The organism is Pedobacter ginsenosidimutans (assembly GCF_001442625.1).
Lineage (GTDB): Bacteria > Bacteroidota > Bacteroidia > Sphingobacteriales > Sphingobacteriaceae > Pedobacter > Pedobacter ginsenosidimutans.
In genome coordinates this window covers 57672-288357 of record NZ_LMZQ01000001.1, presented here as the reverse complement: position 1 = coordinate 288357, position 230686 = coordinate 57672, and the positions used below count along the sequence as shown (strand labels likewise).

Annotated in this window: 165 protein-coding genes and 1 pseudogene (2 of these 166 only partly in view); 100 read left to right on the top strand and 66 right to left on the bottom strand. The window is 37.8% G+C overall.

Annotation, left to right across the window (positions count from 1 at the left end; translation table 11 throughout):
• From ASU31_RS01065 to ASU31_RS01055, 3 genes are all read left to right on the top strand, one after another.
• Positions 1-2055 carry the 3' portion of a zinc-dependent metalloprotease gene (locus tag ASU31_RS01065; RefSeq protein WP_083505228.1) on the top strand. 513 nt of this gene lie to the left of the window's left edge, so the window shows 2055 of its 2568 coding nt (coding positions 514-2568); its start codon lies beyond the left edge, outside the window; it ends in the stop codon at positions 2053-2055.
• An 81-nt stretch (positions 2056-2136) separates the two neighbouring features.
• Positions 2137-3390 (top strand): amidohydrolase family protein, encoded by a 1254-nt coding sequence (locus ASU31_RS01060; protein ID WP_057930545.1) that lies wholly within the window; start codon positions 2137-2139, stop codon positions 3388-3390.
• Between the two features lie 48 nt (positions 3391-3438).
• Positions 3439-4557: a TlpA disulfide reductase family protein gene (locus ASU31_RS01055; RefSeq protein ID WP_057930544.1), complete on the top strand. Its 1119-nt coding sequence runs from the start codon at positions 3439-3441 to the stop codon at positions 4555-4557.
• Here ASU31_RS01055 and ASU31_RS01050 read toward each other — a convergent pair.
• Positions 4554-4841: a hypothetical protein gene (locus tag ASU31_RS01050; protein WP_157257891.1), complete on the bottom strand. Its 288-nt coding sequence runs from the start codon at positions 4839-4841 to the stop codon at positions 4554-4556. The two genes, ASU31_RS01055 and ASU31_RS01050, sit on opposite strands and share 4 nt — an antisense overlap.
• Positions 4842-5265: 424 nt before the next feature.
• On the opposite strand from ASU31_RS01050, the gene ASU31_RS01045 reads away from it, so the two are divergent.
• From ASU31_RS01045 to ASU31_RS01000, 10 genes are all read left to right on the top strand, one after another.
• Positions 5266-5856: an RNA polymerase sigma factor gene (locus ASU31_RS01045; RefSeq protein WP_057930542.1), complete on the top strand. Its 591-nt coding sequence runs from the start codon at positions 5266-5268 to the stop codon at positions 5854-5856.
• 79 nt (positions 5857-5935) lie between these two features.
• Positions 5936-7144 carry a FecR family protein gene (locus tag ASU31_RS01040; protein ID WP_057930541.1) on the top strand — a complete coding sequence of 403 codons (1209 nt, stop codon included), beginning with the start codon at positions 5936-5938 and terminating at the stop codon, positions 7142-7144.
• 201 nt (positions 7145-7345) lie between these two features.
• A complete protein-coding gene (locus ASU31_RS01035; RefSeq protein WP_167346145.1) occupies positions 7346-10864 on the top strand; it encodes a SusC/RagA family TonB-linked outer membrane protein in 3519 nt (1172 codons plus the stop codon).
• A complete protein-coding gene (locus ASU31_RS01030) occupies positions 10864-12249 on the top strand; it encodes a RagB/SusD family nutrient uptake outer membrane protein (protein ID WP_057930539.1) in 1386 nt (461 codons plus the stop codon). Before ASU31_RS01035 ends, ASU31_RS01030 begins: the two co-directional genes overlap by 1 nt.
• A gap of 75 nt (positions 12250-12324) precedes the next feature.
• Positions 12325-13245, top strand: coding sequence for an ABC transporter ATP-binding protein (locus tag ASU31_RS01025; RefSeq protein ID WP_057930538.1), 921 nt, complete (start codon positions 12325-12327; stop codon positions 13243-13245).
• Positions 13246-13263: 18 nt separating this feature from the next.
• The gene (locus ASU31_RS01020) at positions 13264-15564 is read left to right on the top strand and encodes a Gldg family protein (protein WP_057930537.1); all 2301 of its coding nucleotides are present in this window, start codon (positions 13264-13266) and stop codon (positions 15562-15564) included.
• Positions 15565-15574: 10 nt separating this feature from the next.
• Positions 15575-16927, top strand: coding sequence for a MutS-related protein (locus ASU31_RS01015; protein ID WP_057930536.1), 1353 nt, complete (start codon positions 15575-15577; stop codon positions 16925-16927).
• A complete protein-coding gene (locus tag ASU31_RS01010) occupies positions 16924-18243 on the top strand; it encodes a MutS-related protein (RefSeq protein WP_057930535.1) in 1320 nt (439 codons plus the stop codon). Before ASU31_RS01015 ends, ASU31_RS01010 begins: the two co-directional genes overlap by 4 nt.
• A 3-nt stretch (positions 18244-18246) precedes the next feature.
• Complete coding sequence (locus tag ASU31_RS01005) at positions 18247-19440, top strand: dienelactone hydrolase family protein (protein ID WP_157257890.1); 1194 nt, start codon at positions 18247-18249, stop codon at positions 19438-19440.
• Positions 19441-19448: 8 nt separating this feature from the next.
• Positions 19449-21122, top strand: coding sequence for a trypsin-like peptidase domain-containing protein (locus ASU31_RS01000; RefSeq protein ID WP_057930533.1), 1674 nt, complete (start codon positions 19449-19451; stop codon positions 21120-21122).
• A gap of 152 nt (positions 21123-21274) precedes the next feature.
• Here the strand turns inward: ASU31_RS01000 and ASU31_RS00995 are convergent, their stop codons facing one another.
• Entirely contained in the window at positions 21275-22378 is a 1104-nt protein-coding gene (locus tag ASU31_RS00995; RefSeq protein WP_057930532.1) for an SGNH/GDSL hydrolase family protein, read from the bottom strand.
• 466 nt (positions 22379-22844) lie between these two features.
• Between ASU31_RS00995 and ASU31_RS00990 the strand changes: the two genes are divergently transcribed.
• From ASU31_RS00990 to ASU31_RS00965, 6 genes are all read left to right on the top strand, one after another.
• Positions 22845-26048, top strand: coding sequence for a SusC/RagA family TonB-linked outer membrane protein (locus ASU31_RS00990; protein WP_057930531.1), 3204 nt, complete (start codon positions 22845-22847; stop codon positions 26046-26048).
• Positions 26049-26065: 17 nt separating this feature from the next.
• Positions 26066-27676: a RagB/SusD family nutrient uptake outer membrane protein gene (locus ASU31_RS00985; RefSeq protein ID WP_057930530.1), complete on the top strand. Its 1611-nt coding sequence runs from the start codon at positions 26066-26068 to the stop codon at positions 27674-27676.
• A gap of 38 nt (positions 27677-27714) precedes the next feature.
• Entirely contained in the window at positions 27715-28911 is a 1197-nt protein-coding gene (locus tag ASU31_RS00980; RefSeq protein ID WP_057930529.1) for a hypothetical protein, read from the top strand.
• An 80-nt stretch (positions 28912-28991) separates the two neighbouring features.
• On the top strand, positions 28992-30299 hold the full coding sequence (locus ASU31_RS00975; protein WP_083505226.1) for a glycoside hydrolase 5 family protein: 1308 nt from the start codon (positions 28992-28994) through the stop codon (positions 30297-30299).
• 25 nt (positions 30300-30324) lie between these two features.
• On the top strand, positions 30325-31554 hold the full coding sequence (locus ASU31_RS00970; protein WP_057930528.1) for a glycoside hydrolase family 26 protein: 1230 nt from the start codon (positions 30325-30327) through the stop codon (positions 31552-31554).
• 7 nt (positions 31555-31561) lie between these two features.
• A complete protein-coding gene (locus ASU31_RS00965; RefSeq protein ID WP_057930527.1) occupies positions 31562-32536 on the top strand; it encodes a glycoside hydrolase family 5 protein in 975 nt (324 codons plus the stop codon).
• 16 nt (positions 32537-32552) lie between these two features.
• Here the strand turns inward: ASU31_RS00965 and ASU31_RS00960 are convergent, their stop codons facing one another.
• The gene (locus ASU31_RS00960) at positions 32553-33428 is read right to left on the bottom strand and encodes a helix-turn-helix domain-containing protein (RefSeq protein WP_057930526.1); all 876 of its coding nucleotides are present in this window, start codon (positions 33426-33428) and stop codon (positions 32553-32555) included.
• 216 nt (positions 33429-33644) lie between these two features.
• On the opposite strand from ASU31_RS00960, the gene ASU31_RS00955 reads away from it, so the two are divergent.
• From ASU31_RS00955 to ASU31_RS00935, 5 genes are all read left to right on the top strand, one after another.
• Positions 33645-34766: a glycoside hydrolase family 26 protein gene (locus tag ASU31_RS00955; protein ID WP_057930525.1), complete on the top strand. Its 1122-nt coding sequence runs from the start codon at positions 33645-33647 to the stop codon at positions 34764-34766.
• Between the two features lie 71 nt (positions 34767-34837).
• On the top strand, positions 34838-36664 hold the full coding sequence (locus ASU31_RS00950) for a sodium:solute symporter family protein (protein WP_057930524.1): 1827 nt from the start codon (positions 34838-34840) through the stop codon (positions 36662-36664).
• A 20-nt stretch (positions 36665-36684) separates the two neighbouring features.
• Complete coding sequence (locus ASU31_RS00945) at positions 36685-37863, top strand: glycoside hydrolase family 130 protein (protein ID WP_057930523.1); 1179 nt, start codon at positions 36685-36687, stop codon at positions 37861-37863.
• Between the two features lie 7 nt (positions 37864-37870).
• Positions 37871-39070, top strand: a complete 1200-nt coding sequence (locus tag ASU31_RS00940) for an AGE family epimerase/isomerase (RefSeq protein WP_057930522.1) — start codon at positions 37871-37873, stop codon at positions 39068-39070.
• 673 nt (positions 39071-39743) lie between these two features.
• Positions 39744-40568, top strand: coding sequence for a hypothetical protein (locus ASU31_RS00935; RefSeq protein WP_057930521.1), 825 nt, complete (start codon positions 39744-39746; stop codon positions 40566-40568).
• A gap of 362 nt (positions 40569-40930) precedes the next feature.
• On the opposite strand, the gene ASU31_RS27355 is transcribed toward ASU31_RS00935, so the two are convergent.
• The 8 genes from ASU31_RS27355 to ASU31_RS00905 all read right to left on the bottom strand — a co-directional run bounded on the left by ASU31_RS27355 (position 40931) and on the right by ASU31_RS00905 (position 46820).
• Positions 40931-41098 carry a hypothetical protein gene (locus tag ASU31_RS27355; RefSeq protein WP_157257889.1) on the bottom strand — a complete coding sequence of 56 codons (168 nt, stop codon included), beginning with the start codon at positions 41096-41098 and terminating at the stop codon, positions 40931-40933.
• Between the two features lie 12 nt (positions 41099-41110).
• The gene (locus ASU31_RS00930; RefSeq protein WP_057930520.1) at positions 41111-42067 is read right to left on the bottom strand and encodes a hypothetical protein; all 957 of its coding nucleotides are present in this window, start codon (positions 42065-42067) and stop codon (positions 41111-41113) included.
• A gap of 265 nt (positions 42068-42332) precedes the next feature.
• Complete coding sequence (locus ASU31_RS00925) at positions 42333-43298, bottom strand: HEPN domain-containing protein (RefSeq protein ID WP_057930519.1); 966 nt, start codon at positions 43296-43298, stop codon at positions 42333-42335.
• A gap of 52 nt (positions 43299-43350) precedes the next feature.
• Positions 43351-43722: a 4-fold beta flower protein gene (locus ASU31_RS00920; RefSeq protein ID WP_057930518.1), complete on the bottom strand. Its 372-nt coding sequence runs from the start codon at positions 43720-43722 to the stop codon at positions 43351-43353.
• Between the two features lie 285 nt (positions 43723-44007).
• Positions 44008-44148 carry a hypothetical protein gene (locus ASU31_RS27350; protein ID WP_157257888.1) on the bottom strand — a complete coding sequence of 47 codons (141 nt, stop codon included), beginning with the start codon at positions 44146-44148 and terminating at the stop codon, positions 44008-44010.
• A gap of 1 nt (position 44149) precedes the next feature.
• Entirely contained in the window at positions 44150-44536 is a 387-nt protein-coding gene (locus ASU31_RS00915) for a hypothetical protein (RefSeq protein ID WP_057930517.1), read from the bottom strand.
• 1161 nt (positions 44537-45697) lie between these two features.
• Positions 45698-46354, bottom strand: coding sequence for a hypothetical protein (locus ASU31_RS00910; RefSeq protein WP_057930516.1), 657 nt, complete (start codon positions 46352-46354; stop codon positions 45698-45700).
• Between the two features lie 91 nt (positions 46355-46445).
• A complete protein-coding gene (locus ASU31_RS00905; protein ID WP_057930515.1) occupies positions 46446-46820 on the bottom strand; it encodes a hypothetical protein in 375 nt (124 codons plus the stop codon).
• A gap of 505 nt (positions 46821-47325) precedes the next feature.
• Here ASU31_RS00905 and ASU31_RS00900 point away from each other — a divergent pair.
• The 3 genes from ASU31_RS00900 (at position 47326) to ASU31_RS00890 (ending at position 50496) form a co-directional block, all read left to right on the top strand.
• On the top strand, positions 47326-48717 hold the full coding sequence (locus tag ASU31_RS00900) for an HNH endonuclease (protein ID WP_057930514.1): 1392 nt from the start codon (positions 47326-47328) through the stop codon (positions 48715-48717).
• Between the two features lie 341 nt (positions 48718-49058).
• Entirely contained in the window at positions 49059-50090 is a 1032-nt protein-coding gene (locus ASU31_RS00895) for a HipA domain-containing protein (protein ID WP_157257887.1), read from the top strand.
• A gap of 1 nt (position 50091) precedes the next feature.
• On the top strand, positions 50092-50496 hold the full coding sequence (locus ASU31_RS00890; RefSeq protein ID WP_057930512.1) for a HipA N-terminal domain-containing protein: 405 nt from the start codon (positions 50092-50094) through the stop codon (positions 50494-50496).
• Positions 50497-50825: 329 nt separating this feature from the next.
• Here the strand turns inward: ASU31_RS00890 and ASU31_RS00885 are convergent, their stop codons facing one another.
• Positions 50826-51488 carry a master DNA invertase Mpi family serine-type recombinase gene (locus ASU31_RS00885; RefSeq protein WP_245224447.1) on the bottom strand — a complete coding sequence of 221 codons (663 nt, stop codon included), beginning with the start codon at positions 51486-51488 and terminating at the stop codon, positions 50826-50828.
• 105 nt (positions 51489-51593) lie between these two features.
• Between ASU31_RS00885 and ASU31_RS00880 the strand changes: the two genes are divergently transcribed.
• Complete coding sequence (locus ASU31_RS00880) at positions 51594-52400, top strand: TaqI-like C-terminal specificity domain-containing protein (RefSeq protein WP_057930510.1); 807 nt, start codon at positions 51594-51596, stop codon at positions 52398-52400.
• On the opposite strand, the gene ASU31_RS00875 is transcribed toward ASU31_RS00880, so the two are convergent.
• The 3 genes from ASU31_RS00875 to ASU31_RS00865 all read right to left on the bottom strand — a co-directional run bounded on the left by ASU31_RS00875 (position 52373) and on the right by ASU31_RS00865 (position 58483).
• Positions 52373-56170 carry a DUF7149 domain-containing protein gene (locus ASU31_RS00875; protein ID WP_057930509.1) on the bottom strand — a complete coding sequence of 1266 codons (3798 nt, stop codon included), beginning with the start codon at positions 56168-56170 and terminating at the stop codon, positions 52373-52375. The genes ASU31_RS00880 and ASU31_RS00875 overlap by 28 nt on opposite strands.
• A 500-nt stretch (positions 56171-56670) precedes the next feature.
• On the bottom strand, positions 56671-57393 hold the full coding sequence (locus ASU31_RS00870; protein WP_057930508.1) for a LytR/AlgR family response regulator transcription factor: 723 nt from the start codon (positions 57391-57393) through the stop codon (positions 56671-56673).
• Entirely contained in the window at positions 57365-58483 is a 1119-nt protein-coding gene (locus ASU31_RS00865; RefSeq protein ID WP_083505225.1) for a sensor histidine kinase, read from the bottom strand. The genes ASU31_RS00870 and ASU31_RS00865 overlap by 29 nt, the downstream gene beginning before the upstream one ends.
• A gap of 238 nt (positions 58484-58721) precedes the next feature.
• Here ASU31_RS00865 and ASU31_RS00860 point away from each other — a divergent pair, with 238 nt between their 5' ends.
• The 8 genes from ASU31_RS00860 (at position 58722) to ASU31_RS00830 (ending at position 71092) form a co-directional block, all read left to right on the top strand.
• Positions 58722-59942, top strand: coding sequence for a serine hydrolase domain-containing protein (locus tag ASU31_RS00860; protein ID WP_057930506.1), 1221 nt, complete (start codon positions 58722-58724; stop codon positions 59940-59942).
• Between the two features lie 766 nt (positions 59943-60708).
• Positions 60709-62877, top strand: coding sequence for an ATP-binding protein (locus ASU31_RS00855; protein WP_057930505.1), 2169 nt, complete (start codon positions 60709-60711; stop codon positions 62875-62877).
• Between the two features lie 797 nt (positions 62878-63674).
• The gene (locus ASU31_RS00850) at positions 63675-66200 is read left to right on the top strand and encodes a glycoside hydrolase family 31 protein (RefSeq protein WP_057930504.1); all 2526 of its coding nucleotides are present in this window, start codon (positions 63675-63677) and stop codon (positions 66198-66200) included.
• Positions 66201-66455: 255 nt separating this feature from the next.
• Entirely contained in the window at positions 66456-68072 is a 1617-nt protein-coding gene (locus ASU31_RS00845; protein ID WP_057930503.1) for a hypothetical protein, read from the top strand.
• Complete coding sequence (locus ASU31_RS00840; RefSeq protein WP_057930502.1) at positions 68072-68800, top strand: hypothetical protein; 729 nt, start codon at positions 68072-68074, stop codon at positions 68798-68800. Before ASU31_RS00845 ends, ASU31_RS00840 begins: the two co-directional genes overlap by 1 nt.
• Positions 68801-68811: 11 nt before the next feature.
• The gene (locus ASU31_RS27345; protein WP_157257886.1) at positions 68812-69063 is read left to right on the top strand and encodes a hypothetical protein; all 252 of its coding nucleotides are present in this window, start codon (positions 68812-68814) and stop codon (positions 69061-69063) included.
• Between the two features lie 27 nt (positions 69064-69090).
• The gene (locus tag ASU31_RS00835; protein ID WP_057930501.1) at positions 69091-69417 is read left to right on the top strand and encodes a cupin domain-containing protein; all 327 of its coding nucleotides are present in this window, start codon (positions 69091-69093) and stop codon (positions 69415-69417) included.
• A 301-nt stretch (positions 69418-69718) separates the two neighbouring features.
• Positions 69719-71092: a serine hydrolase gene (locus tag ASU31_RS00830; RefSeq protein WP_167346144.1), complete on the top strand. Its 1374-nt coding sequence runs from the start codon at positions 69719-69721 to the stop codon at positions 71090-71092.
• Positions 71093-71349: 257 nt separating this feature from the next.
• Here the strand turns inward: ASU31_RS00830 and ASU31_RS00825 are convergent, their stop codons facing one another.
• The 6 genes from ASU31_RS00825 to ASU31_RS00800 form a co-directional block, all read right to left on the bottom strand.
• Entirely contained in the window at positions 71350-72003 is a 654-nt protein-coding gene (locus tag ASU31_RS00825) for a peroxiredoxin (RefSeq protein WP_057930499.1), read from the bottom strand.
• Between the two features lie 6 nt (positions 72004-72009).
• The gene (locus ASU31_RS00820) at positions 72010-73398 is read right to left on the bottom strand and encodes an MBL fold metallo-hydrolase (protein ID WP_057930498.1); all 1389 of its coding nucleotides are present in this window, start codon (positions 73396-73398) and stop codon (positions 72010-72012) included.
• Between the two features lie 244 nt (positions 73399-73642).
• The gene (locus ASU31_RS00815; RefSeq protein WP_057930497.1) at positions 73643-74446 is read right to left on the bottom strand and encodes a sulfite exporter TauE/SafE family protein; all 804 of its coding nucleotides are present in this window, start codon (positions 74444-74446) and stop codon (positions 73643-73645) included.
• Positions 74447-74817: 371 nt separating this feature from the next.
• Complete coding sequence (locus ASU31_RS00810) at positions 74818-75447, bottom strand: Crp/Fnr family transcriptional regulator (RefSeq protein WP_057930496.1); 630 nt, start codon at positions 75445-75447, stop codon at positions 74818-74820.
• A 12-nt stretch (positions 75448-75459) separates the two neighbouring features.
• Positions 75460-75873 carry a DUF6691 family protein gene (locus ASU31_RS00805; protein ID WP_057930495.1) on the bottom strand — a complete coding sequence of 138 codons (414 nt, stop codon included), beginning with the start codon at positions 75871-75873 and terminating at the stop codon, positions 75460-75462.
• 211 nt (positions 75874-76084) lie between these two features.
• Positions 76085-76642, bottom strand: coding sequence for a YeeE/YedE family protein (locus tag ASU31_RS00800; RefSeq protein WP_057930494.1), 558 nt, complete (start codon positions 76640-76642; stop codon positions 76085-76087).
• A gap of 370 nt (positions 76643-77012) precedes the next feature.
• On the opposite strand from ASU31_RS00800, the gene ASU31_RS00795 reads away from it, so the two are divergent.
• Positions 77013-77960, top strand: coding sequence for a hydrogen peroxide-inducible genes activator (locus tag ASU31_RS00795; RefSeq protein ID WP_057930493.1), 948 nt, complete (start codon positions 77013-77015; stop codon positions 77958-77960).
• Between the two features lie 76 nt (positions 77961-78036).
• Here the strand turns inward: ASU31_RS00795 and ASU31_RS00790 are convergent, their stop codons facing one another.
• Both ASU31_RS00790 and ASU31_RS00785 read right to left on the bottom strand, forming a co-directional pair.
• Complete coding sequence (locus tag ASU31_RS00790; RefSeq protein ID WP_057930492.1) at positions 78037-78555, bottom strand: ankyrin repeat domain-containing protein; 519 nt, start codon at positions 78553-78555, stop codon at positions 78037-78039.
• Between the two features lie 200 nt (positions 78556-78755).
• A complete protein-coding gene (locus ASU31_RS00785) occupies positions 78756-80285 on the bottom strand; it encodes a catalase (RefSeq protein ID WP_057930491.1) in 1530 nt (509 codons plus the stop codon).
• 339 nt (positions 80286-80624) lie between these two features.
• Between ASU31_RS00785 and ASU31_RS00780 the strand changes: the two genes are divergently transcribed.
• The 6 genes from ASU31_RS00780 to ASU31_RS00755 all read left to right on the top strand — a co-directional run bounded on the left by ASU31_RS00780 (position 80625) and on the right by ASU31_RS00755 (position 90247).
• Positions 80625-81212: an RNA polymerase sigma-70 factor gene (locus ASU31_RS00780; protein ID WP_057930490.1), complete on the top strand. Its 588-nt coding sequence runs from the start codon at positions 80625-80627 to the stop codon at positions 81210-81212.
• A 77-nt stretch (positions 81213-81289) separates the two neighbouring features.
• Positions 81290-82327: a FecR family protein gene (locus tag ASU31_RS00775; RefSeq protein ID WP_057930489.1), complete on the top strand. Its 1038-nt coding sequence runs from the start codon at positions 81290-81292 to the stop codon at positions 82325-82327.
• Between the two features lie 223 nt (positions 82328-82550).
• The gene (locus tag ASU31_RS00770; protein ID WP_057930488.1) at positions 82551-85853 is read left to right on the top strand and encodes a SusC/RagA family TonB-linked outer membrane protein; all 3303 of its coding nucleotides are present in this window, start codon (positions 82551-82553) and stop codon (positions 85851-85853) included.
• Positions 85854-85880: 27 nt separating this feature from the next.
• The gene (locus ASU31_RS00765; RefSeq protein ID WP_057930487.1) at positions 85881-87620 is read left to right on the top strand and encodes a RagB/SusD family nutrient uptake outer membrane protein; all 1740 of its coding nucleotides are present in this window, start codon (positions 85881-85883) and stop codon (positions 87618-87620) included.
• Between the two features lie 112 nt (positions 87621-87732).
• Positions 87733-89241 carry a glycoside hydrolase family 28 protein gene (locus tag ASU31_RS00760; RefSeq protein WP_057930486.1) on the top strand — a complete coding sequence of 503 codons (1509 nt, stop codon included), beginning with the start codon at positions 87733-87735 and terminating at the stop codon, positions 89239-89241.
• Positions 89242-89311: 70 nt separating this feature from the next.
• A complete protein-coding gene (locus ASU31_RS00755; RefSeq protein WP_057930829.1) occupies positions 89312-90247 on the top strand; it encodes a glycoside hydrolase family 43 protein in 936 nt (311 codons plus the stop codon).
• Between the two features lie 74 nt (positions 90248-90321).
• Here ASU31_RS00755 and ASU31_RS00750 read toward each other — a convergent pair whose 3' ends face one another.
• Positions 90322-91650 (bottom strand): DUF6055 domain-containing protein, encoded by a 1329-nt coding sequence (locus tag ASU31_RS00750; protein WP_057930485.1) that lies wholly within the window; start codon positions 91648-91650, stop codon positions 90322-90324.
• Between the two features lie 253 nt (positions 91651-91903).
• Entirely contained in the window at positions 91904-92254 is a 351-nt protein-coding gene (locus tag ASU31_RS27340; protein ID WP_157257884.1) for a hypothetical protein, read from the bottom strand.
• 490 nt (positions 92255-92744) lie between these two features.
• On the opposite strand from ASU31_RS27340, the gene ASU31_RS00740 reads away from it, so the two are divergent.
• Positions 92745-93878 (top strand): hypothetical protein, encoded by a 1134-nt coding sequence (locus tag ASU31_RS00740; RefSeq protein WP_057930483.1) that lies wholly within the window; start codon positions 92745-92747, stop codon positions 93876-93878.
• 711 nt (positions 93879-94589) lie between these two features.
• Positions 94590-96998 carry a glycoside hydrolase family 127 protein gene (locus tag ASU31_RS00735; RefSeq protein ID WP_083505244.1) on the top strand — a complete coding sequence of 803 codons (2409 nt, stop codon included), beginning with the start codon at positions 94590-94592 and terminating at the stop codon, positions 96996-96998.
• A gap of 154 nt (positions 96999-97152) precedes the next feature.
• Here ASU31_RS00735 and ASU31_RS28080 read toward each other — a convergent pair whose 3' ends face one another.
• Positions 97153-97473: a TlpA family protein disulfide reductase gene (locus ASU31_RS28080; RefSeq protein ID WP_425339027.1), complete on the bottom strand. Its 321-nt coding sequence runs from the start codon at positions 97471-97473 to the stop codon at positions 97153-97155.
• Between the two features lie 840 nt (positions 97474-98313).
• Between ASU31_RS28080 and ASU31_RS00725 the strand changes: the two genes are divergently transcribed.
• From ASU31_RS00725 to ASU31_RS00700, 6 genes are all read left to right on the top strand, one after another.
• A complete protein-coding gene (locus ASU31_RS00725; RefSeq protein WP_083505222.1) occupies positions 98314-101550 on the top strand; it encodes a SusC/RagA family TonB-linked outer membrane protein in 3237 nt (1078 codons plus the stop codon).
• Positions 101551-101560: 10 nt separating this feature from the next.
• On the top strand, positions 101561-103516 hold the full coding sequence (locus ASU31_RS00720; RefSeq protein WP_083505243.1) for a RagB/SusD family nutrient uptake outer membrane protein: 1956 nt from the start codon (positions 101561-101563) through the stop codon (positions 103514-103516).
• Between the two features lie 26 nt (positions 103517-103542).
• A complete protein-coding gene (locus tag ASU31_RS00715; protein ID WP_057930480.1) occupies positions 103543-104739 on the top strand; it encodes a DUF4959 domain-containing protein in 1197 nt (398 codons plus the stop codon).
• The gene (locus ASU31_RS00710) at positions 104708-105475 is read left to right on the top strand and encodes a DUF4998 domain-containing protein (RefSeq protein WP_057930479.1); all 768 of its coding nucleotides are present in this window, start codon (positions 104708-104710) and stop codon (positions 105473-105475) included. The genes ASU31_RS00715 and ASU31_RS00710 overlap by 32 nt, the downstream gene beginning before the upstream one ends.
• A 165-nt stretch (positions 105476-105640) precedes the next feature.
• Positions 105641-106468: a hypothetical protein gene (locus ASU31_RS00705; protein ID WP_057930478.1), complete on the top strand. Its 828-nt coding sequence runs from the start codon at positions 105641-105643 to the stop codon at positions 106466-106468.
• A 70-nt stretch (positions 106469-106538) separates the two neighbouring features.
• Positions 106539-109379, top strand: coding sequence for a TonB-dependent receptor (locus ASU31_RS00700; protein ID WP_057930477.1), 2841 nt, complete (start codon positions 106539-106541; stop codon positions 109377-109379).
• 1139 nt (positions 109380-110518) lie between these two features.
• On the opposite strand, the gene ASU31_RS00695 is transcribed toward ASU31_RS00700, so the two are convergent.
• Complete coding sequence (locus ASU31_RS00695; RefSeq protein WP_057930476.1) at positions 110519-112456, bottom strand: RagB/SusD family nutrient uptake outer membrane protein; 1938 nt, start codon at positions 112454-112456, stop codon at positions 110519-110521.
• Between the two features lie 9 nt (positions 112457-112465).
• A complete protein-coding gene (locus ASU31_RS00690; protein WP_057930475.1) occupies positions 112466-115741 on the bottom strand; it encodes a SusC/RagA family TonB-linked outer membrane protein in 3276 nt (1091 codons plus the stop codon).
• A gap of 637 nt (positions 115742-116378) precedes the next feature.
• Between ASU31_RS00690 and ASU31_RS00685 the strand changes: the two genes are divergently transcribed.
• The 7 genes from ASU31_RS00685 to ASU31_RS00655 all read left to right on the top strand — a co-directional run bounded on the left by ASU31_RS00685 (position 116379) and on the right by ASU31_RS00655 (position 127528).
• Positions 116379-117512, top strand: a complete 1134-nt coding sequence (locus ASU31_RS00685; protein WP_057930474.1) for a glycoside hydrolase family 88/105 protein — start codon at positions 116379-116381, stop codon at positions 117510-117512.
• Positions 117513-118112: 600 nt separating this feature from the next.
• On the top strand, positions 118113-119366 hold the full coding sequence (locus ASU31_RS00680; RefSeq protein WP_209434943.1) for a DUF2264 domain-containing protein: 1254 nt from the start codon (positions 118113-118115) through the stop codon (positions 119364-119366).
• Between the two features lie 775 nt (positions 119367-120141).
• The gene (gene lacZ, locus ASU31_RS00675) at positions 120142-123264 is read left to right on the top strand and encodes a beta-galactosidase, LacZ type (protein WP_057930473.1); all 3123 of its coding nucleotides are present in this window, start codon (positions 120142-120144) and stop codon (positions 123262-123264) included.
• Positions 123265-124122 carry a glycoside hydrolase family 16 protein gene (locus tag ASU31_RS00670; protein WP_209434942.1) on the top strand — a complete coding sequence of 286 codons (858 nt, stop codon included), beginning with the start codon at positions 123265-123267 and terminating at the stop codon, positions 124120-124122.
• 122 nt (positions 124123-124244) lie between these two features.
• On the top strand, positions 124245-125009 hold the full coding sequence (locus ASU31_RS00665) for a Crp/Fnr family transcriptional regulator (RefSeq protein WP_167346142.1): 765 nt from the start codon (positions 124245-124247) through the stop codon (positions 125007-125009).
• 69 nt (positions 125010-125078) lie between these two features.
• Positions 125079-126017 (top strand): alpha/beta hydrolase, encoded by a 939-nt coding sequence (locus ASU31_RS00660; protein WP_057930470.1) that lies wholly within the window; start codon positions 125079-125081, stop codon positions 126015-126017.
• A gap of 467 nt (positions 126018-126484) precedes the next feature.
• Positions 126485-127528 (top strand): response regulator transcription factor, encoded by a 1044-nt coding sequence (locus ASU31_RS00655; protein WP_057930469.1) that lies wholly within the window; start codon positions 126485-126487, stop codon positions 127526-127528.
• A 137-nt stretch (positions 127529-127665) separates the two neighbouring features.
• Here the strand turns inward: ASU31_RS00655 and ASU31_RS00650 are convergent, their stop codons facing one another.
• Positions 127666-131760 carry a hybrid sensor histidine kinase/response regulator transcription factor gene (locus ASU31_RS00650; RefSeq protein ID WP_057930468.1) on the bottom strand — a complete coding sequence of 1365 codons (4095 nt, stop codon included), beginning with the start codon at positions 131758-131760 and terminating at the stop codon, positions 127666-127668.
• Positions 131761-132147: 387 nt separating this feature from the next.
• Between ASU31_RS00650 and ASU31_RS00645 the strand changes: the two genes are divergently transcribed.
• The 5 genes from ASU31_RS00645 to ASU31_RS00620 all read left to right on the top strand — a co-directional run bounded on the left by ASU31_RS00645 (position 132148) and on the right by ASU31_RS00620 (position 138972).
• The gene (locus ASU31_RS00645; protein ID WP_209434941.1) at positions 132148-133350 is read left to right on the top strand and encodes a glycoside hydrolase family 43 protein; all 1203 of its coding nucleotides are present in this window, start codon (positions 132148-132150) and stop codon (positions 133348-133350) included.
• Positions 133351-133390: 40 nt separating this feature from the next.
• The gene (locus ASU31_RS00640) at positions 133391-134380 is read left to right on the top strand and encodes a glycoside hydrolase family 43 protein (protein ID WP_057930467.1); all 990 of its coding nucleotides are present in this window, start codon (positions 133391-133393) and stop codon (positions 134378-134380) included.
• A 137-nt stretch (positions 134381-134517) separates the two neighbouring features.
• Positions 134518-135588 carry a glycoside hydrolase family 43 protein gene (locus ASU31_RS00635; RefSeq protein WP_057930466.1) on the top strand — a complete coding sequence of 357 codons (1071 nt, stop codon included), beginning with the start codon at positions 134518-134520 and terminating at the stop codon, positions 135586-135588.
• A gap of 507 nt (positions 135589-136095) precedes the next feature.
• Positions 136096-137751, top strand: coding sequence for an alpha-L-fucosidase (locus ASU31_RS00625; RefSeq protein ID WP_057930464.1), 1656 nt, complete (start codon positions 136096-136098; stop codon positions 137749-137751).
• Positions 137752-138078: 327 nt separating this feature from the next.
• The gene (locus tag ASU31_RS00620; protein ID WP_057930463.1) at positions 138079-138972 is read left to right on the top strand and encodes a bestrophin family protein; all 894 of its coding nucleotides are present in this window, start codon (positions 138079-138081) and stop codon (positions 138970-138972) included.
• Positions 138973-139112: 140 nt separating this feature from the next.
• On the opposite strand, the gene ASU31_RS00615 is transcribed toward ASU31_RS00620, so the two are convergent.
• On the bottom strand, positions 139113-139343 hold the full coding sequence (locus ASU31_RS00615) for a hypothetical protein (RefSeq protein ID WP_057930462.1): 231 nt from the start codon (positions 139341-139343) through the stop codon (positions 139113-139115).
• Between the two features lie 118 nt (positions 139344-139461).
• Here ASU31_RS00615 and ASU31_RS00610 point away from each other — a divergent pair, with 118 nt between their 5' ends.
• The 14 genes from ASU31_RS00610 (at position 139462) to ASU31_RS00545 (ending at position 157879) form a co-directional block, all read left to right on the top strand.
• Positions 139462-139938, top strand: a complete 477-nt coding sequence (locus ASU31_RS00610) for a MarR family winged helix-turn-helix transcriptional regulator (RefSeq protein ID WP_057930461.1) — start codon at positions 139462-139464, stop codon at positions 139936-139938.
• A gap of 150 nt (positions 139939-140088) precedes the next feature.
• Positions 140089-140688: an RNA polymerase sigma-70 factor gene (locus tag ASU31_RS00605; protein WP_057930460.1), complete on the top strand. Its 600-nt coding sequence runs from the start codon at positions 140089-140091 to the stop codon at positions 140686-140688.
• 215 nt (positions 140689-140903) lie between these two features.
• Positions 140904-141965, top strand: coding sequence for a FecR family protein (locus ASU31_RS00600; protein ID WP_245224446.1), 1062 nt, complete (start codon positions 140904-140906; stop codon positions 141963-141965).
• A 338-nt stretch (positions 141966-142303) separates the two neighbouring features.
• Complete coding sequence (locus ASU31_RS00595) at positions 142304-146386, top strand: SusC/RagA family TonB-linked outer membrane protein (RefSeq protein WP_057930458.1); 4083 nt, start codon at positions 142304-142306, stop codon at positions 146384-146386.
• A gap of 8 nt (positions 146387-146394) precedes the next feature.
• Entirely contained in the window at positions 146395-147792 is a 1398-nt protein-coding gene (locus ASU31_RS00590; protein WP_083505220.1) for a RagB/SusD family nutrient uptake outer membrane protein, read from the top strand.
• 35 nt (positions 147793-147827) lie between these two features.
• Positions 147828-148844, top strand: coding sequence for a DUF1735 domain-containing protein (locus ASU31_RS00585; protein WP_057930456.1), 1017 nt, complete (start codon positions 147828-147830; stop codon positions 148842-148844).
• Positions 148845-148856: 12 nt separating this feature from the next.
• Positions 148857-149408 (top strand): TlpA family protein disulfide reductase, encoded by a 552-nt coding sequence (locus ASU31_RS00580; protein WP_083505219.1) that lies wholly within the window; start codon positions 148857-148859, stop codon positions 149406-149408.
• Between the two features lie 15 nt (positions 149409-149423).
• Positions 149424-150560, top strand: coding sequence for a TlpA disulfide reductase family protein (locus tag ASU31_RS00575; RefSeq protein WP_057930455.1), 1137 nt, complete (start codon positions 149424-149426; stop codon positions 150558-150560).
• An 82-nt stretch (positions 150561-150642) separates the two neighbouring features.
• Entirely contained in the window at positions 150643-151761 is a 1119-nt protein-coding gene (locus tag ASU31_RS00570; RefSeq protein WP_057930454.1) for a TlpA disulfide reductase family protein, read from the top strand.
• 6 nt (positions 151762-151767) lie between these two features.
• Complete coding sequence (locus tag ASU31_RS00565) at positions 151768-152703, top strand: S1 family peptidase (RefSeq protein WP_057930453.1); 936 nt, start codon at positions 151768-151770, stop codon at positions 152701-152703.
• A 17-nt stretch (positions 152704-152720) separates the two neighbouring features.
• Positions 152721-153830, top strand: coding sequence for a TlpA disulfide reductase family protein (locus ASU31_RS00560; RefSeq protein WP_057930452.1), 1110 nt, complete (start codon positions 152721-152723; stop codon positions 153828-153830).
• A 178-nt stretch (positions 153831-154008) separates the two neighbouring features.
• Positions 154009-156084: a carboxy terminal-processing peptidase gene (locus ASU31_RS00555; protein ID WP_057930451.1), complete on the top strand. Its 2076-nt coding sequence runs from the start codon at positions 154009-154011 to the stop codon at positions 156082-156084.
• Positions 156085-156904: 820 nt separating this feature from the next.
• A complete protein-coding gene (locus ASU31_RS00550) occupies positions 156905-157423 on the top strand; it encodes a Panacea domain-containing protein (protein WP_057930450.1) in 519 nt (172 codons plus the stop codon).
• Complete coding sequence (locus ASU31_RS00545) at positions 157424-157879, top strand: hypothetical protein (RefSeq protein ID WP_057930449.1); 456 nt, start codon at positions 157424-157426, stop codon at positions 157877-157879. It begins immediately after the preceding gene.
• Between the two features lie 700 nt (positions 157880-158579).
• Here the strand turns inward: ASU31_RS00545 and ASU31_RS00540 are convergent.
• The gene (locus tag ASU31_RS00540; RefSeq protein WP_057930448.1) at positions 158580-160187 is read right to left on the bottom strand and encodes an alpha/beta hydrolase; all 1608 of its coding nucleotides are present in this window, start codon (positions 160185-160187) and stop codon (positions 158580-158582) included.
• Positions 160188-160526: 339 nt separating this feature from the next.
• Between ASU31_RS00540 and ASU31_RS00535 the strand changes: the two genes are divergently transcribed.
• The gene (locus ASU31_RS00535; protein ID WP_057930447.1) at positions 160527-161165 is read left to right on the top strand and encodes a hypothetical protein; all 639 of its coding nucleotides are present in this window, start codon (positions 160527-160529) and stop codon (positions 161163-161165) included.
• A 132-nt stretch (positions 161166-161297) separates the two neighbouring features.
• A complete protein-coding gene (locus ASU31_RS00530; RefSeq protein WP_057930824.1) occupies positions 161298-161474 on the top strand; it encodes a hypothetical protein in 177 nt (58 codons plus the stop codon).
• A gap of 286 nt (positions 161475-161760) precedes the next feature.
• Here ASU31_RS00530 and ASU31_RS00525 read toward each other — a convergent pair whose 3' ends face one another.
• From ASU31_RS00525 to ASU31_RS00485, 9 genes are all read right to left on the bottom strand, one after another.
• Positions 161761-163224 carry a TlpA family protein disulfide reductase gene (locus ASU31_RS00525; protein WP_057930446.1) on the bottom strand — a complete coding sequence of 488 codons (1464 nt, stop codon included), beginning with the start codon at positions 163222-163224 and terminating at the stop codon, positions 161761-161763.
• 1404 nt (positions 163225-164628) lie between these two features.
• The gene (locus ASU31_RS00520) at positions 164629-165882 is read right to left on the bottom strand and encodes an amidohydrolase family protein (protein WP_057930445.1); all 1254 of its coding nucleotides are present in this window, start codon (positions 165880-165882) and stop codon (positions 164629-164631) included.
• A 135-nt stretch (positions 165883-166017) separates the two neighbouring features.
• Entirely contained in the window at positions 166018-167091 is a 1074-nt protein-coding gene (locus ASU31_RS00515; protein ID WP_057930444.1) for a TlpA disulfide reductase family protein, read from the bottom strand.
• Positions 167092-167113: 22 nt separating this feature from the next.
• Complete coding sequence (locus tag ASU31_RS00510) at positions 167114-169663, bottom strand: zinc-dependent metalloprotease (protein ID WP_083505217.1); 2550 nt, start codon at positions 169661-169663, stop codon at positions 167114-167116.
• 6 nt (positions 169664-169669) lie between these two features.
• Positions 169670-171085, bottom strand: coding sequence for a RagB/SusD family nutrient uptake outer membrane protein (locus ASU31_RS00505; RefSeq protein ID WP_057930443.1), 1416 nt, complete (start codon positions 171083-171085; stop codon positions 169670-169672).
• A gap of 11 nt (positions 171086-171096) precedes the next feature.
• Entirely contained in the window at positions 171097-174459 is a 3363-nt protein-coding gene (locus ASU31_RS00500; protein ID WP_057930442.1) for a TonB-dependent receptor, read from the bottom strand.
• 107 nt (positions 174460-174566) lie between these two features.
• A complete protein-coding gene (locus ASU31_RS00495; protein WP_057930441.1) occupies positions 174567-175697 on the bottom strand; it encodes a FecR family protein in 1131 nt (376 codons plus the stop codon).
• Positions 175698-175765: 68 nt separating this feature from the next.
• A complete protein-coding gene (locus tag ASU31_RS00490; RefSeq protein ID WP_167346141.1) occupies positions 175766-176284 on the bottom strand; it encodes an RNA polymerase sigma-70 factor in 519 nt (172 codons plus the stop codon).
• Positions 176285-176745: 461 nt separating this feature from the next.
• Positions 176746-177951 (bottom strand): PQQ-dependent sugar dehydrogenase, encoded by a 1206-nt coding sequence (locus ASU31_RS00485; RefSeq protein ID WP_057930439.1) that lies wholly within the window; start codon positions 177949-177951, stop codon positions 176746-176748.
• Positions 177952-178632: 681 nt separating this feature from the next.
• Between ASU31_RS00485 and ASU31_RS00480 the strand changes: the two genes are divergently transcribed.
• From ASU31_RS00480 to ASU31_RS00460, 5 genes are all read left to right on the top strand, one after another.
• Positions 178633-180189 carry a family 43 glycosylhydrolase gene (locus tag ASU31_RS00480; protein WP_057930438.1) on the top strand — a complete coding sequence of 519 codons (1557 nt, stop codon included), beginning with the start codon at positions 178633-178635 and terminating at the stop codon, positions 180187-180189.
• A 182-nt stretch (positions 180190-180371) separates the two neighbouring features.
• A complete protein-coding gene (locus tag ASU31_RS00475) occupies positions 180372-181259 on the top strand; it encodes a helix-turn-helix domain-containing protein (RefSeq protein WP_057930437.1) in 888 nt (295 codons plus the stop codon).
• A gap of 141 nt (positions 181260-181400) precedes the next feature.
• The gene (locus tag ASU31_RS00470) at positions 181401-181730 is read left to right on the top strand and encodes an ArsR/SmtB family transcription factor (protein ID WP_057930822.1); all 330 of its coding nucleotides are present in this window, start codon (positions 181401-181403) and stop codon (positions 181728-181730) included.
• Positions 181731-181782: 52 nt separating this feature from the next.
• Positions 181783-182250 carry a DUF6428 family protein gene (locus ASU31_RS00465; protein ID WP_057930436.1) on the top strand — a complete coding sequence of 156 codons (468 nt, stop codon included), beginning with the start codon at positions 181783-181785 and terminating at the stop codon, positions 182248-182250.
• A gap of 455 nt (positions 182251-182705) precedes the next feature.
• Positions 182706-183125, top strand: a complete 420-nt coding sequence (locus ASU31_RS00460) for an arsenate reductase ArsC (RefSeq protein WP_057930435.1) — start codon at positions 182706-182708, stop codon at positions 183123-183125.
• Between the two features lie 377 nt (positions 183126-183502).
• Here ASU31_RS00460 and ASU31_RS00455 read toward each other — a convergent pair whose 3' ends face one another.
• From ASU31_RS00455 to ASU31_RS00445, 3 genes are all read right to left on the bottom strand, one after another.
• Positions 183503-183925 (bottom strand): hypothetical protein, encoded by a 423-nt coding sequence (locus tag ASU31_RS00455; RefSeq protein WP_057930434.1) that lies wholly within the window; start codon positions 183923-183925, stop codon positions 183503-183505.
• Positions 183926-184553: 628 nt separating this feature from the next.
• Positions 184554-185168, bottom strand: coding sequence for a hypothetical protein (locus ASU31_RS00450; protein WP_057930433.1), 615 nt, complete (start codon positions 185166-185168; stop codon positions 184554-184556).
• A 109-nt stretch (positions 185169-185277) separates the two neighbouring features.
• On the bottom strand, positions 185278-186510 hold the full coding sequence (locus tag ASU31_RS00445; RefSeq protein WP_057930432.1) for an O-antigen ligase family protein: 1233 nt from the start codon (positions 186508-186510) through the stop codon (positions 185278-185280).
• Between the two features lie 414 nt (positions 186511-186924).
• Here ASU31_RS00445 and ASU31_RS00440 point away from each other — a divergent pair, with 414 nt between their 5' ends.
• The 6 genes from ASU31_RS00440 (at position 186925) to ASU31_RS00420 (ending at position 192282) form a co-directional block, all read left to right on the top strand.
• Positions 186925-187356, top strand: a complete 432-nt coding sequence (locus ASU31_RS00440) for a hypothetical protein (protein ID WP_057930431.1) — start codon at positions 186925-186927, stop codon at positions 187354-187356.
• 11 nt (positions 187357-187367) lie between these two features.
• Positions 187368-187697, top strand: coding sequence for a hypothetical protein (locus tag ASU31_RS00435; RefSeq protein WP_057930430.1), 330 nt, complete (start codon positions 187368-187370; stop codon positions 187695-187697).
• 196 nt (positions 187698-187893) lie between these two features.
• Positions 187894-188028, top strand: coding sequence for a hypothetical protein (locus ASU31_RS27975; protein WP_280739735.1), 135 nt, complete (start codon positions 187894-187896; stop codon positions 188026-188028).
• Positions 188029-188338: 310 nt separating this feature from the next.
• Complete coding sequence (locus tag ASU31_RS00430) at positions 188339-189931, top strand: hypothetical protein (protein ID WP_057930429.1); 1593 nt, start codon at positions 188339-188341, stop codon at positions 189929-189931.
• A gap of 1 nt (position 189932) precedes the next feature.
• Positions 189933-190538 (top strand): hypothetical protein, encoded by a 606-nt coding sequence (locus ASU31_RS00425; RefSeq protein WP_057930428.1) that lies wholly within the window; start codon positions 189933-189935, stop codon positions 190536-190538.
• A 613-nt stretch (positions 190539-191151) separates the two neighbouring features.
• Complete coding sequence (locus ASU31_RS00420) at positions 191152-192282, top strand: MFS transporter (RefSeq protein ID WP_083505216.1); 1131 nt, start codon at positions 191152-191154, stop codon at positions 192280-192282.
• A 213-nt stretch (positions 192283-192495) separates the two neighbouring features.
• On the opposite strand, the gene ASU31_RS00415 is transcribed toward ASU31_RS00420, so the two are convergent.
• Positions 192496-192822: a winged helix-turn-helix transcriptional regulator gene (locus ASU31_RS00415; RefSeq protein WP_209434940.1), complete on the bottom strand. Its 327-nt coding sequence runs from the start codon at positions 192820-192822 to the stop codon at positions 192496-192498.
• Between the two features lie 87 nt (positions 192823-192909).
• On the opposite strand from ASU31_RS00415, the gene ASU31_RS00410 reads away from it, so the two are divergent.
• Complete coding sequence (locus ASU31_RS00410) at positions 192910-193851, top strand: MBL fold metallo-hydrolase (RefSeq protein WP_083505215.1); 942 nt, start codon at positions 192910-192912, stop codon at positions 193849-193851.
• A 138-nt stretch (positions 193852-193989) separates the two neighbouring features.
• Positions 193990-194862: an MBL fold metallo-hydrolase gene (locus ASU31_RS00405; RefSeq protein WP_057930424.1), complete on the top strand. Its 873-nt coding sequence runs from the start codon at positions 193990-193992 to the stop codon at positions 194860-194862.
• A 477-nt stretch (positions 194863-195339) separates the two neighbouring features.
• Here the strand turns inward: ASU31_RS00405 and ASU31_RS28075 are convergent.
• From ASU31_RS28075 to ASU31_RS00380, 5 genes and pseudogenes are all read right to left on the bottom strand, one after another.
• Positions 195340-195465, bottom strand: a pseudogene (locus tag ASU31_RS28075) (Arm DNA-binding domain-containing protein); the annotation flags it as partial.
• Positions 195466-195830: 365 nt separating this feature from the next.
• Positions 195831-197018 carry a chromate transporter gene (locus ASU31_RS00400; RefSeq protein WP_057930423.1) on the bottom strand — a complete coding sequence of 396 codons (1188 nt, stop codon included), beginning with the start codon at positions 197016-197018 and terminating at the stop codon, positions 195831-195833.
• Positions 197019-197081: 63 nt separating this feature from the next.
• Entirely contained in the window at positions 197082-197933 is an 852-nt protein-coding gene (locus tag ASU31_RS00395; RefSeq protein WP_057930422.1) for a chromate resistance protein ChrB domain-containing protein, read from the bottom strand.
• 265 nt (positions 197934-198198) lie between these two features.
• Positions 198199-199083, bottom strand: a complete 885-nt coding sequence (locus ASU31_RS00390) for a sensor histidine kinase (RefSeq protein WP_167346139.1) — start codon at positions 199081-199083, stop codon at positions 198199-198201.
• Between the two features lie 431 nt (positions 199084-199514).
• Positions 199515-200252 carry a LytR/AlgR family response regulator transcription factor gene (locus ASU31_RS00380; RefSeq protein WP_057930419.1) on the bottom strand — a complete coding sequence of 246 codons (738 nt, stop codon included), beginning with the start codon at positions 200250-200252 and terminating at the stop codon, positions 199515-199517.
• Positions 200253-200742: 490 nt separating this feature from the next.
• On the opposite strand from ASU31_RS00380, the gene dndC reads away from it, so the two are divergent.
• The 3 genes from dndC to ASU31_RS00365 are packed head-to-tail and all read left to right on the top strand — an operon-like array spanning position 200743 to position 204557.
• A complete protein-coding gene (gene dndC, locus ASU31_RS00375) occupies positions 200743-202047 on the top strand; it encodes a DNA phosphorothioation system sulfurtransferase DndC (protein WP_057930418.1) in 1305 nt (434 codons plus the stop codon).
• A 1-nt stretch (position 202048) separates the two neighbouring features.
• Positions 202049-204187 carry an AAA family ATPase gene (locus ASU31_RS00370; protein WP_167346138.1) on the top strand — a complete coding sequence of 713 codons (2139 nt, stop codon included), beginning with the start codon at positions 202049-202051 and terminating at the stop codon, positions 204185-204187.
• Complete coding sequence (locus tag ASU31_RS00365; protein ID WP_057930416.1) at positions 204180-204557, top strand: DndE family protein; 378 nt, start codon at positions 204180-204182, stop codon at positions 204555-204557. Before ASU31_RS00370 ends, ASU31_RS00365 begins: the two co-directional genes overlap by 8 nt.
• A 1269-nt stretch (positions 204558-205826) precedes the next feature.
• On the opposite strand, the gene ASU31_RS00355 is transcribed toward ASU31_RS00365, so the two are convergent.
• The 13 genes from ASU31_RS00355 to ASU31_RS00295 form a co-directional block, all read right to left on the bottom strand.
• A complete protein-coding gene (locus tag ASU31_RS00355; RefSeq protein WP_057930414.1) occupies positions 205827-206930 on the bottom strand; it encodes a sensor histidine kinase in 1104 nt (367 codons plus the stop codon).
• A gap of 251 nt (positions 206931-207181) precedes the next feature.
• Positions 207182-207910: a LytR/AlgR family response regulator transcription factor gene (locus ASU31_RS00350; protein ID WP_057930413.1), complete on the bottom strand. Its 729-nt coding sequence runs from the start codon at positions 207908-207910 to the stop codon at positions 207182-207184.
• Positions 207911-208051: 141 nt separating this feature from the next.
• Positions 208052-210340 (bottom strand): outer membrane beta-barrel protein, encoded by a 2289-nt coding sequence (locus ASU31_RS00345; protein WP_057930412.1) that lies wholly within the window; start codon positions 210338-210340, stop codon positions 208052-208054.
• Complete coding sequence (locus ASU31_RS00340; RefSeq protein ID WP_057930411.1) at positions 210327-210905, bottom strand: TlpA family protein disulfide reductase; 579 nt, start codon at positions 210903-210905, stop codon at positions 210327-210329. Before ASU31_RS00340 ends, ASU31_RS00345 begins: the two co-directional genes overlap by 14 nt.
• Positions 210895-211956, bottom strand: coding sequence for an NHL repeat-containing protein (locus ASU31_RS00335; protein ID WP_157257880.1), 1062 nt, complete (start codon positions 211954-211956; stop codon positions 210895-210897). Before ASU31_RS00335 ends, ASU31_RS00340 begins: the two co-directional genes overlap by 11 nt.
• 53 nt (positions 211957-212009) lie before the next feature.
• Entirely contained in the window at positions 212010-212201 is a 192-nt protein-coding gene (locus ASU31_RS00330; protein ID WP_057930409.1) for a hypothetical protein, read from the bottom strand.
• 580 nt (positions 212202-212781) lie between these two features.
• Positions 212782-213588: a hypothetical protein gene (locus tag ASU31_RS00325; protein ID WP_057930408.1), complete on the bottom strand. Its 807-nt coding sequence runs from the start codon at positions 213586-213588 to the stop codon at positions 212782-212784.
• 35 nt (positions 213589-213623) lie between these two features.
• Entirely contained in the window at positions 213624-213758 is a 135-nt protein-coding gene (locus ASU31_RS27970) for a hypothetical protein (protein ID WP_280739731.1), read from the bottom strand.
• Between the two features lie 72 nt (positions 213759-213830).
• Entirely contained in the window at positions 213831-214595 is a 765-nt protein-coding gene (locus ASU31_RS00320; protein ID WP_057930407.1) for a hypothetical protein, read from the bottom strand.
• On the bottom strand, positions 214595-215683 hold the full coding sequence (locus ASU31_RS00315) for a hypothetical protein (protein WP_057930406.1): 1089 nt from the start codon (positions 215681-215683) through the stop codon (positions 214595-214597). Before ASU31_RS00315 ends, ASU31_RS00320 begins: the two co-directional genes overlap by 1 nt.
• 1 nt (position 215684) lies before the next feature.
• Entirely contained in the window at positions 215685-217877 is a 2193-nt protein-coding gene (locus tag ASU31_RS00310) for a sensor histidine kinase (protein ID WP_057930405.1), read from the bottom strand.
• Positions 217878-217983: 106 nt separating this feature from the next.
• Positions 217984-219222 (bottom strand): DGQHR domain-containing protein, encoded by a 1239-nt coding sequence (locus tag ASU31_RS00305; protein ID WP_057930404.1) that lies wholly within the window; start codon positions 219220-219222, stop codon positions 217984-217986.
• A 554-nt stretch (positions 219223-219776) separates the two neighbouring features.
• Positions 219777-220010, bottom strand: coding sequence for a helix-turn-helix transcriptional regulator (locus ASU31_RS00295; RefSeq protein ID WP_057930402.1), 234 nt, complete (start codon positions 220008-220010; stop codon positions 219777-219779).
• A 932-nt stretch (positions 220011-220942) separates the two neighbouring features.
• Here ASU31_RS00295 and ASU31_RS00290 point away from each other — a divergent pair.
• The 3 genes from ASU31_RS00290 to ASU31_RS00280 are packed head-to-tail and all read left to right on the top strand — an operon-like array spanning position 220943 to position 226895.
• Positions 220943-222325 carry a TlpA family protein disulfide reductase gene (locus ASU31_RS00290; RefSeq protein ID WP_057930401.1) on the top strand — a complete coding sequence of 461 codons (1383 nt, stop codon included), beginning with the start codon at positions 220943-220945 and terminating at the stop codon, positions 222323-222325.
• 5 nt (positions 222326-222330) lie between these two features.
• Positions 222331-225534: a SusC/RagA family TonB-linked outer membrane protein gene (locus ASU31_RS00285; RefSeq protein ID WP_083505213.1), complete on the top strand. Its 3204-nt coding sequence runs from the start codon at positions 222331-222333 to the stop codon at positions 225532-225534.
• An 11-nt stretch (positions 225535-225545) separates the two neighbouring features.
• A complete protein-coding gene (locus ASU31_RS00280) occupies positions 225546-226895 on the top strand; it encodes a RagB/SusD family nutrient uptake outer membrane protein (RefSeq protein WP_057930399.1) in 1350 nt (449 codons plus the stop codon).
• A gap of 50 nt (positions 226896-226945) precedes the next feature.
• Here the strand turns inward: ASU31_RS00280 and ASU31_RS00275 are convergent, their stop codons facing one another.
• The 3 genes from ASU31_RS00275 to ASU31_RS00265 form a co-directional block, all read right to left on the bottom strand.
• A complete protein-coding gene (locus tag ASU31_RS00275) occupies positions 226946-227281 on the bottom strand; it encodes a hypothetical protein (protein WP_057930398.1) in 336 nt (111 codons plus the stop codon).
• Between the two features lie 167 nt (positions 227282-227448).
• On the bottom strand, positions 227449-227892 hold the full coding sequence (locus ASU31_RS00270; RefSeq protein ID WP_057930397.1) for a MauE/DoxX family redox-associated membrane protein: 444 nt from the start codon (positions 227890-227892) through the stop codon (positions 227449-227451).
• A 98-nt stretch (positions 227893-227990) separates the two neighbouring features.
• Positions 227991-228572 carry a Crp/Fnr family transcriptional regulator gene (locus ASU31_RS00265; protein WP_057930396.1) on the bottom strand — a complete coding sequence of 194 codons (582 nt, stop codon included), beginning with the start codon at positions 228570-228572 and terminating at the stop codon, positions 227991-227993.
• 329 nt (positions 228573-228901) lie between these two features.
• Between ASU31_RS00265 and ASU31_RS00260 the strand changes: the two genes are divergently transcribed.
• Complete coding sequence (locus ASU31_RS00260; protein ID WP_057930395.1) at positions 228902-229138, top strand: hypothetical protein; 237 nt, start codon at positions 228902-228904, stop codon at positions 229136-229138.
• A 1-nt stretch (position 229139) separates the two neighbouring features.
• On the opposite strand, the gene ASU31_RS00255 is transcribed toward ASU31_RS00260, so the two are convergent.
• The gene (locus ASU31_RS00255; protein WP_157257879.1) at positions 229140-230285 is read right to left on the bottom strand and encodes a hypothetical protein; all 1146 of its coding nucleotides are present in this window, start codon (positions 230283-230285) and stop codon (positions 229140-229142) included.
• Between the two features lie 386 nt (positions 230286-230671).
• Between ASU31_RS00255 and ASU31_RS00250 the strand changes: the two genes are divergently transcribed.
• Positions 230672-230686: the 5' end (the start) of a toprim domain-containing protein gene (locus ASU31_RS00250; RefSeq protein ID WP_057930393.1), read on the top strand. Its footprint extends 954 nt past the window's final position; 15 of the gene's 969 nt are visible here — the first part of the coding sequence; it begins with the start codon at positions 230672-230674; the stop codon falls past the right edge of the window.

Genomic DNA, 230686 nt, shown 5'->3' with positions numbered 1-230686 from the left:
ATTAAGGCATTGGGCAAGGATTCTGCATCAATTGTAATTGAAGTAACCGATTTACTATTAAGCGAGAACCCGCTGGTAACTTTTAATCCTGATAGTAAGAAAAATTACGGGATGGGTGCGCCAGCAGCAGATCGCTCCTATGTGAAGAGCGTGAAATCTTTTCCAATTAACACAGAAATTAGAACCATTAGAACTTATAATTCTACCGGAGGCAACTTGCCTGCAGCCGTTATTGCCGGAGCGATTACCTTGGAAATCAATGCTTCATTTTTATTGCTGCCCGAAACGCCAATGGCTAAACGTTATGCTGACCCGAGAGTAGGGTATTTCGTGAACAGCTACAAAAAATTTACTGACGATCAACAGTCGGTTAAAGATGAGGTATTTGTGAACCGTTGGCGATTGGAAGTTAAAGAAGAAGATCTGGCTAAATACAAAAGCGGCGAGTTGGTAGAGCCTAAAAAACAGATTATTTACTACATAGATCCGGCTACGCCTAAAAAATGGAGACCTTATCTGATTGCGGGTATCAACGATTGGCAGAAGGCATTTGAGCAGGCCGGTTTTAAAAACGCGATCATCGGTAAGGAATGGCCTGAAAGCGATACTACCATGAGCCTGGAAGATGCCAGGTATTCTGTGGTAAGGTATTTTGCTTCGTCAAACGCTAATGCCTACGGACCAAACGTATCTGATCCAAGAAGTGGCGAAATATTAGAAAGCCACATTGGATGGTACCACAACGTAATGACATTGGTGCACGACTGGTACATGATCCAGTGTGCTGCGGTAGATCCCCGTGCCAGGAAAAATAAATTCGATGATGAATTAATGGGCCAGCTCATCCGTTTTGTTTCCTCTCATGAGGTAGGGCATACGCTTGGCTTGAGACACAACATGGGGGCCAGTAGCTCAGTACCTGTAGAAAAGCTTAGAGATAAGGCCTGGGTAGAAGCCAATGGACACACCCCATCAATCATGGATTATGCCCGTTTCAATTATGTCGCACAGCCCGAAGATGGGATTTCTGAAAAAGGTCTTTTTCCACGCATTAACGACTACGATAAGTGGGCAGTAGAATGGGGTTATAAGGCTTTCCCGGCAACAGGAGCAGCAAAGGACGAGCAGAAGATACTTAATGTTATTACCAGAGATCGTTTGGCGAAGAATAAGAGGTTATGGTTTTCTGGCGAAGGAAGGGATTATGACCCAAGATCTCAGTCAGAAGATTTGGGCGATGATCCTATTAAAGCCAGTTTATATGGTATAAAAAACCTGAAACGCATTGTTCCAAATTTAGATGCCTGGACCCGTGAAGAAGGCGAAGATTACACTCAGCTTACAACGATGTACAAAGCAACTGTTGCACAGTTAAGCCGCTACGCAAACCATGTGTTAAAGAACCTCGGGGGCGTGATGGTAACTGAAAAATTATCAGATCAACCTGGTGCAATTTATCAACCGGTTAGTCTTGCTAAGCAAAAAGAGTCTATAAAGTTTTTTAACGAACAGATTTTTAAAACACCAACCTGGTTGTTAGATAAAAATATCCTTAACAAGATTGAACCAGGGTATAGCGGTAACAGCGTTCAGCGTATTCAGCAGGAAACTGTAGCAATGGTTACCTCGCAATCCAGATTATACCGGATGATGATCAATCAGAGAGATTATGGTAAAGGTGCTTATTCGCCTGCCGAATGGTTGACGGATTTGAAAAAAGGCATTTTTACTGAACTATACACAGGTGCTCCAACTGATGAGTATCGAAGGGCATTGCAAAAAATGTATGTAGGCAGTATTATCACGATGTACAATAAACGTTTCGCACTTCAAGGCTCAATCGATAATATTTTAGCAGCTGTTACCCCAACCGATGTACTACTTTATTCAAACGTGAAGGCATTGGCATTTGCGCACTTAAGGGAATTGAGAAAAGATATTGGCAGCGGCATTCCTAAAGCTAAAGATAGGGATACCAGGATACATTTAGAGTACCTGAAGCAGATGTTGGATAAAATCATCAACGAATCTTCAATTCCAGGCTTAAATTATTAGTTCGCTTTTTAAATAGGTAGTTATAATGTGGAACGCAGATGGTGGATGCCTCTGCGTTTTCATTTACTTAATCAAAAATGTATGAAAACAACATTAAAGTCACTCATCATAATCGCAATTTTTCTTTTCTCTAACCCAGAGCTACTTTTGGCAACGAAAATGCCGGCAGATACCGCTTTACTGATACTGAAAAATGTAAACGTGCTCGATATCAATAAAGGTCGATATAGGAAAGGAAGGAATGTTGCAATTTCCCAGAGCAAAATCCTGAGTATAGATTATGGCCGGAAGAACTGGAAAAATGCGAAGGTGGTGGATCTCTCCGGAAAATATCTTATTCCGGGATTGATAGACGGCCACGTTCATGTCACTGCGCAAACTAAAAACAACATAGAAAATACCTACAGTCATTTAAATTACTACCTGCAACATGGGGTAACCTCGGTGAGAGATGCCTCAGGCGATGGTGCATCGCTGCTTGAAGCACAGCGTGCGATTAACAGCGGTAAGCGTCAGGGAGCCAGCGTATATTTTGCAGCGGTAATGGCCGGTGATTGGTTCTACAACAGGGGTATTAATCTCCATAAAGAACCCTATGAGCCATGGCGACAGTTGGTTACCGAAAAGACCAATTTGGATAGCGCCATGAAAGAGGCAAAGGCTTGTGGCGCAACAGGCGTTAAATTATATCATTCATTTGATAAAGTGTTGTTGCCAAAAGTTGTTGCTGCCGCAAAACAACACGGGCTTAAAACCTGGGGGCACGTAATGATGTACCCGGCAAATCCAATGGATGTGGCTTCTTCCCGTATGGAAGTGCTTTCGCACGTATTTATGTTAGAAAACCTGCTTACAGACACACTCTTTTTCAAAAGAAAAACGCCACTTAGTTACAAAGATAGTGTGATCAATACTTTAGATATAAAGCCATTTTCAGATATTATGAAAGCCAATAATAGCATACTCGATGCTACACTTTGCGTTTCTGAGGAGCGCGATCCCTGGATTTTCACATTGTTGAAAAAGATTTATAAAGAAGGTGTGGCCATAAATGCTGGAACCGACCAGATTGTAGACTTAAAAAGTGCTCATCCCAGATTGCTGGATGAGTTAAATTCCTTTGTAGATAAGTGCGGTTTTAGCACCATAGATGCATTGAGGTCCGCAACTGTTGTTTCTGCCCGGGTAATTGGACAGGAAAAAAACATCGGAACAATTGAAAACGGTAAGATGGCGGATCTACTGGTGCTGAACGGCGATCCTTTAAATGATATTAAAGAGCTAAGCGCTATCCATATGGTCATCAAATCAGGAAAGATAGTCGATATAAAGTAGCAGTAGCAAACTGTTTAAGAGCATACATAAATCCATTATAAAATTGATATGAAAAATATTACGCTAAAAACAACCAGAATAATACCTGGTCTAATTATCTGTTGCAGTATTCTTGTTTTTGCACTAACGACTACTGCTTTCAGAACCGGGGGCTACGTGATTGAGGGAGAAATGATAGCGCCCAATGGCACCAAAGTTTCGTTGAGTTACGAATATTCGGGCAAAAGATTTGCAGATTCAGCACTGGTTAAAGACAACAGGATATTACTTAAAGGTAGCCTGCCCGAAGCTTTGCAATGTACATTAAGTAACTCCGTTAATCAGCAGTTGAAGATTGTTCTATTGGGCAATGAGACTATAAATCTACGTGGTAACGTTGCCAAATTTTACTATTCGGAAGTCTCCGGCGCAAAGGAAGATGTGCTTTTCAATACGTTTAATAAGAAAAAACTAGCGATAACCGGTGAATACCGAGACCAGTTGAAGGCAACTTCAACAGATTTTTATGATAGAAACAGCCGTGTCTATCTAGATTTTCACCGTAAGATTGATAGCCTGACTTTATCGTTCGTAAAAGAATATCCTAATGCTGCTGCTGCCAGCCTGGCGATTATCAGTAGCCACATGAACAGTACCGATGTCTTAAGGGCGGAAGCTTGTTACACACACTTGTCTGAAAGTGCAAAACGGAGCTATTATGCGAAACGTATCAAAGCTTTTATCGATGCCTCTAAAGGCATTGCCGTTGGTAAACAGGCACCTGATTTTGCATTGAGAGACATCAACGGTAAAAAATTTGACCTTAAAGATTACAGGGGGAAATATCTGTTTATAGATTTTTGGGCAAGCTGGTGTAAGCCATGTCGTGAGGAGCATCCTTTGCTCAGACAGTTAAATACGGTATATCAGGACAAGAATATTGTTTTCGTAAGCATCTCTATGGACACTAATGAAAAGAATTGGCGTCAGGCAGTAGCTGATGATGGTTTAAGCTGGGTGCAACTCAATGATCCGCTTGCATTGAAGGGACCTTTGGCCGAAGCCTATTCGGTAATGGCATTACCTTCTAATCTTATTTTGGATCCTAAAGGAAAGATCTTAGCAACTAAGCTCAGAGGGCAGCCCTTGAGTGATTTCATGCAAAATCTATTTAAGACGAACAATTAGTGGGTGATAAGCTTACAAAGTCGGAGCGCCTGTCTTTTGCAAGCTTTATCTTCAGGAAATGCAAATGCGTCCTGAAATATAATTTTTTCATTATTTGTAATTCCCAGCTCTCCTCCATTTTCCATTGGTACCCTCTCGGGCGCCATGCGAACTGGTTTAGCTATACTGAATAATCCTGAGGGAAACTGGTCGATTCCTGTATTCAAAATACCTTGACTGATCTGTTGAGCTTTGTAGCCAGCATCCAAAAAAATATCGAATAAATACTGAAATCTGGGAGTCAATGGATTTAGCCTTGACTCCCTTAATTTAGGATAGCTGGCAATCTTTCTAGCAAGGGAAATTAACGACCTGCCCACCATTCCAATAATTTGATGCGTTATTGGCAGTTTAGTTGATGTGAATTTTGATTTCTATTTAGATGATAAATGGCTAATTGCAGAGTATTGCCGGTTTATTCATGTTTACGTCTTTTCTGGCTGCGAAATTTGATCGATTTTGTATAAAATTCCATTTAAAATAGATAAAATAGCTATTTTTTTAAGTAGATTGATTATAAACAGATGTTTATTGTTATAAAGGCTGGGTAATTGTGTTTTTCGTGCCTTTTTATATGTCAAAATCCTTATTCTTGCTTAAATTTCGCGTATGATTGTTTTTGTAGAGGTTTAATCAATAAATTACTGTTGCTAATCTAATTTTGATTCAATGTCACCAAAGCCCCTTCCAGATGAGGAAAAAATACTAAGTAGAATTTCTGCAGGGGATCAGAGTGCTTTTAAATTAGTATACGATCATTACCAGCAAATGGTATTTTCCAGGGCATTATATTTATTGAAATCTGAAAGTCATGCAGAAGAGGTTCTCCAGGATGTAATGCTTAAACTATGGCTAAGCGCTTCAAATCTCAAGGAAAATAGCAACCTGGCTGCATTTTTAACTACCCTCACACGTAACCGAAGCTTTCAGTTGCTGAGAAGGAAGGTTTTGGAGTCAAAAGCAGAAGTAGAGATGGGGAAACAATGGAAAGAATACCACAATGAAACAGAAGAGAATATCTTGTTGTCCGATGTGAGGAAAAAACTTCATGATGGCGTAAACTCACTTCCCCCTCAACAGAAACTGGTTTATGAACTTTGCCGAAATCAGGGTTACAAGTATGAGCAGGCTGCAGATATCATGAATTTAAGCGTCGAAACGGTTAAAGCTTATATGAAACTCGCGCTCCGTTTCCTTCGTGCCTATCTGAAAAATAATACCGATGCAGTAATTATTGCCATTATTTTCAAATTGTTGTAATTTATTTTTATTTCTATACCCCCATAATCTGTTCTCGCGGATTGATATAAAAAAGGGGTGACAATTTCTCTCTGTAATTATGGATTTCCAAGATAAACACATCATTACTTTATATCAAAAATTCTGCAATCAAACAGCATCAATGGAAGAGCTGGCTGAATTCAGCGAATTTTTAAAACATGATGCTGCCGAAAAACGATTGTTCGATCTTTTAGAAATGGATTATGAGTTAAGTGATATCCATCTTCGTGAAATCGACGACCTTCGGGCAACGCAGATTTACCGGGAAATCATATCAAGGCGGCAACCTTTGAGAAAGGTTTTTTCCCTTACCTCAAGAATCGCTATTGCCGCTTCATTGGTGATTATTGCGGTTTCATCCCTACTATATTATCATTTTGTTGATTCTCAAACGCAACAGCTTACTTATATTTCCCCCGCTACGGATATTCCTCCCGGAAGAGTAGGTGCAACGCTCACACTTGCGGACGGAAGTACGATCAAACTCGGTGCTGCATCTGCCGGCGTGATAGCCAGGGAACCTGGACTTCTGATCTCAAGGAACAGTAAAGGAGAGGTTGTTTATGAGATCGTTGATAAGGAAAGCGATCATTTAGCCGGGAATAATACCCTGGCGACAAACAAAGGGGAAACCTATCGGTTAAAACTTCCCGATGGCTCGTTAGTGTGGCTGAACGCCGCCTCATCACTTACCTATAACACAGCCTTTAACGCCAATAAACAAAGAATGGTTAAACTGGAGGGGGAAGCGTATTTCGAGGTTACCAAGGATGATGAGAAGCCTTTCATTGTAAAATCGCAACATCAGGAAGTGAGGGTGCTGGGTACCCATTTTAATGTTAAAGCCTATCCCGACGATCGCCTCGAGACCACCACGCTTGCCGAGGGAAGTGTGAAAGTTTCGTATCAGGCAGCGGCCTGGAATAAGGATACCCAAATCCGCTACAACGACGAAATCAAGCTAAGTCCGGGACAGCAGTCTATATTAAAAAATGACCAGATCATGGTTTCAAATATTAATCTTGAAAACGCTTTAGCCTGGAAAGACGGGAATTTCATATTTAACGGGGTCGGTATCAAGGATATCATGCAGGATATTGCCCGGTGGTATGCCATTGATATAATTTATGAAGGTGAAGTGCCGGTAGGGAAATTCTCCGGCAACGTTTCAAGATCGAAAAACGTCAGCCAGATTTTAATGGCTTTAGAATCAACCAGATTAGTTCACTTTAGAATTGAAGGGAGGAAAGTATTCGTAACTAAATAACTATAAAAAAGCCAGATTCCGCTAAAGGAACCTGGCAAAGTTTGACGATAGTCAGCAGAAAATAATCAACTAAACCAACAGTTTACCTTCGCCGTGGAAAGTAGAGGTAAAACTGAAAAACAAACTTTAAACTAAATGTATATAAAATATACCAAACAAACAGGTATACCGTCTGCCGTATACACTAAAATTTTGCTTATTATGCGAATAACCATCGTGATTTTAATAGCAACATTGATGCAGGTCTCCGCTTCGGGATTTGCTCAGAAGATATCATTGTCTGAAAAAAATGCATCAATCTTTCAAGTATTTGCCAAGATAAAGCAACAGAGCGGTTACGACTTTGTTGCAGATGATAATCTGTTAAAATCACTTAAACCCATCAACATAAACGTTCAAAAAACCGAACTGACTGATGTCTTGGATCTTTTGTTCAAGGACGAATTGCTTGAATATACGGTTCAGAATAAAATTGTTGTGGTATCCAGAAAAACACCTTCTTTGCTTGATAGAGTTACCTCATTTTTCAAGGATGTTGATTTGAAAGGCCTCATCTTAAATGAAAAAGGAGAGCCTATGCCAGGTGCAAGTATTCTTGTTCAACAGACCAAAAGACTCTACCTCTCTGATGAATCCGGTTCCTTCAACATACGGGGACTCAAGGGTAAGGAAACGCTGATTTTTAGCTTTATAGGCTATCAATCAGATACCATACCATTAAGGAACAGGACTAACCTGGTGGTAAATTTAAAACCAGTTTCCGCTGATCTTTCGGAAGTGAAAATTGTAAGCACAGGTTATCAAAATCTGAACAGGGATCGTGCTACTGGTTCATTCGGGATTGTTACTGCAAAAGATATCGCTCAATACCCTACCATAAGTTTGCTTGAGCGGCTACAGGGCCTGGTTCCGGGCGTAGACATATCCACCAAGACCGAGGCCGGTAAAAGCCGTAATGGTACGATTAATATCCGGGGTATTTCCACCATTATCAGTGATTACGGCCAGGTGAGCACCGAACCTCTTTTGGTTATTGACGGTTTCCCGTCTCAGGTTTCCATAGCCAACGGTGCACTGGATTTGATGAATCCTAATGATATTCAGCAGATTACGTTTTTGAAAGATGCGGCGGCTTCCGCTATTTGGGGGATAAAGGCTGCAAATGGGGTAATTGTAGTTACCACAAAAAAGGGTAAACCAAATACTGCACCGTCAATAAATTTCTCGACCACCTTTAGTACAAGTGCTAAACCTAAACTCAATTATGGCTCGACCATGTCAGTCGCAGATTATATTGATCTGGAAAAGGACATGATCAATATGAATCTGATCAGTGACCCCTTCCCGATACAATCAGGAACATTTCCGGGAAACAATAGTCAGGCTCAGGCGATCATTTTTCGTCAGAAGCGAGGAGAGATAACAGAAAGTCAGATGAATATGGAGTTGGCTAATTTAGCTAATATCGATAATCAAGATCAAATATCCAGATACCTCTTACAGCGACCCCAAACGCAACAGTACAACTTATCACTCACAGGCGGAGGGGTAAACAGTTCCTATTATATGTCGGGTTACTATTACAACGAAGATAGGCTCTATAAAAGCAACAAAAATAAAGGGTACGCATTTAATATGGGCTCAGTCTCATCATTATTCAAAGGCATTTTAACTATAAATGCTAACTTAAGCTACAATAATACCTCGGATGTTTTAAATGCTGCAGCAGTTCGTGCCATGAGCCAGACCTCTCTGGGTATGCGCCCTTATGATGCATTGGTCAATGCTGATGGCAGTACGAAATACTACGATGTGTTCAGTACCCCATTGGTAGCCAGAAATTTCGAAAGTAAAGGATACCTTCCTTTCCGATATTCCGCCATTGATGAACTCAACTACAATAATACCGTTAACAACACGAACAATATAGCGCTGAACCTTGATGTTACCGGCAAAATCACGCCCTGGTTAAGTGTTTCTCTCTCAGGAAATCTTGGTCGTTACTTTAATGAAAGAGAAAACTATCAGGAACCGGAAAGTTACGAAAGTCGCATAATGATCAATAGGGCCACAAGCGTAAACGCAGCCGGGGCACTTGTTTACGGTATTCCTAATGGCGGTCGCCTGAGCCTGGCCAATGCCCTGGGTAGAAGTTATAACCTCCGTGGTCAGTTAAGTATCAACAAATCTTGGAGCGATAAACATGAACTTAACGTGCTGATGGGCAATGAAATTAAAGAAAATTTCAGTAAATCGAGTAATGAACTTCGTTATGGCTACGATAAGTCTATTAATGCTTTCAGATCAGTTAACCCCAGCGTAAGCTATCTGGATATCTATGGTCAGCGTCCTAGTATCGGAGCAACATCTTCACCTGTAGTCGAATCAACCACCAGAGCACTATCTTACTACGCAAGTGGTTCATACACCTTTAACAGTAGGTACACCGTTTCAGGAAGTGCAAGGTTTGATGATTTGAATCTCTTAGGTGTCGAACGCAGAAAACGTGCAATCCCGCTTTGGTCTGCCGGTTTGAGCTGGAACATGAAAAAGGAAATGATTTTGAAGGACTTGAACTGGCTTACCAACCTTTCAACCCGCTTTACCTACGGCTTTACCGGAAATGCACCTCAGGGTTATGCCCCGGTAACTGTTATTTCTCTCCTCGGAACCGATTTTGAATCATCTTTACCCTACGCTGTAATTGACAGACCTGCAAGAGAAAACCTGGCCTGGGAAAAAACGCGGATGATTAATTACGGTCTCCAGGTTGGTCTCTTCAACGGCCGTGTTTCGGCGACGGTAGATTATTACCTGAAAAAAACAACAGATATTTTTTTCCAATTGCCGATTAATGGGACATATGGTTTTACGCAGACTATTTTTAATGCAGCGAAGTTAGATGGAAAGGGTGTTGATTTGGGACTGAGCTTCATTCCGGTACAATCAAAAAATGTGAGTTGGAACAATACCATTAATATTTCTTACAATACCAATAAGGTACATGATGAGCGATTTAACTTGCCTATAGGTGATTTGGGAAGAAATCAAATTTATGATGGCTATCCTCAGGATTATTTATTCTCCTATAAATTTGCAGGTTTGGATAATACCGGACAGACGCTGATTGAGGATCCTAAGGTTCCAGGAAGAATACTAAGAGTTGATGAGTTTCAGTACTTCGATATTATGGAATATTCTGGCCGGACGGCTTCGCCTTATTATGGTGCTTATAGCAGTAACATTTCCTATAAACAATTCAGCCTTGGTTTTCAATTCCAGTACGCCTTTGGCGGAGTTTTCAGAAAACCTTCGGTAACTGAAAATTCAGTATATGTTAGCCGCGCAGGTGATTTAGGGATGCGGTGGCGCAAACCCGGAGACGAATTGTTTACAAACGTTCCAACAATCAACACTGATTTTAACCAGGGATACTATTACGGTACCAGCATCACCCGGTATTCAGAGTCTGATTACCTGATCAGAAGCCGTAGTAATATCAAACTTCAACAGATTAGCCTAAGCTATGCACTACCACAAAAACTGTTAAAACCCATCGGGGTAAAGATGTTGACAGTCTCGGCAGTATGCCGTAACCTCGGACTGATCTGGACTGCAAATAAAGAAAACATTGATCCTGATTATGTCTATAACACAGGAAATACCTTTCAGCTTGCACCTGTTAGAAGTTATTCGTTTCAACTTAATTTAAGCTTATAATGTATAAAACAGCATCAACATATACCTTTAAAATAGTAATGATTACTGTTTTAACTTTTGCACTCTTTTCCTGCCGGAAATACGTAGAAAATGTGCCTGTACAGGGACAGCGGGTATTGGTTTACACCCAGGATTATCGTCTATTGCTCAATAACAGAAACAACCAGGAAGTTGGGGCAGGAAATACAGCTATTTTAAGCTGTGATGATGTCGAACTTTCCGATCCGGAAGTGCAGACCTCACTAGCAAACAACGCAACCAATTCAGCTATTTACGGATGGAAAAATCCTTTCTATTTCGGTGAAACCGATGATTTTGACTGGAATTTTATGTACAACGCAATATACGTTTACAATACCGTGATAAAGGGTGTTTTAGAAAGCAAGGGCGGTAGCCCGGACCAGCAAAAAGCGCTGTATGCCGAGGCATTAATCAACAGGGCGTTTACGTTTTTTACTTTAACGAATTTGTATGGTAAACAATATGATCCGGCAACCGCTGCTACAGATCCAGCTATTCCCTTACTGTTGTCACCAGAACTGTTTGTGAAACTTAATAGGGCATCGGTGAGGGAGGTCTACGATCAAATCATAAAAGATCTTAAGGAAGCCTTACCGCTTATTCCGGTAGTTCAGGCCAGTACCGTTCAACCTAACCGGGCCGCTGCTTATGCATTGTTGGCGAAAGTCTACCTGAATATTCGCGATTTTGAGGCGGCCAAAACTGCTGCGGAACAATCACTTTCATTGAACAGCTCGCTTTATGACTATAATACGTTTTTGACGACCAATATTCTTCCTACGCAATATACAGACAAGCAGGTTTTACTCCGGAAAGTTCCCAGAAGTAGTTTTTATCCACTACAGTTAAGCCAATCCTTATTGAATCTGCTTGATGAAAAAGACCTGCGTTATGAACTTTTCACCAGACCGGGTTCAAACTTTTACCCTGCTTTTCAGGGAACGGGCTTTTGGTCGAGGGATAATTATAACGATAAATCTCCGGTAGGCCTTACCGTTAATGAAACCTGGCTTATACGGGCAGAATGCTTAGCCCGTACGGGGAAGCGCGATGAGGCACTTACAATGGTAAACGACTTGCGGAAAATGAGATTCCGCCCGGCAGATTATCAAGCTGTAACGGCAACTTCAGATCAGGAAGCCTTGCAAAGGGTTGTGGAAGAGCGCAGGCGAGAATTTTTCGGAACGGGACTGCGCTGGTTCGATCAAAAGCGGCTGAATAAAGATGCGGCATTTGCGAAGTCTGTTACCCGCATGATCGGCAATGTGACCTACATACTTGAACCTAACAGCAATGCTTATGTTTTCCAGTTTGCTGAAAAACTTGTTGCTCAAAATCCAGAACTGGTTCAAAACCCCAAATAAACTCTAATATCCCACTATTGGTAAGGCTAGTCTATTATTAATAGTGGGATTGGTACGCCTAAAAATTTATAAAATATGGAAAAAAGTATAGTAAAGATTGAAAACCTGTCTCATCGCTATAGTAACACCTGGGCCATACGCGACATTAATATAGAAATCAATGATTTTGGTATCGTTGGGTTATTAGGATCGAATGGTGCCGGTAAATCAACTACAATGAACATTCTTTGCGGGTCAATTAATCAAACAGAAGGCAATGTATTTATCAACGGTATAAATTTCAGGGAAGATCCCAAGCGGGCGAAAATGGAAATCGGTTTCCTTCCCCAAAATCCTCCATTATACCTTGATCTAACGGTTGATGAATACCTTCACTATTGCGCAGCACTGCGCAATATGTATGGCCAGCCTGGCAAAGATGCTGTTGCAGAGGCGAAGGAGCGCTGCGGCATTAGTCATTTCGGCGGCCGATTGCTCAAAAATCTTTCAGGTGGATACAGACAGCGTGTGGGGATTGCCCAGGCAATTGTACATAAACCTAATGTACTGGTTTTGGATGAGCCCACTAATGGTTTGGATCCCAATCAGATTATTGAGGTTCGATCGCTGATCAAAGACATCGCGAAAGATAGGGTAGTCATATTTTCATCACACATTCTGTCAGAAGTACAGCTGCTCTGTAAGGATATCAAAATGATCGAAAACGGAAAGATAGTGTTTTCAGATACAATGGATGCGTTCAACAACTATGTGGAACCACACAGCATGCTGGTCTCTTTTCAGAACATGCCTCTGGTAGCTGAGCTCGAAGCGATTCCCGGGATATTAAAGGCCGACATTCTTAACGGAAAATTAGTCCGCCTGTTTTTCAGTGGCGACGCGGAGATTACAGAGACCATTATTTCCGAAAGTGTTCAGAGCGGTTGGCGCCTGCAGGAAATCTCTCTTGAAAAAAACTCGGTAGAAGAAATATTCAAACAACTTTCACAACATTAATTTCACATCATTTTCTTAATGAAAACAATCCTTCAAATTGCAAAAACAGAACTTAAAATGCTGTTTTATTCTCCTATTGCATGGTTTCTTATTATCGTTTTCATGGTTCAATGTGGCCTGGGCTACATGGCTACGCTGAAATCTATCGCCCAGATGCAGGCGGATGGATATAAAATTCCTTTTAGTGTAGTTGGACAGGCCGTATTTGGCTCCAATGGGCTATTTGCGTCGGTAATGAGGAATCTTTACTTATATCTTCCACTTTTAACAATGGGATTAATCAGTAAAGAAATGAGCAGTGGTACCATCAAATTATTGTATTCCTCACCTATCCGCATACGAGACATTGTATTGGGCAAATTCAGCGCCATGGTAATCATGAGCGTACTCATGCTTGGGGTAGTAACCATATTTCTATCCATCAGCTATTTCACAGCAGATTCACCAGATATCGGAATGTTGTTGAGCTCTTTACTAGGCCTGTTTTTACTGCTATGTGCGTATTCTGCTATAGGTCTGTTTATGTCCTCCCTAACAACATATCAAATTGTAGCTGCCGTTAGTACCTTTGTTATTTTCGGTATTTTGTACAACATTGCCGACTTGTGGAAGGGGATACCGTTTATAAGGGATATTACCTTCTTTCTCTCGGTATCCGGAAGAACAGACTGGATGCTGGTAGGCTTAATTACCAGTAACGGCATTATTTATTTTCTTGCCATTGTATTCCTTTTTCTCACCATTACTATTTATAAGCTAAAATTTAGCATGCAAACGGTCTCGCCTATGGTAAAAGCAGGACATTATATTTCAATCATTGCAATAACGCTTCTTATTGGTTACATCAGTTCCATTCCACAACTGATTATTTATGCGGATGTAACGGAAAATAAATCTAATACACTAAAGCCAGATACGCAGAAAATAATTAAAGAACTTGGTGATGAACCGCTGGAAATAACGGGATACACGAACCTGCTGGGCGGTTACATGGAAGATGGAAATCCAGAATCCTATCAAAAAAACATCAACGCATGGGCACCTTATGTGCGCTTCAAACATAATATTAAATTAAAAAGTGTGATGTATTACGATACCCTGGCACAAGGCGGGGATATCATGAAAGGGAACAAAGGAAAAACCCTTGCTCAGGTAGTGGAGAAGATCGCCCAGACAAGAGAAATGAATATAAAGCAGTTTTTAACACCTGAGCAGATTCGAAAAGAAGTCGATCTTTCCAAAGAGCCCAATTTTTATATCATGCAACTCAAGTATAAAGGGAGAAAGACCTTCCTCCGGGTATATCCTGATAATGAACACTGGCCATCGGAAACGGAAATATCAGCGGCATTTAAAAGACTCCTTAGCGCAAAAATGCCTAAAATACTTTTTGCTACCGGAGAGTTGGAAAGAAATATCAATAAAATAGGCGACCGTGAATACCAGGCATTAACAAACCTAAAGGTTTTCAGGCAGTCTTTGCTTAATCAGGGCTTCGATGTCGATACCATCTCTCTTGCCACCAAGCCGGTTCCAAAGGATATATCAGTGTTGGTTATGGCAGATCCCAAAGTTGGCCTGAGTGCTGCCGCAACTAAAAATTTGCAGGAGTATATTAATGGCGGTGGTAATTTGCTTGTTACTGGAGAGCCCAATAAACAGGATGTTTTAAATCCAATAATCAAACAGTTTGGTATTCAGTTGATGGATGGAGCCATTGTTCAGCAAAGCAAGCAATTAGAGCCGGATTTGGCTACCCCAAACTTAACCGGCGCGGCAACCAAACTCTTCATGCCCCTGGAGCAGGCGCACAAGGATAGCATAGTGGTTTCGATGCCATTGGCTACAGCCCTGTCTATCGAAAATACGAAATGGTACAAAACTCAGCCTTTGTTGGTAACAAACCCGAAAAGCAGCTGGCTTAAAAGAGAAAGGTTTCTGACTGACTCAGCCACCGTGCAATTTGAGCCACAGAAAGGTGATTTGCAAAAAGCTTTCCCATTGGCAGTGAGTTTAACCCGAAAAATTGCTCAAAAAGAGCAGCGAATCATTGTTATCGGCGATGCAGACCTGATGTCAAATAAGGAATTGAACAGGTTCAATCTCCGTACAGCAAATTTTGTTTTCAATATCGGAGTGTTTAGCTGGCTGAGCTATGGCGAATTCCCCATCAGTAGCTTCAGACCGGCACCAAAAGACACGGTATTACTGGTAGATAAAGATCAGATCCACCTGCTTAAATTGATTTTCGTATGGATTATCCCTGGTTTGCTACTTGCGTGCGGAAGTATCATACTGATCAGACGAAAAAGAAAATAAGATATTTAATATGCCTTTAATTACAGATCAACAGACGATTAACGACCTCAACCTGTTTGGAAGACAGGGGAGTAATTCAATTTACGAAATTTTTAATAGTACCCGGACACATGGTGGATCAATTATTCTGGAAGAGATGTTCCTTAATCCGATCGGTGATTTTGATAAAATAAATCAGCGCAGCCAGATCATCCGGTATTTCGCAGGTCGTGCTGAAAAGTTTCCAATATCTACTGAACTGCTCAGTGCGATAGAATCATATATCAATAATACAGATTCGAGGAGTAAGTTGTCGGAATACGATCAGTCGGTAACAAAGCGGCTGGGTAATTTCGTAGCACCCGATGCACAGACAACGACTATCTATAGGGGTATCTCAGCTATCCTGCTATTTGTTCGGGAATTTAAGCTGTTTGCGGATTCTCTTGATCTGGCAACCGATCATCCGTACGGTTCAGAAAAAAATAATATTCAGCGAATTTTATCATCTGAAGAATTTGCTGATCTGCCTTTTAAAGTTGAGGGTTACAAGCCTACAGGCCAGGAGTTCATAACATATGATGAATTATTCAGGTTTGTTAACAGGGATGCCATATTAACACTATTACAATGCCTGTACAGACTTGATGTTTATTATTCAATTGCTAAAGTGGCAAAGGAAAGGAAATTTGTTTTCCCAACAGCTTTACCAGGGGGCAATTCCTTTATAAGAATTGACGATGTTTATCATCCTCAGCTTCAGCGTGCGGTTCCTAATTCCATAGTGATGAGCGATGAACAGAATGTCGTTTTTCTCACTGGTGCAAACATGGCAGGAAAATCAACTTTCATGAAATCTTTGAGCATCGCGATATTTTTGGCCCATATGGGATTCCCGGTACCGGCAGCAAAAATGGAATTCACCGTTCTGGATGGAATATATACCACCATTAACCTGCCAGACAACCTGGGGATGGGTGCGAGCCATTTTTATGTAGAGGTGCTCCGTGCAAAAAAGATTGCATCCGAACTGAAACTGGGAAAAAGACTTTTTGTGCTTTTTGATGAAATGTTTAGAGGAACAAATGTGAAAGATGCCTGTGAAGCCACTATAGCCTTTACCGCCGCTTTTGCCCGTAAACAGGGGAGCCTGTTTGTGATCTCTACACACATTATTGAAGCCGGAGAAGTGTTAAAGGAACAAAGCGAAAAGATAAAGTTTGTATTTCTGCCAACAACAATGGAAGGAACCAAACCGATATATACTTATACCCTGCAATCCGGTTTAACTGCAGACAGGCATGGTATGATTATTATCAATAATGAAGGCATCCTGGATATCTTAAATGCCGGACTGGCCAAATCAAATGCTAAAGACATATGAGTTTAATCGTTGACAAACAAACGCAGGATGATCTAAACCTGCTCGGTAAATATACACCTGGATCTATTTTCAGCCTGTTCAATAAAACCAAAACCGATGGAGGGGAACAGCTCTTGCAGACGATGTTCCTAAATCCATTGACAAGTGCTGCAGCTATCAATGCACGGCGGGATATTTTCCATTATTTCCAGGAGAAAGATTTCACGTTTCAGCTTGAAAGGGCAGACTTCCAATCAACTGAAAACTATCTGGCAATCGAAAGTCCAAAAATGTTCATTGTTGCAGTATTTAACTCCTTTCTTAAAAAAGGCCAGTCGGTATTGATCCGCGATGAACGTTATGATCAACTCGTAGCTGGGTTGAGCGCAACAATCAAAGTGCTGAAATACGCCCAGGAGCTTTCGGTTCTTCTAAATGATAATTCGAATACCCCATTTGACCAGGATAAAGAGCGGCTCAAAGAAATATTAGATGACCCTCTTTTGAGAAAATTAATTGCTCAACATACCAATGAAGAATTCGCACCGTATCAGCTTGCGGTTTATGATCACCTCCTCAAGCAGACATTGAAAGGTTCCCTCAATAAGCTTTTGAAAATCATGTATTCAATCGATGTTTACGCCAATGTAGGCAGGCTTGGAAAGATGATGGGCTGTTGTTACGCAGAGGCCATGGAGAAGGAGGAAAATGTATTAAACATTACCGGGCTAAGACATCCAGCCTTACGCAATGGTGTAAGTAACGACTTAAGGTTCGACCGTGATGCAAATTTACTCTTTCTCACCGGTGCAAACATGGCGGGTAAATCAACCTTAATGAAATCTCTTGGTATTGCAATCTACCTGGCGCATATGGGGTTTCCAATTGCTGCTAATCAGGTCATCTTTTCGGTACGCGATGGATTATATACCTCAATAAATGTTTCCGACAACCTTCAAACTGGCTACAGCCATTTCTATGCCGAGGTTTTGCGGGTGAAAAGTGCTGCTGAGCAAGTGGCAAGTGGAAAATGTTTCGTAGTCCTTTTTGATGAACTGTTTAAAGGTACAAATGTTAAAGATGCTTATGATGCAACGCTGGCTGTTACCGAAGCGTTCGCGAAATATAAAGCGTCTGCTTTTATCGTTTCTACACACATTATCGAAGTTGGGGAAGCCTTAAAAGGAAATTTATCAGTGCAATTTGCTTATATGCCGACGGTTATGAACGGAAATAAGCCCACCTATCCTTACAAATTAACTCCGGGGATCACCAGCGACAGACAGGGTATGATCATCATTGAAAATGAGGGTATCCTGGAACTGCTAAAGAATTAACATATGAATAAAAAGAACAAAAGTCTCATCCTGCTGAAGTTACAAACCCTATGTGTGATCGCGTTACTTTGCGGTACCTGCGCAGCGCAGAAAAAGATGAGCCGAACCGAGGCAGACAGGCTTGCAATGCAACAGTGGAACACAGAAAAGCAAAAATTAATGACCGCTGCCCGGAAGGTGTGGAATGAGGGCGTAATAAAGTTTCAACAATACCAGATGGCCATTGCCTATAAGGTTTTTGGAACAAAACCAGTTGGCGGGAGAAGTTTATATATCTCACTGCATGGTGGTGGTAACGCTCCGGTGGCAGTAAATGATCAGCAATGGGAGAATCAACGTACACTGTACAATATCAAAGAAGGATTGGTTATTGTGCCAAGGGCACCAACGAACACCTGGAATCTCTGGCATGAAGATCATATCGATAATTTCATCGATTCGCTAATCCGCTACAGTGTGATAATGGAAGATGTAAATCCCGATAAGGTTTATATTCTTGGTTATTCAGCAGGAGGGGATGGGGTATTTCAATTGGCTCCCCGTATGGCCGATCGTTTTGCCGCCGCATCGATGATGGCCGGCCATCCCGGCGATGCTGATATGCGTAACCTGCGTAACCTGCCGTTTTCAATATTCATTGGCGGTTTAGATTCCGCATATAACAGAAACAAGCTCGCTATCAAATACAACAGGAAGCTCGATAGTTTGCACAACCTGGATGCTAAAGGCTATGACCACGAATTTCACCTGTATCCTGATAAGCCTCATTGGCTGGATCATCAAGATACCATCGCCATCCCGTGGATGGCAGATTATAAGAGAAATACTTTTCCGGATAAGGTTGTTTGGGTACAGGATAACCGGTTGCAGCACCGGTTCTATTGGTTATCGGCTCCTCTTGTATCCTCAAAAGTTGGCGATGCAGCCGAAGTTAGCCGTAAAGGCAACCAGATTACCATATTGCATAATACCTTTAAAGTGCTTGAAATTAACCTGAATGATGATCTTGTAAACCTTGATCAGCCAGTCACCGTTATTGCTAACGGCAAAGTTCTTTTTCACAAAAAAGTAAACCGCAGCTTTAAAGCAATTGAACGTGCTGTAAAGGAATATCAGGACCCCCGATTCATATTCACTACAGAGCTTCTACTCAGCAATAATAAGGTAAGTGAAGTTTACCCCTTAAAATCTAAATAGCATAAAAGATGACTAATTTAAAATGGAGCGTAACCTTACTCTTTGCGCTTATTTTTTCAAATGTATCGGGCCAGCAGAATCTTAAAAGCAAAAGGATTGAAAATCTTATTTCCAATGGTGTCAGCACGGCAATGCCCTTTAGTGTGTATATTATCGCATGGGATACTCTGAAAAATAATAGGCCCGATGGAATATATGAAACAGATGGTTTTAGTGGTGTTATTGTTTCCGCACAGGGGCATATCCTAACCGCTGCACATGCAATTAAAGCTAATCAGGTTTACCAGGTTACATTTGTTGACGGTAGAAAATATACAGCTCTCCCCTTAGGTCGTATAGGAATTGATGAAAAAAATGCAGTATACGATATGGCCATGATCAAAATAACCAAAGAAGAGAAATTTGATTATGCACAAATGGCCGCTGGCAGCGAAATGGTTTTAAATCAGCCAGTCATCAGCATTTCCTATCCCGCATCATTCCTCAAGTCAACACCTAATGTGCGTTATGGTAGAATATCTAATACAGATACAGGGAATGGCTTTATTCAGTCGTCCGCAAAAATGGAGCCTGGTGATTCCGGTGGTCCATTGTTTGATCTCAAAGGCAGGCTCATTGGTATACACAGTCGCATAAAAGAGGATGAATCGCAAAATTTTGATATTCCTGTGGATTCTTTTTTGAAATACTGGACCCCTCTTAATAAACCTATAGATTATCAGAAAGTGCCTTTGCCAGATTCTTTGCGCGAGACAATCAACCCATCACTCATGCCGCCGTTTCCTTCGATAGACTCGCTAATCGGAATTACTTCAAAACAGGAAAAAAGCGTGGCTGTGGTTTTGAGTAATGATGGTGATCAAATAAAAAAAATATTGGGTACATGGGTCCGTATCAAAAATGAAACTTATCTCATCAGTAAAAGTTCAATGGTTGCGGCCAATCCCCGGATTTTAGTGGAGGGGAAAATTTTTGAATCCACTGTCATCAACAGGGATCGAAGAAACGATTTGATATTGCTGAAGCCAAACCTGAAAATCAGTTACGGAATACAGTTAGGTGCTAAACCACCCAAACGCTTTGGAGGAGAAGACCACCCTGGCAAAATGTTGATATCTGTACTTCCAGCCCAATTGAAAAAGATAGGAATTTTTAGTGGATTGCCAGTAACAGTTCCTTTGAGTAACAGTATTGGATATCTGGATGTCGGTGCTAAATATCAGGACGGAAAAATTTTGATTACTGAAATACCGCAAAATAAAGCCATAACCACGAAATTAAAGCGGGATGATCATATCTCAGCGGTCAATGGAAAACCAATTGTCAAACCTGAGGATTTCATCAATGCCTTTACCTCATATTACGCGGGTGATGTCGTTAAACTTGACATCATCCGGAATGGCCTGCCCTTGACCGTCGAAACTTATTTGGAAGGTCAGCCCACGCTGAACCACGCATCTTATGCGTATGCCGGGGGAAGAAGCGAGCGCTCTGATGGATTTGATCATGTCCTGATCAGCGATGCGGCAATAGAAAGTGCTGAATGTGGAAGTCCGGTATTTGACCGCTCCGGTAGGTTTTGCGGGATCAATATTGCCAGGCACAGCAGAACATCCGTTTTGATTATGCCAGCGGAAAGCATTCGTGGATTTATACTTCAATCGCTTCAAAAGAATTCATAAGATTGTCGTTTAAATATTATTAATAGGTTTTTAATTTCCTTTTAGTAGATGATCTTGTAAATGCTGTGTGCGTAAGCGTGTTTTAAATGGCTGTTTATATGTGACTATATCTGAAATAATACAACGATTTTGTTGTGGTGCATGCCGGAGGCTTATTCCAGTAATTTTCTGTAAAAAGGAAGAAGCTGCTCGGCAAGGATCAAGTGGTCTTCTGTGCTGGGATGGCCTGTGCATCCATGCGGGTCCATTGCCGGGAAGAAAAAAGTTTTAACTCCTCGGCCTGATGGGTACAGGGAATCAACTCTCTTTTTTATGGTATTGAGACAGTTTTCAAGAATATCACGGGACTTTCCTTTCACCATTGGGCTACTTAATAAAGCGATCTGTGCTTTTGGGTATTTTGATTTTACAAGTTTAATGAAGTTTACATATTGGTCTAGGAATATTTTTTCATCAAACGGCTTTCTTGCGTTTTTTCCGTCGCCATTACTAAGGTCGTTGGTGCCTAGTGCAATACTGACGATTTTAGGGCTATACTTTTTGAAGTCCCATTTTTGTTGCGTATCTGTTTTAAAATCTATCTGCTCATAAACCTGTGGCATAGAAGGGCCTTCCATATTCCAGGTCCTGTAAATTCCGATACCACTTACACTGCTCATAATATAGTTGACTCCCAGTTTTCGAGATACCCTTGGTCCATAGGCCAGATAGGCATTGTGCTGATCATGGTATTCGCCGGTTCCACAGGCGAAATCTGTGGTGTCTGATGCAGCTCCACAGGTAATGCTATTGCCAATAAACTCGATTAACGGGGCTTTGTGGACTTTTATGGCTTTGATATGGTTTGCCGCAATCTTTGAGATCAGAATTGCCCCTGTGTGTGCTTCAGTCGCCTTATAGATCCATATGGTATGTTCGCCACTGCCTTTTACGCTTAAAATTATGGGGCTAGTGGTATTCCCTTCAATACGGATGCGTTTCTGGTACACGCCGTCTATTTCATATTGGATATAATTATGTCCTTGGTTTTGATTTAACGAGGCATATATAACGCAACTGTCGCCTGTGAACTTAAAACCAAAGTGCACTGCTGAGCTGATCATTTCCAATTTGTTCTGATCATTGAGCAAGTACCTGCCGTAAGGTTTTAGTTTTTTGGCATAAAGCGTATCTGTATAATTTTTGACCATATTGGCCTGGCTTGCCTGGAATAGACAGATTAATGCCGTAAATAAATAGAAAATCTTGAGTCTCATTGTTGGATTTATATTTTGGGTACCACAATAATATAGAAACAAAAAATCTTAATGGCTAAAGGACAGAAAACTATCATCAAATGTTTGGAAAGTATAATTAACAAGACCAAAACCGAAGGGGCTATTGTGCTTAATTGTTTTCTTTTTGCAACGGATTGCTTTTAGCTGTTTTAAAAGGTATTTTACTTGATTTACATATAACTGGCTGCATTCATTATGTATAGTCAGGAAGACTTTTATGTCGGTATAAGCAAAATAGTATCAATAATTAATTAATTTGGGAGAAAAAAGTATAGGCTTACTGTAATCGTATAATCGGTTAAATTAGTTGATAATGATTATTTTAAGCTTTTATTTATTTATATTATAGTGTTTTTTAGATTATTATAAGTTAAAATAATACTATAAAAGCGATTAACATTGCTGTTAAATTTGAGTTAACAAATAATAACTAAATATAAACATTATGAGTACAACTTTACGAATAGTAATTCTGTTTGTGATGTGTATGGGCTTTCTAACCAGGGTCTCTGCGCAAAATGCCTCCAGGGTTATCACAGGAACAGTTTATGATGAAAAAGGTACAACCTTACCTGGAGTAGGTGTTATGGTAAAAGGAACCGCTGTAGCAACCAGTACCAATATTGATGGAAAGTATACAATTACGGTACCTGCCAGCGGAACAGTTTTAGTGTATAGCTTTATCGGTTCAACAAGTCAGGAAATCGTAATCGGCACCAAAAAACAGATCGATGTTAACTTAAAATCAGCATCAACTGCCTTGTCGGATGTTGTGGTAATAGGTTACGGTACACAGAAACGTCAGGATGTTAATGGTTCGGTGTCTTCAGTTCTGGCAAAGGATATTGCAAATATTCCCCAGCCAAGTTTAGATCAGCTGATTCAGGGTAAAGCTGCAGGTGTTACCATTACGCAAAATTCTGGCGGCCCTGGTAGCGCAACTTCTGTGCGTATCCGTGGTATTACTTCATTTGGGGGCAGTGAGCCTTTATATGTTATCGATGGTGTACCTATCCTGGGAGATGCAACCAATAAAAGCGGAAACGGAAGGTCTCCCCAATTGACCCGGACCGGCGGTGGTCAGGAAGAAACAGGCGTGAGCCCACTTTCAAGGATCAATCCCAACGATATAGAATCAATCGATATATTAAAAGATGCTTCTGCAACGGCTATTTACGGTAGCCGTGGTGCTAATGGGGTAGTTATTGTAACTACTAAACGTGGAAAAAATGGTAGTGCTAAGATCAGTTATGATGGTTATTATGGTTTTCAGGAGCAGGGTAAGTTTTTGGATATGATGGATCTAAAGCAATTCGCGAATCTTCAAAATGCATTGGCCGATAAGTTTGGTTTGCAGAGAAGGATAGAGTTTGCAGATCCAAGTATTTTGGGTCATGGTACAGACTGGCAGGACGCCATTTTTCAGACAGCGCCTCAACAGAATCATCAATTGTCATTCTCGGGAGGAAAAGACGGTGTCGATTATTACGTATCTGGAGGCTACCTTAAGCAGGAAGGAACCATTATTGGAAGTGATTTCAAACGTTACTCGTTCCGTACCAATGTGAACGGACAGGTAAAAGACTGGCTAAAAATCGGTAGTACAATCGGCGCGGCACGGACCAACCAGAATATTGGCCTTGGCAGTAATACAGGGATTGTTTATAATGCACTTTCCAGTGCACCGGATAATCCGATCTATAATGCGGATGGATCTTTTGCAGGGCCCACGCTTGATGCAGGAGGGCTAGCGCAAGGTACAGTTAATCCGGTTGCACAGGCTTTAAGCCTCACAAACACTTTGTTGAGCAATAATATTAACGGAAGTGCTTATGCTGATTTAAAGATTTTTAAAGACCTGAGCCTACGTTCGGAACTGAACGGGGATTTTAACTGGTCGGAAGCCCAAACTTTTAAGCCAACTTATCAATGGGGGGCATTTTCAAATCAGACGGCACGACTTGATCAATACAACTCCAATAGTACTTATTGGGGCTGGAAAGAGTATTTAAACTACGCACATACATTTGGTACCAAGCACAATTTAACCGCATTGGCCGGATATGAGGTTTGGCAGGCCACCTGGGGCGGTGTTTCGAACAAAATAGAAAATTTTGCATCGGGAAATACCATTCAGACACTTGGTTTTGGTGATCAGACCACCGCTCTGATCGATCAGAACAAAGGCAGTCAGGTGATGGAATCTTTACTGGCAAGGGCAATCTATACCTATAATAACAGATACAGTATCACGGCAAGTATCCGCTCTGATAAATCTTCGAAATTTGCTGAAGGGCACAAAGTGGGTTATTTCCCTGCTGCGGCTATTTCCTGGAGGTTATCGGAAGAATCGTTTATGGAAAGCACCAAATCTGTAGTCGATAATATTAAAATCAGGTTAAACTATGGTGAAACCGGAAACCAGAACATTCCCAACTATCTTTATGGTTCATCAATTAAGGCAGTTGCCACAGGTTTGGGTACTGGTTTTGTAACCAACAACGTAGCCAATTTAGATTTAACCTGGGAATCTGCCATTCAAAAAGGTGCTGGTGTTGATTTTAGTTTATTTAAAGGAAGAATTGATGCCAGTTTTGATTACTACATTAAAAACTCTAAAAACTTCCTTTTCCAAAAACCACTTCCGGCGTTCCTGCTCGGAGGACCAGCCGAATACTCTGATGTGGCTGCAATTAAATCGCCTTATTACAATGCTGGCCAGATAGAAAATAAAGGCTTCGAATTCAGTATCAATACAAAGAACATTGTAAATGACAATTTCAAATGGAATACAACTTTAATCTTTTCGAAATATAAAAACAATGTAGTATCCTTAAACGGTTCTCCGGCATTAATTGGTAGTATCAACAGCAGTTTTATCAGTTTGCCTGTAACCAAAACAACCGAGGGCGGGCCTGTAGGAGAGTTCTTCGGTTATAAAGTTAAAGGTGTGATTAAAAACACTGCCGACCTGCAGTATATTGCTTCCCATCCTCAGAACGTAACCGGGGGGACATCGCCGGCAGTGATTACAAACGATCCTTCAATTGCCAATTCGATTTACCTGGGTGATCTAATGTATGAGGATACCAACGGTGATGGTAAAGTGGATGCGAATGACCAGGTTGCGCTGGGTAACCCGAATCCGGATTTTACCTACAGTATTACCAATAACTTCACTTATAAAAACTTCGATCTTTCTATCTTTTTGAATGGATCCTATGGAGGTAAAATCCTTAATGCATTAAAGTATCAGATCGCAGGACTTTCGGGGCTATATACCAATCAGCTGGCTTCTTCCAGCAATTTCTGGAGTCCAGGCAATCCAAATTCTGATATCCCTGCACCAAAGGGTGGTATAGCCAACAACAACTTGGTGATGTCTGACCGCTTTTTGGAAAGTGCTTCCTTTTTAAGGGTTCAGAACATCAGGCTAGGTTATACTTTTCCTGAAAAATGGATTAAGCATGCAAAGCTAAGCCGTTTGAATGTTTTTGCCAGTGGTCAGAATCTATATGTATTTACCAAATATTCAGGTCTGGATCCCGAGATCGGTTCGTTGAACCAGAATCCGATTTATACCAATATAGACATGGGTAGATATCCGATTCCACGTACCATTACATTTGGATTAAACGCACAGTTTTAACATTTAAAGAGATCGATATGAAACGATATATAAAACAGATCATAGCAATGGCAACCCTAGTATCTTTATCTACAACAGGTTGTAAGAAAGAATTTTTTAACCGGCCACCGGAAGATCAATATACCGTTGGCGGGTATTATACCACAGCGGCCCAGGTTCAGTCCAGTACAAACGCACTTTATGCCGCGCCATGGTTTGGCTGGAACACAAAAGTAAGCTGGGCAATAACCGAAATGGCAAGCGGTAACGGAAGAAGTGGTTCGGATGATGTGAAGGCCTTTGGAAACTTTTCAGTTTCAAACGGTAACTTTGAATTAAGTGCGGCCTGGAACTCATTGTTTACCGTGGTTGCACAGTCTAACGCCGTAATCTACAATCTTCCAACGGTTCCTGCCTCAGTTCCTGTTTCGGTTGTAAACAATGCGCTGGGCGAAGCACATGTATTAAGGGCGCTGGCCTATTTTCATCTGGTTAGGATTTTTGGAAATGTTCCGATTATCGAAAATCCGCTTGATTTCGTAGGTAGTCCATCAACAATCCGTACAAATCCGGTAACAGATGTTTATAAGTTCATTATCAACGATCTGAAATTTGGTGAAGCGAACTGTACGCCCAATGTTGCGGGTAGCGGTCATGTTTCCAGTGGCTCGGCATCTGCATTGATGGCAAAAGTTTACCTGTATATGCAGGATTATGCAAATGCAAAGGCCCAGGCAGAAAAAGTGATCAACAGCCATGAGTTTGGTCTGTTTGGCGTAGACGTTGCGGGCAGAACTTATGCTGATCTTTTCAAGATTGCCAACAACAATAATAAAGAATCTATCATCGCTCTACAGTGGCTGTCAAATGGTGGTTATGGTTTTGGAAATGGAATGCAGGCTTCGTTAGCCTATAGTTCTGCCATTACACAGACCGGCGATGGTTATGGTGTGCTGGCTCCAACTTTTGACCTGATTGATGCCTACTCTTCAAATGATCAGAGAAGAAAAGCAACCATTATGCTGCCTGGCGATTATTATCCCGAACTGAATCAGGCCGGTGGCGGTTACACCCTTCCCGCAAATGCAGGTTCTCAGGGTACACATGCACAGATCAAAAAATATGTAACCGGTTCACCAGCAGATAATGGGGGTAAAAGTGCTTTCCAGTCTACCGGTATGAATACTTATATGCTGCGTTTAGCAGATATGTACCTAATTGCTGCGGAAGCAATTTTGGGCGCATCTGTAGGAAGCAGTCCAACAGGTTTGCCCTTAACAGCCAGTACAAGTGATGTAACGGCTGTTAAATACCTCAATACCATCAGGCAACGCGCAGGTTTAGGCGTTGTATCATCATTTACCTTTCAGGATCTGCTAAAAGAGCGCAGGCTTGAATTTGCAATCGAAGGCGATTACTGGTTTGATTTATGCCGTATTGATGGCTTTAATGTAACCAGCCATCCTAAAGCAATTGCAATTATTAAAGCACAAGATAGGGGCGATTCAAGCAATGACACGCCTCCTGTTAGATATGGAAACGGATATTTTACACCTGTCGACGCAAATTTCCTGTTGCCTTACCCGGCTACTGAAGTTGCCAACGATCCGGCTTTAGCCCTTCCGCCGGTACCTTACACTTTTAAATAAAATATGGTTTTGGGGTATCACATTTAAAAAGAAAAGAAATGAAAATATTAATGAATAAAAAAAGCATAATCCCGTTTCTGTTATCTGTATTGGTAGCTTTGGGGATCGCATCTTGTAAGAAAGATGATGCAGAAGGCGGAAAGGGTGCGCCAACCATTACTAGGGTACGTACCATCAGTAAATCTTACATCGATAGTAAATTAACAACAACCATCACCACTTACGATGCGAATGGAAAAGCGACATCAGTTACCTTTCCGAATACTACGCCTCAAGTTGTTGCAATGGATTCGACAACAACCGATGGGAATCTGCAGAATATGTACGCCATTATAGGTACGAATTTAGCAAGTGTTACCACGGTTTCGTTTAATGGGCTTTCTGTATATTTTAATAAAGCCCTGGGCTCAGACAGTACAATTTTGGTGGGTATTCCAAAAAACACCCCTGCTGGGCCAACCCAAAGTAATACTTTGTCAGTTACAACCCTTTACGGAAAGGTGGATTATAAATTTTCGATATTACTTCCTCCACCAACGGTTACAGAAGCTTCTAACTATAATTTTTCTGCTAACGCTGAAATTACTTTAACCGGTATCGGGCTTGCCAGTGTTACCGATATTCAACTGGGCACCTCCACTGCTAAAGCAACAATTTTAACTAAAAACGATACCGAATTAACGCTTAAAATGCCAAGCTCTGCGCTCACTTCTACAACCTTACTGCTAACTTATCCAGGAGGACAGGTTGCACCAAAGCAGGTTTATGTTAATCTCGATCAGGCCTATAAGTTCTTTACTGAAGATTATGGTACAAATTGGAGTGGCAATTTTTGGGGAAGTGGTGAAGTATCTTCAGCAGCGGCAAAATCAGGTGTAAAATCACTAAAGCTTAATTATGCAAAAGGTAACTGGAGTGCTAATGGTGTGGCCAACTGGAATGTGGGGTTGCCTAGTACCGGAGGCTATAACTACTTATCTTTCTACATCAAGGGCGGTTCTCAGGATTATACTTTATATATCACTGGTGATAAACGTGCCGGAGGTTATGGAAACGGAGACCAGTCTGCACCGATAACGGTTAAAGCAAATGTTTGGAACTACTATAAAATTCCACTTTCTACATTAGGGCTTTGGGCTACAGGATCGCCTTCAAATGCTTTGGGTTTCTGGATTAAAGGACCCGATGCGCAGGATGAAAGCTTTTATATTGATGATTGGATTCTTGTAAAATAAAACTAAAATAACTTTAACCCGGCCCGTCATAAAACAGGAGTGATGTGCCGGGTTTTTTATGCCCTGAAATAAAAAAGAATATGGATTTTTTTCAAAAAAGAATGTTTAGGATTATTTTGTTATTTACGCTGATACTTTCCTTTTCAGCTTCAAATGCTCAGAAATCAGCCTTTGTTAAATCGCTTGGCCACCAGTTTGTAATTAATGGAGCACCTTACTATTATGTTGGTGCAAACTACTGGTATGGCGGATTACTGGCTTTACAAAAGGACACTATTAAAGGCAAACAGAGATTGATCAGTGAACTTGATTTTTTGAAATCGCAGGGTGTAAATAACCTCCGTATTCTGGTTGGCTCAGAGGGCGAAGGAAAAATTAATGGGGTTGATCGTGTTAAACCCGCATTGCAGGCCCAGCATCTGGTTTTTAATGCTGAACTTTTAAAAGGATTGGATTTTTTATTGGTAGAAATGGCAAAACGCAAGATGTATGCTGTTTTGTTTTTAAGCAATAACTGGGAGTGGAGCGGCGGTTTTCTCCAATACCTGAACTGGAACGGCCAGATTGATAATGAAACGCTAAAACGAAAGTTAAATTGGGATGAGCAGCGCGATTATACGAGTAAGTTTTATAGTTGCGAAGCCTGTAAAAGCGATTATCAAAAGCAGTTAAAATTTATACTCGGGCACAAAAATACTTACTCAGGTAAAAAATATGTTAATGAGCCTGCTATTATGGCCTGGGAGCTTGCAAATGAGCCCCGCCCAATGCGGACTGATGCTATTGATAATTATAAACAATGGATTTCTACCACTGCCAATTTTATTAAATCAATTGATAAGAACCATCTTGTTACTATAGGCACCGAAGGTTTTATGGGGACTGATGAGAATTGGGATTTGTTTAAGGAGATTCACGCAAATAAAAGTATTGATTATCTAACTATCCACATCTGGCCTAAAAACTGGGGTTGGTTTAAAGATGCACCCACGGCTGAAAACCTACCTTTGGTTATTGAAAAAACAGCTACTTACATTAATAGGCATGAAAGCATTGCCCGGCAATTAAATAAACCGCTTGTAATTGAGGAGTTTGGCCTGCCAAGAGATGGGCATGCTTTTGATCCATCATCAACGACCAAATTGCGGGATGAATATTTCGGAAATATTTTCGCATTGTGGGCAGATAGCCGGAAGAATAAAGGTGCAATTGCGGGCTGTAATTTTTGGGCATTTGGAGGAACATCAAGACCTATACCAGGACAGTTGTTCTGGAAAGACGGCGATGAATTCTCTGGCGATCCCCCGCAGGAAGAGCAAGGGTTAAATGCTGTTTTCGATTCGGATAAATCTACCTGGAAAACTGTACAAACCTATTTGAAAAAGTAATCCAGCCCCCATAAACCAACTATTCATGAACCTAAAAAATATATGCTTCGGAGTTGCAATGGCTGCTATTGCATTCTTTTCCTGTAAAAAGAATGGAGAAGAGACCGTTGAAAACCCAACTGTAGTCCCTGTTTTGCCAGTTACCACTGCAACGGATTTACCAGCGGTTAAAACCTGGTTGGTAGATAAAAATGCAACAGACGAAACCGCTTCCCTTTTCTATAACCTGAAACAGATTGCAAAAAACAATATTCTTTTTGGTCATCAGGACGATACGAAAAGAGGGGTAACAGGTGCGGCATCGCAATGGGCTAACGAGCAGCAGTTTTCGGAGATTTCTTCCACGCAAAGTGATGTTAAAACGGTTACAGGTGTTTATCCTGCAGTTTATGGTCACGATTTTATCCATATGACAAATTTTGCAGCGGGTGCCTGGTTCGATTACGAAAAATCGATTGCCCGCACCCTCACCATCGAGGCTTACAACCGTGGAGGAATAAATACCTATTGCTGGCATTATGCAAACCCGGTTTCAAAGGGCGGGTTTTATTGGTCAGATTCTCCGGTTGCGGCAGTTAACCAGGTTTTGCCCGGCGGATCGGCAAACGAAACTTTTAAGGCTTCGTTAAAAATTGTAGCAGATTATGCCAAAACCCTTATTGGTGCAGATGGGAAACTGATTCCCGTTATTTTTCGCCCTTTTCATGAAATGGATGGCAGCTGGTTCTGGTGGGGAAATGGACATTGCTCAGCCGCAGAATATATTGCCATGTATCAGTACACGGTTAAATACCTTCGGGACGATTTGGGAGTAAGGAATTTTCTTTATGCATGGTCTCCAGACCGGAATTTTAATTCCCAAACCCAGTATCTAACTTATTTTCCTGGAGATGAATACGTAGATTTGGTGGGTACCGATAATTATGAAGATATGAAAGCAGGTGTTTCGCCAGATATTGCAGCGTCAAAATTTAAAATCGTTTCCGATTACGCAAAGGCACATAATAAATTAGCAGCACTGACAGAAACTGGTCTGCAAAACTTAACCAAAACAGATTGGTTTACGCAGCAACTGCTAAAATCCCTGAAAAATCAGCACCTGGAATTTGCTTATGTGCTGCTTTGGGCAAATACCAAAGATGCCTATTGGACACCCTATACCGGGCATCCTGCGGCTAGTGATTTTATGGCTTTTAAAAATGATGGTTTTGTGCTTTTTGCCGATAAAATGCCTTCAGTGTACCGTATTAAATAGATTCCTTATGAAAAAAGTTGTGTTGCTTTCAGTATTTGTCTTTTTCGCTATCGCCTCCTTTGCCCAAAATGTAAACTGGGTGGAGCGCAACGGCGCATTAAAAGTTGTTGATGGGAAAATTTTAAACAGTAAAAATATCCAGCCGCAACTTCGTGGCATAAGTTTATCATGGAGCATTTGGGAAGGAAAAAAATATTATAACCAGGATGTTGTAAACTGGCTTCAATCTGATTTTAATATTAGTTTATTGCGCGTTTCAATGGCGGTACAGCCAGATGGCGGTTATCTGCAGAATCCGGTAGAGCAGGAAGAGCTGGTAACCAGAACAATCGATGCTGCGGTTAAGAAAAATCTGTATGTGCTGATTGATTGGCACGATCACCATGCAAACGAACATCTGGATCAGTCAAAAATGTTTTTTGCAAAAATGGCTAAAAGATATGCTGGCAAACCCAATATCATTTATGAGATATTTAATGAGCCAGAAAAAATAACATGGCAGGCTGTTAAAGATTATGCGGTACAGGTGATTGCCGAAATCAGAAAATACGATACCGAAAACATAATTGTTGTAGGTAGTCCGCATTGGGATCAGGACATTGATGTAGCGGCCAAAGATCCAATTAAAGGATTCAGCAACATTGCTTATTCATTTCATTTTTACGCTTCAGAACCAAGCCATCAAGAAATTTTAATGAAGCGGGCCGATGAGGCTATTTCTTCAGGTCTGCCAGTTTTTGTAACAGAGTGGGGCGTTGGAGAGGCCAATGGCGACGGTAAGTTTGATGTTGAAAAAACGGATAAATGGTTTTCCTGGATGGAGGAAAATAAATTGAGCTGGGCAAACTGGAATATTACCGATAAAAAAGAAACCACTGCTCTGCTGGTACCTGGAGCATCTCCGAAAGGGAAATGGAAGCCTGAAATGCTCACGCCAGCAGGAAAATATATTAAGAAGCAACTCAGGAAACTGAATAAATAATATCAGGCTGCCCGATTTAAATAAATACCCTTGTTCCTGAAAAATTCTCTCTAAATTCTTTGGGGGTGCAGTGTTTCTTTTTCTTGAATAGTCGGTTAAAGTTCGAAATGTTGTTAAATCCACAATTGTAAGAAATCTCTGCTACTGAATGTGTAGTTTCGATAAGCATGCGGGTAGCATGACCCAGACGAATTTCATTCAGGCTATCAATAAAGGTATTTCCCGTCCGTTTTTTAATAAACCGGCTGAAAGAAATCTCTGCCATGCTAACCAGTTTGGCTAAATCTTTCAGGGTAATGGGCTTATCAAAATTGGCATTCATAAATTCGAAAGCCTTATCAATCCTTCTACTGTTGTAATTTAATACCTGGTCGTTGTTAAAAGTAGCATCTGATAACACCCGCATACTTTTCGAGGTAGATAAATCATGAAGGATACTCATCAGTTCAAGAACAGAATCAAAACCCTGCAGCTGGTTTATATCCAAAATACGTTTGTAAACCTTTTCAATGGTTTCACGGGGGAACAGAATACCCCTAACCGAGCGTTCGAACATTTTACGGATAAAACTTAGCTGGTTCCTGCGCAGCATTTTGTCATCAAAAAGGTCTTTGTGCCACTGGATCGTAACTTCGGTAATTTCTTCGCTTTTGCAATTGTGGGTAGTCCAAACATGGGAAAGATTAGGGCCAACAAGTACCAGTTCCATATCTGTAATTTCTTCAATATTATCGCCAACAATCCGTTTGGCACCCGGTGCATTCAAAATTAAATTAAGTTCAAATTCTTCATGGAAATGGAGCGGGAAATCAAAATCCTGTTTTACCCTGGAAAATATAGTGAAACAATCGTTCTGGGTAAGGGGGGTAATTTCTTTAATGATGTTATTCATAACTTTTAGTTCTGAAAAAAATATTTTTAAGATAAAAGAACATTGATGCAATGTAATAAAAAAATATTTGTTTTTTTATATTTTGAGCCGTAATTGGAGGTGAAATAAGACGTATTATATATTGATTGGTTAAAATAGTATTATTGTTTATGTTAATTACATCGGTATTTTAGATAATTATTATGAGCGCCAAAATACTAGCCAAAATAGATTCGAATGATTAAAAAAATAGTCCCGTTGTTCTTGTTTTTTTGTATGCTTTTCGTTGCTGTTTTCGGGCAGTTAATAGATAGAAAAGCTACGCCCGAAACTAAAAACCTATATAAGAATTTAATCAGGCTTTCTGGTAAAAAAGTATTGTTTGGTCACCAGGATGATATGGCCTATGGTGTTGGTTGGAAATATCAGGAAGGCAGAAGCGATATCAAGGATCTAACTGGAGAATATCCAGCTGTTTTTGGCTGGGATGTCTCGGGACTGGAGACGGGTAAAGCGCAGAATATTGATGGTGTTCCCTTTGAAAAAATGCGGGGGTACATCAAAAAAGCTTATGACATGGGCGCAATAAATACCCTGAGCTGGCATATGGATAATCCCTTTAACGGAAAAACTTCGTGGGATACCGTTTCAGTAGCCGTTAGATCGATTCTTCCAAAAGGGGAAAAGCATATGCTTTATAAAAGCTGGTTAGACAGGTTTTCTGTATTTGCAAACTCATTGAAAGGAACTGACGGAAAATTGATCCCTGTTTTATTCAGGCCATTCCATGAAAATGGTGGCGGCTGGTTCTGGTGGGGTAAAAAATCCTGCAGCCCTCAGGAATATGAAGCGTTGTGGCAGTTTACTGTTCAGTATTTAAGGGATAAAAAGCATCTGCACAATCTGATTTATGTGTTTAATCCATGTGATTTTAGAACCGAAGAACAGTATCTGGAGCGCTATCCAGGCAATAATTTTGTTGATGTACTCAGTTTTGATTACTATCAGTATGGTGGGATAGAAAAAGGTGTGTTATTTAAGCAAGATGTTTCCACCTGCCTGGCCATCCAGAACAAGATTGCTAAAAAGACTAGAAAATTAAGTGCACTTGCTGAAACAGGTTTTGTGGAAATTCCTGATGCGGTTTGGTGGACAGGTGTTTTTTCTAAGGCAATTGAGGATAATAAACCATCCTACGTGCTATTCTGGCGAAATGCAGGCTATCGCGAAAAAGAAAAAGACAACCATTATTATGCGCCCTATCCCGGGCAGGTTTCCGCGCCAGATTTCCTGGGGTTTTTAAAGGGTAATAATATTCTTCTTCAAAAGGGGCTAAGAAGATATTCAATCTATAAATAGCGTGGGTAGGAAATCATTTCATTAATATTATAACACAAATAACCATATACAACAGTGCAATAACCAAATAAATGAAATTACAATTAATAGATGTCTTAATCATTATCCTCTACCTCGCCACAATGATTTTTATTGGCTTTTGGTACCGGAAGAAGGCAAAACAGAATAAAGAAAGTTACATGATGGGCGGTAAATCACTGCCTTGGTATAAACTCGGCTTGAGTGATGCATCAGATATGTTCGATATAAGTGGAACCATGTGGATGGTGGCATTATGTTTTGTTTATGGCTTAAAAAGCATTTGGATTCCCTGGCTCTGGCCGGTATTCAATCAGGTTTTTATGATGATGTTCTTAAGTAAATGGTTGCGTAGAAGCAATGCAAATACGGGTGCAGAATGGCTGCAAACACGGTTTGGCTCAATAGGTAAAGGAGTAAAAAGTTCTCATATTGTTGTAATTGCATTTGCATTGATCAGCTGTTTTGGGTTTTTGGCCTATGGTTTTATCGGACTGGGCAAATTCATGGAAATTTTCATCCCATGGGATTATGTAAAAGGCTATGTCCCCTTTGATATCCCCACCAGGTATGTTCCCCATTTCTATGGAATCGTATTTACACTTTTCGCTATGTTTTATTCCATTTTAGGAGGTATGCACAGTATCGTTCTGGGTGATATGATCAAATATGCTTTTATGACGGTTGGCTGTCTGGCAATTGCCGTTATCGCCATGAACCATCTCCACGGACAGACTTTAAATGTTCCCAAAGGCTGGGACGATCCGTTTTTTAGCTGGAAACTGGATCTGGACTGGAGTAAAATTGCCGCCGATGCCAATAAAAAAATTGCCGATGACGGTTTCAGCCTGTTCGGGATTTTCTTTGGAATGATGCTTTTGAAAGGTGTTTTTGCCTCTTTGGCGGGCCCGGCGCCAAACTACGACATGCAGAAGGTGCTCAGTACCAGAAGCCCCAAAGAGGCAAGTAAAATGACCGGCTTTGTAAGCATAATATTATTGCCCATCCGCTACTCCATGGTAATCGGTTTAACCGTGCTCGCGCTTTTATATTACAACCAGATTTATTTAAAAGGGCCGGACGGGGTTACAGACTTTGAAAGGATTTTACCCGCAACAATCAACAATTTTTTACCGGTCGGGATTTTAGGTATTGTACTTACAGGATTGTTAGGCGCATTTATGGGTACTTTCAGCGGAACGCTTAATGCTGCCCAGGCTTATATCGTTAATGATATTTATTTAAAATACATCAATCCAAAAGCCAGTACAAAGAAGGTCATCAACATGAATTATATCGTTGGTATAATAGTGGTAACAATAGGGGTAGTTCTGGGCTTTTTCGCCAACAATGTAAACGATATCCTTCAATGGATCGTCGGTGGCCTGTACGGTGGTTATGTAGCTGCCAACTGCCTGAAATGGTATTGGTGGCGGTTTAATGCCAATGGTTTTTTCTGGGGAATGGCTGTTGGGATAGCGGCTGCACTGGCAATGCCCTATGTTACCCACGGTCTGCCACTTTACTGGTGGCCATTACTGTTTGTACTTTCTATGATCGGCTGTATCGTGGGTACTTACGCTGCTCCTCCAACAGATGAAACGGTCTTAAAATCATTCTACAAAACCGTAAGGCCATGGGGGTTTTGGAAACCCGTCCATGAACTTGTTGTTGCTGAAGACCCAACTTTTCAGGGGAATAAAAGATTTAAGCTCGATATGTTCAATGTACTGCTAGGGATAATTGCCCAGCTGTGTTTAACCATTCTGCCAATGTATTTTATATTGAGTATGCACACACCGCTGTTTATCACCGTTGCTGTTTTAGCTGTAATCGTATTGATCCTGAAAAGAACCTGGTGGAATAAATTAGAAGATTAAAAAAATAATAGCATATTTTTATGATAGATTTTGAGAAAAGAAAAAAGCAGTTAGAAGAAGAACACAAAAAAATAGTTGCGCTTAAAAATAAGAAGCTGGCTTTGGGGAATGGGATTTTCGATAGGTATGAAAACCCTATTTTAACTGCTGCACATGTACCATTAAATTGGAAATACGATTTCAATTCACAGACCAACCCTTATTTATTGGAGCGGATCGGTATAAATGCAACTTTTAATGCTGGTGCGATTAAGTTTAACAACAAGTATATCTTAATTGTAAGGGTAGAGGGGGCCGACCGGAAATCGTTTTTTGCCGTGGCGGAAAGTGACAACGGAATAGATAATTTTAATTTCTGGGAGGAGCCTGTAACGCTTCCGGAAGGGGATAACCCTGATACCAATGTTTACGATATGCGCATTGTTGCGCATGAAGATGGTTGGATGTACGGTCTGTTCTGTACGGAAAGAAAAGATCCTAATGCGCCTGTATACGACCAATCGATGGCGGTAGCGCAATGTGGAATTGTTCGCACTAAAGATTTAAAGACCTGGGAACGTTTGGCCGACCTGAAAACCCCCTCACCACAACAGCGGAACGTAGTATTGCATCCAGAGTTTGTTGATGGACAATATGCTTTTTATACACGTCCGCAGGATGGCTTTATTGAAAGCGGTACCGGTGGCGGAATCGGGTTCGGATTAAGTGCTTCAATTGAAAATGCGGTTATTGAAAAGGAACTGATTGTCGACAATAAAAACTACCACACCGTTTACGAAGCTAAAAATGGAATGGGACCAGAGCCGATCAAAACAGAATATGGCTGGTTGTTTTTGGCCCATGGAGTGAGAAATACAGCCGCAGGTTTACGTTATGTGCTATACATGTTTATGACCGATCTAAAGGATCTGACTAAGGTGATCTATAAACCTGCAGGTTATTTTTTGGCTCCTGAAGGCGAAGAACGTATCGGGGATGTTTCTAACGTGGTTTTTAGCAACGGCTGGATTTTGGATGAGCAGGGAACAGTGTTTATCTATTACGCCTCATCAGATACAAGGATGCATGTTGCAACCAGTACACTTGATATATTGGTAGATTATGTGATAAACACACCAGCAGATGGATTGCGCTCAGCTGCCACGGTTGATCGGATTTTGGGTAATATTGAAAAAAATAAAGTGGGTTCTGTAATTTAGGCATAAATTGAGGTCGGATTTAATAAAATATAAAGAGGAATTAAGCCTGGAACTGGAAAATATTCTGAGCTATTGGAAGAACTTTACTGTTGATGAAGTTAACGGAGGCTTTGTAGGTAAGATTGATAATAATAACAATATTGATTATTCCGCTCCAAAAGGGAGTGTTTTAAATGCTAGGATCCTATGGTCGTTTTCTGCTGCTTACAATCTAAATGCAGATCGTGGATATCTGGAAATGGCAGATAGGGCTTTTCAATATATAAATGACTATTTTATCGATAAAGAATTTGGAGGTGTTTATTGGCTGCTCGATGCTAAGGGTACTCCTGTTGATACCAAAAAGCAGGTTTATGCTATAGCTTTTACCATTTATGCTTTTAGTGAGTATTTTAGCGCAACCAAGAACCCCTTTGCAAAAGAAAAGGCTATCGAGCTATACAATGGCTTAATCAAACATAGTTATGATATTGAAAGAGGAGGGTATCTTGAGGCCTTCAACCGCGAATGGAATTCTTTAGATGATTTAAGGCTTAGTGAGAAGGACGCGAACGAAAAAAAGACGATGAATACGCATCTCCATGTTCTGGAGGCTTTTACAACGCTTTATCGGATCTGGCCGAATGAAAACTTAAGAAGTAAAATTATTGAGCTTGTGCACTGCTTTACCACGCAGATAATCAATAAGGAAACGGGGAGCCTGATTTTGTTTTTTGATGAGAACTGGGAAGCCAAATCAGATATAGTTTCTTATGGACACGACATAGAAGCCGCCTGGTTACTGCTGGAAGCTGCAGAAGCTGTTCACGATGAGGCGCTGACGGGCATGGTAAAAACAGTTTCGGTGAAGATGGCCGAAGCTGCCAAGAATGGCCTTGACGCTGATGGAGGACTGTGGTATGAATATGAGCCTTCCAGGAATCATCTTGTCAGGGAAAAGCACTGGTGGGTACAGGCAGAGGCTATGGTTGGGTTTTTTAATGCATGGCAGTTATCAACAGATGAAAGCTTTCTGGAGATCAGTCTGAAAAATTGGGAGTCTGTGAAACGTAAAATCATCAATTATCAAAAAGGAGAATGGTTTTGGGGTGTAAATGAACAGGATGAGGTTATGCAAGGTGAAGATAAGGTAGGTGTTTGGAAATGCCCTTATCATAATAGTAGGGCCTGTGTGGAGTTAATTAAAAGGATTGATTTATACCCCTAACGGCAGGATTATCCTTAAATAGTATTTCGATAAATTTTGTTCGTTTATGTTTTTCTATTTAAGAGATATTAATAAGGTGCTCAGTTCTTTTACTTTCAAAGGATATTGAACGGCCAGGCTGTGTTTTTCTCCGATGTCTTTTCTTCAATCATATAATTGAGGCTCTTAACCTGGTTTAAAATATATTTCGTGGTCGTTAGGATAAGTCTTAAGTTTTCAGATCGTCTGACTTTCTCAACCAACCTGAGCAGAGGTTCGGACGCTAAGGTGTTGTTAGTCGGCTGTTAATCTGTTTTCGCCGTTTGGGTTAACCCAAACAGGATCGAACTGTTAGTTGCTTTATTGTTAATGAAAAACAAGTTTATATTTGTTTTTTTATTTTCATGAGAAAATATCACAAAAAGAAAAAGCCTTGAATTTGAGCTCCTTTTAAAGAAAGGGTTCGAACTTCAAGGCTTTTTGCCGGGTTTTAGTAGCTCACGTTGGGCAATTCTCGAACTATTTTTTGGATGATTTACGTGAATTAGCTTTCTTAAACTATCAAACAAAATTTGAATATAGCTTTTTTAGATAACGATGTAAACGTTTGAAACCTCGTTTTATCGCAACCGCGTTATACAAAATCCGCAAGGTTATTTATATTCACAAAATATTTACCAAGCTCTTCGCCTTAATGAAAAAACTGTTAACATTGATTACCCTATTTATCCTGGCGCAAAACGCAACAGCACAAAAAAATGCGCTGAGAAAAATTGCTGATAGCATTAATGTAGAGGGGGAAATACTTTATCGTTCTGAATGGGCTTCAGGTCATAGTACACAGATTTTCAGCTTCGGTTATGGCGAGAAGAAGCGTTTATCTGGGGGATATTTTTCTTATGAGACAGAAAAAGAAATGACCACGATCTTTTTTTCTAAAAATGACGATCCGGTAGTGTTGGCGACAGTTAAGTTTGGCCATAAGTTAGACTCATCTAAATATAGTATAGACACCACAACAAGAAAATTTACCGGAGTTGAAAAAGACTTGCATGCCATCCGGTCAAAAGCTGCACAGGCTGTTTTAAACGACACGCTTTTTAAATTTTATGAAAATACCAGTTTAAATCTTGTCCCGATTATAAAAAATGGGGCAAAAAAAGTATATGTCATCACTGCGCAAACAGCACCGGATGAAGTGTTATTAGGAAATGATTACCTGATTAATTTTGACAGAGACAATAATATCATTAAAAAGACAAAGCTTCATAACAACCTTATTCCCCTGGGAACCGGTGGTATAGACACGATAGAAGCATCCTCACATCAACACTTAGGTGAAACAAGTCCTTATATTACCGCGACAGATATTTGTGCGTTTAAATTATGGAAGGCAAAGACCACTTGGGTGATCAGCTTCATTGTCTCGGCCGGATATGTATCTGTATGGCACTTTCGCGATGAATTTTTAGAAATTCTAACCCAGGCCGAATTCGAAAAAATAATTCAAAACAAATAGCGTAAGGTATTCACGCCTTTTAACCTCATTCTGGTCGTAGCGTCTCGCTAAGGCCCAAACAAAATCAATTTATAACAAAAAAAGCCCATCTTTCGATGAGCTTTTAATCAGTAGAGTCAATCTGCGGAAAATCGACCCTTTATAGGCATTGTGAAGCAATAGTAAATTTTGAAAAAGTGATTAAGAACAAGATTTGTAATACAAAAACTCACTAGCACAAGTCTTAGCGCATAGGACAATGGGCTGGATGAATGTGCACATCACGATGTTTAACTAATAAAATTTTCTTTTGAGATAATTTGATAATTTAACGAAACACAAAAGCAGAATCGTTAAATTCTGCTTTTGTGTTTTTCAGTAAACTATCTCTGGGGAGGACAATTTGCCTGACTATTTCTTTCTAATGTGGACTTAATTTTATTCATTAAGTCTTTTGTTTCGTTTCGCCTATCAGCATCAGCATGTTTGATTTTTACTGCAACCTGTTGCCAAACACTTTTTTCGTAGGCACTTTCTTTAAGGTTTTTCATGATGCAAAAATATTAAATTATGTTAGAGGGAACTAACTTATGTCCAGAAATCCATTCAAACCCTCTTTCTTCGTGGATAACTGCAAGTCGGATTAAACCACCAACTGTAGGTATTTTTTCAGTATAAACCTGTATGTCCATAACTATTTTTATCAATAATGCTGCCAAATCTAATGCTTCTTGAAGACTTAACTCTCTGAATTGAATAGAAAACATATCTTCAAGAACAGTATCCTTTAAAAATTCAAAGTCTCGAATCGATTCAATCAGCTTATCTTTTTGATCTCCTTCTAATTCTAAAACATCAACGACATGATTAATAAGTTCGTCTTTTACTGTGCCGATTTTTTTTACTAAAGATCCGAAAATTAATCGCTCAACAAAATTATTTTGTCCATCCGTAACAATTCCTAGGTGCGATTGTTCAGCAAATGTTATTAAATCCTCTGCTTCTGAATCAAAGTTGTCTTTATCAACAGCATCAATTTTAATAACGTAAATCTGCGGTGTATTAGTACTTAAGTTAAAATGAGAAAAGATAAGATCGGTTGGCGTTAAGTTATTGGTTTGTGCATGTTCAATTACTTCAGCCTTCAAGTAGCTACAAAATTCTGTTAAAATGGTTTCTAATTCTTTTGCATTATGAGCATCATTGTCAGTATCCATTGCTGTAGCTATAGATTTTACGATTTCCTTTATCTCTTTTCCATTAATATAGATAGCACCAGTAAATGTTATTGCTGAATATTTCGAAAATCGAAATAACTTATCTACATAATTTCTAGTATATGAAGGCTTCTTTTCAAATAGCTCAATTAACTCTTGGATTGGTATATTGTCTTTATCATCGGCCTCTGCGATGTAATCAAGAAAAGTTTTTTCATTTAGAGAATGTTCTAATGTGGTGCCAAATGAGTCGGCTACAATTGCGATGCCCTCTTTAGCTATAACACTTGCGATAAAAGTCATTTATAATGATTGAGTTAATTTGATATCGCAATATATATATTTTAACTCAAATTAGATTTTCGGAATTTAAATTATCTCTCTAATTTCTGCTAGGGTAATCTTCTATATTTTCGCCTTAATTAATTATGGTATTTGATCAAGCTTTCAACTCAATTAAATCAAGAAGCAACGGAATAAATAGGCTGTGATATGGATGGTGCGTTTATGCCGGAATTTCTTGAAATGTGTTGAGAAGAGAGGCTTATTTTCGTATCAGTAAGATTGATTAAAACCCTCTAGTGTTTAATTCTGCAAATAATCCTTCTTTTGATAGTTCAGATTTATTGCAATAATTTATAGCTTTTCTTACTTTTTCTGCTAAGTCTAGATAATCTTCCACTAGATTACCTTTGTGTTCACTACCATGAACAATGGCATTTCTTGCATTATATAACTTTTTCGTTCTGGTGTAATTTTCAATGAACTCATCCTTGTTTTTAGATAATATTATCGCTAAATGTCTTGCAATGGTATGAGCAATCTGTTCTTTTCCTTGATTAAATAAACTTTCTAGACAAGTCATCAATGTGATGAATCTAATTCTCCCATCAGGTAAATTATATACTATATTAAAGTTCTTTACAGCCAGTTCTGTTAATGAATTAGATTCAAAATTATGCTTAAGTGTTTTTGATAGCACATCTACTTCTACATCATTTAAAATATAGTCGCCAAAAGAACCTATTGAAACCTCAAATCGTCGAAATGATATTTGTCTGGTCTCTGATGTTATTTGAAAACTTTGAGAACAGAAGATTTCACCTGCTTTCAGCAATCTCAATTGTAAAAGCAAGTCAGAAACAAATGAATGAAAAGAAGTAAATGCATTCATCTCAATTGATGAATCGTAGAAACCTCCAGTCAATTCAAAATTCTCATTTTTTTTGAGGAGTATTATTTCTGGATATTCCATGTGCATAAACCTTAACCCAAAAACAGGATTGTGAATTAAAGCATGATGTAATTCATGTGATATCCCATGCTGCTCTCTTCCTATTATAATAGTTAGTTTGCGTTCTGTATTTTTCGGAATGTTAAGGATTTCAGAAAATTCTTTCTCAAATTCAGATGCCGTAACGCACATGAAAGAATATCCAAACTTTTCAATTATTGGATTTAATTTAAGGATTGATCTATCAGTATTCAGGATGTGAGCATATGACTCTATGTTATATTTCCCTCTGTTGATCATTACGTAAGAGTTTTAATTTGGGTATGAATTTAGAATTATAGGCAGAAAAATATTAATCGTTTACAAATTCATCCCATGATAGATGGGACCAACCACCTGTTGGAGTGTAAGGTCTATAAGGCCTGTATGGCGTATACGGAGTATAGGGGGTGTATGGTCTATAGGGGGTGTAAGGCGTGTAAGGTCTATAGGGTGCATAAGTATTTTCAATTGGCGTATCTGGATTCCAGAATAATGTTTTGCCATTGAAGTCTCTAATATTGTTTCCATAAAGATGTCCTCGCCAATTTTTTTTGCTTACATTCCATACGCTTGAATCACTAGAAACAAAAGCAACCCACTCCATTTTCGTATTAAATATGTTTTTTTTATCGTCACTTAACCATCCTACTAGGTCCGTGTCTTTATTGAATAGAGCTGTCATTATAATAGATTTATATTTAAAGGGATAAATTGATCATCAAATGAAATTGACATGATTTTGGATAACTAAAGTAATTCAATAACTAAAAAAGAAAATATGGAAAACCGTAAATGGCATCATAAATCGAACAATGTTTACTGCATATCTAAAAGATGAAGTTGATATTATTATTTAGGGAGTAGTAAAATAACTGGGATATGATGGTTTTGAAAAGTAAGTTTCTTAAGAGAAGCTTGTCATTTGAAAAATATCACATAGCATTGCCATGTGATATTTGTCGACAAACTACTTTTTCTTTGGTGGAGGCGGTGGAGGTGTCTGAAACGTTGGTAAATTGCTACCCTGTTTAACTGTTGTTGGTGCAGATTGCACTTTGTTGCCACCCTCTCTTACGATGGTACTGTTACCGCTTTCGTTTTTACTCATTTTAATTGAAGTTTTTGGTTAAATAATCGGTTGATTCTCTATCAGTTTTTGCCAATAATTTCTTCTTGGTTGTCTTTACAATTTCGTTGATGATTTTGTTAATTGGTTTCTCAGTTGCTTTAATTTTATAGAATAAATCTTTAGCTTCAATTTCAGTTAGTTTTTCAGATTCATAATCCATCCATAACTCTTCTAACTTATTGTAGTAATCAAAGTAAAAATCAACGACACTATCAAGTTTGTCAACTTGCTTTTCTGTCGGTAATAGATGTGGTTGAAGCAATCTGCCTAATTGGATAGCAGAAATGATAAAGCAAGCAAAAAAAGGAAAATCTTTCCAAAATGCCCATCCCATAACGCCAGCACCAGAAAATATTAATATTATCATTGTGAAATAATTTAAATACTTCCTGTTAAAAGCTAACAGTTGAATACAATAAAGTTGGTGGTGTTTAGCTTGACATATTTCATTCCAGATTCTATTGCGCATTGATTTGTTTTTAGATACTAAGGTTTAAAGATAAACAACAACTATAACTAATTATTCTTTAGTTTTCTACATTATGATAATGAATAATATCAGTTGAAAAGTTAATTGAAATTTTGGATATGTAGATATTAATGGATTTCTGGAAGTAAATTAGTGCTCACCGCTTGCGAACTGAGAAAATGTGTGAGAATCAGTAGTTGCAAAGCAACGGGATTCGATCTATGTTTTAACACAAGCGAAGCGTAGCATTTTCGACTACGCAGGTGAGCTGAAAAATGGAATGCGATTAGATTTATCCGGGATGAAGCGAAGCAAATCCTAGATAAAGATAGAGGAAGCATTCATGAGGCAGCCGTTTTGCCAAAATTAAAACCATGACAATGCAAAGCAATGGCGTGTGTTTTTAGTGGCATTAGACTTGCCGAATACCGATCTTCCTATCATTCTGGTCGTAGCGTCTCGCTAAGGCCTAAACAAAATCACCCACTATCCGTAGCGTTCCGCAGGAGTTCTACGGATTAGCCAATAAAAAAGAGTCTCCGACTCGGCTTAGATAAAATGAAATAGCTTTAAACAAAAAAAAGCCCATCTTTCGATGAGCTTTTGATCAGTAGGGTCAACCCGCGCAAGTTCGACCATTTTTGAACATTGTGAAGCCGTAGTAAATTTTGAAAAAGTTTTGAGAAATAAAATTGAGGGTCAGTATCGTAAGAAAAAGAAGTTTTAACATTTAATGGCCGCTATATATAAAAACATGTTTTTAATTGGATAAGCCTTTAAAAGAGATAATTTAATTAATATTCCAGGTTAATATGGTGTCAAGATGCTATGAAGTCGCTTTCCTTGATTAAACTTACTTTAGGTTTAAATTTTTGAAGTTTTTTACCATTAAAATATCAAATCAACCCACTAAATCAATAATGGACACACTCATTCAAAATAAAAATATAAGTTTAATAAAGGTCTGCGATGTCGTATTTCAATGGCAATCTAATGCTAGATAAACTTTTTATTAAGAAATGAGAAAGTCAATCGCTTTCGAAGTCTGCAATTATACTTTTAAATAATTACTTGGTGAAGGTCGAAGATTTTCGCAGTTTCATATTGAAAAAAATCAGTATGTAATGGACGAAACATTATTATTTGGATTTCTGGCACAGAATTTAATGTTGATTTTCCAAAAGGAGCATGATAGATAGGGAATCTTGAAGGTCTACAGTAAGAAACATGTCGCCTAAAGCCTAACAATTCCCGTTGTTGAGATTTTGAATATTTGCCAAATTTGCATTCATATGTTGCATGAAGGTGTTGAGGAGCTGGATAACCATTATAATTGTTCTGTATGTCATACATGTATTGGGCTTTGATGATGACTAAATCAGCTTCAAATTTATCACCCACAGGTGCAAGTTCGCGCATTGCTGCTAAACCAAAACATTCGACATCAGTTGCGAAGTAAAATGTTTCACTGCTAAACTCGACTTTAAAAGACTTTTCAGGTATGAATCGACCCGGCTTTTGGTTAAGGAAAACTTTGGGATTAGTGACAAGAATCGGATTTCCATAAAGAGTTGCATATTCGTTGATTGCATTAACACACACAAGCGCTTCAAATCCAACCTCCACCATTTTTGTAAAAGATGCCATGGGTTTTCCCTTAATATTCCGAAGTAAGTGGTCAAACTTTTTTTTGATTGTAAAAATATCTTTTGCCATTATATATTCTTGAGTTTATCAAACAATGTTTGATCTTCTTCATCTATCTCAATGGCAATTTGAATAATGTTTAACATTTGGGTTAAGTATTTCAATTCAGGAGGGTTAAGTATGGATGTAATATCAACAGATTCATTGTCAAAATTCCCAGTACATAGCCGGGATATAGTCCACTTTGATTATCGGTGGGAAGAGACTGCATAATTCTCCTGTAGCTCTCCAGAATATTTTTCGATTTTTTGAAATAGGTCATTGTTACTCGGACCAACTTATTTAGATGTAACTTTGATGCATTTAAATTTTGAGCAAGGTAGTGTAATTCTGCCATTACGTAAATAGGCTCTTTTGAAAGCTGGTCATTTACATCTGAATTTAATAAAAAAATTTCTATTGATTCTACGAATCCATTTCTGTATAATGTGTCGTAAAGTGCATTGAAAAGATTTCTTGCCATGAGATCAGTCATCTTATATAAGTTTAAATTGGCTTACAATTTAAAAATCAAGATAAGACTTTTTAAGTAAGAAAAAGTAATATAAGAGCGCCAAGCATGTCTGTTTTTTTCTATATATAATGTAGAAGGGTTGCAAAAATTGGTCATTATAAAAAGAAATAGACTGGATTTAGATTCCGAAATGAAATCTTTATATTGTTGTAATCTTGATTCTTTTGCTGAATCGACAGCGGTTACTAGGCACTTTTAAAAATTCTTACTTTCTGTTTTGTGGAAATGGCCAAAGTTGCGAGTTATATAAATACCTAAAATATAGGATAATTTTAACTAGGCGGTGTGATAGATTCTCAAATTCAAGAAACCTAGGTAAGTTTTATTGAAACATAAGAAACAATAGTTAGAATAAGCTGGCATTATCATTAAGAAATATTCAATTTTATATTGATATTCACGTTAAAATAGGCTCGCCTTACCATGAAACCACAAGGCAATCCAATAATCGATAGTTTATTTGCAAATGAAAGATAACTGCCTTTTTTGTTCAAATACGTTAGACGGTTCAAATGAACACATCATTCCTGATAGTTTGAATGGTCGGCTTCAAAGTCGCAAACTAATATGCAAATCTTGCAATAGAAAGTTTGGAATCCATCTTGACCCCATATTGAAAGAGGTGCTTCACATGCAACTTTATTTTCTAGGGTTTGCGAATGCGCAATATTTCGCAATCAAAGATGACCAGGGGAACATATATAGAGCAGATCAGAAAGGACAGATAATTCCCCAACAAGTTCTGACTAAAAATATCCAAGAAAATGGTCTTGAGGGCATCAGTGTTAGTGGACCAATGGAGAAGGCAATCCAAGCAATGCTCAAAAAAATGGTTCGGAATTATGGTGTGGAGGAAACCCTTATGGCTGCAAAGAGCGGAAATATCAAGATTCAAGAAAAGAGCAAAGTTCCGAATGAACTTGTGGCTGAAAACCCACTCATCATAACACCGAAGCTCAAACTAGCGGTGGAAAAAATCATGATTGAATATTATGCTTTTTGCGGCTTGGAATTAAGTTATATCGAAAGTAGGTTAAAACGAATATATGCACTTGATGAACAATCAGAGGAAGTCATTATCTGCAATTTAACTCAGGAAATCAGGAAGCCTGTAGATAATGAAATCAGCCACTTAATTTGTATCAGGTCAAATGAAGACCGGAAAGAGTTATATGTTTACCTGGAATTATTTAACGTAGTCTGTGCTTATACGCTAATTTCTTCGCAATATGAAGGAGTTCAGGTGAATTATACTTATTATCAAAATGCGCTCACCGGAGTGCCAATGACAAATATCCCAGAGCTCAACATTTCAAATTTGTCAGAAGGGGATGAAAATTTAGAATTTTTAGCTAATGATATGGTAGAGCGAAAGCTTGATGGTGATATCATGGCGATGTTGGAGCAGGATCTCACCAAAATGATCAATGATTTAAAGGATCGTCGTTCCAAGGGTCAGGTGAGCGACGAGGAACACGGAAATCTAGTTATGAAAAAAGCAGCAGAAATTTCTGCCTACTTCACTATTAATTATCCAGATCAGTTCACTGGGCTTTCTACGGATTTCATCGCGAAAACTAACTACATTTATTCGACAATTTTTGCTGATCAGACTGATCAGTTTCAAGCACATTATAAAGGCTTAATCGGTCAGGAATTTACCATCGAAAACGACAAAAGAAAGTGGATTCTAAAAAGATTTCATTTTGTGCTTGCAAAAGAAAGAGATGGGCGTGATCGCCGCAAGGTTTACTGTCACTTCCAATCCGTTAAGGGGGAACATGAAAAAGAAATTCTTTGTCTTAATGTATTCAGGGCACGCGGACTTGAAATGCCAAAAGGTGTTTCTTGGCTTTGAGAAAAATGAATTGTCGGAAAACAAAAGACTTGTTTCTAATCAGCAAGTTGTTAAAAGGTTTTGGTAACGTATTAATAGTCGTTGAACGTTCACTCAAATGGAAGATAAGTTTTTGATTGTTCCAGACTTCTTTCCTAATTCTTTAGGTTAATTGCATATAAACATGGAAAATTGAATCTATTTGACCCCTCACAACCAAATTCAATGTCAAAATAGTTATGATTTAAGTAAAATTTTATTTCTGGACAAATAGTATCGACCACCTGCGGTTTATTCATAATAGCGTCTTAATTTTTTCTTGGGGGCTAGAATTATGCTACCAAGATTTTTATTCCTTATCTTTGCAGTCAATACTATCTAAAGTGAAAGCCGCCCATCCAAAACTCCGTACTGAAACATCCATGCATTGTTCGGGCCTTTTTTTAAATGAAAGGATAATTGAGACTTTAAAGGAGAAGCACTATTATGTAGAAGATAGGTTACTTGATGGCGATGCACCAAAACAATTTATTAGGGTTTACCGGTATGCTCCTGATAACGGCATTCATAAAAAGAATCCCAAAACCTGGATTCCGTATATCGCGAAAACTGCAGAAAAATGGTATCCCCATGAATCGGTTATCGAATTTATGATCAATAGGATCGGTCAAGTTTTAGGACTTAACATGAATGAAGTCGAACTATATTGGATAAATGGGCAAATCCGTTTCCTGAGCCGTTACTTTTTGAAAAGCAGTGATACTCTTACCCATGGTGCAGAAATTTGTGGGGAATACTTAAATGATATGGATTTGGCTGCAGAGATTGCTAATGAAAAGAAAACTTCGCGGGAACTGTTTACTTTTCAATTTATAGAAAAAGCATTAGCTGCCAAATTCAAATTAAATTGCACCGTACTTATGACCGACATTGTTAAAATGATTATCTACGATGGGCTGGTTGGTAACAATGATAGGCACTTTTATAATTGGGGCGTCATAACTAATGCCAAAAAGTTAGCTACGCCCCCACGTTTTGCGCCACTTTATGATTCGGCAAGAGGTTTGTTATGGAATAGTAGTGACGATTGGATAGAGAAGAATCTTCGGGCTATGAGCCAGAATGGAAAAAAAGTTGAACATTACATTCAAGATGCCTGTCCAAGAATCAGTATAGAAAATAATAGTGGAATTAATCATTTTGGATTAATTAAATATCTTAAAAACTATAAGGGCGAATATCACGTTCTTATAAGAGATATGTCTTCATTGGATAATGAAGAGCGCATCTTGGAAATGTTAAAAAAAGAATTTTTTCCTTTTTTTATCCTAGAAAGATGTAAATTAATAGAGTATATTGTTAAAGAAAGATTTAAAAGAATAAGGGAGTTATAATATGATAAATTATTTAAAGCAACTTTTTTCAAAATCAGAGGAACCCCATGCTGACGTTGAAGTTCTTTTACCAAAAGGCGAAAATGCTACATTTGAACTTCGTGTAGATAAATTGGTTATCGGAACATTGCATTGTGAGAACGGTGTTTGGGAATTTAAATACACTGAGGATTTCAAAAAAAATGGGGGTAACTATAATCACATTGCGGGGTTTTCAAACCTAAATAAAGTTTATACGAATGATAGCTTGTGGCCGTTTTTTCAAACCCGTATTCCTGGTTTAAAACAACCGGCAGTTAAGGAGATATTGAAAAAAGAGCATATAAACGAATCTAATGAATTAGAATTGTTGAAACGGTTTGGAAAGAAAACGATTTCCAACCCTTACGAACTGGAATTAGTTTAATGATTGAAACAAATTGTAATCCCCGAATAAAATTCTCGGGGATTTTTTTTGTCATAATTCTTCAGTTCATAATCAAATGCATGTTCTAATCAGTATGCTAATAACAGATATTATAGTTGTAAACAGCCCGTCTGCTTTATTTTAGTGTACCAATTTACAAGTAATGAAAAATGTATAACAATTCTGAAAAAATTATTAAAGTAAGTTTCGGGATTAAATAGTAAGTGCTATTTGCATGTGACAATCTCCATGAACAGAAAGTGATCATCCAGTTATCTAAATATTTCTTTTTTCGGTTCAAGCTAAAATTAAAAATTTTTATATGTAAATCATTCTGCGGATGCAATTACTCGGCCTTCTTTTATGAAACTTGATACTGTCAAGCGATGAACGCCCAATATTCTTCCGATGGCACTGTATGATACATTTTTGTCCCTCAATTCTTGAACACGTCGTTCCTGACCAGAGAGTTTGGTTTTAGCAGACTTTCTGCCCTTAGGGCGTCCCAAAATGACACCTTCTGCTTTTTTTCGTGCAAGTGCTTCTTTTGTTCGTTGAGAAATTAGGTTGCGTTCAATTTCTGCCGAGAGTCCAAATGCAAATGCCAATACCTTGGAGCTTATATCACTCCCCAAACGATAGTTATCCTTAATTGTCCAAACTTGTATGTCTTTGTTCATACATTCATTTAAAATTCCCATTATCATCAATAAATTCCTGCCAAGGCGTGAAAGTTCTGAGCAAATCATGATATCTCCTTTTTTCATCTTCTTTAGAAGGCTGCCCAATTTTCGGTCGTCAACCTGTTTTGACCCACTAATAGTTTCTTCTATCCATTTGTCAACTAATAATTCATTTTTAATTCCGAACTGATTGATTTCAAATCTTTGATTTTCAATTGTTTGTTTGTCTGTGCTAACCCGAATATATCCGTAAGTCATAAATTTTAAGTGCTTTTTGCGATTGATTAAAAAAAAACGAAGTTCTGACAATTTTTAATAGACAAAAAAAGTATGTAAAAATAGAGCGATTTTATTGAACAAAATCAATCTTCATTTAAGTTTTCTACATCCGAAAGTTGGATTATTTTAAGTTCTATGGAGCAGCAAATTAAAACAAAGATTGAAGCAATAGGTACACCACTGAAAGAATGGGATATCAATATTTATAGGGGTATTCTTACAGGTTTTAACGCGGCTTTCATAGTAGATGACAAAAAGAAAAATGAGCTCGTTGCAGCCGACCCTAAATCTGCCGAAATTATACGACCGATTTTATCTGGCAAAAACATTAAAAGATATCAATTTAGCTGGGAAAACAAGTGGATAATTTTTACTAGACGAGGTATAAATATAGACCAATACCCTGCAATTAAGGCGCATTTACAAACAGATTATGATAATCTCCGGCCTAGAAACAATAATGAACCTACTGGACGGAAGCCAGGGTCTTATAAATGGTTTGAAATACAAGATAACGTTGCATATTTTGAGGATTTTGATAAACAAAAAATTGCATGGGGAAATTTAGCATTAAAAGGACAGTTTGCTTTAGTTGATGAAGGCTACTACATCAATGCACCTTCATCTTTTATTGCTACAGACCAAATCTATCTAATAGCAATATTAAATTCACAACTAGCCGACTTTTATATAAAACAGCTGGGGGTAACGCGTAATGGTGGATATTTTGAATACAAACCAATGTTCGTTGAACAACTTCCTATACCGAAAATTTCACAGAATGTGGCAGATAGATTGTTAGTATTAATTGAAAAATTAAAAGAAAAGCCACTCTTGAAAATTCAAACAGAAATTGAAATTAACAATATTGTAAATTCATTATATGATATCACGGAAGATGAAAGACAGTTTATTTACAATTCAGCATCATTAATTAACTGAACTTCTTCTGGTGAAAGTTCGAAAATATTGTAAATTAATTGATTTAAGTCCTTGTAAATGCTATCATCAAACTTAGCATTAAGAGAATCAATGATCAGATTAATTTTTGATTCGATAACATCATTTGGCTTAGGCACACAAATTTGATCTATGTACATTTTTATCCATCTTCTTGTTCCTGCCCCTGAAGTTGCAGCGATTTTATCAAAATACCATTCACATAATCTTGAATTTAAAAAGCCCAGTAAATATTTAAGATGATTACCAGTCATAAAGAATATAGTATTGTTCAAAAAATATCCTTTAAGATCCAAGGCAAAATTTGGGCGATCAGTAAGTTCAATCCAAACTATTTTCTCTTCATTAAAACTTTCTAGATAGGCGCAGTTACGTAAATTACTCCAGTGCTTGCCTTTATCTAATCTTTTATTAAGTTCTTTCTCATAGGTTTTGAGGTGGTCAAATACTATTGGGTATTCTTGTTGCACTTCAATTGCTTTGATTCCTTTATCCTTTTTACCATTATGTGTATTAATGATCCACTGGTTGCCAAATTTCAAGTCATACTTTTTGATATCTCTGCCACGAAGAATCGGTCGTATAATTTCGGCAGATTTAGGGTCGGCTGCAACCAGCTCGTTTTTCTTATCTTCATTGATAATGAATGCTTCATTGAAGCCAGTCTTAATACCGTAATTTATTTGGATATCCCAATCTTTCAGGGGTACTCCCAGGCGCTCTATTTTTTCTTTTATACTCTTTTCGATTGATGAAAGTAAAGCCCAACTTCCGCCAGACTTAAAGACATTTTTACTTGTATTTTGTTCAATAAAATCGCTCAATTTTTCTAGACTTGTTAAACTCTTCTGTATAAGACAAGTTTGGGTGTCGTTTAAATATGGGGATTTTTGTGCGACAAGTATATTAACATCTACGGTAGCAGAATCAAATACTGGATAGCCACTAAAATCAATAAGTGATAGTGGGTTCGTACTTTTTAAGAAGTATTTTCGAGTACTTTCACCGTAGTTGGCACGCATCCATTTATTTGAGGTAATATACCCAAAGTAATAATCTGGCTTTAATAAGTTTATAGCCTGTTCATAAAATAGGCTATATATATCGCCAGTTCGTACATATGTATCATAATTCTGTCGTTGTAGGATATCCGCCTCTGATCCCATTTTCTGAAGCTGGATGTAGGGGGGATTGCCGATAATGACATCGAATCCTATGAAATCTCCATTCTTGTCCAACACTTCCGGAAACTCAAAGCGCCATTCAAAAGCATTTTTATAGTGCGTATTGTTTTCTATTTCCGCGATTTCCAATGAAATTTTATCAATCTCTTTTTGATATTTCGCAACTTCCTTTCCAATGTCCTTCAGAGATTTTGTTTGTCCAAAAAGACTATTATTTGTCGATTCGGCAAGTATCTTTTTCCCACGCCACTCAGATAGTCTTTTGCGTCGAGGGTCTCGATTGCTCACTGTTTCATGAAACTTGGCTTTAATTTCTTTGATGAAATTTCTTAGATCTTCTTTAGCTTCCTTGTTAGGTGCCTCTTTATACCGCTGCACCGCTAATTGATAATCCTTAACGCCAAATTTATTTTTTTTAAATACATCGGAGAGATCTTCCTTTAGACTGTATTTATTAAGTAAAGAATTTCCCTGCTTTATGTTAATGTCGATGTTTGGCAAGGTTTCAAGTTCATTGGCTGTAGCGGCATCTCCGACTTTATAGTAGGCATTTTTTAACAATTCTATCCATAACCTTAATTGGCAGATTTTCACCGAATTGGGATTAATGTCAACACCAAACAGACAATTTTCAATCAATTTACGCTTTTCGTCGAAAAGGGCTTCTTGAATACGCTGAATCTGCGGAGAAACTTTGAACTTACCCTCTGAGTCAGTTAAGACTTGATAATCAAAGAAATCCTGGCCCTGCATGTAGTTGACTACTAGTTCATCATTTGCTATGGTTATATCCACATCTGAAATTCTGTTACCATACCGATCGGCAAAAATGCCGAGTTCTGCCTTAATTGCAATAAGTTCATTTAAACTTGATACCAGAAAGTGACCTGAACCCACTGCTGGGTCGGCAAGTCGCAAGGTATCAATAACAATATTGAATTCTAGTACATCACACGAATTCCTCTTGTCGGCAATATGGTTTCTCAGATCAGCTATCGTTCCACAGTTCCATCCATAATTGTCGTTGAATTTTTTAACGACAGAACGCCTGATAACATCTTTGCATAAATACATAGTGATCGCGCCTGGAGTATAAATCGAGCCATCTTTGTAACCATTGATTTTCTCAAAAACTAATCCTAGTACCGATGCATTAATGATGGTTTTGTTATCCTCTTGTATTTCTTCTTTACCTACTGAAGAAAAATCATATGAATCAAGAAAGGCAAACAGATAATTCAAGGTATTTAGCGTTGAGCCTTCTATTTTGCTCTTTCCTTTTCTTAATACCGAATTCGAATATATAGGGATATCAACATTGTCGTCAAGTGCATTAATTTTAATGGTGATATCTTCTAATTCAGATATTTCAAATAGGGAGCTGTTAAGATAGGGTACAAATCTGTACTTTTCACGAACTGCAGGTAGTCTGTCCACTGATTTTTTCGCCAGAACTTGAAAGAATAATTTGTAAAGCTCATCATAATCCTTGATGGTTTGGATATTCAAGAACCGGTATTTCTGATCTTCCTGGTGATATTTTTGTAGCTGCGCTTCTAGTAATTTTAGAAATAGCAAGCGATTAATCCAAGTAATAGAAAGGTCAATGGCCAGGTTCAATAATTTCTGTTCACGGCTTTCGCCGATCTGAAGCTTGGATGGAACTTTTCTTAAGCAGTCTTCGACTTCCAGAATGCTTAGGGCATTTTCGATAATTGACCCAGGATTTCGTTTTGCTGGTTGTGGTCTGTCGATCACTTTTCTACTTCCATCCTTGACTTCTTCCAGTCCTATAATGTGTAGAAGTTCCGCGAAGAAGCCCTTATCCAACGAATTACTGTCATTGGTAAACGATAGTTTTAACAGGTTGATCGGGGTGAAGAATTTATAAAGTGCAATGAGTTTAGTGTCGTTTTTTTGTTCGTTTGACTTAAGGCTTTTTTGGAAATCTCTAAGGTCAAAGAAGGTAAAACTAATCTCTTTATCAAGCTCCTTTAAAAATGGTTTGACAATCTCGTTATAGAATAGCCCTGTAGATGTGCTGATTTTTTGGCCGTTCTTCCATTCTCGGTATGCGGACTGAAGATCTTTGTTCTGGGTAAATATCTTTTCAAAAGCAACTGCGTCAAAAACATACCATTCATAGATATTGGTGATGATCAAGCTGGTTAACGATAAATTTTTTTTGTCGATCCGCTCTCTTAAGAAATATAATATTAGCTCATGCATTGCCCTCGCATTGAGATTGGTCTTTGTAATCATCTCAGCCTTGTTGGAAGGCTTCTTAACTTCAAACATAACTGCTACTGGTGTTTGTGCATTATTACCTGTATGGATCACAAAATCAGTCCGTCCATTTGTAGCTACTAAGTGCTGCGGATGGAAATAGGTGTTTTTTAGAAAATCCATGAGATGGATTTTTACATGTTCTTCAGTTTCCTGTTCATTGATGTGTCCAAGCAGGGTATTTAAATTACTTTTGAAGATATTTAAATCGTTTCTTTTAGGTTTTAGTAATCTGAATGCTTTGTTTAGGCTGGATTTTATGTCAATGAATGAGATCGTCATTTGATTTTCTTAATGTAGATTAGCTTTCAATATTACAAATAATATAGTAAAAAGGTATTATTTATCACAGGACTAAAGAGCCATAACTTTTCCGTATTTCGCAAAATCTTCTTTTTGACAATCAATTTCTTGGTTCCCATTACGTCAATTTTATTTTTTTTGCAACTAGGTAAGGAATAGGTGATTTTATAAACTGTTATTATAAATTCAATTAATCACAATTAATCCACTTTACTTCTGCCGTTGTTTGATTGTTATCATAGTTTCATTATTTTCTGAAGACATAATGGGTTAGACAGAGTAACGTTAGTAACTTGGAAAAATCAGAGTAGATGGACCCCGTCTAACCGGATATAAATTTTTTTATGAATAATTGGTTGCCATTGTGTTATTGATTTGGCGGAAAGGGGTCAAATTAACTGGTTTGTCCAATAGGGTTTCCATATTCTTCATACAGTGTATAATGGCGTTGTCTGCAAGGTCAAATGATGGTTTTAAAATCAGTCCTGGTTGTTCAAGGCAGAATCTGTGAGCACCTTCAAGGCATACTCCTTATAACTTGAGCCTATGGGTATTTCCAGTCCTGCAATCTCAACATCGTATAGGGTGAACGCCGTAACTTTTAGTAAGTTGACAATAAAGGAACGGTGGGTGCGCAGGAATGGCTGTCCTAGTACATCTTTTTCGAAATCTCCAATTTTATATTTAGTTCTTACTTTTCTGTCCTTTAGGTGAATCAACAGATAATCCTTCACACTTTCTGCATAAATAATGTCGTAAACTGCCACCCGATGAACTTTACCCCCAGATCGGATGTGTATGAAGGGTTGAGGTTCATTGGTCTGCACCTGAAGATTTTCGTTTCTGGCAAAAAGCCTCAGATAGCGCTCTATCGATTTAAAAAACCGTTCAAAGGTAATCGGTTTAAGCAGGTAATCCACAATGTCTAGGTCATAACCTTGAATTGCATACTCCCTGTAAGCCGTTGTGATGATTACTGGTGGCGGGTTTTTCAGGACTTTAAGGAAGTCCAGGCCAATAATACCAGGCATCTTGATGTCCAGAAAAAGAAGATCAACTTGCGTCGAATTAAGCACTTCCAAAGCTTTCACTGCATTTGGACAGCTGCCCACAACCTCAAAGTTATCCAGTTTGTCAATATGACTTTTTATCAGCTGTAGTGCCAATGGTTCATCATCCACTAAAAGACACCTTGTTTTCATAAGTTAATCCCGTTTTATCTTTTACCCTAAGATCAATTATCAATAAGGCTACAAAGATATTGTTTTCTGTAGAAACGCTAAGTTGATGTCTTTTTCCATACACCAGTTCAAGTTGCTTTCGGACGTTGACCAGGCCGATGCGTTCACTGCTACTTTCTCTGTAGGCAGGAAAATAGCTGTTGGATACTTTAAATTCAAAGAGTCCTGATCGAAGTTGTAGGTTAATATCAATAACAGGGCTTGCAACGTTTTCTCCTGCCCCATGCTTAAAGGCATTTTCTACCATCGAGAGTAGAACCAAAGGCACAATCGCCAGCTCTTCGTCCACTGAATGAACGAAGCTCAGCTTGAGGCGCTCATCATACCTCAGCTTTTCGAGCTCTAGATAATTTTTTATTAAACTCACTTCGGCGCTGATCGGAACAGAAGGACCCTCGCACCTGTAAAGAATGTGGTCCAGTATCTCCGAAAGTCCCGCTATAGATTTTGAAGTAATGGGGGATGCAGTGAGCGAAAGTGCATAGATATTATTGAGGGTGTTGAAAAGGAAATGGGGATTAAGCTGAGCTTTGAGTACTTTCAGTTCTGCCTGTGCTTTTTCTTTTCCCATGGACATAGTGCGTTGCTGGCTCATGTATTGATCCCTAATAAGTTTTATAAAGGAGAAAAGCCAGGCCGTAGAAAAAGAAAGCGCAAAATAATGGGTGAGGAGCTTGGGAAGGTCAGTTGCGATTACCCATAGTGATTCCTGTCCGAAGGGCTGTAATCTAATAAGTGGTTCCAGTAGGTAAATAACCGCTATCCTCGACAGTACACAGATTAGGTAGCTGCCTATAAGAAAATAAAGCACTACCACATAATAGCTTTTAGATAGAATTAACCGTGGGATAATCAGGTAGGAGATGAAATACGAGGCGATTATAGTCACTGAAATATAATAGGAGTGCCTGTAAAAGATCTTTTCAGGATACTGGTATTCCTGCATGTCGTACCGGTTTAAAAACACCACAGAAACCACTAGCCAGAAAAGCACGTGGCTTAAGCGCCTGTGGGAAGTACTGAACCTGATTATTTTTTCCAGTAATGGCATGAATGCAAAGATACAACTCTAGCGATTTTATCCTTTGTTAGTCGACGAATAAGCGGGATTTCATGGTGTTTAAAGGTTTTTGGCCTATTAAACGCTACAGTCTTTGAATTAAGCTCTTCATCTCCAAAATAGTGCTATCCATCGACATTCCCACCTACATAAACCATTCTTCATTACTTTTGGGTCATTGGTCAGCGGACAAGAAAAAACCTCCCAGCCTTTAAGAAATAAGTAACATATGAAAATAATATTCGAGCTGAAAATATTTGCACTGATATGCTTTACCCTGACTACCTCTGGTCTCCTCGCCCAGGAAAGAACTGCATCCAAGAATTTGAGTGCGAAGGAACTTGATGCAATGATCCAAAAAAGCATAGATGAATCCGGAATGGTTGGGCTCAGTGCCGCCATTATTGTAAAAGGGAAGATTGTTTGGATGAAGGGTTTTGGATATGCCGATAAGGAACTACGCAAACCTTTTACCCCAAATACCATAATGAATATTGCCTCAATTACAAAGACCATTACCGGTGTATGCGTCATGAAGGCAGTTGAGGAAGGTAAACTATCTCTTGATGCCGACATCAATACATATCTACCCTTCAAAGTTATCAATCCTCATTTTCCGGATGAAAAGATTACTTTGCGTAACTTGGGTACGCACACCTCGGGCATAATGGATAGAAGCCCAGTCTATGAAAATTCTTATTTTTATGGCGGGGATTCCCCGGTCGCTCTCGAAGATTTTTTAAGAAGCTATTTCGATGTTAATGGTGAGCTCTATTCGAAAGATAACTTTTTGAACTACAAACCAGGCACGTTTTGGGAGTACTCCAATATAGCGACTGGGCTGGCAGGTTACATCGTCGAAAGGGTGACGGGTATTGGATTAAATGTGTACAGTAGAAATAATATCTTTAAGCCGCTTGGTATGAAAAATACTGGATGGTTTAGCACTGAAATAAATATGGGTGCTTATTCCAAAGGTTATGATAAACAGGGTGATACCTTAAAACTTATCCCGTATTTCGGGGTTCCCACCTATCCGGATGGGGGTGTTCGTACTTCAGTAGCAGAACTTTCGAAATATTTTATAACCCTGCTGGGAGACGGCCAATACCATGGAAAGCGGATTTTAAAGAGATCCTCTATTGATTCAATGCAGCGCTATCAGTTCTCGTCTGGCCATAAGCCAGAAAACCTAAACCTTTCCAGCAAGAATGCTGGTTTATTTTGGGCAACTAAAGATGGTGGAAGGAAGATCGGTTATGGAGGAACCGATCCAGGGGTGAAGACAGAGATGTTGGCGGATCTTGATAAGGAGGTTGCTGTTGTACTATTTTCAAATACCTCGTTGAACAATAGGGATTTTATCAAATACTATGTAGGGGTCTTTAATGAATTGTTCCAATATGGGAGGCAATTAAAAAAGTTCGCAATTCAAAAAGGTGAAGACTGAATGTTCAATAGATTGTGAATTACCCACAAAGGAAGGCGGTTACTTTTTCCTTTATGCTACTTGTCAGGCCATTTTCCGCGGAAGTGATGATTTAGCAGAGAATTAGAGAAGCAGACCTTTTATGTGATATATCCACAGTGGCAGTGACCATGACGCAACAGTTCAACAGGAACCTCAGTGCAAGCCACAATTTATATTATGAAACTTGATCCGCTGGATTATTCGATCCATTAGTTAAATAAGGGCCTAAGCCAATCTGAGCATGGATAAATCCACAGATCAGGGCATTTGTAAGTTCAAAGCTAGATGTAGAAAGGAATCTGCACTATCTTATAGACTGAAGTAAATTTAATATCCAGCAACCGATAAGCTGGATAAACCAAAGTAGATTGAACCCTAGATCACCAAAAATAAAATTGCCATAATGTTTTGCTTGCTGTTATATTAATGGATTGGCACGAATGGGGTAAATACTTTGGTTTATCCGCTAAGTCTTGAAATTCTCACCTTATTCAGCTTTTAGTTGAAACTTAAGAGATGATAGATCTGATGTAGGCTAATCTCTTTCTCATTGAAATTACTTTAGAAGTGTCCATATTATTTTGAACGAGAAATTCTTTTCTTAAGTTGGGATTGTCCTAATAGTGTCTAATCCATCTTGGGCAACTATTATTGAGATATCTATTTTATCTTGTCACTTAAGTCTTAAAATTTGATTTTCTCGTACATAACAAAATATTAACTTTATAGCCTTAAGATTCTACTGATGTCTGCTTCACCTCCCTTCCTTGATCCACTCTCCGTAATTAAAATTTTTTCTCAAACAAAAAATGCTACAGCACTTCATGTAGGCGAGGAGGCACATATCCAGTTTGCAAATGAGGCGATGCTTCGCATCTGGGGTAAAGACGAGGCTGTTATAGGCAAATCGCTAGAGGATGCACTTCCTGAGCTGAAAGGGCAACCCTTCATCGAAATGTTTGCAAAGGTATGGCGTGAGGGTTTGACGATATCAGGCAGCGACACCCCGGCTATGCTCAAAATTGATGGTAAGGAGCAAATATTCTATTTCGATTTTGAATATCGTGCTATTTTAGATGATATTGGTAAAACGATATGTATACTTCACACCGCTACAGATGTAACAGACAGATTTTTAAAGCAGAAAGCCATTGAACGGGCTACCGAAGGTGCGGAGTTATTAAAAAAGGAAGAGGAGTTAAATGAAAATTTAAGTCACGAAAACCATACCCTCGCAGCCGCATTGGATGAATTGAAGGCCTCGAACGAGGAACTTTATCTTACCAAAGAAAGCCTGGAAAGCTTGAATCAGAAGCTGGATATGATGGTGAAGGAAAGAACGGAACAGATTTATTTTCTAAATCAAGAACTTAAGGCATCAAATGAGGAGATTAGTGCAGCCAATAAAGAACTCGCGGCCTCAAATGAAGAACTCTCCAGCATCAACAAAAAAATGGCAAAACTCATTGAAGAACTGGAGAAGGGTGAGCGGAAATTCAGGCAACTCATTCAACAGGCACCGGTTGCCATCAATGTATTCAAAGGAAGGGATCTGATTATTGAAAGTGCCAATATTAAGATGCTAGAGATCTGGAACAAAACGACAGAAGTTGAAGGGAAAAATTTTACAGTGGCTCTCCCTGAAATTGCAGACCAGCCCTTCATCGAAATCTTGCATGCTGTACTTGATACCGGTATTCCTTATCATGGAAAAGAGAGTAAAGCAATAATCATTAAAGATGGCGTGGCTGAGGAGCGATACTTTAACTTTATCTACCAACCAATAATCGATGAAGAAGAAAAAGTTGGCAGCATCCTTCAAGTCGTTACCGAAGTTACTGAACAGGTAAATTCGAGGAAGGAGATTTCTGAGGTTAACACCAGGCTTAATATCGCCATAGACGCTGGGTCGCTTGGGTCAACCGAAGTAGACCTGGAAACTGGTACGATGGTGTATAATGAAGAGTTTAGTCGGATGTTTGGGAAAAAGCCAGGTGAGGATTTTGTGTATGCAGATATGTTTGAGGCAATGCTTCCCGAATATAGGGATCGGATTAAGGAGTTGGTGGCAATTGCAAAGCAAGATAACAGCATATATCACGCAGAATATCAAATCAGATGGCCTGATGGCTCCTTGCACTGGATTAGTGCGCATGGTAGGGCAAGATACGACAGTAAAGGCAAGCCGATTAAAATGGTTGGCATATTATCAGAAGTTACAGAAGTCAAAGCAGATGAACAGCGAAAGAATGACTTTATTGGTATGGTTAGCCATGAACTTAAAACGCCACTCACTTCTATGACAGCATACGTGCAAATCCTGCAGCACAATGCTCAGAAGCGACAGGATAGTTTTGCTGCGACTGCACTCGAAAAGGCCCACAACCAGCTAAAAAAAATGACTGGTATGATTAATAGTTTTCTAAATGTATCCAGGTTGGAGTCAGGTAAGATACACATCGAGAAACAAGATTTTGACCTCTGTAGTTTAATAGAGGAAATGAGAACCGAGTTTAAGGTGACAGCTAATCGTCACGAAATTATTTTCGAAAAAAATCAACCAGTAGTTGTGAATGCTGACCAGAATAAGATTGGGCATGTTGTTACTAACTTCATTAGCAACGCTGTAAAGTACTCACCAGTAAATACCTTGATTACCATCAGCTGCCAGGTTGAAGGTAATAGTGCAGTAGTATCCGTGAGCGATCAAGGAAAGGGAATTAAGGAAGAGGATACGGCAAAACTCTTTGAGCGATATTACCGTGTAAATGATCAGCCATCGACGATATCAGGATTTGGAATTGGTCTTTACCTGTGTGCAGAAATAATTGAAAGACATAACGGAAGAATTTGGGTAGATAGCGAATTAAATAAAGGATCAACGTTTCACTTCAGTCTTCCTTTAAATCCATAACCAATATTTAGAGATAGATTAGAGATTTTGAGATTACTGCTCATACGATTCGTTGGGTAATTAAAATATTAAGGAAATAATTATTACATCTTTAGTTTCCTTTATTTTCGAATGGACTAAGGCTCAATATCTTAAGTTCGAATTAGGATCTCTTTAGACATCTCGAAATAGAATAATTCTGCGATTTTGCAAGGTCAAAACTTCTTTATGAATTCATTTTCTAAAATATAGCGATAAAAAACTTCAAAATGTAAAGGATTTTATCTCGCCAATAATTTCAGATTTAATTATCCAGAGCAGACAATAACTCAGATTTTCAAAGATTTAATTTGGTTATTCATATTGGTGAAATAACGCTTTAGCAAGGGGTTAGTGAAATAGCATGATATATGGATAGCATCCGGCTTCTAAGTTTTAGTAGTGTAAGGAACCTTTTGGAAAAATTCTTGGCTAAAATATATAAAAGTCGGAAAATAATAATAAATAGTCTGTATACTACAATAACTCCATATTATAAAAAATTAAATTTGACCTACTAAACTTTATTAAATTAATAATAAGGAATAGATAAAACCAAATATTCAATAGTTATAATCTCCTCACTTAGCTATGATCCGACTTAGAAAAATTTAATTGTATCCTTAACTTATATAGTCGCTAAGTGTAGATATTTGTACTTACAAAAGCTGATACTGCCAGTTAATATCTGAATCAGATTTTCTGTTTAGCGCTCATAAAATAAGTTTTTACTAAACCAAAAGTTCACATGACTCAATCTTAGTTGATTTATAATAACAATGACAAAAAAAATCCTATTTTTTATATTAATCTTATCTGTTTTTTCAATAAAATCTAACGGACAAGGTGGCGCAGGAAAAAAATTAGACAATCAAAACTTTTTCATTGTGAAAAAAGAACCTTCAGGGGCATTGTTTATTGGTAAGCGTCAAAAACTTCGGGTAATCTTTATAAGTCCCGAAATAGTACGCATACAATATGCTCCTTTGGGTGAATTCAAAAGTAATGAAACAGATGCCTGCATCCTAAAGAAAAATCCAAATGTTGCTACTACGTTTTCACAAAATTCTAAAAACTATTCCTTATCATCCCGCGCCTTAAGTGTCAGATTGAATAAAGCTACAGGTTCACTAAGTTATTTCTCAAAAAATGGAACCAATATTCTTCAGGAATCTCCAGTTGACCCACGCTCATCAGAAAAAATTAATATTGAAAAAGTTGGCTTTGATGATAGCAAGGATAAAATTGAAAAAACAGCGAATGGTGATTTGGTCATTGCCCAGGTTGGAACTAAAGCTGTGATAGGTAACGCCTGGAAGATGATATGCCGTTTTAAATGGCAATCTGACGAGGCGCTCTTTGGGCTTGGATCTCATGAGGAAGGGTATATGAATTTAAGGGGCAAAACGCAATACCTTTATCAGCATAATCTTAAGAAAAGTGTGCCTGTTTTAATGAGCTCAAAAGGATATGGGTTATTATTTGATGCTGGTTCAACAATGGTGTTTTCTGATGAGCAGCCAGATAAGAGCATCCAACTGAATGCGGTTAATGAATTGGATTACTATTTTTTGTACGGACCTGAAATGGATGAGGTCGTTGGTCATTACCGTTACCTGACAGGAAAAGTGCCCTTAGCGCCCAAGTACGCATTTGGCTATATACAGTCAAAAGAACGTTATACCAATCCAAAAGAAATTGACAGTATTGTCACCCGTTTCCGATCCTCTAAAATTCCATTGGATATGATTGTCCAGGATTGGAACTACTGGAAAAATGGCTTATGGGGTCATAAAAAATTTGATGAAAAATTTTATCCTAATCCGGGCGAAATGATTAAAAAGGTGCATGAAAAACATGCAAAATTCATGTTGTCGATTTGGCCAAACGTTGCAGGCAATGAGTCTGCTGAAATGGGAAGAAAGGGATTTGTACTAGGTAGATCCGTATATGATGCTTTTAATCCTGCAGCCAGGAAGATGTATTGGGATGATTACGTTAATAAAAATCTTTTTTCATTAGGTGTGGACGCCTGGTGGTGTGATTCATCTGAGCCTGTCGATGGTGACTGGAATGATAAGGCGAATGGTATCGCGAATAATCCAAAAGCGAGGTATGAACTTAATTCAGCAGGATTGAATGAACTTCTTGGTCCTTTAAGGGCAAATTTATTTTCGCTCAATCATGCACGCGGAATTTATGAAAACCAGCGTTTGGTAACTGATCAGAAAAGAGTGCTTAACCTTACACGTTCAGGTTTTTCAGGTATTCACCGGTATGGAACATTCATCTGGAATGGCGATACCAAAGCAACATGGGCAGATTTCGCCAGATGGATACCTTCTGGACTGAATTACATGGCTACAGGTAATCCTTACTGGACAATAGATGCCGGGGCATTTTTTGTTAAATCAAAATCGCAATGGTTTTGGAAAGGTGACTTTAATAAAGGCGTGCTGGACAATGGTTACAGGGAATTTTACGTCAGAACCCTTCAATTTGCCACCTGGTTGCCAATGATGAGAAGCCACGGTACTGATTTTGCCCGCGAACCCTGGCAGTTTGGAGACCTTGATAGCCCTTTTTACAGGAGTATTATCACCCAGATTAATTTAAGATATAAGCTTTTACCTTACACTTATTCGCTGGCAGCTATGGTTTCCAATCAGGATTATACAATGACCCGTCCCCTTATCTTTGATTTTAGATTGGATAAATTAGTATACGATATTAAAGATCAATTTATGTTCGGCCCTGCTTTTATGGCATGCCCGGTGACTTCGGCGATGTATTTTGAGCCAAATAATAAAGCAGTTGATCAGGCTAAAACCAGAAAGGTTTATTTACCTAAAGATAACACCTGGTTTGACTTTTGGACAGGGAAAACATTTAGGGGCGGAATAACAATCGATGCAGATGCGCCAATTGATAAAATTCCTGTTTTTGTGAAAGCTGGTTCAATTGTACCATTTGCTGCAGCCCAGCAATATTCAGACGAACAACCTGATGCGCCAATTGAAATACGGATATACCCCGGAAAGGATGGAAATTTTACACTGTATCAGGATGAAGGAGAAAATTATAATTATGAAAAGGGACATTTCTCAACGACAAAGCTAACCTGGGATGACAAAGCAAGAATACTTACTATTGGGAACAGAAATGGAAGCTACGCACACATGGCTATAAAACAACAATACAAGATTATTATCGTTAGTGAAAATGCTGGGATTGGCATAAAAGAAAATGAAGGGTCAACAAAGAGCATAGTTTATACAGGTCAAAACATTAATGTTAATTTTTAATTCATCTAAAGTATAAATATGAAAGAACAAGTCTTACTGTTAAGTTCAATTCTAATTTGAAATCACAGGTCCAATAACCACCTGAAAAAAATGACCAGATCCTTATAAGTGGTGTATAACCTTTTTAATGTAGATATAAAATGACGATTTCTAATTTAGACAGTAGCGACACATTTCGTTGGTAAATACTTAGTTTTAAGTATTTTATAATTTGAAAAATCTTCTTAAATTTCATTATCCAAACAATTAAGATTTATGTTACGCTCACATTTTCTTATAAGGGGTTTTTACGCGATAGCAACTCTCTTTTTTTTGCTCCCCGTTTTTGCGGTGGCGCAGACACCTTTTCATTCTGATGCATATATCAAATTCGATATGGCGTCCCAGCTAACAGACAAACCAATACCATTCGACCGCGCGTTTACGCTATTTATCGATAAGCTTCCCAAAGGAGCAGTGCAAAGGGTAGAGGTCTACGAGGCATTAATTAACGATGGCAATCGTGATCTGGTAGAAAGCAGTTTTAAGGATTATAACGGACAGGTCGTAACGAGGGCTGTGGTTGATTTGAATCTGTTGTTTTTGTCAAGGTCAGACTCACTGAGTATCTATTTTCCTCCGCTGAAACCGAACAAGGATTTTGATATTAACATTATATACGCTCTCACGAAAGCCAGCAAAGACAAACTTCTGGAAGTCAATTCTAAGTTATCCTCGGGCAACCACTCAGAGGCGTTTGACGAATACATTCTTCTGGACAAGAGCTTAATTTCCCCTTACAACAACCGAACATACTTTAGCCTTGCCTTCCCCGATTATGTGGACTTTTATAACAAGAAGTTGAAATCGTATTACAATTCTGCACGAAGCGAGCCCCTCTTTGCTTCTGGAATCCTGAATCTTGTCGAATATAGGGCAATCGATATTTCCACTTCAAAGTCTGTTTCTGACTTTAAAGACGGAGGGTACTTTTATGAGCTATTTAGAAAGAACAAAATGGCAGATTTTCAACACGGTCTTTTTTCGCTATCTGAAATTATGGAGCCTGGGAAGGCAACAACCAGGGATCATCCGGAACAAGTACTTAAAAACCTAGAGAACAATTTCCTTTTTATCGATTCGATGCAAAAAAGGATGGATAGAGTTATGCTCAACCATCCTTCGTATTTAACTATCAATGGGATCAAGGTTGATCTTAAGGTGTTAAGGGATAAGGTTTCGGAGTTAAGGGGTAATATCCAGCGTAATATTACCATATTCGATGGGATCGTAAAAAAAATCACTGAAGCTATTGAAAAAAACAGGGAACTTCAGGAAGGAGTCTACATTGGTGGAAGTACTGTAGCAACTGACCTTAAATCAAAAGGGGGAAACATTCTATTTCTCGACCTCGGTATTAGTCTTCTGAGTACGCAGGGAACCAATACAAGGTTCAAGTTTATCCCAAAGCTTTTTACCGGCATAAGCATTTATTTCAGGCCAATAGACAAAAACACCAGAAGGTCAAAATTTCCTAGAGCGTTTCCGGGCAGGTTTGATGGGACGAATAGTACAGGCGGATATGGACCAGATTATGGTATTGCTAGCAGGTCAAGCCTGGGCCAGCGGCTGTGTATAAATTTCGGTCTCACACTCGGGGCGATGCAGGATGATAATTTCTCAAATCTTTACAATAACATGTCACTGCTCATAGGTCCTGGCTACAGATTCGCAAATGCTTTCAAAGCCAGTGTTGGCCTTTCACTTTTGCGTAGGGCTTCGTTCAATCCAGCCATATCAGAAAAAATAGTCGTGCCTGGGGCCTATGCATCCCTATCGGTTGATGTAGACCTTTTGCAAAGTATCAAGGACATAACCTCAAAGCTGTTCTAATGAAAATATTTATAATATCTGCATTCTTCATGCTGCTGATTTCCTGCAAGAAGACGGTCAGCATCGATGAGATCTTTGTATCACTATCTGCCAGCAAAACCAAGCTCTCCGCAGATGGGCTTTCCATGTCTGAAATATCCGTTCAGCTCAGCCCAAACTCGAGCGCCGACAGGAGAACGGTTGTCTTCACCACCACTTCGGGTAATTTTATTCCCGGAAATCAGGACAAAGCATTGGTCAAGGCTGAATACAATGATGGGGTACTCATTGCTAAGGTTTTACTACGTTCTCCTCTAAAACCAGGAATGATATCCGTCAGCGTATCTCCCGAATTTGACAGTCCAAACTCCGAGTATATACTGAGTACAGACATCGAAGCAGTACCGTCAGAGCCATTCTCAATGAAGATTGAGCCTTCTGGTTTTGGGATATCATCAAATTTTCTTACAGAAATTAAATTGCGAGGGTTGCTCAAAAACAGTGAAAATAGGCCAGTATCCTCTGGTTTCAACGTAGTATTTGAAGATGTACTCTTGAGTGGACTGGCCGCCAATGGCCGCTTCAGAGCAGTGCAGAACCAGACTGCGGACAGTTCATCCGTTTCTGCTATCTATTCGGCTCCAGCATATCCCATAGGAACCGAAATCAAGATAAGAGCCGTCTGTTTGGATTCAAAGGGGAAAAAGACCGTAGTTCGGGATTCTCTATTATTGACTGTTAATAAATAAACACGAAGCCTATGAAAACAATTTCCAAAGCAAAGCACAAGAAAATAAATGATCTGCTGGAGTCCGGAAGACTTATCGATGGATTGAACCTGCAGTTGCAGGAGCTAGGCCTTAAAGATTTTGAGGTCGAGTCATTAAATATCAAAACAGGTGCTAACTCTCTAGAATTTGATTTTAGAACGCACATTTGCGCACATGGATTTCCGCAGAAACAGATTTGTTCAAATGGAAGCTGCATGTGGGTATGTAACCACCCTGGTTAAAAGTAAACTAAAAAAACAGGAAAATATATGAAATATCAGCATATCAAACCAGAAGACTTTATCTGGATGGAATCAGAGATTGGAATACAGACCGCTAGATTTAGCGATTTTGGCGTAATTATGTCCGTTGTCCGTGGAAAAAAGGGAACAACGAGCAAATCGCATTCGCATTCCGAAGGCTCCTATATTTTTATAGTTAGTGGAAAAGTGAAGATTGACGAATTTATTCTGGAGCCTGGTACAGCTGGTGCATGTCGTCCAGGTGCTGGACATTATCAGCAGACTTTTCTGGAAGATTCGGAATATATTGTATGCCGTTCGGCCAAGGACAGTATTACTTTGGAAGAAGTTTGATGTGCCACAATCATAGGAAGAATGTTGAAAAACCTGGGGGATGGCAGAAAGAACTACGTAAAAATTTATATCGCTAATACAGTCTATCGTGAAGTTTTATCAAGGTTTGCAAACGTCTTTTAGAGGGAGAAAACAAAATTCATTCGGTACAAAAAATAATAATCCCAAATTTGGGTTTTGAAGAATCTAGAGAATAATGCAAGCTATTTTAAATACATTATCGTTTATTTTTTATTTATTCTTCTTCGTGCAACTTATATAAAAATCCTACGTCTTAGTAAAAAAAACTATGAGGATTTACTTGATTTTATTTATTGTCTTGGTGTTTTCATTTACCTCCAAAGCACAGCGAAGTGCAAAGTTGCAGATTGATTCATTAATGAGCATTGCCCATCAAAGGGGGATTTTTAATGGAAATATTTTAGTGGCCAACCATGGAAAGGTTATATACGAAAAGTCTTTCGGATTCGCTGATGCTGAAAAAAAGATACCACTAAAAAAAGAAATGCGATTCGACATTGGGTCAATAAGTAAAGAATTTAATGGGGCAGCCATAATGTTACTCGCTGAACATGGTAAATTATCTTTAGATGACGAGTTATTGAAATATTTTCCAGACCTGCCTTTATGGGCAAAGGATATTAAGATAAAACACCTTATCAATTATACTAGTGGAATACCTGTACTTGGGCCTCAATTCGACGCGACAGATACTTTAATCTTAAAAAGTTTAAAGAATTTGAAAGAAATAGTTGCCGCACCAGGAACCCTTTATATCTATAATCATATTAACGTTTCCTTGCAGCGAGATATTATTGAAAAAGTAAGTGGTATGAGTTATGCTGCCTTTTTAGAAGATCATATCTTTCCCTTGGCGGACATGAACCAATCAGCCGTAGATTATCCGATTGCTTCAAAGGATATGGCAAGAGCATTTGATGAAGATGGTAAAAATGTCGAATATGCTCAACAAACCAAAGGATGGGTACGCTTACCTGTGAGAGATTTATACAAATGGTTTATTGCCTTGGATGCAAATAAAGTTATTTCTCCAGAGTCAGTAAAAGTGTTGGGTAATAACTTCCCAGGTGGTGAGAGTAGTTTGGGAACTGCTGAATTTCTTGCCGACACACTGGTTTGGCATCAGCATCAGGGTTCAAACAGCAATTATGAGGCTGCATTTTATCACGATAGGAGAAATGGCGTATCTGTAGTAATGATGACCAACAACCAACAAATGAAAGTCTGGCCTTTAAAAACTGCAATAGTTAATATCATCAATGGTAAGCCTTTTGCTGTTCCAAAAAAATCACTTTATCTCTCTATCAGGGATAAAATTCTGGCAGATTTTACTAAAGGGATGGATTATTACCACGAGTTGAAAATTTCAGGACAGGACCGTTTTGATTTTAGTTTCGAAATCGGCGATCTTATCAGCGTCGCTAAATATCTTCAGAGGAGGGGCCGCTTTGATGATGCAATCTCAGTCCTAAAAGAAGCTGTTTCTTTACCAGCCCGACCGCAGGATTTATCTTATGGCTATGAAATAATGGGTGAATGCTTTCAGAAGAAAAACGCGAATGCTTTGGCTCTCGAATGTTATCAGAATGCTTTGGCAAAATACCCTGCAAACAAAAATGCAGAAGGAATGATATTGAAGCTCACTGGTAATTGATAAAGTTTTCAGACTTATAAAAACTCAATCTAAGTGACCTCGTTTCGCTTAATTTATAACAATTTGTTATTTAATCATCTTGTATAAATTTTGTTTTTGGCGAGATAGGTTCAACTGCCCGCGGTTCATCCAGAGTAAAAATCGAGATAACAACACTTTACTATTTTTATTGCTATATCAACTATTTCGTTTTTTAATACTTTTTCTCAAAAGAACATGAAAATCAGGATAAATTTTCACGTTCTTTTAATTTAAATCTATAATTGCTTTTTAGCGAGATACCAATCGGTCTTTTCAAGGGTGTCATCTTCTTTTCGTGCCTTGAGTGCTTCCAGGGTTTTTGGTGCTGCAACAATTACCTGCTCTCCGGGGATCCAGTTCAGCGGCATTGCAACCTTATGGTCATCAGAAGTTTGAAGCGCAAGCAATGAACGTTTGATTTCTTCCATATTCCTGCCAACATTTAGGGGATAATACATGATAAGTCGAATTTTCCCTTCCGGATCAATAATAAAAACAGCACGTACAGCAGCAGTCTCGCTTTCACCAGGCTGGAGCATTCCGTAAAGTTTGGCTACTTTCATATCTAAATCGGCTATGATTGGGAATTCAAAAAGTACCCCCGTTTTCTCATGTACTGCATTCACCCAGGCAATATGTGAATGGATGCTATCAATACTTAATCCCATTAATTTTGTGGAATGTTTAGAGAAGAAGTTGCTTTCATTTGCAAAACCAGTCATTTCAGTAGTACAGACAGGTGTAAAATCTGCAGGATGGGAGAATAATATGACCCAATTACCTTTGTTGAACTCAGAGAATTTTAAATTTCCAATTGTTGTTACGGCTGTAAAGTCAGGCGCGATCTCGCCTATTCTAGGCATAAGATTTTTGGTTTCTTGTGTTTCCATTATAATTTATTTAACTAATTCATTGTTTTTTATCCATTCGTTTATTCCTCCCGAGAAATTTTTTAGTTTCTCAAATCCTTCATCTTTTAAGATAGAATAAGCAATTGCGGCCCTATCGCCACTTTGACAATGTATAAGCACATGTTTGGCTTTGCTGATTTTGTCAAGGTTGTTCTTCATTGTTCCTATGAAAATATTCTCTGCACCTTTAATATGACCTGCTTGATATTCAGAAGCATTTCGAACATCAATTATCTGCGTATCCTCATTTTTTATTAGTTGTTTAAAAGTTTCAATGTCGATTACATCTGCAGTTTCTAATTTAAAATCTAAGTCTTCCACACCTGAGAAATAACCATACATATTATCCAAACCTATACGCATAAGCTTTCGGGTAAGATCTTCTATTTCATGCTCACTGGCTATTAATATAAATTGTTCCTGAAAAGTTAAAATCCATCCACACCAAGTTGCAAATGACTTGTTTCCCTGTATATTTATGCTTCCTGGGATAAAGCCCTGTTCAAAAATAACTTTGTCTCGGGTGTCTACTATCCGTATTCCATTATGATAAGCATGCAAGAAATCTAGCTTTGATAATTTTGGATGTTTAGGAACTTCAGTAAGTAGGGGACGGGCTACCTTATTTAGATGCTTCATCATCGCGAAATATTTAGGAGGCTCTGGTTGACCTTCTAAAAGATAATCAACAAATCCCTGTTCATCATTTTCAAACTGAAATGCCCAATTACGTATTTTTTCATAACCTATTGTTGAAGAAGGAACTGCACCCAGAGACTTTCCGCAGGAGGAGCCAGCACCGTGCCCTGGCCATATCTGAAGATATTCTGGTAATTTAGCGAAGTTTTGAATTGACCTGTACATATCTTTGGCACCCTCTACCTGTGTGCCAGCAAGACCAACTGATTTTTCCAGAAGATCAGGACGACCTACATCACCAACAAATACAGAATCACCCGTGAATATCATAACTGGCTTATCTGTTGCTGGGTGATCAGTTAAAAGAAATGAGATACTCTCAGGAGTGTGTCCAGGTGTATGAATTACTTCAAGGGAAAGATTTCCGACATGAATCTTATCTGAGTGTTTTAATCCTATGTGGGCAAATTCGTAAAGCCAACCTTTACTACCTTCTTCTGAAAGATATATTTGCGCTCCAGTTCGCGCAGAAAGTTCTCTAGAACCGCACAGAAAATCGGCATGTATATGGGTTTCGGTAATGTGTGTAATCCTTAGATTGTTTTTACTAGCTATATCTATATAAATATCTATGTCCCGCTGTGCGTCTATCACAATGGCCTCACCTTTTGCCTGACAGCCAATAAAGTAGCTGGCCTGAGCTAAACTTTTGTCAAATATGTTTTGAAAAATCATCTTAAACTTTATTTCTTTTAATTAATAATTTCTGTTCTCCATTGCCAATTGAGCGTCATTAAGTTCTTCAGAAGTATTTAATCATTCCAAATTCATATCTATTGTACCTGATGACTGAATGTTAACGCCTGTAAAGTTCCCTTGTTTTTATGTGTCCAACGGTAACATTGGTTACATTCATCCTTTTTATAATTTGAATAGATGTCTGCTGATGGCAATAATAACGATAGTATGACTAGTCAATTTACGGTACTAGTTCTTTAAATAAGATGTAAATGCCCATGAACATCACAAACCATCCAAAGGCTATTTTAAGTTTAGCTGACTGAACTTTTTGGGAAAAATATATCCCTGTAAAAATCCCTATCACTGAGCATAGGGTAAATGATAAAAGAAACTTCCAGTCCACCGAAATGCCACTTTGTAACGAACCTGCGAAACCTATTACTGAATTAAGGGCAATAATACAAAGTGAGGTTACTATTGCTTTTTTCATTGGAATCCTGCCCAAAAGCACTAACGCAGGTATGATGAGAAATCCTCCCCCAGCGCCAACTAAGCCTGCAAGGATGCCGACCGAAGTTCCCTGTAAGAAAAGGATAACATTTTTTTTAGCGTCAACCTTACCTTCTCCCGTGGTAAGGCTTTTAGGCTTTTTGATCATAGATACAGAAGAAAGAATCATAACCATTGAGAATATCACCATTAAAGAGACATCTCTGGTAAAATCAACCCCATTAATAGAAAATAAAATATTTGGTATAACTGGTATGATAAAAGCCCTAGTTAGATATACAGATATGATGGATGGTATGCCAAAAATGAATACGATTGGGAAAATTACCGATTTTTGGATGATTCCACTTATTCCGCCTATTAAAGAAGTCATGCCAACAATAAATAAAGAATATGTTGTAGCAAGAATCGGTTCTATCCCAAGAATGTAAACTAAAATTGGAACCATCAGAATGGAACCGCCGCTGCCGATAAGTCCTAAAGAAATGCCAACAACAGCTGCTAGCATGTATGCTACTGCTTGTGAAATCATTGTAAGAAATGTTTTAATTTCAACAAAACTATAGTAACCAGCTCTAAGCTGCGGTAACAATTGTTACAGAGTAAGTTATTTTCTGTGAATTAATAGGGCCTTTCAAGTCCATTAAAGTATAGAAAACGAGTACGATCTAAATAATGTGATATTTAGTTTGAATCCCCGTTTTAGGCTTGTCTCTTATGGTTGAAACATGTGTAGAGAAAAATTACATTTTTGTTCAGAAATTATTATTATTTTTTGATTGCAAGTGCAATAATCATCGACAGAGTTGCGTCGAATTTTTAAAATAAAGAGATATTAAACCTTAAAAATATTATCTCGGAAAATAATCGAAAAAGCAATAAAAATCTGAACGTAAGATTATATCAGCTTATCAACTCGATGTTGTGACGGTTTAACTTGACTTTTCCATCGATTTCCAGTGTTTTTAAAAGCCTGGAGATCACTACTCTTGAGCTATGAAGTTCATATGCAATTTCCTGATGGGTTTTACTTACAATTTTTGAATTAGTTATCTTGCCCATCTCCTTAAGATAATTATAAAGTCTTTTGTCCATTCTCCTGAACGCGACATTATCTATCGCTGCAAGCATTTCATTCAAACGGTTATTGTAGCTTGTAAAAACGAAGGTTCTCCAGCTTTTGTATTTGCCCAGCCAGTCTTCCATCTTGACTATCGGTATCATTGCTACCAATCCATCGGTTTCAGCTACTGCCCTTATTTTGCTTTTTTGGTCCCCGATGCAACAGGTGAGTGTCATTGCACAGGTGTCACCTTTTTCTATAAAATATAAAAGCAGTTCGCCTGTGTCTAAATCCTCCCGCATAATTTTAATCGCACCATTAATTAATAGGGGCATACTCTTAATATAATTTCCTAAATCTATAAGTATGTCGCCTTCTTTGAACTCAATCAGTTTTGCGACTTCTGAAATTTCATCTACAAGTGATTTTTCAAATATACTGCCGTAAGCATCTCTAATGGTTTCGATCATAACCTGTTTATATCAATGTGGAAGTTTGTGTCTGATGAGCCCATATACCCAGGTTCCCAATAGTGCCCCTAAAATTACAATTAATATTGGGATATAGCCTGCCCCGGCAAGTACAAACATCGGCCCGGGACAGGCTCCGATCAAAGCCCATCCCGATCCAAAAATTATTCCTCCTATTAAGTACCTTTTAACTCCCTTGTCTTTAGGTGTTAATTTAATGGTATTCCCAAATACATCTTTAGAATGTTTTCTTTTAATATAATTGACCAGAAATATGCCAGTAAACAATGCCGTTCCCATCAATCCGAACATGTGGAATGATTGGAATTTGAACATTTCATATATCCTGAACCAGGATGCTGCTTCAGATTTGTACATGACTATACCGAAAAATGTTCCGATAATTACATAAATCAAACTTTTCATTTTGTTGTTTTTTATATGATATTTTATTGAGATTTGCCAACTTATGGTTGCTTTTATGAAGAGACTTCCTAAGTTAATTTTGTGATAATTATTTGCAATATCTCTTGTGATTTCACCTACTTTTAATATTAACTAATAGATAGTTCCCGTGCTTTGGCTAAATGAAAACTGGTCTTACAAACACATTTATTCAAATATATCTTTTACTTTTTCAAAAGATCATTGGCATTATAAAATGTATCATGATCAATCCACCTGTAAAAAATCCAATAGTAGCGATCAGTGAGGGTAATTGAAGATTACTAAGACCAGATATTGAATGTCCAGATGTACAACCTCCTGCATATCTTGAGCCAAAACCAATCAATAATCCCCCAATCAATAATATTGCAAATACTCCAGGCGATGAAATGGCGTTGTTGCCAAACATTTCTTGAGGTGCATATGATTTTCCAGCGCTCTCAAAGCCAAGTGAATGTAGATTTTCAATTGTTTTTGGATTTAACGTTGGAATCTGATTTTTTGAGAGGTAATGGGAGGCAATATATCCTCCTATGATTGCACCCAACATGACAAGTAGGTTCCAATATTGTGATTTCCAGTTGAAACAGAAAAAATCACACGACTTGTCTGCTCCTGCGATCGTACATATCGTTCTCAAATTGGAGGACAATCCGAAATTTTTACCCAAGTAAAGGAGCGAAAACATGGTCAAAGTTATTAAGGGGCCAGCGATATACCATGGCCAGGGCTCGAAGATCCAATTCATAGAAGTAATTATTTAAGTACTCAACATTGATGAGTGAATACACGGTGCGTAAAAGTATACTTAATTGTAAAGAACTTCTGTAACCTATGTTACACATCGAAGATGTTTGAGTTACTATGTTTGTCTTTTACTAATTCATATGCATTGCTCCCTAGATAATATTTTGATCTAACGACTAAATCGAAAATTCTCTAGATAGTATAAGCAGGAATAGTTAAGGGCGCAAAAAAAAATATGCTACCATAGTATCTCGATATATTCAATAAATTCTAATATGATTTAGGTCTAAAAAATCGCTTATGAATTTATAAGACATACGATCAATTAACATATGTTTATTACATTTGAAATTTAATAGATAAAATCTATAATGACCATAGTCCAGCTAAAATATATAGTTGCAGTTGATACCTACCGACATTTCGCGTTAGCCGCTGAAAAGTGTTATGTATCACAACCAACGATGAGTATGCAGATACAAAAAGCAGAGGAAGAAATCGGAGCGAAAATATTTGACCGCAGTAAACAGCCTGTCATCCCTACCGAACTCGGAACTGAACTTATTGAGCAAGCCAGAAAAATACTTTCCGAAGTTGAATTATTAGACCACATGGTTCAAATCCGCTTGAGCGTGATTTCTGGTCAATTGAGAATTGGGATAATACCTACACTGGCTCCCTATTTATTGCCACTATTCATAAAGCCTTTCACAACCAAATATCCAAGAGTAAAATTAATAATCAGTGAGCATACAACAGAAATGATGACCTCAAGCCTGATATCTGGAAAGATTGATATTGGTATTTTGGCCACGCCTTTACAGCAAGCAGGAATAAAGGAATATCCGTTATTCTACGAAAAACTCCTGGCTTATGTTTCTAAGAATAATGGCTCAGATAAAAAAAACTACATTTTAGCCAAGGATATTGACCCTAAAAAATTATGGCTGTTAGAAGAAGGCCATTGTTTTAGGAGTCAGATTATGAATTTGTGCGCGCTAAAGCATTCTATCGATGGTGAAGGCCAGTTTATATATGAATCTGGTAGCATTGAAACCCTTAGAAGAATGATCGATATCAATGATGGTATTACCATTATTCCTGAGCTTGCAACCATAAATATGAATGAGGAGCAGATGAGCCAAGTGAGATATTTTGCTGAACCATCCCCGGTCAGAGAAATTAGTATAGTTGTGCATAGGGATTATATCAAGAAAAAACTGATCGCTATAGTTAGTGAGGAGATAATGTTGTGCCTGCCTGAAAATGTAAGAGCCAACATAAATAGTAATACTATTCCTGTAACCCAAAGTACTTAGTTATCGGAGATTATATTGAATTTGTATAGATCGCTGATATGATTTAGAAACAGACCATAACACATTTTCTACACCATCAATTTTTTAAAAGTGCTGAAATTTCAGCGTTTTCTTGATTCACTGCGTAATCCATGGCAGTCTTTCCCCATTTATCCTTTATGTCCTTTTCAGCATTTCTACTAAGGAGAAATTTTACTATTGAAGCATGTCCGAATGTGGATGCAAAGATCAATCCAGTGGCACCATTAAAGTTTATCTGATTTATATCGCATTTGTATTGTGCGAGTAATACAACCATATCAATATAACCCTTGAAACATGCCCCCATTAAGGCTGTATTTCCGGACCTGTCAGAAAAGTCTGTTTTAGCACCATTGCTAAGCAGGATACGGGCAGCATTGTAATTACCATTATAAACAGCAATAATCAGTGGAGTTGAACCCCTTGAATCTGTAGAATCAATTTTTATTCCACTCGTTATATATGTTTTTAGAGTTACGGTGTCGTTATTTCTGGCAGCAACAAAAATGTCTTGGGAAAAAGAACTTTCTGATGAGCAAAAGATAAGTGATAGGATAATTATGATTAGTTTCATTATGGTTTTTCTTACTTATAAATAAAATATTCTACTGCCTTCTGTATTTCAACGGCTTCAATGTGGTAGTCTTGCCTTGCTCTGGGTACTTACGATTTGCTTCTGCTTTTATAAGCAAGAAACTAATTAACCTAAAGTCCATACATATATATCTTCACAGGAAGCGCAGGTTAACTTGCCCTTCCTGTGAAGTTTAATAATTAATGATTGCTAAAAGTGGATTCAGCCTCTTCCCGAGATATTTTCAGCACACTAGCAAGCTTTTTACCAAAATCTGCATCTGCCATGTAAAAATATCCTACCATTTTAAGTGCCACTGACCTGTTTTTAACTGCGGAGAGATCCCCGGTTAGGTTCTTTATAAGTTCTAATTTTTCATTTTCTGGAAGTGATCTGTAGAAATCCCCCGCCTGTTTGAAATTCTCAGGTTTATCTATTTGATGCCTCACTGTAGCAGTGGAACCATTTATTTTGGACGAAGAGGCTAGAATACCATTGTCTGTATATTCTTTGTCCGAGGTATTTGGCTGGTAATTAACATCTGAGGTTTTATTCTGATTAGACAATGCACCATCCTGATTATAAGAATGAACAGGCACCATCGGGGCATTTACTTTCAGTGATTGAAAGTTAGCGCCAATTCGGTAACGCTGGGTGTCGAAATAAGAAAACAGCCTACCCTGTAAAAGTTTATCTTCCGATGGCTCAATTCCTGGAACTAGGTCTCCAGGTGAAAATGCAGATTCCTCAACCTGTTCAAAGAAGTTATCTGGTATTTTATTTAGTGTCATTGTACCGACCAATATGCTCTTGGTATCTTTTTCTGGCCATATTTTGGTAGCATCCAGCGGATTAAAATCAAGATGCTCAAAATCTTCCGGCTTTAACATCTGAACATATAAATCCCAGGAAGGGAAATCATGAGTTTTTATATGGTCGTAAAGATCATTTGTAGCATGCTGAAAGTCTTTGCCCTGAACTAGTTCTGCCTCCTGTGCCGTTAACCCTTTAACGCCTTGCTTTGTTTTCCACGTGTATTTAACATAGGTTATCGCTCCCTCCTTATTAATCCATTTAAAAGCATGTACGCTGGAACCATCCATCTGGCGATAGTTTGAGGGTATACCCAGAGTTGTGTATAATCTGGTTAACATATGCGTAGACTCAGGTATATGTGAAAAAAAGTCAAAAAATCGGTTTGGATCCTGTCTGTTAGTTATTGGTGAGGGTTTAAGTGAATGCACCATGTCTGGAAATTTGATTGCATCTCTTATAAAAAAAACAGGAAGGTTATTCCCCACCAAATCATAATTACCTTGATCTGTATAGAACTTGACAGCAAAACCGCGTGGGTCTCTCAATGTTTCTGGAGATCCGTTTCCATGGATAACAGTTGAAAATCGTACGAATACAGGCGTAGCTTTACCCTTTAAAGAGAATAATGAAGCCATCGTATAGGCAGAGAAATCAGCAGCACTCGTGAATGTTCCAAATGCACCTGCGCCTCTAGCATGAACAACTCTCTCAGGTATACGTTCTCTGTCAAAGGCTGCAAGTTTTTCAAGCAAATTTATATCTTCTAAAAGTACAGCACCATTATTTCCTATTGTTTTGGAATTTTGATTATCACCTATGGGAACGCCTGTATTGGTAGTTAAAGTCTTTTGTTGTGCATACGTTAAGCTAGCAAAGCACAAATAGATAATTAGTAGCGGAATTTTTTTGTTCATCTTTTTTATAATTTTGTTTTCAAAACTATTGTTAAGATTTTAGCAAAACCAATCACTTAAACTGATGAGAAAATAGGAAAAAACTATTTTATAATTATCGGGTAACGGTATTTATCAATTTAAATATTTTATGGTTATCATCCATATATGAGATTTTTATCAGTGAATAGACACAGCAAGATTCTTTAATTTAACCTACGAGCTAATATCACCCATTATTTCTTTAATTACCGCTGAATCGCCATAACGCCGATCTTTTGTTTTTGCGCTAATAATTTATTTACTTTATAGTATCTAATAAAAGATTTTTAGAGAACTAAATGCGATTTACGTAAGGGGATGAGTACATTTTCAAAGTTTACGGATGATGAACTCCTATTGTTGATTACTCAAGGTAAAGTTGGAGCATTTGAAGAGGTTTATGAGCGTTATTGGGCGAAACTTTATAATTCAGCTCATAAACGGCTAGATAACCACGCTATATGTGAAGAAGTTGTCCAGGACGTATTCGTCAAATTTTGGGAAAAAAGGTTCCAAATTAATGTATCTTCTGCACTTAGCAGTTACTTGTACACAGCGGTCAAGTATTCTGTTATTGATTATTATCGCAGAGAACTTTTAAAAAATACTTTTCTAACCGACAAGAGGTCACAGTCACCCCTCGATAATTCCAATGAAGAAAACATCTTCCTTTACGACCTAAAAAAACATATTGAACGTGTTGTAGAATCGCTTCCTGAAAAATGCAGGAAAGTATACCAGTTAAGCCGCAATGAAAATAAGACAAATAAGGAGATTGCAGTTTTACTTAATATATCAGAAAAAACCGTTGAGGGGCACCTCACCATCGCACTTAAGTCAATAAAAGCAAGCCTTTGCATAGTCCTGATCTTCATAAATGCCTATTTGGAAAATTATTTTTTTTAAAGAGCAAGGGATTTGCCTTAGTTATTCGACTTCCTATTATAACCATAATATAAACTAATAAATCAAAGGCTCAGGATATGGACAATCATCAACTATCCTTATTATTAAAACGATATCTATTGGATGAATGTAGTGATGAAGAAATTGCTATAATCGAACATTGGTATGAAAAATACGAGTCTGTTACGCCGGTGATTGATCAAATGAGCGAGAAAGAAATCGGACTACTTAAATCGAGAATGCTTGCAGCGATATCTGAAAAGGTCGATGCTTTTGATTCGATTCCAGAAGAAACAACGACAAGTGTAAAAATAGTTTCCATTTATAAAAAATGGTGGTTCAGGGCTATTTCTGCTGCAGTTATCTTAATGATTCTTAAAATATCGGTTTTTGATGGTTTATTAGAAAAAAAGAAAGAACAACCAGATAACCGACAAGTTTTTGTTGTGAATAATACTCGAAAAGTTCTCAAGAAGATATTATCTGATGGAAGCGTCGTTTGGCTTAAACCAAATTCGAAAATAGGCTTTCCCATAAAATTCGCAAAAAACATCAGGTTGATTTCCATGGATGGAGAGTGCTTTTTTGAGATATCAAAAAATCCTGAGCGCCCCTTTATAATCAAGAGTTCTCATTTGATCACAAAGGTTTGGGGTACAAGCTTTAAGGTTAAAGACTATCATAGTCATACTGATGCTATGGTAAAAGTTTTAACTGGAAAAGTATCTGTCGTTAAAAATAATAAGGTATCAGAGCCTGATAAGTTCAAAGCTGTTGGGGAGATAATGTTGACTGCAAACCAAAAAGTTAGTTATCAGCAAAAAGATGATCGTATATCTACGATAAAAATGGCAGATATGCAGGATATGTCAGAATGGAAACATCTTAGTTTGTCCTTTGAAAATGAGCCGCTCTCTGAGGTTGTGAAAAAACTTAAACAAAGTTTTAATGTAGACATCGTCTTTGAGAATACCTCGCTGGAAAATATGCATATCACTGCAGACTTAACAAAGCTTAATTTAGCTGAAGTATTAGAAGTGCTAAAAGCATCAATGAACATAGATTATGAGATAAGTGAATCTAAAGTTTCGCTTATAAAATCCAATAAATTCTAACCAAATAAATCAAAAACGATGAAGTCTTCATACCCAACTTAAGCAATCTGACATCCATAAAAAGGTACAGAAGTGCTGTCACACTTCTGTACTCGAAATTTTAGCCCAAATGGAACATCAAAAAAATTGGTGAAGGGCCGTTTATTATATTTTTTTTTCAAAATACAATTACTTCGAAATTATGAATTTTTGTTTACTTCATCCGCATCTCTGGTGCAAGATTATGAAAATAACACTCAGTCAGCTTCTTATCATCATATTGATGACTGGTATCACCTTCTCTAAAACAAGCTCTGCCCAGGAAGCATTAAATAAAAAGATTAGCTTGTCTGTACGGGACAAAAATCTTAAGGAGATCTTGAAACAGCTCGAGAAAGCACACAGGGTTGAATTTATTTACAATCAAGATGTTATTCAGTCAGGTGCAAAGATCAGTGCCAACTTCAATAACCAAACCATCCGCGAAGTGCTTGATGGATTATTAAATCAATACCACATTTCCTACAAGGTTTTTAAAACGAAGGTAATCCTAATCGATGCCCAGCCGGAAACTATATCATTAAATAATCGTTTTACAGCAGCAATTGAGGTGAGCGGGAAGGTCGTTGATGAAAAAGATCTACCAATTCCTGGTGTTAGCGTAACGATTAAGGGAACAACAAGGGGTACTGTAACTGATCCTAACGGCAATTTTAAAATTTCTGTTCCCAGTTCAGGTGATATCCTGGTATTCAAATATATCGGCTACAACTCACAGGAAGTTTCTGTAAATAGTTCTAAATCACTAACCGTAAAACTTATTGCAGACAATAAATCTTTAAATGAGGTAGTTGTTGTAGGTTATGGAACCAAAAAGAAAAGTGATCTAACTGGTAGCGTCGCATCATTAAATGCTGACGAAATTATCAAATCCCGCGCTCCAAATGCGCAGGAAGCATTACAGGGACGAATGGCTGGAGTGGATGTGAAACGAAGCTCTGGGAAGCCAGGCGCTGATATGACTGTGGAAATACGCGGAGTAAATTCTATATACGGCAATACTCAGCCTCTTTATGTAGTTGATGGAATTCCTGTTTCTAATATAAACGACATCAATCCTGCAGATATTGAGCGTATGGATGTCTTAAAAGATGCATCATCAACGGCTATTTTTGGTTCCCGAGGAGCAAATGGAGTTGTAATTGTAACAACTAAAAGAGGCTCCAACGGCCAGACTAAAATTTCTTATGATGGGTATGTTGGCTTTGTAAATGCTTATAACCTGCCCGAAGTAATGACGGGCACCCAGTTTGTAGATTATGCACGGGAATTTTATAAAACTTTGGGAAGTAATGCTACTCCTGCTGTGTCATATACTGACGCCCAAATTTTCTCACCTACTGAGCTGGCAAATATTGCCAGCGGCAACTATACAGATTGGGTAAGTTTAATCAAACAGAATGGACTGCAAACCAACCATAATCTATCTATTACTGGCGGTGACCAGAAAACGATTTATTTCTTGTCAGCAGGATACCAGTTATATCAGGGTACTGTTAAGATTGAAAATACAAAAAAATATACGTTGAAGGTCGGAATGGAGAAAACTTTTAACAACGCTATAAAGGTCGGGGCGTCACTTTATGGTGCATACACTGACTTGAATCTTGGCAGCGGAGAGGCTTTCAGGAGTGCGTATCGACTTCGTCCAACTGGCAGTGCTTTAAATGCCGATGGGAGTAACCGTTTTTTTGCTTATGAGACAGAAGCACAAATTACCAATCCAGTATTTGATTTTGATAATGAGATCCGTAAGACTCAATATGTAAGGATGTTGCCCAATATTTTTGCTGAGCTGACATTTTTTAAAGATTTGAAGTTTCGTTCTTCTTTTACCCCGGATATCACTTTTCAGCGTGCAGGAACCTATACGGATACATTCTCGAAAATAGGTGCGGGAACCAGACCAAATGCGGCGACCAATAGCGCGAGCCATCTGGTAAACTACACATTCGATAATCTATTGATATATAATAAGACGATAAATGAAGCTCATAAAATTGAGATGACCTTAGGTAGCTCAATAAATTATTACCAAAGCGATAATAATTTAATTTCTGTCTCTGGGCTGCCTTACAGATCCCTATGGTATAATGTTGGTAATGTAACTACTATCAATGGAATTGCGCCAGCAACAACCGTTTCAAGTGCATATACCAAGCAGACTATCAACTCCTATTTCGCCAGGGCTAATTACACATATAAAGGAAAATATCTGTTCACCTTAACTGGTCGGGCAGATGGGAATTCAATATTTGCCGACGGAAATAAATGGGGATTTTTTCCATCTGCAGCCTTAGGTTGGGTAGCAAGTGAAGAGGATTTTATTAAAGATATTGATTTTATAAGTTTTCTGAAATTCCGTTTTAGTTATGGCAAGTCTGGTAATGCTGCGGTAAATGGTACATACTTTTATCCCTATGTCACTCAATCTGCGGTTGCAACGAGTTTTTACGACTTTAATGGAGCAACCGCGAATGGTTCAGGCGTGGTAAACCTTGCACCAAATGCGCTGACCTGGGAAAAAACAACCGAATATAATGCAGGTCTGGAATTAAACGTATTATCTAACCGCATTGCCTTGACTTTTGATTATTACAACAAAACTGCAAAAGGAACTCTACTCCCTCAGCAGATTCCTGCAGCAAATGGTTATGCAAGCGTAACTGCGAATATTGGCTCTATCCGCAATAGTGGCATTGAACTTGGACTAAATACTGTCAACATCACTGGGCGCGATTTTAAATGGACAACAAATATCAATTTCTCTAAAAACAATAACCGGATAATCGATTTGTTTGGTAATGGAGCCAACGATGTTGGAAATGCCAGATTCATTGGTGAAAAAGCCCGAGTGCTTTACAATTATAAAATTGTTGGCGTATGGCAGACTGAAGAAGCAGCTCAGGCTGCTGTATTTGGACAGAAGCCAGGTCAGTACAAATTATTGGATGTTAATAATGATGGTAAAATCACAGCTGACGACAGGGTTGTATTAGGTAGTGATATTCCAGACTGGTTTGGTGGGATAACCAATAACTTTTCTTACAAAAATTTCGACTTTGGTATTACTGTTTATACTCGTCAAGGCACCCTTCAACAGAGCACCTTTTTAGACCAGTATTTGAACGGTGATCAAAGCAGGGCTAGATTTGGTGCGTACAACCGTAGTTACTGGACACCAACAAATCCAAGCAATACCTGGGCAAATAATGCCATTGAAACTGATGCAACCAGAAGGACTATAGCTACCTATCAGAACTCTTCCTATACCAAAATCAGTAACATGACCCTTGGTTACACAGCACCGAAAGTCCTGGCGGAAAAAATAGGATTAACCAGTCTAAGGATTTATTCGACAGCATATAATCCTTTTATATGGACTAAGTTTATCGGATGGGATCCCGAAACCGCTGATTTAAGTTCCTTTGGACTGCAAGGTTTCAGAAGCAGGACTTTCATTTTTGGTGTTAATTTAACTTTATAATTCCCTAGTATCCTTAAGATATTTGATATGAAATATATAATAAACAAAATTTTGGCTGTGCTTTTTTTAGGCCTAGCCATTACCTGCACAAGTTGCAAGAAATATATTGAAGAGTCTAATCTTGGCTCAGCCACCGATCAGAACTATTATGTGACCAAACAGGGCTTTGAAGATCTGGCGCGTTCTAATTATCCAAACTTCCGTTACATAGTCGGAATGAGTTCCTTATATAATCTTGGAACAGATGTTTTTTCTTCTTACGCGACCACTGATGTTAATGCCCTGAACATGTATAATGTTTCACTTAATTCTTCATTGGTTGATGTGGACAACTACTGGAAACAGCTTTATTATGCCATCGGTGGAACCAATAATACATTATATTGGGCAACCCAGGTTCAGGGTATGGATGCAGCGACTTTGAATGCAAGAATAGGAGAATCTAAAGCATTGAGAGCATATTGCTATTACCTTCTAGTAGAAACCTTTGGTGATGTACCCTTAGTTACAAATAGAACTGTAACCGTTAGTAATTCCTTCACACGAAATCCGGAAAGTGAAGTCTATCTACAGATTATAAAAGATTTATCGGAAGCGATCGCTGTTTTGCCACTAACCACGACAGATCAGGGTAGGGTAACCAGGGGTTTTGCTCAGCATCTTCTATCTAAAGTGTATCTGACCAGAGGATATAAATCCTTTGGCTCAGGAAATGCAGACTTCAATCAAGCCGCAACTCTTGCTGAAACACTTATCAACTCAGGGACCTATTCACTTCGTCCAAACTACTCGAGTATGTTTGATCCTTCAACAGCGAACTTCCAAATAAATTCAGAGGTAATTTTTTCTGTACAATATAGCACAACAGCAGCTACAAACGCCGTTTATTTCCTTGGAAAGCCGGGATTGCCTGCTGTTGCCGGGGGTTCTGCAGCTTCAGGAACTGCTGTCGTTGGAAGTTCTCAGCAACAATATTTTCTTTGGGATGTACAAAATGTGGCTACAATTGGTCGTGCAGCGTTTTATAATAAACCCAACGCTGCACATACCGCTGTACCTGATCCTTTCTTTTTTAGCCTTTTTGATAAAGCAAGGGATAGCAGATACCTTGCGAGCGTTTGGACCGGACTTACCGCACAAACGGCAGGCAATTTAAACGGTAAGACATTTGCAGTGGGGGATACTGTGATTTTCTACCCCGATATTGCTTTTACACCTGCCCAAAAGGCAAATAGAAAATATTACGTTTTTAATCCCGATGAATATCGAAGTTCTCCGTTTACTGGAAATACAAGGACATTCCCATTATTCAAAAAATTCAGGGATCCTAATGTGACTTTTACTGATAATGGAGGAACAAGAGATACATATGTATTCCGCTTAGGAGAAACTTATCTTCTGGCAGCTGAAGCTTATCTTCAGGCAGGAAATTTGACTAAAGCACTTCAGTTCTTTAATGCAGTTCGTTCAAGAGCTGCCAAAGCAGGTGTCAACACAGCGACTGGTAACACATATGCAGCAGAAATGCAGGTGAGTGCCCTGTCATTGGATGCTATTCTTGATGAGCGTGCCCGCGAGCTTGCTGGAGAAGAATTCAGATGGTTTGAGCTTAAACGCACAGGTAAATTATTATCCAGGGTGCTTGCCTATAACGAAGAAGCGAGAGCGGCGAATAGCCTAAAATCTTTTCACCTCTTACGGCCGATACCTCAGAGCCAGATAGACTTGAATCGTGGAGCTGTCTTTGCTCAAAATCCTGGCTACTAAACCTTGTTTCGCTCCGCGCACGTTCGGTTTGATGTGCGCGGAGCGCTTTAAGTATCATAATTTGAGAACACTTTCTTTTATCTAACACCACTCAATCACTTATCCCTACTAAATGAAAAATTCAATCCTATTATGCCTTAACATATTTTTTTCATTATCACTTTTTGCTCAGAAACAATTTGATATTTTAAACTTCGGCGCAGGTATTGAAAAAGCTGATAATTCAAAATTCATACAAAACGCCATAGATAACGCTAACGCAGAAGGTGGAGGACGAGTGATTATACCTGCAGGCAATTTTATTACCGGGCCTTTGATTTTGAAAAGCAATGTAGAGCTTCATTTAGAATCTAATTCCGTACTTATGGGCATCGCTGAAAGAATGAGCTACAGCGATGGAAAAATGGCCGTAGTGAGTTCAATAAATCAGCAAAACGTTTCTATAACAGGAAAAGGTACTATCGATGGGCAGGCCCATAAGTTAATGCTCAGTATATTTCAGCGCCTCAGATCAGGAGAAATCAGCGATGATCAGTGGCTCGTCAAACGCCCCACTGAAGCGAACAGAACAAATATACTTTTTTTTAAAGGTTGTCAGAAGGTTAAAGTTAGCGGTATTACACTTAAAGATGCTGCCAGCTGGGTCCAGAATTACAAAGAATGCAATGAGGTGACCATAGACAGCATCAAGGTCCACAGTACCACATACTGGAATAATGATGGGATAGATATTGTTGATTCAAAAAATGTGGTTATCTCCAACAGCTATTTTAATGCTGCAGACGATGCCATATGCCTTAAATCAGAAACAATTAAAGGCATCTGCGAGAATATAGTGGTTGAGAATTGCGTGCTTAGGTCAAGTGCCAGTGGATTTAAAATTGGCACGGGTTCGGTTGGTGGTTTCAAAAATATTACAGTAAGAAACCTGGTTGTTTTCGATACTTATCGTTCAGCTGTTGCCATAGAGGCAGTTGATGGCGGTTTTATCGATGGAGTAAGGGTAAATAATATAAAAGCTAAAAATACCGGGAATGCAATTTTTGTCCGTTTGGGTCACAGGAATAAAGATGGAGCTTATAGTTCAGTAAAAAACATAAGTTTTGATAATTTTAACGTAGAGGTACCATCCGGTAAGCCAGATATTGGTTATCCTCTGGAAGGCCCATTGCCCAAAGTCCCGCCACACAACCTGCTACCTGCATCGATAACAGGACTTCCTGGACATTTAATTGAAAATATTACTTTGAAAAATATTGTGATAGAATACGGAGGCGGGGCTAGTAAAACGAAAGCTTTTCATAGTTTGGATTCTTTAGCTACTGTAAGTGAAAATGCCTCGGCTTATCCGGAATTTACAATGTTCGGAGAACTTCCTTCATGGGGAATGTATATTAGGCATGCCAGACGGGTAAATATTATTAATTGCAAGGTTAGCTTAAAGGGTGAAGATTTCAGACCAGCTTTATTATTTGATGATGTTTCAAAGCTAGATATAAATAACCTGTCGATCCCTTATAATGCGCCCATTCCAGCAATTGTTTATCGGAACATAAAAGATTTATCTGTCCAAGAAATGGATATTCCAAAAGTTTTGAATGCTATAGTGACCAAAGAGTAATTTCCTTAAAAGATTTTGCCTAAAGACTTTAAAGATCATAGCGGTGATCAAACATAAAACTGCCATATTTATGAAAAAGATAATTGTTCTGTTATCATTCACATTTGTATTTAATTCATTAGTAGTTGCTCAGTCCAGAAAAGAATCGAAGACGCTTTTATTCTTTTACTTCAAGGGGAATGGTGAGGATGGTTTGCATATTGCTAGCAGTAAAGATGGCATGCAATGGGCAGCTCTAGGTAATGACAGCAGTTTTTTGATGCCTATGGTTGGTAAGGATAAGCTCATGAGAGATCCATCTATAATTTATGGACCTGATGGTTTTTTTCACATGGTTTGGACGGTAAGTTGGAAAGAGCGTGGTATTGGTTATTCGCGATCAAAGGATCTGATCAACTGGTCGGAGCAGCAATATTTGCCAGTAATGGAACATGAGCAAGGTGCACAAAACTGCTGGGCTCCTGAGATAAGTTATGATTATGAGCATAAATCATATTTTATTTACTGGGCAAGTACCATTTCAGGAAGATTTAAAGAAACAGAAGTGCCTGGAGAGAAGAATCATAGGATATATTCTGTTACAACCAAGGACTTTAAATCTTTTGGTCAAACAAAACTGCTGTATAATAAAGGATTTAATGTTATCGATGCCAGTATCCAAAAGTATAAAAATGGTTATTTAATGTTTCTGAAAGATGAAACCAAATATCCCACGGCAAAGAAAAATATCCTAATTTCCTACAGTAAAAATATCGATGGGCCATATAGCGCCCCATCATTGCCTATTACGGGTAATTATTGGGCAGAGGGGCCAACTGCAGTGATGATAAAAGGAAGATGGACTGTCTATTTTGATAAATATGAAGCGCATAAATATGGTGCTGTCGTCTCCAACGACCTTAAGAATTGGGAAGACGTTTCCGATAAACTAAACATGCCAGAAGGTGCTAGGCATGGCAGTGTAATATGGGTAAATGATTCAATAGTGAAAAAACTTGTCAGATAAATACTCTATCAATTTACCTCTTTAATGATCTATTCATTCTGTTTCGGATTAGATGAAATTTATTTTTGTCAGAATTAAATCTTTGGTGATGTATTGCTAAAATTCACTTTGTAATTGAATTTTGGTATTTCAATTTGTGAGGTCCCCCACACATGATTGTAGTGAGTTACAGGTGCGCCGGTAACGACAAACCATAGCTTTACACTGCTAGCTGGAACAGTAAAGCTGACTGTACCCATATCGGTTTTACCCAAGGTTCCATATGTTGGTATGTTTGCGGCATCTAAGCTTACAAATCCATATCGCCAACCTTGAAATGACTTATACTTTGTGTTATCTAGTCCAGTAAAACTAACAGACACCTGGTTGCTGCTTGTTGGCATATTTAGTTCAAATGCATTGAATCCATAAGGTTCTGGGGCAACCGTTGGGTCTACAATATAGCTATTATCGGTAGTGCTCTTAATAAGTTTCGTCGTTAAACGAGCATTTGTCCGGGTTGCAGCTGATCTCACATACTCGCCATTTGGCAGATCCCAGCTTACACAGCGCATGGCATAGTCTGCAATCTCGTCATTTAATCCAGGTTGGTCTATCCCCGCAATTCTTTTATAGGTTTGCAAAGGATGCTCTGGTTTAATTGCGCCACGCCATAGCTTTCCAATAAAGTCTGCCCCCCGTTTTAATTTCCAGTACTCCTGTAAGTGGAAGGATTGGTAGCGGATTTCTTCATTTGAAAAATTACGGTATGAATTATCTGTAAAAAATTTCAGGTCATCGAGTTGACTTGCAGGGTAAATCTGCCGAGCCATATACTGGGCACATTGCTCCCAAAATGAACCAACATAATTTTGATCCCTAAAACCATACATCCCATCACATGCCACCTGATATTGAAAGCAATGGCCCAGCTCATGCGCCAATACGGCGTCTATATTGAGTGCCCTGGGCGTAACCCATAATGCGCCTATAATGTTATCCCATCCTGATCCTGCAGCAACCCAATCCTTGCTATAAACCACCTGTATCATCATTCGCAATGAATCCGTTCGGGTATTTAATCCCGTAAATTTTAAAGTATTACGGTAAGTTTCATATATCCGCTCAGCTTTCTGCAAGATTACTTCCTTATTGAAACGCATACTGGCATCAGTTGCTTTCGATGGATCATCTCCGAAACCTTTCTGCCAGAATACAACAACGTTGGCTGACTTGGCACTGCGGAGATTACTCCATTCACTGTCATTATTATTTAGGTCAATTTTTTTCCATTCATTTGGTAGGTAAACTTTTTTCTCAGCTACAGGTTTGGCCTGATCTCCAGCGACTTTATTCTCAGATTTTTTGCAGGAAATAATAAATATTAATATTATTGATAATGCTGTAAAAAGGCCTCTTTTCATTTTAGTTCGATTAAAGTATATGTTATCTAACCCAGGATGTCTGAATTTTAGTATGCCAGATTTCAATAGTATTAATTATATGTTAGTATAGTATTGCCCCATTAAAAATAATACAGCATTTTACCTGTCAATATACCGCTGATATGATTATCAAAAGGTTTTATTCTAGCGGTCAAAATTGTAAATAGCCCAAAATCAATATTATGTTATAGTTGTAATTCAAGATCCACTAGGAATTAACCTGAGTTGCTGTTTAGGCACTCAAAAGTATTTTTCTGCGCAAAAAGAAAGTTCCGATAGCTCCAGAAATTAAAAGTAGATATACTACGTAGCTATCCAATCCACACTGGACTAGGCTAAATGTAACGTATTCCCCATAAACGCTGGCAGCATTACCTACCGTAGTACCTGGCTTCGGGGCATAGGTAATGTAACATGTACCTACAACAGATCTGGTCGCACAATAAACTCCTGAAAGTCTAAGATATCTATCACTTTCTTCATCCAGTAAGTAATTTGGAACAGCTGGTGTGCCATAAGTTCCTTGCTGGTCTGTATATAACCAACCGGCAGGGGAGTGACAGGCATTTGATTGAGCCTTCAATTGACAGAAGCAAATACTTAGTTGAGAAAATAGCAGAAAGAATTTCATTTTAAACACTGGGGTTGTTTGAATACGTTCAAAAGTAAAACAAAATACAGGTATTAGAAGGAATGACATTTTCACTATGTGACATGCCTTAATATGAATTTCCCCTCTCAAGCAATAAATAAGAAGATTATCTTGATGAACCATAAATTTACTCCCCTAAAATCAATGGATTTGACACCTAAATTCCTTCTCTGTTTTGCATTGATTTGCGGTCATCAAATCAATCGAAATATATTCTATAATTCTGTTAGCTAATGAGAGATTCCCAAGGTGTTAATCTGATTTCGTTTGTAACTAACATTGTCTTGAGCAACAGTTTTATCTGCTTTATTGACGAAGATGTCGGGCATTTCCTGTTGCTCTACAATCCATACTGAGAAATGATTTAATAATTATCCTGTATTTAAAGGCGCTCCCCTATATATTCCCTATCCTTAAGTTTATGCCAGATACTGAAAAATTAATTTTTGATTTTACACAAGCCTTCGATACTAAACCTGAAATTTTTAAAACACCATTAACCGTACATCTATTTGGAGGACATTGTGACCAGTTTGAAGGAAAGTCTATTTCTGTTAATATTGATTCCTATTTTAATATTGCGATATCACCAAGGAGTGATTATAAAGTAAAAGTTTTCATGAACAAGGAGAACTTTGAAACTGGTATATTTGATCTTGGAATTGCGGTTGACCCTTGGCAATCCTGTATTGAGAATGTTATTGGAACTTTACTGGGTAGAGGTTTATCATTATTTGGCTTCAATATGATGATTTTAGCATCAGATGAATGCTTAATAAATCATTCATTCCTTACCGCTTTAGCCTGCTCTTTAATTTTAGCTGTAAATAAGATGTTTACTATTGGCTTAAGTCGTCTAAAGATGATTAACATTTTCTTGAGATCAAACAATTATCCCTTCGTCAAGATTTGCCAAGCGCCTACAATGTACTTATGTCTTCTGGGTAAAAAGGGACATTGTCTATTCATAGATCAAAAGACCCAGCATTTTGAATTTTTGCCTCTAAGGATGACTGGCTTGTCTTTTCTACTTTTTGATGCGAACCCGGAGCGCAGTCACCTATTGGAAAAATTTCGGAAACTGAATAATGATTCGTTAACAGCGTTTAACCTGGTAAAAAGTTTTGTGTTAAATCTCCAGCGCTTAGCTGATATCAACACCAAAATGTTGCATAAATATGTTTTGCCGGAATCTCCTTCAGCTTTCCAAAGCGTAAAATTTTTACTTCTTGAGAATGATAGAACGATTGAGGCTGTAAATTACATAAAGGCGAAGCGATTCGACTTATTTGCACAGGAACTTATCAGAAGTCATGATGACCTAATTAGCTACTCAGAAATTGAGGATGCGTGCTTTAAAGGCGTAATTGCGGAAGCTAGAAAATCAAAGATGATATCTGGCTATAAAATGCTTCAAAATGGTTTCCTTTGTTTGATCTCGGATAACAATAATTATAAATGGTCGAATCGTGCATTTCAAACCCATGTTTGGTTAACCGGTAGAGAACCCTCTATCCGCAAGATGAATATTGTGTCTGGAATAGAATCCTTTTAATCATAAATCTCAAAAGTAGAAGAATTTAATATTTATTGTATAATACCTGACAATTATTGCTCTTCCCTTATTCAAGTGTCATTGTAATATATTGTGGTACTTTTTAAATATGCTAATGAATTGTAAGGGTAGGTAGAATCTGATATTTCATAACACATACAATCATGCAGATAATGATTTAGATTTGATGTAATTTTATTTGCAAATGAATTTTCTGGAGTAGGTATCTTATGATAGTCAAATGGTCAAAATATTCATTTCGAATTAGCTGTTCTCAAAATAGTATTCGAGATAGTGGATTTGGCTGTCTTCAATGTAAGCCGTATCCATCAAAGTTTATGCGCATCAAATTTGAAAAATGCTAATTGGATTATTTTGAATAAAAATATCACCTAAAATATCTTGACTAACAATATTTTGGAGAAAACGATGCTATTAATGTTCTGCACTGTTGGCATCCGTAAACTTAACTAGTTGAAATAAGCAAAAACTTAATGATTAACCCTGTTTAAGTCTCGATCTGTCCCCTATGATTGTATAAAAGAAATGGTTATTTTGTGATATGAATCACTAAATCCAAATAATCCGAAATTATAAAAACACTAACAAATTTATCGTTATTCAAAAGGGTCGGATGCGCTAGAGAGAATAAGTTTTAGAATTAATCGCAGTATAATTTATTGCGTTAGAAATATTTAAATAAAAATGTGGATGAACTCAATTAAAAATTATTATTCAATTACCTTCAGATTAAACAATTTTCATTTGGATACAAAGTCCTGTCTTTTATTTGTTTTTTTATCTTTCTTTTCTTCCGCTGTAATTAGTCAGGATAAATTAAAGGGCTACAAGTTTCAAGAGGTAAGTTTACTTGAAAGCGCGTTTGAAAAAGCCCAGTTAACTGATAAAAATTATATGTTATCATTGGATGCAGACAGACTGCTCTCACCCTATATTAGGGAATCTGGTTTAATTCCAAAGGCAACTTCATATGGAAACTGGGAAAATACGGGCCTTGATGGGCATACATGTGGTCATTATGTTTCGGCACTTTCATTTATGTACGCATCAACACGAGACATCAGGTTGAAAAAGAAATTGGACTATGTAATTGATGAGCTTGAAAGATGTCAGATAAAAAATGGCGACGGTTATCTCTCAGGCATTCCTGGAGGAAAGGAAATGTGGAACCAAATACGAAATGGTAACATCAAAGCATCCAGTTCATCCCTTAATGGCAAATGGGTTCCCCTATACAATATTCATAAAATATATTCCGGCCTTTATGATGCATACGAAATCGCAGGCAATTTAAAGGCGAAGAAAATGCTCATCAGCCTAACTGATTGGTGTATAAATTTGGTATCCAAATTGACAGACCAGCAAATTCAAACAATGTTAAAAAGTGAATATGGCGGACTTAATGAAGTGTTTGCAAATGTGTATTCACTCACCAGCGATGAAAAATACTTAAAACTTGCTTTACAATTCTCCGATCAGTCTATTCTTAAACCACTGGAAGATAAAAAAGATGCGCTCAATGGTTTACATGCAAATACTCAGATTCCTAAAGTTATCGGCTTCCAGCAGATTGCATCAGTATCCAACAATAACGAGCTATCAAGAGCAGCTGAATTTTTTTGGGAAACCGTGGTTGAACACCGAAGTGTAAGTATAGGTGGGAACAGCGTGCGTGAACATTTCAATCCCTCAAAGGATTTTTCCTTGATGCTTGAGTCCCGCGAAGGTCCGGAAACTTGCAATTCATATAATATGCTCAAACTAACAAAGCAGCTCTTCTTGCAGGAACCTTCAAGTAAGTACATTGATTATTATGAAAGAACTTTATATAATCATATTTTAACATCCCAAAGAAGTGAGGGTGGCTTCGTTTATTTTACCCCAATGAGGCCTGGTCACTATCGTACCTATTCCAGAAATCAGGAAAGTTTTTGGTGTTGTGTAGGTTCTGGTTTGGAAAATCATGGTAAATACGGAGAATTGATTTACGCACATAACTCGCTTGGAGATATCTACGTTAACTTGTTCATTCCTTCAAAATTGGATTGGAAAGAAAAAGGAGTTGCGTTAATTCAGCAAAACAATTTTCCTCAGCAGGATTTTACCACCATAAAGCTAAAGCTGAATAATAAAAAGAAATTTGCTTTGAATATCCGTAAACCATCCTGGGTTACAAATGGCAAAATTTCTATTTTGGTCAATGGTGAGAATATTGATGTAAAAGATCTCGGTAATGGTTATGTTAGTGTAGACCGTCTATGGTCTACAGAGGATCTGGTTAAGGTGATATTACCAATGCATAGCTCCGCTGAATTTATTCCTGATGGTTCAGACTGGGTTTCTTTTTTACATGGCCCCGTTGTGTTGGCCGCTGAGATGGATACGCTAAGCCAGTCAAACTTAACTGCCGATGGAAGCAGAATGGGGCATATTGCATCTGGCCAGCTTTTACCTATAAATCAAGTTCCCTTAATCAGCGGAAATAAATCAGAACTTGCTGCAAAGTTAATACCGACAAGTAATACACCATTATCATTTACTGCAGATGCAATTATTGCGCAACAGAAGTATAAAAAAATGAAATTGGTCCCTTTTTACAGTCTTTCAGAAAAGCGATATGTAATTTATTTTCCATATTCAACGTTAGAAAATCTTCCGGAGAAGTCAAAGGCCGTTGAGCGTGCCGAAATGGAGAAAATGAAACTTGAGCAGGAGACTGTTGATTTGGTGAACACTGGTGAACAACAACCTGAATCTGACCATAATTTCAAAGGCGAAAAAACAGAAAATGGTATTTTCAGGGAAAATCATTTCCGAACCGGCTCAGGATGGTTTAGTTATCAGCTAAATAATAAAGATCTTAGTGCACGAAAAGTACAAGTACTTTTATATGGTGCTGAAAAGAACAGAAACTTTGATGTGCTCATTAATGATGTGTTAATCGAAACCGTTAGATTAAACGGGGAGAAAGGAGATATATATTTCACCAGGGATTTTTTGATACCGGCCCAGTTATTAAATAAAAATATTGTAGTCAAATTTCAGACTATAGATGGTACTAAAATTGGAAATATCTTTCAGGTTCGGCTAATGAAATAAATAAGCATTGGCATTCTGGAAGTTAAAATATTATTTTGACCGTCTGTCCACCTCCTTTATAGCGTATATTCGATACTCGTTTTTCATAGGCTTATTGAATGTATTATTATAAAAATTAGTTATACATTTTATAAGTATTTATTTATTATTTTACTTAGTTCGGCACTTGACGGTCCGGTGCATTCTCATGTACCGATTTCCCATTTTTATCAAATAACAAGTAGCGAGGTATGGTCTTGAATTGTATTAGCTTCAAAATGCCCGACTCTTTTGGGTTTAGGAGTAAAAAACTATAGGTGTTGGAATCTAGGTCTTCTTCTTTGGATGCTTTCTCGCAACTATCGAATTTTTCGTCTATAGATAAATAGACGAAACTAACCCTTTTACCTGAAAATTGTTTGGCTAATTGACGAGAGGCAGGCATAGATTCCCTACATGGCACACACCAACTAGTCCATAAATAAACATATACAATCTCTGAGTTTATAAGTTATTGATCTTGGTTAGATTAACAGCTAAGGGACTTTATTCCTAAATTAACATTGAATGACTTTATGCTAGCTCTAAATCATTTATAAAATCCAATGTCATTAATTTTTGCATCATATATTAAAATGCATTTGTCCGATGAACTTAAATATGTACACTGAAATCTCGGTATCAACTTTTACCTCTATTACCATTCAAACTTTATTAAAATAATTATTGCTAAGCAAATCTCCAGCATTGTATTGATAATCAAAAAGATATGTTTTGTTTAAAAATCGTATACGAAATCACCATAGCTGAAAAATTTTAAAGTGGAACTTCTATCGAAATATTCCCGAATTAAATTGATAGAATAAATTCAAAATTTCCAACAGTCGTCCTTATTCAAGAAAATTGTCTTTTTTATCGCTCATTTTAGAAAGATATGTCCCTCATTTGGTTAGGTCTATAACAGTAGTTTTGATCCAAACCAGATAACTTTTATGAGAAAAAACGCTAACACAGGAATCACTCTGTTCGATTCAAGAACACTTTTAATCCAATTAATTAACCATTTAACCAGAATTACTCCCTTTTCATTTTGGAAAGCCTCTGATCAAATTAAACCTCTTTCTATTCATCGCCTGAGCCTTTGCTACTTGCCAGTTCCTCAGTTGAGTTCTAGTTTTATGTTATTGTCAAAAGCTTGATTTCTAAGCTTACCGTAGATCTTTTATACATAACTGATCAGCTATCTAAACTCAGATTAAGTGGCCGTGTCTCAGGAAGCAATTCTGTTGGACAAACATGCCTTAAAATATGCAAGTATTTAAAACATTCAAAAAAAATGACGAATAGATCTTATATTAATCGTAGGCTCAGCCCTACAATACTTTTAAAAAGTATAATTAAAATTCTTGGTATCGCCTATCTTATTTTAAACGCTTTACCAGCTATCGCACAGACAGAAGTAACCATTACCGGTGTCGTTCGAGATACCATAGGAGGTATCCCCGGCGCAAATGTTAACGTGTTAGGTACTGTAAGGGGATCATTTACAGATAATGACGGGAGATATAAATTAAAAGTCCCAAAAAATGCAAAAATTGTTATAACCAGTGTATCCTATCAGAAACTTATTTTAAACGTAGCCGACTACAGGCCAAACAGTGAGGGGATATATATCATCGATGCGCTGATGAAACCAGATAACAAAGATCTTGAAGAGGTTACAATCACAGGATTTGGTGCACAGCAAAAGAAAGCAAGTTTAGTCAGCTCGATTACTAGTGTTAATGTGAAAGACCTTAGGACGCCCTCATCGAATTTAACCAACGCCATTGCTGGAAAGGTTGCAGGTATAATAGCCTTTCAGCAAAGTGGAGAACCAGGTCTTGGAACGGACAACTCAACATTCTACATCAGGGGGCTTTCCACTTTTGGTACTGGTAAAAGAGACCCTTTAATACTGATCGATGGAATTGAATCTTCTCCAAATGATATGGCAAGGTTACAGCCAGATGATATCTCAGATTTTTCAGTATTGAAAGATGCAGCTGCTAGTTCTATATATGGGGCAAGAGGGGCAAATGGAGTTGTTTTGATAAATACAAAGTTAGGGCAGGAAGGTACGACCAGGTTTAGCTTTAGGGCAGAAAATCGCGTATCAACAAACACCAGAAATTTTCAGCTTGCAGATAATATTACCTATATGGAGCTCGCTAATGAAGCCTCAGTCACCAGAACGCCACTGGGTATCCCACCTTACACCCAGAATAAGATCAATCATACCAGAGCTGGCGATGACCAGTATTTATATCCAAACAATAATTGGATAAAGCAGCTCATAAAAGATTATACCATTAACCAGGGTTTCAATCTTAACATAGGCGGAGGTACAAATAAGGCCCGTTATTACATTGCGGGAACATTTAATAGGGATAATGGTGTATTAAGAGTTGATCCCATTAACAATTTTAACAGCAACATCAAACTCAACAATTACGCAGTGAGGTCAAACATCGACCTGAATCTAACAAAATCGACTGTCTTGTTATTAAGGGTTTACGGACAGTTCGATGATTACAATGGGCCAATAGGAGGTGGTTCTACTACTTTTAGCAATGCCCTGCGCTCAAATCCTGTAATGTTTCCTGCAGTCTATCCTCAAGAAAAGCTCCCTTACATCGAACATCCGCTATTTGGTAGTGCAAGGACAATCAATACGGGTGCAGCAGAAACCAATACCCTCTTTGTAAATCCATATGCCGAGATGGTTAAGGGATATCAAACTTATAAAACTTCAAATCTAAATCCTCAAATCGAATTAAAGCAGGATTTAAACGGTTTAACACAAGGCCTAAGCGCAAGAATGATGTCCTACGTGAAGCGAACATCTTATCTTGCCTTGAACAGATTTTACAATCCGTTTTATTATTCTTCGACCATCGATCCCACTACAGGAACATATTCGATAAATGTATTGAATGATGGGTCAGCGAGTTCTGTTGGAACTGTAGGGACAGAATACCTCAACTACAATGAGGGAGAAAAACTTGTTGATTCCAGGTTCTGGATTGAAGGATCCGTTAATTATAACAGGACTTTTTCGAAAAAACATGCTGTTGGAGGAATGTTGGTTACTTATTTCTCAAGCTATGAAACAGGTAATGCAGGATCGTTGATTCGATCGCTTCCCAGTAGAAACAATGGGGTGTCAGGTAGGTTCTCTTACGGATATGATGACAGATATTTAGCAGAATTCAATTTCGGGTTCAATGGATCTGAACGCTTTTCCGAGCAGAACAGATTTGGATTTTTTCCATCAGGAGGTATCGCTTACAGGGTTTCAAATGAGAAATTTTTTGAACAATTTAAAAGAGTTGTGACAAATCTGAAGCTCCGTGCGACCTACGGTGTGGTTGGAAATGATCAGATAGGAGAGGTCGCTGACAGATTTTTATACCTGTCTAATGTAAATATGAATGACGGTGGCTTTGGATCCTCGTTCGGTAGAAATGATGGAGTGGGGACTTACAATCGTAACGGGGTATCTATATCAAGATATGCAAACAACAACATTACCTGGGAAAAGTCTGAGCAATTAAATTTAGGTATGGACTTGGGAATTGCTAATTCATTTGAACTCATCGTTGATGTTTTTAAACAAAAACGATCTCAGATTTTACAGCCTATTACTTATCTTGACAATGCAGCCGGATTGATGGCAATACCAATGGCTAATTCCGGAAAACTCGAATCCCAGGGAATAGACCTATCCGCGAATTACCGTAAATCTCTGGGAAAGGATCTTAGCGTCGAAATGCGCGGGACTTTGACCTATGCAACAAGTAAAGTTTTAAAAATTGATGAGTTATCCTATCCTCAAAACATAAGTTATCTATCTAAAGCTGGCTACTCCGCAAGTCAGCAATGGGGTTATATTGCAGAAAGATTATTCTTAGATGAAGCGGACGTGGCAAATTCGCCAACACAATTTGGCGATAATGGACTATTGGCGGGAGATATCAAATACAGAGATATAAATGGTGATGGGGTTGTTACCACCGATGATCGTGTAGCACTCGGTTATCCTTCTCAGCCTGAAATAATATACGGATTTGGATCCTCTATACGTTTTAAAAAATTTGACCTAAACTTTTATTTTCAGGGTTCTGCACGTTCTTCTTTTTTCATAAATCCTACAGCCATTCAGCCTTTCTTTTTAGACGGTGGTTATCAAACAGGATTGCTACAAGCCATAGCGGATGATCACTGGTCAGAAGACAATAGAAATCTTTATGCCTTTTGGCCACGTTTAAGTACATGGCGTGTTGCCCCGAATAATTTGCCGTCTACCTGGTGGATGCGTAACGGTAGTTTCATAAGGTTGAAAAATGTTGATCTGGGGTACAACTTTACAAATCTTCGAAAACTTAAAGTAAGAAGCGCAAGGATTTATTTTTCTGCAATCAACCTTTTTACCTTCAGTAATTTCAAACTATGGGACGTAGAAATGGGTGGCAATGGTCTGGGTTACCCAATCCAATCAGTATATAACCTTGGTATTTCAATTAATCTATAATAATATAAATATGAGCTATAACTATACTGCTGCAAAAACAAGGTGCCTCTTTGTTATCGTAGTAATTGCACTAATAGAGTTATCTGGATGCAAAAAATATCTTGATGTGGTACCTGATAATGTGGCCACCATTGAGAATGCCTTTAAGCTGAGAAACGAAGCTGAAAAATACCTTTTCACCTGTTATTCTTACCTGCCAAAAAATGGAGATAACTGGTATAACGCTGGTATGTTTACCGCTGCTGAGATTATCGTGCCGGAAGCGGACCAATCAAACTGGCACGCGGCTTACAGGATTGCCAGAGGGCAGCAAAACAAAGATGCACCTTTGTTTGATGAGTGGGGTGGGGCAAGGAAAGGAAATCCAGGGAATACACGTTTTGATCACCTGAAAATTTGGCGGGCAATCAGGCACTGCAATATTTTTTTAGAAAATATTCAGGATAGAAGTAAAGTTCCAGATCTGAGTCTTGATGAGCGTACTAGATGGATAGGGGAGGTAAAATTCCTCAAAGCATATTATCACTTTTACATGCTGCAAATGTATGGCCCTATTCCCATCGTTGATAAAAATCTGGATGGAGAGGATATGCTGCATAAGCGTATGCCTGTGGATGAATGCGTTAACTTTATATCGGCCCTTCTAGATGAATCTGTTGAAGGTCTTCCATCGAGAATAGTTGATGAGAATACACAACTTGGACGGGTTACCCAACCGATCGCACTTGCTGTAAAGGCTAAACTGTTGGTATTGGCGGCAAGCCCTTTATTCAACGGAAATCCTGATTATCTTAATTTTAAAGATAACGATGGCACTTCTCTTTTTAATTCTACTTTCGATGCAGGTAAATGGGTCAAAGCCAGAGATGCATCAAAAGCAGCAGTCGAAGCAGCCCTACAAAATGGGCATCAGTTATACGAGTATAGAAATGACATTTTTAACTTGAGCCCAGAAACCAAAGTCCAGCTCAACATCAGAAATGCTGTGACGGATCGTTGGAATACTGAAGTAGTCTGGGGACTTTCCAATAGCTATTTTGGTAATGAGGGAGCCTGCATGCCGCCAATGGTGAGAGGTGCTAATATCAATAGAGGCCAGTTGCAAGGAAAGTGGGCCGCTTCAATGTCCATTGCGAAAATGTTCTACACCAAGAACGGAGTTCCATTAGAGGAAGATAAAACTCTTAATTTTTCAAATTATACTGCTTTAAGAACAGCAATTCCTGCAGAACGGTACAATATAGAGGGCAATTACCCAACAGCAAGATTAAATTTTGACAGAGAACCGCGCTTTTACGCCGACTTAGGATTTGATGGTGGGGTTTGGTACATGAAAGATGGAAACGCAACAGGCAGCGACATCAATACTTTTTATGTGCAATCTAAAAATTCTAACCGTGCGGGATTTGGTGATTTTGTAAACTGGAATGAGACCGGTTATTTTATCAAAAAATTAGTGCACTGGGAGTCTACGACCAATAGCAGCGCAGCGCCTACATGGCGCACTTTTCCCTGGCCTGAAATCAGACTGGCAGATCTTTATCTCCTCTATGCGGAATCAATTAACGAAGTGGAGGGCGGGTCTTCTACTGCTATTGAATATCTTAACCGAGTTAGAAAAAGAGCAGGTTTGAATGGCGTAGTTGAGTCATGGTCTGCATACTCTAATAATCCATCGAAGTTTAGTACAAAGGCTGGACTAAGGGAGATTATTCAAAGGGAACGTTTAATTGAATTGGCCTTCGAAGGTCAGCGATTTTGGGATATCAGGCGTTGGAAACTGGCTTCGACTGAATTCAATAGGGATATAACCGCTTTGAATATCTATGGTAAAACCAGCGAAACCTATAATGTTGAACGTGTGGTATGGAGCATGAAATTTATTGCCCCCAGAGACTATTTATGGCCAATAGGTAATTACGAAATCAGAAGAAACGCAAAGCTCGTAGAAAATCCAGGTTGGTAACATTCACAAAACTAATTATATAAGTTATGAAAATATTAAACATTTCTCCCGTGCTCCTTGCATCAATTTTGCTATTAAATTCTTGCAAAGAGAGTCTTGAATTTAAAGAATTAGGGTCTGAAGATAAGTCAGTTCCTGGTGTAGTAAGTAATGTAAGCGTAGAAAATATGTCTGGAAAGGCGAAGATTTCCTACACGATACCATCAAGTAAAAATCTTCTTTATGTCAAGGCCGTATATAAGCTAAAATCAGGAGAAAATATGGAGGTTAAGTCCTCAGCATATAATAATTCTTTGATTGTAGAAGGATTTGCAGATACGCTTGTTCACGATATTTCCTTAATTTCTGTTAGTAAAGCAGAAATTGGGTCTGATCCAGTAATTGTCAAGATTAGGCCACTGGAAGCACCTATTTGGAAAGTTTTTAGAAGTGTGAACATTGTTAATGCGTTTGGTGGTTATAATCTCAGTGCTTTAAATCCTAATAGAGGTAACATTTCCATTCTGGTTATGAAAAAAAATGCGGTTAAGGAATTTGAAGTCGATAATCAAAAAAGTGTTTTTACCTCCACCGATGAAATTCTTTCAAAAATAAGGGGGCTTGACACCCTAGAAAACGAGTTTGCATTTTTTGTAAAAGACCGTTGGGGAAATAGCACCGATACACTTTTCAAAAAGGTTAAGCCAATATTTGAAATGGAACTTTCCAAAAGCCGTTTTAAAGTTTTTCCCCTTCCTGGAGATGCTCCAGCAGTGAGTTCAGGGGAGGTGTACCGGATGTGGGACGGCAGATTAGGTTGGCCAAATACAAGTTTTACCAATCAGGTCAGTGGCGGACCCAACCCTCATATTATAAGTTTTGACACTGGAGTGTTAGCTAAGCTGAGTAGGGTTTGGATAAGACCTTATCCTGAAGGAACCAGATTCTATTATCTCTCAACGATGAAAAAATTTGAAATTTATGGCTCGGCTAACCCTTCTCTTACTGGTGCGCTGGATGCTTCCTGGACTTTACTTGGTAGTTACGAAGTTACCAAGCCATCCGGATTACCCTATGGTACCGATAGTGCAGAAGATCAAGCTCTTGCCGGAGCTGGGTTCAGTTGGGATGTCGATTTAAGTGCACCAAAAGTCAGATACCTTAGAATTAGGTGCCTTGAAAACTTTGCAGGTGGTACCAATCAAAGTATAAATGAAATCAGGGTATTCGGTGATGCCAGATAAACAAGTCTTTTTAATAAAAAAATTCAAAAGTATAAAGTATATCGTTATTATGAGAGCAAAATATAACAAAACCAAAGTGTTTTTTTTAGGCATAATGCTGGTAAGCCTTTTCTATTCTTGTTCGAAGTGGGATGAGTTTAAAATGTATACCAAAAACGGTGCAATTTCTTATGCAGGAAAGCTCGATAGTGTCCAGGTGTCTTCTGGTAAAGAGCGCATTAGAATTAAGGGTATACTGAAAATGGATCCGAAAATAACTAAATGCAAAATTTTCTGGAATGACTTTAAAGACTCAGTAGCCTATGATCTACCAACAATAAGCAGCGGACGACGAATTTTCGATAAAGTATTTATGGTTAGCGAAGGTGTTAGGAACTTTGTCATTTATACCTATGACAATGAAAAAAATCGTTCGGTAGCGGTTAATATTATTGGTACCTCTTATGGAGACACTTACAGACGAAGATTAAACAATCGTTTGATAGGCTCAGTAAGTTTTGCTTCAAATAAAACTACAATTAACTGGGAGCAAATGGATCTTTCTACAGGTGGAATTTACACTGAAACAGAGTATACAGCTAATAACCGGATAAATACTGTTGTAACTCCAGTTGGTCAATCAAGCACGATACTTGAAGCATTTAATTTTCAAAATGCAAAATTTAGATACAGGACAATATTCAGACCAGATACTTCTTGTATTGATACATTTGCAACAGCATACTTTTTAAGATAAAGCTCTACTGGATATACCAAAACCCAATTGCCACCCTAAAGCCTAGAATATTATTCTGATGTACCTAATCTATCGATGAGTATATAAATAATTAAGGATGGTTGCAAGGGTGGCAAATAAGTTATTGTTTACGAAAAATTCAAATGCCAAAAAAATTATCAGAATATGAATAATCTAAACCTAACAGTCTTTTCATCACTTTTCTTGACATTTTGTTCAATTGTTTGTGCCAAAACATTAGCCCAGGAATTACCCAAGGTGCAGAAAATTTCAAAGAAAGCCCCAATAGGAATCAAAATCGACGGCGATCATTCGGATTGGGGTTCGCAATTTGAAGCGAAGAATATAGTCAACAGGATCTCTTATTCATTGTCGAACGATAACAATAATCTTTATTTAACTGTCATGGCCTCAGATGGATTCGCTAATGAAAAGGCTGTAATGGGAATTGGTCTTTCTATTACTTTGCCTGATCAAAAGGAAGGCAAATCCAAAAAGATGCTAACCATTAATTATCCAGGCACAGTTGATATAGATAAAAGTGATGATCTACGGTTTTCCATCGAAAGGTTAAGAAAGATGACGGATGAGATTGTGGGAAAACCTAGTCAAAGGGCCGATTCTTTGAGAAAAGAGATTAATAAGGGAATTGGTGCATATCTTAAGATGATAGATGTAAGTGGAATAAATGGTGTTACGCTTGAAACAATTTCTATTTATAATGCTGCAGGGATCCGTGCTGCTTCGAAGATTAATGAAGATTATAAATATTTCTACGAATTGGCTATTCCCTTAAAAAACCTTGGTGAAGCAATTAATCAGGGAACTTCCTTTGCCTACAAGATATTCTTAGATGGAGTTCAAAGGAAAACGACTGATAACCGACTCGCTCCTCCAACAATTTCTGGAAATGTTTTAGAATTTCGGGGTGCCGATAACGCTTATGTATCTTATCCAACCAGTCTTTCCGGAACATATGCCTTGTCGAAATAAGTTTCGAACCATCAAAACTGAGCATTTTATGAACTCATATTTTGAATATTTATAAACTACTCTCTTCCATATGCTCTTGAGACGCCTACTAATTGCTTTTTTACTCCTAACAGGCTTACTCTGTAATGCCCAGGGTCAGGATCTTGGCCAGGGCATAAGATCCGCTTTGCCGTTCAGGGAAGTCAGCGGACTGGTAACTGACTCCACGGGATTAGGAATTCCAGGGGCGCAAGTAGTTTTAAAATATAATCAGGATTCATTGAGAACGGTCACAGATGAAAACGGTATATTCATTTTTCAAAAAGTAAAAGATGCCTCATTCGTGCTGAGCATAAATTCTCTTGGTTATAAATCATTCGTCGCCCGATTCAAAAATAATGACACTGCACCTTTACTTACCCTGGATCCAATTAAACTGGAGGAACGGGTCAATTTGCTCAAGGAAGTCACGGTCAATGGCAAACCGACCATAGTTTATAAAAAAGATACTATTGAATATAAAGCGAGTGACTACCAGGTCAGGGAGAATGCAACCCTCGATGAGTTACTTAAAAAAGCGGAGGGATTTGAGGTTGATAATGATAATTCTCTTAGTCATCAGGGTAAAGAGATTAAAGAAATCAGGCTCAATGGAAAAATCTTTGCTAATGGTAATGTCGCGCAGGCTATTCATAATCTACCTGCTGACATTGTGGAAAAAATGCAGGTGATAGATGATTTTGGTGCCCAGGCAGCAAGAACAGGAATAAAGGATGGTCCATCCCAAAAGGTTTTAAATGTCACAACCAAAATAGATAAATCTGTCGGGAATTTAGCTAGAATTGCAACTAAGGTCGGAAATAATAAACGTTTCAGTTCAGAATTGTTTATTCAGCAACTCCATTTAAATAGGGAGATCGGACTGACTGGCACAATTAACAATACCATAACTGGTGTTGCCACTTCACCCGGTATTGGTGACAACAATGGAAATGATGGGGTGATAATGGTCAGTGGAATTCCAGGAATTACCAAATTTGCCTCTCCAGCGTTTAGTTACAGGGATCAATGGAGTAAAAACATTGAGGCTTCAGGCACTTACAAATATAATTTTTCTGATAATCAAGCGCTGAAAAATAGTTACGGACAAAGGTATACAACCTTAGGTATCAGTGATTTCAATACTGAAGGAGAAACTAATAAAAAAACTAAGCGGCACAACGCCAGTATGGAAATTAATATTGATTTGGGTAAGTCTAATTTTTTTCAGATCAATCCCACCTACAATAATGCTGACGTTGCTACATTTTCAAACTCAATAAACGAAGTTAGAAATGAATATTCTACTGGATACGAACATGTCTTGGATATCGGTAAAAGCACTAATAGAATAAGATCAGAAGAAACCGGAATGATGGCATTATGGGTGCACACATTTAAAAAAGCACGGCGTCTTTTATCTCTTCAAACAAGCCTCCAGCGAGATCGGTTAAGCTCGGAAGGTGGGACAGATAAACGATATCAGTTTTTTGGGAATGCTAGTCGAGACGTCCTTCTGCAAGATTCAGCCGTTATACTTAACGCTACGCAGCAGAATTTGAATAATGTATATGAAATTGCAGCAACCTTTTCTGAACCACTTGGCAAGAATTCTCAGTTTGAGTTTATAGGGAAATTTCGCAGATCTAATAACTCGTCAGAATCCTTTCAAGACACAGTTTCCAGCATTGGTTTCAGACGGCTCTCCAATTTTGATCAGCAATACAATTATTATACGCAACAAGAGCGTCTTACATTAAATTATAGATTCAATGTGAAGGAAATAGACTTATCTGTTGGTTTGACTGCTCTGCCTTATAAGCTGATTGGGTTAGGGAATCGGGGTGATGTAGGCAATCTGGAAGCATCACAGAAGGTCTTTAGATTTGTGCCATCACTGAATCTGTTTTATCGCATTTCAAGCACTCAACGAATTCAGATTAGGTATTATGGAGAGAATCAAGAAGCTGATTTTCGGCAGCTGCTCCCTTTCACCGATCGTTCTGATCCCCGTAACTTAATCATAGGGAATCCTGACCTCCGCCCGGCATTTATTCATACTTTTGCAGGGTCATATGATAATTATCTGAGCAATCAGATGCTAAATATTTCTCTCAACATTAATACATCCTATATAGAAGATAAGGTTGCGTTAAATATCAGACAACGTATGTTGCCGCTAGCTGCTAATCAATCGAATCCAATAAATTCACGCTTTACCAATATTAATGAAACCTATTTTGTCAATCTGGACGGGACAAAGTTATTTTCTGCGAATTATTCTGTCTCAAAACAGCTCGATCAACGGAAATTTAATCTTTCTTTGAATGGATTGATAGCCTTTGCAAGTACGCCTTCGATGAGCAATGGGATCCTTTATGAGAGTTCATCTTGGAGGCTTGTTGAACGTTTCGGTCCAAAAATCAACCCTACTGAAAATATTGAAATTAATCCATACATCGAATACGGAGTAAGCCGAACGACTATAAAAGGAATCGATGCACCAAAAACATCCTTTGGAATTTTACGACTGGCCATTTCGGGTAAAATGTATTTTATAAAGTCAATGCAATTCAATTATGGATTTTCAAAAAACTTTGTTTCCGGAATTTATAGGCCGAATGTTAATCCATTTATTGTTAACCTGGGTTATCAAAAAGAATTCTTAAAACGGCATAACCTGGTAGCGACACTAAATATTTATGATTTATTAAAACAAAATAATTTCGTTCAGCAAGAGGCAGATGCGCAGGCAGTGGTAAATACACTGAGTAATTCGTTGAGCAGGTATTTTCTTATTGGTTTAAAATATAATCTTCAGAAGTGGAGTAGTGCGCCGACTCGAGAGGGCAAGCCCATCAAACGTCGCGGGGACGGAAGTTTTATCAATTAGCCTTATTCGAAATCATGTCCGAATTTTCTTTTTACAAACAACAAGACAATATGGATTATGACCCAACCTGTCTCCGAATAATGACGAAATATTATGGAAAGGATTATTCTATATAGTCAACAGTAGATTTTTTAAATGCTACAATGAGATACGCAGTTCAAGATAAGCCTAAATGGCAAATATAATTAAATTGATTTTTCGCCAATATCGCTCATGAAGATTTCTCATCGACAAATGCTTGAGGATGGCTCCACCTTTTCCTGTGATTTAGTAGTTGCAAATAGAACTATCTTCGAACGTGCGATTAACAAAGTTTTTTGAATAGAAAAAGTCAAAGATTATGACTTCTAAAATGATTCTCATGTTGTCCTGGAAAATACAGGGAACTTCAGAAATATCAGCTTATCAAATCGATGATTACTGTTTGTTAATAGCATTTATTAATTTATAGTGCTATACAGAATTAAAAGAGATATACTTTTGATTTAAGTGAGATAAGTTTTTTATTGATCGCTAAACGTTTCGTCTTTTTGTTTTTCAAGAAAAGTCTACTCGTTCGTTAAGCATTATGATGCTAGCGACTTTCATGCGGCAATAAAGCCTGGCTGATGTTGTTTTAGGAGTTCTATGGAACAACAAAAAAATAAAATTAATCTCTCAAATTTCTAAATTTCCATCACAAGTTCTGACCGCTATCTATTTCAGCATAAACTTAGAGTGGCGAGTTACCTCGCGCTAAGGTAAAATTTTTTAGCCGATGTTATCAATCAATACTTAAATTCATCTATTAGATATAAATCAGTCGAAGAGTTTAAAAAACCGAAGATGTCAATGTAATTATTTGCGAAAAAACAAACTTTAAAATGGTGATAGTTAAGACAATGCTATTAATTAAATCGAATCCATTATTTAATACTAAAGATTATAGGATATCAATATATTTAAAAGCATCATTTTAAATGACGAGCCTAACTTTCAAAGTTCGAATTATTCTTTCTTATTTGTAATGAATTCTGTCAATATCTACAGAAACAAGTTTTATTGTATCGACTGGAATGCTAATAGATAATGGTTGAATAAAAACTATCAATCCCCAATATTTCAGTATTTGGTGATTGATAGTTAAAAATTTCGTTAGGTTATGGAGTTTGCTCGTCAGCAAGTGCTTCCTGCCATGTTTTCCAAATTGGAATAGCTGGATTATACCCAGTATAGCCTGGGTTTTGACTAATAGGAGCACCACCATTCGAATTTATTGCATTTTGGGGAATCGGCCAATTAATATTTTTAGCAGCCATGGTATAGAAACGGTTACGAACCGCTACTTTGGCTTTATTATAAAAATCGCTGTACCTTTGGATTCTTTGAAACCAATAGCTGTCTTGAAAAAGATTATCAACGGTGTAGGTTTTTCCTCCCTCGTCTGGCTTTCCACTCATGGCAAGGCAATATGAAACACGGCTCAATTCCGTAAAACGCCATTCTTCCATGTTTAATTCTCTAGCCCGCTCATCCATGATGCTGCCAATAGAAACAGTACTGTAAAGTTGGCTGCACTGAGCCCTTCTTCTGATTGTGTTTACATCTTCTGTAGCGCCACTGATATCTCCTTTATAGAATTTAGCTTCAGCCCTTAAAAGGTAAGTCTCTGCCAGTCTGTAACAGTACCAGTCTCCTGCACCACCTCTATGGTTAGCCTCGTTGGGATTTTGGGCCTCATTAGGATCTTCAATATAATATTTATAGTGAGGCCAGTCGAAATAGTTCCTTATGGTGTCATTGGATAATAATGCACCTGCCGAACTTCTTAGTCTAACATTTTGCCCAAACCATGCGGTATTTGTTGGATCATTATACTTTAAAGATTCCATAGTAACCCAGTTTCCCGTAGCAGTACTATGTCTCAAATCTCCCTGGTCATTAACACCATTTAGATACCACATTCCTTTTTGTGCAAAGTATGTTGGCCTGATATGTCCAATTCCTCTACCAAGCGCATGAGTATAATCGTATTGTGCCCTAAAATTTGCATTCGAGGTAGCAAAAAACCGGACTGCCTGCCTTCCATCTGGAGAGGTAAGCCCCGTACCATCAATTAATGGAAGCCAGTTCCTCATGGTATTCATCTTGATGCCCATATCCGTATTATTGCGATTAAGCATCACCAAGATATTTTCTCTGTTTGCTGAAATGGCTTTGTTCTCTGGTCTATGTAAATCCCATATCACATTTCTGGTTATTGGCCATGTTGTTGAGTATGGGCTAATAAAATTGCCAAAGGAGCTAGTCATGAGTGAATAACCCGAACTGTTTATCAGAATATCTGCCTGTTGAATCGCTTTATCATATTGACCAGTTGCCAAATAACATTTAATTAATAACTGTCTGCAAGCGCCTTTATTTACTAATCCAACAAGTGCAGTTTGAGACTGATCCGGAACCCATTGAACGGCTTGTTCCATGTCCAGCGTTATTTTTTCCAGTATTGCTTCTCTTTTAGTACTGCGAAAATTAACTTTCGGGGTTGAGAGGATTTTTGTTACCAATGGCACATCCTTAAATTCAAAGCATAGTGCCAGGTAGCGGAATGACCTGTGAAATAATGCTCTGCCACGATATTGGTTTTTTGTGGTTTCATCAAGACCTTCAACATTCCCGATAAAAGATAAAATAGTGTTGGCATACTTAATCCCGTTATAACTCTCATCCCAGAAGTAGGATACCCTTTCAGGTAGATCAGTTGGGGTAAGTCGAGTTGCGATATCTGCGAAAATATTACCATCATCAGTTTTTGCAGCTACCGCCAGTTCACTGAACATGTAATCTGTACTGATTGGTAAAGCTAAATCTGTATACTGAAAATAAGTCCAGTAAGATCTTAAATGCCTGTCGCAAATCGCCATAGCGGCATCCAGCCCACTCTTCGTTGAGAAAGTTTTATTAGGCTCAAATAGAGACAGTGGCTCCGGCTGAAGATACGAACGTTTACACGATGGCATAACGCACAGGCCAAATACAAATAGTAGCAATATTCTAATTGCACTGAATGTTATATTGAATTTGAATTTATTTTTCATCGACATAATTTAAAAAGTAACATTTAATCCAAACGTGTAAATTCTTGGTGCCAGGCCTCCTGTTTCTATATCCCAATAGTCCCAGTTTTTGTCTTTCGCCCAAACGGCAACATTTCTGACAGTGGCGAATAGCTTAACCTTTTCAAGTTGGATTTTTGAAGCAAATTTCTGAGGTACGGTATAACCGAGAGTGAGATTCTCAAGTCTGACAAATGAGCGGTCAAATAAACGACCTGGAGAGTTTACGCCCGCTGGTCCCTTGGCATCGAGTCTTGCATAAACGTCACTAGGATTTTCAAGCGTCCAGTATTCTTTCTGGTACGCGTTAGTCAAATTGGTGACTCCTGAAGTTCCATTATCTTGATTCAAATAAATCGTGCTTAAACTCTTGTGACCCCAATATGAATAAATATTGAACGAGAAATTGAAGTTTTTATATGTAAAATCATTACGAACTGACCACATTATTGGAGGTGCAGCTTGTCCCAAAAACTCCTTATCTCTATCATTGTAAACTGGTGTAACAGTACCATTTGCATTGACTACATCATCAGCAGTATAATTATTGGCTACTTTAGGATCTCCCGGACGCTGCCCGTAACGTGCTGCTTCGGTAGCTTCATTCGCCTGCCAGATACCAGTAACTCTGTAATTCCATATGGCACTGATTGGTTGCCCAATAAACCAGCCATTCCCAATATCATCCCTTTCCTTGGTGCCAGTTACATTTCCCTGAGCATCAAGTACATTGTCGAACACGTAATAAAGATGTTTAATGGTGTTTTTGTATTTCGAGAAGCCTAATGTACTGCTCCAACTGAAGTTATTATTTTTGACGATGAGTCCTGTTAAAGCTACCTCAAAACCCCTGTTTTCTACTTTTCCCAGGTTCGTTGTGATGCTACCGAATCCAGTGAAGCCTGGCAGACTTCTGTTCATAATCATATCAACAGTTGGGGTAATGTAATAGTCAAGATCTGCAGTCAGCCTATCGTTAAAAAATCCCAGGTTAAGCCCAACATTCAGCGCTTCGGTTTTTTCCCAGTGCAGATCTGGATTGGCTAATCTTCCCACAGTTAAATACCGGTACTGAATTAGATTACCACTGGCATCCAGATAACCAGTTGTTGCACCGACACCAGCACCAAGATTTGCTAATGCTAAATATGGATCCCCAAGTTGACGATTCCCATTTTGTCCCCACGATACCCTAAACTTTCCTGAATTAAGCGGTTTCCATTTAATGAATTTTTCATTGGTGAAGGTCCAAGCAAACGCTGCAGAGAAAAAGTTTGCCCTTGGATTAGAAGTTCCAAATGCTGAATAGCCATCTCTACGGAAAGATGTGGTAAGCATATACTTATCATCATAAGAGTAAAAAAGACGGCCAAGTAATCCATCTGCAGTTTCCTTTACATCATCTGAATCATAACTACTTCTGTTTTTATCACCATAAAATGTTTCATGGAATCCCAAGGCATCACTAGGAAGAATATTTCTCGCCTCAATTCTATCTAACCAGGACTGTTTTTTTTCTGCTTCCTGAACAAATGTAACGTTAACTCTGTGTTTTTTGCCAAATGTGTGTTCCCAATACAAAGTATTATTTAATGACCAGTCGTATCTTTGCGTCTGCTCACGATTCACTAGTCCATTAGTTCCCTTCCAGTCAGGATGGCTTGCAGATTCCCAGTAACGATCGTGAAAGAACTGATATCTTGGTGACCCTGTGAAGGAGTATTGAATATTGAATGGAAGTTTTACTTTCGCCGAAAGTATCGTATTGAAAATAGTGTATCCTCTATCGAGATCTCTATATTGACGATCAAAATCATAATTCCAGCCATAATTGTTCACCATTAAATCTCCCATAGGATGAACCAGTAGATTGCCATTAGCGTCCTTGTAACTTGCGAAAGGTGCATTTGCAATAATCTGTCTTCCCCAATCGATAGTTAAATCGCCGTCAGTTCTGTTCTGGAAATTCACATTTGCTCCGATTTCCAGCCAATTGGTTACTTTTCCTTCTACTTTTAAATTTGATCGGATAGCTGTATAATCATTTCCCTTCGCTACTCCTTCATTTGAAAGATAGCCCATTGACATATAGTAGTTCATTTTATCACTACCACCAGAAACGCTTAGGTTATAATCCTGATTTTTTCCAGTACGGAAGCTGTGATCATACCAGTCAAAAGTTTCTCCAGAGAGAAAATTGGTTAGTGCGGTTCCCTGTAGAAGCAGACGCCTTGCCCATATCTCATTATCTGATGCTGTACCATTTCCGCTTGCTGTATAAGCTTTCCACTGTGCCTGAGAAACGCCATACTTGGCAAGGTTTTCCGGGGTGGGATTAACAAAATAACCTGGTTGCGTTTTAAAAGTCGATTGATAGGCTTCATAATTGCCTGTTGTTGTATTTATACCATACGTAGGAGCCGTGTACCAGTCTTCACGATACTGCATGTATCCTTTTGCATCGAAGACAGGGCGATTTGCAGCCATGGTGGCAAGCGCAAAGTTAGAAGTAAAATTGATTCTTGGCTTTCCTACCTTACCTTTTTTTGTAGTGATAATGATTACACCATTAGCTGATTTAGCGCCATATACCGCTGCCGCTGATGCATCTTTTAACACATCCATAGATTCAATGTCGTCCGGGTTGATTTCGGAAAGCTCACCATAAAAGAGTGCACCGTCAAGTACCAAAAGAGGGTCATTACGTCCTCCCGCGGTGTATACCGAACGCTGCCCACGAATTTGTATAGAACCACCACCTTTAGCTGATGCATCAAAACCAACTGTAACACCAGGCGTGCCCCGCAGGATGTCTTGAGCAGTATTTGGGTTCTGATCAGCAATTTTATCTGGCTTAATCTGCGTAATGGCACCAGTTAGATCTTTCTTTTTCATAGTGCCATAGCCAATCACTACAACATCATCCAGATTTCGGGTGTCTTCTGTTAAACTGATCTCAATTTGGTTACTCGCGGGCACGGGAATAGTTTTTGGAGCGTAGCCCACAAAAGAGATAATAAGCATGTCGCCCTGTTGAGCTTGCAACTGAAACTTTCCATTTGCATCGGTACTTGTGGCCGTTGAGCCATTCTGAACTTTAATAACAACTCCAGGGAGTAGTTCGTTATTCTTTGAATCTTTTACAGTTCCATTAATAGTTTTCGCTTGCGCGAACACCAAAGTTGGTAAAGCAGATATTAATACAAAGAACAAGATCAGATAAGAATAGAATATATTATTCTTTAATATAATGTAATTTTTTAGCATAATATTTGTTTGGTTGATTAAATGGCAATAGATTCATCAAAACCGCAATTCAATGTTCTATCTATTACTCAGTAATAATTGGTATGGTTATCCATTAGTTGAATCGATAACTGTTCTTCTAAAACACCCTAAGGTTTAGGAGTCATCAGCGAAAGCTCGTTCTTGCATAAAATCTGGTGTATATTTGGTTAGGTAAAGAAAAGAGGAATTTTGATGATCTTTGAGGGACAATTTCACCTAAAACAGGGGATAGAACATAGATTTATCTGATTTGCAATTATAGTAATTGCTAATGTGCCTAATTTTTCAATAAAATATGAAATGGGATTGATCAATTAAGAAGTTAGTTATCATCTAATTTAACCTTGACAGCAGACGCGCAAGAAGCTTAATTCACAAGCGAATGACAATAAATTAATCAATAGAATTTAGATTGTATCATTTTCGTAGCCCAGCTATTGTCCCCTGAAATATATTGATTTCACACCCTATTGATTCTAATAAATGAGAGAACTTCGATTTGAATAAGATCAATTTTTAGTTTTAGAAGCTTTGATTTTTTCTTAAATAATCAGATTGAATATGTCAGCGACTTCCAATACGTCGTCTTTCTCGAAGAAAATTTTAAATAATAGGTATGATAAACAAGATTAATGTTTTTGTTCTATTGCTAGTACTAAGTTGTATCAGTGCATATGGACAGACTAAGGAAACTGTTTTAGCAAAATTGAATTTGGCTAACAGATATTGGCAAAGCAATAATAAACCACAGGTGCGGGCTTTCTGGGATCATGCAGCCTACCAGACCGGCAACATGGAGCTTTTTGGATTGACCAAGGAGGAATCTTACAAGAAATATGCTGAAGATTGGGCAATACACAATGAGTGGAAAGGTGCTAAATCAAACAATAGATCCGAATGGAAATACAAATATGGAGAAAGTGATCAGTTTGTGCTTTTCGGGGATTGGCAGATTTGCTTTCAAACCTACATTGACTTATATAATATTAGCCCCGATCCAATCAGAATCGAACGGGCAAAAGAAGTCATGGAGTATCAGATGTCTACCCCAAACATTGACTACTGGTGGTGGGCGGATGGACTTTACATGGTGATGCCCGTAATGTCTAAGCTCTATAAGCTTTCTGGCAACAAGCTTTATTCTGAAAAACTCTTTGAATATTTTAACTATGCCAATAGTATTATGTATGACAGATCTGAAAAATTATATTACAGAGATGCTAACTTTGTATTCCCAAAACATAAAACCATTAATGGTAGGAAAGACTTTTGGGCAAGAGGCGATGGATGGGTATTTGCAGCTTTGGCGAAAGTACTCAAAGATCTTCCTGAAAATGATCCTCATCGAAAAGCTTATCTTTCTAGGTTTAAGTCTATGGCAAAAGCTTTGGTGAAGTGCCAGAATGTACAGGGATATTGGTCCCGGAGCTTGCTCGATCAGGAATTTGCTCCAGGGCCTGAAACCAGTGGTACAGCGTTTTTTACATATGGGATGTTATGGGGAATTAACAGTGGGATATTAAAAGGGGATGTATATGAATCTTCTGCAAACAGCGGATGGGATTACCTTTCCAAAACAGCATTCCAACCTGATGGAAGGATTGGTTTTGTTCAGCCCATAGGCGCCCGCGCTATCCCCGGACAGATCCTGGATTCGAATTCGACCGCAAATTTTGGTGTTGGAGCATTCCTGTTGGCCGGATGCGAAAAGTATCGTTATGAGTTGAAAAAAGAAATCCTAAAGAAATGATAATGTTATGTTTTTAGCCTTCGATGGTACCTGGAATGATTTAACACCTATGATCTAATCTTCTTGGTTTTGAATAGTGAGTCGATATTTTTCCAACCTATCAAACGCACAAATCATCCCAAAGATAACTACAGTTTTTTGGCTAGCGTGTTTAAACGGGTTAGGTGTTATTTTCGGTAGTATGACCGAACGCGATAAATTTCCTGTCAAAAATGACCAAAATTGTCAAGAATGTATTGAAATTTTAAGAGCATGGCTACCGCTACTATTTCTCAACAATATGATGCAATTGATCAAGAAGTGTGCTACATCCACAATATTTTCTAGCTGTCAAAGCCTATTGATTCAGCTTTCTTAATTGCTGGCTAATTTGAGGGATTAATAGTGGTCTTATGAACGAAATTTTTTCTGGTATATAATGAAGATTGGAATTATCAATCAAAGAAATTCTTGAAATAGCGGGATGTGTACGATCCATTAGATAAAAATTCATTTTAGGCTAAATTTTGAAGGCGAAGGCTACAGCAAATGTTAAAGAAGTTGCCTTTCAATTCGCCGATTGTAAAGATCTATTTCTGTTAATAAAAAAATAAAAACTAAATGAAAAACAACAACAAAAAGAAATACATGATTTTGTTCCTGCTGGTCATGATAAACTGTTTCGCAATTGCGCAGAAAAAAACTAGAACAACAAAAAATCCGAAACTTACCGATCGTCAGTTTTGGTTAACCCAAATGGATAAAATGGTTCGGCCTGTTGTTTACAATTTGGCAAAAGATAGTTTACGTATAGCCATGCCACAAATAACCTCCATTCATGTAGATAACAAAGCTCATCGAATTAAAGTACAGTACGTAGAAGTCCTGGGCCGTGTTTTAAGTGGTATTGCACCCTGGCTACAACTAGAGGGAGGTAGTAAAGAAGAAGTTGAGTTGCGAAGACAATATCGGCAATGGACATTGCAGGGCATAAAAAATGCTTTGGATTCAAATGCGAAAGATTTTATGAACTTCGATATTGGCGGTCAGCAATTGGTAGATGCATCATATTTGGCAATCGCCTTTACGCGTGCCCCCTGGCTTTGGGAAAATTTAGATAAGAAAAGCCAGTCTTTACTTGTTAAATCAATAGCCACAACAAGAAAATTTAAACCTGTTTTTTCTAATTGGCTTTTATTTTCAGCGATGAATGAGGCTTTTATGGCTAAATTTGGCTTTGATTGGGATCCCATGCGGGTTGATTATGCCCTCCAGCAGATGGAACAATGGTATACTGGTGATGGCATGTATACCGACGGAACTACTTTTGCATTTGATTATTATAATAGCTTCGTAATTCATCCCTATTTGGCTGCAATTGCCGAAATCATTGGGAAAAAGACCAATAGCTATAATGGTATGGTTGAAAAAATTAGTAAACGTAATCAGCGGTATGCAGTTATTCAGGAGCGATTAATTAACACAGATGGAACTTATCCAGCCACAGGTAGATCGATTATTTACCGCGGGGCAGCTTTTCATCACCTGGCTGATGTGGCTTTGAGAAAAACATTGCCAAAACAGCTTAGTCCAGCACAGGTACGGTGTGCATTGACAGCTGTAATTAAAAAAACTTTGGAAAGCCCAAGCACTTATAAAGATGGATGGTTAACCATTGGTCTTTACGGTGCGCAACCAACTTTAGGTGATTTTTACAATAATCAGGGAAGTCCCTACATCGCATCTAATATTTTTCTTCCACTCGGCTTACCAGAAAACGATCCTTTTTGGGCAAGTCCTGACGAAAAGTGGTCGGCTCAAAAAATCTGGAGCGGAGAAGATTTTCAAAATGACCATAGTGAAAAGTTGAAATAGAGTTAATATAATTTAAGAAAATAAAAATAACTGATTTATCATGATACTGGTCTAAAGAAATGCTTAATACAAAACGGTTTTGGTGACTTTCTCTTCTTATAATTATTGATCGGTTAGGGGTGGTGCAGCAGCGCGATGATAATTCTAACCTCGGAAAAAAATGGTGATGCTACAATGAAAGTACTGCAAAATTTATTAAAGTCCAACCTTATAGCAGACTGAATTCCCAAGTTATTCGAGAAAGATGCTGAACAGTATATGGTAAGTTTTGGCGCAATGTTGAGAAATTGAACTCTTGGATAGTTCATTGCAGATTCGATATATATTGGAAGTATAAGGAAAACCCATTCTTAAGTGAAGGTGCTTTATGAACTTCTGGCAGCCAAAGTAGGTGCATAAAAACACAAATTGATAAAAGATACATTTAGCACGCCCATCATGTGAGTTAAAAATAAAATGGAAATTTCTCGCAAAATCACCTGTGGCTTTTAGGTTCTTTAAAATCTAAATCAGGACTACTTTTGTTACAATCTAAAAGCGAAAAGTTGGATTCAACCCCTATTAAAAGCCAAATTGCCCCTCTATCAAATAATTTTTTATTATTCTATTTGTTATTAAATAATTTATTAGTGGCAAATTTTCAATTTAATGCTAAGAGGTTTTTGAATTGGAAAATTGTCAGATGATATGACTTTGCGATAATTATTTTTTAGAAATATTAACCATTTATAAACCAATTTCCAGCTAACTAATCCGGAAATAAGATTGAACACAAATGAAATCTAAATTTTTACTCATTCTATTTTTGACAATTTTTGTACAGGCAAACGCGCAAAATAATGAATGGGAAAATCCAACACTTGTAGATCAGGGCAAAGAGCGTCCTCACGTTCCATTTATGCTTTTTGATAACGAAAAAGCAGTAATTGATGATGATTATTCAAAATCAGCTAACTTTAAATCCCTAAATGGTTCATGGAAATTTAATTACGTTGATAAACATGCCGATCGGATAAAAGATTTTTACCGAGAAAATATTAATGATCAATTGTGGGCCAGCATCACTGTTCCATCGAATTGGGAATTGCAAGGTTTTGGAATCCCGATTTATACCAATATTACTTATCCCCACCCTAAAAATCCTCCATTTATTGGCGAAAATAATCCAGTGGGGACTTATAGGAAAAGCTTTATCGTTCCCACTAACTGGAAGAATCAAGAAACATTCATCCATTTCGGATCCATTTCCGGTTGTGCTTTTATTTATTTTAATGGGAAAAAAGTGGGAATGAGCAAGGCTTCCAAAACACCAGCTGAATTTAACATTACGCCATTTTTAAAGGAGGGAATTAATCAATTGGCCGTACAGGTTTTTCGCTGGCACGATGGAAGTTATTTAGAAGATCAGGATTTTTGGCGACTAAGTGGATTAGAAAGAGATGTATATCTTTTCGCTCTCCCAAAACTTTCCATTTGGGATTTCTTTTTAAAAGGTGATTTAGATGCAAATTATAAAAACGGCTTTTTTAGTGCTGATGTAGACTTGAGAAAGTTCCAAGGCGCTACGCCTTCCAAAGGAACCTTAAGTTTAAAACTATTAAGTAAAGATGGTAAAGTGGTTTTTACTCAAAAAAGGAGCCTTACCGCGCCGTCTACAGAATTACAGACTATTAGGTTGAACGGAGAAGTCAATAATCCATTGAAATGGAGTGCTGAGCAACCGAATTTGTATCAATGTATTATTAAATTGGAGGATGAAAAAGGGCAAACAATTGGCATAACAGGAGCAAAAGTTGGTTTTAGAAAGGTAGAAATTAAAAACGCTCAGCTATTGGTTAATGGGGTGGCTACTATGATTCATGGTGTTAATAGACATGAGCACGATGATGTAACAGGGCATACTACAACAAAAGAATTGATGCTCAAGGATATCAGACTGATGAAAGAACTTAATATTAATTCAGTGAGATTGTCCCATTATCCAAATGATCCACTATGGTATAAATTATGTGATCAATACGGCTTATACCTGGTCGATGAAGCAAACATCGAAACCCATGGAATGGGTGCAGAGTTTCAATCATGGTTTGATAAAGCTAAGCATCCGGCATACCTTCCAGAATGGGCTGCAGCACATACAGACAGGACAGTTAGAATGGTGGAAAGAGATAAAAATCATGCTTCGATTATCATTTGGTCCTTAGGAAATGAATGCGGAAACGGTCCTGTGTTCCACGACAATTATAAATGGATAAAAGAAAGAGATAACAGCCGCCCTGTTCAGTTTGAACAAGCTGGTGAGGATTGGAATACAGACATTGTGTGCCCTATGTACCCGAGCATAGGAAACATGAAACGATATGCAGCTGATAATACGAAGACGCGGCCTTATATTATGTGCGAATATGCCCATGCAATGGGTAATAGTAACGGGAATTTTCAGGAATATTTTGATATCATCCGTACAAGTAAACATATGCAAGGTGGCTTCATTTGGGATTGGGTCGACCAGGGAATCAAAACAAAAGATGGTAATGGAAAACATTTCTGGGCTTACGGTGGAGATTTAGGTGGTTTTTATTGGCAAAATGACGAAAATGGCGTCGCTGATGGTATACTGAGTGCAGACCGTACACCAGACCCTGGTGCTTACGAAGTGAAGAAAGTTTATCAGAATATTTTGTTTTCTGCAAATGATATCGCTAAAAGGATTCTAACCATCGAAAACATTTTCGATTTCACCAACCTAAATGAATATCAGTTTAAGTGGGAATTAATCGCTAATGGTTCTAAAGTTAAAGGGGGAAATTTCCAGGTAAATCTTGCCCCTCACAGTAAAACTACAGTAAAACTAGATGTGCCACAATTTAAAGTTATCGCAGGAATAGAATATTACTTAAATGTATTTGCGCTCACCAGAAAGGAAACTCCGATGTTAAAGGCTGGTTTTGAAGTGGCGAAAGAGCAATTCAAGTTTGGCGGGAACTATTTTGTGAAAAAAGCTAAATCTGACAATCAACTAAAAATAAGTACAGACAACAATAAATTGAAATTCTCCGCTGGAAATATTTCCGGTGAATTTGATACAAAAGCAGGCCGTTTTACGCAGTATGCGATTAATAACAACACGGTTTTGCGAAGTTTTCCAGAGCCTTATTTTTGGCGTGCACCAACTGACAATGATTTCGGCAACAATATGCCATCAAGATTAGGCATCTGGCGGTCTGCACATGAAAATAAAGAGCTTAAGCTGGTTGATGTAGGTAAACAAAGCGACAGCGGTTTAGTTATTAAGGTCGTGTATGAGCTTACCGCAATACAATTACCCTACCATATTACCTACCTGATTGGTAATGATGGTTCGGTAAAAGTAACGGCATCAATGGATATAGGAAACAGAAGTTTGCCAGAATTGCCAAGGTTTGGCATGAGGACGTCATTGCCCAAAAGATTCGATAACCTGGAATTTTACGGTCGGGGACCATTTGAAAATTATAGCGACAGGCATGATGCTTCCTTTGTCGGACTATATCAAGATAAGGTTGAAAATCAATATTTCGGCGGGTATATCCGCCCCCAAGAAAGCGGAAATAAAACCGATGTAAGGTGGTTGAAATTGAAGGATAACCAGGGGAATGTTCTTCAGATTGAGGGAATTCAGCCACTAGCTTTTACTGCTATTAACCATAGGACAGAAGACCTGGATCCCGGATTAACTAAAAAGCAACAGCATCCGACGGAACTTCCGGTAAGAAATGAAGTTTTTCTATCCATAGATTTAAAGCAAAGAGGAATAGGTGGTGATGATAGCTGGGGCGCTTATCCACATAAACCTTACTTGTTACTTGACAAATCTTTTTCATACAGCTACATTATTAAACTCTTAAACACTTTATAAATGTCTGGTCCCAGATTGTGCATGTATACATTTATTTTGGCCTGGTTCTTTCAATCATGTGTGGTAAAAAAGCATATTGATTTTCCCAGTCAATATTTACCAGAGGGTTACAGGTTGGTATGGAATGATGAATTCAATACTAATGGCACATTGGATCCCGCTAACTGGAGCTATGAAGAAGGCTTTGTGAGAAACGAAGAGCTGCAATGGTATCAAAAAGAAAACGCCTTCATTAAAAATGGCAATCTGATTATTGAAGCCAGAAGAGATAAGCGGGCAAATCCTTTATTCGTAGCCGGAAGCAATAGCTGGCGTAAAAATCGCGAATATATTAATTATACTTCTGCATGCATCATAACAAAAGGGCTTCAGGAATTTCAATATGGACGCTTTGAGATGAGGGGTAAAATCAATACCTCGCCAGGCCTGTGGCCAGCCTTCTGGACACTTGGGGTAAAACAGGATTGGCCCGCAAACGGTGAAATTGATATCATGGAATACTACAAGGGGAAACTTTTGGCAAATATCGCAAGTGCAGGGAAAAACGGAAAACCCAAATGGTTTAGTAGAACGAAATCAGTTGATTCTTTGGGGGGCAAAGAATGGTCAGCAAAATTTCACGTTTGGAGAATGGATTGGGATGAAACTGAAATAAGCCTTTTTGTTGATGGTCAGCTGTTAAATAAAGTCTTGCTCACTTCTTTGCAAAACGAGAATAATGCTGTTATCCATCCTTTTAAACAAAAACATTACATTTTATTTGACCTGGCTTTGGGCGGAATGAATGGAGGCGATTTAGGAGATACTAAATTTCCTAACCGCATGGAGATTGATTATGTGAGGGTTTACCAAAAGTGACGAGTTTTAAAATACTTTGATAATGATAATGGGAAATTTTTTTGTCTGTCCTTGGGCTTAATTGGGCTTAGTTAAGGATTTATTGCTCCGAATTTGAATCCCAATTCTGCTCATGAAATTCCTTGAAACAGGCAATTTTGTTGAATTTTATATCTCTTTTGCATAAAATTTTAACGACTTGTTTTGACAAGGTTTTAGTAAACTGGTCACCAAAATCTGACTTCAAATTTTTGCTGTTAATAATGTATCTTTATGAGTATACTACAGGTTGGAACATTAAATACAGAATTGTAAAGATGCAGGATTCTCAAATTATTGAAGCCTTTCTTTCTATAATTGGGACTAAGAAAGAAGCAGAATATTATCATGATTTTATTATGGCAACACGAGTGCTTCATCTTAGAAAAAACCAAAAACTGGTCGAATACCAAAATCAGAGTTCAGCGATGAGTTTTATATTTAAAGGTAGTCTGGTTAGAAAAATAATTAACCCCAGGGGTGAAAAGAGAACCATAATGTTTCATACTGACGGCTTTCATGAATTCATAAAATCATATGACTCGATATATTTTCACAACCATACAGATTATGAAGTAATTGCCAATGAACCTACAACGATAGTCTCTTTTGACTATTTGAAAATCATGGAAATTGTGAGATCTGATCTTCGGCTACTCAACTATTTTACAGAGAAAACAGAAGAGCTTTTAATGACACTGGATTTATTTAGGAATTATCATTTGTCTTTGACTAGCGAAGAATATTTAAGATGGCTATACAGGAATTATAATTTTATTTTTTTAAAATTTCCCTCTAAGGAGATTGCAAGCTTTATGGGAATAACGCCTGTTTGGTTGAGTAAATTAAAGGCCAAATTAAATTCTTAAATTAATTTAAGAATGTTTAAGATTTAGTATAGGAAATTTGATTCAATTTTAACATATAAATATTTAGTTATGAAAACCTACAATTCAAATCATGCCTGGAAAGAACTAAACGAGCTCCTTCCAGAAAAATTCAAGATGAAGGCTGATAATCTGCCAGTAGAGGAAGTGTGGACGTGGAATGGAAATCAAATTCATCTTGATCGTTATCCTAATCCTGATGCAGAATATAGGATTTTTTTACACCATGGGGTAGGAACCAATGGCAGGCAGCTAAATATGATTTTTGGGCATAAAATGGCAGAACTTGGCTATGATGTAGTAGCGATGGATAATTTGGGCTATGGTATGACAGAAGTTAATCAAAAGGATATCACCTATGATTCATGGGTACATTGTTTTGCAGATTTCGTAAACATGGAAACTAAAAGAGATCCTAAAAAAGCAGTTCTTTACGGCTTAAGTGCTGGTGGCATGATTTGTTATAATGCAGCTTGTTTTATAGATAATTTATCGGGTATCATTGGGATGTGCTTTCTTAAAAATGATGATAAGGTTGTCGGTAAAAGAACTGCGAAATACGGATCGACAAATTGGATTGCATTTCCTATTATGAATTTCTTTAATTCTTTAGGTTTTAAGCGATTAAAAATTCCAATGAAAGCAGTTTCGAAAATGAATTACCTGACTAACAATGATAGGGCTCTTAAGATATTTCTGAACGATCCTGCTTCTGCCAAGGCAGATGTGCAAATGCAGTTTCTTTATGAGTACATGAGCTATAAACTTCCTATACCCGTGAATGAGTTCGATAAATGTCCAATTTTGCTTACTCAACCTATGGAAGATAAGTGGACCCCTCTTGAGTTATCAGAGCGTTCTATGAAAGGAATAAAGGCGCCTTTCACCATAAAGCATCTTGATGGGGCAGGACACTATCCTATGGAAGAGAAAGGACTGGAGCAATTAATTGAGTATTCAGATTCTTTCATCAGAAGCCTAGCAAAATAATTTTCTTTTAAGAGAGGGGGGTGAAAGCTATTGCCCCCTTTTTTTGTAAAAAAATATTGATAGGATTATTTGGCAGACTGATTCCCGAGTTCCTTTATCCATCTATAATAATATTTATGGATCAGAATGAATTTGATTGTGGAAAATCTCCATAAATCACCTTGGATTATTAATGCTAGCTCAATATTTATTTTCGACAAAGTGTCATACATTGAATACGGCGCTTCAAATATATTCATGGGACTTGTTCAATGAAATTATTAGCGGTGGCATTTGGTAAAAAAAAGAGCGGTAAATTTGACAAAAATCTGTTATTTAGTTAAATTAAATTTTTTAATAATTTGATTATCAGTTAATTATATTTAATGACTGTCGTTTCAGCGGTATAGGCACTTTTGGAAATTAAGACGGATGTTTTCTAAATTGTGGGCTAAAACAAGGATAAATTTTCGCAAAGAATACTCCAAATGTTAGCGCCGATTGAAAAAATACCAAACCAACGACTCTTGGTCTTAATTAACCAACTCCAGGTGAATTTGCAGAAGACAATTACAGAGATCAAAACTATAAATCCCAATCTCACTGACCAAAGGCATCTCAGCATCTCAAATCAGCACGATGAATTAGTTCATCTTTTTAACCTTACAAGTGACTTAAGTAATGAGCTTGATATCCATTTTAGCGCCTTAAATTCACTATCATTAGATTTTGATAATTCAACCCAGCCCCGTAATACTGATATGCTACTTTCAGATATTCGGTCAGTATTTATAATCGAGAAAAATAATCATATTCGCAGACTTCTTGAAAGCTCTGGAATTTACTCTTTTTCTTATATTTCTTTTGAAGACTCCGAATCTTCTCAGCAAATATTAGAAATGATGCCTGATTTGATTATTCTTGATTTAGCAACTTTTAGCAGCTCAGAGTTTACAGAATGGATTTTATTAAGTCAAGGGCACTCAACTTATTCACCACCAATCATAGCAATTGGAAATGAAAATCATACCTTTTCTATCCATCAACTTACTTATCCAAATATTATTTTCTTACCAAAGCCAATCAATAAGTCGGCATTAGAAAATCAGTTAAAAAAAGCGGTAGAAAACCGAATGTGTCTACAGAGTTATTTTCATATGCAAATTACTTCAAGATGCGCTCCATATGAAGTTCTTGCAGGAGACAGGCGATTTGTAAAGAATCTTATCATGCTTATTGAAGAAGATTTATCAAAGCAAAACTGCATAATTGATCGCCTGGCCGAAAGATTATCTATAAGCCGTTCAACCCTTTACAAGAAGACTATTGCTGCAGCAGGACAATCTATTAATAGCTTCATCAGATACATCAGACTGAGAAAAGCTGCCCAGTTGATGATTTGCACAAACTTTTCTGTCCTTCAGATAGCAAATGTGGTTGGTATACATGACCGAAAATATTTTAAAGTTCAGTTTTCAAAGCTATTCATTCAAAGTCCGGCTGAATTTATTAAAATGCATCGATCTGGCTAAAATTATAATCTTGGGTTAAATGTTCGGTGGGTGATATTAAATCTAATGATCTTTCTGTTAATGATGCTATATATTGAACCCTGCTATCTTGCATTTCGCAGAAAAACCGAAGTGCAAGATAGTATTAGTGATTCAAGTTAATTCTTTAATACCCTATGTTTTGGTGATAGATTACCCTTGTATTTCTTTTTGAAATCAGAAGGACGTATGCCGAATAGTTTACTGAACTGCTCTCTAAAATATCTCACATCCACAAAGCCGCAGAAAATAGCCGTCTGGTTAATGTTATAGTCGGTATTGATCAGTAGCTGTGCAGCTTTTCTCAGCCTAATGTACCTAATGAATTCATTTGTCGTTTTTCCGGAAATTGACTTAACCTTTCTGTATAGTATAGATGGAGATATTGCCAGTTCATCAGCTAGCATTTTAACACTGAAATCTGGATCATCGAGATGTTTTTCAGTAATATTGATGCATGATTCCAGAAAACTTTTGTACTCGGGAGAAATTTTGGAATCTTCTGATTTTAAAGTAATTTCATTTAAAAAATATTGTTGAAGGGTATTCCGGCTCCTGAGCAAATTGGCAACCCTGGCCATTAATATATTCTTCTCGAATGGTTTGGTAATAAAATCATCTGCACCCTGTTCTATACCTTTAAGTTTAAGTTCTGGGGATGAACTTGAAGTCAGGATAATTACAGGAATGTGTGTTAATGATGGGTCAGATTTAATTTTCATGCAGAGCTCAACACCATTTAGCTCTTTCATAATCATATCGGTAATGATCAGGTCAGGAACTGAATTTTTGGCAAACGAATATCCTTCATGCCCATCTTTTGCTTCATAAACCAAATAATCATTAGAAAAAATCTGTTTGATGTAGCTGCGTATATCTGTATCATCATCAACGATCAAAATTGTTTTCTTTTCAGTTGTCGTATCAGCGTAGATGAGATCAGTCTCTTCTTTAATCAGTTTTTCCTGGGTTTTCTTGGTGTTTTCTGTCGATAAATCATCGAAAAAAGCAGGGATAACAGTTGGTGTTGAAACTGAATTTTCTTTAGGGTAGAGTTTATCTGGCAGAGTTCCTTTTGGGATAATCACTTTGAAGTCAGTTCCCTGGTTTGCTGAACTTTCGAAACTTACTTTGCCGGAATGAACTTCAATAAACTTTTTAACCAGAAAAAGTCCTACGCCAAAGCCACTTAGAAAACTTTGATCAGGTGCCCGGTAAAAGCGTTCGAAAATTTTATCGCCATCTTTAATATTTATACCTTTTCCACTATCAATCACATGGAATTCAACATCACCGCCATTATCCCTCACGCTCAAAGTAATATTCCCATCTCTTGGTGTAAACTTAAATGCATTTGAAATTAAATTATACAGGACCACCTCCATTTTTTCACGATCTGCGGAGACATAAATTTCTTTGTCAGGCATCAAAAAGTCAAATTTAATATGCTTTGATTTTGCTTGATGGGCAAAGCAAACATATATTTCTTCACAAAAGGATACGAAATTAAATATGGTTTTATTTATCTCTTGAGCTTCAGATTTTCTAAAAAGCATCAGCTGGTCGACCAGGCTTAGTAATCGTCGGGCATTTCTATAAACAATAATGAGATCTCTTGGGTCAACGTTTCCCTCCTGGCTGTTAAGAAATTCCTGAACCGGGTTGATGATGAGGGTCAGGGGAGTTCTGAATTCGTGAGAGATATGGGTGAAAAAGGATAGTTTTTCCTCACTAATCTCATGTTCCTGTTGCAATTTTAAATTTGCTAATTCTATCTGATGTTTCATTTGAGATCGCCTTCTCAAGTAACTTAGGCAGATGTATAATATACCGATAACAAGCGCAACATAACATATGTAAGCTATAATACTTCTATACCAGGGAGGTAATACGCGAATTATTAATGTCTTGCTTGAACTAAGCCACTGTCCATGGATATTGGAAGACTTGATATGCAGTTTATAATTTCCCTCGCTCAACCTGGTGTAGATAGCCGTTCTCACCCGATTTGTATAATTCCATCCCTTATCCCATCCCTCCAGGTAGTAGGCATACCTGATCTTTCCTGGCGCTTTAAACTCCAGTGCTGCAAAGTCTACACTCAATACAGCTTCCTGGAATGGTATTTTCAAGCCGGTGATTTCGTTATTTACTAGTTTAGAAACGTAGTCATCCTCAGGAGAAATCAGGTGGTTGTTCACTCTGATATCAGTAATGGCTACTGGAGGGAATCGTCTGTCAATTAAAATGCTATCTGGATTGAAAATGTTAAAGCCTTTTAAGCCTCCGAATATAAGTTCTCCTGATTTAAGTTTTATGGTCGAATTATCTATAAATTGGTTGCTTTGCAATCCGTCCTCCTGAAAGAAGTTCAAAAAAACAACTTTTTTTGCATTAAATCTCGATAAACCGCTAAATGTACTAATCCAAAGATTTCCCTTGGCGTCTTCATTGATAGCTAATATCGAATTGTTGCAAAGTCCATCAACAGTTGAAAATCTTTTTTTTACTTTACCGGATTTTCTGTCAAATAAAATCAATCCGCCCCCCTCGGTGCCAAGCCAGAGATTTTCGAATCCATCTTCGAATATTACCCTTACTGGTTTACCTATTGGATAATATACATGCTTTTTTTCTTTTCTGTCTATTTTGATTAAATAATTGGAATTACCTGTCCAAAGAACTTCTTTTCTGTCTTCTCTGATTGAGAATAGGTTTTCCAAAAGTTTTTCATCGAAAACTTTGAACTGATTTGCATTTCGATTAAAATAATACAAGGTTCCGTTTGAAAAAGTAGTTGCCCAAAGTACTTTCTGATGATCCTCTATCAATTGCCATACATTCTCGTTTTCGATGCCAGTAGCGCTGTTAAAACATTTGAAATGTTCAAAACTACTCGCGCCTTTTTTCATTCTGTTAATACCACCACCAAAACTTGCAATCCACACGTCACCCAAAAAGTCGCGCTTCATATCACTGATTAGGTTGCTGCTTAAGCTATTGTTAAATTTAGTGGAATGTGTATAATTGGCGAAACTATTATCTTTTCTGTTCCAAATACTAAGTCCTGCACCATCAGTACCTATCAAAATTTTTCCTTTTTCATCTTCTAAAAAGCAAGACACATAATTACCCACTAAACTGTTCGGTGAGCCAGAGGTGTAAGCAATGGTTTTGAAACTATTGCCATTTGGTTCCATAATAAGCACTCCAGCCTTAGATGTTCCGAACCAAAGGCTGGATGAACTGTCCCTGTAAATTACTGGAATGGACTGTTTTTCAAGGATTGAAGATGAGGGAAAATGTGGGGTCTCGAATTTTCCTGTTTTCGTGTTCATTATCACCAAACCGCCTCCTTTGGTGCCAATATATAACTTTCCTGATTTTTCATAGTTCAGGCATAAAATGTGTTCAGATCTGCCCTCTGATCCAAGTGATGTATATCTTTGACTCAATATCGATTTACTGACCTGGTAACGGTAAAGACCGGCCTTTGTACCTATCCATATATCATTGTTATTATCTACCTCAATACAATAAGCCCTGGATAGGGTGGTGTTCACAGCAACTATTTTTTTCGTTTTTGGGTCATAGCTGCAAAGTCCAAGAGGGTCAATAAAAAGCCAAATTTTATTGTTTAAGTCTTTTTTTATTGATGTGACACTATAATTGGTCATCTTTTTTCCCTGATAGTTGATTGATAACTGCTCAGCTGAGGATTTGCCAGGTGATTTGATTAGTAGCCCACCTCCATTTGTACCAATAAAAACTATTCCTTGAGGATTTGTGAAAATCGTATTGACCTGAACCGAAATTTTTTGAGTAATTCCTTTTTGATTAGTAAAATAAGCAGGACTGAATTTATTACTCAGGTTGTTGGTGATTGAAACGCCTTGCCCAGTTGCTACCCATATGTTTCTTTCCATATCTTCTGCTATGGCATAAATGTAGTTATGTGGAAGAGAGGAACTATCTGCTAAGCTGTTTCTAAATGTTTTGAATTCATATCCATCGTAACGGTTTAAGCCATCATGGGTGCCAATCCACATATAACCGCTTTTGTCTTTGTAAATAGTTCTGACAGAATTATTTGATAAACCATCCTCAATATCTAAAGATCGAGCAGCAGGATATTGTCTAGCAAATAATATGACACCCTGAAAAATTAGCGTAAAACTGAGGAATAACGAATATTTCCATAACCTTTTAGTCATCTCGGAATCTATAAATTTGATATTTGGTTACTATAATTAAACTACAGCATAGGATTGGTTTATTACTACCGGAAACCAAACTCTGCAAATGTAATAATAGTAATAATAAATGTTAACGTAACGTTTATTATTTAAATTATTTATAATTTTAAATTAAAAAACAAACTACTTTAGATGATGCGTTGGTACAAACGTTTTTTTTATTGGCAGGATCTATAATATTGAAAGTAAAAATTGTCCCCTAAAAAAAATCAATCAACCCCCTTATGAACTTGTGTAATTGCTGCATGTTTGCAGCGTATTTAAATGTAGTTAAAATTTAAGACTGCAGGAGTTTCCTAACCAAAAATAAAAGATAATAATATGAGAATATACAATCGGCCTGTAATGAGAAACACTAGGACAATACATCCCTATATTGGTAAAGGTTTAGTATTTCCTGCGGTCTTGATGCTGTTTTTTTTGTTAAATTCTCCTTTTTACAGCTCAGCTTATTTAAGTAATACAACCTTTTATAAGAAGGTAAAAGTAAGTGCTGGTTTAAATACATTTATTATTCAGGATACTTCTTCAAAGCTAGGTGCTAAGGGGGATAAAAAAATTAAATTTCCTAAAGTTCATAAGGAGCCCAAAATGGAGGGATACCTGTTTTGTTATTTTGAGGGCTCAGGTGCAAGATCGCAGCAGGAACAGCTTAGATTTGGCATTAGTGAAGATGCTGTAAACTGGTATGCCTTAAACGGCAACAAACCAATATTATCTTTAGATCAGGTTGCGCTTAGCGGCGGTATAAGAGATCCGCATATTATGCGTAAAGTTGATAATAAAGGTTTTCTGATGGTAGCTACGGATATGAATACGGTTAAGAACGGCTGGTCGCAAAATAATGGAATTGTGATGTCAAGTTCACACAACCTGCTCACCTGGAAACATCATGCTATTGATTTGTCAAAAACCTATCCTGAATCGTTTTCGAAAGTTAAATGGGTATGGGCACCCCAAACGATATACGACCCTTCCACAGGCAAATATTTGGTTTATTTTACTATAAGGTTCAAGGATGACCAAAGGCTGGATTTCTACTGTGCCTACGCTAAAGAAGATTTCTCTGGATTTGAGGATGTTCCAAAACTGATGTTCAGTGCCAAATTCGGTGCCATTGATGGGGATATAATTTTTAAAGATGGAATCTACCATTTTTTTTATAAAGGTAATACCAAAGACAGTTTGGGGAAAGAGGTGAAAAATGGTATTCAACAAGCTACCTCAAAATCATTAAGTGGTCCATGGACGGAGGATTTTAAGTATCTTGATGTATATTCTGACAAAAAGGTTGTTGTCGAAGGCTCTAGTATCTTTAAACTTAATAACTCAGGCACTTATATACTCATGTATGATCTATACACAAATCTGCGTTATGAGTATCAAACGAGTAAAGACCTATATAATTTTTCCAAGACTGCCGAATCGTTTGAAAAGAACTTCAATCCAAGGCATGGTGCTGTGATGGGAATAAGCAAAAAAGAAATGAAGATGCTTAAGAAAAAATGGCCTGTTTCACCCTCAGGCTTATCCACTAAAACTAATTAGGCTAAGTGAAATATTAAAAAACCATAACCAAAATAAGGATATGAATCCAACAAAAACAAATCTTTGCCTGATATTAACCTTAATATTAACTTTTGCCTTTTTAAAAGGAACGGCCCAGCTGTCTCAGGATAGTATTAAACATTTCAGGAGTTTTGGAAACCCTATCATTACAGACAAATATACAGCTGACCCTGCGGCCATGGTAGATGGAGAAACGCTTTGGCTTTTCACAGGACACGACTTTCAGGGTGGTCAAAAATCCTATAAAATGAAGGATTGGTGTGTCTTCTCATCTAAAGATCTTAAAAATTGGACCGAGTACCCAACTCCACTCAAAATAAGTGATTTTAAGTGGGATAAAAGTGGTGCTGCTTATGCCGCACAAACCATTAAAAGAAACGGTAAATATTACTGGTATATCAGTACTAATGGATCTGGTATCGGTGTAGCGGTGGCAGATAATCCACAGGGCCCTTATAAAGATGCAATAGGTAAACCGTTGTTGACTAATGATGACTGCTTCGCATCCAAGCATTATTGGACTTGTATAGATCCAACGGTAATCATTGATAAAGATGATCAAGCCTGGATAATATGGGGGAATGGGGTTTGCTATTTTGCTAAACTCAAACCAAACATGATAGAAATTGATGGAAGTGTTGGTAAAATTGATTTTGAAAATTTTAAGTTTACCGAAGCTCCATGGATACATTATCGCAAAGGAAAGTATTATCTATCCTATGCTACAGGTTTCCCCGAAAAAATCGCATATGCAATCGCAGATAAGGTAGACGGACCTTATACATACAAAGGAATACTAAACGAGCTGGCTGGAAACAGTAATACAAATCATCAGTCTATCGTTGAATTCAAAGGGAAATGGTATTTCATTTACCATAATGGAGCGATAAATAGGGATGGAGGCAGCTTCAGCCGCTCAGTTTGTATCGATCAACTCGAGTATGGGCCCAATGGAATTTTGAAAAAAGTACAGATGAGTTCCGATGGTGTAAAGGGCTTGGTAAAGTAATTCGTTTTAGTACCCCTAAAAAATCCTGATGCTTGCATGTGTCACCAGCTAACTTTCATCAGGAAATAACCCTGAAGCTATTCTGGAAAAATAAATCCAGGGAATTTGGCATTGCCTTTACTTAGTTAATTATAACAATGAATTGTATTAAAAGAACCTTTTCTCTGAGAATAATAATCTTATTTTTTTTAGCAACTAATTTATTTTTTGCCGAGGCAGATGCCCAAGAGCTTAAGATCAAAGTGCCTGGTGAAAATAAAATGTCCGGGTACCTGATGGTATACTTCAAAGACGATACGCATGGCATACACATGGCAGTAAGCGATGATGGTTATGCCTTCACTGATATAAATAAAGGAAAGCCTGTGATTGCCGGAGATAGTATTGCAGAACAAAAAGGCATTCGGGATCCCTATATTTATAGAGGGCAGGACGGGATTTTCTATATGGTTATGACTGACCTTCATATCTTTGCAAAAGATGCCGGTTATCGTCAAACCAAGTGGGATCGAAACGAGAAAGATTTTGGATGGGGAAATAACCGTGGATTCGTGGTCTTAAAATCTGCCGATCTTAAGGTTTGGAGACATCAATCTATCAGGATAGATCAATCCTTTCCTGAACTTTCACAAATTGGCTGCGCATGGGCCCCAGAAATTATCTTTGATGAAAAGCTTAAGCAACCAATGGTTTATTTTACGATGCGTTTTGGCAACGGTAAAAATCAGATCTATTATAGTTATTTTGATAAAGATTTTACTCGGATCACCAAAAAACCTGAGCTGTTGTTTAATTATTCCAAAGATGTAAGTTACATTGATGCGGACATCACAAAAATTGGTAAAAAATATCACATGTTTTACGTTCCACACGATGGAACTCCTGGCATCAAACAAGCTATCTCTAAAAATATCAATTCAGGATATGTTCTTGATAGTAATTGGGTAGATGATGAAAGAGGTGCCTGCGAGGCGCCTAATTTATATAAGCTAATTGGTCAGAAAAAATGGATTTTGGCATACGACATATATGGTATTAATCCTCATAATTTCGGTTTTGTGGAAACCAGTGATTTTAAAAAGTTCACTCCTTTGGGTAAATTTAACCAAGGGGCTATGAAGGCTACTAATTTCTCATCCCCGAAGCATCCGAGTATTATTCAGATAACCGCTAAAGAACTTGAAACATTGCGTGGGCTTTTTAATTAAATATCCCGATCAAAATGAATTTTGATTCTTTTTCTTGCAGAGCGTATTTTTCGGTAACCTTTAAACTCGTCAGCTAAAAATCTCTTTTTTTGCGGATATAAGTTATTTGATTTTGTAAGGAATAAAAGTGATAAGAAGTCTTTTTTGATAGTTAATCCATTTGGATGGTTTAAAATCAATAATTGAGAATTTTACCCCCTAAATCTGACGGATATACGGCCTGCTGAAAATTTGAGAGTGTGTAATTTGCAGATCTATTTTATAGATTAAGCACAATTTAATTTGAACATAATATTTTAAACCCAAATACAAATAAATCAATGGTTAGTGAGCCGGGCAGTTCTTTGGAACGCCTGGTTTTTTTCTTTTAAATATCGAAATACGAAAGTTAAATAGCAGGCTGCAAAATGCATACGCTATCTACCAAGGTATTAATGAAAAGAACTATAGACATTAACAACTATTTAATCGTAACCTAACCAAATTATCCAAAAAAACCATTGTTACATGAACAGAAGATCACTTATTAAAAAGGTTGCCGCAGGAGTGCCATTGATTGCACTTGCGGGTAGCATCAGGGCAGCCGACGAGGTATTTAATGGTCCAAATGAAAAAATAATTTCAGGCCCGTTTGAACCTACATGGGAATCCCTCTCCTCCTATAAAACACCAGAGTGGTTCCGGAATGCCAAATTTGGTATATGGGCACATTGGGGCCCACAATGTCAGCCTGAATATGGAGACTGGTATGCAAGAGAGATGTATCTAGAAGGCAGTAAAGTGTATAAATATCACCTTGAAAAATATGGGCATCCTTCAAAGTTCGGCTTTAAGGATGTAATTAATGAATGGCATGCTGAACTATGGGATCCCAGCGAATTGGTTTCACTGTATAAAAATGCCGGGGCTAAATACTTTATGGCTATGGCGAATCATCATGATAATTTTGACATGTACAGAAGTAAATATCAGCGTCATTGGAATTCTACTAAAATAGGGCCTAAGAAAGATATCATAGGAGGGTGGAAGAAAGCCGCAATGGAAAACGGTCTGCCGCTCGGCGTGAGTGTACACGCAGCGCATGCCTGGAGCTGGATGGAACCTGCACAACGTGCGGATAAAAAAGGGGAATTTGCCGGCATACCCTATGACGGTAAGATAAGGGCAAAGGATGGCAAAGGGCTTTGGTGGTCAGGAATTGATCCCCAGGAACTTTATGAGCAAAACCATCCATTAAGTGAAAACAGTGCAGATAATGGTGTAATTCACAGGCAGTGGAACTGGGGTAATGGTGTCTTTCCACCCTCAAGGGCTTACTGCGACAAATTTCTCAACCGAACAATCGATCTTATAAATTCTTATGATCCAGACCTGATTTATTTTGATGACACCGCTCTTCCATTGTGGCCGGCTAGCGATGCGGGACTAAAAATTGCAGCTCATTTTTACAATAAGAGCATTAAAAAGAACGGCAAAGTAGAGACCGTCATTTTTGGAAAGATTCTAGATGAATTGCAGCGGAAGTGTATGGTATGGGACATTGAGCGTGGCCAGAGCAATGTGATCGAGCCTATGCCGTGGCAGACAGACACTTGTATTGGTAGCTGGCATTATGATCAGCGCATCTATCAGGATAAACGTTATAAGACGGCAAAAACCGTTATTCACATACTCGCTGATGTAGTCAGTAAAAATGGTAATTTTTTGCTGAATATTCCGGTAAAGGGAAACGGTACAATTGATGAGATTGAGCGTTCTGTGGTAAAGGAGATTGGAGAGTGGATGAAACTAAATAGTGATTGCATCTATGACACAAGGCCGTGGAAGGTATTTGGAGAGGGGCCAGTAATGGCATCGGCAGCACCAATGAGCGGTCAAGGATTTAATGAAGGGAAAAATAAGCCTTTTAGCTCAAATGATATCAGATTTACCCAGAAATCCGGGCATATATATGCTATTGTAATGGGATGGCCGGAAAATGGAAATATCATAATTAAAAGTATGGGTAAAAATGCGAAATTACTGGATTCTGCGCCTCAATCAGTGGAATTGCTCGGAAGCGGAAAAAAATTGAAGTTTAGCCAAAGCGATGAAGCATTGATGGTAAACTTCGATGTTGACAGGCCTAAACTTGATTATGCGTTTGTATTGAAGATCGTTTAAATCCAATTATAATTTTTGTTTAGCGATTATATACTGAAGCGTAATCCTAGAAAATTCAAATAACATCATAGAAAAATTCTAGATTTTTAATGCCATTTGTCCCTTGTTTAATTTAAAATCCCGGAATGGACTACTTCGATAAATTGAATGTAGTCTATTCCTTTGGATACTTCATTCACTCATCTATCCAATAGTCTAATCAGCAAATCAATCGCGTTTGATTATGGTATGAAAATTCTTTATTCTATAATCTGCAAATAGGTTCAAGTTCTAATTTTCAATACAAGAAAAGGTCAACGCATAAAATTTATACTAAACTCATTTTTAATGCTTCTTAAAAAGAATATTCCACTCCATTACATTATTAAAGATATAAAGGCTGAGTTGTGTTATGTACTCATAATTGGATTTGCAGTTTACTACATCACCTCCGTATTTAGAAATGTCATTCCCGAGATGCCCCTTGTTATACCTGCATTCCTGGGAACTGCCATATCAGTTATACTTTCCTTTAAACTAAACCAATCTTATGATAGATGGTGGGAAGCACGTAAGGTATGGGGAAGCATTGTAAATGATAGCCGATCATTTATTTTGCAGCTACAATCTTTTCTTTCCAAGGGTAGCGAGGATGATATTAAAAAGATAGCTTATCGGCATATTGGCTGGTGTAATTGTCTGAATTGGGTGTTAAGAGGTAAGGATAATGAAGCGCTCTTGATAGCTTATTTAACTGAAGGCGAAATATCCAATATTAAACATCATACTAATAAGCATTTAGCTATACTGCAACTTAATACTATGCACCTATCTTCTCTGAGAGAAGAAGATAAAATCAATGTCTATGCATATGTACAAATCAATAATACGATAATGAGCTTTTCAAATTCAATGGGTATGCTTGAGCGAATTAAATCTACCGTGTTTCCTGTCACATACCGATATTTTCTTCACCTCACTATTTATCTCTTTGTTATAACCCTTTCTATCTCTTTAAGGGATATAGAAAGTTACTTTGAGATTCCACTATTACTCGTTATCTCCGCGGCCTTTTTTCTGCTTGAAAAAACAGCAAGCCATATGGAAAACCCTTTTAATGATTTACCTACGGACACCGCAATGAATGCTATTTGTAACACCATTGAAATTAACCTCAAACAACTTATCCACGATGAGCATATTCCAGGACCTATACAATCTGATACCTTTTATATCATGTAAAATATACCCAGCGCATTATGCTTTTTGCAGTACCGAAACTTTGGGCTAATCATGCCAACCCGCGTCCAATATTTCGATAAGTTAATTTAACATTTAGAATATACATACATAAGGATTAGATGTTGCGAATGAACAATGTGTCAGTATGGAAATATGGCTACAGGAAGAGCTTTTATACCAATCTGGTCAAGAGAAAACGAAATTTTTTCTTCGACCTGGCTTTTAGATGATATTCGAAGAACCTTATCTGAATCCAAAAAATCAATAGTCCATTCATCTATATCTTCAAAGCTCTTGAGGAGATTTGAAACTTTGGCAATTTGTTCCTCGCCCGTTATATCTGTATACATGATAATAATATATCTTGACATGGTAATTTTTTTTAAGTATTAGGTTTTAGGGGATAAATATTAATAATGAATACAAAAGTAATCAATTATTACTATTTTAATAATCAATGATTATTAATTTTTTTATTTATTTTTGTTTATGGAGAAGGAAATAGACTTAAAGATCCGAGCACTGGAAAAAATGCAGGATCGTAATTGGCAACGGATAGTTTTCAATCTGCGCAAGCACTTGGATTGCTGGTCTTATTCCAACATTAATCCCGCATGGCAGCAAATGAAGCTATCCTATTGGCCTGTGATCTGTAACATAGGAATTGACGGGTCAACACCATCAGATTTATCTAAAAAGTCAATGATCAATAAGCAAAACATTAGCCGTACGGTTAAAGAACTTGAAGATCACGGCATGGTGGAAATTCGTACAAATGAAGCCGATAAACGCAGTGACCTCATTTTTTTAACTGAAAATGGAAAAAAATTAATATTTGAGGCAAACTCTGAAGTCATAAAAATGAACGAAATTTACCAGCAGGTCATTGGAAAAAAAGAATTGGAGATAACCTTAACAGCCTTGAATAAAATCCTTGCCTACCATGAACATCTTTTGGAGAAATAATCTTATTAATAATGTATGGACATCATCCAAATTTTTAATCATTAGTGTTTGATAAACCTGCTATTTTCTAAAGCCTGCAGCCTTTGAATTATGATGCATTTTCTGTAAAAAATCAGATACAATTTCTTAACTTTAGGATTTACTTTACCATTGGCTCTGAAACCTTTAAAATACGAATCTGAATTGCTCGCTTTGGTTGCCAAAGGTGATGATCGTGCATTTGTTAAGTTGTTTGAAGGGTATTATAAACAGTTAGGAGAATATGTATATAAGTTGACCGAGTCCATTGAAGTATCTGAGGAAATTGTACAGGATGTTTTCATCAAAGTCTGGTTACGAAGGGAAACTTTATTGGAACTTGATAACTTTTGCCATTACCTTTTTATTCTTTGCCGAAATCAGACGCTGAATCACCTTCGAAAAAAGGCGAGCGAAAGGGTTCATCAATTAGCCTGGCTAAAACAGTTCGAACAGGATCAGTTTCAGTCTGATAATGATGAAATTATTGAAGGATATCGGATCTTGATGGATAAGGTCATTGAGAAATTACCTCCCCAACAGAAAAAAGTATTTAAATTGAGTAGAGAAGGTAGGTTAAAGCATGATGAAATCGCAAATTTGCTGGGAATTTCTCCGGAAACAGTTAAAAAACACATAAAGCTGGCGCTTCGTTTCATTAGAAGTGAGTTTTCGTCTTCGAATTACCTACCAATATTCATTATTTTATCTTCACAATTAATTTTTTTATAAAAAAAATTAATTTCATTACCCCTTTTTTCCTTTCAATGTGTCTTTAGTATTATAATGGTGTTAAATCATGACTTCATTATCTATGCCATATGCGAAACGAACATTTAACAACTCTTTTTCAAAAGTATTTCGGCAAGACCGCAAGCCTGGAAGAGCATGATGAATTGATGATGCTCATTACCCAGATGGAAAGTGACGAGGAATTGAGCAGGTTGATGGAAAAATCTTTCGAGTCTTTTGCTCCCTCAAAAAATCCTTTTTTGGAAGGAACTAGCAAAAGTATGATAGAAAATATTCGTGCCGGAATTGCTTCTGCTGAAAGGGTTGATATCCTTAAGACCGGCAGAGCAAAAATTCGGTTATGGAAGTATGCAGCTGCGGCAAGCATTTTATTCTGCCTGGGAATTTCCCTTTATATAGTAGCAAATAAAAACCGGCAAAATGATCAGATTATTGCGACTGATTTTAAGCCTGGTGGCGACAAAGCCACGCTCACACTAAGCAACGGTTCCACCATTGTCCTAAACGATGCTAAAAATGGCACTATAGCAAATCAGTCTGGGATTTCTGTTAGTAAAACTAAAGCTGGAGAAATTGTCTATAGCGCCCCATCATCAAAAAAGGTTGATGATGGTAAAATACTTTACAACACCATCATTACACCCAGGGGTGGTCAATATCAGGTGGTACTGGCTGACGGAAGTAAAGTATGGCTGAATGCTTACTCCTCAATAAAATTCCCGGCGGCTTTTCGGGGCCGCTTCCGGGAAGTTGAAACCACTGGTGAGGTTTATTTTGAAGTGGCAAAGAATAAAGCAAAACCATTTAAAGTTAAATCCAGAAATCAGGTGGTCGAAGTGCTTGGAACACATTTTAATATCAACAGCTATGCTGATGAACCTGAGATCAGAACAACTCTTATCGAAGGCGCAGTGAAAGTACACCGCACCAACAATAACATCTCCACAGTATTAATACCGGGCCAAGAGGCCTTAAATAATCCAGCGGGAAGCATTCTGGTACGCCCTGCGGATATAGAACAGGCTATTGCATGGAAATCAGGCCTTTTTCAGATCAATGATGCGGATATCGAAACTATCATGAGACAGGTCTCAAGGTGGTATGACGTAGAGATCGAGTATCAGGGAAAGATCCCAAAAAGAAAGTTTTCAGGGAAAATCAAACGTGATGTAAAAGCATCAGAATTTCTGGAAATGCTCAGCTTTTTTGACGTGCACTTCAGCATGCAGGGAAGGAAGATCATCGTAAAAAAATAATTTAAATATAAACCAACCAACCATAAACTTAACTAAACTAAAAAAAAATGAAGCATTATTACCTGATTATTTAGTCGCTAAAAACCCTGAAATGGTTGTCAAAATAAAACCGGGAAGCGTTGACGCACTTACCCGGTACACGTTTAGATTACACCGTTAAAAAGCAATTTACCAATCAACTCTTAACTATTAAACCAAACATTACAAAAATATGTATTTAAATGATTTATCTATACCCTTTCAGGCTATATCGAAATTAGCTGCAGTTGGATTAAACACAGCAACATTGCTTTGTATTCAAATTACTGCTAGTCAAATGCTTAGCATGGAGGAAGGCGATGCGTTTTAAATTTATATCTTCATTTATCGTTATTGTCCTGTTATTGTTACACGGCAAAAGCTACGGCCAGATTTCTATTCATGAAAACAAAGTAGAGATTCAAAAACTCTTTAAGCTAATTGAACAACAGTCTCAAATCACTTTTTTATATGATAGCCAGGATGTATCCGGCATACCGTTAATTACCCTAAAAATTACTAACGGTTCTTTGCCAAACGTCTTAAGTCAGGTTTTTAAGGGTCTGCCTTTAACCTATAAAATAATCGCAAAAACAGTACTCGTTAAAAAAAATCCCAGGACAACTGAAAAAAAAGAGCAGGCAAATCCTACCAAGATAGCAGGAATTTACATTCGTGGAATGGTAATGGACGAGCATCACATTCCGCTCCAGAATGTAACCATCAAGGAACCCAGACTCAGCACTTCGGTATTGTCCAAAGCCAATGGAGAATTCGCCTTGCAAGGTGGCAATTCGGGGGTAATAGTTTTATCGGCCCCTGGATTTTCGGAGAAAGTGGTTGAATACGTCGATACCGCTTTTTTAAATATTACCTTGAAAAACAATTTTTTCAAAAGTATTGATCTAGCGGAGGTAAAGATTGAAAGCAGCAATGTCCTGGCAAATCCCACAAAGTTTATAGATCTGGAAAACAGGAATTACATGAACCTTGCGCAAATTCTGCAGGGCACCATCCCTGGATTGAGCCTTCAGGTCGTTAATACAAGTACCAAGACGGTGACCAGCATTGACCACTATGTACAATTCCTGAACGGACAGCCTTATCAGGCATTTATGCGTTCTACCGTGGAAGACTTTTTAAATATTGTCGGGAAGGTAAGAGGGCAGCAGATTATTGACCTGTTATTAAAAGGATCCAACGTTCCAAGGAGCATCAGCGACCGCTATCACCTAAATACCACAACCACCATCTCTAATACCTTAGTCCCTGAAATCAGGGGAGCAAGTAATTTTGGCAATAACGTATCCAATATGTTGGTGGTAATTGATGGATTTCCCCAGGAAGGGTTTCCTGCAAACTATCCTATGACCAATGTTGAGTCTATAGAAGTAATTAAGGATCCAAAGGAACTGATAAAATGGGGTCCAAGAGCCGCTGGAGGAGCGATTCTGATCAAATCGAAGACTGCTAAAGCAGGAAACCTGAAATTCAATTATATGTCGAATTTCTATTTTTCACCTGCACCAAAATTTGACCGTGAGCAATTGAAATTGGCAAATACCACTACCTATTTGAACTACCTTCAGGATCTGGATGCAATAGCCAACAATACATTTGGTAATTCAGCCTTTGGTCTTTCTCCTGCAAGGGAATTGCTAGCTCAAAAAAGAAGCGGTCAGATTTCTGCCTCACAATTCGATTCTAAATGGGACTCCCTGTCACGAATGGATAATCAAGAGCAGCTATCATTGCTCAGACAAGATGCTTTCAACCAAAATCACTCTTTAACCGTAAGTGGTGGGAATAAAGCCTACAAGTTTACCGCTATTGGAAATTATACAGATGGCAGAACAAATGATATTCGAAGTAAGAATAGCAACCTCTCGCTAAGCCTGAATAATAATTTTGATCTCTTAAAAAATAAGCTCCACATCCGCTGGCTGATTAATTTCTCAGATATCAGAAATCGAGCAGGATATTCCTTCTCCCCAACCAGTATTAATTTAGATCCTTATCAGCTTTTACTGGATGCGCAGGGTAATTATGCCTATGATAATACCAGGCTTTCAACCTCTGCAAATCAGCTCATTCAGTCAAGGGGGTATAAAAATTATGGGGTAAATATCCTCGAGGATGCCAGGTTGAACAGTTCAACTTCCAACATCATCAGCAAGCAGTCCAATTTTAATATGAACTGGAATCTTCTTCCAGGCCTTCAATGGTCAAGTTCTTTTATATATACACAGCGTAAGGGGAGCACAAAGACCTTGTTTGGAGCGGAATCAAGTTTTGCTAGGCAACTAGTAGATAATTATGGACAGCTCACCACCAATGGGGTCAATTTTTATGTGCCTTACGGGGATATTTTCAGGCAAAATAAGACGGACTATGATGATGCAAATCTAAGATCAGGTCTCAACTATGCAAAACAGGTCGGTAAGCATGTTTTACAGTTGGGCTTGGGCGTTGGGGGCGCAAGTATAACAAGAAGTACCCCTTCCTATAATACATTGTATGGCTATAATGAACGTACCGGTACAAGTACACCTGTCTTTTTGCCAACCAATCCGTCCGTGCAATCTACAATAAGGAATTTTTACACACTCTTCCCTGGGACATCTTCGACCTCGTTTCCATTTTCACTTACCCAGAATACAACTGGTGATACCACCGTTGTACGTAATCTAAATGCAAATGCCTCCATGAGATATGCTTTTTCAGACCGCATAAATGCCTCAGCTTTATATACCAACGTATTAAACCCACTTTATGGCCAGTCTGAAACGTATTCAACATTGTCCTCTTATAATGCTGAGGTTACAGGTCTTGCAGTTAAAAACTGGGGACATTTTTTACAGGATGTTTTACTATCGGTTGGAACAAGTAGTATAAAGATGCCCGACATACCGGGCAGGTATACCAATACCAGGTATTTACAGAATTACTGGAATAATTATACCATAATCGTCAATGGCGCAATTCCAACTCAACAACAAGGTCAGAGCTCAAGGCTATTGTACCAAAAGCTGATACTTGCTTTTGCAGATAGTGCGGTTGTGGTAAATGGCGCATATAACAGGCAAACCATACATGGAAACCTGAATGCCGCTGCATCAGCAAATGCAATAGAAAATATTACCACTGTATCAAAGTACTTCAGTGGCGGTATTGATATGTTTTTGCGGAAAAAACTGTTGAACGTTCATTTCAATTATGCCAAATCACCTGAAGGAAATGATCAGTTTAATGGAAGTCTGGATTACAACATCAGTCGGGAAACTTATTTCAGATCGAATAAAATCAGTGACCTATCCTTTAATATGATATTACAGCAGATCAGTCCTTATCAAGGGCTTGGAGTGATGCAAAGTACTAATGTAGCAACGAACGGTTCATATAGCCAGGCAATCAGCAGCGACTTTGGTCTGCTTCCTGCTCAGAGTAAGCTGTTTGAAGCTCATGCTAGAATCGGCTTTACTGAAAATAAATACAACATGGATCTTAGGTATTACAATCAAACCTCTAGTGGGCTGAACAACAATCTTTCAGTTTTGACCGATCCAAGTACCGGTCTTTCAAACCAGATAAGTTTTAGCAGTATCACCAATCGGGGTGTGGAGTTCTTTTTTAACACCGTTATAGTTAAAACATCCAGCTTCAATTACAATGTTACCCTTAATGGCGCCCGAAATTCGAACATCGCCAACAATGTACCACTCACGAATTTTACTGCCAGTAGTGATTATACGCTGGCATTGAGGGAAGGAAATGATGTCAGTAATATATGGGCACCAAGATGGGCGGGGCTGAATAGCTCAGGCGATCCTCAGATTTATAATAGCAATAACAACATCACCTCGGTACTTGACAGCGCAACCATTGTCTCGGCAATGGTAAAGCAGGGGGTGACTAAGTCACCTTGGACTGGGGGCTTTATACAAGAAGTCCGCCTGCACAACTTTTTTGCGCGCGTAGCCCTTACATTTAATTTTGGACATGTGATGAGATATTACCGTCCGTATCCTGGCAGTAACCTTGAAAATAGCAGCCTGCTTGCCGAGAGGTGGCGTAAACCGGGTGATGAGCTGATTACAGATATACCTGCAATCAATACGCTTGGGGCGAATACCTATCGGGAGTTTGTATCGAGGTATTCCAGCAACAGCATACTTCCTGCGGACAATATTCGCCTATCAGAGGTGATGCTGGGATTTTATGTGCCCAATGAAAAGCTTAAAAAATTCGGCTTAAGCGGAATGACAATGACCTTTCAGGTTCAGAACCTAACCTATTGGGCAAGAAATAAGTATCATATAGACCCTGCCACAGTAAGCTTGGATGGAAGAATAGGACTTCCACTTCCCAGGATCTATTCCTGTAACATAAACGTGAATTTTTAAAGCACATCATGATGTATAAAAGATTATATTTTTTCGTTGTAGCCATCGCTCTGCTATGGTCAACACAAGGGTGTAAGAAGTTTTTAAATGTTTCTCCGCCTTCAGCTAACATTAATCCAACTTCCATTAAGGATTTTCAGGAAATGCTCAACAGTGATTCATTGAGTTCCTGCCATTTTTTTCTTCTTGATATGATGAGTGATGATTTGACACTCTCTGATGCCCAGGTGTCAGCAGCCTCAAATTTCTATCTGCGAAGTTATCTCTGGAGTAGTACGATTTGGAATCCTTCTGATGCAGATGTAATGTATAATTCAAGCTATAACAGGATATTGCAAATGAATGTCATCTTAGACCGTGTAAATAACGCACCAAATGATGAATTTAATACCCCGCAGAACAAAAGCATAGTGATTTCACAGGCACTTATCAACCGCGCCTGGTACTATTTGCAATTGGTCAATGCCTACGGTAATGCTTATGATCCCAATACCTCTGCTACCGATCCTGGTGTTCCACTGGTGACCAGCGCAGGAACAAATTCCCTGCCTGCCAGAGCAAGTGTAGCAAGGATTTATCAGCAGGTGATCGGCGACCTTAAGGCAGCTGTAAATAATCCAAATCTGCCCAGTAAGGGGTCAGATATTATCCATCCTGGTAAATCAGCAGGTTATGCGTTGCTATCCAGGGCATATCTATATCAAGGTGATTTTCAGTCAGCTTCTAACTATGCTGATTCTACTCTGGCTACGCAAAGTGCTCTGCAAAATTATAACGTGAGCACTTACGTAAATCCATCGCAATTGCCTGATTTGGTTTCCAACCCAGAAATACTTTTAGCGAGAGTAAGCATTGATCTTGCTTTTTTCTCATTTTACTCAAATACAATTATGCCAAGTGCTACCCTAACCTCAACACTGACTACTGCTGATTTGAGGTACAGCAAGAGATTTTTTTCTGCTTCAAGGTTTTCCCCAGCCACTTACCGGTTGACCGGAGCCAGTTCAATGGTTTTTGACAACAGTATTGGTGTGCCGGAGGTAATGTTAATTAAGGCAGAATGTTTGGCCCGAAGCGGCTCTTTCGCTGCCGCTGGTGCGCTGCTTACCAGACTTCGCACCAATAGGCTTCCTGCAGCATTGGTTGGCAGTCGCAATTATACCGCCAGCAACGCCTTAGGCTTTGTGCTTGATGAGCGCAGAAGGGAACTTTTTAATCACGGCGGACTACGTTTGTTTGATTTAAAAAGACTGAATAAAGAAGCTGCATTAAAGCAGGATATCAGAAGGGTGAATAATGCAGGTGCGACCATAGCCACACTTTCCTCTGGCGCCCCTCAATACCTGGTGCCTTTTAGCCCTACTGTAATTGCTGCAAATCCAAATATTGTTCAGAATCCGAGATAATTGATTTTGATCGCTAAACCTAAATGAATTAAATCATGTACAAAATAATATTTTTCAAAAGCTTCCACCCACACCTCAGCTTCAACCTGGTCTTCTCTTTTATTTTGCTGACTACTGTAATTTCTTGTAAGAAGGAATACAGTGATTCAGACACGCTTCAATCTAAAATGGGCAGCGGTATGGTTTCCTATGTTCAGGGAAGTAATGTAGTAGCATTAAATGGGACGAACTACAATTTTACACCATTCTATATTGGTATACCCATTACATTGAAAGAAAAAGCTAAATCGGACGATGAAATTACAGCTGTAGTAGATCCAACGCTTGTAGCACAATATAACCAGATCTACAAGGAAAAAAACCCTGAAATTTCTGCTCAGGCATTTCGAGTGGCAAAAAAGGGCGTATTTTCAATAGGTATAGGATCTCTTCAGGCAAAAGATTCACTCTATGTTGAACTCAATGATGGAAGCGGATTAAGAGACAGTACCGTTTACTTAGTTCCAGTTACCCTGTCTTCAAAAATAGGGTCGAATCTAACTTACTCGGTTTTCTTTTTTAAAGTATTTGTCACCAAAGGCGAACTTAAATCAAAAATGTTTGGCGCCAGTGTATTTAATGGCGCTACTGCTAGCAGACTTAGAAGTGGGGCACTGACACTTTTTTACACTGTTGTTCCTGATTCATTAAAGTTCAGGGTGAATATCAATACCTTTTTTCCAGCCAGTGATGTCAGTGTCCAGGGCGTGGCGTTAACGGATGCAGAAGTGAATGCTGGCATCACAAAGGAGGGGTTTACCGGGGTTCCTACACCCAGACCTGTTCCCTCAGGTGTTTTCAGCCTCACAAAGGACCTGGCAATGGTACCTGCAAGGGCATTGCTGAGCAGGGACAGCCTTACCTTAAAATTCCCAAATAAAGGAGGTATGGTCAGGCAACAATGGTATGTTATGGGTATAAAACTCAAAGCCTATACCGCATCACCATTTGGCGTTCCTCCGGTGGCAAATGATTCGGCCAGAGTTTACATTCGATTTTTCCTTTCAAACTAATCAATATTAATTATGATAAATTCTATAGTCTTAAAAGCTTTTATACCCATTATCATTCCTGTCATGCTCTATATAAGCTATCCGGGAGGTAATGCCTCTAAAATTAAGTCCGTATCTCATCTGGATACAACAATTCTTAAAATAGGCGATAAGGTCCCGGACATTATATTCAGGGACACATGTGGTTTCAAGGGGAATGATAGAAAGTTAAGTGAGCTGAAAGGAAAATATGTATTGATTGATGTATGGGCAAGCTGGTGTTATCCTTGCCGCGTACAGCAACCATACCTTGTAGCACTGGAGAAAAAAATGAAAAATAAAGCGATAACATTTCTCAGCATATCAATAGATACGCAGCTATGGAAATGGAAGGGCCCGTTACTGAATAAATTAGCTGGCTTGCAGTGGATGGTGCGGGACAAGTCGTTTGAAAAAGCTTTTGCCATCAATACAATCCCCCGTTTTATTCTTTTGGATAAGACAGGCAGGGTTCTGAGCCTTAACGCAACGATGCCTTCACACAGTGAACTTGAACAGGAGCTTAACAGTTTAAAGGGAATCTAAATTTTCAGAATCAAAATGAACAAATTATTACCCAGGCAGGCTCTATTATTGATTTTATTGTTGCCCTTTTCTGCACTATCCCAGCAGAGATATACAATAAGGGTCAATTTAAAGAATGTGGATTCTGCGGCCAGGATTTTCCTAAACTATAAGGTCAATCAGCATGTAATACAGGACTCGGCAGTGCGGACCGCTGATGGATTTTATTTTAAGGGCATTTCACCAAATAAGATGAAAGCATATTTGTGGCTAAGCCGAAAAGGGGACCAGGTCAAAGAATCTCCGGGTAAGGATCAGGTTGAAATTTTTCTGGAAACGGGAAGTATTGAGGTTAATGCCAGCGATTCACTTATTCATGCCAGAGTCGGCGGGACTCCGTTAAATGAAGATCAGCAAAAAGTAATAGATATGTTGGCCCCTTTCCTAAAACAGACGAGCTCAATGGTTGAGCAATATGACAAGTCAAATGGGGATGATGGCCGTCAGCGAGAGATCAGGTCTGAATATGAGAAGCTTGAGATTTTAAAAAATAGCCAGATAGAGGGATTTATATACCAGCACCCAAATTCGCTTGTCAGTCTGAGTTTACTTTTTGCCAAAGTTGACCCCGTTAGAAATCCAACTCAGGCGAGAATACTTTTTGCAGCCTTGAGTCCTGAAGTGCAAAATTCTGCAAACGGAAAGGCATATAGAAATGCAATCGCTGAAATCAAACCCGTTCAGCCTGGAGAGATGGCACCGGATTTCACATTAAAAAATCCGGCAGGTCAACAGATATCACTTTCATCATTGAGGGGTAAGTATGTTCTATTGGATTTTTGGGCAAGCTGGTGCGGGCCCTGCCGTAAGGAAAATCCTAATCTTGTATCTGTTTTTGAGAAATTTAAAGACAAGAATTTTACAATTCTGGGCGTTTCTTTGGACGCAGGAGAGAGCGGTAAGCGGCTATGGATGGATGCGATTAGAAATGATGGTTTGAAGTGGGAACAGGTTTCTGAACTCAAAGGCTGGCAAAGTAAACTGGCATCGGTTTATAATTTAAATACGATACCAGCCAACTTTCTTATTGATCCCAATGGAAAGATTTTAGCCCGTGACTTGCAGGGAATTAAATTAAGTCAGATGCTTGAATCAATACTACAGGTTAAATAATAATACAATTAAATAAAATAATGTTGCGATGTAAAGTAGACATCCGCAACTCACTTAAAATAAAACTTAGTAAATACAACAAATGAAAAAAACGATTATCAGTCTGCTGTTCTTAATCCCCCTTGCAGCCTTTTCTCAGCAGGAATATATGATTAAGGGAAATGTATCGAAAGTTAAATCACCTGCGAAGGTTTACCTGGTTTATCAGGATAAGGGAAAGATGAATTTCGATTCTACCCTAGTGGCTCCAAATGGAAGCTTCGTGATAAAAGGAACGGTATCTATTCCCATGAAAGCTTTTGTTATGCTCGCCCAGGATGGTGAGAAAATGAATTCCAGACCTAATCCCGATCAGGTTGGCGTGTATCTCGAAAATGGCGAAATAACAATCAATACTCCTGACTCTTTATTTAGGGCAAACGTAGGTGGTACTCAGCTGAACGAAGACCAGCAGGAACTTATTGGCCTTTTGGCACCCTTTAAAAAAACAGAGATACAGTTGAATGCCGACCTTAAAAAATTGGAAGCAAAGCCGGAAGAAAGGGCTCAACTTGAGCAGGTATATCAATCAATGGCAATGGCAAAATTGCAGATTCAGGCTGGTTTTATAGAAAGCCACAAAAACTCCCTGGTTAGCCTCAATTTATTGCGTGCTGCATTTAGCCCAGATCAGTACCTGGGAAAATCAACGGAATTATTCAATGGTTTAAGTCCCGAATTAAAAAGCACAACTGCTGCCAAGGCCTATTTGGCAACATTAACCAAAGTTAAGGCATTGACCGTTGGGAATATGGCGCCCGATTTTACAATGGAAAATACAACCGGGCAGCAGGTTAGGCTTGATTCTTTTAAGGGTAAATATGTATTGGTGGATTTTTGGGCGAGCTGGTGCGGCCCATGCAGGAGAGAAAATCCTAATGTGGTAAAAGCATATGAGAAGTTCAAGGACAAAAATTTTACTATTCTGGGAATATCGCTCGATGGAGGAGAGCATGCAAAAGAAAAATGGATGGAGGCAATTGCGAGTGATGGCTTGAAATGGGAACAGCTTTCTGATTTGAAGGGTTGGCAAAGTGAGGCTGTAAAAGTCTTTCACATCAATGCTGTACCAGCCAATTTCTTGCTGGATCCAAGCGGAAAAATTATTGCAAGGGATCTTAGGGGTAATGAATTGGAAGAAAAACTTTCATCAATATTATAATTGTTCATGATGATTTCTTCCCACTGTGTACAAAAAGTAAAAGGTAATATTTTTTTTGCCATTCTGCTCATCTTATCCTTGTCAAACAATAATCTCTCCGCGCAAGAGCAAGCTGATGTTGACTATATAGATTATAAGGAACTGCTAAATAACCTACTGGTTAATTTTAAAACCAGCAGCTCTAAAATTGCATTTCTGGGCTCTGCGGCATTGAAGAAGCAAACGGCCTCCCTAACACCGGAAACTAAAACAGTTCTGACAGTGATGCCCGCTGAATTGAAAAAGGAGCAGAAGGCTACAGATCTAGTTAATAAAAGTAAAGAGGGTGTTTTGATGATCTGTAAATACTTTCCAGAGGCAGAGAAAAAGCCAGAGCATGTTGAATTGTACGCAACAGCTACAGCACTTACAAATAACGGGGTTTGTGTATCTAACTGGCATGTATTTATGAATTTTATCCAGCCTGAACTAAATGTAAATCCTGGAGATAGCGTAACCTTTTTAGCTGATCTCAATGGAAATGTTTATCCTATTGAACAGATTCTAGCCTATAGCAAAGATGCGGATATCTGTATTTTCAGGATCAATAGTTCATCAAAAATGCTAAAGCCGATACCTCTAGGACATCAGCTGGAAGTGGGAGAAACCGTTCATACACTGTCCAGTCCCGATGAATACATGTATTATTATTCCAAGGGCGTGGTAGCAAGAAATACAGCCAATCACAAAGTTGGCATTATGGGCAACCGAATGGAGATAACTGCAGATTATGCCAAGGGGTCGAGTGGAGGTCCGATTTTAGATGATAAGGGCAATATGGCTGGGATGGTGTCCTCTACTCATTCTATTTATGCACAGGACAGACCACAGATAAATTTGCAAATGGTTATCAAGACGACCATTCCCGTTGGCTCTATCAAAAATTTAATTAGGTATAAGTAATCATTTAAGTTAACCCTATGAATTTAATATCATTAAGGAGAAATATTTTGTGCATTAATAAACTGTCTATTCTCTTCATTTTTGCAACATTACTATTTTTCGTAAATGGTTCTTTTGCTCAGGTTACCTTAAGAGGTGAGCTAAGCGAAATGGGCGATTCAGGACTGATCATTCAGTACTATCAGGGGAACCAGAACAAAACCGATAACATAAAGATCAGCGGAGGGAGGTTTATCTGGGAATCACCTGTTATCCAGTCCCAGAAGACTACTTTGATTTTTCCAGGCAGAGCAATCTATCTCTTTGTAGATCCCGGAGTAATGACGCTTAGGGGAAGCCGTAATGATCTGGACAATGTTATCATCACTGGCTCTAAAACCAACGATGAGGCAATAGCTTACGCGCAAAAAATTGCACCATTTGAAACTGAACAAAGATTGCTTTTCGCTGAAAATGCCAAGTCCGGGAATGAGCAGGCCACAACTGCAGAAGAAAGGCTTGCTGAAATATACAGGCGAAAAATGACCAGTGCTATGACTTATATCTCGGAAAATCCCAATAGTACTTTCAGTTTGAGTCTGGTTTCTGAATACTCAAGGTTATCTGGTTATGAGCAGGTATTAGAGATGTACAATCTTTTAGGAAAGGAACTCAGAACCGGTCCTGAAGGTCTGCGTATTGCTGATCGACTGAGCTTGTTAAAGCGCAGCGCTATTGGGGTAAAAATGAAAGATTTTGTGATCAAGGATAATAAAGATAATAAGGTCAGCCTAACAGATTTTAATGGCAAATATGTCTTAATTGACTTCTGGGCTAGCTGGTGCGCGCCATGCAGAAAGCAAATCCCGAATCTTATTGACACATTCGAAAAATATAAGGACAAAAATTTTACCATCTTGAGTATTTCCTTAGATGATCGAAAGGACCGATGGCTTGCTGCGATAGCTGCCTTTAATATGCCATGGAAACAGGTTTCGGATTTGAAAGGATGGGAGAGTGAACTTGCTGTATTTTATGGAATAAAAGGAATACCATTTACCCTGCTCATCGATCCACAGGGAATCATTCAGGCAAGAGATCTGAGCGGAAAAGCACTTGATCATAAATTAAGTGGGTTACTTAAGTAACAAGCTTGCACTTTGCCTTACAATAATGACCAATCATTAAAACCGAAAAGACTTTATTTAGACATTTCGATAGGATTGCAAAAGAGTTAACGGACCAATACACTAACAATTAAAAAACATTGTGCTGTTTTGAAGAAATAAGTAATTTCTGAAAATATTCAGCATTAAATAATTAAATATGATTAAAAGAATAATTATAATTATGGTTTTTGCCATCTCGCTGAGCCTGGACTCTGCTGGCTTTCAGTCAAAGGAGATCTTACTGGATCTAAAGCCTGATGAGCGTCAAAGTATCACCAGTAAAGTAGTCGTCAAAATGATTACCCAGTCAAATTATAAAAAGATCAGCCTCAATGACTCTATCTCAGCGCTAATCTTTGCAAACTATCTTAAGAGTCTCGATGGTACCCATATTTATTTTCTGGATTCCGATCTCAAGGAATTTGATAAATTCAAAACCCGTCTAGACGATGATCTGACACTTGGGGAACTTAGCGACCCTTTTGCCATCTTCAATACCTACATGAAGCGCTATCGTGAGCGATGGGAATATGCATTATCCTTGCTAAATCATAACATTGATTTGGGCAAAAAGGAAACCTACCAGTATGATCGCAAGGATCTCCCATATTTTAAAAATATGCAGGAAGCGAATTTACTTTGGACTAAACGCGTCAAGTTTGATTTACTTAATCTTAAGCTAGCCAATGCAGATTTGACAGTCAATAAAGAAATCCTTAAAAAGAGATATCAGAATTTTATAGATCAGTCGAAGAAAATGACTAATCAAGATGTCTTTCAGTTATTTATGAATGCTTTTACCATTTCTGTTGATCCACATACGAATTATTTTACGCCTGCTAAATCAGCAGATAATGCGATCCGAATGTCCAGGTCTCTTGAAGGAATTGGTGCCACACTTGCCTCAGAAAATGAATATATCACGATAAAAAGTATCACCCCAGGTGGACCAGCCTACAAAACTAAACGTTTTCATGCAGATGACCGTATCGTTGCAGTTGCTCAAGGGAAGGATGGTGATTTTCAGGACATCTTAGGCTGGCGATTGCAAGATGCCATTCAGCTTATAAGAGGCGCAAGAGGTAGTTTAGTCAGATTCAAGATACTCTCTAAAGACAAAAAGATTTCTGACCGCCCCGAGGTGATTGAAGTAGTTCGCGAGAAAATAATACTTGAAGAGGCATCTGCCAAAAAAGAAGTAAAAAGCTATTATTCAAATGGCAAGAATTACAAAATAGGCTTCATCAACATTCCTTCTTTTTATATGGATGTTGCTGATTACCAGTCAGGAAATCCCAATTATAAAAGTACGACCAGAGATGTTAAATTAATACTCGATAGTTTGAAACTAATGAAAGTTGACGGCATTGTGGTAGACCTGCGCAACAACGGCGGAGGATCGCTTCAAGAGGCAATTTCCCTTACAGGGCTTTTTATCAAAAACGGACCTGTGGTACAGGTACGTGATAGCCGGCAAAAAATCAGAGTGGATGATGACCTTGACTCTACAATTAACTACAACGGTCCGCTTGCTGTATTAATTGATAGATTCAGTGCTTCTGCTTCCGAAATTTTTGCCGGAGCGATTCAGGACTATGGAAGGGGTATTATTTTGGGTAACCAGTCTTACGGTAAAGGTACGGTACAAACTCAGATAGATATTGCAAAGGCAATTATGAATGGAAACGATAATCCGGATTTAGCCAGCGGCATGGGGCAATTAAATCTTACAATTGGTAAGTTTTACCGAATCAATGGCAGTTCAACCCAGCATAAGGGAGTCATGCCTGACATTGCGCTTCCTTCCTTAATTCCATCATCCAGGTATGGGGAGGATACTGAGCCTGCTGCGCTTCCATGGGATACCATTGAGGGAACTAAATACACCCCAGTTGGCAGCCTCATCGACTTACTCCCATCTTTGAGATCAATGCACACCCAGCGTGCTGAAGAGGATAAATCTGCCTATACATATTTTGAAGACTTTGATGCGGAACTTAATCGGGCCGAGCACACAAAAACGCTCACTATTAATGAGCAGCGCCTAAAACAAGATCGTGATATAAGCGAACAAAAGACAGTTGACAGGAACAACTTATTACGTAAAGCAATGGGATTGCCATTGGTAAAAAAAGGAGATTCGAACGCTTCAACAGATGACCTGGATTTTTCTAAAAGGGAGGCAGGTCAGATACTCACTGATTATATTTTTCTAAAAGGTGTAGAAAAATAAATTCAAAGAACATCCAGATCTGAATCTCTTATATTCTGATCTGGATGTTGATATTTCTGATCTGGTTTTTCTAACTCGTCATTTTTTGCAAGTCTCTGTTTACAGGTACTCGTATGGTTCGCCGATGGTGAGTTCGATAACTATAAAGTAGCTATTCAAAAAAAGCGTCTCACTTAGGCAAAAAAAATATTTTAAAAGTTCTAATCATTTAATAATTATTATTCATAAAAGATAAGCGATGGACGGCTTTACTATTGATTTACCATTTTACACGGTCGTTTTTGCGATAATCGTAGTCATTATACTAATATATATGTACAGAACTCTTTTTAAATAAGCCATGATTTTTTCATCCTAAATATTTTGACTTTCAACCCAGTTATTATGGTATTGGAAACATTTTGTAAATAATTTGAAAACACAATTTCAATTAGATATTGATTCTGAGCTGAGCCATGACTTTAAATTTGTCACTAATGCTTTGAATTTATCGAAGTAATAATCTTTTTTTAGAACTATGAGAAAACTAGCCATTATACTAATATAGGTGATTCTATTGGAAGCTATAATCCAAGTGATCATGTTAGTGCCAGACTATATGCTATTCTTGGAAGAGTTGCTCTTGTTTTAATAGGGATTATACTACTTAATCTATTAGAGAGTATACTATAAGCTTAGCTATATGACATAGGTTCTATTAGTGTTGGTCTTGGAGACTATGTAGAATAAGATATATATTGTATATTTGTAGGGTAAATGCCTGAGACACATTTATTAATCTGGTATAGCGTTTGCTGTATCAGAGCATATTACTAGAAACATGAATTTCAAGATCGATAAAAGCAAGGCTATCAATTCTATACTGTACATACTGAATGTACTTAAGGGACAGGGAATACCCTCTGACCTTCATAAGGTGATGAAGCTCCTGTATTTTTCTGATCGTGAACATTTGGTTACCTATGGTTTTCCCATTACCGGAGACACCTATCTTAAGCAGCAATTCGGACCCGTCCCTTCATTTTCAAATTATGTGGTCAAGGGTGAAGAACCAGACTTTAAGGGTATTGTTTCCAAAGATGGTATAATTCTCTCTACTGATCAGCAGGCAGATCTTGATGATTTGTCGCAGAGTGAAGTAGAATGTCTTGATCATGCTATAAAGAAATATTCGCAATATTCTTTTGAGGACTTGACCGAGATCAGTCATGACCACGCCTGGAACAATTCTGATTGGGAAATCGGCTATGATAAAATAGCAGTTGAAGGTAATGCAGATGGCGACATGCTCGCTTTTATCAATGAAAAAATCCTGAACAACAACATTTCTTTTTCTTAAATGCTTTTTGCAGACGCTTTCTCAGATAGTCAAAAAGAGGATTTTGCCAGAAGGAACATCGATCTTGGTGTTGCGCTCTTGGTAAGGATCCCGGATTTTGCGGTGAACTATGAAAAGTACGTCATCTACATTGCCAATGATTCACTTGAAGCTGAAAATTGCGGTTTGGTGGTGATCAACTCGGAAATAAATGAGCATGTTAATCGCAGTGCTTACCTGATTTCCCAGCATGTGATGATCGATGCGGCGAGACATGAGTTTCTAACCCATGACAGTTTTGTGGATTGCACACAAATCCATGCCCATAAGATTGAGAATATCATTGCATTCATCAAAGACAATCCTGATCATTTGTGCGGGAATGTACATCCAGATGTGTTGTTATCCGTATTTGAGAGGCTATCAGCTAGCAAAGTTCTTTCAGCAAGGGATAAGCAGCGGTATTCTCTAGCATAGTGTGGGCCAGTTTCCTGACCGATCAATCCGCCTGGGATCCGCGAGACCAGTTATGTCTAAATCTCCAGAATAAATCTTCAATATTTACTGTATTGAGTTAAGCACTCAATTAATCCGAATTTCATTGAGATACTTTCGCTGCACATTACTATTACTTGAAAATGCCATCCAAATCAGTGCTGGATTCGGGTCGATGATGCATTCACGAACAATTTTGTCATTTCAGATGACTTTAATTTTTTTATTAAGTCAATCAAGTTATTTAAGATACAATTCGCACTGCCTTTACACCGTTACTTTGCACAGTACAAATATTATTCTCATACATTGTATTAATATTATAGTACATCGTCAAGTTGTACAAGTTGTAGTCTGGCTATCCTGAGAATTTTTTTCACGCTTGTCATATGAAACAACTAAAACAAATCAAAATTTTAGAGACCATTCTTTGAGTTGCTTCCGGCAACTTCAATCCATGCACTTCGCGAATACTTTTACCCATTTTGTTTGATTGATAAATTTTTTGAATAGCGAGGGCGACTAGTTTTAATATAAATTCCCAATCGTCAACATTCATCTAGTTCTTTGGACAAAATTTTCAAAATCTTTATCCATAAATAACCGGCATATCAATACAGCTGTTGCCTGTTGAGTACGATTTCCATTCATTAATAACTTATTCTGAAATTTTGGTTAAATCTTATTTTGGAAATAGCCAATATCGAAGTCCATTCTTTGGAATTCCTTTCAATCTTCTCTGCTCTGGATTTAATCCCTGGCTGAATAAAAGGAAGAGGTCCATTAGAAGATCTTTAGTCTCAAACATATAGCTGTGACGGTTACCTGTTGCTTCAACATTGGATGCCTCAACGGTATCCAGTCCCTTGTCAACAAAAATACTTTTTCCCGCCTGTCCCAATCTGGGCCTTCCTCCCCTGAAATTATCCGAGTAACCCAGGGCCTTATCTTGATCCGAGGTATAAAGTGTTCTTGCTCTGCCGACTTTTTCAAATGCAGGAAGCAGGCTATGCTTAAAAGTATCCTGGTCAATGTCGGGAGCGGCAAGAACGATCTGATGGATAATGGCAGCTTTCTTTTCGAAGGCAGGATCGTTAATAAGGTCTTTTATAGAGAAGGTCAGCACGCGGGAACCCATACTGTGGGCAATAATGTGCAGCTGTTCAACTTCCGTGTTTTCCAGGATTTTTATTAGAAAGGAAGAAAACGCAGGGGCACTTGCTTCGGATTTATCACCATCGGCGGGGTAGGAGATCATCTGACCGGATGAGGGCCAACTAAAAAAACCTGCAGCTCCCTTGAATGGAATATCCCATGCAATCTGAGCAGTTCGACGCGCGGCCTCCTGGAAGCTGGTATTAAAACCGTGGATAAAAATCAATACGGACTTATCATCATCCGCAGAAATCTCCATATTCAGTTTTTTAATAAAATCCCCCTCTGATACCTCCGTAGTATCAGTCAGCACTACATGGTCCGTCAGCCATTCAGGAAATTCCATCCGCCAGAATTTCCAGGGACGCTCGATCTCTCCCTGGATATGCCCCTTTGGAATAGAAACTTCACAGAAGCCATATGTTGCTTCACCATTTACGCCGTTCCCAAATGTTTCAGAAAGTTTTTTACCTTCAATCCTGTCCCTGTTTGTACAAAAAAAGACTTCGATCTTACCACCCTTATCTTCTTTAGGCTGGGGAATTATGAAATTTTCCTCCATCTTGATGACATTGTTGTAATCGATCATTTTTTCCCTGGTTGAGGCCTCTGAAGGGGTAAGTCCCATGTCGGTTAATTTCTTTTCCAGCTTCATTACCCCGCCTTCTTTCCCGTAGAAAGCATTCGGATGCAAGGGCTGTATAGCCATAGTGGGATTGATTGGAAGATGGATATTATCATCCATAAGCTCATGCATCCACTGGATGCCAATTTCGAGTTTGCCCTGACTATTGTCAAGCTTTTTATCCGTTACATAACCGATATCCACAAGGGTTTCATTTTCGAATTCAAGAATACAGTCCGATGGCCTGATTTTTTTAGCCTCTCTGATGCTGCCAGCTAATCCTGCCACTTCTTCATTGCTCAGTTGTGGATATCGCCTGGCTATAGATAGGGAGTTGTTTTTCTCCGATGCTTTAAAAGGCATCTCGATTCCCTGCAGGTTAAGTGAAAGGATTTCTTTGCCAATAATATCCGTTTCTTCCCTTTTGAGCCAATCTTCTCTGTCATCATTTATCACCCATATCCGGGAACTTTCTCTAAATGGTTTTATAAGTGCGTTAGTCTGGTCCATGATAGCGTTAATTTGATGACTAAAGCTAATAAGTTTTCGTCTATGCCACAAGGTCCTTCTTTAAAATATCGCTAGGTCAACAGTGAATGTAATGTTGGTTGTACTGGCATTACACGCTGTGGAATAAATGTTTAGCTTTAGGGGGACAAAATAATCAATATGACAAAGGCCGCTCTAGAAAACCTTGAACTTACCGTTAATTCATCACTCAATCTTATGATCCTAGATCAGCCGGGAAATATTCTTGGGACAGGATCCGGTGTACTCATCTCTTATCGCCAGAAATAATTTCTCTGTACGGTTGAACATAATATTCAAGGAAACCACAATAGGATTGCATTGCTTACTGGAAACAGGGAAGGGGAACAGCACATCTCGGTACAGCCCCCAGGACTTTCATTCCTGGATGAAATAACACTGGACGATTTAACCCCTTTGGCACTAGATCATGCCCTAAAGAATATGCGTGCCGCAAGTTCACTTGACATCGCCTTCGCTGAAATTCAGAAGTTGGACAACCTTGTTCAGGAAAAATGCATCATAACTTTAAGAAGTGGTTTTAAGGTTGAAATCAGTCAGGGTCTAAAATCCATCATAGAAATTTCTGAAATCCCTGCTATTAGAAAAAATGCCAGGTATAGTTTTTCAGGAAGAATTAAAACAGGCTTTACCGCAGATAAAAACTTCACCTATCAGCAGCAGCTTATCTCAGGAATGAAACTTGTCTCCATGGATCGGCACATGATCAGGTTCAATCTAGGATATCCTCTTTCGGACCCTCTTGATTTTAAAGGCTGTAGTGGTGCGCCAATATTTGATGACAAAGGAAAACTTATCGCCTTGGTAGCGTGGGGTGATAAGGATGTTTCGCAGCCTTATCTTTACGGTTTCCGTCTGGATAGACTCATCCATTATATCCAAATCATGTATTTCTTTCCAGCTCTGGACCAGACGCTCGCTTTACAAAATAAAAAGTAATTTTCCTTTCCCGGCCATCATTCCTTGCACATCTTATATAGTTTGATTTATGATTGAATTGCTGCTTTTTTATTTATCCAGGGGCTTGGTGTTTGCAATTATTGAATATATTTGCCCTTTAAAATTATGATTATGGAAAAATTTGGTAAAGTAAAAGAGCTAATAGCTTCAGTTGAAGCTGATGTAGAAAAGTTCTACAATGGCGGTAATTCAGCAGCTGGTACGCGAGTACGTAAAACGATGCAGGATCTTAAAAACCTTGCACAGGAAATCAGAGCTGAAGTAACAGAAAAGAAAAATACAAAGTAAATAATCAAGCTGTTTTGGGAAAACACCAACAGGCCTTTATCTACTTTTAGATAGGGGCCTGTTGCATTATGCTCCGTAGGTAAGCTCAATCGCCCTGACGATTTCTAGTTGAAAACTTCCACAGGTGAGAAATTCTGAATATATACTTTTGAACCGGTCAACTTGTGATTTCAAATTAATTGCGAAAACAGGAATTTTTTGGTGTGCATGCATTATTAATCTTTAAGGTGACATTTTGAAATTTAAATAAAGGAACCTAGATCACTATCAATTTGGAATGCCCATTTTATAACAAACCATTAATCATTACTTTCACCTTGTCACTTCCAGGAAAAGCTTGAAATTTATTGATGAGCACACCTTCTTTATTATACAGTAGATACGACGGAATATATTCGAACTCAAACTGGTTCATGATATACTCCCACTGAGCACCTTTGAGATAATAATGTTCATCTCCTATTCCCTTAATTTTTTCCTCCCATTTCTTTCGAGGTGAGGATTCGTTTGTTAAATAAACAAATGCAACATCTTTATCGTGAAAATTTCCCTTCGTACTTCTGAATTGCTGCATTGCCTCCAGGCAAGGGCCACACCGGGTTGCCCAAAGGTCAATAAGCACAACCTTACCCTTATGTTTAGCAATAATTTTTTCAATAACTTTATTGTCAGGAACTGATGAAACATCATTTACAACAACAGGTGATTTGAATTTGTCAAATTCAATAACCTGTTGATTTTTTCGAAATAGTATCTTTGCAATTTCTCCGTTTTTCCAATACTTTTTAATATTCTCTTTTTGTTTTTCTGTTAGGGGTTTTAATTCTTCGTTAAGCTGTAAGGCGTAAGCATTCGCTACTAAAATATCATAATATTGTCCATTATCAAACCCAACCAAATCCGCTAAAATAGCTTTTACATTTTTTAACCAAGATGGAATGTCGCTATCTACTATTTTTGGTAGGTTTAATGTCTCATTTTGAAGAAAGACCTTTTGAAATTCCAAAAAATTAAAGCAATGCAGATATTCAGTGTCATTGAGGTTAAAATCTTTCAAAAAATGAAAATACGTTCTATCAATCTTTTGGATATGAGGAATTTTAATTTGATCAGAGTTTTTATTATTGGGAACACCATTTGTTTCTTTATAATTAAAAATCATTATGTTTTCGTAATCAAAAACAAGGAGACTATATATATACAAACTCAAATCTTTGGAAAGAATGCCTTTTAATTCTTTTGATATTAATGTATCATTATTTACAATCTCTAATCTTTCCGATAAATCAGTTTTAGCATAATTTAGAAAATAATCTGTACTCTTATTATAAAGTGGTTCAGCTTTCTTGCCCGATCTATAGTCAAACGCCTTACCATGAACAACCAATCCTTCGGTCATATCATACTGATTCATTGCAGGGATAACATCAATATTCTTAATATTATTATTTTCATCATAGGTAATATTAACATTTGTAACACGCGCATTTGTCAATTTTACAGTTAGGAACTTCTCAGGGTTTAAACTTACTGAAAAACCTGTCAAGCAAACAACTGTTTCTACATCAACATTAATCGAAAATTTACCTGATTGGTCAACAAGGGCTTTATATTTGGCATAATCTCCTGAAATTGGATGTGGAACATTAATATTTACAAAAATACTATCCTTATTTGCGTTGTTCTGTCGTATTATATTACCTGTTATTTTAGCTTTACCTGCTACTATGCTACTTGTATCTATTACCATTCCGAAAGACGGTTTGCTTGATAACAGGAACAAAAGGCTGAATAAGTGAAAAAAAAATACTTTAATTATTTTAGTCATAACGAATAATGATTTTATATTGTGGTGCTATTCTAGCTGTACAACATCCCGCAGATGTAGCAACATTGTACATAAATGAACATGAGGCCTCCTCACTTTTACCCTGACATGCATCTATTTTAGGATAACCAGATTTTGAATCTGAATTCTTCCACCTACTATTTTTTTATTTCTTCAGCGGATAAAATTTGCGAAAAATCGAAATTTGATAATTTTAGTTTTTTGATATAATAATATGATTTACTTATTTTTCCATACAATTAGGATTTTAAAAAATATTTGATGTGTGTTATGTTGTATTTTTCATTTAATTGATGTCCATTAGTGAAAATAGCGTGTGTAATTCGGTATTCATTATTTTAAACAATTATGCATTTTTTTTTACTTTTTTAGATTGCTCGCTCAAGCATCCATCCATCTTATATTTCTAAGCTAAATGACAATAATTTTTTCCTGAGTGCTGTACCAATCTTCGAGGCTACATTCAGTTAGTTCCTCATTATCGATTCATATATTTCAATTAAATACTTGGCTGGTTCGGTTCTTTTATCTTTATTATCGGTACTCGTTGTAGATAAGGTTTGAAAATTTAAATCACCAAACTCCTTCAACATACCATTATTGTGTTATTGATTATTGTACTATAATTATGTAGATGTAAAAGATTAGTACATAGGTTTTTGTCATTTTGGGAATTTAATTTATCTAGCAAAGGACGTGTTTTATATTAATTTAGTAGGTGACGGATACGTATATTTAAGGGGATATAATATTCCTGGTACGAGCAATTTGTTATAAGAAAGAGTTATGCCGATCCTGCAAAAGGTATTTGAGAGCTTTGGCTCTGTGGACAAGAAAATTTTTCCTTTGTAAGAGGGATCGTCATTTTACAAAACTGCAATTAAGAAATACTATGTTGATTTCCGATTAAGGTGCTAAGAATTGAACTTTTACACACAGGTTGTCAAAGCCGATTCCGTGAATCAGCATCATTAAATATTCTGCAAATAAATGAAGGAATTAATATAGGTTATGCATTTCTAAATTTGATTTAAATATGCTTATTGGATGGTGATTATAATGATAAATCTTATTATCTATACAGGTAGTAAGATATTGCGGCCTAAAAGCTTTATCCGAAGTTAAAAAATTAATTTTTTTTAATTTTACTGCGTTAATGCTCCCTTTTTTTGGGATAGATTGGATTTGTTCATCTGGCGTAATTAAGAGAACGTAAAGTGACAACACTATCTATAGCACTATAGCTAGCGATACTAGCGTTTTCCGCTAATTATAAGAAAAGGAAATCATCAATAGAACTGAGTATCAATTATCAATTACTTTTCCATGCTTTACAACCATAAGGCATTCTTTTAATCCGTTAATATCCTTTAATGGATTAGCTTTCAGCATCAATATATCTGCTTTTTTACCCACGCTAATACTACCAATGTTTTTCTGCTGTCCAATTGTTTCTGCAGATATTATGGTGCCTGCTGCTAATGCTTCAGCTGGGGTAAATCCACATTGATTCACGAAATAGTTTAGCTCTTCTATTATATGAGGATAAGGATTGGTTATTAGAGTTATCTTATCAGTACCTGCAGAGATTTTAACTCCAAATTTGTGAAGTTTTTTTACCAAATCAAAAATCCAATTTTCTTTGACCTCAGAAACACTGAGTGTGGCATCTAAAATCACATTTCTTCGCTTCATCTCAATGGCCAATTTACTAACATCAATAGTTGATCCAACACTATCTTTATAACTTTGAGGGACTTTACTGTAATTCATCTTGGGGTCATCTATTAACGCAGCAAGCATACTAGCATGTGAGATGACTTCAACACCTGCCCTAACAACTTCAAGAGGTCTGGCAGGGTACATCATTGCATGTCCCCATACTCTAAGCCTATGTTTTTTAGCAACCGATACGACTTGTTTTAAAAATATCGAATCAAAGGAATGATATAATTTTATACCAGTTGCTCCGCATGACTTCGCCTCTATCATCGCACTATCTAAATTGACATCGGGCTTCAGACACTGTTCCCATGGCTTATATGGTTCTTTTCTTAGATTTTGTCCTCTATTGTAATACCAGTCACCCGCCATAAAGGCCGCATAATAAATGTCAGCACCGGGTATTTTGTCACTGTTAACATTTTGTTGAACAACTTCTAAAATTGCACCGTTTCCCGCTGCGTCTCTAACGGTAGTGATTCCATGTCTGAGTAAATAGTTTAAATATTCATAAGCTCTTTCAATTGGAGATCCATTTGTATTTGTTACATGTAAATGTGAATCTATTAGTCCAGGAACCAAATAGTTGTTTTCAATATCAATCACATTACCTTTTGACTTACTTTTTTTGGTTGGTTTAATCGACTCGATCCTGTCATTTTTAATAATGATTGTCATTCCGGCAAGCAATTTTCCATTTTCAACGTCAATGAGATTTGCATTTTTCAAGGTTAGATAATCATCTCCGGTCTTTAGTTGCGATAATGCACCGAAGGTTAAAAATGACCAAACTAAACATGTAAGCAGAAATCTGGAAACGAATTTATCTATTTGCATTTTATGATGTTTAATATTTAAAATGGAGAAAAAAATGCAGGAGACATCCATCATCCTGCATTGTCATCACTAACTACTACTCTAATTATAATAACTGCTTCCACTCAGCTATTAACTCGTGAATAATTTTATTTTTTAATTAAATATGCTGCTGAGTTTTTGCTCTAGCTCAATCCCTCTTAAGTTTCTGGCGATAATCTTTCCGAAGGGATCAATCAGGAAATTTGCTGGTAGGCTTTTCACGCCATAAATCCCCGCTGTTTTTCCAGATGTGGATTTTGGATCGTTAAGTTGTTTCCAGACCAGATTATCTTTTTTTATAGCCATCAACCAGTTCTCTTTTGAGCTATCCATCGAAAGTCCAAGAATAGTGAAACCTTTTGAGCTGAATTTTTCATGGGCTTTGATCAAATTTGGATTTTCTAATCTGCAGGGGCCGCACCAACTGGCCCAGAAATCAATTAGTACATACTGGCCTCTAAAATCTGTAATTGAGACTAAAACTCCCTTTTCATCTTTCATGGAAAATTGAGGAGCCGTTTTGCCAATGCCTGTTTGATCCGCTGCGTCTATGAATTCTTTTATTTTTCTTCCGTAAAAGCTCTGCATTACGTTATCAGATAATCTTGAATAACTATCGATTGCTTTTTCCCTATTAGGATAGGTGATATACATATCCAATATAGCCAAAGCTGAACACACATTTTTGGGATATGATTCAATAAAACCCTTCAATAGGGAATCTTTCACTAACTGAAGGTTCTCAGCATATTTTTTTAATTGGGCCTGATTTTCATCATGGCTTCCTATTAACACAGGTCTTTTGAAATTGATAGCTGAAAGATGCTGTTTGTACTCATGGAATAATTCATCTTCACTAGATCCTGTGACCTGTAATCCATAGACCTTATCAATACTTCCTGATAAATAAATGGGCTTTGTCTCTGCGATAAACACTTTAATCTGCTTATTTATTGAAGTTGACAGTGTGCAAATTGCAGTTTCCGCTAATGGAAGCTGCAATTCAAATTTATTTGATTTTGCCTCTACAGAATCTTGATATTGTATATCATCGAGTTCATAAATTATTCTAACAAGACCATTTCCGAGCCCTTTTATATTTCCTTTGATTTGCACAAACTCTTGGGCATATAAATTGGAACATAACAGGACTAAAATGATTTGTAATAGTGTTTTTTTAATATTCATCAGCTTTACATTTATCAATTTGCTAATAATTCAAGCCAGGAATCGGTGACTCCGTCAAAATCTTATCCAGCATTTGGTTTAAATACAGCAAATGGATTCTACTATCTGAATCCCTTGTTTTACCAATTCCTGCAACAATATCTTTTCGTAAATCTTTCAAATGCGCAAAGGCTAAAGGCTTTACATTAGAGTACAACAGAATTTCTGTTGCAGTCAAACCAGCAAGAATGTTATCCAGCGAACCTTGTTGTGCGAACCTCTTGTTGTACATGGTAATGATACTGCCGACATATATTTTTTGCAAAGCCATCCTATAGGAATCTATATTCTTTCCTGCTTTAATTTCAGAGAAAATACCTGCTTTAAGGTCATTCAGCCACTGCTGAGGTGAATAGCTGCCCTTTCCATTATCTCTTATATTGACCATCATACGGTAAAGGCGGCTTTGCGATGTAACCGCTGCAATGACACCTCTTTGCAAAGACTCAACCTCGCCAAAGCCATATTTGGGATCAATCTTATTTAGAATTTGCTCATCTAGTAACCACTTTGGCGTAGTAAAAATTTCATCGTTGATAAATTTAATAGCCTTTTTCTGTTGAGCAAGGCTCACCGGTTTGTAAACAGCTCCAGACTGTTCATATGTCTTTTCGGTAATACTTACCCCTCCCAGACTTTTAATTACATGATAGGAGTATCGAGATAACTGACCAACAGCCTCTTTATACATTTCCTTTAAGTCTGTGTAATCCTCACCATCTTCTCTGGTCCAGTAGATCAGCTGAGGAACGATTCTTTTTAGATTTTTTATTCCATATTGGCTAGCTTTCACTGCATCATCTCCCAGATCTTCTGCTTGAGAACGAGGGTCAAAATCCCGACCTTCGCCCCCAAACCAGAGTCTTTTATTAGCTGCTAAACTGTCGATTGTAATTTTGTTCAGTATTCTTTTATCTTCCTGTGCATTTGATGTTCCTAAAATGGGTTTGTAACCCCACTGGATTGCCCATTTATCATAATCATTAATTCGAGGAAAAATTCCAGCTTCACTGATGTGATCTTCAGGTTGTGCCACATAATTAAAGCGTGCATAATCCATAATTGATGGCGTATGTCCATTTGCCTCTACCCATTTTTTATCCCTCAATTTTTCTACAGGCACAGTGCTGCTTGCCCCCATGTTATGGCGAAGACCCAGAGTGTGGCCAATTTCATGAGAAGAAACAAAACGTATCAGTTGTCCCATGAGTTCATCATCAAATTTATTTTTACGGGCTTTAGGGTCAATGGCACCTGCCTGGATCATGTACCAGCGGTGTACTAAGTTCATCACATTATGATACCAGCCTACATGACTTTCCAGGATCTCGCCAGTGCGGGGATCAGCTATATTTGGTCCATATGCATTTTGCTGCGGAGAGGCAAAGTAGCGAATTACAGAGAAACGTGCATCATCCAGACTCATTGTTGTATCAGCTTCCGGCCACTCCTTACCAATAATCGCATTTTTGAAGCCTGCCTGCTCGAAGGCTTTCTGCCAATCATTAATTCCCGCAATCAGGTATGGCCTCCATTTTTTAGGAGTAGCGGGATCGATGTAGTATACGATTTGTTTTTTTGGCTCCACCAACTCACCCTTTTTAAATCGCTCTAAATCTTCCTCTTTAGGTTCTAATCTCCAGCGGTGAACGAAAACTTCCTGTTCAACTCTTTGTTGTTCATCTTTGTAGCGTATATTTGTACTTGCAAAGAATCCAACCCTCGCATCGTAAATTCTCTTTCGCATTGGGTTTTCAGGCAACTTTACAAAAGAAGTGTTCATTCCAAGGGTGACTACCCCAGCCTCACTTGCCGCGGGCAATTTTCCTCCTATGGCGTTATAGGTACGAATACTTTTTACTTCTGTGTTGATTGGAAAACTTTTTACGCTTTCAATATAAGACCTGTCGGCAATCTGAGCGCCTAAATTATAGGCTTTTTTATTCTCTGAATCAAAAGAAAGTAAAGGCGTTTCACTGATTAAAAAGTCCGTTACATCAATTACAACAGCAGAGGAATCCTTACTTTTCGCCTTAATTGGAAAAGCTGCCATAATCGGATTAAGATTGGAGCTCGCTACCGCTTTTGAAATCATATCTGTGGAGTCTGCTATACTTACGGTAGCTGAAACTTTTAGAAAAAGCTTATTGCTTGGCCCCAGTTCCCAATATACTATTCTTGCACCAACCTGTTCTCCACCATAATTGCCTGCTCCAGGCGTTGATTTACTTAAGCGGTTTACAGCCAAGATTTCCTTTTTCATTAGTGTGTTTGGAATCTCAAAGAAATATTTGTCTGCAACTCTGTGCACAATAAATAGCCCTTTCTGACTTATTGCCTTCGATGTGATGACCTCTGCGTAAGATTTAAGTGCATTTTTAACCGAGTCTACCTTTGGCTTAGGGGAGGTCGCTACAGGTAAGGGCTTTTTCTTTTTTCTCAAGATACTGCATGACTGTACACTTAATCCGAATATGCCGATGGCAAAGGCCAGGAAAAAATACCTGACCTTAATTTGATTTTCTTTATTCATTTCTATTTAATAACCTGGATTTTGTGTTAAGTTAAAATTAGCATCAATAGCTGCTTGGGGAATGGGAAGAAACTTTGAAGTTGACTTATAGCTAGCCTTTAGAGGTCCAAGAACGACATCAGCTTCTTCAGTGCGTTTCAAATTAAACCACCTGAATGCCTGTTCACAAAAGAATTCTTTCCTGTTTTCCAGTGCAATCTCTGTCAGTAGTGTTTGTGCTGAATTCGCATTACTTACAGATGCAGCAGCCCTGTTACGGATAACATTTAGGTCAGCCAGCGCACCTGTTAGATTTGTTCCAATTCTTGCCCTGGCCTCAGCCCGGATCAGATAAAGCTCGGCCAAACGGATTACGGTCTGGTATTCTGTAACTCCAGCCGCCACCGCCAATGCCTGTGTACGGTATTTATATTTGAAAGGTATCGTATAAACTGACCCTGATAGGGTTGTACTGTTCATCCAGCCAGTACGTCTCACATCAGCACTTTCAAATAATGATATAAATCTTGGATCAATACGATACATAAAACTTGCTACTGAGGTGGAGGTCACAGGGATTAATGTAGCGCCCTCAGTAGTGTACTGATTTGTGGCTATTGAGGGAGGAGGGGTTTGCCATATGCTCTCAGTGCTATTTTTGATAAATAATGCTGATCCGACTGTTCCTCTTGGTACTAGGCTGTATAAGGCTGATGCGATGACTTCAGAAGCATTTGTTTCCGCTGCAGCATAATTGGCCGTGAACAGATATACCCTGGCTAGCAGAGCTGTTGCAACAAACTTATTAACCCCAATTCTATCGCCCGTTGTTGCGGAATAATCACTTAACAGATTATTCTTGGCATCAGTCAAGTCCGCAATTATTTGGGCATATATATTCGCTGTGGTTTCTCTTGGCTGGAAAGCAGTAATGGTAGGATCGGTTAGAAGTACTAAGGGGACATCTCCAAATGTGTTAATCAAATTGAAGTAGCAATATGCCCTGATAAATTTAGCCTCAGCGGTATATTGCTTTTTGATACTCTCGGAAGTACCTGTAGATTTTTCAAGTCCTAAAATTATTGAGTTGGCCCGGTAAATAATCGAATACCAGTCTGAGAATATAGTAGCATGACCGGTGCTTAGTACATTATAGCTATTATTATTATACTCTTGAAGATTAGCTACTGTTGAAAGGTATAGTAAATCATCTGCTTGTAAAGAGCTGTATAAAGTAAGGTTTAAAGATTGTGTTGAGGTCTGGGATAAGCTACTGAACATGCCTGATCTCGCACTGGTTGCCAGCTTGTCAGAAGCAAAAACCTGATCAGTTGTAACCTGGTTGAGCGGATTCTCAATTTCAATAAGTTTCTTACACCCAGGTGAGATAATTACCAAGGCAACAAGCGAATATTTTATGATGTTGAATTTTGATTTTAACATGTTAATTGGGATTAAAAGGTAAATTGCAAACCAGCTATTACAGTTCGAAGCGGTGGCGTTGCTACGCCCTGCGACTCAGGATCAAATCCGTCGTAATTAGTGATTGTGAAAAGATTTTGCCCTTGTGCATAAACACGAATACTGGCCCCTTCTTTTTTAGAAATCCATTTTGTAGGTAAAATATAAGATAAACTTACATTCTTCATCCTGATGAAAGAAGCATCCACTAATGAAGCATCTGAACTGGTATAGTTGCTATAGGCTAAAAAAGCTGCTGAACCTGCAGTACCTCTTGTGCCTGCTGAAACCAGGTAATCCTGTGAACCTAAAGCCAGGTAATCATTTACGACACTTAAAGCAGCATTGCTGAAATATCCAGGGGGATAAAACGATGATGCCAGCAAACTTCTACCTTTTTGTTTTACAAATTGAAAAGTGAAATCAAGTGTTATTTTTTTGTAGCTTAACGAGTTGGTTAGTCCACCAAAGAATTTAGGATAGGATGTGCCTGCAAAATACCGGTCCCCTCTGCCAGTCGCAGCAAATCCTGTAGTTGGATTGTTTACACCTCCAACGCCATTAAAATCTGTAAATGATGGTAAATTAGTTAGTGGATTTATACCGGCATATTCGAAAAGGTAAAATGAACTTATCGGATTGCCGACCACATAAGTTGTATAATAAGAAGACTTCTCAATGTCAGGGAATGATAATAGTTTATTACGGTTTTGACTGATGTTAAACGAAGAAGTCCAAGAAAAATCTTTTTTGCGAATATTAGTACTGGTTAAAGATAATTCCCAGCCAGAATTCTGTACGGTAGCAGGTAGATTGCTTTGATATCCTGTAAAGCCGGTTTGTGCACTAGTAGTTAAATTAATTAACTGATTGCTTGTACGGTTGCGGTAATAAGAACCACTCAGAGATAGTCTGTCATTAAAAAAAGCCAGATCTAATCCGATGTCTAATTTCTTGGTTTCTTCCCATTTGTAGTCAGGATTTGGCAAACGGGATGGATTCAGACCTGTAGAACCAGCGTATACATATCCAGAAGTAGTATAGGTATCTAAATACCCGTAGTTGTCTATGTCATCACTACCAATCACTCCATAACTTCCTCTAAGTTTACCGAAGCTAAACCAGCTTAATTTATCTTTCAACAGGCTTTCTTCAGAAAATACCCATGCAGCCCCAATAGATCCGAAATTGCCATACTTATTGTTGGGTCCAAATCTAGAAGAGCCATCTCTTCTGAAATTAACATTTAGAATATACTTATCAGCTAAATTATAATTTATACGCCCAAACAGTGAAGCATATTTGTAATCGACGGAACTGCTTGTCGTTGTTACTATACTTGCTGCGGTCACTGTTCTTAAGAAATCATCTGATAGGAAACCTGAGGCATTTGTACTATAAGGTAGTTTGGATTGTTTGAATTGGTAGGTTGATCCGACTAATGCATTCAAAGTCCCTTTCCAGATTTTACGTGTATAGGTCGCCTGAGGCTCAGCTATGTAGTTGTTTGTGTAGTTATAAGTATAATTTGCTGTTCCTGAGGTTGGAGAAAGATTAGGATTCAGTGAGGTGAGTGGTCTGGTAACAATTTGATTTAAATCTGTCTTGCTGTAACCTAAACTCACTTTAAAATCAAGACCTTTTAAAATATTGTACTTCATTGCCAGGTTGGTCAACAGGTTAGAGCTACGGTTGTCATTGGTTTGATTCAGATAACCTAAAGGATTACTTATTGAACCATCCCAATTCAGGCTACCATCGGCTTTATAGAGCGGGAAATTAGGCGGAAGACTGTAAGCCCAGGTTGCCAGATCTGTTGTAGAAATCGTATTTTTATCTGTTGAATAGATAGCATTCAGGGATAAGTTAAATCGCTGATCAAATGATGAATGATTAAGATTCACCTTCGCACCTCCACGCTGATAACCTTGCTCTCCCGGAAATACATTTCCTTCTTTATGATAAGTACCACTAACAAAGAAGTTTGTGTTACTGTCTCCTCCGGAAAGACTTGCATTGACATCATTTGTATGTGCAGTATTACCCAGCATATACCTTTGAAAATCAGTATATCCGTTCTGGTCCCAAACCAGAAGGTCTGGTGCGGTGGTTACTGAAGGTGTAGCAGGATTGGTCGTATTGTTCGCAAAAGCTTTTCTACGAAGGGCTAAGTATTGCTCGGTACCTACTGTTTCAACAAAATGTGATACGTTGGAAATACCAGATGAAGCATTTAAATTAAATTTTGTTCTTCCAGGTTTCCCTTTTTTTGTAGTAATCAACACCACTCCATTAGCGCCTCTAGAGCCATAAATCGCTGTGGCGTCTGCGTCCTTTAATACTTCTATGCTCTCAATGTCCGAGGGGTTTATACTATTCATCGGACTGGTGCTACCCTCTGCAGATGGCAATGCTGAGCCTGATTGACTGGAAGCGAAGGCCGCGGTGTTAATTGGTTCAGATAAAAAAGGAACTCCATCTATGATGTACAATGGGCGGTTTGCTTTTACTCCGTTAAGTCCTATTGCGTTTGCACCACGAATCTGAACATTGATTCCTGCACCTGGCAACCCATTAGTTTGCGTTACAGTAACGCCCGCCATTCTCCCTTGCATGGCTTGCAATACATTCGTTGTAGGTTGATTTCCAATATCTTTTGCGCTGATCCCAACTTGAGAACCTGTACTTAACCTGCGTGTTGTCGTTCCGTAGCCAATAATCATTACCTCATCAAGTTTCGCCGGATCGAGTACCATTGTAACTGTCAAGGTCGGTATGGCGGTAATTTCAACAGTTTTATATCCAACATAAGATAAAATCAGTGTCGGATTTTCATCGCTTGCCGAGATATAAAATTTTCCTCCGTTGCCTGTTATGGTTGTCCTATTTGTGCCCTTAACTTTTACAACAACACCAGGCAAAGGTTGCCCTTGCTCATCAAGCACTGTTCCTGTTACGGTAATGTTATCAAAATATTCAGTCACCTTATCTAGAAAACTTTTCTCCCGGATGACTACCGTTTTGTTCTCAATAGTATAAGTTAAGGATTGACCAGCAAGCATACGCTGCAGAGCTTCCTTCAACTCAACATTTTTTAAATTAATATTTACCGGAATAGATCTTGCAAGAAGATCCTGATCATAAATGAAATCATAACCTGTCTGATTTCTAATTGATTTGAATATGTCCGTTAACTTTACGTTTTTCTGATTGATTGTTATTTTTTGGGCGAGTGTTGTCGCACTCACTTGCATCATTACAGCCAATAAAAGAAACGTAATTACACGCATAATCAGCATAAATTTTTGGATATGGCCTGACGACCCACCCAGTTTGTTTGGGTAAAATTTGTACATTTGTTTGGTTTTTAAGTTGAATAGTCAGTAGATTGATTTATGGCTTTAGAAACTTTTACCAGAGGTGTTCCCGCACTTCTGGTTTTTTCTTGAAGTACCACTTTATTTTATTTGGTTACCGTGATCCTCCTTCCTTCGATTTTAAAGTGAACTTTTCCAGTCTCCTCCATTAATTTTAGGATGGAAGAAATATTTTTCGATCTTGATATCCACCCACCAAGATTTATATTTTTGGGTGCATCTTCAGCATAGAAAACCTGCACATCATACCATCTTGCTATTTTCCTCATTATGGATCTGAAATCATTGTTCTCTAGTATAAAATCACCGTTTTTCCAGTCAATAAAATCTTCAGCATTTACATTAAGAACATTTATATTTCCTTCCTTAATATTCGCTTGCTGACCGGGTTTTAAGATATGCGTATCATTAACTTTTATGCTCCCTTCTAAGAGCGTCGTTTTGGCAAACGGCTCATCATCATAAGTATTAACATTAAAATGGGTGCCCAGCACCGAAATTTTCTGATTTTCGGTCTTTACGATGAAAGGTATCCTTGTACCGCCTTCAGATAGTTTGCTGACCTCGAAATAAGCCTCACCCTTTAACTTAACAGTTCTTTCTCCGGAAAAGGAGGCCGCAAATGTTAAAGATGATGAAGCATTCATCCAAACCTTCGTTCCATCAGGTAATTCTACCTGATACTGTCCACCAGAAGGGGTTTCAATTGTATTATACTCTGTTTTATTATTTCTGATTTCCTGTTCGGGAATTTTATACACAATTTGACCATCAGTTGTTTTTGAAATTTCTACTCCTGTCTGATCTGCAAAATGACCCTTACTTGCCTTATCCAAATCTATTTTTCTACCGTCAGATAAAACCAATATAGCCCTTGATTTCCCTGGTTGAATATTTGCCGCCAGGTAAGATTCCGCTGTCCCTGCGCTTGAACTTAATTGCTTGTAAATAACTATTCCAATGATTGAGCAGATTACCAGAACAGCCGCTGCATATAATATCGGGAATAGGCGGGTAATATTATTAAATGGACGAGTTTTCGCATTGACAACTTTCCAAATTAGCTTTGTTGCATCCTCTAATTTCTGCTCATCCCTAGGCTGTATATCATTTTGATTCCAGTTAATATATGCAGATTCGATCCACGCCACCTCTTCCTCGGTTGCCTGACCGCTTAAATATCTGTTTAAAACCTCTTGGAAATCTTTTCCGTTCATCTTTGTAAATCTATCCTATTATATGTAAGACAATTTAAAGATGTTCATTGGGGATATCGACTAAAGATTTATTTTGAATTCAGATAAAATAATAAAATTGGAAGCAGACCCAGTTTGTTTCTGAGTATTCGAAGTGCTTTTTTCATTTGATCTGCAGCTGTAGATTCTGTTATGCCAAGCCGATCAGCAACTTCTCTATTGGATAGGTATTCTTTCCTCCTTAGCTCAAATACTGCGCGCATTCTAGGTGGAAGATTCGAAATCTCTAATTCAATCATAGCTAACAGCTGTTTCTCACGAATGAGTGTATCGGTATATATCCCACTATCTTCATTCGTTTTTGAAAAGACTATACTGTAATTTTTAACAACAGATTGATGCTTGATTAAATTCAATATACTATTTCTTAAAACGATAAATAGATAACTGCCAAGATTAGTCTTCAGTTCGATTGAATCCCTTTTCTCCCAGATTCTAATAAACATTTCCTGAACAACATCCCTGGCATCTAATTCATTTCGAAGCTTGTTAAGGGCATGACTATACATCAAGCTTCCATATCTATTAAAAACTTCTGTAAAAGCCATGTGGTCATTCCTTTTGAGATGCACCAACAGCTCATCGTCAGTTATCTTCGAATAAACAATGCCCATGACCGGTTATATATTGAAAGTTGTACCCCCAAGGGGCCTTGAAAAATCAAAAATAGGAATTTCTACACTCCCAATCAATTGTCATATTCACTAAAATTAAGTGCAATGTCGTCGAAATCAGGCGAAAAATAAAACGTTGTCATCAGTTATGCATTACAACAAAGATTTCTCAAAGGATTTAACTTAAACTAAATGATAACCCTTTATTTATATGTTTGCAGTTTTGATTTAGCGTCTTGCTATCACAAAAATTTTTTATGATCAAACAGAAGCGATAAACCAACTCACCAAGAATATCACCCTCATAATTCTTATTTATTAGTGAGATAAGATATAATTGAAAAGTTGGTCCAAATGCCTTAGATGAATGTTTTTTTTAGAAAACAAATAAAATATTATATGCCGGTTCCTGTAACTGAGTAAATGACACCTCCTTCATCGTCGGAGATGAAGATTGCACCCAATTTGGATATAGCGATTCCTGCCGGACGGCCGAACTTTGTTTTGCCATCCTCACTTAAAAACCCAGTTAAAAAATCAGCAGTCCCAGTAGGCTTTCCATTTTCATAAACAATTCTTTCCACTTTATATCCTTTGGGATTTTTCCTATTCCAGGATCCATGGAGGCACACGATTGCGTCATCTTTATATCCATTGGGCAAACCCTTACCCATGGTTAAAAACTTGAAATCAATTGGAGCGGAGTGGGCTGGGAATTCCATTACTGATGGGACGGTAGTCTTTGCATATGCAGATTTTGTCGATCCGATAGGATCTTCCCTTGTTTCATCTATTTGTTGCTTACCGAAAACCCTAGGCCATCCATAATCAAGACCTTGCGAAATTTGGTTTAATTCCTCAGGAGGATACTCATCATTTCGCCAGTCTGTTCCATTATCTACACCCCATATTGCTCCAGTTTGTGGATGCCAGTCAAATCCTACAGTATTACGCAACCCACGTGCAAAAACTTTTCTTGTCTTGAAATCTTTATCTAACTGTAAAATGGTTGCATATTCATTATTAGTTTCAGCGCAATCGTTGCAACTGCTTCCAACACTTATATACATAAGTCCATCAGGTCCGAAAGAAATTACCCTGTTATCATGCTGGCTTCCGTCGGGAAGGTCTGATATTAATGTAGTCGTATCGGTTAAAGTTCCATCCGATGAAATCCTTGCTCTTTTAAGTACTTTATCGGAACATAAATACAAGCTTCCATCTTTAATAGTAATTCCGTGTACTCTTACAAAATTGTTCCATACAGTCTTTATCGACTCCATGGTTCCGTCTTTGTCTTTATCTTCAAGAAGGAGCACATCACCCACATCACGCCTGGTAACATAAAGCCCACCGCTATCGTTAAAAGCCATCATTCTGGGCTTGCCTAAGCCAACAGCTACCGCATTTACCTTAAATCCAGACGGAACCTTAAGTCTAGAAACGAATTGGGGTTTGAAATCCTCATTTTGAGGATAGAATGAATTAACTGTTGATGAAGTTGGTGTTTTTGCTGGTAAACCTTTTTGTGCCTTTACCATCATGGGAAAAACACCAAGTAATGCAATAAGCGGGAGACCGCTGATATAGTTTTTTTTCATGGAGAATTTATTTGGTATAAAAACATGGTGCCCATTAGTTTAGTTTGCAAAGTCTTTATTCCAGAAAGGTGTTCTTTCTTAATTAATAGAGGTATGAATTATGACTTTTTAAGTTTCGAGTCATCTAAATACGAAAAAGAAAATCATTATTTTAATTAATTATTAGCCTCGCATCATCTTATCAAAATATTTAAATAATCATTGGCAGATTTCTTAGATGACGGTCCTTATTTTCCTTTAAATACTCTAGGTTTTTTAGTATTAATCTTTGAAGCAAATCTCACTATTTCTAGGGGTTCAACCAATGCCATTTCACCACCTTAAAATGAGTGTACGTCGATTTGATCCAATAAAATCAGTCTAAAATTTCAATTAATTATCTAAAAATTGAACACTTATACGTTTAGATTTGGTTAGCAAAAAGATCTGGTGGAAGTGGTTAAATTTGAATGATATGGTTGAGCTAAAATTTTTTGAATTATCGGCATGATCGGAATGCAAAATGAATCAAAAGAAGTGTATTGTTTTCATCCAAATATCAACTATACAAATTTAGTCAATAGCAAAATTGAGGGTATCATAATGATATGTAGCTTGCTGATGAGTCCCCGTTAAAATGTGGATTTGTCCCCGTTAAATTATCTAAAAGTTGTGCTATTTCGACCAAAATAATAAACGAAGATGATCCGATTTAAAAAAAATAAAAGCTTTAAAGTTAAAATTCCTAAATCTTTAAAATTTGCTCTGGTATTTCTGTTAAATTTTACAGGAACTTGTTATAACGAGGTTTCAGCTTCACCTAATGAAAATTTATCTTCCTCTCTTAATTTTATTGCAGATAGCAATGTATCTGATTTTATTTCGAATGAGCATCTTGCACCTAAATATTTTGATCTCAAAATTGAAGAGTATGCAAACATGGAGTATATCAATGAAAAAAGAAGTGGATTTGATTCCAAAATGCATTTCCCAAATCCATTCCACAACATGAAATCTGTTAATAATCAAGGTAATACCTTAATAAATAAGCGGGTGGATTCTTTGAATCAAAAAAAATATGATCCAAAAATTGTCCTCACTGATGTTAAATCTGCGAGCATTAAAAAAAACAACATTATTATAGATTCCATCGGAAAACATATCTTCTTTCCTGTAAAAAATGGAACAAATTTGAGAAACTTTGATCCTCAATTCCTAGAAGTTCCGAACATAACAATATCTCCCAAAGCTCCGTATAATTTCACTAATGGGAAAGTAAGAGTGAACATACTTCGTGAAAATGAAATTTTAGATTCTTATTGGATTTCGGCTGCTGTAGCCAATAATCCTGTTTTAGATGGATATTACGCCGATCCAGAAATTTTATATTCAAACAAAACAAAGAAATACTACATATATCCAACCAGTGACGGGTTCACAGGCTGGAGTGGAACCTATTTTAAAACCTTTTCTTCGAAAAATCTTATCGATTGGAAAGATGAAGGAGTGATTCTTGACTTACCAAAGGACGTCACCTGGGGAAAAAAAAATGCCTGGGCTCCAACTATAGCCGAAAAGAAAGTTAATGGTGAATTTAAGTATTTTTATTATTTCACTGCTTCACAAAAAATAGGGGTCGCAGTTGCTCAAGATCCTGTAGGACCTTTCAAGGATAGTGGCAAAGCGCTTATAGATAAAAGTATAAAAGGTATAAAATCCGGACAGGAAATTGATCCTGATGTATTCACTGATCCTACGTCAGGTAAAAACTATTTATACTGGGGCAATGGATACCTGGCCGTTGCTTTACTGAATGATGATATGGTTTCTATCGATACCAGTTCTGTCAAAATCATTACTCCTGATAAAACTTTTCGGGAAGGTGCGGAGGTGTTTTATAGGAAAGGAAGATATTATTTTCTATGGTCAGAAAATGATACCAGGAGCCCTGATTATGGTGTGAGATATGGTTATTCTGATTCACCAATTGGAAAAATCGTTATTCCACCAAATAACTTAATTCTTTCAAAAAGACCTGAGGAAGGAATTTATGGTACTGGGCATAACAGCATCATCAATAAAGCTGGAACAGATAAATGGTTTATTGTTTACCATCGCTTTTCTCTGCCAAAAGGAATTACCATGGGCAGAGCAGCGGGCTATAATAGAGAAGTCTGCATCGACCAACTGAACTTTAATGAGGATGGAACCATCCACCAGGTAAAACCCACTGTTCATGGTTTATCTGGCAAGAATTAGCAAAAGTAGAAGAGTGATTAGCGTGATGGTAATCTCAAGTGATTTGATAGCTTCGAATCTTGAAAATTCATTCAAGTTCACATTAATTAGGATGCTTTAATATCGAAACTGCTTACTGGTAATGCCACTTTGCTATTGATCGTCAATGCAAAACTATTCTCAAAATACAATACTACTGAATTGTGAATAAACAAATCATAAAATATTCTTTTAGGCTTCTTAATGTAGACTATGCAAAATTAAACCATAGGTGGAATTTTGAAAATGTGATCAGTCCTTATTATAGAATATACTACATAGATGAGGGTAGCGGCTTTATAACCGGGCTTAATCATTCCCTAAAACTGCTTCCAGGTTACCTTTATCTTATTCCAAGTTTTACAATATGTAATCTTTACTGTTCAAGTTATCTAAGGCAGTACTTTGTTCAGTTTTTTGAAGATACAGCAGATGGCACCTCACTTTTTGCGACGTCAAGAAAATGTATGCAAGTTCAGGCGACAGCAGCTGATATTGCCACTTTCAAAAGATTAATTGAAATTAATCCAGGTCGAGGAATAAACAGATCGACTGATCCCTCAGTATATGAAAAAGATATATACTATAAAGAATACACAGATTTGAATGATCATCAAACACTTGCCAGGAACTATGAAAATCAAGGTATTATTTTTCAGTTGATATCAAGGTTCTTAGAACATGCCAGTTTCGAGAAAGAGAAGCTCATGCATGCACCATCGCCTGTAATGGATTCAGTCAGTTATATAAATATTAACCTTGGTAGTAAAATAAAGGTTAGCCAGTTGGCAGGTATGGTTAATTTAAATCCTGATTATTTTGCCAGGCTGTTTCATCGTCATACAGGCTTAAGTCCAGTTAATTATATCCTGCAAAAAAGAATAGAGCGTGCACAGTATTTACTAATAACTACACAAAAAAAGCAAGATGAAATTGCTACTCTTACTGGATTTTTAAGTACACAATACTTTGCAAAGGTTTTCAAAAAAATGACTTGTCATACTCCGGGAGGATATAAAGCGCTAAACAGAACAGTAAATTCTGGAGATTAAACTTATCTAGCAATATTGTAATTTTTATAAATTCTTAAATGAGTGGTGAGTCACGAGTACAATCATCTGAATTTTTATAATATAATAATAACCAATTTTTGGAAATTAATGTTGTTAATCGTAATATTACGATATATAAGAATGGGACTCACAAAGACTGATATATTTACCGCCCAGCAGAATGAGCTGTCCAGGCTTTTGAAAGCTATTGCTCATCCTGCAAGGATTGCAATTCTGCAGCAAATTATTTCAGCAAATGCTTGCATCTGCGGGGATCTTGTGCAAGAGCTCGGACTTGCTCAGGCGACTATTTCTCAACACTTGAAGGAATTAAAAAATGCAGATATTATCAGAGGGACAATCGATGGAGTTAAAGTTTGCTATTGTATAGAGCCCAAAACCTGGGCGCTTCTGCACAAGCTTTTTGGCGACTTTATGGTAACCTACGTCGATCCGAAGGGCTGTTGTTAGCCCTGCTTTTAAATAAATTCATCGTAAAATTACGATAAATAATTGGAAAACTATGAAATTATCAGAAATCAAAACCATACTTGCTACAGCAAAGTCAATTAATTTTCAATTAGAAAACGGGGAGACCATACCTGGTCATTTCCATGTGACCGAAGTGGGTATAATTACAAAAGACTTTATTGATTGTGGAGGTAATGTTCGCAGTGAGAAGGTAGCCAACTTTCAGTTGTGGTCTGCAAGTGATTATGAGCATCGTTTAAAAGCCGGCAAACTGCTAGACATCATTTTACTTTCAGAAAAGGTATTGGGTATGGAAGATCTAGAAACCGAAGTAGAATACCAATCTGGAACTATTGGTAAATACGATTTAGGTTATAACGGAAGGAATTTCTTATTGCTTGCCAAAAGGACAGATTGTCTAGCAAAAGAAGCTTGTGGGGTAGCCCAGGCACCTAAAAAGGTGTTTGTTAATCTTTCAGATTCTGCAAAAAGTTGTACCATTGGTGGAGGATGCTGTTAATCTATTTATTCTGAAAAAGCAATAGACAAAGGCAATGCCATTTTCAGAATAGTTTACCCTATTAGAAAGAATTATAAAAATTCAAATTTTGGAACTTGCAGGATCACTACCGAAGAAAACACAAGAGTGGTGGGATGAGCCAGTGCCTACATCACCTTTTTAATGTTGTTTATATGTAGGAGATAGCTTTATGCAGTTTATTATTTGAACCCGAGCAATTAGGTAACTGAGCCAAGCTTCCATACTTAAAATAGTTCGTCGGTTTGGAGTAAAGCTAAAGAAAAATGGACACTAGGCTTTTATATTCTCTGAAAATATAAGATGCCTTAGTATCCACCAAAAGGCTGGCCTTAAGATAATGGAGATGGAGAAAATATCGTAAAACATACCGGGTTTTGGAGTGACACTATAATACTGGCAAAAAGAAGTGATAGAACATTTAACCCTAAAAATTAATGAAGAAAATATTAGTACTATGCACTGGGAACAGTTGCAGAAGCCAAATCGCAGAAGGCTATTTGAGGCACTTCGCCAGAAATAAGGTTGAAGTATATAGTGCAGGAATTGAGAGCCACGGAATTAATCCAAAGGCCATTGATATTATGCAAATGGATGGCATAGACATTTCAGGACATACCTCCAACAATATTAATGAATACTTAGGAATCGATTTCGATTACGTAATTACCGTTTGCGATAACGCAAAACAGAGCTGTCCTTATTTTTCAACCAATGCAGTAAAGTTTCATTATAACTTTCCTGATCCAGCAAAAGCTAATGGTACGGAAGAAGATGTGATGGAGGTTTTCCGAGAGGTAAGGGAAATGATTCGAAAATATGCACAGAACTTTGTAAACGAAAATTTTAAGCGATAAGACATCTGCAAAAAATTGCGCATCATCAATGGCGCCACACAAATTAAAATTCTTGACCATTACCTCATGCATGGGTATTAATATAAATGGAGATTGGGATCGACACAGGCTAATTTATTTGCATCATGAGTTTGAACATTGGGGATTGTTTTACTCGTTTGCCGATTTTTCCCATGACATTACAGTCAGCTTATTCGTATTTCAAGGTTTGTAAATGAACATTACAAAGACTGAAATTGTTTAAAGTGATGGCATCTGCTTAATTTTTATTTGCAATGGGCATTTTATCAAAATTCGTTTAGATCATATTTAGGGTAAAAGAATAGTTTTTTATATGCCAAATGAATGCATTTGACATTTGTGAAAGTGTAAGGATCTTAAAAGCGAACTCCAATCTGTACGCCTATACCTATTGATGCTGGCTGGTCGTTTCCGAACCTGACGGGAAAAGGCAGGGCTCCATACATATTCGTGTGCTTGCCCTTTGCGAGTACCTGACTGACCACGGGCGTGAGCCCAAACCTGCCACTAGTCTCAAATGCCGCCCTTCCAATAAAGGTAAAGCCATGCTTGAAACGTAACATTGCTCCAGGATGAAACAGAACAGAATTTACCCTTGAAATGCCATGTTCGGTCCTTATGGAAGGCACTACCTCAAAGCTGATCCCGAAATTATCGCTTTTAAGGATGTTCATTCCAAAGGGGAATCCAATGACATGGATGCCCGAGAAGTTATCCGTAAATCCGTGTTTGTTCCAGCTTCCGATCGGTTGGATCACAGCGAAATACCCACTTATCATTTGGTAAGTCGGTGTCTGCTGGGCATCCACAGTGAATAATGTCCCCGCTGGGATGTGAACTTCATTCAGTTTTCAGCGTTTAAAAGCTATCTAGAAGGCTTAATAAAAGGACTCACCGAATCACTCACCTTTTTTTATGTATTTTTAATTGCAATTGCTATAAATAAATATACGGTCTTTTACACAGAAACTTGCAAATATCTGAAAGAAATTAAATTGCTTGATGGAAATTTTAAGCTTTTGAAGAAACACTCTTTATTCAGAGATCGTTACGTAATAGTTTCTCCATTTGGAAATGACGTAGTCGCCTAAGTCTATTAGGATGCCCAGGCCTGATACGATCCTGAAGAAGAATTTTCAACGGCGTACTTTCAATAAATAATTATGGGCATAAGGCGCCCTTCGGTACATTGATTTTATTGCTCCAAATACTTAGTACGGTGAATTTCGCTCACACCTACATTGTGTTTGTTTCTTGTCGAAAAGGTCATTTAGTACTTTACTTTACACTCCACAAATAAATCTTGATGATATTTTAAGAGTATCTGCAGTTAAGACGCATACATCTCAGACTGGAAGTTTTGACAAAAATCCAGCTCTGAAATGAATGCTTTTCATGTAATAATTATCACCTATTTATTATAACGCTTTCACCATCATCGAAGATAAAAAGCAATATACCACCATGAATCTTATACCTGTTCGGCCTAGCGTTAGGAATTTTAACTTTGTTGCCGGAATTGTCATATAATTCTAAATCTTCTGGCTTTTCAAAAATTGGCTCAACAAGCTTTTGAAACTTTATCTTACTGGATTTTTTAAATTTATAGCATATAGTATTAGAAATCAATCTATCTGTAATTACAATTAGTTTTCCTTTAACAAAAGTATAATATAGGGGAAAAGTTTGGTCATTTTCTAAGTTATCAAAATTTGCATATTGATCTTTGATGCGATAAGAAATCTTTGAGTTCCTTCCATTCAATGATTCGTTGCCTATACCTAATTCAATATAACCATGATTCACAAAAAAGGTATCGACGTTTGATAAGTTAACAATGTAATCTTCTATGGTCTTCAGTAGCTTCTTCTCCGACAGATGCGTTGGTTGTATCTCCAATTTGTCTTTTTCCGGTAGCGACAAACTGCATGTATCTCCAATAATTATCTCTTTCATATCTTGCGCAACAGTTATAACTGTAGAAAAGGTCATAAGAAATAAACAGAAGGCTAGCTTTTTCATGATTATAATGTTGCGCAAGTTGAACTTAATGGTCCATTCTTTTTATTTGTGAAATTATTTGATGAGCCCGAATATTCAGCTATTGCATCACACCCTATAACATAGTGTTTCATATTTGGATTGGAGTTAGCGTAATTTCTATCTTCAGTACCAACAGAATGGCCAACACCGGTGGTATGGTCAGTTCTGCTAAGAGTGGCATACTGTAGCAAGCATAATTACTATAATCTTTCCGCTTCAATTCTCTACATATCGATAAAAACAAAGCAAACCAGATCAAAAATCCCAAAAAGCCTTTCTCAACAAATTGATACATAGCTTCATTATATGGATGAGAAACACTTGCAGAATGGTATATTTTTTCTGTGCCATCAAGTTTTGAAAAAAGTTTAATTTGATAGCTGTTATAAGTACTCGTAAAACCACCTGGTCCTACACCTAAAATTAAATTATCCGTGATTATTTCCGTTGTTAAGCCCCAAATAAAAATTCTACCATTTGTAGACCCTTGTTTTAAACGTGTAGTGAAAAGGTATGAAAGGAAAATAAACAATAAGACCGCAGAAAATGAACAGAAAAGGGTAATTTGCTTGGACAGCGAAACGGTAATGTTCACGTTTTTATAAATAATTACAGCAATCGTTATTATAATGCAAATTATAGCAGTACGACTTAAAGTGACAGCTATTGCTGTGAAAATTAGGAGTAAGCAAGAAATTAATAGAACTTTGATTACAGCGTTGTACTTTGAGAAAAAGTAATTTAATTTAGTTAGCATTGGTATTGCAAAGCAACCAATCGCAATTCCATTAATACCAGAGTTTTTCAACAATCCTCCACTTCTTATTATTACATTCGATTCGGTATGGTATATACAAAGCGTAAATGCTGCTAGTATAACAGAAAGAAAAAAAAGCACTACAACAAACAAATTCCTTAATTCACTAGCACCAGCTATGTGTCTGCATGATATCAAAAAAATAAACAAGGATATATCTAGAAGGCAAAGTAAAAAACCAATTAGCGAATAGCCTTCTATATTTGATAGTGCTGCGAAATTAATACATACCAGCAATGCAAATAATAAATCGATATATGTGACACTATACCACCTTGACCTAGAACTGTAAACCAATACTACTGAAAAAATTGTAATGAATAAGGCAGCTATTGATATAGAATACCCCCTGAAAACTCGACTAGCCTCAAAGGTTGATAAACCAAAAGAAAGCGTAAGGATTAGTAGTATGCATATTATGGAAAGGTTTCGCCGTAAATAATGCCAAACCATTTTCACATCAATAGTAATACGAGTTGTATTATTTTGTATTTTTGAGAGCATTGTTCGAATATAGCAAATTCTATCTAAATTTTTTTTAAGAATAATAAATTGATTCAGTATATATGAACCTTTGATTAAAATCGAAACAGGTTTAAAATAGGATTTAATTCGACTATTGCACAGACTATTGTCCCCATTTCCACTGGGATGTGAACTTGGTTCAATTTTAATAATTTCAGGGCTATCTGGAAGGGTTTTTAAAGTGACTCACCAAATCGCTCACCTTTTTATCTGTATTTTTAGTTGCAATTGCTATGGAATAAATATACGATTTTATTTTGGGAGTTTTGAACTAGTTATAAATCCTGTATTACATTTTTTATCAATTACTACTTTATTTATACTGCTTCGTGTTGATAAAATCTTTTATAGACTTCTAGCAAAACTAAGTATCTTAGCATTATACTTAATTTTATGAGCGGTTTAGATTTAACGCAGTTTAATGTTAGCATTACGCAAGTATCCATAGCTAATAAAAAACTTACCAAATCAATTTTTAACCAAATCGAATATGGCAACTGTTTTGATGAAAAGATGAACTTTATCGGCGATCCGGTATACGGCTATGTAAAGGATAAAGATTATCGATACCTCCTTTGGACAATTGGTGGAAAGCTTAGGCGCACAGGTCTAACCAAGTATTATGATTTGAAGACCAATGTTGAAAATGCCTCATTGGAGAATACAGAATGGTTTCTTAGAAATACCAAATTGGAATACGAGATGTATGACGATTACCGAGATAGTCTTTCGGAAGGTCTAAAAGATCACAAGCGGTACATTAAACTAGTAACTAAGACAAAGGACTTTCTAAAAGGACTAGTTTATAAACAAATCTATCTTTAATTAATTACACGATGAATGATCTTGAAAGCACGATAAGGCTTATGCGCGAACGGTTAGATTCTCCAATGATTAGAGTCGCAAGAGAAATACACGAAAAGTTAGATGTTTTTCAATCACCAGCTATTAAAGCAATCATTGAAACTAATAACAGGATACAGGGACTTAAAACTTCGCCAGCTTTAAAGGCCATTATGGAAGAACAAGATAAGATGCTTGAGCAGAATGGACGTATGAAGGACATGATTGATTCAAGTGGGATTATTAAGATTACAAAAGATTTATCGGCAGTGTCTAAATGGGCATCGACAATTGATACCCCTATCTCTGTTTTAAGGAGGTAACTAACTTTGGCAAAATCATAGAACAGGTTAACTCATCAACGTGGGAAATGTTCAACTTTCGGGAATTTATCGATAAGATAGATAGTGTTGCCATCGATGGGCCATTAAACCAGTTTTCGACACTATTTTTTGGAAGAACTACCACTACACCCTCATAGATGAAGATGAGGTTGAACTAGAAACCGAAATTGTTCTTATGAACGAACGTTACAGGGCAAAAAGACTTATTTCGGAAATCTACTATAACAATCAGAAACTTTTTACGCTAAAGCCAGCGGACTTTGAAGATAAAGGCGATTACGAAGCACTAATCCTATTTGCTATATTGTAATCTAAGTAAGTCAATCAAATTTTCTCAATCAAAAGGATTTCATGTAAAATAATTGTGTTAAAAGCAGTAAAAATCGGTTTCAGTTGCAATACAGACATCTTTTCGTGTAAAATTCGAAATCGGATTATTAAAATGAGATTAGAGATTGATATAATTGTATCAAATAAATTACAAAATGCTACTCATGCACTCTCATGTCTCGTCAACAGCTTACGCCAAAGCTTTCAGAAAAACAGCCTTATCTCCAGAATTTGCTTCAAGCTGAAGCATTCTATCAATACATAATCTAATTTATTAACAACTCAAACAAATGAAAAAACGCAAAGGCGGTGTGTTAAACCGTACAGTGCTTACAGCACTTCTCGCGCTTGGAGTTCTACCAAGCTGTAAAAAGTCAAGTTTCGGAACTGAAGAAAAAACTGTCGAAGCAGTTACCGTTACAGATGGCAGACTTAACTTTAAAAGCCTTAAAGATTTCAAGGGTCTTATGGATGTATCGCACAAAGAGCAAAAGGCAACTGCGATAACAAATCTTATTGAACACATTCCAAACAGTAAAGATTTTGTGTCACTGCTAAATGAATCCAAAACAATATTAGAAACGCATCAATTATCGCTTGCCTCTCAAAGGAAAATGTCAATGAAGATGAGTATTCCCGGTCAGTCTTCTGTTGCATATCAGGAAGAATTTATGACTGATGTCAGTACCCTTGAGTATCTTGTGCCTGATCCATATTTTGCAAGTGTTTTGAACCCAAATGGAGAAGTTCAGGTTGAAAATAATTTATACAAGGTAAGTGAGTATGGAACGTTTGTATCAAACCCAAACAATCTCTCCCAGATTGATATGGTAATTGATGAAATGTCTGACGGTTCATTTAACCCTGCAACTGATCTTATTGAAGCAGGAGAAAACCTATATCAAATCAGAAATAAGCAAATTTTTGTTTATGATACCTATAATGCACTAAATGAATCACTATCTGCGACTGAGCCAATCAACAGGATAGTTGATTTCCCAGTAGGTGAAAATGTATTTGCGGACGTAGCAGTTTTTGATTTCAATGATGCTAAAACATTAGCAGGTAAATTTTTACAGAATATCTTTGGCCGGGACCACTTCAATTACTTTAAGACAGTCGATAAAAGAAGAATGAAAGTAAATTTCTATTCTAAAAACTGGTTAATTTTTGCTTCGGTAGGGGTTAAATCTATTCTTCAGAAAAAAGGTTGGACAGGTTTGTGGGGCGCAGTTGATAATTTTGATGAAATGAGGTTAGGTTGGAGTAATATGGTCATCAAACTTGATGTTCCTACAATTGAAGACCCGACAAATGCTACCCCACCAAATTTTTGGGACAATGCAACTAATGCACTTAAGAGTAATATTAATTTCAAGTTCAATACAGATGAGAAAGAGTATCTTGTATATAGGGTATCTGACATTCTTCAATTTAATAGTTACAAACATATACTTCCTTTTGATCTTCAGGATAAATTGAATAAATTGATTGCCAAAACTAACAATCAGGAACTTGATCTATCTTCTCTTTTAGAATCTCAGTTAGATAAGCAGGCTGTTGAACGCCTTGCAAAGATTGTAAAGGCCTGGGCTGATGACAAAACTAAAGAGGTAGCTTTTACAACAAAAAAGAGAGGCGAAGGTATTGATAGAATATTTGTACCTACAGCTTGGAGATATAGATCTGGAAATGAATCTGGTGGACGACAGGATGAGACATTTGATTTTCAAACTGCGGAAGTAGGTGTGAAAACAGATTTAGAGGGAAACTTTAAACCTTTTTTTAAAATGCCTAAAACACTCGAAGTAATCAGCGGTGAGGTATTAGGTCTTGGAAAATTAAATGGCGAATGGGTCGGTGTAAGCGTAGTTAAAAAATAATATGAAGAAGACAATCTGTTTATTGCTGCAAATTGTAGCGTTTGGTGTAGTGGCACAGGAAAAGGTACAAAAAAGTTTTATAAAAGCTGAGTTGGGGCTTGCGACTTCAAGTACAAAAAAAGTGATAGGAACGGGATATAGCTTTGGACAGATCGGACCAAACATCCGCTTCCGTGGAATGTATGGTTATAATCTATCCAACCAGTTTAGTGCAGCAATTGGTGCAGAATTTAGCTTGATAAGAAAATCATTGGACTATAATTCGAGCAAGGACGCTAAAATGGTTCCTGTGTTTGTGCAGCTCCAATATAACTTTAAACAGGATGATCCCAAAACTTTTTTCTTATACTCTGGATATGGTTTATCACCCAAAATGGGGTCAAAGATTTTTGGAGGACAGATTTTCGATGCTGGTTTAGGATGGCAGTACCAACCTAAATTATTTAATGGAAATCCCGTTAGTTTTATGGCTGGATATCACATGTCAAGTATAAAAGATGTCAGAGTTAGGCACTATGGTTCTTTTGGTGGTAACGAATTCGATTATTTTGCAGATGAGAAAATAAAACTTTCTTCTATTGGAATTTCTATTGGCCTATCATTTTAAAAAATTAGCACAAGAAGTCAGCATCTGGAGATAAAGGGATGTTAGTTCTTACAACTTCGAAATGCGTGAAATGGTTATCTTAAAAGAAATATTTTAGATAACCATTTCTATTTTGTACTAGCTCAAAGATAATCAGATCGTAGTCAAAATTTAGCACCTAGAGATTTATTAATTTTTCCTGTTGGTAATTGTTTCTTCAAATAATGGAATTGGTAAAAAATTCCAAAAAGTAATTCCACCATGTCATAATACAATTTTTGCTAGAATTAAATAAAATAACACGTTTTCTATATTATCATAGTACTCTTTCTTGACTGCTAAAGCGTAGCTAGTACGATGCTAAATTTTCTATCATCTTTTGCATGAGTCTTCAACCAATTGATACAAAAGGGTCTTGTCAAATGCTTTCTTGAGTTTTCCGCTGGGATTTGCACCTAGTGCTAAAATCAGCGTTCAAATAGTATTTATGTAGTCTTCGATTTGGACTCACCTAATCGCTCACCATTTTTTCCGATACGTTTTAGCTGCAATTGCTATATGTAAATATAATCATTCTTTTTAAAAATTAAAAAGAATTTAGGTTACCAATCATTAGGCGGTTCGACTCCAGCACTTGGTCCTTGCCATTCTAACAATAGAGTTCGGAGTGATAGGACTTCTTCCTGAAATTGCAACATATTACAAAATAAATATCAGTGAAGCGGGTTTTTTACTCAGTGCTTTTGCTTTAGTCGTTGCAATTTCGGGACCATTTATGACATTCTTTTCGAGCCGTTTCGATCGGAAAAAGGTAATGATGGTAAGTGTTTTAATGTTTTTATTTAGCAGTTTACTGTCGTCATTTTCGCCACCTTTTTGGCTGCTCTTACTTGTTCGCATAATTCCAGCTTTTACGCTTTCTGTTTACTACGCTGCAGCAATTGCAACTGTAATCGGTATGGCGGATAAAAAAGATCATCATAAACTGATGGCCATCACATTAAGTGGAATTAGTATTTCAACAGTATCAACTATTCCGCTCTCAACATTCATCGCAAGCGTACTGGCCTGGCAATATGCATTTCTCTTTCAAGTGATTATCTGCGCAGTAGCTTTCATTGCAATCCTTGTCGCTGTGCCACTTATGCCAAGTAAGGAAAAGAAATCGATAGGCAACCAGTTACAAATTCTAAAGAATAAAAACGTTTGGTTCAGTTTATTAATGAACATGTTTATGTTTTCTGCCGAATTCGCTATGTATAGTTATTTTGCAGACTACATGGTACAGGTAAAGCACATGAATTTAACGCACGTCAGTTATTTGATGTTGGTATTCGGCATCACTGGTTTGCTGGGAATCTGGATTGCAGGGCGAATACTTAGCAAAAGCTTATCTGTTACTAACATTATTTTTTTAGTAGGTTGTAATGTAGTCGTCCCCGTTGCACTTTATTATTCAGGCTATACAACTCTTCTCGTATCGCTTATGGTTGCCTGCTGGGGAATTTTGTACGCACCTGGTTTTCTAATAGCTACTTCTGCCGTAAGCTCAGAAGCGCCTGAGGCAGTTGAATTTGCAAACGGTTTAATGTCGTCTTTTGCCAACCTTGGCATAACTGTAGGTATAGCAACGGGTGGCTGGGTAATTCTACATAGCGGAATTTCAAGTATTCCATTTATATCAGTAGTATTTGGCTTAATAGCTGTAGTATTCGTCTTGTTAAATCGCAGAAAAAAATCTAATATACCAAAGGAAATGCTATAGTATTTTGTGGCTTGAATGCTAAACGAGACGATTGTAGGGATATAATTTTCTTTATAAACCAAAAAACTATGTTAGGGAGTTTAATTCGATAGTAAATGGCTTTGTTTTTATAACTCCTATCAATTATCCCCGGTAAATGGCAGGGCAAATAAGGCTAACGCTGTAAAATTACCACTAATAATTAGCGTGATAATTTTTGTATTGGCAACAAAATTATTGCCCTTGCTGATGTTTGGCATTCCACTCGGTCAGCATGTTCAATATAGGCAGGAGTTCCAAGCCTTTATTTGTAAGACTATATTCTACTCTGGGAGGCATTTCTTTAAATGCTTCCCTTTTTACAATACCATCTTCCTCCAGTTCTTTTAATTGTTCGGTAAGAATCTTCTTACTGATCAGTTCCATTTTTGCATGAATTAAGCCGAATCTTTGTTTTTTTAAGCCTAGTGTGTAAATGATGATGGGTTTCCATTTAGTTCCAATGGTTGCCATTGTTCTGGTCATGGGGCAATTGTGGCAGATGAAAATCTCGTTGGCCATATTAGTTACAAAAAGGTATCCACTATTTGAAATACTTGTCTCAAAGGTAAAATAATAACTGGTTACTTTGTGTAACTAATAAAAAAGATGAAAAAGTTTAATTTATGTATGCTTATCGCATCAGTCTTCAGCTTATTTTCAAGTGCTATAATGGCTCAACAAATTGGTGAGCAGGCTGGCTATTATCATTTGCCCATAGGCGATGTCGAAGTCATTGCCATATCGGATGGCACCGTTCCGGTAAGTGCATCGGGTTTGCTAAACCACGACGAGCGAATTCCCGAACTCCTGAAAAAAGACTTCCTGAGTGATACGGTAGAAACCTCCATAAACACCTATCTGATTAAAACAGGAAAGAGTTTGATACTGGTAGATGCGGGTTCTGGAAATCTTTTCGGCCCTGTTCATGGCGGTGCATTGGTGAGCAGTCTTGAAAAGGCCGGATTTAAGCCAGAAGAAGTTACCGATATCCTCATTACCCACATTCATCTTGATCATACCGGAGGACTTAGTTCGGATGGCAGGATGATTTTTCCAAATGCAATTATTCATATCAATCAGAAAGAAATTGATTTTTGGCAAAGTCATGAAAAACCCGATCATTCTGATACTAGAGGAATCATTAGCAACAGAAAATCCTATTTAAATTTTAAACCTTATTTGCAGGCAGGAAAGGTGCGGTCATTTCAGCGCGATACAACCCTGTTTCCGGGGATAAGCACTCATGAATATGCAGGGCATACTGCCGGCCATACCGTTTATGAGTTGCAAAGCAAAGGGCAAAGGCTTTTATTTTGGGGAGATCTAATCCATGTCGCATCTATCCAGTTCAGCGATGCCGGTATTTTAAATGAATATGATTTCGACAAACTGAAAGCTGCGGCCCAACGTAAAAAAGCTTATGCAGAGGCAGCGAATAGTGAATGCATCATTGCAGCAGATCATATTTCATTTCCAGGTATTGGGCATATCAGGCAAGTTGCAACGGGTTATGTATGGGTTCCAATCAACTATCAAACAGGTAAATAATAGCTAATCGTTAAATTTAAAAGCTGAGTTTACTAAACCTGAGTAAAGTAAAAGCCAAAAAAAGTTCATAAAAAAAACACTGCTAAAAATGCTAAATTTATAAAAACTTAACCTTTTCAATTGTAAAAAATTTAGAATATGGAACGTTTAAACATCCCTGCTTTTTATCAATTTCGCCTCGGCAATTTGGAAATCATAGCACTATCTGACGGAACTGTAAAAATTCCAACTGACAAGATTATGCTTTTTGCACAATCAGGTGAAACAGAAGCATTATTGCATGCGGCTTTTGCAAAAACCGATTATGAAGCATCGATCAATTCATTTCTTGTAAAACTTGGAGAAAAGCTAATCATCATTGACACGGGTGCCGGCGATCTTATGGGGCCAGGTTCGGGACATCTTTTAGAAAGCCTGAATGCGGCAGGATACACATCTGAAGATATAGATGTTGTATTGTTAACGCACATCCACGGAGATCATTCCGGAGGATTGGTAATTGACGGACAGTTGGCATTTCCAAATGCCACACTTTATGTGAATCAAAATGATTTTGATTATTGGCTTAGCGAAGAACAAATGAATAGGGTCAAGCCTGAGCGACAGAAAAGCTTTCGGAATGCCATGGCAAAAGTTGGACCCTGGGCTGATGCAGGGAAGGTAAAAACCTTTACTAAGGATGAGGAATTATTTCCCGGACTTTTTTCCTGGGCACAGCCTGGTCATACCCTCGGACACACTTACTTTGTTATTACGAGCGGTAGTGAAAAATTAGTAGTTTGTGCCGATATTGTTCATGTTGCCCCCATACAACTGGCAAACCCGGAGATTGCCATAACGCTTGATGTTGATCCCGAAGCTGCGGTGATCAAACGGAAAGAAGTTTTAAAAATAGCTGCAGACGAGCGCTTCTGGCTTGCCGCAAATCACATTTCTTTTCCAGGTTTCGGTCATGTGATAAAAGCAGGAGCAGGGTATCAATGGGTATCTGCTGATTATAGTACTGGCTAGTTTCAAATAGTTAGCCTTACGTTGGTTTTGAATTAGAAAAGCTTTTTAGTGCCGCTAAGAGGTTTTTCTTCACGATCAGAAACTGGTAGTTGATCCAGTACAAATGAATGTTGCCTGTGCGAAATTTAGGAAACCATTTTGTCTGTATTAGAAATCAGGGCAGAGAATAGACTCCAGAGTTCTGTTTTTGTTCAGAGGGAATGGAACTAAATAGAAAATTCCGAGCAGTCGATTTGGCGACTGGTTTGGCGTGGAATCGCTACGCTACATTTACGGTGGTCACTTCATTTTCGGTGAACTGATTGGGGATTATCCCAAGGTATGCTTCCGGACTTCCCGTCCGATAAATCTGCACTTAATGCCTTCGGCTGTAATAATTTCGCCTGCATCAAAAAGATCCCTGTAAACCTGGTTGATCATTCACTGGAGATTGTCCAAATGAGCATTAAAGCTTCTGACATCTTCCTTTTTTCCATCCTATCTGCCTGATTTGGTATTCCACTTTTCAGGATCGCACTCAAGCCCGCTGGTCATTTCTGCCCTTTTTCCGCCAACAGTTATTCTTAAGTAAACTGGAACATTGCCGCCACAATAGTTTTTCTGCTTTTTAAGGCAAAAAGCTAGCTAAAATTAGTTTTCATATAAACTGAATTAAGGTTAACAAAATTAGCTTTGCAGTCTGAAAAGGTCAAGATGTTCGATGGTCGAACGACTTTGTTAAACAAGTGGTTGTAAGTAATTCGGTGAGTTCTTTTAGTGTCTAAATTACTCACCGAATTACACACTTTTAATATAAGAATCGGTGAGTATTTTGATTTTTCCGTCAAAACAAAAAATCTTGCAATCATTTGATTTGAAAGATTTTACGTATTTTTGATACTGTCTTCTGTGATCCCGGTAAGGAATGAAACCAAAAGTACAATTGCTCTGAGTTTGGAAGGCGTAAGTTTGCTAAACATATGTGCTTGTTAAATAAATTTGATGATAAGTCCAAGGATGGCAGCGGCTGCTATGATATAGGGTTCCTGTAATTTTTTGATGTAGACGAGCGCCAGCAATGCTGCGACCGCTATGAGTAAGGTCCATACATCAATGATCGAGCGGATCGCTATGATAACAACAGACCCAACAAGGGCACCTATTACTGCAGCAGTTATGCCCTCCACAAATGCCTTTATACTCGTATTTTTTGCAATCCTTTTAAATGATGGAGCGAGGGCTACCGTAAAAAGATAACAGGGTAGGAAAGTGGCAATTGCTGCAACGCATGCACCCGGAAAGCCAGCCACAAGGTAGCCGATGAACGCCACGGTGATCACAACAGGGCCTGGGGTAATCATGGCCACAGCCACAGCGTCGACAAACTGGTGCTCGGTCAGCCAGCCGAATTCCTTTACCACGCTACCATGCAGGAAGGGTACGATGGCAAGTCCGCTACCAAAAACAAATGCACCAGCCTTAGCAAAGAACCATCCTATTTCCTGGAGCGTCTTTCCATCATGGTTCCATAACCCTATTCCTAAAAATAGCCCTACCGAAAGTGTTGCTGGTTTTTTTATCCATCTTGGCGGTGCCTTGATTACCATATAAGCGAGGCCGCAGGCAATGAACAACAGGATTTCCTCCCTTTGGGTAATGATGGTCACAACAACGCCCATGATATAAAAAAGCCATAGCAGCCACTTGGATCTGATGGCGGACGGTTCAAGTCTGCTGATGGATTTAATGGTCAGCTTATAGGCGCTCATGGCAATAATACCTATTACTGCGGCACCTACCCCATAGAATACAGCCTGCATCCAGGCTAGCCCGCCATATAGCTGGTAGGCCATTCCAAGCAGTACAACCATGACAAAAGAAGGTAGTACAAAGGCAAGTCCGGTTAATGTCGCTCCCAAAAGGCCATGGTGCACAAAGCCGATATAGATCCCAAGCTGGGCTGCAAGAGGACCTGGTGCCAACTGTGCAAGTGCAAGACCCTCATTGTATTCCTCGTCTGTCAACCACTTTTTATCTTCAACAAGGTCGCGTTGCATGTAACCTACGAGTGCGACAGGGCCGCCGAATCCCCAAGTCCCCAGTTTCAGGAAGTAGATGGTAATCTCAGATAGCGAGTATGGTTTGGTCTGAATGTTTTTCTGTGCTGGGTTGTTCATGAGGCAGTGAAATTGTCCCACAATGTTCGGCATTACACTCCCCGGAGAATTGTACGGAATTGACTATTTTGTATTCTTTTTACCTTTGAGCAGATTTTTTCTGAATATGGATGGATTTTCTTCCATCTGCTTCTTGAATATCCTGTTAAAATGGCTCTGGTCAGAGAAACCTGTAAGATATGCGATTTCGGTAAGGGAGTATGTTGTATTCTGCATAAGGTTTACTGCTTTCTCAATACGCATTTTTCGGATATACTCTCCAAATGATAAGTTATCGAAGTACTTGGAGAACTCCCTGGAAACGTAGGCAGGATTGATCTCCAACGATTCTGAAGCCTGCGAAAGACTGATGCTCATATTGGTGTCCATCTGGTCCTGGATCATTTCTTTCAGCTCCCTTGTCCATTGCGGTGCATTTTGTACACTTGATTTCAAATAGCGATTGTAAACATCGAGCAAAAGGTGTTCTACGGGAGACTGCGTGTGCTTTTTGTCGTGAAGGTGCTTGGCCCAGGTATAAATGCCATCATATATAGTCATTCCGATTTCCAACAGATTATGGTCATCCGGGATGTTCCTTGAAAGCCCCAGAAAAATAGCAGACAGGCCGGCTGCCTGTGGGGCAAAATCGGGCCTGTCTGTATCTGCGCCTCGGATGATAGCAGCCATCCTGTCCAGAGCCACATCCTTTATGTTGTGCTTTTTGAGAAAGTAATCAAAGGTACACCTGTCATCGTAATGACTGTATTCCACACCCGGAAGGTCAAAAGGAATGGCACCGATCTTTTCGGCCTCGGCAATTACCCGTTCAAATTGAACATAAATGATTTCAGCATCTGGATCAATGAACCTTTTAATCAGCCAAGGGCAGGCGATCCGGTCAATCTTTGGTTTTTCTCGGGTAATCCATTTCATTTTCTTTATCGAAGCTTATGCGATAAAGTTAACGAATGGAAGCCGAATTCTATTTATGTTACAGGATTTGATGTGTTCAACAGCTACTTTAGAAATGCGATATAGGATCTTAAGTTTTCTTGATTCAATCAATCTCAATCGGAGTTAATGAAAAACAGTGATCAATTCGGAAATCTAACTGTTTTGGAATAGAGCTGCAGGATTTACTACTGTTCTTATTCTTTAGCTGAATTGATTTTATAATTTTTGTGACCGCACTTAGTGATTAAGATATCGGTGCTGTAATTTCAACACAAAAATATCCATGATTAATAAAATATTTCATCTCTGCTGCTGTTCCGTAGCTCAATACTAAACGCTGGCTGATGTTGTTCAAGCCATTATGATTGCTCAACTCGTTCAGTTCAGCGCTAAAAAGGTTGCTGGTCTTTATTTTTAGATTTCCTCCAACTTTGCTGATTTCCAGTGTTCCAGGATGTGATTTCTGGCTCAGATCACCATGTTTAAACATGTTCTCCATGAGTGTCAGTATAACAAGCGGAATGAATCCAACATTTTCCACTCCTTTCTCAATCTTAAAAACAAATTCGGTTTTTTCTTCCTCCTTACTGATTTTGTATAGGTCAAGTAGCAATTTTGCCTGCCCTAACTCCTCACCAAGATTCATTGCCGCGAGTTCTGAGCCGCTTCGAAGTGCATATCGCATTAGTCTTGCCAATACCGAAAGCGTTTTTCCGGCGGCTGGATCTGTTTTATGTATTTTACTGTAAATGAAATTAAGTGTATTAAAAAGGAAATGAGGGTTTATTTGTGCTCGTAAAAATGCATTTCTGGCATTGTTAAGTTCAATTTGCGCATCCCTTGCTTTTAATTCATCAAGTAAAGCCTGCTTTTCCAGAGATTCTCTTTTATCTCTTTCTTTAAGATAAAATTTTAGGTAGTAATATCCCGAAGCAAAGGATATGAAATATATGCTCCGCCATATTCCTCCGTAAATGAAACGCTCATCAATAACAATCTTCGCGCCGCCCAAATCTTTAAATATTACCGCTATTAAGTGATCGGTAAAGTATTTTACTGTAAGAAACAAGGACAGTTCAATGCAGATTAGCAATGGGAGTTTCCAAAATACTTGTTTTTTATCTTTCAACGCTAATGGTAATATCACAAATGCATGCAGAAAGAACAGTAAAATATTTACCGGATAATGCAAAAGATAAAATATTATCCTACTGGATGATCCCGTTGCCATTGCTACGGCGAATGATTCGTAGACCATATAGGCAAACCAAAATCCAATCAGCCAAATGGCTTTCGCGTATTTGTTTTTTGAGTTAAATAATGGTGTTGTGTAAGTCAGCATTTGCCTTGCGTAATAAGTTCTAACCTGATTTTTATTGGGCTTAAGTTTCTTTTATGAAACAATACAGCCACGTAAAATTGAGTAAGAAAACGATATTTGTTTTCCGCTCTAAAGATGAAAAAAGGGTATCCAGCACAGACCCCACCGAAACAAGTTTGACGATTATCACAACCGGAACAAGCATTGTTTCTGAAAATCATCATTTTATAAAGAAAGGATCAAATTCTCTTTGATATCCATATTTTATCCTTAACAAAATTGCAGAACCTGATTTTATATGGATTAGTCATCGGTATTGGGTGTTTTCCTAGATAGACTAGGTTTCCTACTATACGTGTTACGTAGGATCCGTTTATCAGATAGGATTTATGAACCCTAAAAAACCGGTCATCTGTTGTCAGGATTTCTGACATTTCCTTTATGGTCATGTAAATGGTGAACCGATCGTCCAGCGTAAAGATATCGACGTAATTTCCAGCACCACGAAGGTGGGTTATTGATGATAGATTGATCCTATCCACCCTTCCTCGTTCCCCAGGCCTAAAGAAAGCCATGTCATCATAGCTAAAGCTGCTGATTTTCTTTACATAGCATTCTTTTAATACCCTGTTCACTACCTTGGTAAATGTGTCGAGCTCGATCGGTTTTAGCAAAAAATCCTTTGCCCTCACATCGAACGCTTTCATGGCATATTTATCATGAGCGGTGGTAAATATAATATTTGGGGATCGGTCTTGCAGGTTTTCAGCAAGTTGCATACCTGAAAGTCCTGGCATATCGATATCGAGGAAAATCAGGTCTACCGTTTCATCATTGGTTAATTCGGTTAAGGCCTGAATGGGTTTAGTAAATGTCTTAGTTACATTTAGGTTTGGAAATTCGCCGATGTGATCGGTAATTATGTTAATCGCCGAACGATCGTCGTCAATAATAACGCAATTGAAAGTATTTTTCATAAAATTTAGGTTCAAAAAGCAAAATAAGATTTATTATTCTTATTTGGAATGCTCAAATGTCACTAAATAAATATTTGAACCCATATCTATGAGTTTATACTCATCTGATGATAAATAGGAATTAAGATAGAATCAATTATTTCCATGTTAATTCATAGCTAAAATTTTAACGGAAACTTGAATTAACAACAGTTTATAAATATGGCTGTTATAAACTTAAGTAGGAGGGTTGATTCAATCTTGAAGAACAAAAGAGCATATTCCACATGTAAATGTAAATTTTGGGTAAATCAAAATATATATAACTTCTTCTATCTCAAAAGCATACATCTTGATAACTGTTAGCTTGTTGAAAACTCTGTGTTTATGCTGTTATTTTTAATAATATCTTTACCCTATCCTAAAAACTTATTAGGAAATAGTGAGTCAAATTGAAAGGCTTTGAGATTTAAATTTAGCAAATCTTAAGGCTTTTATAGTTTCTAAATATATGGCATTAGATATCAAATTTTTACAGCAGGAGGTTTTCGACCAATATATGGCTGATGATGATAATCGTCCATGGATAATCGGATTTAGCGGGGGGAAGGATTCTACCATGCTTTTGCAATTAGTTTGGGCAACAGTTTCTAAAATTGAGCCTATGCTCAGAAGCCGACGAATATATGTTGTCTGTAATGATACTCTTGTTGAGAATCCAAAAATTGCCCAGTTCATCCGAATTACCCTTAAAAATATTCAAGATGAGGCAGTAAAGCAATCCATGCCTATTACTGTTCATGAGACGACTCCGAAATTGGAAGAAAGTTTTTGGGTCAATCTAATTGGAAAAGGCTATCCCACACCAAATAATACATTCAGATGGTGTACTGAACGGTTGAAAATTAATCCAACAACTGAATTCATCAAAAGTAAAATAAGCGAGATTGGTGAAGTGATTATACTCTTGGGAACTCGAAGCGCTGAAAGTGTAAATCGGGCGAAGAGTATCAAAAAGCATGAAGTTAAGGGTGAACGTTTAAGAAAACATGTTTTGCCGAATGCATACGTTTTTGCATTAATTAAAGATGTTGAAACTAAAGAGGTTTGGGAATACTTGCTACAAAATAACCCAGGATGGGGTGGCTCGAATAGAGCGCTGGTCACCCTTTATAATAACGCCACGGGCGGCGACTGTCCCTTGGTCATAGATGACACCACCCCATCTTGTGGCAATAGCCGCTTTGGCTGCTGGGTTTGTACCGTCGTAAAAAAGGATAAATCTATGGCTGCGCTTATTGATAATGGTGAGGAGTGGATGGAGCCACTTGCTGACTTCAGAGACATGCTTCAGGATAACCGCAATAATAGAGAATGGAGAGATACAAAACGCCGTGGAAGTTACATTGAGAACCCTGATGGTTGGGGCCCATATTTAGAGGACAAAAGGGCTTATATGCTCAAAGTACTTTTGGAAGCTCAGAAGGAGGTTCAAAAAACAGAATCTGATTTAATTTTGATTAATTCACAGGAGCTGGTAGGTATCCAGGTTACCTGGCACAGGGATTCGCTGTTCAGGTTCAGTGTAGCTGATATTTATAATGAGGTTTACGGCACTAATCTTCAGGCTCAGGATTTTGAAGTTAAGGATGTCTTTGAAAAAGATACCCTCAGGGAAGTATTTGTTGACGAAACAGATTATAACCTTATTAATGAACTTTTAGAAGTTCAACAATCAAGATATATCATGGTAAACAATTATGGTTTACAACATGATCTTGAAAACCATTTGGAACATTACGTTAGAACAAAATAATATGTTCATAGAACAAATCATCATAAATAACTTTCGAGTTTACCAAGGCATCAACACGGTAAATTTTGCTATGGATGCTGATCAGAATATTACCGTTATAGCGGGTAATAATGGATTTGGTAAGACATCTTTCCTCACATCTTTAGTTTGGGGACTTTATGGTAAACTGATGAATGATGTGGATGAGCGCTATAGGCAAGATATCAATGAAGCGGGAGGCTATACCCGTTACTGCGAAAAATTGATGAATAGAATTGCCCATAGTGAAGCCATTACAAAAGTCGGTGAATTGAAGGCTGGTAGTGAAAAAAATACACTGACCGAAAATCAGCTTATCCATAAATTGATAAGTGATTTATCAAGTTTCAGCATAACGCTAAAGCTGTCCAATATAATGATTCCTTCTGTACCCTGTAAGCAAGTTGAGGTAACAAGGAGCTATAATGTAACAACACATAAAGAAAAATTAACGATTCTGATAGATGGTCGCGAGAATGAGTTGACCAAAAATGTTGGCCCCGAAATCTTTATCAATGATTTTATCCTGCCAAAGGAAATTGCCAAGTTTTTTTTCTTCGATGCCGAGAAAATTGTGTCTCTCGCAGACGTGAATACCGTTGAGGAAAAAAAATATCTAAGTCAGGCTTATGCTGAAGTGTTAGGGATAAAAAAATATACAGATCTTAAAGCGAGCTTAACGCAGATGAGATACCGCATAAGGGAGAAGTCAGCTAGCAAAAGTGATCGAAGTGCACTCGATAAATTGAACAGGCAGCTTGAACAAGCAAGGAAAATGATTGAGCATAAACGTAATCAGTTGGAAGGCATTGTCGAAAGCATTCAAATCAAGCGAACTACCTCAGATGTTCATCAGGAACAGCTCATTAGAGAAGGGAGTTCCATCACAATCGAAGAAATAAAAAGACTAAGGGAGCAGAAACATATTTTAGCTGATGATTTGAGCAAATTGAAAAGCCGGTTTAATGATATGTTGGAGCTTGCCCCTTTTGCAATGCTCGTGAGTAAAATGACATTGGTTAAAAAGCAACTTGAATTAGAAAGTAGTAACAGTGCTGCAGCTACGGCCCTGCTAAAAACAAAATTTGCTGCTATATCAAAATTAGTTACAGACAGTAATTTAGCCCTTGATAATGATAAAAAAGATTTTCTTTTATCATTAATTGAGCAAGAGTTAATTCCAAAAGATGCTGTTCAGGTCAAAGCATTATTAAGTTTTACACCTGATCAACAACAGAAGTTTTATGTAGCCTATGAAAACATAACAACAACATTTGGTAAATCTTTTAAGGTCTTAATTAATGATCAAAAACGTCTGCAAGGTGTTTTCAATAATGTGAACAGAAAGCTCCAAGATGGGGAAGCTAAAGGAAAAGATCCTGTTATTGCCTCGATCCGTAAAACGAAGGAGAAATTAGACGACGAAATCAAACTATTGCTCAACGAACAGGCTAGTTTGCATGCTGATGTTTATAAGTTGGAAAATGAAATCAATTCGCTTTCACGACAGACTTCGGAACTTAGCAAAAAAGTAATCTTGGAAGATGTAGATAAGGAAAAGGATGAAACGGCCGAGCGCCTCATTCAGAAATTGGATGTTTTCATTCAAAAATTGAAAAACAAAAAGAAAGGTTCATTAGAGAAGAATATCCAATATGAACTAAACAGACTTATGCATAAAAGTGACTTCGTAAGCCGTGTACATGTTCTAATCGAGGGGGATTTGATTGATATTGAATTGTATGACAATCAGAGTAGATTTATTGATAAAGAGCTTTTGTCAAAAGGTGAACAACAACTTTATGCAACAGCTTTATTAAAAGCACTAGTCGACGAGTCAAATGTTCGTTTTCCCGTGTTTATAGATAGTCCTTTACAAAAGTTCGATAAAAATCACTCGCATAACATAATTAAAGAGTTCTATCCAAATCTTTCAGCCCAAGTCGTACTTTTCCCTTTGTTGCAAAAGGAGCTAAATGAAGAAGAATATAGCTGGATGGTTGACCGTGTTGGGAAGGCCTACTTAATTAAACAAAATGATAAGTACAACTCTGGCTTTGAGCAGACGGAGCCAAACCTATTATTTACATGGTACCAACAAACTCAAAAAGCTTATGTTTAGTAATATCAGGACATCTTTAGCCAATAAGGAGATTATAACCAGCCTTACGAATAAACTCAACCTAGGTACCGAAAATATTATTTCCAGAATAGCTTTTGCTTATTCAGTATCTTCTGATAAACAGCTTGAACTTAAAGATATTAAAGACTCAAAAGGAAAAGAGTACAATGCAAAGGTTTTATTCGGAGAATATACCGATTATTATATCGCAATAATAGCGCTACAATATGGTATTTACGCGCATGATAAGGATATTGGTCGCTATGTTAAGATGCACGTGGATGATGGTCTGGAATTGCTGAACCAGGAATTTCAATCAAATCATAATACTACAGGCTTTGAATTTATAGCAAGTAAAATGCTAATTTAAAGTTGTTTTATCTCGTCCTTAAAATGCATCGGTATTTTACTACATGAAAAATTTATTGGGTATAGCAACGGAATAAATTTGGTTTGTATTTAAGAACTTTAAGTCAGATTTTAATGTGCAAAAATAGTCAAGTTGTATTGGATGGCTGAATATGTTCTTTAATAGGAGCCATCCATTCCGCGGAAATAGTTTTAAATTTAACTAAAAGCCTGTAAATGAAATGTTCACAGGTTTTTTCGTTTTCTGAAAACACCAAAATATTCATTTATTCGCAAGAGAAAGGTGGGCAATAAGAAAATTGGTTCTGGAACTGAATTTAAAGACGGTTATCAAATTGGCAGGTTGAAATTCTTTATCGAAAAAAGATTTGCAGAAATTAAAATCAAGGATGTAATAATCAAGATGAAATTAAAGTCAATGGTTTTTATGAGATAAACAAAAACATGTTGAGGAAAAGGCTCCTATAATTGATGATATTCCAATAGCCAATGAAAAAAAATAAAAGAGAAGCTTCGCGATCCGGTGTTAACTAGTTGTTTTGGTATCTACTACTTGCTCCACGAATCCGTTGTCAAATCCGATATTAAATAAAATACATTTGAGATATGTTTATCAACCTTTTTCTATTGTAAACATTTATACAGGAGACAAATTAGAGCAGATCCCTAGTTACGTGAAAAATAACCAACTTAAATTTCCTGTGTTTTTTGGGGCAAGAATACTAAGTTCTGAATTTAAGACCGTCGGTATACCTAACTTTTATCTTATTGACTTTGATGGCAAGGTCGCAGCAATCGTTAACCGATTTTATGGTAATATTGAAAAAGATTTAGTGAAAAAATAGATGCTCTTCTAAAACCAAATTAAGGCTTTTCCTGTAGGTAGGTTTACAAAATATAAGTTATTGACCCCATTCCTAGGGAAATAAATTTGAACTAAATCATTAATTATGATACAATTATAAATTTGGTGGAACAGGTCAATTAGACTGCATATGCTTAAATTCATCAGTTTTTCCGGTTAAAAGGATATTATTGATAAATGATGCTCATTATGTAAACATCTTTTTTTTTATGAAGGAATTTATCTGCATTTGATGAGTAGAAGTGATACTTATGGCTTTTGTTTAGTATTCTTTGTTTTCTGCTGTCAAACTGATATTGCTTCACCGCACACGAATGAAGTTTTTTTAAACTGCAGGCCAGTATGAAAGTTTGGCTCCAGTATAAAGATAAAGACCTGCGGCCTGTAATAATAACTCATCTAGCGCTAAACCGACCATACAGAATCAATTGCTGCCAGTGGCAGTTGTATATTGACTTCAAAGCAACCATCATCAGTTCCCTGATAATCAAAGGCAACATTGCTTCCATACGAATAAACAAGCCGCTCACGAATATTTTGAAGTCCCTTTCCTGAGGATGTATGTGCATTGGACCAATTAATCTTATTTCTGGTTTTGATGTAAAGGCTACTATCATCACTATAAACAGCAATTAAAGCTTTTGTATCCTCATCAAGAATATTACCATGCTTAAACATGTTTTCAGTGAGGGTCATCAATACAAGTGGAATAAATTTCATACCATAAACAGATTGTGAAAAATATATCTCGATATTTAGCCCGTAGTTTTGCCTCAGTTGATATAGACCAAGTAATTTTTCAACCTGTTCAATCTCTTTTCCCAATAGTATAAAAACCTCATCCTGATCAGCGTCAATAGCATACCTCATCATCTCCGAAAGGGAAATAATGGCATCTCCTGCTTCCTGGCTCAGCCCACGGACATGATGATGGATATAATCCAGTGTATTGAATAGAAAGTGAGGGTTTATCTGTGCCTTAAGAAACATATTTTGTGCACGCGAGAGCTGTTTCTTCATCTTTTCTTCAGCTATGATACCATTAAGCCTTAGATTTTCGGATTGTTCTGCTCGCTTTCTTGCATTAAGGTAACTCATCAATAGGTAGTAAGCAAGTGAGTAAATTAAAAAGTAGACTCCCCGGTACAACACTCTGGTCACATATTTCTGCTCAATTTGCAGCTTAGTTTTGTCGTGGATAAATCGAAGCTTTATTAAAATGAAATCAGAAGAAAAGTTCAATATGATGAATGAAAGCATGCCAAAGGCCACCACACCGAGCAGACGCCAGATGGCATAACTTTTTTTCTCAAAAGCCCATGGAAACAACTTGTTACCAAATGTGTAGAAGAAAATGATGTTGATTGAATAGTGAATAAAATAGGTCAACGGATGCGCCCACAACCCGAATGCCAGACCCGCTACAACCGTTTCATAAGAGATGAAAACGCTCCAGGCGAGTATGTGGATTAGGTTTAAATGAAACCATTTGGGTAAAAACTTTTTCATATAGCTGAACACTTGTATATCAACATATGGCCTTTGTGTATAACATAATTTAGTTCACCGCTTAACCTTGCTAAGTTCCATAAAAACAACAATCATGGGACAAAAAAAAATTATTAACTCTCGCAAAACAGTATTCATTTTCAGATCGCTTAAATCTAAAAAAATTGAAGGAACAACAGAACCGACTACGGCAACTAGCATGACTGTCACAACGTCCAATTAAGTTCAAAGACACTTTAGGATGCAGGTTGTTACCTGCGTCCTACTTTCAAAAGGTATTTTTCGATAAAATTATTGAAGTCCTTCTTGTAATAATCGCCGACACTTATTGAAAGGCCATTACTCATCTTTATTGTATTTCCGCTAATCTGGGAAATATGGGTCCTGTTTAAAATAAAACTCCGCTGAAACTGGATAAAATTTTTCCTCTTTTCCAGTCTTCTCGCCATTTCTCCAAGTGACATATAGGTCAGTATATTCTTTTCCAGTGTATGTATCCTGATGTAGTTTAGCTTACTCTCTATCGCAATGATATCCTGATAATTTATTCTCACCAGGCTGTAATTATCCTCTTTGCTTTTCGCAAAGAAAAAATCTTCATCTACCACCGTTTCACGCAGTGAGCTATTTGGAAAGAGTTTGTTCATCAAAGTGAGGAAGTTCGACAGGCTGTAAGGTTTTAAAAGGTAACCATTTGCCTCAGCCTGAAAGGCTTCATAACCATATTTGCTGTGTGCGGTTGTAAATACCAGTTTATCGGTATACTGCCTGATGGCACTGGACAATTCAATCCCGGATATTCCTGGCATATCCACGTCCATCAGAATAAGGTCAATGGACGGAAAACCAGCGATGGCTTTCAGTGCTTCAATAGAACTCGTGTAAGTCTGCAGAACAGAAATTTCAGGTATATTGGAAATAAACTCTTTTAAGCCTTCGATTGCATGGGCCTCATCATCTATTATCACACAATTGTACATAGCGCGTCAATGTAAAGCACTAATATATACAATCATCGACAAATCTTAAGCAAATCAAATGTGGAATATTTTATATTCAACAGTGTTTCTACATTTGTCATTTATGCAACAGCGGACTAGACCTGGACTTATGCAAAAGTATCAGGGTATCTTAAGGTCATCATTTTCTGCCCGTTTTCCTTTCTGGGAGCGGTTGCTCATGGCTTTTGAAACATTACCTAACTCATAACTCAATGAGAGGTTTAGATAACGGACTTGAGTGATATTAGCAGCGGAATAGCTTCCTGAAGATGTGTCAAAAATACTTTTCACCTGTTGCTTTCCAAGAAATGGCTGGTAAAGGGTTGCTTTGCAGGAGAATCTTTCATGAAAGAATGCTCGGGAAACTGAAAGCTGTGAATCATAATATGCGCCGTAATATCCCTGTGGAGTGATGACCCTGGAATAGTTGAAGAAACGGAGTTGAGTATTGCAGCCGATAAACCCGTTGTAAGTTAATGTTGTGAATATCTTATATATCAATCCTCTGTTGCTGAGGTCATTATCCTGACTTTTCCATTGCTGGAGGCCAATATCCCCATTTAACCTTAAAGATATTTTTTTAGTGATGGGATAACTGTAAAAAACCGAAGTCCCTAACTGGTAGAAGGTTGCCCTGTTAGAGTATGTGGTCAGCACACCTTCATTTGTTAACATCTTCTCCTCTATGATACTAGCCGGGATGTGCGTAAAATAGATGCTGGCACTGGCGGGCTTTTTAAGTAGAAGCCCATTCACCATTGTTTTATAGTTGTAAATCATTTCGGGAGAGAGTTCCTGATTTCCAACAAGAATATTCTGGGGCAGGGAAACGAGTATAGCGGGTGCGATGTATTTTAGACCTGGGCGTTTGACCTGCTGATTAAAGCTAAAGGAAATATTGGTGCTTTTTCCGGCAAGAAAAGAATAATTACCCTGAAAAAGCAGGTTATAGTACTTATTGCTGCTTACAACATTTTCAAATGCAGCCGCATCGGATATCAGGCCCAAAGTAATCCGGTGTTTCTTTGTGATATCATAGGCCGCAGATCCATAAAGACGAAATATATCCTGGCTGTAACCAGCGATGGGTACTGTCCCGCTCCGGTCAATGTTGCGGCGTATTAGTTTTGTCCCCAGATCAATTTTCCACTTTTCTTTTGGTATGATATAATCCGCCTGGACGGTATATTCATTTCCGGTGGAACCGGCATACCTATCGGTGCGCTCAAACGACTGCTGCTGGCTATCATTTGCCAACTTAAGCGCAAGGGAGAAAATATGTTTATTCCTACCAACCCTTTCATAATCCCCCTCGAGATTATAGAAGGACTGCAGGTTTTTAAAGACCAGGTCACCAGATGTTACATTGCCGCGTGCCTGAATAAACTCACTATCGGAGTTCAGACCAAAACGACTAAAATTTACTCTTACAGAGCTTGCTGGGCTTATATTATAAGTTGCATTGATATCAGTCAGCAAGCTTGAATTTCTCTGTCTGCTGGATGTGGTGAGACTGGAGATGAAGGAATTGTCTAAATTATAAATTTGCTGAATACTTTCCCCATCCACAAACTGCCCGGAATTATCTCTGTTCAGTGTTGCCACTATATATAATTTATCCAGTCTAGACATCACAAAACCGCCATATGTATAACCCAACCTGGAGCTTATACCAGTGTTGAGACCGGCAAAAATTCCCTTCGGCAGTTTTTTATCTGAGGTCAAGTTTATGATTGTGGTTACCCCTTCCTGCTGATAGCGGATATCGGGGCTGGTATTGACCTCTACTTTTGAAAAAGAGCCTGCGGGAAGCGATTTTAAAAAAGCAACGTAAGAGGAAGAAGACCCCACTTCTTTGCCATCAAGGAAAAGTTTCAAGTTTGATCTTCCTGAAGCCACGAGCTGGTTTCCGGCAACTTCAATGAGCGGCACTTTCTGTATCATGTCTAAGGCGGAAATGCCTTTGTTTGAACTGTCCAAAGCGACACTGTAGGTTATTTTATTCAGTCCATAGCTGACCACATTTTTCTTTGCTGAGATGGCCACTTCTTTAAGTTCATGCATCCGCGGAAGTAAAAGCAATCGGCCAAGGGTTAAGCTGTCCGCATCTGTAGGATTTATAATAATTGTTTTTTTTTGGTAGCTGAGGTGCACCACTTCCATCCTACAGGAACTTACTAAGCGGATATAAAATTTAAACCTTCCAGATTCCCGAGAAATATCGTTTTTCATTTTACGCCCCTGCTGGTCATAAACTGCTATCGAAGCATCTTCGATGCCTTTCCCGGTCAATGAATCCACTGCAATGCCGGTCACACAAAAAATATGCTCTCCATTCACCTGTCCCATAGCAGGAATACAGCGGATCAGGATAAAAAAAATCAAAAATGTAAATTTATCTTTGAACATACCAGCTTAAAAATCCTGCGAATATATTTTGATCTTCCTGATTTTCCCTTACGTAATCCACCCACTTGATTTTCCCCTCGCTGTCCACCAGCACCTTGGCAGGTACAGCAGCAGGTTGGAGAAATGCGCCGACGAAAGCCAGCGAATCCTGATATACCGGAATATTCAGCTTGGCATTACGGATATAAGTTTCCAATTCCTTTTGGTCTTTCATGCTACTGATTCCAATAACGGGCGTGTCCCGATCAGACTTAAGGCTATTGTAAAGGGTAAATTCGCCCAGGCAGGAACCGCAGGAAGTCGGTTCAAATATCACCAGCAGGGTGTAAGGGTTTTTCCTGAGCTCCTCAGCGAGATTAGGTTTTAGTGAACTTCCGTTTACGGGGTTCAAGCGAACCGTTGACGGAAGTTGGCTTTTTCCGAGGTTGATCGCCATCTTCTGGTCGTTGGTGAGTATCTTGTAATTTCCGGAGAGTTTGGTAAAACTATAAGTCTTATAGGCATACCAGCTTGTTGAAATGGCCAGCATGATTACAATTGCGATGAGGAAGGATTTAAGAGACATTTTTAATTTTTAAAGTTTTATAACGTTTGATTTGAAAAGTTCCGCTAGGGGTGCAGTTCAGGAATAAGGCTCTGTTTGCTGACAACTGAAACAAATCTTCATTGCCAGTATCAACCCCTTGGAGCAGTGGTTCTCCTGCTCTATTGAGCAAATCGAGCATGAAACGCCTTTTGAGATAATAGTTTTCGGGCGGATGGGCTGCTGTTGGCATGCCATGTTTCACAAAAAGTCTTTCTCCATCACCATAAATACCAAATTGCTTGCTTAACTCATTATCAACCTCTGCATAGTCGTTTTTAATGGATTGGAGATGAGTTAATACATCGGATGTGTAAAGGTCGCTTACATAATTATTTGAAAATAGCGGTTTTCCTTTCAAGTCATTTGCGGTAAGGTTATAGTCCATTGATTCTACAGAAAATATCCTGTCGTGATCAAGATAGATAAAAGGGTAGTTCAGTATTGGCGAAAAGTGGGGCAGACCTTCGAAATCCGTTTTGCTCTTCCTAAACGAACGGATGTGCGCACCATTAGTCGTGTAGGCATGAACGTATTCACCTGTTTCTTTATCGCAGCCACCCATAAAAATTGTTCCATTACCTACTGCCAAGCTTATTGGACTGATGTGGTGCCCCGATATGATAAAACTGTTCACATATTGAAATTTATCATTGAGGATGATGATCCTACGGTATTTGTTGTCCGAAACATAAATAAACCCTTTCTCATCTAAGGTAACGGCTAAAGGATAACCTACCTTATGTTTCTTGAAAGCTGGTATTTCATTGGAAATAATATCCCGCTGGTAGCGTCCGGTGCTGTCGAAAAGGAGCACTTTTCCTGCATTGTAATTGCAGACAATAATCTCATTGTTTTTTGTCACTGTTATGCCCATAACCTCTTTTAAATCGGTACCGGTCAGGGCTATACTATCGATTAAACTGAATAGTTCCGTTTTGTCTTTTTTCGGTCCACTTAGTTTAATATTATTTTGGCCGCAACCTGTCACGATAAGCAGGGCGAGAAAAAAAGCGAAATTTAAATACTTCATATAGCTGGTCAGAATTAAAGGTAATTGCCATACGGCAATTACCTCATGATTTTTTAGGAACCGCAGTAACACTCTTTAGTATCATCCGGACAGTGGCAAACGTAAGTGCCCTGGTAAGAACCTTTGATACCTTTTGTTAAGCCTGCTTCTGCTTCAATTTTTTCTTCAGCATTTGCTCTTGCGATGTTTACTCCAACGGCAACATTAGCCACGAGCACAACAGCTAGGATTAAAATTTTTTTCATAATTTTTGTTTTTTGTTTGCGTGATGCTGGTCTTTTCTTTGAGATGGCTGGCCGGCTTTCCCATCATTAGACAACCGCGTATTGTTTAAACTAAAACTATCAATTTTGATGATTCCATTCCAATCCATAGGACAAAACCCATTCTTGATGATACAGAAAGTGGGCATGCTGGGAAAAAGTTTAGCTGTTAGGTGTGCATAAACCAGTGTCAATTGACGGCCTTCTCCACAAAAGTATTTTTCTCTTAACACCTTGTTTATTAATAAGCTTAAAAATAATTAAAAATTGGTGCAACGGGGTCAAGTTACATGGTCTGTCCAGACCAAGTAAAGAACAGTTTTAAGCAATAAGGATGGTTTTTCATATCCTATTGCTTTAATTCGGTATGAGCTAAAGAATGGCAAGTTTGCTTCATGGAAAGAACTGAAAGCTGCTTTTTGATTACCAGCGAAATTTTGCGAAAAAAAAGGAAGGGTCTTAACTAGTCGTGGTCGGAAGATTTTTCTTCCGACCATGACTACATAGAGATGGTTCCTTTAGTATTTTCCGCCAACAAATATATAAACCTAAAACTTTTCATCTAATCATAATATCTAAATATACTTTCAATAGATTTCAGATAATTTGGCAGCTTTCTTTTACCCTTATTAGTATAAAGAAAATATATTATAATGAAACCCCTATCTTTCTTCTGGAGGACTAGCGCTCCCAAATTGCTGTAAATTTCATCATAGACATCTTCGCCTTCAAGCTTGATCGGTACTAGAATTGCAGTGTCTGCGTTGAATTTAGTCTTAGCTGAGGCTTCCGTATAATAAGTTACATAATTTTTCCATGATTTTCCATGTTCTTCTCCTAAAGATGTCTTAATTATGCGTCTTAATTGATTAATGTGCTGTCTGTTAGTGTTATATAGGTTGTTCTTCGGCATCATCTTCTGCATAAACACCGAGTCTTCTTTGCTAAAAATCTTGAAAATTGAGATTAATGTCAAGAACTGGCGGTCATTTGAAATAAGTTGATTGCCTACACAAGTAAGAATTGTTTCAAGCTTTGGTTTATCTTTAAAACATTCAATACCTAATTTCTCACTAAAACCAGGCGGCTTTTCATATTGAATCCTCATTCTTCTAAGTATATCAGAATGATAGTGACTCATCCAAATATCATTAGATTGAGAAAAGGATACTAATGAAAGAAGCAAAAGTGAATAAAGAAGATATATTTTTTTATCATCGTTACTATTAATAATAAGGAAATGTCGACCTATTAATTTGTAAGTAAGCCATACAGCAGCGAATGTCATCATAACCATATCTCCTTTTGAAAGGATCCTAGAACTTGTGAGCGATAAACCAGCCAAACCTTCCAAAGATGAGACAGCCATACTTCCGAAAGTGCCTATCTATGCAACATCATTTTTTAGGCCACCCTTCCAGGTGTATAGCCAAGTTGATAAGCTTTATTGTAATAATAATGATCATAATCGTACACATTCCCATCAAGATAATTGAAAACATTAAATACACAATCATTACTAATAGAACTAGTTAGCATATTGCTTCAATGGAGAAAACCATGTGTTTTACAAATAATTAGATTCTTGCATTCCATATTTATGTTTTACTGCTAAGCTACTTCAGGCGGATTATGGCCGATTACCCTTTGAACGAAATAATCATCGAAAGTATATCGCTTATTATCGATGTCAATGTTAGCACAGTAATTTTTTGTCAACGCTAAAGCAAAGGGAAACCAGATTTCTTTTTTTATATCTTCTACAAGTTTGATGTATGGTTCATGATCAAGTAACGGTAAGCTTTTTTTTGAAATGTAATGTCGAAAAACGAAATCTAATCCTAAAATTAATTCTAAAGGTGGATGCATAAGCCTCGGTGCCCTTATAATTAGTGATTTTCCGTAGACATCTTCTCCATCTACTTGCTTACTTTCCATGTAGTGACCACCATAAGTCATGTGATAAATTGGATGTAAATTCTCACCATCTCCTTCTTTTCTATCCATTATATGTCTATCGAGATGCCATGATGAATAGTGATTATCTTCACAATTTAATGTGATATTAAAATTGTCCAAGTTTAGGAATGGATCTTCAACGTGCGCATTGTTGAAGCGTTTAACAGCGATTTTATCATCTACAGATAGTGTAATTGTAATTTTCTCCACCCCCTTAGGCATTGTATGGCTAGGTTTTAGCTTTTTAGGTATCGTAAGCCTAAATTTAGTAAATTCATAAGAAAAGGTATTTTTATCCTCTTGAATTGTTTTGCCTATCTCTTTTAGTTGATCCATTCTGAAATCAAATACGGATAATTCTTTCTTAAATGTGTTCAAGATAGATACATATTGGTTGAAAAGCGTTTTAAAGTTCATTAGTTTTCTCTGTCTAGTTCATCAAAAGTTTCTCTCTCGTTGGGGCCAAGTAATGCATAAGCAGCATCAGTTTCTCGCACATCAGATAACAAATATCCCAATGATATGTAATTAGGGTCTTGCCATGCGTATCTCGGCATTTCAATAGTTCTAAGACCGTCAATTGCATCTAAAGGCGTGTTTGAGAGCCTGCATTTATACCAAAATGTGGTGTAATGCTGATGTTTGGGAAGGGCGATAGAGATGAGATGCATATCATATTGTTTCGATAAGCGTTCTACTCGGTCTTCCGCTGATGTGATTGAAAGGCTTTTGCCAAACGTCTGAGTCCACCAATTATTGATTTCGAACTGCCACCAGCGCGGATAGCTCTCATGCAATACTCCAACATATTTAAAATCAGCTAAGAACTTTTCTTTGAAATTTTCCCAATCTTTTGATGCAGCTTTGTCTATTCCTAAGCGAATTGCTAACAGATCCTCGTCTATCAGTAGACCAGAATGCTGCATGAAGTAATTATTTAATAAATAAATTATTTCATGAGGAGTCTCCAAACATTGAAGTTCCGTATCTAGTATTTGGATATCACTATCTTGCTCTTTTTGTTTTTTAATTATTGATTCTGTCTCTCTATTTTCTCGAATTGCCGTATAAGCATTGGCAAATGAAATAAGCTCTAATTTTGTTTGTTCTGTATTTAAAGTTTTTTCTTTTTTATACTTTTTGTCGAACAAATCTTTACTAGTTCTGTCGAAGTATGAGATGTAAAAATCTTCTGTACTACACAAAAAAATTGGAATGTCTCGTATAGAACCAGATTTTACGCCATTTCTTATACTTTGAGCAAGCTCAGCCCCAGAATATTTAACTTCACTGTCCTTATCATCAGAAAATTGTAATTTGAAGTCAAGTAGTAGACCGTCATAATCATTTAAGCCTCCATTATCGATTAAAGAATATTTCTGCTTGTTCCAGGTTTGAGGCTGTTCGATTTTAAATTCTATTGTTTCTTTGTCATTTAAATTGGTAATAAGTCCTGCAGAAGTTTTTTCTGCCTCATCATCAATATATAGGAATTTTAGAGCCATGTTATTTTAAATTTTCTTTGTTCCCTAATGGGAGTGTTATTATAAAAGCGGTTTTGTAATTTGGGTCTGCCGTTCCAATATTAATTGAACCGGACCTGTTTCTGATAATTTGGTTAAGTATGTAGAGACCTAGACCAGTACTTGTACCAAAATCTTCTTTTCTCTCAGAAGAAGTAGTAAAAAATGCATCGAAAATTCTATCCTTATGCTTGGCAGAAATACCAATACCATTATCCTGAACTTCTAGAATTATGGTATTAAGCTCGATATTCTTATGAACTTTAATTAGTATTTTTCCTTTTTGTCCTGTTGTTTTTAAAATTGCCTTTTTCGCGTTACTATATAGGTTTTGCAAAATAGTGTTTACCTCAGAAGGGTGCATTGAATCTATCAACAAATCTTTCCCCACAAGCGAAAGATTTAATTCTATGTGTCTTCTTTTTAAATCATTTTCAATAATTTCTTCGAAAACTGTTAGCGACTTCCTCAGATTTATGGTTTGAAGTTCTCTAACAATGTTTTTAGAAATTGTTTCATCGAAATATGAAGTATAAGCTAGTAACGAGCCTAATGCGTCATTGATATTCTCTAAATTTCCGGTTACAGATGCATCGAGATTATGTTTCAAGGTATCTTCAATATAACCAAGTGTAGACGGTACTATCTGCTTTATCTCATGAATAAATTCTGCTATGGTGAGACCAACGCCTGCCAGTACTCGCATCATTTCAAGCTCATTGATTGCTGACTTCGTAGTTTTTACAAAAACCTTTGTAGATGTTTCCAGCTTAATTGCAGCCTCACGTTTTTCATCTTCTGTAGCTTCTGGATTTGTTAGAGTTTTGGTGGCATCTTTAATATCTTGGATACTTTTATCTACGACATTTGATGTTGGTGTAGGTGCTCGCTCTGGATTAAGCAGTAGATACTCATCTGTTTTTCTAAACCATGAAATGAAGTTTAAAAATCCATTTTCTATCGCCGTAGCTACAAATTTTTGAAGTTCTCTAAATGCTTCCTTTTCAATTAAACCCTCCCTGCCTGCTGATTCCTCAAATATCTTACCATGCGGGTCAGTTAGTTGTACAAAACCTAAAAGATGATTATTTCCAAATGGAATACCATTACCAATCCTGGATCTAGTCTCAAGTGCTAGCCAATCATTACCCATTTCACCATATTTGGGTACTCTAAAACCATTACGGTATAACTTTATCCCACCATTTTTCTTCAGATGCTCAGTTATGATTTTTAATTCTGATTTAGTAATTCCATAATAACTATTTCGATCGCCTCCAATATAATAATAAGCTTTGAATGCAACTGAAGCGCCTTTCAGCTCAGGATATGGTCTTATGGATGTATTTATGGAATCTTCCAATACTTTTGATTCTCCACTTACCTTGAATTCTTTTGTTATAAGGTTTACTACTCCTTTACCATCGGGATCTATAAAACCTGTGATAGTTGCTAAAGCGCGGTCGAGCATCATTACTCCAGGATCTGCTACTGGAGTCCAGTTTGTCTCATCATTTTCTTTTCGTAGAAAATTAACTTCAAAACTTTCTGTTTTACTCTCCTCGACTATATTTTTGTTATTTTGGACTGATAAGTAGCTAGGTTGAATTAAATCCGCGACATATCTATACACTCGCTTGATATCAGCATCACTCCATTTCTCCCGGAGTGTATTAATGCTTAAAGTTGTCCCAATTTCTGCAACTATATCATCTTTGGTGGTAAGATTGTTTTCTACTGAGCCCAGTAGGATATCTGGAGCATATTTATTCCAGTTAATATCGAGTTCCAGTGCATCCGAATGATCTGCTTTTGTATTTATAATCAAATGTTCCCCTAATCTTTGAGTAGAAAAACGCCCGATACCTTTTCGGCCAGCTTTTGGTCTTAAATACTTATCAGAAACCGAGTTGTGTATTTTGTCGGATGTAGCCAGTCTCATAAAACCATCAATTAACTGGGCTTTGGTCATTCCACTTCCATCATCCTGTATTTTTAATTTGCCACCTGGAAGATGGGCATCTTCAAAATATAAGTTTACAACATTGGCGTCTGCGTCATAGGCATTCTTAATAAGCTCGGCAACGGCTGTTTCAGATTTTGCAACGAGCTCAAGGCCAAGACGATTTATTATACCCGCATCTACCGTGAAGGCTATTTTTTCGATATTACTCATTGATTCGCGTTAATGGTATTTTGCTTTTTGAAATTTACAATAATAATTGGACTGGCCGAAACAATATACTTCAAAGTAAATTTGGAATGACATTTTATCTTAAATTTTAATTTTCTGGTGATTTTTTTTTAAAATCATTGATTTTGTTTAAATCATTTTCCGTTAAGATATCCTGGTTAATAATTTCCATAGTTAAAAGGATAGCATTTCTTATGTCCTTCCTACCAATGCCAGATGCTTGTACCGCAGAGCTGCTAAAATCATAGATCTGTGCTGTCTCTAATAAAGATTTAAAGTCATTTTGTTCAGTTAGAATGTTAATTTGAAGTATTCTTTTCAGCACATCGAATAATGCTTGTACACCAACAGTTTTAAAAATATATGATTTAGGGTCATAAGTTTTCCATAGAGTTTCCTTTATCGCAGATAAATAGTTAAAAATGATTTTGAAAATGTAGTCATCATCTCTGTCTAAGTATTGTATTCTAAGGGGAGATTTATCTCTTATATTTGATACCATACTTCTTGAACGTTTGCCCCAAATGTTTTCTTGAGCCATCTCTACTCTATCACGCTTTGCATTTGAAGTTATTAAGCCTAAAATTCCATCAACAATCGTGGCAGTCGATATAGACCAATCTTTTTGGCTACTAAAAACCTCTTTTTTTAATGAAGTTGAAATTTTAGGCGCAATTTTGATATGCCCCTTTATTGGGCTTTCTTTGAAATTTAAGGTGCGAGTGAAGTAAACAGCTAGCTTTTCAGGAGTCCAGGTTTGTTGAGGCTCATCTTCAACGTTGAAGCCGAACTGTTCAAGTGCAAGACTCTTGTCAACTCGTTTCTGGTTGCCATTTATTGTAGCGAATAGAAAGGCTTGATACGAATTTGGAAGATCGAAAAATATAGCACATGGGAGTTCTATGTCTAGCTTAGACTGATCTTTTAAATATTTTTCACCGAAGCCCATCAACCTATGTTGACCATCAACTATTGCTGCTAACTTCTTATCGGTAGGTATAGCGATTTTGTATAAATTACTGTCAATACTATCAATATCCCATCTCTCTGCCTCATCATCAACTAGCTCGCCTGCTTCAGAATAATTTGCTGCCAAAATTATCGAATTAGGGAAAGACATTTCAACTGAGCTTATATACGTTCCAATTTCTTTAAGTCTTTTCTCGTCGATTTTACGTTGATTCCCTTTTAGTTTCCCATTTTCATCGGTATATTCAAGCTTTTCCGAAAAGGTAAATTTTAATAAATCCCCCGCCCTTATTGATGTAATGTAGAAATCGCTCAATTCCTGGTGAACTCGTATTGCATATATTTCTAAATAATTCATAGCATTGACCCCCCAATAGATGAAAAGTTATCCTCTTTATTAGATCCGAATTTTACGAATAGCCAGTATATCCAAGTAATTATTGCCACGCTGAAGGAAAATTTTATAGCAGCTACATATCTCATCTTTCTTAAGTCTTTTAACGTGTGATATACTAATATTGAAGTTAAAATCAGCAAAATCAATGTAACGAAGAACTCAATGATATTATTATGGTATTTACTAGTCTTTGAAATTAATAGTAAAATTCTGTCAATAATTGCAACCAAAAAAATGCTCAAGGAGTATGTAAGAATGTTTCCTGCTATCGCTGAGTATGTTTCATTTGAAATATGATCCAAATTGTAATCATCTAGCATTATTGGTAACCAGACCCCTACTGAACTTAGGAATATAATAGTTATCACAAAATACATTATGGTGATGAGTATACTTTTAGTTTTATTGTTCATTGATCTTATAATTATCATTTAACAATATTCTTTTTTTATAAAAGTTGATTTTGATAATGACAACAGGATTAACATTTACAACTCTACGTTTCAATTGCACAGTTACTTCTTGCTTTCAAATTTTTTGACCTTACTCTCACTCCAATCGCTTGGATGCAGCAACTCCCTAATATCCACTCTTAAAAACTCGGCTATTTTATTTAATGTTGTTACAGTTGGTTGATGCTTATTATTTACCCATCTGGAAACTGTTTCCTTTTCTATTTTCAGAAACTGAACTAAGTCTTTATTACCTGCACCTTTTTCTTTCAAAACCTCCGCAATCCGATTTATCATAAATATTTTAAAATATTAGTTGATATTTAGTGTCAACTTTAGTATATTTGTTATCAGTTATTTATAGCGACAAATAGAGTTGGGGTGACCTGGCTTTAACGATGTCACTCATGGATGAAAACCGTCAAACTTTCACATGAGCCGATCGTGAGTTCGCCGGATCTATTGGATTTTGTTATCTTCGTGATATCTTATTCAATAGGGCGGACTTCATGCTAGTCTTTTGTGAAACCTAAGCTTGCTTAGGCGGTTCTTGACGGTACCTCATCCAGAAGCTTATGGAGTTCGCCCTATTGGTTTTGCCAATCTGGTTCTTCATCTGCTTTTATTGAGTCCACATCGTTTTACATAAAATTAAATGTTTATGAAAACGAAAAAATTAACCGCCATCAAATTAATCCACTTCCTGGAATTGGGTTTCGATCATTCCCTCAAATTCTTTTTAAAGAACATTATTTGTTCCCCATCGTAATGCGGGCTAGAAATTCCAAGTAAAATATAGCCCAAAAGAGCAAAGGCTAGTGTGAAGAGAGCGCACAGAGTCCTAGCGGGTTAATTTAGCTTGGTACCAGCCCTTTATTGCTGATTAGGCAAAGGTGCAGTACTATGGTTTTTCGCAATTCCAAGATAGGCATCTTTTTCTTAATTACAAATACGGTTTCCCGTATCTGCATGTTTTTATATGCAGGAGGGCTGGTTTTTGCTGTTTTTTTTTAAAATAAATCAAACTGTTAGTCATGAGCTTGGTAGTCCGGTATCCATTTGATCGGCTTTTTGCTTTAAAGCCAAAGAATCCTGTATAGATTCCTGCAATGCAGGAAGCTTTTCTCAATTGGTTCTTTAATGATGTTATAAAAACTGGTTTCCTGCATTGTCTTTTATTTTTTTGATCGTGATCTCACGATTTTTTTGTCAACCAAACTAACTATTTTATGAAACAAACCGATATTTCTATTGTGAGGTTATTACCCTGTCTTTCCTTTTATAATAGACTTCTAAAAATACTAACTTCATTTTTGCTGGTTTTATCCTTTTCCGCAAATAGGGGTGCAGCACAGGACCGATCTCTTCCACATGGTTTGACTATTGGTGAGACGGTTCCTGATATATTTTGGACCAAAGCATTTAAGGGTATTACCTTTTCAGAGTTTTCAAAACCTGTTCCAAAATTAAATACATTTAAACTGGATAAGTTCAGGGGAAAATTAATCATCCTTGATTTCTGGGCTACTTATTGTGCACCTTGTATACACGGTTTTCCCAATATGAAGTATCTCCAGGAGAAATTTTCCAATCAGATTGAGATTATTCAGGTCAACAATGAGTTTGGAGATAAGCCAGTAACTCTATTACAAAATAGATTTAAGGAACACAACGAATTATTTTCCAATATCTTTTCTGATAGCTTGCTATATAAGCTTTTTCCATTTAAGACGATTCCTCACTATGTATGGATCAACGGAGCTGGAAAATTTATTGCTGCAACTGGAAGCGAGGAGATTGATAGTCTAAAAATATCTAACGTGCTCCATGGTGGACAGGAGAATTTCATTAACAAACTGAACATAGATACTGACCGGCATCTATTTACCACCAAAGATTTGCCCGTTTCCAATCTGGTAAAGTACAATATTTTATTGAAGGGTTATCTTTCTGGGTTGGGTACTGGAACAAGTTTTAAAATCGATTCCGCGACCAAGGTAATTACCGGACAAACCATCACCAATATGCCACTTAAAAAATTGTTTTCAATGATCGGCCACCAGATTTTCAAGGCTGAGCGAAAGATTTTTTCTGATAAGCGCGTGGTTTATAATGGAAAAAGGCAAAATGATATTGCCTCCGAAATTTACAATTATGAATTTGACGTACCCTTGTTCATGGCACCTGATCTGTATAGGTTGATGATCAATGACCTGAATACATATTCCCCATATGTGGCAACGTTTGAAAAGAGATATGTTCCTTGTTTATTTCTTGAACGAACAACATCTAAAAGCGATTTGGTTAATTTAGGTGGTACTGAAAAGCAAATAAAGACTTTAGCCAATCCATCGGGGCAAATGTGCGTCGTGAGAATAACCAACTATCCTGCTGATGTTCTGGCCATGAGTTTGGAGAACTCAAAATTTATAAAACTTCCAGTTGTTGATAGTACAGGCAGTGCTAACCCAATTTCAGTACAGATAGATTATTCTGGTGACGTCAATGATCAATTGAAAAAATTTGGACTCAGACTTCGTGAAGGGATGACTACCCTTGATCTGATGGTAATTAATGATCAGTCAATTATTCTGAAACTCCAGACAAAATAGATTTTATGAAAAAAATATATCTACTGATCTTAGTGATCGGTATGTGCCGTTTTGTATCCTTTGGGCAAGAAATTTTAAAGGGTCGTCTAATTGATGAAACTGATACTGCTAAGCGAATCGCAGCAACTATCGAAATTCTTCAAGGTGGACAGAAAGTGCTGAAAACAAGGAGTGATGATCAGGGAAATTTCTCTCTCACATTAGCTTCAGGCAGTTACACCACAAACATTAATAACGTAAATTATAAAACTTATTCTGCCATAATTGTTATTCCTAACAAAGAACTAGTAATTTTTAAACTCTCGCCAAATGAGAACCGCCTGGATGACGTCACGGTAAGTACGGGTTATCAAAAAATTGACAGGACCAGATCCACGGGCTCATTCGATCAGATCAACAACAAGAGTTTGAATCAACAGGTTGGAAAGAATATCCTAGACAGAATAGAAGCTGTTGGAAACGGCATAACTGTTGATCGGAGTACTTCTTCCGGACCAAGGTTCATGATTCGAGGTCTGAGTACAATACAAGGGCCAAAAGAACCACTAATTATTCTCGACGACTTTGCATATTCAGGTGAGCTCTCCAATATCAATCCTGATGATGTTGAAAGTATCACGATATTAAAAGATGCCGCAGCCGCATCTATCTGGGGAACACGGGCAGGGAACGGGGTAATTGTGATCACAACGAAAAAAGGGAAGAGAAATGATCCGCTTTCGATAAGTTTTAATTCTGCGTTAGGATTTGTAAAGAAGCCTAATCTTCGATATGAACAGCGTATTTCTTCTGGAGATTTTATTGGCCTGGAAAGATATCTTTATCAAAAGGGATTTTACAATGACCAAATTAGTTCTCCTTCCAGGCCGATGTTGACGCCATTTGTTGAGGCATTGATATTGAATGATGCTGGCACGCTTTCGAATGATGAACTCAATGCGAGAGCTGCAAGATTTTCAGGCCATGATGTGTACGATGATTTTAGTAGATATATTTATCAGCAAGGCATCAACCAGCAATATTCCTTGAGTCTCTCTGGAGGAAGTGAAAAACACAACTGGATATTATCATCTGGTTATAACAGAAATATCGATAACTTGAATTCAAAGGATGAGCGGAAAACTTTAAGGATTGCAAATAGTCTATCGTTATCTAAAAACCTTAAAATTAATTCATCTTTCTCTTATACCTCTGGCTTCATAGAGTCTGGCAAACAGGGGATAGGTGAGATAGTCAGTTATTTGGGACTTTACCCTTATGCTGAACTTGCCGACCAATACGGAAATCCACTCGCCATAAATAAGAATTACAGACAAACCTATTTATCTTCTCCCGCAACCAAAGGACTGCTTGACTGGTCATATGTTCCTTTATTAGATTATGCTGAATCTGATAATAGTAAAAATCTAACTGATCTTTTGGCAAATTTCGATCTTAGCTATAAACTTCCACTTGGTTTTCGAGCATCATTGAAATACAATATCGAGGAGCAGCGTAACAATGGTGAACTGCTCCAGAGTCAGCAGTCTTATTATACCAGAAATCTAATAAATTCATTTACCCAGATTGCTTCGAATGGTTCTATTAGTTATCCTATACCACTGGGTGCCATTTTGGATAAATCTGAGAGTACGCTCCGTTCTGAGCAATTCAGGCCACAGCTGGAATTCAACAGAATTTGGAAAGATCATAGGATTGATGCTGTTGGAGGATTAGAGTGGAGAACAGCAAGGACTAAAGGATATTTCGATAGGGTTTATGGGCTTGATACCGACAAGCTTATATCTGGACTCGTAGATTACACCAGGACATACCCAGATTTTATAACCGGAAGTGCAAATTTTATTAACAGCGGCAGTGGTCTTTCCCTAAAGAGAAACAACTTTTTCTCAGAATTTGTAAATGTTGCCTATTCATTCAGGGATACTTATACAATTTCTGCCAGTGCAAGGGCAGATGCTTCAAATCTTTTCGGCGTGGAAACGAATAATAAATGGAAACCGCTTTGGTCTATGGGATTGAGTTGGGATATCTCGAAAATGTCATTTTTGAAAACCAATTTCGTTGATCAATTAAAACTCAAAGCCACGCTTGGAAAAAGTGGTAATGTTGATCCGAATATGACCGGTGTAAATACGATTAGATACCAAGCAATCTCAACTTACACCCAGTCGGTCTTCGCCTCATTCGATAAGTATAGCAATCCAGACTTAAGATGGGAAACGGTAAGGATGATTAATATTGGTACCGACTTCAGTTTATTTAAGGGGAGACTTTCAGGGAGTATTGAATATTATAGCAAGAATGCCAAGGACCTATTTGGCACTTATCCTGTTGATTACACGAAGGGAATCGGAAATACGGTTGTAAAAAACGTAGCCGAGATTAGTGGTCATGGACTGGATATTCAACTCCAAACTAAAAATTCGATAGGTGGGTTAATTTGGAACACTGCTTTTAACTTCTCGAGTTATAAAGATAAAGTTCTTCAATATTATCTTGCATCACAGCAAGGCAGTAGCTTTCTTCAACCTAATCCATCTGTTTCAGGGATAGAGGGATTACCAGTCTATTCGGTTTTTTCATACAAATGGGCTGGACTTGATGCACTTACCGGAGACCCGATGGGATTTATTAACGGGCTTCCAAGTAAGGCTTATAATTTGTTGACAGGATCAGATACAAAAGTTACCGACCTTACTTATCATGGATCGGTATTACCACGTTATTTTGGTAATATAGTTAACTCGTTTGGATATAGTAACATTACACTATCTGTTGGTTTAAGCTTTAAATTTGATTATTATTTCAGGCGCAGAAGTATCGACTACAGCAGTCTTTTCATTACTGGGGCAGGACATGCCGACTTCCAAAATCGTTGGAAAAATCCTGGAGATGAGAATTTTACAAATATCCCCTCAATGGTTTATCCAGCAATTCTGGCAAGAGATGCTTTTTACCGGTATTCAGATGTGCTAGTGGAAAAAGGAGATCATGTAAGAGTTCAATACGTCAATCTTGACTATAACTTTGATAATTCCCTCCTTCAGCACTTTGAGATTAAATCCCTCAGCCTTTATACAAATATTAGTAACCTGGGGATCATCTACAGAGCAAACAAGCAAAATCTTGATCCTGAATACGTAACCAGTTCATTTAATCTGCCACCAAGGAACACATTTTCGATCGGTGTTAGAGTTACTCTTTAAACTCAAAAAATATGAAATTTAGAAACTTAATATGTTCTATATGCTGTACGATAATCGTAATATCAAATTTGGGATGTAAAAAAATCCTGGATGAGAAATCAGATCAGCAATTGGTAATACCTACAACCCTTGTGGATTTTCAAGCCCTGCTAGACAATAGCGGTTTCTTAAATAACCAGGATTTAATTTCAGCAGAGATTTCAGCCGACGACTATTACATAACCGACACAGATCTTGCCGCATTGACAAATGATTATCAAAGACGAATGTATAATTGGCAAAAAGACTTTCTGTTTGCCCCAAGATCAAATGAATGGGCCACAACCTATAGGGCTGTTTACTATTCAAGTACTGTGCTCGAAGGGCTTGACGAATCGGATCTTCCCCATAATACTCAGTTCAATAATATAAAGGGGCAGGCACTTGTTTTCAGGTCTAAATGTTTTCTTCAGGCACTTGGTCTATGGGGAAAGGCATATGGAAATGCAAATGATACTGACCCAGGAATTCCCTTGCGGCCATCAACTAATTTTAATGAAGAATCGTATCGTACCACGGTTAAGGAGGGGTATGAAAAGGTTGTATCTGATCTGCAGGCTGCAATACAACTTTTGCCAGACAAACAGGTTCAGACAACCAGGCCATCAAAGGCAGCAGCATATGGTCTTTTAGCTAGGACATATCTTTTTATGGGGAATTATACCCAGGCCGCTAAATTCGCGGATTCATGTTTAAAACTACATCCAACACTTATTGATTACAACACCCTAAGCGCATCAGATCGGTATCCCTTCACCTCATTCAATAATGAGACGGTGTTCGCCACCTGGATACCTCCCGCCACCATTGTTAATAGTTCCAGAGGAAAGATTGTTCCGGAGCTCATCGCCTCTTACCAAGCCAACGATCTTAGGAAAGGACTCTATTTTTTACAAACAGGATCTTTCTATTATTTTAAAGGAACATATTTTCAGCCGGCATTATTTTTTGGCATTGCATCCGACGAGATGTATCTTACATTGGCAGAATGCCAGATCAGGAGCGGATTAGTTGATTTAGGTATGGAAACCCTCAACAAGCTGTTAGTCAAGAGATTTAAAACTGGGACATTTGTGCCTCTAGCCGCAAGTGATACTGAAACTGCATTGAAGATAGTGTTGGCGGAACGTAGAAAGGAGCTGGTGATGAGGGGCATCAGGTGGATGGATATTAAAAGACTAAACGCAGAGGGCAGAAATATTGTTCTCAGTAGAACAATTAATGGTACTATTTATACTTTACAACCAAATGATAAACGATACGCACTTCCAATACCAGAAGATGTCATTTCATTAACTGGAATGCAACAAAATGATCGTTAGAATTAAGGGCGCCAGCTGATATTAAAATCTGACGCCCTTAATCATTGATATTAATCAGCCCTTTGCTTTGGAGCCATATCTCTAACATTCTCTTCACTTGTTCCATAGGTATCGTGAATGTAGACGGTCAGTTTTGCCTGTGTGTCGATGTTATCAGGAGTATTTAAATAACATGGCAAGTCTGAACCCGAATCACACGCTGTTGGAGGGGACACACTTTGTGAATATTTAGTCCCATCTAGATCCTCGCTTAGCGTTGTTCCTATGAAATTCCATTGTCTTGTAAATCTGGCATTTTTATCTGCCGATTTAAAAGCGCTGTTTAAAAATGTTAGGCCGAACCCCAATACTAGGGCTACAAGGCCAATGTTTATTTTTTTTAACATAGTGTTGGCTGCTTTGTTTCGTGAAAAAGCAACTGAAAAATTTTAGTTTATGGTAACTGAGAATTGCCCTTTTACTTCAGTCAGGTTGATTAGCCTCTGTTGGGCGGCTGGTTTGTCATCGACTGTTTATGGGTATTTCGTGCCAAGTCACAGCCATTTTTATACGGTCATTTCGTCACGGCTACCTCCTTTCTCAGTTTGTAGGCGAACAATAAGTAAATCACTAAAAATAAAAACAAGATGTTTAAAATTAGATGTTCTTTCCAGCTCAAAGCAGATATGATTCCTCCGCAGCTGCACGGTACAGACCCGAAGTATCCTGAGATAACCAGCAGTACATAGAGTGTGAAAACCGTAATTAGTAACAGTGATAAGATTAGTCCAATAGTATTAGTTCTTTTGAATGCCAGTGCTAAAGCGGCAATGATTTCCAGGGTAGGTATTGCAATAAAAATAGTCGTCACTAGCTCTGCTGGAAATAAAAGAGCGATCTGTTTAGCAAATTCGCCCTGATCCAAAATTTTCGATAGTCCAGCATAGCTCCACAGCAAGATAAGCATGATTATGCCTGTTTTGAATATGATCTCATTATGGATGACGGATGGTTTCATATCTGAATTTTTGTATGAAGTTCCATCTAATGTTAATCGTTTGTTCTACCAATTGGTCACTTAATCTGATAATTATGTTTCAAATGAAGTGACTTTTGTCACTTTCTTTTAGGTTTACCCCTTAACCTGCTGAGTGTTTTAGGATCTATTCCCAAAAAACTTGCAATTTTTTTCTGTTCGCATACCATAGAGATGTGCGGAAATTGGTTTAGGAATTGGTTATATTTTTTTTCGGCATCTAAAGTGGATAAGTTTAACTGATGTAAAAATAGAATTTCCTTAATGTTCCTGTTTAGACCGTTTTGGATCTGGTGGTATTCCGGAAAGAGTTTATATAGGTTTTCAATATGTTTATCCGGTATCAGGCAGACCTCGCTGTCTTCCAGAAACTCTATGTATAGGTCATTGTCTTTATAAGGTTTTGCACCTTGTTCAATAGAAAAAAAGTTATTTTCCTGATAAAAAAGGAGCGTGTGCTCTTCATTATCTTCATTCTGCAAATATAGTCTCGCACTGCCACTGTTCAGGAACGCGGTGTGATTTATGACACTACCTTCCAATATGATGGTCTGCCTTGCTGTATAATGCTCATTTGCCAATACATAGCTGATATAGGCACCAAGACCAACTGAAACTGCGATGTTTGTCCCAAGTGCACTGAGGTATTTTTCTTTGTTCATATTGTTTTTGTTCCAAAGAAAGCTTGTTTTTTAATGTTGTCAAGTTGCTGTTTTGGCAACCGCAAGTAACCCTTCATTGTGAAATCTTTTAATCTGGAAAAGATTGGTAAAACGGTTATATTTGTAGTATGATTTGAAAAAAGATAATAAAATATAATTAAAAATATTGTAGCAATAGCTATTTGACTGTTTCAGAAAACCGCAAAACTTCAAACAACACAGGAAAAATAGATTGGTTGCCTACGCTATGCGTGGGTGCCTTTCTGCCATGTGTTGTGGGTCTTTGCGGTCCCTCTGAAGCGGGCGATTAGGTTAACCCGCGCTTTTTTATGGATGAAAATCTGCAAATTCCCGATATGGAGTTTTTAACTGTTTCAATTAGTCAGCTTCCGGTTACCGAAGTATTTAAGCTAAGGAGCAAGCTTATGGGCTTCTCAACCTTAGAAGAGGTTGTCATCTCAGATCTTCTGGAAGTATCAGAGAGGGAGGATTACTCTGAAAGGTGGTATTTTGAACTTGTGAATATTTTTGAGCGGCGGGGACTTTCCCACCTTTTGTTTAGTTAGTTTACTCTTTCTGCTGGGCACGGGCAAGCATCTCGGCCAGCTTGGCAGTCACTTTAGCAATATCCTCCTTAGAGTGTGAATAGTAGGCATTTTTGAAACTTTTTTCGGATATCTTTACAGTTTCTTTTGAGCTGTAGTGACCTACAATATACTCATGTATTTTCTTTGGTTTGTCCTCGATAATAATTCCGCATTCTACCTGCAGATGAATGAAGAAGGCAAGTTCTTTTACAGAGAATGACACTTTAAAGTCTTCCCGAATACTGCCGCTCCGATGAAGCTCAACAGCAATTTTTTCCAGATTATCAAGATGACTGATTTCAGAGTCTATAAATCTAACCAGGGATTTCTTGATGTCTGGCAGTTTTTTATGGAAACACTTACCTTTATAGGGGACTAACTGTTCAAGTCTTTTCTTTATCCAGAGCATTTCTTTATAACTTTCTGATATATTCTGGCAGTCGTCTCTCTTTTTTATGATCTCAAGGCAGGAGTAGCTGTAAAAAGCAGGTGTGTTGAAGCCCTGCTCGACCAGCAGATTTTTATAATGTTCTAAAGTATTTTCAAGAGATAGCGTCCCAATTGTAGTAATGTTATCAAATAGCTCCTTTAAATATTCGGACTGCAAGTAGTTTAACTTAATCTTTGTGAGATAGGTTAGCGAAACGGTAGACTTCAAAAGACTAATAAGTGAATGCTCAGCTGTATTGCAATTTGATGATATTATCTTATCGATTTTCTTAGAGAGCTGATGGGCTACTGATGTGAGCTCTGGTAAAGAAATTGGATGTGATTCATCAATGTTATTAGGGAAATAATTCCTAATTGTTAAGCTAAGTTGCTGCAGTTCTTTTAGGAATTTCTCCGATAAGTCTTTACTATTCAAGCAATGCGGTTTACCAGCCATTTCGCGCTCAGTTTCTTTTTCTGCGATGCTGTTCAATAACAAATAAATGGAACGATGGTGACGCTGAACCATTACTTTAAATGGTCCTTTTGGCAGTTTGGAATGAAGCATCAATAAAGGGATGCGCGCGCATTCGTTTTCAAGGTCTTTATATATTTCTGAACTTTTCTTTTTTGTAAGCTCCGGCATTTGAATCATTTCATCGTATAATTGGTTGATATGTCCAAGTTCGTAATCCATATTGCGGGGTTGCATGACTATTAAAATTATAAAAATCTGGATTTATTTTTCGGCTTATTACGCAAACAGCGATTTGACTTATGCAAGAGGAGCTTTGACAGTGATGAAATAGCTATTTGATAGGAATATTCTTTTTCCGCCAAGAGGTTTTTTATGTCCTTGTTGTACTTTAATTTGGGTTGTTTTAGTACGCAACCCTCTGACCACTTGACTGTAACCTATTTTAGGCTAAAATTTGTACGTGCTTTTCAGGAGGACTATTTTTATCTATTGTGTATAAGATTTTTACGGTTAATTTTTTATAGCACTTTTTACAAAGTGTCAATTAATGGAGAAAAGCATCAGGATTTTTGGACTTTATATTTTTGACTTAATGCTTAAATATTATGGGTGCTTTTTTA

Bases quoted from the DNA above. Each gene is read 5' to 3' on its own strand.
- ASU31_RS01060 (WP_057930545.1), top strand. From the start codon at position 2,137: ATGAAAACAACATTAAAGTCACTCATCATAATCGCAATTTTTCTTTTC.
- ASU31_RS01055 (WP_057930544.1), top strand. From the start codon at position 3,439: ATGAAAAATATTACGCTAAAAACAACCAGAATAATACCTGGTCTAATT.
- ASU31_RS01045 (WP_057930542.1), top strand. From the start codon at position 5,266: ATGTCACCAAAGCCCCTTCCAGATGAGGAAAAAATACTAAGTAGAATT.
- ASU31_RS01040 (WP_057930541.1), top strand. From the start codon at position 5,936: ATGGATTTCCAAGATAAACACATCATTACTTTATATCAAAAATTCTGC.
- ASU31_RS01035 (WP_167346145.1), top strand. From the start codon at position 7,346: ATGCGAATAACCATCGTGATTTTAATAGCAACATTGATGCAGGTCTCC.
- ASU31_RS01030 (WP_057930539.1), top strand. From the start codon at position 10,864: ATGTATAAAACAGCATCAACATATACCTTTAAAATAGTAATGATTACT.
- ASU31_RS01025 (WP_057930538.1), top strand. From the start codon at position 12,325: ATGGAAAAAAGTATAGTAAAGATTGAAAACCTGTCTCATCGCTATAGT.
- ASU31_RS01020 (WP_057930537.1), top strand. From the start codon at position 13,264: ATGAAAACAATCCTTCAAATTGCAAAAACAGAACTTAAAATGCTGTTT.
- ASU31_RS01015 (WP_057930536.1), top strand. From the start codon at position 15,575: ATGCCTTTAATTACAGATCAACAGACGATTAACGACCTCAACCTGTTT.
- ASU31_RS01010 (WP_057930535.1), top strand. From the start codon at position 16,924: ATGAGTTTAATCGTTGACAAACAAACGCAGGATGATCTAAACCTGCTC.
- ASU31_RS01005 (WP_157257890.1), top strand. From the start codon at position 18,247: ATGAATAAAAAGAACAAAAGTCTCATCCTGCTGAAGTTACAAACCCTA.
- ASU31_RS01000 (WP_057930533.1), top strand. From the start codon at position 19,449: ATGACTAATTTAAAATGGAGCGTAACCTTACTCTTTGCGCTTATTTTT.
- ASU31_RS00995 (WP_057930532.1), bottom strand. From the start codon at position 22,378: ATGAGACTCAAGATTTTCTATTTATTTACGGCATTAATCTGTCTATTC.
- ASU31_RS00990 (WP_057930531.1), top strand. From the start codon at position 22,845: ATGAGTACAACTTTACGAATAGTAATTCTGTTTGTGATGTGTATGGGC.
- ASU31_RS00985 (WP_057930530.1), top strand. From the start codon at position 26,066: ATGAAACGATATATAAAACAGATCATAGCAATGGCAACCCTAGTATCT.
- ASU31_RS00980 (WP_057930529.1), top strand. From the start codon at position 27,715: ATGAAAATATTAATGAATAAAAAAAGCATAATCCCGTTTCTGTTATCT.
- ASU31_RS00975 (WP_083505226.1), top strand. From the start codon at position 28,992: ATGGATTTTTTTCAAAAAAGAATGTTTAGGATTATTTTGTTATTTACG.
- ASU31_RS00970 (WP_057930528.1), top strand. From the start codon at position 30,325: ATGAACCTAAAAAATATATGCTTCGGAGTTGCAATGGCTGCTATTGCA.
- ASU31_RS00965 (WP_057930527.1), top strand. From the start codon at position 31,562: ATGAAAAAAGTTGTGTTGCTTTCAGTATTTGTCTTTTTCGCTATCGCC.
- ASU31_RS00960 (WP_057930526.1), bottom strand. From the start codon at position 33,428: ATGAATAACATCATTAAAGAAATTACCCCCCTTACCCAGAACGATTGT.
- ASU31_RS00955 (WP_057930525.1), top strand. From the start codon at position 33,645: ATGATTAAAAAAATAGTCCCGTTGTTCTTGTTTTTTTGTATGCTTTTC.
- ASU31_RS00950 (WP_057930524.1), top strand. From the start codon at position 34,838: ATGAAATTACAATTAATAGATGTCTTAATCATTATCCTCTACCTCGCC.
- ASU31_RS00945 (WP_057930523.1), top strand. From the start codon at position 36,685: ATGATAGATTTTGAGAAAAGAAAAAAGCAGTTAGAAGAAGAACACAAA.
- ASU31_RS00935 (WP_057930521.1), top strand. From the start codon at position 39,744: ATGAAAAAACTGTTAACATTGATTACCCTATTTATCCTGGCGCAAAAC.
- ASU31_RS27355 (WP_157257889.1), bottom strand. From the start codon at position 41,098: ATGAAAAACCTTAAAGAAAGTGCCTACGAAAAAAGTGTTTGGCAACAG.
- ASU31_RS00930 (WP_057930520.1), bottom strand. From the start codon at position 42,067: ATGACTTTTATCGCAAGTGTTATAGCTAAAGAGGGCATCGCAATTGTA.
- ASU31_RS00925 (WP_057930519.1), bottom strand. From the start codon at position 43,298: ATGATCAACAGAGGGAAATATAACATAGAGTCATATGCTCACATCCTG.
- ASU31_RS00920 (WP_057930518.1), bottom strand. From the start codon at position 43,722: ATGACAGCTCTATTCAATAAAGACACGGACCTAGTAGGATGGTTAAGT.
- ASU31_RS27350 (WP_157257888.1), bottom strand. From the start codon at position 44,148: ATGAGTAAAAACGAAAGCGGTAACAGTACCATCGTAAGAGAGGGTGGC.
- ASU31_RS00915 (WP_057930517.1), bottom strand. From the start codon at position 44,536: ATGATAATATTAATATTTTCTGGTGCTGGCGTTATGGGATGGGCATTT.
- ASU31_RS00910 (WP_057930516.1), bottom strand. From the start codon at position 46,354: ATGGCAAAAGATATTTTTACAATCAAAAAAAAGTTTGACCACTTACTT.
- ASU31_RS00905 (WP_057930515.1), bottom strand. From the start codon at position 46,820: ATGACTGATCTCATGGCAAGAAATCTTTTCAATGCACTTTACGACACA.
- ASU31_RS00900 (WP_057930514.1), top strand. From the start codon at position 47,326: ATGAAAGATAACTGCCTTTTTTGTTCAAATACGTTAGACGGTTCAAAT.
- ASU31_RS00890 (WP_057930512.1), top strand. From the start codon at position 50,092: ATGATAAATTATTTAAAGCAACTTTTTTCAAAATCAGAGGAACCCCAT.
- ASU31_RS00880 (WP_057930510.1), top strand. From the start codon at position 51,594: ATGGAGCAGCAAATTAAAACAAAGATTGAAGCAATAGGTACACCACTG.
- ASU31_RS00875 (WP_057930509.1), bottom strand. From the start codon at position 56,170: ATGACGATCTCATTCATTGACATAAAATCCAGCCTAAACAAAGCATTC.
- ASU31_RS00870 (WP_057930508.1), bottom strand. From the start codon at position 57,393: ATGAAAACAAGGTGTCTTTTAGTGGATGATGAACCATTGGCACTACAG.
- ASU31_RS00865 (WP_083505225.1), bottom strand. From the start codon at position 58,483: ATGCCATTACTGGAAAAAATAATCAGGTTCAGTACTTCCCACAGGCGC.
- ASU31_RS00860 (WP_057930506.1), top strand. From the start codon at position 58,722: ATGAAAATAATATTCGAGCTGAAAATATTTGCACTGATATGCTTTACC.
- ASU31_RS00855 (WP_057930505.1), top strand. From the start codon at position 60,709: ATGTCTGCTTCACCTCCCTTCCTTGATCCACTCTCCGTAATTAAAATT.
- ASU31_RS00850 (WP_057930504.1), top strand. From the start codon at position 63,675: ATGACAAAAAAAATCCTATTTTTTATATTAATCTTATCTGTTTTTTCA.
- ASU31_RS00845 (WP_057930503.1), top strand. From the start codon at position 66,456: ATGTTACGCTCACATTTTCTTATAAGGGGTTTTTACGCGATAGCAACT.
- ASU31_RS00840 (WP_057930502.1), top strand. From the start codon at position 68,072: ATGAAAATATTTATAATATCTGCATTCTTCATGCTGCTGATTTCCTGC.
- ASU31_RS27345 (WP_157257886.1), top strand. From the start codon at position 68,812: ATGAAAACAATTTCCAAAGCAAAGCACAAGAAAATAAATGATCTGCTG.
- ASU31_RS00835 (WP_057930501.1), top strand. From the start codon at position 69,091: ATGAAATATCAGCATATCAAACCAGAAGACTTTATCTGGATGGAATCA.
- ASU31_RS00825 (WP_057930499.1), bottom strand. From the start codon at position 72,003: ATGGAAACACAAGAAACCAAAAATCTTATGCCTAGAATAGGCGAGATC.
- ASU31_RS00820 (WP_057930498.1), bottom strand. From the start codon at position 73,398: ATGATTTTTCAAAACATATTTGACAAAAGTTTAGCTCAGGCCAGCTAC.
- ASU31_RS00815 (WP_057930497.1), bottom strand. From the start codon at position 74,446: ATGATTTCACAAGCAGTAGCATACATGCTAGCAGCTGTTGTTGGCATT.
- ASU31_RS00810 (WP_057930496.1), bottom strand. From the start codon at position 75,447: ATGATCGAAACCATTAGAGATGCTTACGGCAGTATATTTGAAAAATCA.
- ASU31_RS00805 (WP_057930495.1), bottom strand. From the start codon at position 75,873: ATGAAAAGTTTGATTTATGTAATTATCGGAACATTTTTCGGTATAGTC.
- ASU31_RS00800 (WP_057930494.1), bottom strand. From the start codon at position 76,642: ATGAATTGGATCTTCGAGCCCTGGCCATGGTATATCGCTGGCCCCTTA.
- ASU31_RS00795 (WP_057930493.1), top strand. From the start codon at position 77,013: ATGACCATAGTCCAGCTAAAATATATAGTTGCAGTTGATACCTACCGA.
- ASU31_RS00790 (WP_057930492.1), bottom strand. From the start codon at position 78,555: ATGAAACTAATCATAATTATCCTATCACTTATCTTTTGCTCATCAGAA.
- ASU31_RS00785 (WP_057930491.1), bottom strand. From the start codon at position 80,285: ATGAACAAAAAAATTCCGCTACTAATTATCTATTTGTGCTTTGCTAGC.
- ASU31_RS00780 (WP_057930490.1), top strand. From the start codon at position 80,625: ATGAGTACATTTTCAAAGTTTACGGATGATGAACTCCTATTGTTGATT.
- ASU31_RS00775 (WP_057930489.1), top strand. From the start codon at position 81,290: ATGGACAATCATCAACTATCCTTATTATTAAAACGATATCTATTGGAT.
- ASU31_RS00770 (WP_057930488.1), top strand. From the start codon at position 82,551: ATGAAAATAACACTCAGTCAGCTTCTTATCATCATATTGATGACTGGT.
- ASU31_RS00765 (WP_057930487.1), top strand. From the start codon at position 85,881: ATGAAATATATAATAAACAAAATTTTGGCTGTGCTTTTTTTAGGCCTA.
- ASU31_RS00760 (WP_057930486.1), top strand. From the start codon at position 87,733: ATGAAAAATTCAATCCTATTATGCCTTAACATATTTTTTTCATTATCA.
- ASU31_RS00755 (WP_057930829.1), top strand. From the start codon at position 89,312: ATGAAAAAGATAATTGTTCTGTTATCATTCACATTTGTATTTAATTCA.
- ASU31_RS00750 (WP_057930485.1), bottom strand. From the start codon at position 91,650: ATGAAAAGAGGCCTTTTTACAGCATTATCAATAATATTAATATTTATT.
- ASU31_RS00740 (WP_057930483.1), top strand. From the start codon at position 92,745: ATGCCAGATACTGAAAAATTAATTTTTGATTTTACACAAGCCTTCGAT.
- ASU31_RS00735 (WP_083505244.1), top strand. From the start codon at position 94,590: ATGAACTCAATTAAAAATTATTATTCAATTACCTTCAGATTAAACAAT.
- ASU31_RS00725 (WP_083505222.1), top strand. From the start codon at position 98,314: ATGACGAATAGATCTTATATTAATCGTAGGCTCAGCCCTACAATACTT.
- ASU31_RS00720 (WP_083505243.1), top strand. From the start codon at position 101,561: ATGAGCTATAACTATACTGCTGCAAAAACAAGGTGCCTCTTTGTTATC.
- ASU31_RS00715 (WP_057930480.1), top strand. From the start codon at position 103,543: ATGAAAATATTAAACATTTCTCCCGTGCTCCTTGCATCAATTTTGCTA.
- ASU31_RS00710 (WP_057930479.1), top strand. From the start codon at position 104,708: ATGAAATCAGGGTATTCGGTGATGCCAGATAAACAAGTCTTTTTAATA.
- ASU31_RS00705 (WP_057930478.1), top strand. From the start codon at position 105,641: ATGAATAATCTAAACCTAACAGTCTTTTCATCACTTTTCTTGACATTT.
- ASU31_RS00700 (WP_057930477.1), top strand. From the start codon at position 106,539: ATGCTCTTGAGACGCCTACTAATTGCTTTTTTACTCCTAACAGGCTTA.
- ASU31_RS00695 (WP_057930476.1), bottom strand. From the start codon at position 112,456: ATGAAAAATAAATTCAAATTCAATATAACATTCAGTGCAATTAGAATA.
- ASU31_RS00690 (WP_057930475.1), bottom strand. From the start codon at position 115,741: ATGCTAAAAAATTACATTATATTAAAGAATAATATATTCTATTCTTAT.
- ASU31_RS00685 (WP_057930474.1), top strand. From the start codon at position 116,379: ATGATAAACAAGATTAATGTTTTTGTTCTATTGCTAGTACTAAGTTGT.
- ASU31_RS00680 (WP_209434943.1), top strand. From the start codon at position 118,113: ATGAAAAACAACAACAAAAAGAAATACATGATTTTGTTCCTGCTGGTC.
- lacZ (WP_057930473.1), top strand. From the start codon at position 120,142: ATGAAATCTAAATTTTTACTCATTCTATTTTTGACAATTTTTGTACAG.
- ASU31_RS00670 (WP_209434942.1), top strand. From the start codon at position 123,265: ATGTCTGGTCCCAGATTGTGCATGTATACATTTATTTTGGCCTGGTTC.
- ASU31_RS00660 (WP_057930470.1), top strand. From the start codon at position 125,079: ATGAAAACCTACAATTCAAATCATGCCTGGAAAGAACTAAACGAGCTC.
- ASU31_RS00655 (WP_057930469.1), top strand. From the start codon at position 126,485: ATGTTAGCGCCGATTGAAAAAATACCAAACCAACGACTCTTGGTCTTA.
- ASU31_RS00650 (WP_057930468.1), bottom strand. From the start codon at position 131,760: ATGACTAAAAGGTTATGGAAATATTCGTTATTCCTCAGTTTTACGCTA.
- ASU31_RS00645 (WP_209434941.1), top strand. From the start codon at position 132,148: ATGAGAAACACTAGGACAATACATCCCTATATTGGTAAAGGTTTAGTA.
- ASU31_RS00640 (WP_057930467.1), top strand. From the start codon at position 133,391: ATGAATCCAACAAAAACAAATCTTTGCCTGATATTAACCTTAATATTA.
- ASU31_RS00635 (WP_057930466.1), top strand. From the start codon at position 134,518: ATGAATTGTATTAAAAGAACCTTTTCTCTGAGAATAATAATCTTATTT.
- ASU31_RS00625 (WP_057930464.1), top strand. From the start codon at position 136,096: ATGAACAGAAGATCACTTATTAAAAAGGTTGCCGCAGGAGTGCCATTG.
- ASU31_RS00620 (WP_057930463.1), top strand. From the start codon at position 138,079: ATGCTTCTTAAAAAGAATATTCCACTCCATTACATTATTAAAGATATA.
- ASU31_RS00615 (WP_057930462.1), bottom strand. From the start codon at position 139,343: ATGTCAAGATATATTATTATCATGTATACAGATATAACGGGCGAGGAA.
- ASU31_RS00610 (WP_057930461.1), top strand. From the start codon at position 139,462: ATGGAGAAGGAAATAGACTTAAAGATCCGAGCACTGGAAAAAATGCAG.
- ASU31_RS00600 (WP_245224446.1), top strand. From the start codon at position 140,904: ATGGAAAAATCTTTCGAGTCTTTTGCTCCCTCAAAAAATCCTTTTTTG.
- ASU31_RS00595 (WP_057930458.1), top strand. From the start codon at position 142,304: ATGCGTTTTAAATTTATATCTTCATTTATCGTTATTGTCCTGTTATTG.
- ASU31_RS00590 (WP_083505220.1), top strand. From the start codon at position 146,395: ATGATGTATAAAAGATTATATTTTTTCGTTGTAGCCATCGCTCTGCTA.
- ASU31_RS00585 (WP_057930456.1), top strand. From the start codon at position 147,828: ATGTACAAAATAATATTTTTCAAAAGCTTCCACCCACACCTCAGCTTC.
- ASU31_RS00580 (WP_083505219.1), top strand. From the start codon at position 148,857: ATGATAAATTCTATAGTCTTAAAAGCTTTTATACCCATTATCATTCCT.
- ASU31_RS00575 (WP_057930455.1), top strand. From the start codon at position 149,424: ATGAACAAATTATTACCCAGGCAGGCTCTATTATTGATTTTATTGTTG.
- ASU31_RS00570 (WP_057930454.1), top strand. From the start codon at position 150,643: ATGAAAAAAACGATTATCAGTCTGCTGTTCTTAATCCCCCTTGCAGCC.
- ASU31_RS00565 (WP_057930453.1), top strand. From the start codon at position 151,768: ATGATGATTTCTTCCCACTGTGTACAAAAAGTAAAAGGTAATATTTTT.
- ASU31_RS00560 (WP_057930452.1), top strand. From the start codon at position 152,721: ATGAATTTAATATCATTAAGGAGAAATATTTTGTGCATTAATAAACTG.
- ASU31_RS00555 (WP_057930451.1), top strand. From the start codon at position 154,009: ATGATTAAAAGAATAATTATAATTATGGTTTTTGCCATCTCGCTGAGC.
- ASU31_RS00550 (WP_057930450.1), top strand. From the start codon at position 156,905: ATGAATTTCAAGATCGATAAAAGCAAGGCTATCAATTCTATACTGTAC.
- ASU31_RS00545 (WP_057930449.1), top strand. From the start codon at position 157,424: ATGCTTTTTGCAGACGCTTTCTCAGATAGTCAAAAAGAGGATTTTGCC.
- ASU31_RS00540 (WP_057930448.1), bottom strand. From the start codon at position 160,187: ATGGACCAGACTAACGCACTTATAAAACCATTTAGAGAAAGTTCCCGG.
- ASU31_RS00530 (WP_057930824.1), top strand. From the start codon at position 161,298: ATGGAAAAATTTGGTAAAGTAAAAGAGCTAATAGCTTCAGTTGAAGCT.
- ASU31_RS00525 (WP_057930446.1), bottom strand. From the start codon at position 163,224: ATGGTAATAGATACAAGTAGCATAGTAGCAGGTAAAGCTAAAATAACA.
- ASU31_RS00520 (WP_057930445.1), bottom strand. From the start codon at position 165,882: ATGCAAATAGATAAATTCGTTTCCAGATTTCTGCTTACATGTTTAGTT.
- ASU31_RS00515 (WP_057930444.1), bottom strand. From the start codon at position 167,091: ATGAATATTAAAAAAACACTATTACAAATCATTTTAGTCCTGTTATGT.
- ASU31_RS00510 (WP_083505217.1), bottom strand. From the start codon at position 169,663: ATGAATAAAGAAAATCAAATTAAGGTCAGGTATTTTTTCCTGGCCTTT.
- ASU31_RS00505 (WP_057930443.1), bottom strand. From the start codon at position 171,085: ATGTTAAAATCAAAATTCAACATCATAAAATATTCGCTTGTTGCCTTG.
- ASU31_RS00500 (WP_057930442.1), bottom strand. From the start codon at position 174,459: ATGTACAAATTTTACCCAAACAAACTGGGTGGGTCGTCAGGCCATATC.
- ASU31_RS00495 (WP_057930441.1), bottom strand. From the start codon at position 175,697: ATGAACGGAAAAGATTTCCAAGAGGTTTTAAACAGATATTTAAGCGGT.
- ASU31_RS00490 (WP_167346141.1), bottom strand. From the start codon at position 176,284: ATGGCTTTTACAGAAGTTTTTAATAGATATGGAAGCTTGATGTATAGT.
- ASU31_RS00485 (WP_057930439.1), bottom strand. From the start codon at position 177,951: ATGAAAAAAAACTATATCAGCGGTCTCCCGCTTATTGCATTACTTGGT.
- ASU31_RS00480 (WP_057930438.1), top strand. From the start codon at position 178,633: ATGATCCGATTTAAAAAAAATAAAAGCTTTAAAGTTAAAATTCCTAAA.
- ASU31_RS00470 (WP_057930822.1), top strand. From the start codon at position 181,401: ATGGGACTCACAAAGACTGATATATTTACCGCCCAGCAGAATGAGCTG.
- ASU31_RS00465 (WP_057930436.1), top strand. From the start codon at position 181,783: ATGAAATTATCAGAAATCAAAACCATACTTGCTACAGCAAAGTCAATT.
- ASU31_RS00460 (WP_057930435.1), top strand. From the start codon at position 182,706: ATGAAGAAAATATTAGTACTATGCACTGGGAACAGTTGCAGAAGCCAA.
- ASU31_RS00455 (WP_057930434.1), bottom strand. From the start codon at position 183,925: ATGATAAGTGGGTATTTCGCTGTGATCCAACCGATCGGAAGCTGGAAC.
- ASU31_RS00450 (WP_057930433.1), bottom strand. From the start codon at position 185,168: ATGAAAAAGCTAGCCTTCTGTTTATTTCTTATGACCTTTTCTACAGTT.
- ASU31_RS00445 (WP_057930432.1), bottom strand. From the start codon at position 186,510: ATGCTCTCAAAAATACAAAATAATACAACTCGTATTACTATTGATGTG.
- ASU31_RS00440 (WP_057930431.1), top strand. From the start codon at position 186,925: ATGAGCGGTTTAGATTTAACGCAGTTTAATGTTAGCATTACGCAAGTA.
- ASU31_RS00435 (WP_057930430.1), top strand. From the start codon at position 187,368: ATGAATGATCTTGAAAGCACGATAAGGCTTATGCGCGAACGGTTAGAT.
- ASU31_RS27975 (WP_280739735.1), top strand. From the start codon at position 187,894: ATGAACGAACGTTACAGGGCAAAAAGACTTATTTCGGAAATCTACTAT.
- ASU31_RS00430 (WP_057930429.1), top strand. From the start codon at position 188,339: ATGAAAAAACGCAAAGGCGGTGTGTTAAACCGTACAGTGCTTACAGCA.
- ASU31_RS00425 (WP_057930428.1), top strand. From the start codon at position 189,933: ATGAAGAAGACAATCTGTTTATTGCTGCAAATTGTAGCGTTTGGTGTA.
- ASU31_RS00415 (WP_209434940.1), bottom strand. From the start codon at position 192,822: ATGGCCAACGAGATTTTCATCTGCCACAATTGCCCCATGACCAGAACA.
- ASU31_RS00410 (WP_083505215.1), top strand. From the start codon at position 192,910: ATGAAAAAGTTTAATTTATGTATGCTTATCGCATCAGTCTTCAGCTTA.
- ASU31_RS00405 (WP_057930424.1), top strand. From the start codon at position 193,990: ATGGAACGTTTAAACATCCCTGCTTTTTATCAATTTCGCCTCGGCAAT.
- ASU31_RS00400 (WP_057930423.1), bottom strand. From the start codon at position 197,018: ATGAACAACCCAGCACAGAAAAACATTCAGACCAAACCATACTCGCTA.
- ASU31_RS00395 (WP_057930422.1), bottom strand. From the start codon at position 197,933: ATGAAATGGATTACCCGAGAAAAACCAAAGATTGACCGGATCGCCTGC.
- ASU31_RS00380 (WP_057930419.1), bottom strand. From the start codon at position 200,252: ATGAAAAATACTTTCAATTGCGTTATTATTGACGACGATCGTTCGGCG.
- dndC (WP_057930418.1), top strand. From the start codon at position 200,743: ATGGCATTAGATATCAAATTTTTACAGCAGGAGGTTTTCGACCAATAT.
- ASU31_RS00370 (WP_167346138.1), top strand. From the start codon at position 202,049: ATGTTCATAGAACAAATCATCATAAATAACTTTCGAGTTTACCAAGGC.
- ASU31_RS00365 (WP_057930416.1), top strand. From the start codon at position 204,180: ATGTTTAGTAATATCAGGACATCTTTAGCCAATAAGGAGATTATAACC.
- ASU31_RS00355 (WP_057930414.1), bottom strand. From the start codon at position 206,930: ATGAAAAAGTTTTTACCCAAATGGTTTCATTTAAACCTAATCCACATA.
- ASU31_RS00350 (WP_057930413.1), bottom strand. From the start codon at position 207,910: ATGTACAATTGTGTGATAATAGATGATGAGGCCCATGCAATCGAAGGC.
- ASU31_RS00345 (WP_057930412.1), bottom strand. From the start codon at position 210,340: ATGTTCAAAGATAAATTTACATTTTTGATTTTTTTTATCCTGATCCGC.
- ASU31_RS00340 (WP_057930411.1), bottom strand. From the start codon at position 210,905: ATGTCTCTTAAATCCTTCCTCATCGCAATTGTAATCATGCTGGCCATT.
- ASU31_RS00335 (WP_157257880.1), bottom strand. From the start codon at position 211,956: ATGAAGTATTTAAATTTCGCTTTTTTTCTCGCCCTGCTTATCGTGACA.
- ASU31_RS00330 (WP_057930409.1), bottom strand. From the start codon at position 212,201: ATGAAAAAAATTTTAATCCTAGCTGTTGTGCTCGTGGCTAATGTTGCC.
- ASU31_RS00325 (WP_057930408.1), bottom strand. From the start codon at position 213,588: ATGGCTGTCTCATCTTTGGAAGGTTTGGCTGGTTTATCGCTCACAAGT.
- ASU31_RS27970 (WP_280739731.1), bottom strand. From the start codon at position 213,758: ATGCTAACTAGTTCTATTAGTAATGATTGTGTATTTAATGTTTTCAAT.
- ASU31_RS00320 (WP_057930407.1), bottom strand. From the start codon at position 214,595: ATGAACTTTAAAACGCTTTTCAACCAATATGTATCTATCTTGAACACA.
- ASU31_RS00315 (WP_057930406.1), bottom strand. From the start codon at position 215,683: ATGGCTCTAAAATTCCTATATATTGATGATGAGGCAGAAAAAACTTCT.
- ASU31_RS00310 (WP_057930405.1), bottom strand. From the start codon at position 217,877: ATGAGTAATATCGAAAAAATAGCCTTCACGGTAGATGCGGGTATAATA.
- ASU31_RS00305 (WP_057930404.1), bottom strand. From the start codon at position 219,222: ATGAATTATTTAGAAATATATGCAATACGAGTTCACCAGGAATTGAGC.
- ASU31_RS00295 (WP_057930402.1), bottom strand. From the start codon at position 220,010: ATGATAAATCGGATTGCGGAGGTTTTGAAAGAAAAAGGTGCAGGTAAT.
- ASU31_RS00290 (WP_057930401.1), top strand. From the start codon at position 220,943: ATGAAACAAACCGATATTTCTATTGTGAGGTTATTACCCTGTCTTTCC.
- ASU31_RS00285 (WP_083505213.1), top strand. From the start codon at position 222,331: ATGAAAAAAATATATCTACTGATCTTAGTGATCGGTATGTGCCGTTTT.
- ASU31_RS00280 (WP_057930399.1), top strand. From the start codon at position 225,546: ATGAAATTTAGAAACTTAATATGTTCTATATGCTGTACGATAATCGTA.
- ASU31_RS00275 (WP_057930398.1), bottom strand. From the start codon at position 227,281: ATGTTAAAAAAAATAAACATTGGCCTTGTAGCCCTAGTATTGGGGTTC.
- ASU31_RS00270 (WP_057930397.1), bottom strand. From the start codon at position 227,892: ATGAAACCATCCGTCATCCATAATGAGATCATATTCAAAACAGGCATA.
- ASU31_RS00265 (WP_057930396.1), bottom strand. From the start codon at position 228,572: ATGAACAAAGAAAAATACCTCAGTGCACTTGGGACAAACATCGCAGTT.
- ASU31_RS00260 (WP_057930395.1), top strand. From the start codon at position 228,902: ATGGATGAAAATCTGCAAATTCCCGATATGGAGTTTTTAACTGTTTCA.
- ASU31_RS00255 (WP_157257879.1), bottom strand. From the start codon at position 230,285: ATGGATTACGAACTTGGACATATCAACCAATTATACGATGAAATGATT.